Raw genomic sequence first — 220,802 nt, forward strand, 5'->3', positions numbered from 1 at the left:
ATGCCGGCGAGGTTGATGCCGTGCTCCTGGGAGAGCCGCTGGACCTCGCGCAGAAGCACGATGTCCCTGGTCGAGTACAGCCGCCCCCGCCCCGCCGTACGGCCGGGGCTGACGAGCCCGAGCCGGTCGTACTGGCGGAGCGTCTGCGGGTGCAGCCCGGACAGCTGGGCGGCTACGGAGATCACATAGACGGGGGTGTCGTCGGAGATGTCGAAAAAACTGGCATCCATCGGCTCACTCGCTTCTGGCCTGCTTGATCAGCTCTTCGCGAAGGTCCTGGCCCTCGGTGGCGTTCCTGAACTCCTCGAGGGCCGCGCGGGCCTTGTCGTCGAGGTTCTGGGGCACCGTGACCTGGACGGTGACCAGCAGGTCGCCCTTCGTGCCGTCCTTGCGGGAGGCCCCCCGGCCGCGCACCCGGAACGTCCGCCCGTTGGGCGTTCCCTCCGGGATGCGCAGGGTCACCGGCATCCCCCGGAGCGTCGGCACCTTGATCTCGGCGCCGAGCGCGGCCTCGGGGAAGGTGACGGGGACCGTGACGGTCAGGTTCTCCCCGCTGCGCCCGAACACGGGGTGCGGCTTGACGTGGACCAGCACATAGAGGTCGCCGGCCGGGCCGCCGTTCTCACCGGGCGCGCCCTTGCCCTTGATCCTGATGCGCTGGCCGTCGCCGACCCCGGCCGGGATGCGGGCCTGGATCGTACGGGTGCTCTTGCCGCGCCCGCTGCCTTCACAGACGGGGCAGGGGTCGTCGACCACCAGGCCCCGGCCGCGGCAGTCGCGGCACGGCTCGGAAAAGGCGAAGTTGCCGAGGTTGCGGCTGGCCGCCCCGGTTCCCTCGCAGGTCGGGCAGACCCGTGGGGTGGTGCCCGCCTTCGCCCCCGTGCCGCCGCAGGCGGTGCAGGCGGCCGAACTGGTGAGCCGGAGGGACACGGTGGTGCCGTCGACCGCCTCGCCGAAGGCGAGCGTCACCTCCGACTCGACGTCCTGGCCGCGCCGTGGCCGGGCAGTGGTCGTGCGCGTGCCCGCTCCGCCCCGGTTGAACAATCCCCCGAACAGATCCCCTATCCGCTCGCCCGACCCCGAGCCGCCGAACAGGTCGCCGAGGTCGAAGTTGAAGCCGCCGCCGGCCCGGGTCCCGCCCGCGCCCGCGTAGCCGCCGAGCCCCGACCCGAAGAGCGTGCGCGCCTCGTCGTACTCCTTGCGCCGCTTGACGTCCGAGAGCACGTCGTACGCCTCGGAGACCTCCTTGAACTTCTCCTCGGTCTCCTTGTTCCCCGGGTTGGCGTCGGGGTGGTACTGACGGGCGAGCTTGCGGTACGCCTTCTTGATCTCCTCGGCGCTCGCGGTCTTGGGCACACCAAGGACGGCGTAGTAGTCCTTTTCCAAGTAGTCCTTGGTGCTCATCTATTGCTTCCTTCGCACGAAAGGGGAGTGATCCAGTGTTCCCGCGGCTGTCGTCGCGGGTGCCCTCGCGGGTCTCTCCCGATCTTCACCGATCGGGAGAGACCTCCGCGGTTTCAGTTCTCGTCCGGTCCGCCGGACTCGCCGGAGCCGGCCGCCGTCTCCGCCGTCTCCTCGCTCGGCTCGGCGACGGCCACGCGGGCGGCGCGCAGGATCCGCTCGTTGATCCGGTAGCCCGGCTGGAGGATCTCGACGCACGTCGGCTCGGTCACCTCCGCCGAGTAGCTGTGCAGCAGGGCCTCGTGCACGGTCGGGTCGAAGAGGTCGCCCTTCGTGCCGTACGCGGTCAGGCCCAGCTTGCCGACGGCCGCCTCCAGCGACTCGCTCACCTTCGCGAAGCCGCCGGTGAGCTCGCCGTGGTCGCGGGCGCGGCCGATGTCGTCGAGCACGGGCAGCAGCTCGGTGAGCACGCTCGCGACGGCCTGCTCCCTGACGGCGATCCGGTCGCGCTCGACCCGCTTGCGGTAGTTGCTGAACTCCGCTTGGAGCCGCTGCAGATCGGCGGTGCGCTCGGCGAGCAGGTCCGTCGCGGACCCCTCGGCGGGCGCCGCCGCCGTCTGCGTGCCCTGGTCTCCGAGGGCGCCCTCGGGCGCGTCCTCGGCGGACTCGCGGGCCTTGCCGGTCTCCGGGTCGATCTTGCGGTTGTCGCGGATCACCGGCTCCTCCTCGGAGCCGTTCTCACGCGGGCTCACTTGCGGCCGCCCTCCCGCTCGTCGTCGACGATCTCAGCCTCGACCACGTCCTCGTCGGCCTTCGCCTGGGCGCCCTCCGCGTCCGCGCCGGGTGCGGCGCCCTCGGCGCCGGCCTGCGACTGGGCGTAGATGGCCGAGCCCATCTTCTGGCTGACCGTGGCGAGCGTTTCTGCGGCGGTGCGGATGGCGGGGATGTCGGTGCCCTCCAGCGCCTTCTTCAGCTCGGCGAGCGAGTCGTTGACCTCGGTCTTCACGTCGGCCGGGACCTTCTCGTCGTTCTCGCGGAGGAACTTCTCCGTCTGGTAGGCCAGCGCGTCCGCGTTGTTGCGGACCTCGGCCTCCTCGCGGCGCCGCTTGTCGTCCTCGGCGTAGGACTCCGCCTCGCGCATCATGCGCTCGATGTCCTCCTTGCCCAGGGCCGAGCCGCCGGTGATGGTCATCGACTGCTCCTTGCCCGTGCCGAGGTCCTTCGCCGAGACGTTCACGATGCCGTTGGCGTCGATGTCGAAGGTGACCTCGATCTGCGGGATGCCGCGCGGGGCCGGGGCGATGCCGGTCAGCTCGAAGGTGGCCAGCTTCTTGTTGTACGCCGCGATCTCGCGCTCGCCCTGGTAGACCTGGATCTGCACCGACGGCTGGTTGTCCTCGGCCGTGGTGAAGACCTCCGAGCGCTTGGTCGGGATCGTCGTGTTGCGCTCGATGATCTTGGTGAAGATCCCGCCCTTGGTCTCGATGCCCAGGCTGAGCGGGGTGACGTCGAGCAGCAGGACGTCCTTGACCTCGCCCTTGAGGACACCGGCCTGGAGCGCGGCGCCGATGGCGACGACCTCGTCCGGGTTCACGCCCTTGTTGGGCTCCTTGCCGCCGGTCAGCTCCTTCACGAGGTCGGACACGGCCGGCATGCGGGTGGAGCCGCCGACCATGACCACGTGGGCGATGTCGGAGATCTTGATCCCCGCGTCCTTGATGACCTGGTGGAAGGGGCCCTTGCAGCGCTCGAGCAGGTCGGCGGTGATCCGCTGGAACTCCGCCCGGGTCAGCTTCTCCTCCAGGTGCAGCGGGCCCTCGGAGGAGGCGGTGATGTAGGGCAGGTTGATCGTGGTCTCGGTCTGGGCCGACAGCTCGATCTTGGCCTTCTCGGCCGCCTCGCGCAGGCGCTGGAGGGCCATCTTGTCCTTGGACAGGTCCACGCCGTGCGCGTTCTTGAAGCGCGTCACCAGCTCGTCGACGACCCGCTGGTCCCAGTCGTCGCCGCCGAGGTGGTTGTCACCGCTGGTGGCCTTGACCTCGACGAACCCGTGCCCGTCCTCCTGACCGACGTCGAGCAGGGACACGTCGAAGGTGCCGCCGCCGAGGTCGAAGACCAGGATGGTCTGGTCCTTCTCCTTGTCGAGGCCGTAGGCCAGGGCCGCGGAGGTGGGCTCGTTGATGATGCGCAGCACGTTGAGGCCCGCGATCTGGCCGGCCTCCTTGGTGGCCTGCCGCTGGGCGTCGTTGAAGTACGCCGGGACGGTGATCACCGCATCGGTGATCTTCTCGCCCAGGTACGCCTCCGCGTCCTGCTTGAGCTTCTGCAGGACGAACGCGCTGATCTGCTGGGGCGTGAACTTCTTGCCGTCGATCTCGATCGACCAGTTCGTGCCCATGTGGCGCTTGACCGAGCGGATGGTCCTGTCGACGTTGGTCACCGCCTGCCGCTTGGCGACCTCGCCGACGAGGACCTCTCCGTTCTTCGCGAACGCGACCACGGACGGCGTGGTCCGCGAGCCCTGGGCGTTCGCGATGACCGTGGGCTCGCCGCCCTCGAGGATCGAGACGACGGAGTTGGTCGTCCCCAGGTCGATACCTACCGCACGTGCCATGAGTACGTCCTTGTAGTCAAAGTTGAGTCGGTCAGACTCAAATACTAGCCCCGCTGAGGGGTCTGTCAAACAGCTTGAGTCTATGGGGCTCAACCCTGGAGCGCGCGGATTTCATCCCGTCATCGCGAACTTGTGTGAACTGTCCCGTCTGCCTCGTCCGGGGCGGGGCCTGCGGGCGGGGGCGTCGTCTACTTCGCCCCGTCCACGACCTTCCGCCCGTCGAGGGGGGCCTTGAGCTGCACCTTCGTGGTCTTCATGATCGCGATCGCGATGCAGACGGCGTCGGGCGAGCGCCGGTCCTGTCCCTCGTACAGGGTGACGGTGACCTCGCGCGCGGTCTCGGTGACCTCGACGCGGTCGAGCACGTTGCAGGGCTCCACTCCGGACCACCACACGACGTCGAGGGACCTGCCGTCCTCTGTGGGGGTGGCGCTCTCCCACGGCACCTTTCGCGGGTTCAGGGTGGGGCCGGCCGGGGTCACAGGAGACGGCGCGCCGGACGGTGCCGTGCCGGCCGGCGAGGCTGGTGCGGGTGAGCTGTGATCGGCCCCGGCGCCGGAGGGGGAGCCCTCGGGCTGCTCGGGTGATGCCGAGGTGGAGGAGGTCCCTCCGCAGGCGACCGCCAGGAAGAGGAGGGCCACGAGCCAGAGCTTTCTCATGCCCCTTACACGGCTGTAAAGAGCCCCCGGTTCGACCGGCCGGCCGCGCGTTGACGCACCCCCGTCGGAAGGCTAATTTCAACGCATGATGAATTTATCGGATCCCGCGATCGCCGTACGGGATCTGCGGGTGGCCAGGGGCGGGGCGGAGGTCCTGCACGGCCTCACCTTCGAGGTGCCGCGAGGACAGGTCACCGGCCTGCTCGGGCCGAGCGGCTGCGGCAAGACGACGCTCATGCGGGCGATCGTGGGCGTCCAGATCGTGTCCGGCGGGGAGGTGAGGGTGCTCGGCGAGCCGGCCGGGAGTGCGGGCCTGCGCCGCAGGATCGGCTATTCGACACAGAGCCCGGCGGTCTACCGGGACCTGACCGTGCTGGAGAACCTGCGCTACTTCGCCGCCGTGCTCGGCGCGCGGAAGGACGCCCCCGAGCGGGTGCTGGCGGAGGTGGGGCTCGCCGGCGCCGCCCACCAGCTCGGAGCCACGCTCTCCGGCGGCCAGCTGGGCCGCGCCGGGCTCGCCGTGGCCCTGCTCGGCCGTCCGGAACTGCTCGTGCTGGACGAGCCGACGGTCGGGCTCGACCCCGTGCTGCGGCAGGAGCTGTGGACGCTCTTCCACCGCCTGGCCGAGGGCGGCACCACGATCCTGGTCTCCAGCCACGTCATGGACGAGGCCGCGCGGTGCGAGCGGCTGATCGTGCTGCGCCAGGGGGAGATCCTCGCCGACGACACCCCCGGCGCCCTGCGTGCGCACACGGGCACGACCGACCTGGAGGAGGCGTTCCTGCGCCTGATCGAGGAGAGGGCGGCGGCGTGAGTTTCGCGATCACCCTCGCCACCGCGAGGCGGATCACGACCCAGCTCCGCCACGACCGGCGGACGGTCGCGCTGATGGTCCTGGTGCCGACGCTGGTGATGATCCTGCTCTATTACGTGATGGACGACGAGCGGTCGTTCGGCCGCTGGGCGCCGATCCTGCTGTGCGTCTTCCCCTTCCTGGTGATGTTCCTCATCACCTCGATCGCGACCCTGCGCGAGCGCACGTCGGGCACGCTGGAGCGGCTCATGGCGATGCCGCTCGGCCGGCTCGACCTCCTCCTCGGATATGGCCTCGCGTTCGGGCTGGCGGCGTGTGCCCAGGTGGCGCTGGCGCTGGCCGTCTCCCTCACCTGGCTGGGCCTGGACCTGCCGGGCCCGCTGTGGCCGCTGGTGCTCGTCGCCCTGCTCAACGCCCTGCTCGGCACCGCGCTCGGCCTGCTGTGCAGCGCGTTCGCCCGTACGGAGTTCCAGGCCGTGCAGTTCATGCCGATCGTCATGCTCCCCCAGATCCTGCTCGGGGGGATCCTCGTGCCGCGCGGGCAGATGGCGACCGTGCTCGAATGGATCTCGGACGTGCTGCCCATGTCGTACGCGATCGAGGCGATGGCGCACGCGGTCGCGGACGCCGACCCGGGCGGCGAGTTCTGGCGCGACGTCGTCGTGGTGGCGGGGTCGGCCGTGCTGGCCCTTCTGCTCGGCGCCGCCACGCTGCGGCGCCGAACCTCCTGAGTGAACCCTCTGAGTGCCGCCGTACGCCTTGGGCAGGGGCTCAGCGCGTTCGGCGGCGCCAGGCCGAGGGACTGACCCCGTGGGCGCGCTTGAACGCCACGCTGAAGGCGAACGCGTCCTCGTAGCCGACCTCGCGGGCCACGGCGGCGACGGTGGCATCGGTGTCGCCGAGCAGATCGGCTCCCAGGGTCATCCGCCAGCCGGTGAGGTAGGTGAGCGGGGGCTCGCCCACCAGGCTCCTGAAGCGCGCGGCGAAGGCGGCGCGGGACATGCCGACCCCGGCGGCCAGCTCGGCGACCGTCCACCGATGAGCGGGACGGTCGTGCAGCAGGCGCAGCGCCTCGCCGACGGCGGGATCGGCCAGCGCCCGGTGCCAGGAGGGGAGCGGAGCCTCCGGCCCGGCGCACCAGGCCCGCAACGCCAGCACGAGCACGAGGTCGAGCAGCCGGTGGAGGACGGCGTCCTGGCCCGGTTCGTCGCGGGCGACCTCGGTGGCGAGCAGATCCAGGGCCGCCCGGGTGCGCGGCCCGGACGGCACGACCGCCAGCGGCGGCAGCATGCGCAGCAGCCGGACGCCGGCCTCGCCGCGCAGTTCGCAGGCGCCCCTGAGCATGATCGTGGCCCCGGGCAGGCCATCGCCGTAGGTGCGCGGGCCCAGACTCCGCTGTACGCCCGCCGCCCCCATCCCGGCCGCCCCCACCCCGGCCGTCCCCTCGCTTCCGCCGACGACGTGTTTCCTGCCCCCGTGGATCACGGCCTGCGGCGGGGTGGCCGGACTGTCGGCGATCGTGTGCGCGTGTGCGCCGCCGATGAGGGCGATGTCACCGGGGGCCAGACGCGCCGGGGCGACGCCGGCGTCGTGGAGCCGGACCGACGCGTGGCCGCCGAGCGCGGCCACGACGGTGAGAGGAGGGGCACCGGTGAAGGCCAGCGCCCACGGTGGCCGCTGGATCAACTGCCTGACCAGAGCGTTCCTGGCGTGAGCCCGGTGGAGCAGGTCGCTCAGCACGTCCATGGCGTCACGGTAGACGATCACAAATGGATAGACGACGTTCTCCCATGGATCGTCTGCGCTTCTCCCGGTTTCCTGGAGGCATGGAGAAGATTCTCGTTCTCGGCGGCACCGGCAAAACGGGTCGCCGCGTCGTCCGGCACCTGCGGGCCGCCGATATTCCGGTGAGCGCGGCGTCCCGCACCGGCGGGGACGTCGCCTTCGATCTGGGCAGGCCGGAGACCTGGGCTCCCGCGCTCGACGGGGCCGCCGCCGTCTACATCGTCGAGCCCGACCTGCGGCCGGGCCTGGACCGCCGGGCGCGCGTCCCCGCTCTCGTGGCCGAGGCGGTGGCCGCGGGCGCGCGGCGGCTGGTGCTGCTGTCCGCCCACGGCGTGGGCGAGGCCGGTGACGATCACCCTCTGAAGTCCGCGGAGCAGGCCGTGCGCGAGTCGGGCGTCGGCTGGACCCTCCTGCGGCCCGACTGGTTCTCGCAGAACTTCAGCGAGGCCTTCTGGCGGCAGGGGATCCTCGCCGGAACCCTGGCCCTGCCCACCGGCGACGGACGCACCCCGTTCGTCGACGCCGAGGACATCGCCGAGGTCGCGGCGGCGGCGCTGACGGACGAGCGCCACAGCGGCCGGATCTACTATCTGACCGGCCCGCGGGCCGTCGCCTTCGGAGAGGCGGCCGACCTCATCGGCAGGGCCACGGGGCGTACGATCCGGCACGTCGACGTCGATCCCGAGGTCTTCGTGGAGCGCCAGGTCGCGAACGGCGTTCCGTCCGACGTCGCGCGGCTGCTCACCGGCCTCCTCGTGAACATCCGCGACGGGCGGGGCGCCGCGCCCTCCGACGGCGTGGGACACGCCCTCGGCCGGCCGCCCAGGAGGTTCGAGGACTACGTCGCCGAGGCCGCCGCCGCGGGACACTGGAACTGACCCTTTCCGCCGACGCGTGGGGCAGCGCGTTCGGCTCCGTCCGGCAGGGTCGGTAAGCTGCGGGGAGATCCCGGCCAAGCCCAGAAGAGGTGCAGGAATGATCGCGATTCTCGGGACCGGAAAGATGGGCGAGGCCCTGCTCTCCGGGCTGGTACGCGCCGGTCTGCGGCCGGACGAGATCGTGGCGACGGCCCGCAGGCCCGAGCGGGCCGAGGCGCTGCGCGAGCGGTACGGCGTGCGGGTCGCGAGCAACGCCGAGGCCGCCAAGCTGGCCGACACCCTGATCCTCGCGGTCAAGCCGCAGGACATGGGCGCGCTGCTGACCGAGATCTCCCCGCATGTGGCCGCCGACCGGCTGGTGATCTCGGTGGCCGCCGGCATCACGACCGCGTTCGTGGAGGCGAGGCTCGGGGACGGCGTGGCGGTCGTCCGCGTCATGTCCAACACGCCCGTCCTGGTGGACGAGGCCATGAGCGTCATCTCGGCCGGGGCGCACGCCTCCGAGGAGCACCTCAAGCGCACCGAGGAACTGCTCAACCCGGTGGGCAAGGTGCTGCGCATCCCCGAGTCGCAGCAGGACGCCGCCACCGCCCTGTCCGGCAGCGGCCCGGCGTACTTCTTCTACCTGGTCGAGGCCATGGTCGACGCCGGGATCCTGCTGGGCATGCCGCGCGCCGCCGCCCTCGACATGGTCACCCAGTCGATCGTCGGCGCCGCGATCATGCTGCGCGACTCCGGGGAGCACCCGGTGATCCTGCGCGAGGCCGTGACCTCGCCGGGAGGCACCACGATCTCCGCCATCGCCGAGCTGGAGCGCCACAAGGTGCGGGCCGCGTTCCTCGATGCCATCGAGGCGGCCTGCGAGCGCAGCCGCCGTCTCGCCGCCGGCTGACACAAGACGCTCACCCCGGTTCGCGGACAGTGCGCCGGTTGCCGCGCTGATGCCCTGTGCTGGCCGGTATTCCCTGTGCTGACCGGTATTCCCTGTGCCGACCGCATTCCCGGGACGGCGGATGACCATCCCTTTACGATTGGCGGGTGACGTCTCGTCGCGGGGTCGTCCCGCTGCTCGCCGTCCTGCTCGCCGCCGGGTGCACGTCCTCAGAACCACAGAAGGCCCCGGTGGCCGTGGTCACCAGAACCACCGTCAGCGAGGTCGTCGAGGCCCCGGCGACGGTGGGCGCGCGTGCGACGGCCACCCTGACCGCCCCCGCCTCCGGCACGGTCGCCCACCTGTACGTCCAGGACGGCGACACGGTGAAGAAGGGCCAGATCCTCGCCAGGATCAGCTCTCCCCAGGCCAGGCGGCAGCTTTCCGCCGCACGGAAGGCCGACAGGCAGGCCGCCCGTCCGGTCTCCTTCGGCGGCGCGGGCGGCGCTCCGGTGAGCGTGCGGCTGCCGCGCCCGCGGCTGCCGAGCTCGCTCGACGTGCACGTCGCCCGCTCGTTCGCCCAGGCCAGGAAGGCGGCCAGGTCGATCGGCGACCGTGCGACCAGGGCACGGCTGCTGGCCGCCATCGACGCCGCCGACAAGCGTCAGCGGGCCCAGCGGCGGGCGCTCGGCGAGGTGCTCGACGGGCTGACCCGCTCGCTCGACCAGACGCTGTCGCAGGTGAGCGGCCAGGTGAGCGCGGGGATGAGCGGGCTGAGCGCGTCCATGGCGTCCCTGCGGGCCGCGTCGAGGTCGCAGACCAGGGCGGCCGTGCACGCGGCCGAGCAGACCGTGGACGCCCTGGTCGTCAGGGCGCCGTTCGGCGGCGTGGTCACGCTCGGCGGCGCGTCCCCGGCCGCGGGCGCGGCCGGCCTCGGCGCGCTGGTCTCGCAGCTGCCGGCGGGGCTGGCGAGTCAGGCGGGAGCCGCGGCGGCCGCTCCCGCGGGCCGTTCCGGCGGGACGATCGCCACCGGGGTCCCGGTGGCCGCGGGGGATCCGATCGTCACGGTGACCGACGTGTCGGTGCTCACGTTGTCCGCCGACGTGGACGAGACCGACGTGCTGCTGGTGCGCAGGGGCACGCCGGCCGAGGTCGAGTTCGACGCGGTGACCGGCGCGACGTACACCGGCAGCGTGACGGGCGTGGGGGTCACCCCCAAGGAGGGCGCGACCGGCGGGGTCAGCTATCCCGTACGGCTGCGCCTGGGCCGGGGCGCCTACGACGACGGCAGCGCGGCCCCCGCGCCCAAGCCGGGGATGAGCGCCGTGGTGCGGCTGGCCGTACGCCGGTCGGAGAACGCCACCGCCGTGCCCGCGTCGGCGATCGTGACGAGCGGCAGGGAGACGATCGTGTGGGCGGTGCGCGGCGGCAGGGCCGAGCGGCGGGTCGTCCGGCTGGGCGCGCAGGGCGACGCGGTCGTGGAGATCCTCAGCGGGGTGTCCCCCGGTGAGCGGGTGGTCGTCAAGGGCGCCGACGCCGTACGCCCCGGCCAGTCGCTGTCGTGAGCCGCGACGAGCGTGCCGGCGGGCCCGCCACGGCGGCGACGCCGGGGGCGACCGGCGCACCCGTCCCGGCGTTCGAGGCGATCGGCCTCACCCGGTCCTACCGCCTGGACGGCGGGGTGCTGGTCGACGCGCTGCGCGGGGTGAGCCTGCGCATCGGGCAGGGAGAGTTCGCGGCGATCGTGGGCCCGTCCGGCTCGGGCAAGTCCACGCTGATGCACCTGCTCGGCTGCCTCGACCGGCCGACCTCCGGCACGCTGCGGGTGAACGGCGTGGACGTGGCGACGCTCGACGACGCCGGACTGGCCGATCTGCGCAACCGCACGATCGGCTTCGTGTTCCAGTCCTTCCATCTGCTGGCCCGCACGTCCGCGCTCGACAACGTGGCGCTGCCGCTGGTCTACCGGGGCGTGTCCCGCGCCGAGCGCAGGGAGCGGGCCAGGGCGGCGCTGGAGGCGGTCGGGCTCGGCCACCGGCTCACGCACCGGCCGTCCCAGATGTCCGGCGGCGAGCAGCAGCGGGTGGCGATCGCCCGGGCGCTGGTGGGCGATCCCCGGGTGCTGCTGGCCGACGAGCCCACCGGCAACCTCGACACCCGCAACGGCGAGGAGGTGATGGGCCTGCTCGAACGGCTCAACGAGGGCGGCGTCGCCGTCGTCCTCGTCACTCACGACGCCGAGGTCGCCGGCCGGGCCCGCCGCCAGATCCACGTACGCGACGGCCGGATCGAGCGCGACTCATGAGGACCGCCGAGGCGCTGCGGATGGCGGTGGAGGCGCTGCGGGTCAACCGGCTGCGCAGCATGCTGACCATGCTCGGTGTGATCATCGGCGTGCTCTCGGTCGTGATCCTCGTCGCCATCGGCACCGGGGCCAAGAACGCCGTGGAAAAGGAGATCGCGGGGCTCGGCAGCAACATCATCCTCGTGGTCCCCGGCCAGGTGGGGCTGGGCGCGGCCCCCACGCAGAGCCGCCTCGACCTGTCGGACGTCGCGTACGTGCGGCGCGTGGTCGGCGATCCGTCGAAGGTGACGGTCGCGGTGAACTCCGGCGAGCCGGTCCGGGTGGGCCGCGTGGAGGTGTTCGCCACGCTCACCGGGACCGATGAGAACATGCCCCACGTCTTCGACCGGCCGCTGCGCCGGGGCCGCTATCTCACCGAGACCGACGTGGACACGCGGCGGCGCGTGGTGATCCTCGGCTCGGAGGTCGCGGCCAAGCTGTTCGGGGACGTCGATCCGATCGGCCGCCAGGTCACGATCGCGGGGGTGCGGTTCCGGGTGATCGGCGTCTACGAGACCGTCGGATCCACGTTCGGGGTGGCGCGGGACCAGGAGGTGCACCTGCCGGTCACCACCGCCCAGCGGCTGATCGGGCTGCCGAGGATCAACGGCATCGCCGTCGGCGCCTCCGGCCCGGACGAGATCGAACCGCTGCGGCGGCGGGTCGTGGCCGCGCTGGACGCCCGCTATCCGGGCGAGACGTTCTCGGCCGTCACGCAGACCCAGCTCCTCGGCACGATCGGCACGGTCCTCGGCATGCTGACCGGCGTGCTGGCCGCCATCGCGGGGATCTCCCTGCTGGTCGGCGGCGTCGGGGTGTCCAACATCATGCTGGTCAGCGTCAGGGAGCGCACCAAGGAGATCGGCCTGCGCAAGGCACTCGGCGCCCGGGGCCGCGACATCCTCGGCCAGTTCCTCATCGAGGCCGTGCTGCTGACCACGATCGGCGGTGTGATCGGCATCCTGACCGGAGTCGGCGGGGCGCTGCTGATCCAGGCGGTCTCGCCGGTGCCCGCGTCGATCACCTGGTGGTCGATCGTGCTCGCCTTCGGGGTCTCCGCGGCCGTCGGTGTCTTCTTCGGCGTCGCCCCCGCCCGGCGGGCGGCCAGGCTCGACCCGGTCGTCGCGCTGCGTACGGACTGAACGGGGTACGGACTGAACGGGGTATGGACTGATCGGGCGTGTGACGCCCGGATGAACGCCGGTGACGACCCGTGCGGTACCGTCGCGGCATGAGTCAGGCGGTGCGGGTCGTCTGGGACGACGCTCTGGTTTCGTACGACTTCGGCCCCGGCCATCCGCTCGCGCCCGTACGCGTGGAGCTCACCATGGCGCTCGCCCGCGACCTGGGCGTGCTCGACGGCGCCGAGATGACCGGCTGCGTCCCCGCCACCGAGGACGAGATCGCGCTGGTGCACAACCGGGACTACATCGAGGCGGTCAAGAACGTCTCCAAGGACGGCCGCCCTGACCTGCGCTACGGGCTCGGCACCGAGGACAACCCCGCCTTCGTGGGCGTGCACGAGGCGTCCGCCCTGGTCACCGGCGCGTCACTGGCCGCAGCCAGGGCGGTGTGGACGGGCGAGGCCGAGCACGCGATCAACGTCGCGGGCGGGCTGCACCACGCCATGCCCGGCGCCGCCAGCGGCTTCTGCGTCTACAACGACCCGGCGGTCGCCATCGCGTGGCTGCTGTCGCAGGGCGCGACGAGGATCGCGTACGTGGACGTGGACGTGCACCACGGCGACGGCGTGCAGGCGGCGTTCTACGACGATCCGAGGGTGCTCACGATCAGCCTGCACGAGAGCCCGCGCACCCTGTTCCCCGGCACCGGTTTCCCGCAGGAGACGGGCGCGGAGGGCACCGCGGTCAACGTGGCGCTGCCGGCCGGATGCGGCGACACCGGGTGGCTGCGCGCCTTCCACGCGGTGGTCCCGCCGCTGCTGCGCGCCTTCGCGCCGCAGATCCTGGTCACCCAGCAGGGCTGCGACAGCCACGCCCTCGACCCGCTGGCCCATCTCATGCTGAGCCTGGACGGGCAGCGCACGGCGTACGCCGCGCTGCACCGGCTGGCCCACGAGACCGCCGGCGGCCGGTGGATCGCGGTGGGCGGCGGGGGATACGAACTGGTGCAGGTCGTGCCGCGGGCGTGGACGCATCTGATCGCCGAGACGCTGGGGCGCCCCGTCGAGCCGTCGACCGCCACACCGGCGACCTGGCGGACGTACGTGGAGAAGCGCACCGGGGAGATACCACCCCTGACCATGACCGACGGGCGGCACCCGCAATGGCGGGACATCTCGGAAGGGTACGATCCAGCCGACGCCGTCGACCGGGCCGTCATCGCGACCAGGAAGGCGGTGTTCCCCTTCCACGGCCTGGACCCCATGCCGTGAGAAGTACGGAATCACGCCGAGCCGAGGAGCGCTGTACCTGTCGTGACCCCTCCCACCCGAGCCGAGTTGCGCGAACACCTCGTCCGGACCGCCATCGCGGGTGACGTGGCGACCAGCCGCGAGAACAACCTCGACCACTACCGGTCGCTCGCGCTGCGCGACCCGCACTACCTCTTCGGGCTCACCTTCGAGGGCGAGTGGTCCTACCGCGAGGTGCTGGCGCTGATGGCCGATAAGGCGGGGGTGACGGCCGATCCCGGCCATCGCGAGGGCCCCGACACCATCGACCCCGAGCGGACCATCGACGCCGTCGAGGAGATGGGCGAGCGGATCGCCAAGGTGCTGCGGCGCAGCGCGCCCCGGATCGTGCTGGCCACCGGTCACCCCACCGGCCTGCTCACCGTCCACCTCGCGCTGGCGCGGTTCCTCGCGAGGAACGGAGCGACCCTGCTCTTCCCGGCCGAGGGGTGGACGTACGTCGGCGGTCTCGGCCGCCGCAGGCGGATCCGCTACCTCGACGGCGTGGCGATGCTGGAGGACCGGGGCACGTTCGTGCACACCCACGAGGCGGCGCCGATGGAGGCGATGCTCGCCGAGGAGCGGCCCGACTTCGTGATCGCCGACCACGGCTGGGCGGGGGCCGCGGGCGAGGCCGGGGTCGAGACCGTGGGCTTCGCCGACAGCAACGACCCCGCGCTGTTCGTGGGCGAGGCCGAGGGGAAGATCGCCGTCACCGTTCCCCTGGATGACAATGTGCTTCCCCGCTTCTACGCTCCGTTGACGGCGTACCTGCTCGCCCGGGTCGCGCGCAGCCTCTGACTCCCCTTCCGGACCTCCCAAACCGGGCATTTCGCGCCCGTTTTTGCGCCTGTGTGTCGACCGTTTGCCAACTTTTTTGTGTGCCTGGGCGACTCTAATGTGAGAGAAGTTGGTCCGTTCCAAGATTGAGGCGAGGGGCACGGCCCGGCTGCTGCCAGCGACTTTCCCGATTTTGACGGCTCACGGCTCCGTTGACTGATGAAATGAGGGGTTTGCCTACTCGGAGTCCGGACTTACGCTGACGGCAGTACACGTGCGTGAGCAATGGCACCAGTGGGGATAACCCGGAAACACGTGCGGAAGAGGCGTCCGATGGGTGCAGGCGAAAGACCTCTCAGCGAGGTGAAGTTCTTGACGGTGGCCGAGGTGGCGACCGTCATGCGGGTGTCCAAGATGACCGTGTACCGGCTCGTGCACTCCGGGGAGTTACCGGCCATCCGTGTCGGCCGGTCCTTCAGAGTGCCCGAGCAGGCGGTCCACGACTACTTGCGGGACGCGTTCATCGAAGCAGGGTGAACCACGCAGGCGACCACGCTTGACGGCGGCGTGGCCGACTCCCGGCCGACGCGGGGTCCCCCGGGGGAGCGATCTACCACGGATCGCCGGTAGTCTGTTGAGCCGGTGTGCGCTCGCGCGCCGGTCTGACAGTCACACCTTCACCTGGGGGTCCCGTGGGCTCTGTGATCAAGAAGCGCCGCAAGCGCATGGCCAAGAAGAAGCACCGCAAGCTGCTGAAGAAGACCCGCATCCAGCGGCGCAACAAGAAGTAGCCGAGACGGAGCGCGCACCGGTCCTCAGGGACCGGGCGACCGTGAACACGCACACCCCCGGCGAGGCGTCGATGACTCGTACCGTGCTGGTCACCGGTGTCTCCGGTCACATCGGCGCTCGTGTGGCGATCGCGCTCGCGGCCGACCCGGAGATCGACCGGGTCATCGGCGTGGACACGGCGCCGCCGCCATCCCCTGCCGGGGAGGACGGCGCGGTGCTCGGCCGCACCGAGTTCGTCCGGGTCGCGTTGCGCAGTCCCGACCTGATCAAGGTCATCAGGGACGCCGACGTCGACACCGTCGTGCACCTCAGCCTGGTCAGCGGCCCCGGCGGCGGCCGGGCGAGTGGCACCGGCGGCGGTCGGCCGGCCATGAAGGAGCACAACGTCATCGGGACGATGCAGCTGCTCGCGGCGTGTCAGCGCTCCGCCACGGTGCGCCGGGTGGTCGTGCGGTCCACCACGGCCGTGTACGGCTCCTCGCCGCACGCTCCCGCCGTGTTCACGGAGGACACCGAGCCCGTCGAGGTGTCGCACTCCGGGTACGCCAGGGACGCCACCGAGGTCGAGACGTACGTGCGGGGCTTCGCCCGGCGCCGGCCCGACGTGACGACGACGACGCTGCGGTTCGCCACCCTCATGGGGCCGCGCGTCGACTCACCGCTGACGAGTTATTTCTCACAGCCGGTGCTGCCCACCGTGCTCGGCTTCGATCCCCGGCTGCAGTTCGTCCACGAGGACGACGCCGTCGAGGTGCTGTGCCGTACGGCGCGGGCCGACCACCCGGGCGTGTTCAACGTCGCGGGCGACGGCGTCCTGCTGCTGTCGCAGTGCGCGCGGCGTACGGGCCGGCCGGTGATCCCGATGCCGTCCCCCGCCTTCCGCTTCGTCAGCGGGCTCGCCCGGGGCGCGCGGCTGGTGGACTTCTCGCCCGAGCAGCTCGCGCTCATGAGCCACGGCCGGGCGGTGGACACCACCAGGCTCGCGGCCGAGCTCGGCTGGCGGCCGAAGTACAGCACGGCGGCGGCGTTCGACGACTTCCTCAGGTCGCGCGGCGGTCCCGGCGACCTGCCGCGCGCCCTGGTGGACTGGCTGGCCGACTTCGTAACGGGACGTTGATGGACGACTTCCAGGGCCGGCGTACGCACGAAAACGCGGAGGGGAGCACGGCCGACGAGCGGCTCGCCGAGCTGTTCGCGTTCCTGCGGCGCAGGGTCACCGGCGAGTACGAGATCGACGAGTTCGGCTTCGACCCCGAGCTCAACGAGAAGGTGCTGCTGGAGGCGTTGCGCCCGCTCTACCGGCACTGGTTCAGGGCCGAGGCCCTCGGGCTCGGCAATGTGCCGGCCGACAGGGGCGCGCTGATCGTGGCCAACCACTCCGGCACGCTGCCCGTGGACGCGCTCATGCTGCAGGTCGCGGTGCACGACGAGCTGGGCAGGCCGCTGCGCCTGCTCGGGGCGCACCTGGTCTATCAGCTTCCCGTGCTCGGGCACCTGGCCCGCAAGTCCGGGCACACGCTCGCCTGCCCGGAGGACGCCGACCGGCTGCTGCGCAAGGGCGAGGTCGTCGGCGTCTTCCCCGAGGGCTTCAAGGGCATCGGCAAGCCGTTCTCCGAGCGTTACCGGCTCCAGCGGTTCGGCCGGGGCGGGTTCGTCGCGTCGGCGATCAGAGCCGGCGTGCCGATCGTCCCGTGCGCCATCGTGGGGGCGGAGGAGATCTACCCCAAGATCGGCGACATTCCCGCGCTCGCCCGCCTGCTCGGCCTGCCCTACCTGCCGATCACGCCGCTGTTCCCCTGGCTCGGGCCGCTCGGCCTGCTTCCGCTGCCGTCCAAGTGGCTGATCGAGTTCGGCGAGCCGATCCGGACCGACGAGTACGCCCCGGAGGAGGCCGACGACCCCATGCTGGTCTTCGACCTGACCGACCACGTCCGGGAGACCGTGCAACGGCAGCTCGACGCGCTGCGGCTGCGCCGGGGCCCCGCGTTTCCCCCGATCGTGATGTGACAACCGGGGCTCCTGCTGCTTTAGTGACGTAGATCGGGACGACTTCGCTCGCTTTCATCAACGTGCTGCTCGGCGCCGACGGCCCCCGCGTGATCGACTTCGGCATCGCCCGCGCGCTCGACACGACGGCCACGGTCAGCAGTCAGGTCGTCGGCACCCTACTTTCCGAACGGCTCCGGCCGCGAGATGGCCTACAGCGCGACCGCGACGTTGTACCGCAAGGGCGTCTGAGAATTATTGGGGGCTGGGTCTAACAAAGAGACCTACTGGTCGGTATGGTGTGCTCACTCTCACCCCGGAGGAGCACCATGAGCAAGGGGCGGAACGCCGCCCTCGCCGGGCTCGCCCTCGGCCTGGCGATCGGCACCGCGCGACGCATCCAGACCAGACGGGCGAAGACCGCGGCGACTCCGGACGGCGCGTCCGGGCGCCGGACGACGGTCACGACCGACGACGGGGTCCGCCTGGCCGTGGAGATCGACGACCACCCCGATCCCCGCTGCGCCGTCGTCTTCGCGCACGGCTGGCTGATGAACCGGCAGTGCTGGCAGCTCCAGCGCGAGGCCCTGGCGGGCCTGGGCACGCTCGTCTTCTACGACCAGCGCGGGCACGGCGACTCCTCGGCCGGGGCGCTGGAGGCGTGCACGATCGACCGGCTGGGCGACGACCTGGCCGCCGTCATCGAGGCCGCCGTGCCGGAGGGGCTGCCCGTCGTCCTCGTCGGCCACTCGATGGGTGGCATGACGATCATGGCGCTCGCGGACCGGCACCCCGCCCTGGTCGAGTCGCGGGTGGCCGGCGCGGCGCTGCTCAGCACCTCCTCCGGCGGGCTCGACGCCACCACCTTCGGCCTCCCCGGGCCGCTCGGGCGGCTGGCTCCCCGCGTCACGCCCTTGCTGTTCGAGAACATGCTGGCCCGCGCCGCGGTCATCGACGCGCGGCCCCGCGTGAAGGACTGGACGAACCTGCCGGTGACCCGGTACGTGGCCTTCGGCAAGGGGGCGAACCGCCGGCACATCCGGCTGGTGAACGCGATGGCCGCGGCGACGCCGACGGAGGTCATGGTCGGGTTCTTCCGCGACTTCCGCGTGCACGACAAGTTCGCCGCGCTGAAGGCGCTCCAGCGGACGCAGACGCTGGTCATGGTGGGAGAGCGAGACCGGCTCACCCCGCTCGCCCACAGCCGCCGGATCGCCGAGGCGCTGCCCGGCGCCCGGTTCGTCCGGATCCCCGGCGCCGGCCACATGATCGGCTTCGAACGCCCCGAGCTGGTGAACCGGGAGCTGGCCGGTCTGATCGAGCGGGCCACGCCGGGCCGGTCCGCGGCCTGACCGCCGTTCAGGTGCGTGCCGGGCGGAACCCCGGCCGCGCGGCCACGGGGGTGAGGTGCCCGGCCGCCTTGAGCGTGTGCAGGACGGGGGCCGTCTCCAGGGTGCGGATCTGGTCGAGCCTGCCGAGCTTGCGGGTGAGGTAGCGGTGCAGGTCGGCGGGGCCGGCGCAGAGCGCGTGGGCGAGCAGGTTGGTGGCGCCGGTGGTGGCCGCGACGACGGCGAGCTCGTCGTGCGTGGCGAGGGTGGCCGCGACCTGGTCCAGATGCGCAGGCGCGACGGCCATCCACAGCAGGGCCTGGGCGGTGACGCCGTAGCCGGCGACGTCGATCTCCACGTCGAAGAAGACGGCTCCACAGGCGCGAAGCTCGGCCAGGCGGCGCGCCACGGTGGCCGGGGACCAGCCGGTGGCCGCGGCGAGTTCGGCATAGCCGGCGCGGCCGTCGTGGCGCAGGGCGTCGATGAGGGCGCGGTCGCCGTCCGTCAGGCTCACCTGGTCGAGGTGACCGGTCGCGGGGGGTCTTGCGAGTGTCCGTTGCTGCTCGTCGCTGAGGGTCCGCAGCCGTCCACGCCAGGCGGTCGGACCGCCCAGATAGGTGTGGAGCAGCAGGTGCGCCGAGACGGCCGTGATCCCGGACGTGCGGGGAATGTCGTGCAGCAGCAGCGACCGTGACAGGCGGCTGTCGTCCGCCGCGTGGACGATCGCGAAGATCTCGGTGCCTCCGGAGGCCAGCTTGACCCAGGAGGTGTCGGGGCGCCGGGCCAGCGCGTGCCCCAGGGCCTGAGCCGCCGTGGGGGTCGTGGTGAGTCTCACCACCCACTGCGCCTGGCCGGTGCGGTCCTGCTCCGGCAGGCCGACGACGCGCAGCCCGGCCTCGGCGCGCAGCCGCCGGTAACGCCGCGTCACGGTCTGGGTGGACACGCCGAGGACCTCGGCGATCCGGCTGAACGGTGCTCGCCCGTCGACGTGCAGGGCATGGACGAGACCCCGGTCAAGTTCATCCAGCATCGTCGGATTCTCTCGCCGTTTCACCACTGATGGAAGAAATCCGCAAATTTGTCCCTCTGGCTGGAACGTCCCATTCGTACGCCTCAGGCTGCTGCGTGCCCACGACGCCACCCGGAAGGACAAGTCATGCCCGTATTGGAGGACACCGTCGCCACGACGGCATATCGACGGCGGTGGGCGGCCCTGCTCGCGCTGCTGGTCGCCGAAGCGATGAACCTGCTGGACGCCACGATCACGACGGTGGTCGCGCCGGTGATCCACGGCGATTTCGGCGGTGCCGAGTCCGACATCCAGTGGTTCAGCGCCGCCTACACCCTGCCCTTCGCCGTGCTGCTGGTGCCCGGCGGCCGCCTGGGAGATCTCGTCGGCCGGAAGCGGGTGTTCGCGGCCGGGGTCGCCCTCTTCGCGCTGGCGTCGGCGATCTGCGCCTGCGCGACCGGTCCGGGATCGCTCATCACCACACGTGCGGTCCAGGGAGCGGCGGCCGCGCTCATCATTCCGCAGACCATCGGACTGATCCGGACCATGTTCGAGGGGGACGAACTGGCCAAGGCCATGGGGTCCATCGGGCCGGTGATGGGCCTGGCCGCCGTCTGCGGGCCCGTGCTCGGCGCGGTTCTCACCCGCGTCGACCTGTTCGGCCTGTCGTGGCGGGCGGCGTTCCTCGTCAACGTTCCCCTCGCCGCCGTGGTCCTGGCCATCGCGCCGGCCCTGCGGGAGAGCAGGTCTCCGCACCCTCCCCGCATCGACCTGCCCGGCACGGGGCTGGCCGTGCTAGGCACCGGCCTGATCGTGTATCCCCTCATCCAGGGCGACGCCGCCGGCTGGCCCGCCTGGGTATGGATCGCTCTCGCCGCGGGCGTCGTCGTCCTCGCGGTCCTGGGGTGGCACCAGCGTCACCGCGCCCGGCGGGGCCGCAGCCCGCTGATCGAACCGAGCCTGTTCCGCGACCGGGCCTTCCCGGCCGCGCTGGCGACCTCCACGCTGTTCTTCTCGGTGATGAACGGACTGATGGTGGCGATCGTCCTGCAGGTGCAGCTGGGGCTGGGCAGCGACGTCCTGACCGCCGGGCTCACCCTGCTCCCGTGGTCGGCCGCCATGGCCGTGGCCTCCTGGTACGCCGGCGCGCGTCTGGTGCCCCGCCACGGAGCGAAGATCATGTTGGTCGGGCTCGCCGCTCTGTTCGCCGGGCTGGTCTGCGCCGTCGCCGTCTACCGGGCCGCACCCGCCGACGGCTACCCCTGGCCCCTGCTCGCGGCGCTGTCGCTCAGCGGAGCGGGAAACGGCCTGTTCACCGTCCCGTTCTTCACCACGGCCCTGTCACGGGTGCGGGCGCACGAGACCGGTTCCGCCGCCGGCCTGCTCAACGCGGTCCAGCAGTTCGGCGGCACCCTCGGCGTCGCCGTTCTCGGCACCGCGTTCCTCCACAGGTTCACCGCGGACGTCCGGTCGCATGTGGACGCGGGCAGCGCGGCCCTGGGGGCGATCCAGCTCACGTTGTGGATCGCCGTGGCGCTCGTCGCCGTCACGGCCGTCACGGCCGTGTTGATGGGCGTACGCGAGTCCTCCGCGGAGTCCGCCAGCCACTGACCGGGTGGTCAAAGAACGGAGCGACGGCGTCAGAGAGCGAAGCGACGATGTCAGAGAGCGGAGCGGTAGTGGCGGCGTAGGGCGATCCCGGCGGCGACGCCGCCCGCGATGGCCCCCGCGGTCGCGGCGATCGGCAGGCCGATCATCGTCGCCTTCCTGCCCGTGCGGAAGTCGCGGACCTCCCAGCCGTTCTCCCTGGCGTGCTCGCGCAGTTCGCTGTCGGGGTTGATGGCGTGTGGGCGCCCGACGAGGGAGAGCATCGGCAGGTCGTTGGCCGAGTCGCTGTAGGCCGAGCAACGGGCCAGGTCGAGGCCCTCGCGGCGCGCCAGCGCCCGGATGGCCTCGGCCTTCGCCGGGCCGTGCAGCAGGTCGCCGACGAGCCTTCCGGTGTAGGCGCCGTCGGCGGTCTCGGCGACCGTGCCGAGAGCGCCGGTGAGCCCGAGCCGCTGCGCGATGACCCGGGCCAGTTCCACCGGCGTGGCGGTGACCAGCCACACCCGCTGCCCGGCGTCCAGGTGCGCCTGGGCCAGCGCGCGGGTGCCCTGCCACACGCGGTCGGCCATCACGTCGTCGTAGATCTCCTCGCCCAGCCGGACGACCTCGTCCACCTTCAGCCCGGCGACGAAGGCGAGGGCCATCTCCTTGGCCTTGGCGATGTGCTCGGGGTTCTCGTTGCCCCGCACGCGAAACCACGCCTGCCCGAGCGCGAACTTCATGAGGTCACGGCTGGTGAACAGGCCGCGCGCCGCCAGCCCACGGGCGAAGTGGTAGATCGAGGCACCGCGCATCATGGTGTTGTCCACGTCGAAGAACGCCGCCGCCGTAAGGTCGGGGACGACCTCGGGGACGGACACCGCCGCGGCGGCCGCCACCTCGCCGGCGATCTCCGCCTCTTCCCGCCGTCGCAATAGCCGCCTCATGACTCATCAGCTTAACCGCCGGAGAGTGTACGGAACGGGAGCGGGACATGACGTGTCAACGTCCGGAACCGGTGAACGAATCGATATAACTCAGGTATTGGTTGGCCTTGTCGCGATTTTCCCGGTCGAGCTTCGGCAGCAGCGGCTCCACGAGATGGCGCTGCTCACGGGCGAACTCGCGCGCCTCGCCGTCGGCGCGCCCCTGCCGGGCGACGCGGCTCAGCGCGGCCCTGGTGGTCGTCTCCATGTCGTCGAGCGTCTGCCCGATGAGCCGGCGGCGCTCCGGGGTCGACGTGTCCACCAGTGAGGCGGTCTCGGCCGCCCGCTGCCGCGCCGCGACCATCTGCCGCTGCGCCAGCTCCTCCTCGTCGTATGCGAGGCCGAGCACGGTCGACTCCGCCATCCTCTTCAGCGGGTACAGCACCTCGCCGGGCACGGCGTGGTAGGTGCGCACACCCGTGCCGAACATCCCCGCCAGCAGCACGCAGAACACCAGCAGGGGGCGCAGCCGTACGAGCAGGGGCCGGCGGGGCCGCGGGGGTGTGGCGGGGGGCGTCGCGTGCTTTCCCACCGCGTGCCTGCCCGCGGCGCGCTCGGCGGCGTGGGCCCGCATCAGATCGGCCCGCAGCCTCTCGCGGAACTCCGGTCTCGGGCCGCCGCCCAGCAGGGAGCGGAGGCCCGCCACACGTGCGGCGACCCCGCGGGTGCGGGCCGACGGCCGGCCGCGCAGCGGGAAGCGGCGACCGGCGTCCTTGCGGGTGCGGGACGACGACCGGCCGCCCGCACGGCGCGAGGGTCGCCACCAGCCCATCACCGCTCCCGCCATCCCCCGCTTGACGCCAGCGGAGATCTGCTCGCGGAGTCCTGGGAAGCGTTCGTCACCTCCCGGCCGGCCCGCGAGATCCGCCTGAAGATCCGACCTGCCACATGCCCAACGATGGGGTATGGGTAATGGTTACGGGGGTCTCAGCCGAGATCGTCGGGGAGGGCCCGGGCGAGCGCCCTGATCGCCCGGAACTGGAGGGCCTTGATCGCCCCGGACTTCTTGCCCATGATCACCGCCGTCTCCGCGAGCGACATCCCGTGCAGGAAGCGCAGGATCACGCATTCCTGCTGCTCGGCGCCGAGTTGCTTGATCGCCTGCATCACGCGCTCGTTGACCATGTTCGTGACGACCGCGTTCTCGGGGATGTGCGGGCCGTCCAGGGGCGTGTCGAGTATCTCGGCGGTGGTCACCTCGAGGCGGTTGCGGCCCGACTTGTAGTGGTCGGTGACGAGGTTGCGGGCGATCGTGACGAGCCAGGCGCCGAAGTCGCGGCCCTGCCAGGTGAACTCGGCGATGCCCCGCAGCGCCCGCAGGAACGTCTCGCTCGTCAGGTCCTCGGCCAGCGCGTGGCTGCCGACCCGGAAGTAGACGTACCGGTAGACCAGCTCCAGATAGTGGTCGTAGAGCACGCCGAACGCCTCGCTGTCGCCGGTCTTGGCGCGCAGCACGAGGCTTCGCATCTCGTCGTGCTCGTGCGCGCGATCGGAGAGATCGGCGGAACGCGCGGGTTGCGCTGCTCCTGCTGCGACCGGAGGGGAAAGCCCGGCCAACGGCCACGTGTTCGGCATCCGTTATCCCATGGGGGAAGGGGAGTCGGCGTGCTCGAACACTCTAGAAATCAACGGGAGATTACACAATCCGTTCGGGTGGAGGAATCGACTTCAGGAGTGGAGACGCGGGTGGTGACATTCCCGGACAGGGTGACCGGCTACCGGTGGGAAGCCGATGTCCGGCAGCATGGGAGCCACCATGGAAGTCCTCGTCGCTCTCCTCGCGTTCGCCGGCGCACTGCTCGCCGGCATCACCACCGGCGTCCTCGTCGGGCGTCTCCGTGACGAGCCGGCCGGTTGGCTGATCGCGTGGAGCATCGCCACGGGCGCGCTCGCGCTGTCGCTCGGAGCCATCGCCGTCGGCCATCTCACCGGGTTCGGGCCCGTGACGTTCCGGGTCTACCAGATCACCGGCTCGCTGCTGGCGCCGATCTGGCTGGCGATCGGCGTCATCCAGCTCCTCGCGGAGAAGGGCGGCGCCCGTTTCGCCGGCTGGCTCCTCGGCGCCGCGCTGACGGTCGTCGGCACGGTGATCATGGTGCTCGACCCCGTCGTCACCGCGGGCTTCGGCAAGTCGCTGCCCGACGGGCCGACCCATTGGGACCTCTGGCCGGAGTGGCTGCTGCGCGGCGTCCACGGCCTGGTGGTCTTCATGCTCCTGCTCTGCCTCGCCATGGCGGTGATGGCCTGGCGGGACGGCGACGAGTACGACGTCGACAACATGAACGCGACCGTCGTGCTCGCCCCGGCGGGAATGGCGATCTCGGGTGTGCTCGAGTTCGGGCTCCCGGGGCTGGTCGTCGTCCCGGTGCTGGCCGCCTCCGCCGGAGGCGTCTGGTACGCCGTGGCCCGGCCGCTCGCGCCGTACGACGACGAGGGCGAGGACGACGAGGCCCCGGAGGAGGAGTGGCAGGGTCGGCGCGGCGGCCGGGCCGACAGCGCCCTGCGGGCCGAGACACGCGTGCCCTCCGCGCCCTCCGGGCCGCCCGCGCCGCCGCGCGGAGCCCAGGGCGGCCGCTCCGCCGGACCGGGCGCGGTTCCACCCGGGATGCCGGGAGCGGCGGGAGTTCCGGGAGTTGGAGGTCCGGGGGCGCCGCGCCGGTCCGGGCTCGGCGACCTGGTGGCCGAATACCGGGCGGGAGAGCAGGGCGAGGTCGACTACGCCGCCCGCATGCGGCCCTCGGACGGTCCTTCGCCCGCCGACGAGTTCGGCGGGCCCGCGACCGGCCAGCTTCTCGCCGCGGACCAGTACGGCCAGCCCCGCCGGCCCGAGTACGGCATGCCCGCGGCGTCTCCGGCCGAGCCCGACCGGGCGATGCCCGCCACGGGGGCCCTCTATCCCGGGGCGGAGGTCCCCGACCCGGCCGACCTCGCCGCGAGCTTCGGCGTGGGGTTCGGCGGCAGGTCCCGCCCGGCCATGAGCAGCCAGGGCGGCGGGCAGGGGGACCGGCAGGGGCCGCAGCAGGCGGGCCGCCCCGCCGGTCAGGGGGGCTCGGTGAAGCCGGCCCCCGGCATCTACGGCCTGCTGACCGTCTTCACGCTGCTCGACGGTTCTGGCGAGGCGTTCGACAAGCTGGCGGAGGAGACGGTGGAGGCCGTCCAGCGCAACGAGCCCGACACGCTGCTGTTCGTCTGCCACGCGGTCAAGTCGGCCCCGCTCCAGCGCATCGTCTACGAGCTCTACCGGGACGAGGTCGGCTACGGCGAGCACCAGCGGCAGCCGCACATGGAGCGGTTCGCGACCGAGCGGGTGAGGTACGTGCTGGCGGCCAACGTGATCGAGCTCAGCGTCAACGCCGCCAAGGTGGTCCCCCTCCCCACCCGCCAGATCCTCTGAACGCAGGCCCCCTCGATCATGAGGGGGTCTCGCACAGGGCGGCGGTGACCACTGAGTCGAGGTCGGCGTTGTGGACGCCGTCGATGCGGTACAGGTTGGTCATCACCGTTATCTGCCTGCCGTCGAGGGTCGCCCCGCCGCTGGTCCTGAAGCCGAGCATGTCGCCGCTGTGACCCCAGAGCACTCCACCGCAGGGCAGCGGTGTGCTCATCAGCCCCAGGCCGTAGCCGCTGCCGTCGGGGCCTATGGGGCGGGTCGTCATCATCTGTTTCAGCTCGGCGGGACGTAGCAGGCGGCCGCCAAGGAGGGCGCCGTAGAAGCGGTTGAGGTCCGACGCGCTGGAGATCATCCCGCCTGAGGCCCCGGCGACCGTGGGGTTGAGACGGGTGATGTCGAGCAGGCCCTCGCCGGTCTTGAGGTATCCGCTGGGGTGAGGGCCGGGAATGCCGAGCGCGTCTTCGGGGACGGAGGTGGCGTTCAGGTGCAGCGGGCGCAGGATGCGCCTGCGGATCTCCGCGCCGTAGGTGTTGCCGGTCTCCTTCTCGATGATCAGGGCGACGATCAGGTAGTTGGTGTTGGAGTAGCTCCAGTCGGTGCCTGCGGGGAACTCCGAGGGGTGCCGCAGAGCGAGTTCGACCAGGTCCATCGGGTTCCAGTGGTCGTAGCGGTGGGCCACGATGTCGGCGGGGTTCAGCAGCGCCAGATAGTCGGGCAGGCCGCTCGTGTGCTGGAGCAGGTGGCGTACGGTGATGTCGGGCGCCACCAGGCCGGGCAGGTAACGGTCGACCGGCGCGTCCAGCTCGATCTTGCCCTCGGCGACGAGCTGGAGCGCCACAGTGGCGACGAACGTCTTGGTCTTGCTGCCGATCCTGAACCTGCTGTTCGCCGGCACCGGTCGTCCGGTGACCGTGTCCCGCACCCCACTGGTGATCGTCACGTCTCCGTGCCGGTCGTGTATCTCCGCCAGCGCTCCCGGCACGTCGTCGCCGGTGGTCAGTTGCAGGAGGGCCTGGCGTAACCCTGGATGGTTCTCGGCCGCCGCCGCCGGCAGGGGCAGAAGAGAGATCGCGATGGATCCCGCGATCGCCGCGCTCAGTGCTCGTATGGACATAAGCAGGAGGTTCGCAGCGGTTCACGAGCCCGGCATCGTCCCCACTGACCAAGGTCGGGCTCATCCGTCCGGACGAGACGACCCTGAGCCGGATCAGGGTGGCCGCGACGACTCCGGCCCCGGCCTCAGCGCTGCAGGGCCTCGCGGAGGCGGTTCTCGTTGACCCGCCAGTAGTCGTGCTGCACGCCGTCGATCAGGACGACGGGGATCATCTCCCAGTACTCGGCCTGGTCCTCCGGCGAGGCGGTGATGTCGCGTTCCTCCCAGGGGACGCCCAGCTCTGCGGCCACGCGCTCGATCACCGCGCGGGCGTCGTCGCACAGATGGCAGCCGGGCTTGCCGAGCAGCGTGATCCGGTGGTCTCGAGGGGCCATGCTCTCGATTATCGCGATCCCTCCGGCCCGGAATGGAGACCGCCGCCCCCTCCTGGGACCCTTGAGTGCGAGGGAAGCCGCACGATCGACTTTGTGCATAGCTTCACAAAGGCACTAGCCTGGTACTCATCCGTCGCATCCGCTATGCGGCCGGGGGCGCAACCGGCCGTCCGTCCCCCTGGAGCCCCGGCAAGTGATCCGCCGTATCCCGCAGGCCCGCGACCGCGGCATCCCCGACGCCACCGTGGCGAGGTTGCCGCTCTATCTGCGCGCACTCAACGGGATGGCCGAACGGGGCACGGCGACGGTGAGCTCGGAGGATCTCGCGCTCGCCGCCGGGGTGAACTCCGCCAAGCTTCGTAAGGACCTGTCCCACCTCGGGTCGTACGGCACCCGGGGCGTGGGCTACGACGTGCAATACCTCATCTACCAAATATCGCGTGAGCTTGGTCTCACTCAGGACTGGGCCGTGGCCATCGTCGGCGTGGGAAACCTCGGCCGGGCGCTGGCCAACTACGGCGGATTCGCCTCCCGCGGGTTCCGGATCGCGGGCCTGCTGGACGCGGATCCGCACGTCGTGGGCGATCGCATCGCGGGTCTCGTCGTCGAGCACGCCGACGAGCTGGAGTCGGTGATCAAGAAGCGCGGAGTCTCGATCGTGGTGCTCGCCACCCCCGCCACGGCGGCGCAGCAGGTCTGCGACCGTGTCATCGCGGCCGGTGTCACCAGTATTTTGAACTTCGCCCCCGTCGTCTTGGCTGTGCCTGACGGCGTGGATGTCCGTAAAGTCGATTTATCCATCGAACTGCAGATACTTGCGTTCCACGAGCAGCGCAAGGCTAATGGAGGGCCCATCATGGCCGAGGAGTGGCCGGACGGGGTGGTCATGTGAGTGAGCCATCGATCGGAGCGAGCTCATGAGTGTCCTCGTCGTCGGCCTGAGCCACCGGACCACGCCGGTCGCGCTGCTCGAACGTGTCACGGTCAGCGGGGACGCGCTCGTCAAGCTGCTGCACGACGTGCAGTCCGACGAGAACGTGTCCGAGGCGCTGGTCGTCTCGACGTGCAACCGCGTCGAGGTCTACGCCGTGGTCGACCGGTTCCACGGCGGCGTCACCGCGGTGACGAACATGCTCGCCGCGCACTCGGGCCTGCCGCAGGAGATGCTCGCGCGGCACCTGTACGTGCACTACGAGGACCGGGCGGTCCAGCACCTGTTCACCGTCGCCTGCGGGCTCGACTCCATGGTGATCGGCGAGGGGCAGATCCTCGGCCAGATCCGGACCGCGCTGCGCCTGGCGCAGGAGGAGGGCACGGCCGGGACCACGCTCAACGAGCTGGCCCAGCACGCGCTGCGCGTGGGCAAGCGTGCGCACGCCGACACGGGCATCGACCGGGCCGGCGCGTCGCTGGTCGGGGTGGGGCTGACGCTCGCCGAGCGGGTGCTCGGCCCGATCACCGGCAGGCGGGCCCTGGTCGTGGGCGCCGGCTCGATGAGCTCGCTGTCCGCCGCGACCCTGTCCCGCGCGGGCGTGACCGACATCGTCATCGCCAACCGCACCCGCGAGCGGGCGGAACGGCTCGCGGAGACGGTCGGCGGGCGGGCCGCGGACCTGGCCGACGTCCCCGCCGAGCTGGCGGAGGCCGACCTGGTCATCTCCTGCGTCGGCGCCGGAACCCGCACCATCACCCCGGAGACGATCGGGGACCGCGACAGGCCGCTGTTCGTCCTCGACCTCGCGCTGCCCCACGACGTGGACCCCGGCGTACGGGACCTGCCCGGCGTGACGCTGGTCGACCTGAAGTCGATGCAGCAGGACGGCGTGGGCGACGACGTCTCCGACGGCGGCAGGGCCGAGGCGATCTGCGAGGTCAGGCGCATCGTGGCCGAGGAGGTCGCCGCCTACCTCGACGCCGCGCGCGCCGCGCTCGTCACCCCCACGGTCGTGGCCCTGCGCAGCAAGGCCGCCGGGGTGGTCGAGACGGAGATGGGCCGGCTGCTGTCCCGCCTGCCGGACATCGACGGGCGGATGCGCGACGAGATCACCCAGACTGTACGGCGGGTCGTGGACAAGCTGCTCCACGAGCCGACCGTACGGGTCAAGCGACTGGCCGCGTCTCCGGGCGGCGACCAGTACGCGGAGGCGCTGCGCGAGCTGTTCGGCCTCGACCCGAAGACGCCCGAAGTCGTCGCGAGCCTGGAGGTGGAACAGTGACCGTCCCCCTGCGGCTCGGCACCCGCAAGAGCCTGATGGCGACCACGCAGTCGCAGATCGTCGCCGACCGGCTGACCGCCCTGACCGGCCGGGAGGTGGAGCTCGTCGGCGTCACCACGTTCGGCGACGTGTCCCGGGCCCACCTGACCCAGCTCGGCGGCACCGGCGTGTTCGTCAACGACCTGCGCGGCCGGCTGCTCGCCGGCGAGGTCGACTTCGCGGTCCACTCGCTGAAGGACCTGCCGACCAAGCCGGACGAGCGGATCGCGATGGCCGCGATCACCCTGCGGGACGACCCGCGCGACGCGCTCGTCGGCCCGGTCAAGCTGCACGACCTGCCCGCCGGCGCCCGCGTCGGCACCGGCTCACCGCGCCGGGTGGCCCAGCTGCGCCTGCTCCGGCCGGATCTCGACTACGTCCCCATCAGGGGAAACGCGGACACCCGCATCGGCAAGGTGACGTCGGGCGAGCTCGACGCCGTCGTGCTGGCCGCCGCAGGGCTGGTCAGGATCCGCCGTGACGGGGAGATCGCCCAGGTGTTCGAGGTCGACGAGATGCTGCCCGCTCCCGGGCAGGGCGCCCTCGCCGTCGAGTGCCTGGCCGACCGTGACGATCTCATCGAGCTGCTGCGCGCCGTCGACGACCCGCCGACGCGGGCCGCGGTGGACGCCGAGCGCTCGGTGCTCGCCGCCCTCGAGGCCGGTTGCGCGGCCCCGGTAGGTGCTTTCGCCTCCGGTGACGGGCACATTCTCAATCTGACCGCCACCGTCGTCGCCGTCGACGGCGCACGGTCGGTGCGCAAGTCCGCCTCCGGACCCTCTACGACGGCTGTGGAGATGGGCCGCGAACTCGCGGCAGCCATGATCGCCGAGGGGGCCGACACGTTGATGGGGGAGCAGGCCCGTTGAGCCCCGCGAATCACAGCACGCAGACCCGGTCCGGGTTCGTCGCCTTCGTCGGCGCCGGCCCCGGTGACGAGAACCTGCTCACGTTGCGCGGCGCCGACCTGCTGGGCAGGGCGGACGTCGTCGTGCTCGACCGGCAGGCGTACGGCGCGCTGCTGCGCCACTGCCGTGAGGACGCCGAGGTCGTGGACATCTCCGCCGACGCGGCGGAGAACTCGGTGTCGCTGAAGACCATCCAGGCCGCCAAGGCGGGCCGCACGGTCGTGCGGCTGTGCTCGGGCGACCCGTCCTTCTTCTCCTCGGTCACCGACGAGGTGGCCGCCTGCGCCAAGGCGGACGTGGACTTCGAGATCGTGCCCGGCGTGCCGCCGGCCACGGCCGTGCTGACGTACGCCGGCATCCCGCCGGCGGCGTCGGTGCCGGAGTTCCGCATCGTGGACGCCGCGCAGGTGGACGACTGGGCCAAGCACGCCGCGTGCGAGGGCACGCTGGTGATCTACAACGGCGTCGCGGACGCGGTCCCGATCAGCAAGGCGCTGATCGCGGGCGGCAAGCCCGACTCGACGCCGGTGGCGGTGACCAGCGACGGCACGACCACCGAGCAGTACACGGTGGTCTCCACGCTCGGGCGGCTCGGTCCCGACCTCAAGCACGCCGGGATGACCGAGCCCGCGCTGGTCGTGGTGGGCGACGCCGTCGGCATGCGCGACCGCCTGTCCTGGTTCGAGACCAAGTCGCTGTTCGGCTGGCGGGTGCTCGTGCCGCGCACCAAGGAGCAGTCCAAGGGGCTGTCGGAGCAGCTGCGCTCGTACGGCGCGGTGCCCGAGGAGGTGCCGACGATCTCCGTCGAGCCGCCGCGCACGCCGCAGCAGATGGACCGCGCCATCAAGGGCCTGGTGACCGGCCGCTACGAGTGGGTCGCCTTCACCAGCGCCAACGCGGTCAAGGCGGTGCGTGAGAAGTTCGAGGAGTACGGCCTGGACGCCCGGGCGTTCGCCGGGCTCAAGGTCGCCGCCGTGGGCGAGGCCACCTCGCGGGCGCTGGTGGAGTTCGGCGTGAAGCCCGACCTCATGCCGACGGGCGAGCAGTCGTCCGAGGGCCTGCTGGCCGAGTGGCCGCCGTACGACTCGATGCTCGACCCGATCAACCGGGTGCTGCTGCCGCGGGCCGACATCGCGACCGAGACGCTGGTGGCGGGGCTGACCCAGCTCGGCTGGGAGTGCGACGACGTGACGGCCTACCGGACCGTGCGCGCCGCGCCGCCGCCCGCCCCGATCCGCGAGGCGATCAAGGGCGGCGGATTCGACGCCGTGCTGTTCACCTCGTCCTCGACCGTGCGGAACCTCGTCGGCATCGCGGGAAAGCCGCACAACGTCACGGTGATCGCGGTCATCGGTCCGCAGACGGCGAAGACGGCCGAGGAGTTCGGCCTGCGGGTCGACGTGATGGCCGACAAGCCGTCCGCTTCGGCTCTCGCCGCCGCGCTGGCGGACTATGGTGCGAAGATGCGGCACGCCGCCGTCTCGGCGGGCGAAGTGCCCCGTCGTCCGTCCCAGATGCGCAGGGGCGCGCGGCGACGCGTGAAATGAACTGATTCGCCTGCGGCCCGCCGGGGACATCCGGCGGGCCTGCGCGATCCGGAGCGGGAGACCATTGTGAACGCCCAATACCCGGTGGCGCGGCCCCGGCGGCTGCGCCGTACCGCCGCGATGCGCCGGATGGTCGCGGGGACGCGGCTGCACCCGGCCGAGTTCATCCTGCCGATGTTCGTCAAGGAGGGCATCGCCGAGCCGCAGCCGGTGGGCTCCATGCCCGGGGTCGTCCAGCACACCCGCGAGTCGCTGCGCAAGGCGGCCCACGAGGCGGCCGAGGCCGGCGTGGGCGGGATCATGCTGTTCGGGATTCCCGCGCACAAGGACGCCCGGGGCTCGGGCGCCGACGACCCGGACGGCATCGTCCAGGTGGCGCTGCGCGACCTCGCCTCCGACCTGGGCGACGCCCTGGTGCTGATGACCGACACCTGCCTGGACGAGTACACCGACCACGGCCATTGCGGCCTGCTGACGGCCGACGGCGAGGTGGACAACGACGCGACGCTGGAGCGCTACGCGTCGGCGGCGGTCGCGCAGGCGGCGGCCGGCTCCAAGATGATCGCGCCCAGCGGCATGATGGACGGCCAGGTGGGCGCCATCCGGGCGGCCCTCGACGCCGGCGGCTTCGCCGAGATCCCGATCCTGGCGTACGCCGCCAAGTACGCCTCCGGGTTCTACGGGCCGTTCCGCGACGCCGCGGAGTGCGCGCCGCAGTTCGGCGACCGCAGCGCCTACCAGCAGGATCCGGCCGGTCCGATCGGCGAGGCGCTGCGCGAGGTGCGCCTCGATCTGGCCGAAGGCGCGGACGCCGTCATGGTCAAGCCCGCCCTCGCCTACCTCGACATCCTGCGGCAGGTGCGCGACACCGTCGAGGTGCCGGTCGCGGCCTACCAGGTCAGCGGTGAGTACGCGATGGTCGAGGCGGCGGCGGCCAACGGCTGGATCGACCGGGAGCGGGTGATCATGGAGTCGCTGATCGCGATCCGCCGCGCCGGTGCCGACATGATCCTCACTTACTGGGCCACCGAGGTCGCCCGCGGACTATCCTGACACCTCATCAGGGGGGTCCTGCCAAGCCGCAATCGGGCAGAAGGCATTATCAGGTACGTACCGCGAGCATCTTGCGTATCGCAGGAGGGCAGCGGGTGTGACGCTTGTGGGGAGGAGCGCCATGGTGGGGGTACCGCTGGCCCGACGTGCGAAACGGCGTGCGCATCACGCGCCGCGCAAGATGACGTCGGTGCTCGAGTACGCGCAGTTGGGCTGGGCGAGCTGTATGGGCGCCCACCCGCTGAGCGAGGGAGGCAGGGCGTGCTCCTGCGACCGGGTCGGCTGTCCCGACCCCGGCATGCACCCGCTGTCGCCCGCGTGGCAGATGCAGGCCACGACGGACACGGCGCTGCTCACGCGGTGGTGGAAACAGGATCCGGACGCGAACGTGATCCTGCCCACCGGCAGGGTGTTCGACGTGTTCGACGTACCGGCCTCGGCGGGCCGTCCCGCCCTGGCCGCCATGGACGCCGCAGGCTTCGACACGGGCCCGGTCGCCGAGAACGGCGACCGGGTGCTTTTTTTCGTGGCCACGCGTGGGGCGCCCGAGGACGAGGACGAGTGGTGGTCCTGCAGCCTCGACGCGGGACCCGAGACGATCGACAGCACGCCGGGGCTGCGCTGGCACTGCCGGGACAGCTTCGTGCTCGCGCCGCCGTCCACCACGCCCACGGGTGGGGTCGTGAGCTGGATCAGGCCGCCCGACGGGCGTCCGCTGCCCGACCCGCTGCGCGTGCTCGACCTGCTCGCCGACTTCTGCGAGTAGGTCGCGTCTCCCCGTTCCCGGTAGGGGCTCCGCACGGGTGGGCCCGTAATCTGGAGGGCGTGACTCGCACGCAGACCTCCGAGGACCTGTTCGACCGCGCCCGCCGGATCGTTCCCGGCGGCGTCAACTCGCCGGTGCGCGCCTTCGGCGCCGTGGGCGGCACGCCCCGCTTCATGGCCTCCGGCGAGGGGCCGTACATCACCGACGTGGACGGCAACCGCTACGTCGACCTGGTGTGCTCCTGGGGCCCGATGATCCTCGGCCACCGCCACCCCGCCGTCGTGGAGGCCCTGGAGGAGGCCCTTTCGCGCGGCTTCTCGTTCGGCACCGCGACCGAGGGCGAGGTCCTGCTCGCCGAGGAGATCGTCTCCCGGGTCGCCCCCGTCGAGAAGGTCCGCCTGGTCAGCTCCGGCACCGAGGCCACCATGTCCGCCGTACGGCTGGCCCGCGGCTTCACCGGGCGGGCGAAGGTCGTGAAGTTCGCCGGCTGCTACCACGGGCACGTGGACGCGCTGCTGGCCTCGGCCGGGTCCGGGGTCGTCACCTTCGGCCTGCCCGACACCCCCGGCGTCACCGGCGCCTCGGCGGCCGACACGATCGTCCTGCCGTACAACTCGGTCGAGGCGGTCGAGGAGGCGTTCCGCACGTTCGAGGTCGCCTGCGTGATCACCGAGGCGTGCCCGGCGAACATGGGCGTCGTGCCGCCCGCAAACGGCTTCAACCGGCGCCTGCGCGAGCTGTGCACCGAGCACGGCGCGTTGCTGATCATCGACGAGGTGCTGACCGGCTTCCGCGTGTCCGCCTCCGGCTGGTACGGCATCGACCCCGTCGAGGCCGACCTCATGACGTTCGGCAAGGTCATGGGCGGCGGCCTGCCCGCCGCCGCGTTCGGCGGGCGGGCGGAGGTCATGGCCGCCCTCGCCCCCGAGGGGCCCGTCTACCAGGCCGGCACGCTGTCGGGCAACCCGCTCGCCTGCGCGGCCGGCCTGGCCACGTTGGGTGCCTGCGACGACGACGTGTACGACAGGATCGACGCGTCCGCGCTGGTCATCGGCAGGGCCGCCTCCGACGCGCTGGCCGCCGCCGGGGTCCCGCACCGCCTCCAGCGGGCCGGGAACCTCTTCTCGATCTTCTTCACCGACACCCCGGTCACCGACTTCGACTCGGCCCGGACGCAGAACACCGACGCGTACCGCGCGTTCTTCCACAGCATGCTCGACCAGGGCGTCTACCTGCCGCCGTCGGCGTACGAGGCGTGGTTCCTGTCGGCCGCCCACGACGACGAGGCGCTCACCCGGGTGGCCGAGGCCCTGCCCCTGGCCGCGAAGGCCGCCGCCCAGGCCGCCGGAGTCTGAACCCCTACTTCACCAGCTGGTCGAGATCCACCTCGAAAGGGAAGGGCACCTGCACCGCCAGGTGCCCGTGGTGGATCCCGGTCGGCGTGTACACGCCCGTGGCGGGGTCCCGTTCGTACACGTAGACGACGGGACGCCCGTCGCTCTCCTCCACCCGCCAGAAGTGCGGGATGCCCGCCTCGGCGTACCGCAGCGGCTTGAGTTTGCGGTCGCGCTCCACCGACTCAGGGGAGACGATCTCGACCACGAGATGGACCTCTCGCGACTCGTAGAAAGTACGCGCGTTGTCCGCCGCGGCCTCGGCGTCGATGACCATCAGATCCGGGCACGGACGCGTCCGAGGGCCCAGCTTGACGTCCATGCGATGGACTGCCGCCAGACGGCCGGGAGCCTGGTCGTCGAGGCGCTTGGTGAACTCCTGGATCAAGCGCTGGTGGAACCGCTGTTGCGGGGCCATGAAGACGAGCGCTCCGTCGATCAGTTCCACGTGCCGGAAGAAGTCGGGCTCGCCGTTCGGACCCTCACAGGGCAGATGATCGAGGTCGTCCACGCTCCACCCCCAGGGAGGCGGTGCCGGCCAGTACTCGAACGCGCTGCTCACGTCAGGCAGTGTAGTGACGAGACCGTCACTCCGCGTGTAGACCGGGGATGGGTCGGCGGGAGGCGGGGAGGGGGTGCTTTTCGGGGGTGGGAGCCGTACGGGGGCGTGAGTTGGCGAGCAGGAGGCCGGCGAGGATGAGAGCGCCCGCGGCGACCGTGAGAGGGGAGATCAGCTCTCCGGTGAACAGCGCGGCGGAGGCGATGCCGAAGACCGGCACGAGCAGACTGTACGGCGCGACCACCGAGGCGTCGTAGCGCGCCAGCAGCCACCCCCACACCGCGAAGCCGCCGAGGGTGGACAGGAACGCGGTGTAGAGCACGGCCCCCACGCCCTCGGGCGTGAACGACGTCAGCGAGGACGGTCCCTCGGTCACCAGGGAAAGCACGAGGAGGGGCGGCGCCGAGACCGCGCTGACCCAGACCATGAACCGCAGGGAGTCGGGCGGCGCGGCCTTGCGGGTGGCGACGTTGCCGAGCCCCCACCCGGCCGCCGCGCCGACGCACAGCAGGAACGCCCCGAAGGGGATCGCCCCCGACCTCGCGGCGACGCCGGCCGCGATGAGGCCGAGACCGCCGAAGGCCACCGCCATCCCGGCGATCCGCCGAGGGCCGAGCCGTTCGCCCAGCAGCGCGGTCGCGAACAGCGCGGTGAACACGGCCTGCACCTGGATGACCAAGGAGGTCAGCCCGGCGGGCATCCCGGCGCGCATTCCGAGCAGGAGCAGGCCGTACTGGGCGACGCCCAGCGACGCGCCGGTGGCCAGCACCCACCGCCAGGGCACGCGCGGCCCTCCGGCGACCAGTACGGCGGGGAAGGCGGCCAGCAGGAACCGGAGTGCGGCGTACGTCAGCGGCGGGTAGTGCTTCAGGCCCGTCTGCATCACGACGAAGTTGACGCCCCAGACGGCCGCGAGCGCGACGGCGAGGGCCAGGTGGCGGGGGCGCATGAATCAGCGGGAGATCAGTGCGAGGGACGGCGCTCGCGGGTCTGCCTGGCCTGCCTCGCCAGGGTCTCCAGATAGGAGGTCTGCTCGGAACGGGTGGGCTTCGTGAAGAGCTTGTTGAAGATTCGCATGTGCATATCGTCGCATCGCTAAACAGTTGAGCGCAAACAAGTTTTTCTAAGCAGCACGGTTTAGACTGTCTACATGTTGGACCTGAACCGGTTGAAGGCACTGCACGCCGTGTCGGTCTACGGCTCCGTGGGCGCGGCGGCCGAGGCGCTGATGGTCACCCCTTCGGCGATCTCCCAGCAGCTCGCGAAGCTCGAACGGGAGACCGGCGCCGTCCTGATCGAGCGCAACGGGCGCGGCGTCAAGCTGACCGACGCCGCCGGGCTGCTCGCGGAGCACGCCGAGCGCATCCTCGCGCTCGTGGAGACGGCGGAGGCCGACTTCGAGGCGCTGCGCGGGGCGGTGGTCGGCAAGCTGACCATGGCCGCCTTCCCCACCGCGGCCCGGGGCATCGTGCCGCGCGCCCTGACCACGCTCAAGAGGCAGCATCCCGATCTCGACCTGCTCGTCTACGAGAGGGAGCCGGAGCGGCAGATCCGCGAACTGGCACGCGGCGACCTCGACCTCGCCGTCCTGCAGGACTGGCTCAACCGGCCGATGGCGCTGCCCGAGGGCCTGTCGCGCACGGCGCTGCTCGACGACGTGGCCGACGTCGTCGTGCCGGCCGACCACCCCCTGGTGAACGCCGACCGGGTGCGGCTGAGCGACCTCGCCGGCGACAACTGGATCAGCTCGACCCCAGGCACGGTGTGTCACGACTTCCTGGTGTTCCTGCTGCGTTCCGAGGAGCGGGAGCCGCGGATCGTCTGCATGGCCGACGAGTACCCCACCCAGCTCGCGCTGGTCGCCGAGGGCCACGGCTGCGCGCTCATCCCCCGGCTGGGCCGGGGACCGCTGCCCGAGGGCGTCGCCGTCCTGGCCGTCCAGCCGCCGCCGGTGCGGCGCATCTACGCGGTCTGGCGCACCGACGCCGCCCGGCGTCCCGCGATCCGCGCCGCCGCCGACGCGCTGCGCTCTGCTGCCGACGCGCTGCGCACCGCGTGCTCAGAGCTGCCTGGCGGGTAGGCTGTCCAGGTCATGACAGAGATGACCATCGTTCACCTGCTCCGGCACGGTGAGGTTCACAATCCCCGTGGGGTCCTGTACGGCAGGCTGCCGGGCTACCACCTGTCCGAGACCGGCCGCCGGATGGCCGAGGTGGTCGCCAAGGCCGTCGAGGGCAGGGACATCGTCGCGGTGTGGAGCTCGCCCATGGAGCGCGCCCAGGAGACCGCGGCGCCGGCCGCCCTGGCCTTGGGTCTGGAGGTGGCGACCGACGAGCGGCTGATCGAGGCGGGCAACGTCTTCGAGGGCCTGCGGATGACCGGGAGCGACAACGTCTTCCGCGACCCCCGCTCCTACCGCCACTTCAGGAACCCGTTCCGTCCGTCGTGGGGCGAGGCGTACACCGAGGTCGTGGCGCGCATGAAGGCGGTCGTGGACGACGCGCGGGCGGCGGCGCGCGGCCACGAGGCACTGCTCGTCAGCCACCAGCTGCCCATCTGGATCATCCGGCTGGCGGCCGAGGGCAGGCGGCTGTGGCATGACCCACGCCGCCGCCAGTGCGCGCTCGCCAGCCTCACCAGCCTGACCTTCGAGGGCGATCGGCTCATCAGCGTCGGCTACAGCGAGCCCGCGGGGGCGCTGCTCAGGGCCGGTGCGCCGCCGCAGGGTGAGGCCGCGCTGTTCGACAAGGCCGACGAGGCGCTCCCGGAGGCCCTTCGGACGGGCTCGGAGGACGAGGAGACGCCCGGACCACGATCCGTCCCCGGCGTGTGACCCGGCGAACGGGGCACCCGCACCGGTCGGTAGGCTTACAGCTCTACCGGTTGTAGTACAAGGAGATCCTCCTCCCGTGTCCGCCAAGCGCCTGTCCGCCAACCGCGTGACCGCCAACCGCGCCACCGCCAAGCGTCTGACCGCGCTCGCCGCCGCGGCCGTGGCCGCGACGGCCCTCGCCGGCTGCGCGGGTGGCCAAGCGGCCCAGCCCCGCTCCGGCGACACGCGCTTCGTCGCGGGGGACGGCCGTGTCGAGTTCTTCGCCGCCGCGCAGCGCCACAAGGCGCCCGTGATCGAGGGGCAGACCCTCGACGGCGGCACGGCCTCGCTGACCGCGGGCAAGGTCCACGTGCTGAACTTCTGGGCCTCCTGGTGCGCGCCCTGCCGGGCTGAGGCGCCCACGCTCAAGGACATCGCGGCGACCACCAGGTCCAAGGGCGTGGAGTTCCTCGGCGTCAACTTCAAGGACCTCGAGGCGTCCGCGCAGGCGTACGACCGGGCGGTCAAGCCCGGCTACCCGAGCATCTACGACCAGAGCGGCAAGGTGCTGCTGCAGTTCCAGGGCACGGTGCCGCCCGCCGCCATCCCCTCCACGCTGATCATCGACGCCCAGGGCCGCATCGCCGCCCGCGCGCTCGGCGCGGTCAAGTACGACGACCTGCTGTCGGCCGTCACCAAGGTGACCGATGAGTGACCTCGGCAGCACCGTCGCGACCGGGTCGCTGCTGCTGGCCGCGCCGATCGCGGCGGTCGCCGGGCTCGTGTCGTTCGTCTCGCCGTGCGTGCTGCCGCTGGTCCCCGGCTACCTGTCGTACGTCACGGGCATGAGCGGCGACCAGAAGCGGGGCCGGATGGTGCTCGGCAGCGCGCTCTTCGTGCTCGGGTTCGCGGTCGTGTTCGTGCTGGGGGGCGCGCTGTTCGGCGGCCTCGGCGCGGCGCTGCACGGCAACGCCGACGTGATCACCAGGGTTCTCGGCGTGGTGACGATCGTGCTCGGGCTGGCCTTCGTGGGGATCGTCCCCGGCCTCCAGCGTGACGTGCGCATCCATCGGCTTCCCGCGGCAGGGATCGCGACGGCACCGCTGCTCGGGGTCGTCTTCGGCCTCGGCTGGACGCCGTGCATCGGCCCGACGCTGGCGGTGGTGATGACGCTCTCGGTGAACCAGGGCAGCGCGCTGCGCGGCGCCGCCCTCGCCTTCGCGTACGCGCTGGGCCTCGGCCTGCCGTTCGTGCTGGCGGGGCTGGCCTACCGGAAGGCGCTCCACACGTTCAAGGCGGTGCGCCGCCACACCCCGCTGATCACCAAGGTCGGCGGCGCGATGCTCGTGGCCGTCGGCGTGCTGCTCGTGACCGGGCAGTGGTCGGAGATCATCGTCCACCTCCAGGTGTGGGTCGGCGGCTTCAGGCCGGTGATCTGATGAGCGCCCCCGACGACCTCGCCTCCGCCGTACGGGACGAGCCCGCGGCACAGGAGCAGGCCGAGCAGCAGGCACAGGAGCGGACGAAGCCCTTCGGCCTGGGCCCCGTCGGCTGGATGCGCTGGACCTGGCGCACGCTCACCTCGATGCGCACGGCCCTGATCCTGCTGTTCCTGTTCGCGCTCGGCTCGGTCCCCGGGTCCATCTACCCGCAGCGGAGCGTCGATCCGGGCCGGGTCGCGCAGTATTTCAAGAACAACCCGACCCAGGCGAAGTGGCTCGACCGGTTCTGGCTGTTCGACGTCTTCAGCTCGCCCTGGTTCGCCGCGATCTACCTGCTGCTGTTCATCTCGCTGGCCGGATGCGTGTTCCCGCGCGCGCTGACGCACATCAAGGAGATCCGGCGCCGCCCGCCCGCCGCGCCGCGCAACCTCCTGCGCCTGCCGCACAGCGAGGCGTTCGAGGGCGGGCTCACGCTGGAGGAGGCCGCCGCCGCGCTCAGGCGCAGGCGGTTCCGGGTGGTCACCGGCGACGGCTGGGTGTCGGCCGAGAAGGGCTACCTTCGCGAGACGGGCAACCTCCTGTTCCACGTGGCGCTGCTCGTGCTGCTGTTCGCCGTCGGCGCCGGAGGCCTGTTCGGCTACCGCGGCAACGTGCTGGTGGTGGAGGGCGACGGCTTCTCCAACGCCGTGGCCGCATACGACCGCTTCATGCCCGGCAGCCGGGTCACCGCCGAGTCGCTTGAGCCGTTCTCCTTCACCCTGAAGGACTTCCAGGCCAGCTACGTCGCCGCGGGGGAGAAGCAGGGCCAGCCGCTCGACTACCTGGCCAAGCTGACCGTGCAGGACTCGCCGACGGCCACGCCGCGCGAGGTGGACCTCAAGGTCAACGATCCGCTGGACGTGAACGGCACGCTGACCTACCTGATCGGGCACGGCTACGCCCCCACGTTCCGGGTGACCGACGGCAAGGGCCAGGTGGCCTACGACGGCCCGGTGCCGTGCCTGGCCGACGACCAGGCCACGTACACGTCCGAGTGCGTGATCAAGGTGCCGGACGCCCAGCCGACCCAGCTCGGGTTCCTGGCGCGCTTCCTGCCCACGACCGTTCCGAACGGCGACGCCTGGGTGTCGATCTTCCCGGGAGCCGCGAACCCGACCGTGCAGGTCTTCCCGTTCGGCGGCGACCTCGGCTTGAAGTCGGGGCAGCCGCAGTCGGTGTACCAGCTCGACACCACCAACCTGAAGCCGCTCGGCAAGATGTCGGCCCAGCCGACCCCGCTCAACGTGGGCGAGACCAAGGAACTCGCCGACGGAGCCGGGAAGATCCAGTTCACCGGCGTCAAGGAGTGGATCAGCCTCCAGATCACCTACGACCCCGGCCGGGAGCCCGCCCTGCTGGCGGCGGCCGCCGCGGTGATCGGGCTCGTGCTGTCTCTCACGATCCGCCGCCGCCGCGTCTGGGTGCGGGTGAAGGACGGGACGGTCACGGTGGGAGGATTGACCCGCACCGAAGGCGGCGGCGCGGCCTTCGCCGAGGAGTTCACCCAGATCGTCACCGCCCTGCGCGGCGACCCGCTCGCCGGCGACCCGTCCGCGGGTGACCAGGGCGGCGATCGGGGCGGCGAGCCGGACGAGCCCGGGAGCACCGGGCACGTCGCGCCGGACGCGCCCACCGGAAACGCTGCGCCGGGCGCCCGCCCGGACGAGGAGTGAGTGATGCCCGCCGAGGTCAACGAGAGTCTCGCCACGCTGAGCGACCAGCTCATCCTGGCCACCGTCCTGCTGTATCTCGCCGCGATGATCTGCTACGCGCTGGATCTCGCCTTCGGCCGGGCCCGCACGGTCGTGGCCGTACGCCGGCGGCAGCTGGTCGGCGCGGGCGGTCCCGCGCTGCCGGAGGACACGACCGGGGACACGACGGAGGATTCAGCCCTGCCGCCGGCCGCGTGGGCGGTCCGGGCGGGAACGATCGGCGTGGTCCTCACCTGGATCGCGTGGGCCGGCAACCTCGGCGGCATCCTCACCCGTGGCATCGCCGTCGACCGGTGGCCGTGGGCCAACATGTACGAGTTCGTGGTGGCCATCTGCTTCGCCGCCGTCACCGCGTTCCTCGCGCTGCTGATCCGCCAGCCGATCCGCTTCCTCGGCGCGTTCGTGACCGTGACCGCGGCGCTCGGGCTGGGCTTCGCCGTGCTGTTCCTGCACGTCCAGGCGGGCCCGGTGATGCCCGCGCTGCACTCCTACTGGATCGCGATCCACGTCACGGCGGCGATCGTGGCCAGCGGGCTGTTCATCCTGGCGGGCGTCTGCGCGATCCTCTACCTGATCCGCAAGGACGGGCGGCCGTCGGTGCTGCCGAGCAGGGAGGGCCTGGAGCGCGTCGCGCACCGCGCGATCGTCATCTCCTTCCCGATCTGGACCTTCGCCGTCATCGCCGGCGCTCTGTGGGCAGACCGGGCGTGGGGCCGCTACTGGGGCTGGGACCCCAAGGAGGTGTGGGCGTTCGTCACGTGGGTGGTCTACGCCGCCTATCTCCACGCCCGGGCGACGGCCGGATGGCGCGGCAAGGCCGCGATGATCGTTTCGCTGGTCGCCTTCGCCTGCCTGCTGTTCAACCTCGTCGGCGTCAACATCTTCTTCTCGGGACTGCACTCCTACGCCGACGTGCCCAAGTAAAGACGGGCGGCGCCCCGGGGAGAGGGGCGCCTGGGGACGGGCGGCGTCCGGGGGGAGGATCAGTCCTCGTCGCGCAGGCGCCGCTCCAGGCTGCGCAGGAACTCGGGGTCGTCGTCGGGGCCGCGGGGCACGTCGGCGCTCTGGGCCCACCCGCCGCCGCCACCCGCCGCGTACATGGCGTGCCGGGCACGGGGGCGACCCACGAGGAGCCAGGTCAGCGCGCCCACGTCCGCCAAGAAGATCACGATGAGGACCCACATGAACTTGGGGAGATTGCGCACATCCTCCTCGGGGGTCGTGATCACGTCGAACAGGCAGTAAAGCCAGAGGGCAAGCAGCGCCAGGCCGATAATCACGCTAGGCATGCCCACACGGTAAGCCATACCGGTGACTGATCGTGTCGGCCTTCGGGGTGACGGGGGCAGCCCGGCATCGTACGGTGGACCGGTACACGGCATGCCGGGAACGCGGAGCCTGACAGAGGGGTGCGATGGCGGAGCCGGGCGACAGGGGCCGCCACCGGCGGGGGTCGCGGTGGTGGCAGCGAGGGCCCTACTGGTCCTCCCACCGCCGTACGGACCTCCCCGAACGTCCTCCCGATCGTGTTTCCGACCGAGCCGCCGACCGTACGGCGGAGCGGACCCAGGAGCGGCCCACAGAACGGTCCGCGGAACGGCCGCAGGGCCGTCGTGCGCAGTGGGATGCGCAGTGGGGCGCCGACTGGACCGGATGGCCGCCGGAGCAGCCGGTGGATCGGATCCACACCGTGACGGCGCCCGTGGCGGACGACCGGCCGCACTACACCTGGCGGGACTTCGAGCTCGACGACCTCCCGACGCGGGCCGCGCCCCACTCTCCCGACGCGCCCGACCTGCGGGACGGCAGACGGCACTGCGGGCCGCTGGAGCGGATCCTTTACCGCGAGTGGGACGCCGCCGAAGGGCCGCCCTCCGCCGACGCCGTACGGGCCGTGGACAGCCTGGCGAGCCTGCCCGAGCAGCTCAAGACCAAGCTCGCCATCGGGCTCGAAGGCATCTACGTCGGGCGCGGCGGGGTGCCCGACCTGGACGACATGGGCTACCTGCGCGGTGCGCCGCTGCCGTCGGGGCGGGCCACCTGGGACATCTGCGCCGGCGCGTACGGCGACCGCAAGATCGTGGTGGGGGACCGGCCGTCACCCACGCCGGACGTGATGATGCACGAAGTCGGACACGCGCTGGACGACGTGGACGCCGGTCCGGGAGAGTGGGTCTCGGACTCTCCCGAGTTCGCGGCGCTCTACGAGGAGTGCCTGCCGCTGTTCGCGTCGTCGTTCCACCGGCAGCCCGGCGGCCTGGGGTGCAAGGAGTTCTTCGCCGACGCGTTCGCGGCGATCGCGTCCCGGCAGCGTCCGGCCCTGGTCGACATGCTGGGCGGCGACACGCGGGCCGCCCTCAACGTCATGCTCTTCTTCAACCGGCGTTACGGAATCTAGGTGATTCGGATGTACGTGATCCGGCTCGGCGACGGCACGCTGCGCGTGCCCACGTCACTCACCACCGACGACGGGCGCCTCATCGGCAACGCGTACGTGGAGGTCGCACCCGGCGAGCCCGACTACGAACGCTGGCTGGCCGAGTCGATCACCGAGGAGGAGGACGCCGAGCGGCGGCGCCGCTGGCGTGAGGGCGACGACGCGCTGGAGCAGGCGTTCCTGGCCTTCAAGGCGGAGCAGGACTGACGTACCCGGCAAGGGAGCAGGACAGGCCGGGACGCAGACTCGACGTGGGGCTGACTCCGGTGACCCTGCGGCGTCCGGGTAGCGCGCAGGATCACCTGGTGCTGGTACTGCGTCAGACTCGCGGGGAGTCGCCGTTCGGCCGTTCGGCCGTGAGGACGTCCTCACCGCGAAGGAGGGCGTGCACTTCCGATTCACGGAATCGCCTGTGCCCCCCGGGGGTACGGATGCTGCTGATGCGCCCGGCCGCGGCCCAACGGGTCACGGTCTTCGGGTCGACCCTGAAGAGAGCGGCAACCTCTCCAGGAGTCAGCAGTCGCTCGCTGCTACTCTCCACAATCTCTCCCCCTCGCGTCCCGCGTCCTGCAGCGGGCGGACAGGTAACCAGTGTGCCGAGCGAAGCCTGATTTATCCGTGGTTTTCGCAGAAGATCACGGGTTGTTACCGGCTCAGTGCCCGATTGTTATATGATAGAGCCTCTTTGGGGCGCTCATGGGTGTTTCTTTACAAAAGCGCCTTGTTGTGAACACTAGCAGTGCCCGCAGCAGATGCGAAGAGAGACCGGCGCGTCGGGAGAGTGACGTAACCTCGACGCTGTGCATCCGGTTGTCGTTTACACCCTTTCGCGCCTCGGCCTGTTCGCCGTGGCCCTCGGCGTCCTGTATCTCGTCGGCCTGCGGTCGTTCCCGCTGCTCCTGCTCGCGGTCCTGGTCAGCGGTCTGGCCAGCTACGTGCTGCTGACCAAACAGCGCGACGCGGTGAGCGAGCGCATCGCCGCGAAACGGCGTGAGGCGGGGAAGAACTAGGTCGTCGGGAACATGCCGACGCGGGCATGGTACTCATGCCCGAGCTCCGTCGTGTCGCTTCCCACCAAAAGACCTGTCTTTACGGTCAGGAAGGCCTTTACCCCGATTCCCCTTTCCCGCGTCGGGTTCCAGCGCAGAGCCCTGCCCGTGACCGGGTCGATCGCCCCGATCCCGGGCCGGCGGACCGCTCCGGGACCGGCCGTGTCGGCGCCCCGCGGGTTGTCCAGCCAGCGCTGGTGTCCGCCCACGTAAACGGCGGACCCCGTGACCGCGACCGCGTACAGGGAGTCCCCTCCGGTCAGGTTCACCCAGGTCGGACGGACCGCCTCGCCCTTCGCGTACGTCTCGAACCTGGCGGCGGAGTCGCACAGCTTGGACGTGCGCGGCGCCGGCCCGCCGGTCGTGACGACCACGAAATAACGACCGTCGGGGGACAGGTCGAGCCCCCGCACGTACGACGGGAAGTCCGGCTTGCACGCCGGGGCGTACGCCTCGGTTCGCCAGTCGGCCACCCGCCCGGTCGTCAGGTCGATCACGCCGAGCTGCGGGCGGCGCAGGCCGTCGAGCGTGGTGAACGAGCCGTCCACGACTAAGCGGTCGCGGACGGCCGCCATCGCGTAGATCCGGGGATCGCCGCGCCGCCCGTCGCCGGGCGTGACGGTGAACCGGGGGTCCACCGCGCCGGTCTCGGTGTCCACGCGGGCCAGTGCGGTGCGCGGGCTGCGGCCGATCCTGCTGAAGTCGCCGCCGACGTAGAGCGCGCCGCCCAGCCGGACCAGGCTGGTGACCTCCCCGCCGTAGACGGGGGCGGAGAAATCTTCGACGGGAGCGCCGTCGGACACGCGGAGGCGGGCCAGGCCCCGATAGGGAGCGCCGAACGCGCCGCCCACGTAGACCGTGCCGCCGGGGCCGGCGGCCAGCGCGGCCACCGGCCCGTCGAGGTCCGGCGCGAAGTCGCGCAGGACGCGCCCGGTGTAGAGGTCGAAGGCGAAGACGTTCGCCCGCGGCAGGTCCTCCCCGCCCCGGGCCTCGCGGACCGCGCTGAACTCGCCGCCCACGACGACGGTGCGGCCGACCAGCGCGAACGCGGTGACGATGCCGTCCAGCACGTGCGGAGTGGTGTTCACCGGGTTCTCCGAGACCACGCGGGGCTGCGGCGTCCCGGCGGACGCCGGGACGGCGGGGATGACGGCGGCGCATGTGACGAGCGATGCGACTGGGAGCAGTGCGGTGGTGACGCGCATTCCCCAATTTCTAGCAGACGCAGCGTAATCGATGAACTACGTTCCGCTCATCCGGTGGCGGCGATGAGGGGGCATGCCCTTCGCGGCCTAGGCTTGCGTGCATGACGCGCGCATCGCTGGACAAGCAGCCGCACGAGGTCGCCGCGATGTTCGATCGCACGGCCCGGCGCTACGACCTGGTCAACGACGTACTCTCGCTCGGCCAGGACCGCCTGTGGCGGAAGGCCACCGCGGCGGCGATCGACGCGGGGCCCGGCGAGCTGGTCCTCGACCTCGCCGCGGGCACCGGCACCTCGACCGACGCGTTCACCGCGCTCGGGGCGCGGGCGATCGCGTGCGACTTCTCGCTCGGCATGCTCCGCACCGGCGTCGAGCGGCGCGGCGGCTCCGGCCTGTACGGCGGGGGCGTGCGCGGGGTGACGTTCGTCGCGGGCGACGCGCTGCGCCTGCCGTTCCGCGACGACACGTTCGACGCGGTGACGATCTCCTTCGGCCTGCGCAACGTGGCCGACACCGGGCAGGCGCTGCGCGAGTTGCTGCGGGTGACCCGTCCGGGCGGGAAGCTGGTGATCTGCGAGTTCTCCCGGCCGACGCCGAAGTCGTTCGACCTCGTCTACTCGCAGTACCTGATGAAGCTGCTGCCGCCGGTGGCCCGGATGGTCAGCTCGAACCCCGACTCCTACGAGTACCTCGCCGAGTCGATCCGGGCCTGGCCCGACCAGGAGGCGCTGGCGGGGATCATCCAGGAGGCCGGCTGGCGGAAGGTGGCCTGGCGCAACCTCACGCTCGGCATCGTGGCCCTGCACCGGGCGGTCAAAGCGTGATGAGACGTGCTTGGCCATACCCCTCTGACACTGCGCGCCGGATAGGGGTTAGACTGCGGCGCGACAGTTTGTGAAGTTGTTCACAAAGGCACGAAGGTCTAAACCAATTCGAGGCCTTCCTTCCCTGGAACGGATAGGTCCCCCGTGAGCGAGCAAGGCCGCGTGACGCGGAGAGAGGTCGACGCCGACGTCATCGTCGTCGGTGCGGGTCCCGCGGGTGCGACGACGGCCTTCCACCTCGCCCGCGCCGGTCTCGACGTGCTGCTGCTGGAGAAGACGCGCTTCCCACGCGAGAAGGTCTGCGGAGACGGGCTGACCCCGCGTGCGGTGAAGGAACTCGTCGCCATGGGCGTCGACATCGACGCGCCCGGCTGGGTCAGGAACAAGGGCCTGCGCGTCTACGGCGGCGGCGTGCGCCTCGAACTCGACTGGCCCGAGCTGTCGAGCTACCCCGACTTCGGCCTCGTGCGCACTCGCGCCGACTTCGACCAGATCCTCGCCAGGCACGCCGAGCGCGCGGGCGTCCGGCTGCGCGAGGGCGTGAACGTTACAGGCCCGGTGCTCGACGAGCGCAGCGGCCACGTCGTGGGCGTGACGGCCAAGGCGGACGGCGAGGAGGTGTCCTACCGCTCGCGGCTCGTGGTGGCGGCCGACGGCAACTCGACCCGGCTGTCGCTCGCGATGGGCCTGCACAAGCGCGAGGACCGCCCGATGGGCGTGGCGGTGCGCACCTACTACAAGAGCCCCCGGCACGACGACGACTACCTGGAGACGTGGCTCGAGCTGTGGGACGGCGACCGCCTGCTCCCCGGCTACGGCTGGATCTTCCCCGTCGGCGACGGCACCTCCAACGTCGGCCTCGGCCTGCTGAACACCAGCGAGGCGTTCAAGAACATCGACTACCGCGACCTGCTGCGGCGCTGGATGAAGAACACGCCGTCGGAGTGGGGCTTCACCGAAGAGAACATGACGGGCCCGATCAGGGGCGCCGCGCTGCCGATGGGCTTCAACCGGCAGCCGCACTACACCCGCGGGCTGGTTCTCGTGGGCGACGCGGGCGGGTCGATCAACCCGTTCAACGGCGAGGGCATCGCGTACGCCATGGAGACCGGCAGGACCGCGGCCGAAGTGATCGTCCAGGCGCTGTCTCGGCCGACGCCCGCCCAGCGTGAGCGCGTGTTACTCGCCTACCCGCGTATCCTCAAAGACGCCTATGGGGGATACTTCACCCTCGGCCGCCTGTTCGTCGAGGCGATCGGGAGGCCGGGAGTGATGAGCTTCGCCACCCGGCACGGGATGCCCCATCCCACCCTGATGAGATTCGCCTTCAAGCTGCTCGCTAATCTCACAGACCGGCGGGGCGACGTCCCCGACCGCATAATCAACGCCCTGTCGAAGGTGGCTCCGCCATCATGACCGAAGCCAGCATGACGCGAACCCGCATGACCGAAGCCCGCATGACCGAGACGACGCGCACTTCGCCGCCGGCCCCGAAGACGGCCGCCCGGCCGGCCGCGCTCTCCGGCATTCTCGTGATCGCCCAAATTCACCGAGTAAGCGAGGACATGTAGCCATGGAGCTGTATGTGCCGATCGTGGTGCTCGCGGTCCTCGCGGCGGGATTCGCCGTGTTCTCCGTGAGCATCGCGCCCTTCACCGGGCCGAAGCGCTGGAACCGCGCGAAACTGGACGCCTACGAGTGCGGCATCGAGCCCACTCCGCAGCCGGTCGGCGGCGGCCGCTTCCCGCTGAAGTACATGATCACCGCGATGCTGTTCATCGTGTTCGACATTGAGATCATCTTCCTCTATCCGTGGGCGGTGGCCTTCGACAAACTCGGCGTGTTCGGGCTCGTCGAGATGGTGCTGTTCATCGTCACCGTTCTCGTGGCGTACGCCTATGTCTGGCGGCGTCGCGGCCTCGATTGGGATTAGCCATGGGTCTTGAAGAGAAACTCCCGAGCGGGTTCGTCCTCACCACCGTCGAGCAGGTGGCCGGCTGGGCCCGGAAGAACTCCGTCTGGCCTGCGACCTTCGGTCTCGCCTGCTGCGCCATCGAGCTGATGGCCACCGGCGGCCCGAAGCACGACCTGGCCCGCTTCGGCATGGAGCGCGCCTCCGCGTCCCCGCGGCAGGCCGACCTGATGATCGTGGCCGGCCGGCTGTCGCAGAAGATGGCGCCCGTCCTCCGCCAGATCTACGACCAGATGGCCGAGCCCAAGTGGGTCATCGCGATGGGCGTGTGCGCCTCCAGCGGCGGCATGTTCAACAACTACGCCATCGTGCAGGGCGTGGACCACGTGGTGCCGGTCGACATCTACCTGCCCGGCTGCCCGCCGCGCCCGGAGATGCTGATCGACGCCATCGTGAAGCTGCACGACAAGATTCAGAACATGAAGTTCGGCGCGCACCGCGAGAAGCAGATCGAAGAGCTGGAGCTCCAGGCGCTGCGCACGCTGCCGCTGATCGACCAGGGGGCCGGGAAGTGACCACCGAGAACCTGCCCGGGCTGCCCGAGGAGCCCGTCGCCCGCAAGGGCATGTTCGGCGTCAAGGACAGCGGCGACACCTCCGGCTACAACCGCCTGGTCGTCCGCCGCCCGCCGAAGCTGTCCAGCAGCCGGCCGTACGGGTCGTACTTCGACGAGGTGGCCGACGCGCTGGAGCCGGCGTTCGCCGACGCCATCGAGCGCGTGGTCGTCGACCGCGGCGAGATCACCTTCCACGTGCGGCGCGAGCGGCTGGCCGAGGTGATGCGGCACCTGCGCGACGACGCCGCGCTGCGGTTCGAGCTGTCGCTCGGGGTCTCGGGAGTCCACTACCCCGAGGAGACCGGCGCGGAGCTGCACGCCGTCTACCACCTGTGCTCCATCACGCACAACCGGCGCATCCGGGTGGAGGTCTCCGCCCCCGACGCCGACCCGCACATCCCCTCCACGGTTCAGGTCTACCCCACGCACGACTGGCATGAGCGCGAGACGTACGACTTCTTCGGAATCGTCTTCGACGGCCACCCGGCGCTGACCCGGATCGAGATGCCGGACGACTGGGAGGGGCACCCGCAGCGCAAGGACTACCCGCTCGGCGGAATCCCGGTCGAGTACCGCGGCGCCGAGGTCCCCGCGCCGGACCGGAGGAGGTCGTACTCGTGAGCATCCGCGGCGACCTGCACGAGTGGACGAGGGCAGCGAGGAGAGCGTCGTGAGCACCACCGAGACCGAGGGCCGGATCTACGACGTCGCCGGTCAGGACTGGGACGAGCTGGTCAAGACCGTCAGCGAGTCGGCCGACGAGCGCCTGGTCGTCAACATGGGCCCGCAGCACCCGTCGACCCACGGCGTGCTCCGGCTCGTGCTGACCCTCGACGGCGAGACCGTGACCGAGGCCCGCACGGTGATCGGCTACCTGCACACCGGCATCGAGAAGAACATGGAGTTCCGGACGTGGACCCAGGGGGTCACGTTCGTCACCCGCATGGACTACCTCGCGCCGATCTTCAACGAGACCGCCTACTGCATGGGCGTCGAGAAGCTTCTCGGGATCACCGACAGGATCCCGGACCGGGCGCAGGCCATCCGGGTCCTGACGATGGAGCTCACCCGGATCTCCTCGCACCTGGTCGCGATCGCGACGTTCGGCCTGGAGCTGGGCGCGACCACGCCGATGCTGTTCGGCTTCCGCGAGCGCGAGATGGTGCTCGACCTGATGGAGTACATCACCGGCCTGCGGATGAACATGGCGTACGTCCGGCCGGGCGGCGTCAGCGTCGACCTGCCGGCCGGCGCGGTCGACAAGATCGGTGAGTTCCTCAAGGTCATGCCGGGGCGGATCAAGGAGATGCGCAAGCTCCTCGACGCGAACCCGGTCTACACGCGGCGCACCAAGGACGTGGCCTACCTCGACCTGACCGGTTGCATGGCGCTGGGCGTCACCGGGCCCATGCTCCGCGCCGCCGGCCTGCCGTGGGACCTGCGCAAGTCGCAGCCCTACTGCGGCTACGAGACGTACGAGTTCGAGGTGCCGACGCAGAACACCTGCGACGTGTACGGCCGCTACCTCGTCCGCATGGCCGAGATGGAGGAGTCCCTCAAGATCATCGAGCAGGCGCTCGACCGGCTGTCCGGCCCGCTCAAGGGCGGCCCGGTGATGATCGAGGACAAGAAGATCGGCTGGCCGTCGCAGCTCGCGCTCGGCCCCGACGGTCTCGGCAACTCGCCCGACCACATCGCCCACATCATGGGCAGCTCCATGGAGGCCCTGATCCACCACTTCAAGCTGGTGACCGAGGGCTTCCGGGTGCCGGCCGGCCAGGCGTACGCCTCGGTCGAGTCGCCGCGCGGCGAGCTCGGCGCGCACGTGGTCAGCGACGGCGGCACCCGGCCCTACCGGGTCCACTTCCGCGACCCGTCGTTCACGAACCTGCAGGCGGTGCCCGCGACATGCGAGGGCGGCATGGTCGCCGACGTCATCTCCGCGGTCGCCTCGATCGACCCGGTCATGGGAGGTGTGGACCGATGAGTTACGCGCCCGAGGTCCGCGAGCGTCTGGAGACGGACGCCAAGGAGATCATCGGCCGCTACCCCCGGCCGCGTTCGGCGCTGCTGCCGCTGCTGCACCTGGTGCAGTCGGAGGACGGCTACGTCTCCGACGACGGCCAGGAGTTCTGCGCCGAGATGCTGGGCCTGTCCAAGGCCGAGGTCGTCGGCGTGGCGACCTTCTACACCATGTACAAGCGCAAGCCGGCCGGCGAGTACAACGTCGGCGTCTGCATCAACACGCTGTGCGCGGTCATGGGCGGCGACCAGATCTGGGAAGAGCTCAGCGAGCACGTGGGCGTCGGCCACGACGAGACCACCGCGGACGGCAAGATCACGCTTGAGCGGCTGGAGTGCAACGCCGCCTGCGACTTCGCGCCGGTCATGATGGTCAACTGGGAGTTCTTCGACAACCAGACCCCGGAGTCGGCCAAGCAGCTCGTCGACGACCTGCGCGCCGGCTCGGAGGTGTCGCCCACCCGCGGCCCGCGCCGGCTGTGCACGTTCAAGGAGGCGTCCCGGGTCCTCGCCGGGCTGCCCGACGGCCAGGCCGGTGACGGCCCGTCGGCCGCCGGCCCGTCGCTGGAGGGCCTGAAGGTCGCCAAGGCCAACGGCTGGGAGGCCCCCAAGGCCGAGGGGAGCGAGCAGAAGTGACTACCCTTACGCCTGTTCTCACCAGGAACTGGGACCAGGCAGACTCGTTCACCCTGGACGGGTACGGCGAGTACGCGGCCGCGAAGAAGGCGCTGGGCATGGACCCCGACGCCGTCATCCAGGCGGTGAAGGACTCCGGCCTGCGCGGCCGTGGCGGTGCGGGCTTCCCGACCGGCATGAAGTGGGGCTTCATCCCGCAGGGCGACGGCAAGGCCCACTATCTCGTGGTCAACGCCGACGAGTCGGAGCCGGGGACCTGCAAGGACATCCCGCTCATGATGGCCAACCCGCACTCGCTGGTCGAGGGCGTGATCATCGCGTCCTACGCCATCCGGGCCAACCACGCTTTCATCTACATCCGCGGTGAGGTGCTCCACGTCATCCGCCGGGTGCAGGCCGCGGTCCGGGAGGCGTACGAGAAGGGCTACCTCGGGACGGACATCTTCGGCTCGGGTTACGACCTGGAACTCGTCGTGCACAGCGGCGCCGGGGCGTACATCTGCGGGGAGGAGACCGCGCTGCTCGACTCGCTGGAGGGCTACCGCGGCCAGCCCCGGCTCAAGCCGCCGTTCCCGGCGGTCGCCGGTCTGTACGCCTCCCCGACGGTGGTCAACAACGTCGAGTCGATCGCGAGCGTGCCGAGCATCATCGCCAACGGCGCCGACTGGTTCGCCGGGATGGGCACCGAGAAGTCCAAGGGCTTCGGCATCTTCTCCCTGTCGGGCCACGTGACCCGGCCGGGCCAGTACGAGGCCCCGCTGGGCATCACGCTGCGCGAGCTGCTCGACATGGCGGGCGGCATCCGGGAGGGCCACGAGCTGAAGTTCTGGACGCCGGGAGGCTCCTCGACGCCGATCTTCACGGCCGAGCACCTCGACGTGCCGCTCGACTTCGAGTCGGTCGGGGCCAAGGGCTCGATGCTGGGCACCCGCGCCCTGCAGATCTTCGACGAGACGACCTGCGTGGTGCGGGCCGTCCTGCGCTGGACCGAGTTCTACGCGCACGAGTCCTGCGGCAAGTGCACGCCCTGCCGTGAGGGCACCTACTGGCTCAAGCAGGTGCTCAAGCGGCTGGAGAAGGGCCAGGGAGCCGAGGAGGACCTGGCCACGATCACCGACATCGCCGACAACATCCTCGGGCGCGCGTTCTGCGCCCTCGGTGACGGCGCGACGAGCCCGATCCACTCGTCGGTGAAGCTCTTCCGCGACGAATACCTCAAGCACTTCGAGATCGGCGGCTGCCCGTTCGATCCCGCCGCTTCCACGGTGTGGGGGTCCAAGTGACAGTTCAGACGACGCAGCCGGAGCAGCCGGTCGTGGACATGGTCACCCTGACCATCGACGGCTTCCAGATCAGCGTCCCCAAGGGGACGCTGATCATCCGGGCCGCGGAACTGCTGGGGATCCAGATCCCCCGGTTCTGCGACCACCCGCTGCTCTCGCCGGCGGCCAACTGCCGCCAGTGCCTGGTCGACATCCCCGACGCGGGCAACGGCCGCGGCTTCCCCAAGCCGCAGCCGTCCTGCGCGATCGAGGTCGCCGAGGGCATGGTGGTCAAGACGCAGCTCACCTCGCCGGTGGCCGAGAAGGCCCAGCGCGGCGTGATGGAGATGCTGCTGCTGAACCACCCGCTCGACTGCCCGGTCTGCGACAAGGGCGGCGAGTGCCCCCTGCAGAACCAGGCCATGTCGAACGGCCAGGGCGAGAGCCGCTTCGTCGAGCAGAAGCGCACGTTCGAAAAGCCCGTCCCGCTGTCGAGCGAGGTGCTGCTCGACCGCGAGCGCTGCATCCAGTGCGCGCGCTGCATCCGCTTCTCCGAGCAGATCGCGGGTGACCCGCTCATCGACTTCTTCGATCGCGGGGCCAAGGAGCAGGTGGGCGTCGCCGACGGCGAGCCGTTCGAGTCCTACTTCTCGGGCAACACCATCCAGATCTGCCCGGTTGGCGCGCTGACCGGCGCGGCCTACCGGTTCCGCTCCCGCCCGTTCGACCTGGTCTCCACGCCGAGCGCGTGCGAGCACTGCGCGTCGGGCTGCTCGCTGCGCACCGACCACCGCCGCGGCAAGGTCACCCGCCGCCTGGCCGGGGACGACCCGCAGGTCAACGAGGAGTGGAACTGCGACAAGGGCCGCTGGGCCTTCACCTACGCCACCGCGCCCGACCGCCTGCGGTCGCCGCTGGTCCGTGACGAGAGCGGCAAGCTCGTCCCGACCTCCTGGCCGGACGCGCTGGCCGTCGCCGCCGAGGGCCTGCTGCAGGCCAGGGGCAAGGCCGGCGTGCTGGTCGGCGGGCGGCTCACGGTCGAGGACGCCTACGCCTACAGCAAGTTCGCCAGGATCGCCCTCGGCACCAACGACATCGACTTCCGGGCCCGCCCGCACTCCGAGGAGGAGACGCGGTTCCTCGTCCACGCCGTGGCCGGCAAGGGCATCGAGGTCTCCTACGCCGACCTGGAGACGGCCCCGGCCGTGCTCCTGGCCGGGTTCGAGCCCGAGGAGGAGTCACCGATCGTCTTCCTGCGCCTGCGCAAGGCGGCGCGCAAGCGGGGCCTGAAGGTCTACTCGCTCGCGCCGTTCGCCACGCCGGGCCTGGCCAAGATGCAGGGCACGCTGATCCGCACGCTGCCCGGCGCCGAGGCCGAGGCGCTCGGCGACCTCGTCGGCGGCGACCTGCTGCCCGAGGGCGCGATCATCCTCGCCGGCGAGCGGCTCGCCACCGCCCCCGGCGCCCTGTCCGCGCTCGTACGGCTCACGCAGGCCACGGGCGCCAGGCTCGCCTGGGTGCCGCGCCGGGCCGGTGAGCGCGGCGCGCTGGAGGCGGGGGCCCTGCCGGGCCTGCTGCCGATCGGCCGCCCGGCCGACGACGAGACCGCCCGCGCGGAGGTCGCCAGGGTGTGGGGCGTCGCCTCGCTGCCCGAGGCGCCCGGCCGCGACACGGCCGGCATCATCGAGGCCGCGCTGAACGACGAGGTCGACGCGCTGGTCGTGGCGGGTGTGGACCCCTACGACCTGTCCGACCCCGCAAGGGCCCTGGCGGCGCTGGAGAACACGCCGTTCATCGTCAGCCTGGAGATCCGCGCCAGCGCGGTCACCGACCGGGCCGACGTGGTCCTGCCGGTCGCCGCGGTGGCCGAGAAGTCCGGGACGTTCGTCGACTGGGAGGGCAGGGGCCGCTCGTTCGGCGTGGCCACGGCCGTCCCCGGCCTGATGAGCGACCTGCGCGCCATCGCCTCGATCGCCGACCAGATGGACGTCCACCTCGGCCTGCCCGAGCCCGCCGCCGCCCGGCGGGAGATGGCCGCGCTCGGCGCCTGGAAGGGCACCCGCCCGGCCGCGCCCGCGGTCACCGGCCGCGCGGTGAGGGAGCCGCAGGCGGGCGAGGCCGTGCTGGCGACCTGGCACCTGCTGCTCGACGACGGCCGGCTGCAGGACGGCGAGCCCTACCTGGCGGGGACCGCCCGCACGGCGGCGGCGCTGCTGTCGGAGGCCACCGCCGCGGAGATCGGCGCGGTCGACGGCGGCAAGATCACCATCGGCGACGACGTGGTCGTGCCGGTGCGCGTCGCGGACCTGCCCGACCGGGTCGTGTGGGTGCCGTCCAACTCCGCCGGCCTGTCGGTCACGCGCGACCTGCGCGCGGTCGCCGGAGACGTCGTAACGATCGGGAGCGTCTCGTGAACAACCCCGGACCCACGCTGAGCGACTTCGGCCACGATCCCCTGTGGATCAGCATCATCAAGGCCGTCGCGATCTTCGTGTTCCTGATGCTGGGCGTGCTGATGGGCGTGTGGACCGAGCGCAAGCTCATCTCGCGCATGCAGCACCGCTACGGCCCCAACCGGGCGGGCAAGTTCGGCCTGCTGCAGTCGGTGGCCGACGGCCTGAAGATGGGCCTCAAGGAAGACATCATGCCCCGCACCGTGGACAAGGTGATCTACTTCCTGGCCCCGGTCATCATCGCCGTCCCGGCCTTCCTGGCCTTCTCCGTCGTGCCGTTCGGGCCGATGGTGTGGATGTTCGGCCACAAGACGCCGCTGCAGCTCACCGACCTGCCGGTCGCGGTCCTGCTGGTCCTGGCCACCGCCTCGATCGGCGTCTACGGCGTCGTGCTCGCCGGGTGGGGCTCCCGCTCGCCGTACGCCGTGCTGGGCGGCCTGCGCTCGGCCGCCCAGGTCGTGTCGTACGAGATCGCGATGGGCCTGTCGTTCGTCGCGGTGTTCCTCCAGGCGGGCACGCTGTCCACCTCGGAGATCGTGGCGAAGCAGGCCAGCGGCGGCACCTGGGACATCCTCGGGCTGTCCATCCCGGCGCCGTCCTGGTACGTGGTCTCGCTGATCCCGTCCTTCCTGATCTACGCGATCACGATGCTGGGCGAGACGAACCGCGTGCCCTTCGACCTCCCCGAGGGTGAGGGCGAGCTGGTCGGCGGCTTCCACACCGAGTACTCCTCCTCGCTGAAGTTCGCGATGTTCATGCTCGCCGAGTACGTGAACGTCTTCACGGTCTCGGCGATGGCGATCACGCTGTTCTTCGGCGGCTGGCGGGCCCCGTGGCCGATCTCCCTGTGGGACGGCGCGAACTCCGGCTGGTGGCCGATGCTGTGGTTCTTCATCAAGCTGGTCATCGCGTTCGGCTTCTTCGTCTGGGTCCGCGCCTCGCTGCCGCGTGTCCGGTACGACCAGCTGATGGCCTTCGGCTGGAAGGTACTGATCCCGGTCAACCTGGCCTGGATCCTGCTGGCCGCCACGTTCAAGGCGCTGCGCATGCCCGAGGCCGACCGGGCGATCATCCTGACCATCGGCGCGGTCGTCATCATCGGCGCCTTCGCGATCTGGCTGCGGTTCGACACGGTCAACCAGCGTCGCAGGGAGGCCAAGGCGGCCGCGATCGAGGAGGAGTTCGAGCAGCTGCGCGAGGAGCCCGCCGCGGGCGGGTTCCCGGTGCCGCCGCTCGACGCCCCGCACTACCACGGAGTCGTGCCCGCCGCGCGTCTCAATTCCGACGCCGCCAAGGAGGTGACCAGTGGGAGCAACTGATTGGCTGAACCCGATCAAGGGATTCGGCGTCACCTTCCACCACATGTTCAAAAAGCCGGTGACCGTCAACTATCCGGAGGAGAAGCGGCCCACCGCGCCGCGCTTCCACGGGAGGCACCAGCTGAACCGGTGGCCCGACGGGCTGGAGAAGTGCGTCGGCTGCGAGCTGTGCGCCTGGGCCTGCCCGGCGGACGCCATCTACGTCGAGGGCGGCGACAACACCGACGAGGAGCGTTTCTCGCCGGGTGAGCGGTACGGCCGCGTCTACCAGATCAACTACCTGCGCTGCATCCTCTGCGGGTTGTGCATCGAGGCGTGTCCCACCCGGGCGCTCACGATGACCAACGAGTACGAGCTCGCCGACTCCAGCCGCGAGTCGTTGATCTACACCAAGGAGATGCTCCTCGCGCCGCTCGGACCGGGCATGGAGCAGCCGCCCCACCCGATGCGCCTCGGCGAGACCGAAGAGGACTACTACCGGTTGGGTCGAAGCAATGGGTGAGTCCATCACGTTCTGGGTGCTCGCGATCGTCTCGGTGATCGCCGCGCTCGGACTCGTCTTCAGCCGCAGGGCCGTCTACTCGGCCCTCATGCTCGGCGTGGTCATGCTCTCGCTGGCGGTGCTGTACGCGGTCCAGGACGCTCCGTTCCTGGCGGCGGTGCAGATCATCGTCTACACCGGCGCGGTCATGATGCTGTTCCTGTTCGTGCTCATGCTCGTGGGCGTGGACTCGTCCGACTCCCTCGTGGAGACGATCAGGGGACAGCGGTTCTGGGCGATCGTGGGCGGGGTCGGCTTCGCCGTCCTGCTCGGCCTCGGCATCGGCAACGCGGTCGTCGGCTCGCCCAAGGGCCTGGCCGCCGCCACGCAGGCGGGCAACGTGCCCTCCCTGGCCCAGCTGATCTTCACGCGCCACGTGTTCGCCTTCGAGGTCACCTCGGCGCTGCTGATCACCGCGGCGCTCGGCGCGATGGTGCTCGCGCACCGGGAGCGCACCGAGGCCAAGCCGACCCAGAAGGACCTGTCCCGGCAGCGCTTCGTCACCTTCGGCAGGACGGGCAAGAACCCGGCGCCGCTGCCCGGCCCCGGCACCTACGCCCGGCACAACGCCATCGACATGCCGGCGCTGCTGCCCGACGGCTCCGTCTCGCCGCTGTCGGTCAACCGGTACATCGCCCGGTACGAGGAGTCCCAGGGCATCCTGTCTCCTGAGGTCGCCCAGGTGCTGGAGCAGGAGGAGGCCGCGCTGCGCGCGAACGGGCACAGCACGCCCACCGTGGCCGAGGAGGCCAGGGACGGCGGCCCCGACACCGAGCCGATGGATGAGGACGATGTCGTGGCGGTCCCGGTCGTCCGCCCGAGCGGTGAGTCCGTGAGGGAGTCCCTGAGCGAGGAGGACGGCAAGTGACCACGCACTACCTGGTGCTCTCCGCGCTGCTGTTCGCCATCGGCGGCGTCGGTGTGCTCGTACGGCGCAACGCCATCGTGGTGTTCATGTGCGTCGAGCTCATGCTCAACGCCTGCAACCTGGCGTTCGTCACCTTCGCCCGGCAGAACGGCAACCTCGACGGCCAGCTCATCGCGTTCTTCGTGATGATCGTGGCCGCCGCCGAGGTGGTCATCGGCCTGGCCATCATCGTGACGATCTTCCGAACCCGCAGGTCCGCGTCGGTGGACGACGCCAGCCTGCTGAAGTACTAAGAGGTGGCCGTGGAACCCGCTGAGATCATCCAGCACTCCGGCGGAGCGATCGGAGCAGCCTGGCTCATGATCGCTCTGCCCCTGGTGGGAGCGGCGGTCCTCCTGCTTGGCGGCCGGAGGACCGACAAGTTCGGCCACCTGCTGGGCGTGCTCATGGCCGTCGCGTCCTTCGTGGTGGCGGCGCTGTCGTTCGCGCAGCTGCTGGGCTTCGCCCCCGGCGAGCGCCGCCGCGGGATCGAGCTGTACGACTTCATCCCGGGCCTCGCGAAGGTGGGCCTGCTGGTCGACCCGCTGTCGATCTCGTTCTGCCTGCTGATCACGTTCGTGGGCTCGCTGATCCACATCTACTCGATCGGCTACATGGCGCACGACCCGAACAGGCGGCGGTTCTTCGCCTACCTCAACCTGTTCGTCGCGGCGATGCTTCTGCTGGTGCTGGCCGACAACTACGTGGCCCTGTTCGTCGGCTGGGAGGGCGTCGGCCTCGCGTCGTACCTGCTGATCGGGTTCTGGCAGCACAAGCCCTCGGCGGCGACCGCGGCCAAGAAGGCGTTCATCGTCAACCGCGTCGGCGACTTCGGCCTGCTGATCGGCATCTTCACGATCTTCGCGACGTTCCACACGCTGGCCTTCAACGACGTCCTCGCGAACGCCTCGAAGGCGTCCTCGGGCACGCTCACCGCGATCGGCCTGCTGCTGCTGGTCGGCGCCTGCGGTAAGTCGGCGCAGCTCCCGCTGCAGTCCTGGCTCCTCGACGCGATGGAGGGCCCGACCCCGGTCTCGGCCCTCATCCACGCCGCGACCATGGTCACCGCCGGCGTCTACCTGATCGTCCGGTCCGGCCCGATCTTCCAGGGCGCCGAGACCGCGCAGCTCGTGGTGACGATCGTCGGCGTCGCGACGCTGCTCGCCGGTGCGATCATCGGTACCGCCAAGGACGACATCAAGAAGGCGCTGGCCGGTTCGACGATGTCGCAGATCGGCTACATGGTGCTCGCCGCGGGCATCGGCCCGGCGGGCTACGCATTCGCGATCGCCCACCTGATCACGCACGGCTTCTTCAAGGCCGACATGTTCCTCGGCGCGGGCTCGGTCATGCACGCCATGAACGACGAGGTCGACATGCGCAAGTACGGCGCATTGCGCAAGGTCATGCCGCTCACGTTCGTGACGTTCCTCATCGGCTACCTGGCGATCATCGGGTTCCCGCTGCTGTCCGGCTACTTCACCAAGGACGGCATCATCGAGACCGCGATGGAGCACAACGCCGTCCTCGGCTGGCTGGCCGTGCTCGGCGCGGGCATCACCGGCTTCTACATGTCGCGCCTGGTGTTCATGACGTTCTTCGGCACCAAGCGCTGGGAGCCCACGGCCCACCCGCATGAGTCGCCCGCCGTCATGACCTGGCCGCTGATCATCCTGTCGGTCGGCGCGATCGGGCTGGGCGCGTTCCTGGTGCTGGGCAACCGGTTCATGACCTTCCTCTCGCCGGCCGTCGGCGCGCCGGAGGAGATGCCGTCGTTCCACCCGTTCAGCCTCACCGGTCTGGTCACGCTCGCGCTCGTCGCGGTCGGCGCGGCCTTCGCCTGGGTCAAGTACGGCAGGGCCGAGGTGCCCGCCGTCGCCCCGCGCGGCTCGTTCCTCACCGCCTTCGCCCGTCGTGACCTGTACGGCGACGCCCTGAATGAGGCGCTGTTCATGCGCCCCGGCCAGTGGCTGACCCGCCTGGCCGTGTTCTTCGACAACCGCGGCGTCGACGGCCTGGTGAACGGCCTGGCCGCGGGCATCGGCGGCACGTCCGGGCGCCTGCGCAGGGTCCAGACCGGGTTCGTCCGCTCGTACGCGCTGTCGATATTCCTGGGCGCCGCCATCCTGGCCGGTGCCTGGCTCGTCGTAGGGAACCTGTGATGCCCTGGCTTTCAACCCTGATGGGCGTGTCCGTACTCGGCGCGCTGGGCGTGACCCTTGTCCGCAACGACAAGCTCGCCAAGCAGTTCACCCTCGTGGTGTCGCTGATCGTGCTGGCGCTGACCGTCGCCATGGCGGTCCAGTTCAGCCCGAACGGCGACAAGTTCCAGTTCGCCGAGACGTACGACTGGATCCCCGCGTTCGGCGTCCACTACGGCGTCGCCGTGGACGGCATCGCCCTGGTGCTGATCCTGCTGTCGGTGATCCTCGTGCCGATCGTGGTGCTCGCCTCCTGGCACGACGCCGAGGCCGGCAAGCGCTCGGTCCGGACGTACTTCTCGCTGCTGCTGGTGCTCGAGGCCATGATGATCGGCGTCTTCGCGGCGACCGACGTCTTCCTCTTCTACGTCTTCTTCGAAGCCATGCTGATCCCGATGTACTTCATGATCGGGTCGTACGGCGGGGCGCAGCGGTCGTACGCGGCCGTGAAATTCCTGCTGTACTCGCTGTTCGGCGGGCTTCTGATGCTGGTGGCGGTGATCGCGCTCTACACGATCGCCGGCAAGGGCACGTTCATGTTCTCCGACCTGGTCGGGACCATCCAGGACGTGACGACGCAGAAGTGGCTGTTCCTCGGCTTCTTCATCGCCTTCGCGATCAAGGCGCCGCTGTGGCCGTTCCACACCTGGCTGCCGGACGCCGCCGCACAGGCCCCGGCCGGCGCGGCCGTCCTGCTCGTCGGCGTGCTGGACAAGGTCGGCACGTACGGCATGCTGCGCTTCTGCCTTGAGCTCTTCCCGGACGCCGCGAAGTTCTTCACGCCGCTGGTCATCACGCTGTCGGTGATCGGCATCGTGTACGGCGCGATCGTGGCCATCGGGCAGACCGACATGAAGCGGCTCATCGCGTACACCTCGGTGTCGCACTTCGGCTTCATCGCGATGGGCGTGTTCGCGATGACCACCAGCGCGGGCTCGGGCGCCACGCTCTACATGGTCAACCACGGCTTCTCGACCGGCGCGCTGTTCCTGATCGCGGGCTTCCTCATCTACCGCAGGGGCTCGCACTTCATCGCCGACTACGGCGGCGTGCAGAAGGTGGCCCCGATCCTCGCCGGGACGTTCCTGGTGGCCGGTCTGTCCAGCCTCTCACTGCCCGGTCTCAGCACGTTCGTCAGCGAGTTCATGGTGCTGACCGGCACCTACCAGCGCTACGTCGTCCCGGCCGTGATCGCCACGGTCGGCGTCATCCTCGCCGCGATCTACATCCTGTGGATGTACCAGCGGACGATGAACGGCCCGACGGCCGAGTCGGTCAAGTCGCTGCCCGACCTCAACGCCAGGGAGAAGTGGGTGGTGGCGCCGCTCGTCGCGCTGCTGCTGGTGTTCGGCCTCTATCCCAAGCCGCTGCTCGACGTGATCAATCCCGCCGTGAAGGACACGCTGTCGAGCGTCTCCGTCACGGACCCGAAGCCGGCCGTACCCGTTGCTCAGGAGGGCCAGTAGTGAACGGCACCATTCAGGCGCCGAGTATCGAGTACGCCCTGCTGGCGCCGATACTCGTCGTCTTCGGCGCGGCGATCGTCGGCGTGCTGGTGGAGGCATTCGCCCCGCGCTACCTGCGCTCGGCGATCCACCTGCCGCTCACGCTGCTGTCGCTGGCCGGCGCGTTCGCGCTGGCCGTCTGGCAGGCGGTCAAGGGCGTGCCCACCAAGCCCGCCGCGATGGGCGCGGTGGCCGTGGACGGCCCGGCCCTGTTCATCTGGGGCACGATCCTCATCCTCGCCTTCGTGAGCGTGCTGCTCATCAAGGACGAGGAGCACTTCGTCGGCTCCGCGGCGGCCGTGCCCGGCTCGGCCGAGGAGGAGCAGTCGCTCGTCGAGCGGGCCGCGCACACCGAGGTCTACCCGCTGCTGCTGTTCGCGGTCGGCGGCATGCTGCTGTTCCCCGCGGCCAACGACCTGCTCGTGGCGTTCGTCGCCCTCGAGGTCATGTCGCTGCCGCTGTACCTGCTGTGCGGCCTGGCCAGGCGCCGCCGCCTGCTGTCGCAGGAGGCCGCGGTCAAGTACTTCCTGCTCGGCGCGTTCTCCTCGGCCTTCTTCCTGTACGGCACGGCCCTGCTGTACGGCTACGCCGGGTCGGTCGACCTCGCGAAGATCAATCAGGCGCTGGGGTCGGTCGGCGGCCAGGACACGCTGCTCTACATCGGCGCGGCCATGCTCGGCGTCGGCCTGCTGTTCAAGATCGGTGCCGCGCCGTTCCAGGCGTGGAAGCCGGACGTCTACCAGGGCTCGCCCACGCCCATCACCGCGCTGATGGCCTCCGGCACCCTGGTCGCCGCCTTCGGCGCGCTGCTGCGGGTGTTCTGGGTCGGCCTCGGCGGTCTCGACTGGGACTGGCGCCCGGTGCTCTACGGTGTGGCGATTCTCACGATGGTTGTCGGCGCGATCCTCGCGATCACGCAGACCGACATCAAGCGGATGCTCGCCTACTCGTCCATCGCGCACGGCGGCTTCCTGCTCATCGGCGTCATCGCCACCGGCACGACCCGGGCGCAGAACACCTCGGCGCTGTCCGGCCTGCTGTTCTACCTGGTGGCATATGGTTTCACCACGGTCGGCGCGTTCGCCATCGTCACGATGGTGCGCGACGCGGGTGGCGAGGCGTGGCACCTGTCCCGCTGGGCCGGGCTCGGCAAGCGCTCGCCGCTGCTGGCCGGGACGTTCGCGTTCTTCCTGCTGGCCTTCGCCGGCATCCCGCTCACCAGCGGGTTCTTCGGGAAGTACGCGGTCTTCCAGGCGGCCGTCGCCAACGGCGCCACGCCGCTGGTCATCATCGGTGTGGTGGCCTCGGCGATCGCCGCGTTCTTCTACGTCCGTGTGATCGTGCTGATGTTCTTCAGCGACCCGGCCGCCGACGGCCCGTCCGTCGTGCTGCCCTCGCGGGGGACCGCGGCTGTGGTCGGTATCGCGGCATTGGCTACGGTAGTTCTCGGGGTGTACCCCCAGCCCGTGCTGGACCTCGCGCACACGGCTGCACAGTCCCTGTTCGTCCGATAGGAGATCTCCGTATGGCCGCGCCGCCCGTTGTGGACATTCCTCTCGTCGACGAGCGGCTGGCCGACGACCTCGCAGGCGGGCTCGCGGCGGTGGAGAAGCTGCTGCGCTCGTCGGTCGAGAGTGAGGACGCCTTCGTCACCCAGACGTCCAGGCACCTCATCGAGGCGGGCGGCAAGCGGTTCCGGGCGATGCTCGTGCTGCTGGCCGCCCAGTTCGGCAACCCGGACGCCCCGGGCGTCGTGCCCGGGGCCGTCGTCATCGAGCTGACCCACCTGGCCACGCTCTACCACGACGACGTGATGGACGAGGCCCCGGTGCGCCGGGGCTCGCCGTCCGCCAACGCCCGGTGGGACAACACCGTGGCCATCCTCACCGGCGACTACCTGTTCGCTCAGGCGTCGGAGATCCTCGCCGACCTCGGCAGCGAGCTCATCCGGATCCAGGCGCGTACGTTCTCCCGCCTGGTGCGCGGCCAGATCCGCGAGACGATCGGGCCCGCCGAGGGCCGCGACGCGATCGCCCACTACATCAGCGTGCTGGCCGACAAGACCGGCTCCCTCATCGCCACCTCGGGCCGCTTCGGGGCCATGCTCGCCGGTGCTCCCGCCGATGTGGTCGAGCGCGTGACCGACGCCTGCGAGGCGATCGGCGTGGCCTGGCAGCTGGGCGACGACCTCATCGACGTGGCCGCGCCGACGGCCGACTCGGGCAAGACCCCCGGCACCGACCTGCGCGAGGGCGTCCACACGCTCCCCGTGCTGTACGCCCTGGCCTCCGACGACCCCGCCGACGCCCGGCTGCGCACCCTGCTGTCGGGGCCCGTGGCGGAGGAGGACGTCGAGGAGGCGCTGACGCTGCTGCGGGCCAACCGGGCCATGGAGCAGGCCCGTGAGGAGCTCATCCGCTGGATCGACCGGGCCAAGGAGGCCCTCGCCGGCCTGCCCGACATCCCGGCCCGTACGGCCCTCATCGCCCTGTGCGACTACGTCGTCGAGCGCACGGGCTGACCGCCTCGTAGGGGATCATTGGCCGGGTGAAGATCACCCGGCTGGCGGCCCTGTGCCTCCTGGCGGCGACGGCCTGCGGCAGGCCAGGCGCGGGCACATCCGCCACCCCGACTCCGGCGGATTCGACGCCCGCCGACGCCGTCATCGTGGACAAGGACCAGGTCCTCACGTGTGGGGAGGGCGAAGGAGAGGGCTCGGCGCAAGCCCTGTGCGACGCCATCGCCGCGGCGGTTTCGCCCGAGCCGGGTTCGCCTGCGGCGCCCGCGACGGGTTCGCCTGAGCCGGCTTCGCCTGCGCCGCCCGAGGAACGACCGGCCCCCACCCCATCGGTGTCGCGGACGTTCCTCTCCTGGGTGTTGAAGAAGGGGCAGCCGTCTCCGCTGCCCAACCCCGGGAGCGGCCCCGGCGATCCCCGACTGCGGCAGGCCTTGCTCGTCGACTACGAGGGAGTCCATGAGTCGATCACCAGACCGGGCGTGGTCGTCGCCCTGCCCGCCGCCGAGGGCAGAGCGGAGGAGTTCATCTCGCCTCGGCAGGCGGTCGGGGTTTTCGAGAGGGTGTCCGGCTGCGAGCGGTGGACCGTGGGATCGTGGCGCGTCGCACTACGCGACTTCAATCGACCCGGCGTGCAGATCGCCGCGACGCTGCTGAGCGCGACGGCTGACGAGGCGTGGAAACGGTCGGCGGAGTTCTCCGAGACCGTCGTCACCGGGCCCGCGCAGATGGTGAGCAGCCTCGGCGATCCCGACGCATTGGCCTCCTGCCGGAAATTCTCCAGCGCCCTGGGCCCCTCGATGAGCGTGAAGCCATTCCCCGTGCCGCCTCTCGGCAGCCGGTCCTGGGCTTTCCGGGTCTTCGATGAGAAGTCGGTGACGCAGTGGGTCGAGGTGGTGCAGACGCCGCGTTACGTGCTGGAGATTCGCATCCCCAGGCGGTGGCCGAAGCCGCGTACCGACCCCGCCGTACTGCTGCCGCGCATCGCCGCGGCCGCGTACGCCAGGGCCGAGGCGGCCCTGGGGTAGCACGCACGGCTCTAGCGCTGGGCCGCGAGCCACTCGTCGAAGGTGGTCGGCGCGATGCGGGCGCCTTCGCCGGGCAGCAGCACGTCGCCGGCCATCGCCGTGCCGAAGAGTCCTGACCAGGTCGGCACGAGCTTGACCGTCCGGCCGCGTGCCGCAAGGGTGCGCCGGGCCATGTCGACGAGGTCCTGCGGCTCGGGACCGGCCACGTCGGTGTAGCGGCCCCGCGGCTCGCCGGTCGCGATCTCGGCGAGCACGTCTGCGACGTCCGCGGGCGCGATCGGCTGGATCAGCAGCGGTGCGATCGTGGCGACGCCGTCCTGCTCGGTCCACCCCGCCACCGTCTCGGCGAAGTCGTGGAACTGCGCGACCGGGACGATCGTCCACGGCACCGAACCGGCGGACACCAGGCGCTCCTGCTCCCGCTTGCCGGCGTAGTGGGCGTTGCCCTCCACCCGGTGGATGCCGATGATCGAGAGCAGCACGTGGTGGCGGACGCCCGCCCGCTCCTCGGCGGCCAGCAGGTTCCCGGTGGTCGTGCCGAAGTACGCCACCGCCTCGTCCTTGTCGGTCGCGGTCGAGCTGATCGCGTCGACGACGGCCTCGACGCCGTCCAGGGCCTTGTCGAGCCCCTCGCCCGTCATGAGGTCCACGCCGAGGGACCGGCTGACGCGTACGACGTCGTGCCCGTCCCGTTCGAGGGCGGCGACGGTGAGCTTCCCGATGTTCCCGGTGGCGCCGGCGACTGCGATGCGCATGGTTTCTCCTTCGCTAGACGCTTCGGATGCTATCTCGGACAAAAAAGATCCGCAATCTCTCCAATAGACTGGAGCGCATGAAGCTGCCTGCGAGCACCGAGTGGGTGTTGCACTGCGCCGCCACGCTGGCGCAGCTCGAGCCGGGAGCCACCGCGTCTGCGGCACAGCTCGCGGAGTTCTACGACGTTCCGGCGCCTTACCTGGCCAAGCAGTTGCAGGCGCTCGTCAGAGCCGGTGTGCTGGCCGCGATGACGGGCCCGCGAGGCGGATTCCGGCTCGCGCGGGCGGCCTCCGACATCACGATGCTGCAGATCGTCGAGGCGGTCGACGGCGCCTCCTCGCCGTACGAGTGCCGCGAGATCCGCCAGCAGGGACGGGGAGCGCTGCCCCCCGAGGACTGCCGGCGCATCTGCGTCATCGCCGAGAAGATGGCCGAGGCGCACCGTGCGTGGCGGAGCAGCCTCACGGGGGTCACGCTCGCCGACATCCTCGCCGAGCTGCCCGCATGGGCGCCTGCCCGCACCCGGTCACGCCTGTCGACCACACGCTGACGTCAGCGGCCTGCGAGGAGTTCGACGACGGGGGCGAGGGCGTCGGCGAAGAAGCCGTTGACGGTGATGTAGGACAGGCCCAGCTCGTCGCGGCGGCGCAGCAGCGTGTCGGCCATCTCGCGGGGCGAGCCGCGCAGCACGGTGGCGGCGTCCGCCGACGTGGCCCTGAGCCTCTCGGGCATCCACGGGGGCAGCTCGTCGCCGATCTGGAACAGGTTCATGCTCAGCTCGATGTCGTCGAACCTCGCCCCGGCCATCTCCCGCAGCGTGCCGGCGGGCCCGCGCAGGCCCTCCTCCGGAGTGTCGGGCGGCACGGCGAGCGCGACGATGTCCGCCTCCTCCGTGGCCAGCGACAGCATGCGGGGACCGGCCCCCGCCACCAGGATGGGCGGCCCCTGGCGCTGCACGGCGGTCCTGCTTCCGGCGAAGGCCGCCCGCACCTCGCCGATCACCGAACGGACCAGCGCGACGCGCTCGCCCGCCGTGCCGTACGGCATGCCGAGCGCCCGGGCGTCCTCCTCGGCGCCGACACGTCCGGCCCCCACGCCGACCTCCAGCCGTCCGCCGGACAGGAAGTCGAGCCCGGCGAGCTCGTGCGCGAGCTGCGGGGGATTGCGGTAGGGCGCGGCCAGCACGAACGTGCCCACGCGCAGCGTCGTCGTGACGGTGGCCGCGGCGGTCATCGCGAGCAGCGGCGGCAGCGTCCCCAGCGTGTCGGGGACGAGCAGGGTCGAGTAGCCGAGGTCCTCGGCCCGGCGGGCCGTCGCTGCCCACGAGGCGGCGTCGGGGGCCAGGCCGGCGACGGTCCCGAAACGGAATTCCTTGCTCATGCCGCGATCCTCGCCGCTCCGCTCGGTCCTGTCGTCCTCCCGCCGGAGGCGGACGCCCTACTCCGGGGGACGTATCAGACGGTCTCGAGCGCGGCCGCACGCTCCTGCCGGGACGTACGGGCGGAGCGGGCGCTGTCCCAGGTGAAGACGCTCAGCGCGAGCCAGACGACCACGAACCCGGCCCAACGGCTGGCGGGCATCGTCTCGTGAGCGATCAGCACACCGCACAGGAACTGCAGCACCGGCGCGATGTACTGGAGCAGGCCGATGACCGTGAGCGGAACCCGCAGCGCGGCGGCCGTGAAGAGCATCAGCGGCACCGCGGTGATGAGGCCGGCCGCCACCAGCAGCAGCGCGTGGCCGAGACCGTGGTTGCCGAAGGTCCCGGTGCCGTTCGCCTGCAGGACGAGCAGGTAGCCCAGGGCCGGCACCAGCAGCACGAGCGTCTCGACGGTCAGGCTCTCCGCGCTGCCCACCCCCGCCGCCTTCTTGATCAGGCCGTACGTGCCGAAGCTGACGGCGAGCACAAGGGCGATCCAGGGGAGGCGCCCGTAGTCGAGCGTCAGGATGAGGACCGCGAGCGCGCCCAGCCCGACGGCGATCCACTGCCATCGGCGCAGCCGTTCCCGGAAGATCAGCACTCCGAACAGCACGCTGACCAGAGGGTTGATGAAGTAGCCGAGCGCGCTTTCCACCACGTGGCCGGTGTTGACGGCGTAGATGTAGACGCCCCAGTTGACCGAGACCGTGACGGCCGCGAGGGCGAGGAGGATCAGCTGGCGGCGCGTCATCGTGCGGATCCACGACCAGTGGCGGCGTGCGGCGAGGAGCGTGACCACCACGACCAGCGACCAGACCATCCGGTGGGCGAGGATCTCCACGGCGCCGGACGGCTTGAGCAGAGGCCAGTAGAGAGGGAACAGACCCCACATGGTGTAGGCGGCGACGCCATATAGGACACCGCGGCGCGTATCAGGCATGAAGCCCATCTTCGCTGCTTACCTAGATTCAGCACAAATAAGGGTCTCTACGCCTGAGGTTTAGAGGCACTTATGTCAGGAACAAGGCCGCCGCGCGTCTGGTTGGTGATGGCAGAGCGGAAGGAAGGTTCGTGATGGGCTGGCTGTTCGGCACAGACAAGACGACGATGGTGGACCCCGCGGATGCCCTGCCGGGCCGTGCCGAGGTCATGCCGGTGGCCACCCGCCACCAGGTGCTCGGCGGGCCGCTGGCTCCGCCGTATCCCGAAGGTTCGGAGATCGCCGAGTTCGGGCTGGGCTGCTTCTGGGGCGCCGAGCGCAAGTTCTGGCAGACCCCCGGGGTCGTCTCGACCGCCGCGGGCTACGCGGGCGGCTACACGCCGAACCCGACGTACGAGGAGGTCTGCACCGGCCGGACCGGGCACACCGAGGTCGTCCGGGTGGTCTTCGACCCGGCAGAGGTGTCGTACGAGGAGCTCCTCAAGGTGTTCTGGGAGGCCCACGACCCCACACAGGGCATGCGCCAGGGCAACGACGTCGGCACGCAGTACCGGTCGGCCATTTACACCCGTGGCCCCGAGCAGGCCAAGGCGGCCGTGACGTCCCGGGACGCGTACCAGGAGGTGCTCACCAAGGCCGGGTACGGCGAGATCACCACTGAGATCGCCCCCGCCGGCGAGTTCTACTTCGCCGAGGATTATCACCAGCAATACCTTTTTAAGGTGCCCAACGGCTACTGCGGCCTCGGCGGCACCGGTGTCTCGTGTCCGGTCGGCCTCACGACCGGTGAGGCGTGACCTGCGGGAACTGACTGATCCTGGCCCTTCGCCGCCCGGGCTGGTGCGTTGTGGGCCGGGGCCAGGCTCGGCGCGATCGGTGGTCTCGAAGTGCGGGCCTGGGTGGGGCGCAGCAGTCCCACGGCGCGGCGCCTCAGGTGGGCGAGGTTGGAGCGCTATCAGAATGTGTTCTGAATTAGACTGGCGGCGTGAGCATCAGCAATGCCGACGCCGTCACCTTCTCGGACCTGTCGAGGAATCCCCGGGCCGTCGCCGAGCGCGCCGCGCGACTTGGTCGCGTACGTGTGACTCACCGGGATGCCCAGGACTTCTACCTGACTGCGGCTGATCGTGAGGAACGACGCGAACAGACGCTGGCCACTGCTTCCCGTCTGTTCCTCGCTCTCCTGCGGCATGATCCGACCGCCCGCGCGCTGGTCATCGCCATGCCCGAGGTCTTTCCCTGGGTTCGTCACCTCTCCTCTGATGAGGTGCGGTCTTTCACGCTTGAACTGGTTGAGGCGCTCTCTGACGCAGCCGAGCTGGATGTCGACGCCACTACTCAGGAAGTCATCGCAGGCTGGCGGGCCACCGCCCGGATCAAGGCCGACTCCGCGCACTATGCTCAGGCGCGTGAGGCGACGAGCGGAGACTTCGGGCCGGTTGAGGTTTCGGTATGAGTCCCAAGCGCGGAGACCGGGTCACAGTCCCGCCTCCTGACAGCGAATGGGACGTACGGTTCGGTACGAGCGATGCGGTGAAGGGCTGGGAGGAACTATGCCGTCATGCCCTGGCCAACACACGCCGATGCTTGGAGACGCTGCGCGCAGATCCACGCTCACGCACTGACCATGAGCGTCAGCATCGCCTGCGTGGCGACCTTGCGACTCATCGCCACAACGGACAGGACCTCGAGCAATGGGAGTTCGAGGTTACCAGCGGCGGGCGCGTGCGCTACGTGATTGATGACGCCGCTCACACGGTATGGATCGTCTATGCCTCGCCCCGTCATCCCAAGGACACCGATGTCTGAGGCCGACTGACCTGCTGGCGAGTGTGACACAGTCAGTCCCAGCGCCGAGGGCAGGAGCAAATGTCGCAAGGTCCTAGCGCGACTTATTGCCTGAAGCAAACCGCTACCACCAGCGATACCTTTTCAAGGTGCCGAACGGCTACTGCGGCATCGGCGGCACCGGCGTGAGCTGCCCCGTCGGCCTGACGACGAGCGTGAGTTGATCAGTCGCCGGGCAGGATCGTGAGTCGTTGCCCCTTGGGAAGATGACGAGGGGCAACGACGAGGTAGTCCCGCTGATCCAGCGTGGCGACTTCGCGAAGGTCGAAGCGCTCGGCAAGGGCTATCACGCAGGCGTCCACAGCCTGTAGGCGGAGCGAGGCGTAAGCCGCGAGCAACTCGGACACTCGCCGATAGTCGTGGGGCGTCACCTCGATCACGCGAAGTTCGTCGTCTGCGATGGCAGCGCAGAACTCGGCTGCGAGAGCGGGGCTGCCACGACGGACCGGATCAGAGAGCAGGTGGCATATTTCTGTCACTGCGAGCGACGGCACGACAAGCCTGGTCCAGTTCTGCGCGAGGAACCGGACACAGCGGGCGTGATCCTTGTCGGCCCTGTTAAACGCCGCGACGAGGGGTCCCGTGTCGCAGAGGATCACGCGGTGATCGCTCCGTCGGACTCCTCGTGGTGAGGATAGGTGAGGTACCGGTCATGGTGGACGCCGAGGTCTGCCGGCCCTTGTAGCGCGCCGACGAGCGCGGCGAGATGCCGTGGAAGCGCGGGCGCGTCGAGGGGTTCTTCGATGTCGGCCCAGCCTTCGTTGTCCAAGTCCATGCTGCCAAGTGTAGGCGCCGACCTGCCCGCAGCCGGGGAGAAGCCACAGAGCGCGGTGAGGGAGAACTTATCGCCCGAAGAGAACCGCTACCACCAGCAATACCTCTTTAAGGTGCCAAACGGCTACTGCGGGATTGGCGGCACCGGCGTGAGTTGCCCCGTCGGCCTGACCGCCGATGAAGCCTGACTCGTACGAGCCCCGCCCTTATCCAAAGGGCGGGCGTCGAGAGGGCGATCAGTCCATGCCCCGCCGTCCGGGGGTCCAGAACGGTTTCACGACGACGGCTTTGCGAGACCAGCCGCGTTCGCGGACGAGGTGGTCACGCACGGCTTGGCAACTGCGGGCCTCTCCGGCGAGATAAGCGACGCCCGGCGTGTGGGGAAGCTCCAGGGAACGGACCACGTCGGCAAGGTCTGTCGGCCGATATCGCCACGTCAGGCGATCCGTATGTTCCAGTGGGAGGCGGTTCGCGGGGCCCTCGACCGAGATCGCACCATATACGAGCGCGGACGGGGGCAAGGCCCGCAGCATCGCTCCGAAGGCGACGGTTGCGGTCTCGTCGCCGACGAACAGGTGGTATCGCGCATCCTCGCGGAGGACGAGCCGGCCCTCCGGCGCGGTGAGTGCCGCCGGGTCGCCGACGCGTATCCGCCGTGACCACTGCGCTCCGGGCCCGGCGGAAGGTTGGTCGAGAACGCACAGATCGAGGCGGCCGGTGGGGGAGTAGTTCCAGATCGAGTAGGTGCGGAGGAATCCGCGCAGCCATGAGCGCGGCGAGCGGGGGTCGCCGACCTGGAGACGGGTGTGCATGCCGGGCACCCAGGTTAGGTTGCACAGGTCAGGGCCGATGATCCGGACACGGCGCATGCGTTCGGCGATCTGCTCTGTCTCTTGGACGGTTCCGTACAGGAACAGACTCACTGTGCCAACTCCCAGCGCTCGCCCGTGGGCAGGTCCACCACCGTCAGGTCCGATCCAGCCAGGGCGATCGCGTCCGAGGCGGTGCCGGTGGTGCGGAACAGCGCCGAGAGCGGATCGTGTCCGTGGGCGTCGTGCACCGGGACCAGCACCTTTGCGCCGAGTACGGACGCCCCGGCCACGGCCTGGGCGGGGCCCATTACCAGAGGCGGCCCGAACAGCGGCCGAAGGCCGTTCACCGGCAGCAGGGCCAGGTCCACCGGCGGATGCTCGGCGCGGTACCGCTCCAGCAGTGCTACCTCGGCGATCTCTCCGCCGAAGAACAGCTGGGCACCGGCTGCGCTGAACGCGTAGGCGTTGTTGGGCCAGACCAGGGTCCGCCCGGCAGGCACGACCCGCATGGAGAGCTTGGGCGCGATCTCGCGCGTCTCTCCCCAGCGCACCTGCTCTGCGCGCCGGAAGCCCAACGCCCTCGCCCGGCGGGCCATGCCTGCGGTGGGGACGTACAGCGGTGTGGAGTCCTTGTCGGGAAACGCGCGCAGCCCGCGCAGATCCCAGTGGTTGGTGGCCAGATTGGTGACGACGATGGCGGCGAGCGGTGGCAGTTCGGCGACTCGCAGCCCGAGGGGCTCGCCGCGGCGCAGGAACCATCGTTCGGTGAACCATGGGTCGGTGAGCACGGCGTGGCCGTTCAGTTCGAGTAGCACGCATGAGTTGACCACGCGGGTAATCGCGACTGTTTGCTTGAGCATGCGGCCAACGGTGCCGGTTAATGTTCACATGAAGTCAAGTGAGGAGCTGACCATCGGAGAGTTGGCAGACCGGTTCGGCTTGGCCACGCATGTGCTGCGGTACTGGGAGAGCATGGGCCTGATCGGCCCCGCTCGGCGTGCCGGTGGTCAGCGCCGCTACGGACAGGACGCGCTGGTGCGAGTAGCGCTGATCCTGATGGGAAAGGAGGCAGGCCTCGGATTGCGCGAGCTGAGCGCCGTGCTGTCCGCTGCCGATCCGATGGACCACCGGGACCTGTTGCGCCGCCACGTCGTCGAACTAGAACAGCGCATCGCGCAGGCGCGCGCGGCCAAGGACCTGATCGAGCACGCCCTTGCCTGCCCGCACAGGTTCGCGGACTGCCCGCACGCCCGCGAGCAGATCGCGGCGCGTATCCCGCCCGCTCGAACGGAGCCCGCCGCCGACATGTATTGATGCCTGAAGTGAACCGCTACCACCAGCAGTATCTGTTCAAGGTGCCGAACGGCTACTGCGGGATCGGCGGCACGGGCGTGGCGCGTCCGATCGACCTGACGACCTCCAGCGGGGAGTAGCCGGATCGTGAGACCTCCGAGCGGCGTCGCGCTACTCGGAGGGTTCATGTTTCTGGTGCCGGTGGTTTGCTACTTGGAGTAGTAAACTGCTGCCATGAGTATGCCTGAGCAGGCCTTCCCGCCAGGGGAAGGGCCCGCGGCCAAGGTGAGCGTCTCCTTGCGGGCCGGCAACATCCGCGCCATCAAGGAGCGTGTCGGCGCGCGCGGGTTTTCTGCCTACGTGGACGCCGCTGTGGAGCGGCAGATCGAGCGGGACCTGCTGGAGGAGGCCCTGCAGGCGAACGAGAACGAGTTCGGTCCCATCCCACAGCATCTGCGGGACGAGGCTGAGCAGCTGTTCCGTAGCGTGAAGTCCGCTCCGGAGCTGCAGGAGGAGCGTGGATGGCACGCGCACGAAGCAGGCTGAGTGCGGGGACGGTGATCCTTGACTCCGAGGGGCTCTCGAAGTGGTGCGTGGCCGACCAGCGAGTCACGGCGATTGTCCGAGAGGCGCAGAACAACGACTTCCGCGTTGCCATCAGTGCCCTGACGTCTATCGAGGCCTTCGACGGGCGGGTGACAAACGATCGGTCGCGCTGGCACCTGTCCCGGTTACGTGTCGAGCCGGTGACCGAGGAGGTCTCCGTCCACGCGCTGGGCCTGCTCCGTGAGAGCGGTCTTCACGGCCACAAGTACGCGATCGATGCCGTCGTGGCCGCCACGGCTCTTCGCTCCACCCGGCCCGTCATCATCCTCACCTCGGACGAGGACGACATGAGCAAGCTCTGCGGTAAGGCGGTTCGCCTCGTACACGTGTGAGCGCTGATTTATTGCGCCACCGATTCGACTACCACCAGCAGTATCTGTTCAAGGTGCCGAACGGCTACTGCGGCCTCGGCGGCACCGGCGTCAGCTGCCCCGTCGGCCTGACCACCGACCGGCGAAACCTGACCTGTGGTAACCGCCTGATCCTGGCTCTCGGTTGCCCGGCTAACCCGGTGCCGACCGAGGGCCAGAGTCGTTTTCGGCGAGAACCTCCACTACAAGGCCGGACCGCTCATGTTCCCCCGATGCACGCCCGGCGCGTTCGACGCGGACTGAACGTTTCAGCGCCGTGGCCTGGGCTCCTTTCGGCCGCCGATCGGCTCGGCGGATGGGCCAACGGTCCCGTTCACCCAGGCTGAGGCGGCCACCGGCGTGGTGCACGACCGGCCACCGCAACAAAGGTGAGCACACCGCGTCTCGCATGGCGAACGCCGCACCGGGCGACCAATCGCGACCGCCCACTTAGTCGCTTAATTTCGGGACGCGGGGCCAGCGGTGCGCCGCGTGCGTGCCGGTGGCCTCCCGGCCCCGGTCGGCACCCTGACACGGGCGGCAGTCGCCCGTCGTCGTTCGCGAAAGGACTTCCTGATGAGACGAAGTCTCGCCACCGTCGCGGCCACCGGACTGGCCGCGCTGGTCGCCGCCGGTGGAGTCGCAACGGTGACGACGCCGGCTGCGGCCGCCGCCGCATGCAAGGTGACCTACAAAATCGTCAACCAATGGAGCGGCGGCTTCCAAGGCGACGTGGCCATCACCAACCTCGGCGACCCGATCAGCAACTGGAAGCTGGAATTCGACTTCCCCGACTCCGGCCAGAGAATCGCGTCCGGCTGGAACGCCACCTGGACGCAGTCCGGCACGCACGTGACTGCTACCAGCATGTCCTACAACGGCTCCATCGCCACCAACGCCACAGCCAGTGGCATGGCATTCACCGCGAATCTCACCGGCGCCAACCCCGTACCCACCACCTTCTGGCTTAACGGTGTCATGTGCAGCGGCCCCGTGACCCTCACCCCGACTCCTACGCCGACCCCGACACCTACGCCGACCCCGACACCTACGCCCACCCCGACACCTACGCCCACCCCGACACCTACGCCGACCCCGACACCTACGCCCACCCCGACCCCGACACCTACGCCGACCGTCACCACCACGCCCGGCACGCCGCGCCCCGGCGTGGGACCGTGCACGCCAGGCACGACCTACCCCAACCCGCTGCCGGCATCGTCGGTGACCGCCACCAAGATCCGGGACGGGTTCAACTTCCTGGAAGGCCCGGTCTGGGACGCCACCACTCAGACCCTGCTGCTGTCGCTCATGCGCGACGGCACCGGGCCAGAAGGCGTCCAGCCATCGGACGTCCTGCGGTACACCGAGCCGAACACCTTCCAGACTCTCATCCCCAGCGCCGGCAGCAACGGCCTGGCCCTCAGTCGGGACGGCGGCACCCTGCTGGCCGCGACACACGACCAGCGCAGCATCTCCTCCTTCAGCCTGCCCGGCCTGACCCGCGGCGTGGTCGCCTCCTCCTACCAAGGCCGTGCCTTCAACTCACCGAATGACCTCACCGTCGGCGCCGACGGCACCGTCTACTTCACCGATCCCGACTTCCAGCGCGCCAACCGGCCCGACCAGATGTCCGGCCGCACCGGCGTGTTCCGGGTCAAAAACGGCGTCGTCTCGCTGATCGACGACACCATCCGGCAGCCGAACGGCATCGTGCTCTCCCCCGATGGCAAAACGCTTTACGTCGGCGGCAACGGCACGGGCCGAATCTACAAGTGGCCCGTCAACCCCGACGGCAGTGTCGGCTCCCGCGCCGACTTCGCGTCTCTGACCGGTTCGGACGGCGCGACCATCGACTGTGCCGGCAACCTCTACCAGGCCTCTTTCAATGATGGCAAGGTCCACGTGTACGCGCCGTCCGGCCTACAGCTCGGCACCATCGCCGCCGGACTGAACACCACCAACGTCGCCTTCGGCGGCCCCGACGGCCGGACGCTGTACATCACCTCGGGCACACCATCCCACGGCGGGAACACCGGCAACTTCGGCCTCTACCGCGTCCGGCTGAACGTCCCCGGCTGGCCGTACTGACCTTTTCCCCTCCTATATCTCTATTTGTGCTGCATGAAGCTGCCCGAGTGTCACAGAAGCGCCTCAGCGTGGGGTGGCCCGTCTGGTCGCCGACGCTGAACGCGGGACCGATCTGGTGGTGACCCGTCGGCATCAGCCGGTGGCGGCGGTTGTCAGCATCCGTCGCCTGAATGAGCTGGAGGAGGCCGCCGCCGATCTCCGGGCTTGGCGCTCGTGCTCGCACGTTCGGTAACCGACTCCGGAGAGCGTGTCTCGCTCGATGACGTGCTCTCCGCTTTCGGGCACACGCGGGAGTCGCTGGCCGCGCTGCCGGACGACGAGTAGCCCGTGTCTGACGTCGTCTTCACAGCTCCGGCGGTCGATGATCTGCGGCGAATCGGTCCGGACGCCGCGCTCAGGGTACTCAAGGAGATCCTGGTGCTGTCGAAGAATCCGGAGGCCGGACAGGCGGAGCAGGTCGGGCGAGTGCTCGCGCTGGTCCGCGGCAGCGTCCCCGGTCACGCCTCCCGGCAGGCCGTCCTTGCGACCCTGGCTGCGGTCCAAGAGCGGATGAGCGGCGTCACCGGTGTGGATGGAGGAGCTGCGAAGCCTGCGGGACGAGCTACGTAACTGACGGATACGTCGTCGACACTGGAGTGTTTCTCCGGTGGTTCGTCGACCAGGACGGGGATGAGCACGCCCGAGAGATCCAGCAGGCCTACCTAGGAGGGGGGCTGAGGCTGGAGACCGTCGACTTCGCTCGGGTAGAAGTGGCTCCGCAAGAAAGGGCTGCGCGCAGGCTGCCTGGACAGGGCGATGTTTCTGGCCGCCACGCGCGTCATCGTTGGCTGGGCGTTGTCCTCGTCGATGCCTGCGAGGTCGAACGCATCCAGCGAGCTGCCAGGTTGGCGGTCGACCACTCGCTGCGCGTGTCGAGTCCCGCCGGCGCTCGCCGTGATCCCTGCGTCCATCGTGGCGGTCGTCCTGATACCCGCTGGGCTGATGAACGTTCGGATGGGCGTCGATCTCGCGGTGTGGGGCACCAACGTGCCGAGCATGCTGTGGATCGTGTGGGGAGCCGCCCTTGGCGCCGCCGCGTGCGCCTACCGCTTGCGCCGACGCGGAATCTGTCGTTACTGCCAGGTGGGCGAGCACTTCGACCGGCCTGCCCACTCGGTGCACGAGCTGTGGCTCTGCCCGCAGCACCTGTTCCGTCACCCGAACGGCTACTGCGGCCTCGGCGTCAACGCAGGTGACTCTTCGGCCGGGTGCCCGGCTGGGCTGACGACCTCTTCGGAGGAGTAGCCGGAATTTCAGCGAATTCCAGAAGATGCAACATTTCGGGGCTCTGGTGCGTCTCAGCCGGGATGAACGAGAGGATTCCCGCCCGTGGATGACGTGCCGCCGGATTTCGCGGACTTCGCCGCCGATCGCATGGATGCGTTGTTCCGCTACGCCTACATGCTCACCGGTAACCCGCACGACGCCGCCGACCTCGTTCAAGAGGCGCTGGTACGGCTGCGCAGCTCATGGCCGCGGGTGCGACGCAAGCACAACCCGGAGAGCTACGTGAGAACCACGATCACCCGGCTGCACATCTCCGTCTGGAGGCGGCGCAGGCGCGAGCATCTGGCAGGGGAGGTGCCCGAACAGCCGCCGCCGGTGGCGGAGTCACCGCCGGACCTATGGGACGAACTGGCCAAACTGCCCAAGAGGCAGCGTGCCGTCCTGGTCCTGCGCTACTACGAGGACCGATCGGACGCCGAGATCGCCGAGATCCTTGGCATTTCTCCCGGAACCGTACGAAGTCAGGCATCCCGCGCCCTCGGCAAGCTGCGTGACACCGTCGCCCCGACAAGGAGCCCGCGATGAACGACGTCGAAGAGGCGCTGCGCCGTACGTTCGCGCGCGCGGAGGCGCGGATCCCGGCCACGCCGCCGGATCTGCTGCGCCGGGTGACTGGGGGGCAGGCCCGGCGCGTACGCCGCGGCCTGGTGGCGGCGACCGCGATGGCCACCGCTCTGGTGATCTGGGCGGCGTCAGCCGTGACCTGGCGGGCTCCCGAGTCGCCACCCGCCGTCACGGCCACGTCTGCGCCGCGCATCCAGGAACGACGGGTCGTGGCGGAGATCGCGCCGCCGCTCGAACAGGTGCTGCCTTCGGTGATCGCGGAGGTTCCTCGGAAGATCCGCAACGGTAAGGCCTTCACGCCGAAGGTGTTCATCGATTCACGCACCATGCTCGGGTACGTGGCGAAGAAGGGTTACGATCCTGCGCCTGAGTTGTGGGTTTATCACCTGCAATCGCAGACCTTCAAGCGCCTGGCCGTCCTCGACGGTCCCATCGCGCCGGTGGACTCGCCGGCGGTGGGCGAAGGCGTGATCGCCTGGTTCAAGTACGTGGACCGAGACATCCACATCATGTCGATTCCGGTGACCGGCGGTACCCCCCGCACGGTGGTCTCGTTCCCGGCCGAGCTGGACGTGGACAAGGTGAACGGGGACACCATCTACGGTGTGGACCTGGCCGTCGGAGGCGGCATGATCTTCTGGTCGTCGACTAAGTCGGGGGGCGTCAACAAGGTTCCGGTTGCAGGCGGCGAACCGTCGTTCGTTCCGGGCACGGCGGGGCTGCGTCTCTTCTCCTGGCCCTGGGCGGGGCGTCCCGCCGATGGTCCGGCAGCTATGACGAATCTGCTCAACCTGAGCACCGGGGAGCGGCTCGACAATCCAGCGCAGGCGCAGTGCGATGTGACCTGGTGCCTCATCGGCAACAGGGCGACCCGCCGCGACGGGAGCCAGGTTCTGGACCTTCCGGGCGACAGCCCTCGGTCACTCGTGGCCGACCGCTTCGTCACCATGGATCAGGTCGACGACCAGGGACGCAAGGCCGCGGTGATCTTCGATCTCGCCACATCACGGGCTGGCAGGCTGTGGATTCTCAACGACCGCAAGGCATCCCCCACCCTCTACACGGATACGGAGATGCTCTACTTCAAGCGCGGTGAGAAGTGGGCCGTCATTCACGACTCGGGCCGTTAGGCCAAGAAGCTGCGGTCCGGCCCCGGCCGGGGCTGCCGAGCATCGTTTGCATGTGCCGGACGGCTGCTGCGGCACCGGCGTCGAATCATGTGACGCGTTCACGCGAGAGCAGCCCGTCCGGCACGAACTCTGGGCGACCCGCCTCCGGCCCTCGGAGGTTCGACCGGCCCAGAGCTACGGCAGGACGGCCCCTAGGTTTGGCTTGTCGAGCCAACCATGACGAGGAGACGCCGGATGACAGCTGGCTTCTCAGCATCCGTCCTCAGCACGCCCGCTTCATGGGGCAACGATCGGGCCGAACTCAAGCGGCGTGCGGTCGGGAACGCTCCCAGCAGTAACGGGGAATGACTGAGGTACGGCTGGTCAGGTAGTGGGCCACACACCATAGTTCCGCGGGAGCAGTCACCGTAAGCAGTGCACGGGAGGTGCGCAAGCCGCTCATATGACGCGGTCCGGCGTCCCTGGTCGCCATCGCCGAGCGACGGGGCATCTCCTGCCTATTCTGTACAGGTTGCTGTACAGTAGTTGCATGACCGTGGTGCGTGAAGCTGCCGAGTTGAGTGTCACAGAAGCGGCTCAGCGTGGGGTGGCCCGTCTGGTCGCCGACGCTGAACGCGGGACCGATCTGGTGGTGACCCGTCGGCATCAGCCGGTGGCGGCGGTTGTCAGCATCCGTCGCCTGAATGAGCTGGAGGAGGCCGCCGCCGATCTCCGGGACTTGGCGCTCGTGCTCGCACGTTCGGTAACCGACTCCGGAGAGCGTGTCTCGCTCGATGACGTGCTCTCCGCTTTCGGGCACACGCGGGAGTCGCTGGCCGCGCTGCCGGACGACGAGTAGCCTGTGTCTGACGTCGTCTTCACAGCTCCGGCGGTCGATGATCTGCGGCGAATCGGTCCGGACGCCGCGCCCAAGGTGCTCAAGAAGATCCTTCTTTTGCTCGACGATCCCGAGGCGGGCTATCCGCTGGGCGGGGAGCTGACCGGCTTTCGCAAGCTCGTGGTCGGGCGCAACACCTGGCGGGTCGTCTATCGGATCACGGACGACAAGTCGATCGAGATCTGCGAAGTATGGGCTGTGGGCGAGAGGGCCGATGGCGAGGTCTACGCCGAGGCCACAGCCAGGGTTCGTGCCGCCGGCAGGGGGCGTCCCGAGGTGGTGCAGCTAGGCCGGATCATCGAACGCCTGGGCGCGCTGGCCGATCACATCCGCGTTGACCAACCGCCTCCTCGGGAGCCGGTGCCGGATTGGCTCGCGGATCGCCTGATCTACACCGCCGGTATGTCTCGCGAGGATGTCGCCGCCCTCGACTTGCAGCAGGCGGTCGATCGTTGGGCTGACTTCCGGTCCAAGCCACGCTAGTTGCGAATTACTGCGCGAAGAGAACCACTACCACCAGCAGTATCTGTTCAGGAACCGGCTACTGCGGTATTGGCGGCACCGGCGTCTCCTGCCCCGTCGGCCTCACGACCAGCGACGCGTAGACCTGCCGCACTGGCTGATCCTGGCCCTCGGCTGCCCGGCTATCCCGGCGCCGTCCGAGGGCCGAAGCCGTTTGCGGAGCAGGCTCGCCTGCTCAGAGGTCTCGTTCGTCTCTTGGACTGGGAAGGAAGCCCTACCAGGAGTGGTCAACCAGGGGATTCCGGGTCTCTGACGTCTTGTCATCCTGGGCCGCGCTGCCGGATCGCCAGGCGCGTTGTTCGATTCGCTTATTTCGGCCGTACTAAGGTCGTCGTCGGGATCTGACCTTGCTCGCGTCAGGGACGGTCGATCAGCTCGCCGACGTGCAGGGTCGCGGCGAGCAGCTCGGGGTCGCCGGTGCAGTCGTACGACTCGACGGCCGTGTCGGTGAACTTCAGGACGTGCTCGTCGCCGTGCTCAGCTGCCCGCTGGAGCGCGTCCTCGCGGGTCAGCTCGGGATAGCGCCGGACGATCTCCGCGCACGGGGCCGGCCGGGCCGGGGCGTACGTCGCGATGACCGCCACCACGGCCGCCCACGCCGCCGTCAGGCTCGGCAGCCACTGCTCGGCCGGCAGGACCGGGAGCACGTGCCGCACGGCGTTAGGCGCGGTAGCGGCGTGGACCAGCAGGACCGGCGAGCCGTGGCCGAGCCTGAGGTACGCCTTGGCGGCGCTGTCGACGAGCGACTCCAGCCGCGCCGGGACCTCCTCGGCGGACGCAGCGGGTTTCAACGCGCGCAGGCTCGCAGTCCAGCCCGAGCTGCGCTCGAGCCGGTCGAGCCGGTGGGCGATGAAGCCGTTTTGCTCTTTGAGCCGGGTGACGGCCGGCAGGGCCTGTTGCGCTGTGAGGGTGCCCTCCGGCGCGACCACCCCGGCGAGCTCGCGGTAGCGCGCCGCCCAGAACGCCAGCCCGTGGGCCAGTTCGTCGAGGGTCTGGCGTGCTGGGGCGCAAGCGGTGCCGCGCAGTGTACGCACCGCGTGACTGACCCGGATCACGCCGTGGGTCGAGCCCGCCACGATGCCCGGCAGCAGCCGTGGCCACCACCCGGCGAGCACTTCCTGCCACGGGCGCTCGGTCAGCTCGTGCCGGAAGTACGCGGCCCAGTCGGGCAGCCGTCGCGCCTGGCCCAGCGCCGCGCGCCACTCGCCGGGTTGGACGGCCGCGCTCGTGCCGGGCAGCTCCGCCAGGCGGCGTACGTAGCGGTCGAGCCAGCCATCGACGTCGATGTCGAGCCCCCGCCGGACCATCACCTCCACGGCCATCGGACCGTGGTTGGTCAACCCGTGGTTGCCCTCCTCGTCGCCGCCGAACTCCGGCCCGTACGCGTGCAGTCGTTCGTACGCTGCGGGCAGGGCCTCAGTCATCGACTCGCGGGTCATGACGGCCACCTCAGCGGACGACGTCGTAGACGAGCTTGGTGATGCCGTTGGCGTACGTCTCGGACTCGGCCACCTTCAGCATCTGCTTGTCCTTGTCGGTGTCGCTGAACATCCGCTTGCCGGCTCCGAGCAGCACGGGGAAGACCAGCAGGTGGTAGCGGTCGATCAGGCCGGCGTCGGAGAGGCTGTGGGCGAGGGCGGCGCTGCCGTGGATGAAGATCGGGCCGCCGTCGCCCTCCTTGACCTTCACGACGTCCTCGAGGGAGCGCAGGATCGTGATGTCACCCCAGTTGTCGACGAGGGCGTCCTGGCCGAGGGTGGTCGAAACGACGTACTTCGGCAGTTCCTTGAGAGCGGCGAACTCCTCCATGTCCGGCCATACCGGCGAGAACACCTCGTAGCTGGTCCGGCCGAACATCAGCGCGGTGGCCTCCTCGATCTCCCGGCCCTTCAGCTCGTACGCCTCGGGCAGGAACTCGATGTCCTTGAAGGTCCAGCCGGCGCTGCGGTGGGCCTCGGTGCCGCCGCCGGGAGAGTCGATGACGCCGTCCAGCGAGACGAAGGCGGTGTAGATCAGCGTGCGCATCTTCGATGTCCTATCCGTGGTCAACGTGGATGGCCTAAGTCTGTCCTGACGTCATGCACACGGCCACGATTAGGCTCAGGGCTAATCGGAAGGGCGGCCGCGTGATCCACCTGCACTTCACGGCGACGGACTTGACCCGCGTACGCTTCGCCGTCTCACCCCTCATGGAGACCGTCGCCAGCCTGCGTACGCTGGCCGCCCGCAGGCAGGGGCGGCACCTGCACCGTCCCTGGATGGACAGATTCGCCGAGCGAGCGGGCCGGCTGCGCGAGCGCGACCTCGACCTACTGCGGGCGTTGGTGCGTCCGGAGGGCTACATCCCCGACTTCCTGGTGCCGCCGCCGGGTCGCCGGTCCTCGACCTTCGCGGACGCGCTGGCGCAGATCGCCGACGCCGATCCGGAGATCGTGGCGCAGGAGTTGGCGCACCTGGCGGCCCACCCGGTCGCCCAGCAGGGGCCCGGCCGCGAAGGGCGGGTAGCCCTGCTCCAGGCGCTGGTGGACCGGCCGGATGCGGGCATCGGCCCCGTCACGGAGGCGCTCGAGGCGTACCACCGGGTCGCGATCGCCCCAGACTGGCCGCGGATCAATGCGTTACTCAACGACGACATCGCCTACCGGCTCGACGCCCTGGCCGACGGCGGCGTCGGCCGGATGATGAGCAACCTGCACCCGTCGGTTACGTTCGCCGACCAGACGCTAAGGATCGTCAAGTACTACGAGGGCCACGCCGACTGCGGCGGGCGCGGCCTGTTCCTCGTGCCGTGCGCCTTCGCCTGGCCGGACGTCCTGGTGCGGACCGCGCAGCCGGATTCACCCAGCGTCTCCTACTCCCCGCGCGGCCTCGGCCGGCTCTGGGAGGAGCACCCCGAGCAGACGGGCTCGGCGCTTGCCGGCGTCCTCGGGCAGACCCGGGCCGCCCTGCTGGCCCAGCTCGACCTGCCGATGTCGACCAGCCAGGCCGCCACTCAAATGGCGCTCTCCGCGCCGACGCTCAGCGTGCACCTCCAGGCGCTGCGTGCCGCCGGGCTGCTCACCTCGCGCCGGGCGGGCCGGCAGGTGCTCTACTCGCGGACCGAACTCGGTGACCGACTGCTCAGCGAGGCAGGCCGGCAGCCCGACGCCTGAGCCGCATATGCGCGACGGTGTCGCGCAGCGTACGCGGCTCCAGGCGGAGCCCCAGGATCTGCCGATAGGTGCGCCTGTCCCTCGTCAACGTCCCCGCCACCAGGGAGCCTGCGCCCGCCGAGATCTGTGACACAGCCAGTCCCGGCGCCGAGGGTGGGAGCAAGTGTCGCGAGGCCCAGCGCGATTTGTTGCCTGAAGCGAACTGCGCCCACCAGCAATAGCTCTTCAAGGTGCCAGACGGCTAGCCGCCTGGCCGACGGGCCTGGTCCCGACCGCGGATCGAGGCTCCGGGACCTGTCCAGTGCAAGGCAGGTCAGCGGCGGGGAAGCACGCCCAGGAGGGTTGCGCTCAGGGCCAGCTTCAAGGAGTCCTTCAGCTCCAAGTGGAATCGGGCGAGGTCGGGCTCGGCCTGGTAGGCCGCCTGCAGGCTGGGTGGGGGTGAGCTGTACGCCGACAGTGCGCCGGCCATGACCATGGTGTGCAGGCTGAACAGTGTTGCGTTCTCGCCCAGCTCCGGCAGGTAGTTCTGGATCAGGGCGGTCATGGTTGTCAGGCGGTCCAGGGAGGCGCGCTTGTAGCGTGCTACGACCTCGACGGAGACGTTGTGTTCCAGGACGCTGCCCTGTGCGCCGAAGAGGTCGCACAGCACCATTCGACTGGAGAGCGAGCGGCTGAGGATCTCTGCCACCGCTGCCGCTCGCTCGGCCATGGGTAGATTTTCGTCGATGCCGGCGGCCAACTCGCCCGCCAGTTCCGTCAGCCACTCCTGCAGGAAGCGGTCCAGCAGTTCTAGCAGCACCGCCTCGCGAGACTCGAAGTAGCGCAGCACGTTCGGCTTCGCCAGACCTACCCGGCGGCTGAGCTCGTTCAGGGTGACCGCGGCCACGGGCATCTCGTGGAGCATCGCCGACGCCATGTCGAGGATCGCCCGCCGGCGGATCTCTCGCTGCTCTTCGGTTCGTGCCCGCTGGAACGTCACGATCGCCAGCCTAACTTAAGTACCTGCGGTACGTTGACAACGTACCGAAAGTACTTTAACGTCGTCGACACAAGATACCTTCGGTACGTTAGCTAGTTGGGAGCCTGACATGGGCGAGAAGTGGACGACGGCGAACATTCCGGACCAACGAGGGCGGGTGGCCGTGGTGACCGGGGCCAACACCGGACTGGGGTACGAGACCGCCAAGGCGCTCGCCGCGCGCGGGGCGTCCGTGGTGCTCGCCGTGCGCGACGTCGAGAAGGGCGAGCAGGCCGCGGCCCGTATGACCGGCGACGTGACCGTGCAGGCGCTGGACCTGACCTCGCTCGACTCCGTCCGGACCGCGGCGGCGGCGCTGCGGTCCCGAATCGAACGGATTGACCTGCTGATCAACAATGCCGGCGTGATGTACACCCCGAAGCAGACCACCCGGGACGGCTTCGAGATGCAGTTCGGCACCAACCACCTCGGCCACTTCGCGCTCACCGGGCTGCTGCTGGACCTGATGCTGCCGGTGCCCGGCTCGCGCGTGGTGACGGTCAGCAGCACCGGCCACCGCATCCGGGCCGCGATCCACTTCCACGACCTGCAGTGGGAGCGGTCGTACAGCCGGGTCGCCGCCTATGGTCAGTCCAAGCTGGCCAACCTGATGTTCACGTACGAGCTGCAGCGCCGGCTCGCCACGCACGGCACCACCGTCGCCGTGGCCGCGCACCCCGGCGTGTCCAGCACCGAGCTCGCCCGCAACACCCCCGCGGCCCTCCGGCTTCCGCTCACCTGGCTCGCGCCGCTGATCACCCAGACGCCGGCGATGGGCGCGTTGCCGACCCTGCGCGCCGCCACCGACCCCGCCGTGCTCGGCGGCCAGTACTACGGTCCCGGCGGACGCTTCGAGGTCATGGGCCACCCCCGGCTGGTCACCTCCAGCCCGGAGTCGTACGAGGTAGCCGTCCAGCAGCGGCTGTGGGCCGTCTCCGAAGACCTCACCGGGGTGAAGTTCCCCGTCGTTCAGTCCAAGCACAACTCGTTTCCCTCCGGATCGGCCATCACGATGTAGCCCGCGCTGGTAGGGGGCGCCGGCTCGTCGCGGAGCAAGCGGGAGGCGCCGAAATGAGCTGCGGTGCGACCTGGACGGACAGACGGGGGCCCGGTCGCGAGATCGTGGCGGGGCTGGGCTGAGTCAGTCGACCAGGCCGGCGCGGTAGGCGGCGATGGCCACCTGTACGCGGTTCGTGACGGCGAGCTTGTCGAACAGGTGGGAGATGTGGCTCTTGACCGTGGCCTCGCTCATGTTCAGGCGGGCTGCGATCTCGGTGTTGGAGCGGCCGAGCCCGACCTCGGTGAGCACCTCGCGCTCGCGGCCGGTCAGGGCCTCCAACCGGGCGAGCGCGTCACGGCGGCGCCGTATGGGCTGGTCGGTGGTGAGCCGGTGGATCAGCCGCCGAGTGACCTGCGGGGACAGCATCGAGTCACCGCCGTGCGCGAGACGGATCGCCCGGATCAGGTCGTGGGGCGAGGTGTCCTTGAGCAGGAACCCGCAGGCTCCCGCCTCCAAGGCGGTGAAGATGTGCTCGTCGCTGTCGAACGTGGTGAGGATGATCACCGCGGGTGCCCGGGCGAGCCGGCGGATGGCCCCGGTGGCGGTCAGGCCGTCGTACCGGGGCATCCTGACGTCCATCAGGACGACGTCGGGCCCCAGGCGACGGACCGCGTCGACGGCCTGGTTGCCGTCCTCGGCCTCGCCCACGACCTCCACGTCGGGTGCGGAGTCGATGATGAACCGCAGCCCCGCGCGGATCAGCGGCTCGTCGTCAACCAGCAGTGTCCTGATCATGTGATTCCCTTGGGGATGCGTCCGCGGCGTGCCACGGCAGCCGGCCCTCAAGACGCCAGCCTCCCGCATCGTCCGGCCCGCCGCGCACGGTTCCGCCGATCAGCCGGAAACGCTCCGCCAGGCCCACCAGACCGACCCCGGCGCCGGTCTCCAGACTCGGCTGGGGCGATCGTCCGTTGGCGACCACGATCGTGACGCCGTCTTCCCTGCTCCCGGTCGCCGTGACCGTGACCGGGGCCCCGTGGGCGTGCTTGTGCGCATTGGTCAGGCCCTCCTGGACGAGGCGATGCGCGGCCCTGGCCGTTTCCGGTGGCCACGTGCCGATATCGCCGTGCAGGGTAACGGTCCCGCCGGCCGATACCCAGGAGTCCACCAGCCGCCGCAGGTCGGGGAAGCCGTCGTCATCGTCGGGCCCGGCGCGCAGCACGCCAAGGATCTTGCGCAGCTCTTCGAGCGCCTCCTGCGCGCTGACCCTGATCAGCGCCGCCTCCCGCTCGACGCGCTCCGGCCCTGCGCTCGCGTTCACCTCCAGGCCGCCGGCGTGCAGCGAGATGAGCGTTACCTTGTGCGCGAGCACGTCGTGCATCTCCCGGGCGATCCGGCCGCGCTCAGCGGACCTCGCCTGCTCGTCGCGCAGACGCTGCTCGGTCTCGGCGCGTTCGGCGCGCTCGCGTAGCGATCGGGTCAGTTCGCGGCGGGTCGTGGCGTACGCCCCTGCCGCCAGCGTGACCCCGGTGGCCGTCATCGCCGAGATCAGCGCGTCGGTGCCCAACCGGCCGCCGTCCACCCACTGCTGGGCCAGGAACCCCGCCATGCCGATCGCCGCCAGCGCCAGGAAGCGCGTGCCCGCGCCGGAGAAGAGGCTGATCAGCAGCGGTCCCGGATTGCCCGACAGCACGTACGCGCCCGCCCCGGCGACGGCCACCGCGACCGGCCACCGGCCCCGGAACCACACCGCACCCGTGCCTGCCAGCCCGGCGGCGGCGATGACGGGTCGCGGCAGCGGCGCCCACGGCGTCTTGACCGCCAGGACGGTGAGGAGGAGGCAGAGCGCCACGAAGGCCGCGCTGATCGCGTGTGGCCCAAGCGCGGCCACCCGCCGAAGCGCCGCGCGGTACGACAGCATCGCTTCAGCGTAGCCAGGGCGGCGGCGCGCCACCTCATACCGGCGTCGATGCCGTACGCCGGGCGGTCTCCGACTTTCGTCGCATACGCCTGTGGCCGCGATGGCGATGTGGCCGCACCCTCGCCGGCCGCATCGTGGATGGCCTCGACAAGGTCAGGAGCCGTCCCGTGTATCTCTTCCGTTCGATGCTCGTCGCGGTGTGCGCGGCGCTGATGATCCTCGTGCCGCCCTGCGTCGCCTCCCCTGCCGCGGCGGCTACCGATATTCCGGACGAACGTGCTCTGGCGGGCTTCTTCGACGCCGCGATGGCGGACGGGCTGGCGGCCAACCACGTGCCGGGCGCGGTCGTCTCGGTGGTGGGCGGTGGGAAGATGCTCTTCAGCAAGGGGTACGGACTGGCCGACGTCGAGAACCGCAGGCCCTTTGACCCGGACACCTCGATGGTCCGGATCGCCTCGATCACCAAGCTGTTCACCTGGACCGCGGTGATGCAGCAGGTTCAGCAGGGCAAGCTGGACCTGAAGGCGGACGTGAACCGCTACCTCACCGCGTTCCGGATCCCCGCGACCTACCCCCGGCCGATCACCCTGCAGGACCTGATGGACCACACGGCCGGGTTCGAGGACCGCACGATCGGCGTGGGGTCGCGGAGCAAGGACGACGTGCCGCCCTTGGCGGACTATCTCGCCGACAACATGCCCGCGCGGGTGCGCCCGCCCGGCGAGGTGTCGGCGTACTCGAACTATGGGGCGGCGCTGGCCGGATACATCGTGTCGCGGGTGAGCGGGCAGCCGTATGACGAGTACGTGCGCGACCACATCCTCGACCCGCTCGCGATGCGGCACAGCACGGCCGCCGAGCCCGTCCCCGCCCCCTTGGCCGCGGATCTGGCGCGCAGCTACGACTACGAGGGCGGGGCGTATCGGCGCAAGCCGTTCGTTTTCGACAACCTCGCCCCCGACGGGTCGATCAGTGCCACCGCGAACGACATGGCCCACTTCATGATCGCTCACCTGCTCGACGGACGCTTCGGCGGCCGGCGCATCCTCGATGAGCCGACGGCCCGGCTCATGCACCGGCGGACGTTCGCGGCCGATCCGCGCATCGACGGGTATGCCCACGGGTTCAAGGAGCAGACGCTCAACGGGCATCGCGTGATCACGCACGACGGCGGCTGGGAGGGCTTCCAGAGCGCGTTGCTGCTGGTGCCCGACGCCGGCCTCGGCCTGTTCGTCTCCACGAACAGTCTGGACGGGGCCGACGCCATGACCACGATCATTCCTGCGTTCTTCGACCACTTCCTGCCCGGAAAGCGCGCCGTGCCCGACGGCGGTGCTTCCGTCATGCCTGTCGAAGGCTTCTACAAGCTCACCCGGTCCGCCGAGTCCAGCATCGAGAAGGTGGTCGCCCTGACCGGTTCCACCAGGCTGCGGGTGGAGGGCGGGAAGCTCACCTTCAGGGGCTCGACGTGGAGCCCGCTGGGGCCCGGGCTGTACCAGCAGGACGGCGGCACACAGCGGTTGGCGCTGGTGACCGGCGGGAGCGGTGTCGCGTACGTGGCCACGGACGGCCCCGCCTACCAACGCGTCCCCTGGTGGGATACCCCGCCGGTCAATGTCGTCATCGTCCTGTTGTTCGCCGTCACCGCCCTGACCGCCGTGCTCGGCCTGCCGGTGGCCGCTGTGGTCCGCCGGGCCAGGAAGCGTCCCGTTCCGCGGGTCTGGCGCGCCGGGCGTGTCCTGGCCGGGCTCGCCGCCGCGGTCGGACTGGTGTTCGTGGTGCTGTTCACGCTGGTCCTGACCGGCGACACGAGCATCCTGTACGGCGTACCGGCCAACGTCCAGGTCCTCCTGGTGCTGCCGCTGCTGGTCCTCGCACTCACCGTCGCCGCGATCGCCACCACCGTGAGGGCTTGGCGGCGCGCGGGCGTCCTGGCCCGCGGCCACCAGGTGGTCGTGCTGGCGGGACTGCTCGCCCTCCTCTGGTTCTGCCAGCACTGGAACCTGCTCGGCTGGCACCTGTGATCACTTGATCACTCAACCGCCTGGCTCAGCAGGCTCTGGTACGAGCCTGTCCACGTGCCAGCACACGATGGCGTCGACGGTCCCGGCCTCGATGTCGCGGAGGCGTCGTTGCCATGCGGGGCGGGGGCTTCCGGAGTGGGCGCTGACGTCGTTGTCGGAGTAGACGTCCACCACGTCCCACCCTCGGAGTTCGATCAACGCTCGGCAGTCGGCTTCCTGACGGGCGACGCCGCGTCCGGCGCCCGCGTGGTCCTGGCTGATCCGGCAGAAGATCGCAGCTCTGCGCGTGGGTCACATAGATACACGTTCGTAGCACCGGAGTCTCCTGCCCGGCCGGCCTTACCGCCGGTGATGCTTGATCTTGCAGGAACCAGTCGGCCCGGAGCCCAGGCTGCCCGGGCCGACGTAGCCGCTCTCAGCGGATTGCGGTCACCGTCGCGCTGCGCGACTGTCCGGGGCGGTCCCGCTGATTACACTCGATACATGAGCGTGATGCGCGAGGAACTCCACCACCTGGTTGATCGGCTGCCAGAGGAGAAGGTGGCTCCTCTGCTCAGGCTTGTCCGCGATCAGCTCGAAGAGCCGCCTGTGGTGCGCGATCTGCCGTTCATCGGCTTGCTCGAAGCGGAGCCGGATTTCGCGGAACGCTCAGAGGAAATTCTCCGCGCAGAGGACAATCACTCTTTGTGATCGTCATTGACTCGGGTCCGTTGGTTGCGGCCGTGAACGTCCGGGACCGCCACCATCAGGCCTGTGCGCGACTTCTACGGACCCACCCAGGGCCCTTGCTCGTCCCCGCGACCGTTGTTACCGAAGTATGCCAGCTCGTCGAGAAGCGGCAGGGAAGCAAAGCGGAGGCAGCGTTTCTATGCTCCTTCGGAGCAGGTTTGACCTTGGTGGACCTCGAAGATCGTGATCTGCAGCGTATGAGCGTCCTGGTGGAGGCGTACGCGAGTCTCCCCCTCGGGGCGGTTGATGCCTCTGTGATCGCCATTGCTGAGCGAGTCGGCGTCACGGAAGTGGCGACGCTCGACCGCCGCCACTTCACCGTTGTCCGCCCCCAGCACACCGGTGCACTCATGCTGCTGCCGGAGCGGCTCTGAGCACCGTTCCGCCCGGCGGCCCTGAGCGATGATCCGTTGGCCGAACGGCACTGGCGCGAGCAGGTGTCAATGCACGTGACCCTTCGGCCTGGTGCGCGACTGGGCTGACGACGCGATCCGTCGAGGCAACTCCTGCAGGTCGAGAAACTGGTCGCTGCGGGTGAGATGGCGCTCGCCCTGGATGCCCAGCCTGGCCGGCCACGCGCCGACTGCTACGACCAGGTGAGCGCCGTCGAGCACGTCCTGGCCGACCTCGATCGAACGCTGGTCAAGAAAGCGTGCACGCCCGTGGAAGGGTTCCACCCCTGCTTGGACGAAGCCATCCTCTCGCTGCCGGGGAAAGGGGTCGGTGAACGTGGCCTTGAAACGGATCAGCTCAGGCCAGTCGATGCGCAGGTCCCCAGCAACGCCTCGGCCCTCCACGCGACGTTTCCGATCGATGATCTCGGCCGCTCCCACCAGCACCTTCTTGGGGTCACAGCCACGCAGCCCACAGGTACCGCCGAAGGGCCGGGAATCGACGATCGCCACGTTCCGGCCGGCCGCCCGGCATCTCATGGCCACCGCTGAGCCGGCTTCCCCTGTTCCGATCACGACGACGTCAAAGGACTTCTTCATGATCCATCCTTCTGGTTATCCCGTTCGATCGGGTGTTGTTCGCCGACGGCACCAATCGCCCGACACCGCTGCGGGAAAGTGCTCGCGCGCTGACTTTCCGTGACCGTGCTGTGCCCTACCCGGGTCCAGGGGCTCGACACACCCTTCCGACTCGATGCCTCGAGTAGACCGTGTCTGACGTGGTCTTCACGGCTCCGGCGATCGAGATCTGCGAAGTATGGGCATGTCGCGCGCGGGGTCAGCGGTTGAGGTAGGCGAGGACGGCGAGGACCCGCCGGTTGTCATCGTCGGAGGGCTGCAGACCGAGCCTGAGGAAAATGGACGCGGTGTGCTTGGCGACGGCCCGCTCGGTGATGACCATCTGCGCAGCGATCGCCGCGTTCGAGCGGCCTTCCGCCATCAGGGCGAGCACCTCGCGCTCGCGCGGGGTGAGTGCGGTGACGGCGCCGTCGCCGGAGTTGTGTGCCAGCAGGCGGGCGATCACCTCCGGGTCCATCGCGGTACCGCCGTCGGCCACCCGGCGCACCGCGTCGACGAACTGGGCGCCGTCGACCACCCGGTCCTTGAGCAGGTAACCGATGCCGCCGGTGCCGCCCGCCAGCAATTCGCGGGCGTACAACTGCTCGACGTACTGCGACAGCACCAGCACCGGCAGCCCGGGCATCCGGCGCCGGGCTTCCAGCGCAGCCCGCAGTCCCTCGTCGGTGAAGGTCGGGGGCAGCCGGACGTCCACGATGACGACGTCGGGCTTGTCCGCTGTCACGGCGGCAAGTAGATCCGGCCCGTTGTCGACGGCGGCAGCGACCCGCAGTCCGTGCGCCTCGAGCATCCGGGTCAGACCGTCCCTCAGGAGGAAGAGGTCTTCGGCGATGACAACGCGCACGGGATCTCCATGGTCGCCATGGTAGGCCCGCCTGGCGGGCTGCTGACGGCCAGAACGCCGTCGAACGCGGCAAGGCGCCGCTCGACGCCGCGGAGGCCGGTGCCGCGGGCGGGGTCGACACCGCCGCGGCCGTCGTCGGTGACGCCGATCCGCAGCACCCCGCCGCCATGGCTGATGTCGATCCACACCTGATCGGCCCCCGCATGCTTGGACACGTTGGCCAACAGCTCGCTGACCGCGAAATAGGCCGCCGATTCGACCGGTGCCGGAGGACGGCCGGGTAGCTCGCCGGCGAAATGGACCCGCAGCGGCATGTCCAGAGCCAGGCCGTGGACCGCGTCGGACAGGCCGCGGTCGGCCAGCATCGGCGGGTGGATGCCGCGGACCAGGTCACGCAGCTCGGCCAGCGCCTTGACGGAGGAATCCTTGGCCTCGGCCAGGAGTGCCCCGGCAGCCGCGGGGCTGGTGTGGAGCAGCTGCGAGGCTGCGTCCAGGGTCATTCCCATCGCCACCAGCCGGGCCTGCGCGCCGTCGTGCAGGTCCCGCTCGATCCGGCGCATCTCGGCCGCGCCGGTGTCGATGGCGTCGGACCGGGTCCGGGCCAGGTGACGGACCCGCAGCGCCAGCTCGGCTTGACGGGTCGGTCCCAGCATCGAGCGGGCGAACACGCCGTACGCGGGCAGCATTCGCCGGCCGGCCCACAGCCCGAGTGCGGTTATCGCCAGACCCAGCGGAACGGCCAGCCACGCGGTAAGGCTGCCGGGGTGAAGCGGGATGGCCAGCCAGTGGATGAGGCCCTCGGAGTGCGTCTCGGCCGGCAGAGTGGGACCTGGAGCGGAGGGGGCAGCAGGGGCCGCAGGCGCTGGAAGATCCGGCGCCTGCGACCCGGTTGGGCCGAGCGCGACCATGGCCCCCAGCCCATAGAGCACCAGCCCGACCGGCGCGGCGACCAGAACGCAGCCCCCGCATGCGTTCACGGCCGTCCACAGCAGGTCCCGCCAGGTTGCCGGGTCGGCCAGCAGCCGGCCGGTCCGCCGCCGGAGCCGCGTCCAACGGCTGGTCTGCTCGCCGCCCGGATCCGGCCGGTAGGGAACGGCGATGGGCACACCCGACCACTTCCCGGCCAGCCGCCTGGTCAGCCCGGCGACCCAGCGCACGCCCAGCACGCCGCAGGGCACCAGCGTGACCGCCACACCCAGCCACACGACGCCATGGTCACCGCCGGGCAGCGCCCCGCCGTAGGTCAGCACGGCCAGCACCAGGGCCGGAGCCGCCAGCAGGGCGGCGGCCCCGGCCAGCGTCAGCCCGCTGAACGCCAGGCAGAATGCCAGCCCGCGGGCAGCGGCGACCAGGCCCCCGCCCATCCAGGACAAAGGTCCACGCCGAGAAATCTGTGCGCCCGGGGTCATCGCTGTGCCGCTCACTGCTGATCTCCTTGGCCGGGGTCACTCCCGTTAAGTGTGCCGGGCACGTGGCCGGGCCCGCAGTGCTGCTGAACCCTCAATCGGAGGTGTACCTGGATACACCTCCGAGACGCCTCTCAGCCGTATGTCGTCATCAGCCGGCCGCTCCCTAGCGTGGTCGGCATTCCGGTGAACCGGACCGTATGCACATCGAGAGGAACGTCATGAACGTGCGGTTCACCCGTCTCGCCAGGCCGTACGGCCGCCTCGGCGCAAATGCGATGACCGCCATGCTGCGAGGCCGCGGGCCGGACAAGCAATATCGGCGCCGCTGTGCGCTTTCCGATTGCACGCTGACCGCAATGCGAAGGAATGAACCATGACCCACACCACTTCGGTACTGCGCACCCGCGGGTTGCGCAGGGAGTTCGGCAAAGCCACGGGACTGGTGCGCGCCGTCGACGGTGTCGATTTGGATGTCGCACCGGGCGAAATGGTGGCCGTAATGGGCCCCAGCGGCTGTGGGAAATCCACCCTGCTGCATCTGCTCGGCGGGCTTGAACGGCCCACCGGCGGTGAGATACGGCTCGCCGGACACCGTCTCGATCAGATGAGCGAGAAGGCCCTGGCTCGGCTGCGGCGTGAGGCCGTCGGCTTCGTCTTCCAGGCCTTCCACCTCATCGACGAGCTCAGCGCGGTGGAGAACGTGGAGTTGCCGGCACTGCTGGCCGGCCGCTCGCCGCGGGCGGCACGAGCACAGGCCGTCGATCTGCTGGAACGGGTCGGCATGGCCGACCGGGCCGGGTTTCTGCCCTCGGCGTTGTCCGGCGGCCAGCGCCAGCGGGTCGCGGTGGCCCGAGCGCTGAGCAACAAGCCGCTCGTCGTCCTCGCCGACGAACCCACCGGCAATCTCGACAGCGCCGCGACACTGGACGTACTTCAACTGTTCCGCAGCCTCCACAGGGCCGGCCAGGCGCTGGTCATCATCACCCACGACTCACGCATCGCCGCCACCGCGGAGCGACTGATCTCGATGCGCGACGGCGCCTTCGTGGACGAGACCACAACGATGGGCCTCACCAGCGGCGACCCCGGCGCTTTCGCCGGGCTGGAGGGCTGACGCAGTGGGCCGCATCCTGCTCATTCTCCGCCTCACCAGCCGAGACCTGCGGCGACGCCCGGTCGAGGCGGTGTTGATGATCCTCGTGATCGGGGTCGCCACCACCACACTGACCATCGGGCTCGCCCTGTATGGGGTGACCGACAAGCCGTACCAGCAGACCCGGGCGGCGACGGCCGGGCCGGACGTGGTGGCGAGCCTCCCGGCTGGGCCCAGCCAGTCCGCCGTCTCCGCCGTCGTGGACGCGCTGATCCACGCCTCCGGCGTCACCGGCCACAGCGGGCCGTATCCGCTCGCCTTCACCGTGATCGGGGCACGGGGCCGTACGGCAGACGTCATGGCAGAAGGGCGCGACCTGGCCCCGGCCTCGATCGACCAGCCGAAACCGACGCAGGGCAGTTGGGTGCGCGACGGCGGTGTGGTGGTCGAGCGCAGCTTCGCCGACGCGCTCGGCGTTCACGTCGGCGATCAGGTCACCCTGGGTGGCCGCTCATTCCGGGTCGTCGGGACGGCGGTCACCGCCGGCCTTCCGGCTTACCCCGGAGGCCTCTGCAGCATGGGCTGCGCCAGCATTCCGGCGTCATTGCTCCATTCCTCGAGGTTTCCCACTCCCGGCCTGGTCTGGCTTACCAAGCCGGCTGCCAGGAGTCTTGCCACATCAGCGGGGTCCCTGTCCTACCTCCTCAACCTGAGGCTGGCCAATCCGGCCCAGGCCCAAGCGTTCGCCATCGCCCACAACGCCGACTGGTCTCCGACCGAGCCGATCCTGTCACCGTGGCAGAGGATCCTTGACGTGGACAACCTGGTGGTGGAGAACGCGCAGCAGGCCATGCGGATCGGCGGCTGGTTGTTCGGCCTGCTCGCGGTCGCCGGCCTGGCCGTGCTGGTCGGCCGCCGCATGGTGGAGCAGACCAGGCGGGTCGGACTGCTCAAGGCGGTGGGCGGCACGCCAGGGCTCGTCGCCTCCGTGCTCCTCGCCGAGCATCTGGTTCTGGCCCTGGCAGCGGCAGCGGTCGGGCTGGTGGCCGGATGGCTGGCCGCCCCGCCGTTCGCCAGGACCGGTGCCGGCCTGATCGGTACCCCGGGCGCGCCATCGCTGACCGTGTCCGCGATCGTGCTCATCCTCGCCGTAGCACTGGCGGTGGCGCTGGCCGCGACGCTCGTTCCCGCCATCCGAGCCGCCCGCACCAGCACGGTCGGCGCACTGGCCGACGAGGCCCGCCCGCCACGGCGCAGAGCCTGGTTGATCGCCATCTCGGCACGACTGCCCGTCCCCATGCTTCTCGGCTTGCGGCTGGCCGCCCGCCGGCCACGCCGCGGCGTCCTGAGCGCGCTCAGTATCGCCATCACCGTCACCGGGATCGTCACGATCCTGGCTAACGATTCCTATCTGGCCCGTCACTTCTCCCACGATGTGGACGATCCGCGGATCGACCGGATCAACCAGATGATGGCGATGATCACGATCATGTTGGTCGTTCTCGCGACCATCAACATGATCGCCGTCACCTGGGCGACGAAGCTCGACGCCAGGCGTTCATCGGCACTGTCACGCGCTCTCGGCGCGACCCCTGGACAGGTCGGCGCAGGACTGTCAGCGGCGCAGCTGCTCCCCGCGCTGCCGGGTGCCGTCGTCGGCATCCCTGCGGGCATCTACCTGTGCGACATCTTCAGACACGGAGTTCTCACCATCCCACCGCCAGGGTGGCTGCTCCTCGTGTTGCTCGGAACCCCGCTTGTGGTGGCAGGGCTCACCGCCATCCCATCCCGCCTCGGCGCCCACCGCTCCGTGGCCGAGATCCTCCGATCTGAGCTCGCGTGAGCATCAAGCCGGCGAACGTTCCGGCAGCACTAGCAGAGCGCCAGGGCTGTATGGATCAGGTGCAGGTGGGTGAACGCCTGAGGGAAGTTGCCCAGATGGCGCCCCTGGACGGGGTCGTACTCCTCGGAGAGCAGGCCCACGTCGTTGGTGAGGGCCAGCAGCCGCTCGAACAGGACCATGGCTTCGTCCTTGCGGCCGACAAGGTTGAGCGCTTCGGCCAGCCAGAAGCTGCAGGCGAGGAAGGCACCTTCGGCTCCGGGCAGGCCGTCGATGTCGTTGCTTTCGGAGATCGGATAGCGCAGCACGAAGCAGTCGGTCATCAGCTCACGTTCGATCGCGTCGATCGTGCCGGTGACCCGGGGGTCCTCAGGGGGCAGGAAGCCGACGATCGGGATGAGGAGCAGCGCCGCGTCGAGTTCGCGAGAGCCGTACGACTGGGTGAACGTGCCGCGGTCGCGGTCGAAGCCCCTGTCGCAGACCTCGGCGTGGATCTGGTCCCGCATGGCCCGCCAGCGCTTGAGAGGACCGGTGTGGCCGAGCTCTTCGATCGCCCGCACCTGCCGGTCTGCCGCCACCCACGCCATGACCTTGGAATGGACGAAGTGCCGCCGCGGGCCGCGTACCTCCCACAGACCCTCGTCGGGCTGGGCCCAGCTGTGCTCCAGGAAGTCCATCAGCCGGCAGACGATGGTCCAGGCGTAGTCGTGAGGCGGCATCCCCAGCTTCCGGGCCCGGTAGAAGCAGTTGAGCACCTCGCCGTAGACGTCGAGCTGAAGCTGGCCGGCGGCGCCGTTGCCGATTCGCACCGGCCGGGAGCCTTCGTACCCGGGAAGCCAGTCGAGCGTCTGCTCCGGCAGGCGCCTTTCGCCTGCCACGCCATACATGATCTGGAGGTCCTCCGGGCGGCCCGCGATGGCGCGGAGCAGCCAGTCAAGCCAGGCGCCGGCCTCGGTGACGTATCCGGATTCGGTCAGGGCGTCGAGTGTCATCGCGGCGTCGCGCAGCCAGCAATATCTGTAGTCCCAGTTACGCACCCCGCCGAGATGCTCGGGCAGCGACGTGGTGGGAGCCGCCACGATGCCGCCGGTCGGGCTGTAGGTGAGCGCCTTGAGCGTGATGAGAGAGCGGACCACGGCGGCGCGATGGCGGCCCGGGAGCCAGCAGCGGGAGACCCACTCCTCCCAGAACAGGCTGGTCTCGGTGAGTTGCTCGCTGGGATCGATGCCGCGGGGTTCCGGCTGGTGCGAGGGGTGCCACGTGAACACGAACGACCGGCGTTGCCCTGCGGCGATCGTGAAGGTGCCGGTGTGCCGGTCGCCGCTGCCCTCCAGGTGGAGGGGAGTGGAGATCCAGACCGAGTCCGGCCCGCCGATGGCGTGGAGGCGGCCGTCGAAGCGGCGGGCCCAGGGGACGATCCTGCCGTAGTCGAACCGGATGCTGATCTCCGCGGTCATGTCCACCGTCCCGGACACGCCCTCCACGATCCGGACCAAGGAGGGGTTGACGTGCCGGGGAGGCATGAAGTCGATGACCTTGACGGTCCCCGTGGAGGTCTCCCATATGGTCTCGAGGATCAGCGTGTCGTCGACGTACGCGCGCCGCGTGGCCCTCTCATGTCCGGTGGGGGCCAGCCGCCAGAACCCGTTGGACTCGTCACCGAGGAGCTTGGCGAAGCATGCGGGGGAGTCGAACCGGGGAAGGCAGAGCCAGTCGATCGATCCGTCGCGACCGACGAGGGCGGCTGACTGCGTGTCCCCGATGAGGGCGTAGTCCTCGATCCGCATGTGGCCCACGCTACTCGCCTGCCGTCGCCACCTGTGGGGGAGCGGGCCAGGGCCCCGCAGCGGGGTCAGGGTTCCGCGTGCCGGTCGAGGCCGAGCGTGGCGATGAGGTCTTCGTGGAGCTCGAACCAGACGCGATGGCAGGAGTCCACGTCGGTGCGGTCGACCCAGGCGCCGTCCCTGGCTTGGGCGCGCCCCAGGGCTGTGGTGAATCGTGTGTCATATCCGCGGAACCGCGTGAGGACGCGGCCGAGCCGGTCTGCGAGGGGGGTGAGCGCCCGGTCGATGCAGGCGAGCTCATGCAGCACTCCTGCGTCCCAGGCGGGATCGGAGTGGTCGTTGACGGCGAGCCGATCGCCGGCGGTGGGCCGGAGTTGCCAGTCGGTGCAGGCTTGTAGCAGGAGGGCGTTCAGCGGGAGGAACCTGCGGTAGACGTCCCGGACCTCGTCGGCGGCGCCGACGCGTGTGAGCTCGGCCGCCAGCAGGCGCTCGTTCTCGGTCCGGCCCGGCTCGGTCAACGACCAGCCTCCGGTGCCGGCGAAGGCGGTGTGCTCCACCCAGCCACGTGCCTCGGCGTCGCGCAGCACCTCTTTCGTCGTGTCCGCATCGAGTCCGTACCGACGAGCGATCACCGGAGTGTCCGCGAACCCGGTGATGCGAACGGCGTGCAGGACCAGGAGGCTGAGCGAAGCGTCCCGCGTCACGAGCCGGCGTCCTGTCGTGCCGCCAGGCGGGTGTAGTGCTGCTGGCATGCCTGCGGGGAGTTGAACCCCATCACGTGCGCCATCTGTGCCCAGGTCAGACCCGCGCTCCGGGCGATGAACAGCAGGGCGGATTCGAGTCCTTCGACTTCGGCTCGTGCGGCGGGCAGGAGGGCGAGCGCGCTCAGGATGTCCTCCGGGTCCAGCTCGGCGTTGCGCCAGACGGCGAACTGCGCGAGGTCGACCGCCGACAGCGGGGCGGGTGAGGGGCGCCACGGGCGGGCCTCGAGCTCATCTGCGCCCAGGCTCAGAAGACGTTCGCGCGCGTCCCGCTCACGCTGGGCCTGGACGTGGTCGGCGTGCACGCCGTGAGCCATGTCGTGCTTGCGATCCATGCGCCCCAGGATGCACAATCAACAAATTGTTGTCAATCTTCTGTTGAAGGGTGGAGCGGGTGATCGTACCCCTCATGGAGGCTGTCGCCGATACCTGCGGGGGCAAGGCCGGCGCACTCGGCGCGTTGCTCCGTGCGGGTCTGCCGGTTCCTGACGGCTTCGTCGTCCCGTTCGCCGCCTACCTCGCCGCTGTCCGCGACCTGGACCTCGGGCGGTTCGCCGGAGAGCCGGACGACGTCGACGCGGTGCGGCGGACGATCGAGACCCGCCCGGTCCACGCGGCCGTGATCGACGCGCTGGGACGCGCGCTCGACGAGATCGGCGACCCACCCGTGGCGGTGAGATCCTCGGCAGCGAGGGAAGACACCGGTCAGGCGTCGGCGGCCGGTCAGCACGAGAGCTTCCTCGCCGTGCACGGGGTCAGTGCGGTCGCCGAGGCCGTGCGTGCCTGCTGGGCCTCGCTGTTCTCCCCGCGTGCCATCGCCTACCGGGACGCCTCCGGCCGCGACGATCAACCGTCCGATGATCTTCTGATGGCCGTCATCGTCCAACGCCATCTGGACGCCGAGATGTCCGGGGTCATGTTCACACCCGCGGCCCCGGACGACGGGACCCGGATCGAGGCGTCCTGGGGCCTCGGCCCCAGCATCGTCGAGGGCAAGGTCACCCCTGACGCCTACCGCGTCGCCGAGGACGGGTCAGTCGCCCGCACCGTCGCAGACAAGCGGAAGCGCCTTGACCGGCGCGGCACGCGGCTCGTCATCCGCGACGTGCCCACCGCCGCCCGGAACCAGCCGACGGTTGACGACGCGACCGCCGCGCGGCTGGCCAGGCTGGGCAGACAGATCGCTGCCGTGCTCGGCGGACCGCAGGACATCGAGTGGGCGATCGCCGACGGCCGCACCTGGATTCTGCAGGCACGGCCGGTCACCGCCGCACCCCCACCACCGACGTCGCATTCCGGCGCCTCCGACATGCCGGCCGCCACACTCACCGGAACGCCGGGCAGCCACGGGACCGTGACCGGCACCGCGAGGATCGTCCGTGGTCCCGGCGACTTCGCGCGCGTGCGCCCGGGCGACATCCTCGTCTGCCCCTTCACCGACCCTGCGTGGACGCCGCTGCTGCGCATCGCCGCCGGCGTCGTCACCGAAACCGGAGGCGTGCTCTCGCACGCCGCGATCGTCGCTCGAGAGCACGCCATCCCCGCCGTCCTCGGCATTCCGAACGCGACGAGCAGGCTCCGCGACGACACCGTCATCACCGTCGACGGCGCCACCGGCACCGTCACGGCGGCGAACGCGTGACTGATCACTTCCGTCCCGGGCGAAGCGTCCGCCGCCGAACCCACACGTACCGGTCGAAAGGAGAGGGGAAACGGTCCGCAGGGACCGCCCCCTGACGACGCATGACAACTCGACGCCTCTACCTGGCACGCCACGGCGCGGCCGACGCGTTCGGGGAACTCACCGACATCGGGCGCCGGCAGGCGGGCCTGCTGGGCGAACGGCTCGCCGGCGTGCCGGTCGACGCCGTGTGGCACTCTCCGCTCCCACGGGCCGTAGCAAGCGCGCACGAACTCGCCCGTCGTCTACCGAACGTGCCCGTGACCGAGGCCGCCGAACTCGTCGACCACGTGCCCTACGTTCCCGGCCCGGCCGAGACACCCCCGTCCTGGGCCGGCTTCTTCGACGGTTACGACGACACCGAGGCGGCCTCGGGCCACAGGCTCGCCGAGGCCCTGATCGCCCGGTTCGCGAAGGTCCCCGACCCAACCACGCAAGGGACCCGGCCCGACACACACGAGGTCCTGGTCACGCACGCCTACCCGATCGCGTGGCTGGTGCGGCACGCACTGGACGCGCCGCCATCCCGGTGGCTCGGGTTGAACAGCGCCAACACGGCACTGACGGTGATCGAGTACCGCGACGGGCTGCCGCCCACGATCGTGATGTTCAACGACATGAGCCACCTCCCGCCCGACCTGCGCTGGACCGGGTTCCCCGCAGGCATCCGGCCCTGAGGCAGCTCCTACTGCCCGTACGGACTCCGTACCTGGGCTGGGCGATGCCGCTCCGGCCCAGGCCGGCCGTGGTCAGCCGGTCAGCCCGCGACCGGACGACCCGCTCCCGTGCGAATTGCCATGGCGGCGGCCGGCGTGCCGGTCAGGCGCCCGGCGACGCGACCGACTCGCGGGGGCGGATGGGCATCGGCACGCGATGCACCTCGCCCTCTCCGCCGTCGTCTTCGCGGTCACGGCCGATCTCCGTGAACAGCACGTCGACGGCCTTACGGCCGAGCTCGTAGTGGGGGAGGGCCACCGTCGTCAGCCGGGGACGCATCCACGAGGCGATGGGGTGGTCGTCGAAGGACACGACGGAGACGTCGGCGGGCACCTTGAGCCCGAAGTCGTCGAGTGCCTGGTAGGCGCCCAGGGCGAGCCGGTCGTTGAAGCAGATCAACGCTCGCGGACGCTCCTTCTGCAGCAGCGCCCGGGTCGCGGCGAGGCCGTACTCCGGTTGCCAGTCAGGGGTGACGTGGCCGCCCGCCGGTTTGACCCCCGCCTCGGCGAGCACCTCGCGAATGCCGACGAGCCGTTCGACGGCAGCGACACTTCCGCCCGGCGGGACGTTGCGCCGCCCGGGGCCGGCGCCGATCAGGTGGATGCCCTCGCGATGGCCGGCGTCGAGCAGAGCCCTCGCGGCGACGCGTCCGGCCTCGATCTCGTCAGGGATGACCGAGGGCAGCGGTGACGGCTGTTTGGGGAGCGCGTTGAGCAGGACGGCGGGGGCGACCGCCATGCCCTTCGGCACCCTGATGGTTCTCGTGTACATCGCGGCCAGGATGATCCCGTCCACCTGACGGTCGTGCATGGCCTGCAGCAGGAGCCGCTCGAGTTCGGCGTCTCCCTCCGTCTCACCGATGAACAGCATGAAGCCGCGCTCCCGCGCGGCCTCGAGTGCTCCTTTGATCATGTCGCCGGCGAGCCGGGACGTGGCGACCGTGTCCGAAACAAAGCCAATAGTCCGAGTTGTCCCAGTTCGCAGGCCTACGGATACGATGTTCGGCCGGTACTGCAACTCGGCCGCGGCCTTGAGGACGCGCTGCTCGACATCGTGAGAGATGCGCAACTCCCGGCCGCGTCCGGACAACGCGAGCGACGCGGTGGTCGGCGAGACGCCGGCGATCTTGGCGACATCCGCCAGCGTGACCCGTCGTGGGCTCACCGGATGACCTCCTGCGATGTGGGGGTTGACACCCCGCGACTCGTGTGATGAGACTATCGCACTGCTAATCCGATTTAGCAAACCTGAGTCCTGGGGCGTCCGGTGTGTGCCGGCGAGTCCCCGAGCAATCAAGGAGACGCAGATGTCGCGTCGAACTCGCTGGAACGGGGCCGCGCTCGCGGTCGTGATGGGGGGGACGCTGGCGGCAGGCTGCGGGGCGCCCGGCGGCGACGCCCCCCAGCCGGAGGCCACCGGCGCGTCCCTGGCGGCCGCGCCGACCTGCGGCACGGCGCCGGTCACGCTCAACGCCTACATAGAGACCGGCTTCCCCCTGCCGAAAGAGCTCAGCACCGAGTTCTCCAAGCAGCACCCGAACGTGAAGTGGAACATCCGCGAGGACCAGTTCGCGGTGATCACCCAGAACGCGCCGCGCGTCCTCGCCGACGATCCGCCGGACCTGATGCGGCTTCCCCAGGTGTCGGAGCTGGTGAAGAACAACCTGCTGAAGAACCTCGACGGCTACGCCAAGGCGTTCGGCTGGGATTCCTGGCCCGCCTCCCAGCTGGAGCAGATGCGCCTGGCTCCCGGTGGGAAGACCCGCGGCGAGGGCTCGCTGTACGCCATGGGGCTGAACTTCAGCATGACCGGCGTGTTCTACAACACGAAGCTCGCCGACAAGATCGGCATGTCGTCCCCGCCGGCCACCCTGGCCGAACTCGACGACGCGCTCGCGAAGGCCAAGAGCGCGGGCATCACCCCGATCGCCCAGTTCAACGGCGGGGCCACCGGCGGTCTCGCCTTCCCGCTGCAGGACCTCATGGCCGCGTACGGTCCCTCGAAGCCGATCAACGACTGGATCTACCAGAAGCCGGGGGCCACGATCGACACCCCCTCCAACCTCCAGGCGACGCAGCACCTGGAGAAGTGGATCAAGGGCGGCTACTTCTGGAAGGACGTCAACGCCGTCGACTACGCGACGATGATGAGCCGCTTCATCAAGGGCGACGGCCTGTTCATGTTCAACGGCGACTGGGAGTCGGGCAACCTCGACAAGCAGATGCCGGGCGACGTGGGCTTCTTCCTGATGCCGCCGGCGCAGCAGGGCGGCAAGCAGGCCGCCATGTCGGCGCCCCTCACCTACGGGATCAGCTCCAGGGCGAAGAACGCCGACTGCGCGGCGTTCTTCCTCAACTGGGTGGCCACCGACCCGAAGGCGCGTGAGATCGGCGTGAAGGTCGGCGGGTCGCACCCGATGGGCCCGGCGGACGCCCCCATGCCCGAGGTGGCGAAGGGCACGGTCACAGCGAGCACCTTGGAGGCGGGGGCGAAGATCGCCGAGGACAACGGCTCGATGGACTTCATCGCCAACGCCACCGGCGCGATCTACGCCAAGAGCTGGACGCCCCAGTTGCAGAAGCTGGTCGCCGGTCAGCAGAACCCCGCGGAGCTGCTTAAGTCGGTCCAGAGCGACTACACGAGCCAGGTCGGGGGGAGCTGAGCACCGATGACACGGCCGACTCCCGACAGCGCGGTGATCCCCCCGCGACCAGCCCCGGAGCGGCAGCCGTGACGAGGAAGAAGGGGAGCCCCGCCCGCGCGGCGGGGCTCCGCACGCCGAGTTGGGTCGCCTGGCTGTTCGTCGCTCCGGCGCTCATCGTCTACGCGGTCTTCGTACTACGGCCGATCGCCCTCACCGTCCAATACTCGCTGTACCGCTGGGACGGCATCGGCCCGTCCACCTGGGCCGGGCTGGGCAACTACGCCAAGGTGTTCACCGACCCCGACCTGTTCGCCTCGATCCTCAACGCGATCAAGCTGATCGTCTTCTTCAGCGTGATCCCGGTCCTGCTGGGCCTGGCGATCGCCTCGACGATCCGCCGCATCGCCGCGAGCCGGCTCGCGCTGGTGGCGCGGACGGTCCTGTTCCTGCCGCAGGTCATCCCGCTCGTCGCCGCCGGCATCGCCTGGAGCTGGCTGTTGTCGTCGACCGGAGTGGTCAACCAGCTGCTCAGGTACGCCGGGCTCGGCGGCGTGGCACGCGCGTGGCTGGGCGACTTCTCCACGGCCCTGCCGGCGGTCGGCGTGATCGGGGCATGGGTGCTGCTCGGCCTGTGCACGATCCTTCTCCTGTCCGGCATGAGCAAGATCGACCCGGCGCTGTACGAGGCGGCGCGGATGGACGGAGCGGGGCCGCTGCGCGAGTTCGTCTCGATCACCGTGCCCAGCCTGCGCCAGGAGATCGGCGTCTGCGTCACGGTGACCGTGATCGCCGCGCTGGCGAGCTTTGACATCGTCTACGTCTCCACGCAGGGCGGTCCGGGGAACGCGACCATGGTCCCCGGGCTGGAGATCTACTACCTGGCCTTCTCGGAGCGGCAGGTGGGCATGGCGTCCGCACTGGCCGTCGTGCTCATGGTGCTCGTCCTCCTCGTCGCCCTTCCCATCCAGTGGCTCACCAAGGACAGGTCCTCATGATCGTCGGACGTCGGGAGACGTGGACCGCAAGGGTGCTGCTCGTCCTGCTGATGGCGGTCACGCTCATGCCGTTCGTCAGCCTGTTCGTCACCGCGCTGCACCCGTCCGGCAGCTACCCGTCCGGCCTGGAGTGGCCGCGCGATCCGCAGTGGGGCAACTTCGTCAAGGCGTTCCAGGCCGCGCGGATGATCGAGCTGATCAAATCGAGCGTGCTCATCGTGCTCGGCGTGGTCCCCCTATCGTTGCTCCTCGGGACGCTGGCGGGTTTCGCCATCGGTCACCTGCGGATGGCGGGACGGAACCTGGTGTTCCTCGTGTTCGTGCTCGGGCTGACGCTGCCGTTCGAAGGCATCATCACGCCGCTGTACTACCAGGTGCGCGACATGGGGCTGCTGAACACCCGGTGGGCCATCATCCTGCCGCTCATCGGGCTGTTCATGCCGTTCGCGGTCTTCTGGATGCGGGCGCACTTCGTCAACGTGCCCGACGCGCTGTCCGAGAGCGCGCGGATGGACGGCGCGAACGTGTGGCAGCTCTTCTGGCGCATCCACGTCCCGCTGGCCATGCCGGCGCTGTCGTCCCTGGCGATCCTGCTGTTCCTGTGGACCTGGAACCAGTTCCTCCTGGCGATCGTCCTCGTAGACGACCCGTTGAAGCGGACGATGTCCGGGGCCCTGGGCGCCTTCCAGGGGCAGTGGGGAACCGACATGCCACTGCTGTGCGCGGGATCGCTGCTGATCCTGACCCCCACGCTCGTGATCTTCCTCGTCTTCCAGCGCCGCTTCGTCACGGCTCTGCTCCAGGGCTCCCTGAAGGGGTGACGCGCGTGGACGGATTTCCTCCGGTCTACGGGGGGATCGAAGCGGGCGGGACGAAGTGGGTGTGCGCGGTCGCCGACGCCGGAGGAGACGTTCTCGCGACCGAAGTGATCCCCACGAGCACGCCGGAGACGACCATCCGCGCCGCGGTGCGGTTCTTCGAGGACCGTCAGCCGATCGCCGCGCTCGGCATCGGCACCTTCGGCCCGGTGGACGTGCGGCCGGGTTCGCCGACGTACGGCCACATCCTGGCCACGCCGAAGCCGGGCTGGGCGAACGTCGACGTCGTCTCCCCTTTGCGTGCCGCGCTGGGCGTACCCGTCCGCCTGGACACGGACGTCAACGCCGCGGCACTGGGGGAATGGCGGCGGGGAGCGGGCGCGGGGCTCGGCACGTTCGCGTACATGACCGTGGGCACCGGCGTCGGTGTGGGAGCGGTGGTGAACGACGGGCTCGTGCACGGACTCCTGCACGGACTTCTGCACCCTGAGTTCGGCCACATCCGCGTCCCCCACGACCCGGCCAGGGACCCGTTCGCGGGGAGCTGCCCCTTCCACGGCGACTGCCTCGAAGGGCTCGCGTCGGGTGAGGCGATGCGCCGGCGATGGGGACGTCCGGCCGAGCACCTGGACGATCCGTCGGCCTGGGAACTCGAGGCCGAGTACGTCGCCCTCGCCGTCCTGAACCTGACCTACGCCCTGTCGCCCGAGCGGATCGTCGTCGGCGGGGGCGTCGCCAAGCACCCCGCGCTGCTTCCGGCTGTGCGGGCGCGGCTGCTCACCCTCGCCGCCGGTTACCCGGGGGCGCCGGCGCCCGCCGGCCCCGCGGCCATGAAGGAGTACGTCACCGGCCCCTCCCTCGGCGACCACTCGGGGGTGATCGGAGCCGTGGAACTCGCACGCGCGGCAGGGGCCGCGCCGGACTCACCCCGTTTCTGATGACGCATTCCGTGACGCGCGGGGAAACAGCCCGCGCGATTGAGTTGGAGGTTCTTCGCATGGCTGCATGGGGGCGGCGAGACGGCACGCCCGGACCGGAGATCCGGTCCGGCGCGCACGAGGTGCTCGCCGGCGGGCGGCGACGTGACGGGGGGACCGCGTGAACGGCGAGCCCGCGCGCTGGACGCGGGAGCACCTCGCCGCGCCGGCCGGCGACGCGGCGACGACCGCACCGGTGATCGGCCTTCCGGCGCCGCCGCGCGTGCTGCCGCACGACATCTGGGATCTGTGGCCGATCCAGGAGGAGGAGGACGGCTCGACGACTGTGGTGCGGGGCCGCGAGTTGTGGATCGCGCTCTCCGCGCCCGCCCTCGGCCACCCCGAGGAGCGTCATGACCGCGCCCGCCTCCGGCTGCTCGCCAGGGACGCCGACGGCTGGACCGACCTCGGCCACGTCTTCGCCGACGGAGCCTCGCCGGGCAGCCGCGAATGGTCGGGATCGACGGTCCGCAGACCGGACGGCACGCTGTCGGTGTTCTACACGGCCGCGGGCCGGCGAGGGGAGGCCCGCCCGACGTTCGCCCAGACCGTCGTCGAGGCCCGCGGCCGGCTGGTGACCGATGACGGCCGGATCCTGCTGGACCGGGCCGCCGAGCACCGGGAGATCCTCCGTTCGGACGGCGTGACGTACCTGCCGGCCGACGAGGTCGAGGGAGGACCCGGGCGGATCAAGGCCTTCCGCGATCCGGGTTGGTTCCGCGACCCCGCCGACGGGCGCGAGTATCTGCTCGTCGCCGCGTCCGTCGCGGCGTCCGCCGACGCGGACCACGCCTTCATGGGCGCGGTGGCCCTCGCCGCCGCGACACCGGGCGGCTGGTCGCTGCGGCCGCCGCTCCTCGTGGCCGACGGAGTCAACCACGAGATCGAACGGCCGCACGTCGTGGTGCACGGGTCGTCGTACTATCTCTTCTTCTGCACGCATCGTCACTCGTTCCACCCGCCGGGAAGCGCGCCCACCGGGCTCTACGGCTTCGTCGCCCCCCATCTCACCGGGCCGTACACGCCGCTGAACGGCTCGGGACTCGTGCTGGGCAACCCCGCGGAACAGCCCGACCAGGCGTACGCCTGGGTGGTCCTGCCCGACCTGAAGGTCGTTGGCTTCGTCAACTACCGCTCCACCGGAGGGGCGGATCCGTGGCAGGCCGAGCCCGCCGAGGCCAGGGCCGCCTTCGGTGGGACGATCGCGCCCGTTCTCGAACTCATCCTGAACGAGGACGCCACCTCTGTGGTCGTTCCCGTGACCTCGGGAGCAGGGCGTTGAGCACGTCGCGCGGCGCGGCGGCGGGAGTGCTCGCGACGGCCGCCGCCGCCTCGGTGGCGGTCTCCGCGGCGCGTCGTCACCACTCACTGTCCGCCGTCGCGCCGGAGCTGAGGACACCCGCGCTGTGGCTGCCGCGCCCGATCATCGGCAAGCGGAGCCTGGCCCTCGCCCGGCGGCGCTCACGCCGGGCGACGGACCCGGTCGCGGGGGTGGCGATCACGCGGCACGACGTCCCCGGCGGACGGGACGCCTTCGTGTACGAGTCGCCGGGGCCCCGGCGCCCCGGCGGGGCGCTGCTGTGGATCCACGGGGGCGGCACGATCCTCGGCCACCCCGAGAGCGACCACGAACTGTGCAGCCGCATCGCCCGCGACCTGCGGATCGTGGTGGTGAGCCCACGCTACCGGCTCGCTCCGGAGCACCCCTTCCCCGCCGGGTTCGACGACTGCTTCGCCGCGCTGCGCTGGCTGCACGACGTCGCCCCCGCGCTCGGCGTGGACGGTGCGCGCGTCGCGGTGGGCGGAGCGAGCGCCGGCGGCGGGCTGGCCGCCTCGGTCGTGCAGAAGGCGCACGATCACGCGCTTCCGGTGGCGTTCCAGATGCTCCTCTACCCCATGCTGGACGACCGTACGGCACTGGTGCGCGACCATCGGGGACGCGGCAGGATCGGATGGACGCAGCGCTCCAACACCTACGCCTGGACCTGCTATCTCGGTCACGGGCCGAGCGTCGCCGAATCCCGGCCCTACGCCGCGGCGGGCCGCCGGGAGGACCTGCGTGGGCTGCCGCCCGCGTGGATCGGCGTCGGCGACCTCGACCTGTTCTACTCGGAGAACCTGCGCTACGCCGACCGGCTGAAAGCGGCCGGCGTGCCGGTCGGCCTCGTCGTCGAGCCCGGCATGTACCACGGCGCCGACTTCGACCACCACGCGACCGTGCCCTCCATGCGCGCGTTCCGCCAGGGCATGCTCGACGCTCTGGCCGCAGGGCTCACGGTCGGCCCGGCGACCGAGCGGTCATGAGGGAGCAGCGGCATCAGTGCGTTCAGCCGGGCGCTCGGCAGCGCCGCGGCGAGTCGCCCAGAGATAGACCAGCGCGCCGATGAACAGCACGATCGAGGTCCACTGGTTGATCCGCAGCCCCAGGAGCGTCACCGCGTGATCCACTCCGCCCACCGGGTCGATCCGCAGCCCTTCGATCCAGAACCGCCCGAATGTGTAGCCGGCGACATAGAGGGCGAACAGGCGGCCGTGGCGCAGCGTGAACCGCCTGCCGGCCAGGATCAGACCGAAACCGAGCGCCGCGTCCCACAGCGACTCGTACAGGAACGTCGGGTGGTAGAGCACCCCTGGCTCGCCGCCGTGCGCCTGGTCGATCTCCAGGCCCCACGGCAACGTGGTCGGACTGCCGTACAGCTCCTGGTTGAACCAGTTGCCCCAGCGGGCGATCGCCTGCCCGAACGCGATGCCGGGCGCGACCGTGTCGGCCACGGCGGCCAGAGACATCCCCCGGCGGCGGCAGGCCAGCCACACGCCCACGCCTCCCAGGGCGACCGCGCCCCAGATGCTGAGCCCGCCTTCCCAGATGAACAGCGCCCGGTAGGGCTCCTTGACCGCGCGCGGGCCGAAGTAGGTCTGCCAGTCGGTGATGACGTGGTAGAGACGAGCACCGATCAGGCCGAAGATCACCGCGGGGACCGCGATGTCGCTGATCGCGCCCTTCTCGCCGCCCTGGGCGCGCCAGCGGCGCTCGCTGAGCCAGGTGCCGAAGACGATCGCGACGATGAAGCACAATGCGTAGGCCCGGATCGGGATGAATCCGAGATACCAGACCCCTTGGGAAGGGCTGGGCACCGAGGCGAGGGGCATGCCGGTGAGGCTAGTCAACGTGAGGCCGCTTGGCCGCCTTCGTGACCCGATCGCAAAGTGGCAGGGGGCGGAGCCCCCTGCGGCTCTTTCCTCTGATGCTTGGCGAAGCTGGACCGCGCTAAGGGACGGTTTGCCTCGGTTGCGGGTCTTGTCGCCGGAGAGGGGCCGGGGGTGGGGCCCGGTCGGGCGCCACCCCCGGTGATCCTTGCCGATCAGGCGACGGTGCAGGGGCTTCCGTTGAGGGTGAACGCGGTGGGCTTGGCGGCGTTGCCGGTGTGGGTGGCCTGGAAGCCGATGTCAGTGGAGGCTCCAGGGGCCAGCGAGCCGTTGTAGCTGACGTTCTTCGCGGTGACCTGTCCGCTGGTGGGGGAGTAGGTGGCGTTCCATCCGTTGGTGATGGTCTGTCCGCCGGGGAGGGTGAAGGTCAGCGACCAGCCGTTGACGGCCGAGGAGCCGGTGTTGGTGATCGTGAAGTTCTCGGTCAGGCCGTTGTTCCAGGCGTTGACGGTGGCGCTGACGCGGCAGGCGCCCGATCCGGCGCTGGGCGACGCCGACGGGGACGCCGACGGGGACGCCGACGGGGACGAGGAGGGCGACGACGACGGGGAGGGGGAAGGAGAAGGAGACGTCGTCGGACCGGACTGGAACTGTGTGAAGAACTTCCACACCTCTCCCGAGGTCCAGGTCCTGGCGCCGCTGGTCGAGGTGGACCCGTCGTTCGGGGAGGGGGTGTGGTCCCCGTCGAACGCGGCCCAGACGACCGGGTATCCGGCCCGGCACCCCGAGTAGGCGGTGATGATGTGCGTCAGGCTGCCCTGCGCGGGCTCTCGCGGGGTCATGGGGGTGCAGCCGTTGTTCGTGACGAACCTGTCACGCAGCGACCGTCCGTTGGAGATGTTGAGCACCGAGTCGTGGATGCCGTGAATTCCCATGTACGCGACGGGCTGAGTGCCGCCGTTGCACCCGCTGAGCTGCGCGCCGGAGTAGACCGCGACCGCACGGAAGATCGTCGGACGGGCACACGCGACCGCGAAGCTCATCGCGCCGCCGTAGCTCCATCCCATGGCGAAGCGCTGCGTCGTGTCGACACAGAGATTGCCCTCGACCAGCCTCAGCACGTCGTCGGTGAAGGTCAGGTCTTCACCGTTGGTGTTGCCCCAGCCGTTGTTGATGCCCTGGGGCGCGATGAAGATCGTGCTGTTGTTCGAGAGCTGCTTGAGTCCGTAGTAGGCCCAGACGGCTCCGTCCGATCCGCCCGAGTCGACGATCTGGGCGGTGCCGTTCAACCAGTGGTACGCGAAGATCAACCGGTAGGGGTGGCTGTTGTCGTAGTTGTCGGGAATCCTCAGGATCCAGCTGCGACTCTTGCCGCTGGTCGTGATGGTCTGTGAACCGCTTCTCAGCGTCGGGGCCTTGCCGCATCCGGCGGTCGCCGCCGCGACGGCGCTAGCCGAGGACGGCGTGGTCGCACCGAGGCTGTCGCTCAGTGCCATGCGTCCCGTAGTCAGGACGAGAAGCGCGGCGGCCGCGATAGCGGTAAAGATGGATCTCTGTCTCAACTTAACGCAACTCCCTTTGCCGTTCGAAAATCGACATACGTCGATAGGGAAGCAAGTGGTTTTTCCTTTATCCGGTGAGGCGTCCGCAGTCGGCATGTGCATGCCGGCCGAGCGGCCTCCCCGGATGGATTCGAACGCTAAGTGAGCCCACCGTCAGCCGACCCGGAGGAGCGCGGCGGCCGACCATCGTCGGCGTGCGCGTGCTCGCCCTTTTCCCTGCCGTGAAAAGCAAGGTGAGTTCAGAGGTCCGTCAGCGTTGGCATGGCGCCGGCCGCCTTCTCTCCTCGGCGGTTCTGATGGAGAACGTGTCTGATGGAGAACGTGGCGGAGTCTCGAAATGCGGCTTCTGATCTGGCGAATACCAAATGAAGGCGGCCTATGCCGGGCTCTGCCGATCCCAGCAAATTCCGCCTGGCATTGAGCCGACAACATGTTAACGCTAACAGCGACGGGGGCGACCAAGTGCTCCTCTCTGCCGGGCGACTGGAGGTGGTGGTGAGGCGGAGCAAATATGAAGTCATGAGCTATGTCAAGGATCTCGCGTTCTCATCGAGAGTCCCTCGCCTCCGGCCGTCCATTCCTTCGGTTCTGAACAGGGAAGAAGCCGCCGCTGCCATTGGCGCGGCGATGAAAATTACATGGTCGACGACTATGCGCCGTGAAGTCCCGTAGCCGTTCGACCTGAGCTACGGGAGGACCCGGGGCGGCGCGGGGGCGGCCACGCGCCGCGACCGGGTGGAGACGGCCTGGGGAAAGAGCGTGGGCGTCTGCCGGGGCGATAACGGTGTCGTCAGCGGGCGAACTTCTCGATGGCCGCCGGGGTGACAGGGGTGAAGAAGTTGACGAGGTTGCCGTCGGGGTCACGCAACAGGAGCGATCGGTTGCCCCAAGGCATCGTGGTGGGCTCCTTGACGAAGTCTTCGACGAAGCCGGACAGGTTCTGATGCACGCCGTCCACGTCGTCGACGAGGAACTCGATGATCACGCTGCGGTTGCCGGCCGGCCGGGCGGCGCCGGGGGCGAAGAGCGTGACGGTGCGGGTGCTGCCGATCGCGAGGGTGGCGGAGGCCGTCCTGAGCTCGGCGAAGTCCTCGCCGAACCAACTGGCCTCCACTCCCGTGGCTCGCTCGTAGAAGTCCACGAGGCGCGCCATGTCGCCCGTGATGATGCGGATCGATACGAAGTCCATGGTGATCTCCCTGGTTCGTTGGGTCGTTCTCCGATGGCACACTAGGGCGGATACCGGACAGAAACCGCCCAGTATTGTCACTAGGTTGTGTGACGTGGCTCGACCTACTCATCGCGTTCTCACGCTGCTGGAGCTCCTGCAGTCGGGTGGCATTCGGACGATGGCCGAGCTCGCCGACCGGCTCGGCGTCGACGAGCGCACCGTGCGGCGGTACGTGGACCACCTGGTCGACCTCGACGTGCCCGTCGAGTCGGTGCGCGGCCGCTACGGCGGGTATCGGCTCGCCCCCGGATATCGCATGCCTCCGCTCATGCTGAGCGACGACGAAGCGCTCGCCGTGCTGCTCGGCCTGGTCGCCGGCCGCCGGTCAGGATTGACGACGACGACGGACACGGCGAGTGAGACGGCGGCGGCCAAGATCCGGCGGGTCCTGCCCGAGCGGCTCGCCCACAGGCTCGACACCGTGCTCGAATCCCTCGCCTTCACGGCTCCGCCCGGCGAGTTCGCCGCCCCGGACACCGCGGTCCTGCTCTCCGTCGCCGATGCGGTGCGCCATCGCCGGCCGATCTCGATCAGGTACACCGCCGCCGACGGCCGGCGCAGCGAACGCACGCTGCATCCGTACGGGCTCGTCGCCCATTCGGGCCGGTGGTACGTCACGGGTGTGGATCCCGCGATCGGCGAGGATCGAACCTTCCGGCTGGATCGCATCGCGGACGCGAGGACCCTGCCCGGTTCGTTCGAGCCGCCCGCCGGGCTCGATCCGGCGCAGCACGTCCTGTCAGGGTTCGCCAAGGCTCGGTATCGGCACGAAGTGGTCCTGCGGATCCAGGGGACGGTCGAGCAGATCCGCGTCCGGCTTCCCGCCGGCGTCGCGATCGTGGAGGAGTCCCCGTCCGAGGAAGGCGCGGATCCCGAGACCGAGGGCTGGCTCCGCGTCGAGTTGCGAGCGGAGCGGCTCGACTGGTTGCCTCCGGTGCTCGCGTCGCTCGACCGGCCGTTCGTCATCGAGCGACCGGACGAGCTCCGCGGCCTTGTCGCCGCGCTCGCGGACCGGCTCGCGGCCTCCGCCCGCAGGGTCCCGCCCGCGCCGGGCACAGTCGTCGCCTGAAGCGCAGCCCTACCTGCCGGCGGTGCCCTCTCAAGGCGTCGTACGGCTACCGCGGATTCGGCGTGAGTCGCGCGCGGGGGTGACCCGGTGCTGCGCGTCGCGGTAGCCGATTCAGGGGGACCACCGCGACCGTGAGCGCCGCGAACGCGGCGAGCACGATCCCCGTGGTCGAAAGTGCGCTCAACGTGCCGAAGACGGCCACGCCGATCGCGGTTCCCGCCTGGCGCGCCGCGTTCAACGCCCCCTGCCCGGTCGCCGCCAGCTCGAGCGGTACGGCCGCGGACATGTCGGCGATGCACGCGGGGATCGCGAGCGGGCTGCCGGCGCCGATGAGAACCTGCACCGCGACGATCGCCCAGGGCGAGGTGCTTCCCATGGTCAGCAGCAGGCCGCCCAGCAGATCCAGGACCAACCCCGCGAGCATCACGGGGCGGGCGCCGAAGCGGACGACCAGCCGGCCGGTGACCATCGGTATGAAGATCACAGGCACCGTCATCGGGAGGAAGGACAGCCCGGCCCGGAGCGGGGAGACGTCACGCACCATCCACTGGGTGAGGGTGAACAGCAGGCCGTAGAAGACGAGCTGGGAGACCACCGCGACGGCCAGGTCCGTGCGCACCCTGGCGAGCGCCGTCAGGGCGGGCGGGAGGACGGGCGCTCGGGTTCGCCGCTGAACCACGGAGAAGACCCCGAACGCGACCGCCGCGGCCGTCAGCGCGCCGAGAGGCAGTGGCCGAACCCAGCCCGATGTCCCCGCGTCCACCAGTCCGAACGTCAGCGCGGTGAGCCCGGCGACGGAAAGGAGCAGCCCGGCCAGGTCGAGTGGTCGTGGCGTACCCCCGCGATGGTCGCTCAGCCCACCGGAGGCCAGCAGGGTGAGCACCGCCACCGGCAGGTTCACCAGGAACACCAGCCGCCAGCCTCCGGCCGCCACCAGCGCACCGCCCAGAACCGGACCGCCCACGATGCCCAGTCCGCTGATCGACACGAGCGCGCCGATCTTCCTGGACCGGTGGTCGGGGTCCGGATACAGGGCGGCGAGCAGTGCCATCGAGGCCGGCACCAGCCCGGCCGCGGGCGCGCCGAGCAGCGCCCGGCCCGCGATCAGCACGCCCGCACTCGGCGCCGCGGCACAGACCAGTGAGGCGAGGGCGAAGCCGGCAAGCGCCACCCGGTAGACGCGGCGCGGCCCGAAGCGGTCGGCGATCGAGCCGGACGCGAGCAGCAGACCGGCCAGCACGACGGTGTACGCGTCCACGGTCCAGGGCAGCGACGCCGCGGAGGCATGCAGTTCCCGTCGCATGTCGGGCAGGGCCACATTGAGGACCGACGCATCCAGCCCGATCATGAAGCTGCCCGCCGCGATTCCCGCGAACTTGGTCCCCGCGCGCGGCCGCGCCGGTGGGAGAACCGTCATCGCCGATTCTCCGTCGGGGTCGGCCGGTCAGCCTGGACCGTGTCGGCCGGGATGTCGTACGCGTGCACGAAGGCGTCCGTGATCCGGGCGACCAGCTCTCGCCTGGGTTCGGCGTCTCGTGGACCCTGCTGAATGGTGACAACTGGCATGACCCCAGTTCACGACGGAAGCACCCGCTCGAACGAGAAGCACTTCGCGCACGCCACGATCACGATTCGCGATCGTCGCGCACCACCGCCCGGCACGCCTCCACCAGCGGGCGCGCCCGCGTGGTCCCGCCCACGGCGAGCACTGTCGGAAGGGACAGCGGGTAGGGCGAGCGCACGGGAAGGAACGCGACCCGCCCGCCTCGGAGTTGCCCGGCCGCCGCGGCGTAGATCACTGTCCATCCGTCGATCCCCGCGCCCAGGGCGGCCAGCGTGTCCTGCAGCGAGCTGTGCGGAGGCCCGGGAACGGGCTCGAATCCGGCGTCCCTGCATGCCTCGCGCACCAGAGCGACCAGCGGCGGATTGACCTCGCGGCCGACCAGGTACAGGGGTAGCCCGGCCAGCTCGGCCAGGTCGATCCCCGCGGACGGCACGTCCGCGACGGGATCGCCCGCCGCCTCGGCAGGCGGGTGATGGGCGGGAAGGGCGACCAGCAGCGGGTCCTGCCAGACAGGGATCAGCCGCACGCCGTCCGGCGCGGTGACGTCGCCGCGGACGAAGGCGGCGTCCAACCGGCCGTCGGCGACCCGCCGCAGCCGTTCTTCCGGTGAGGCCGACAGCAGCTCCACCCGCGTCCCCGCGACCAGCCGTTCGAGTACCCGCTCGAGCCGCTGCCCCATGCCCCTGCTGGTGCCGACACGCAGCACGGTCTCCCGGCCGTCCGTGAAACGCTCGATCGTGGTCAGCGCCCGGCGTTCGGCGTCCAGCACCTCGCGTGCGGCGGGCAGGAACGCTTCACCCGCCTCCGTCAGCCGCACATGCCGCGGCGACCGGTCGAACAGCTCGACCCTCAGCTCACGCTCGAGCCGTGCGACCTGCTGGCTGACCGCCGACTGGACGATCATCAGCCGCTCGGCCGCACGTCCGAAGTGAAGCTCCTCGGCGACCGCGACGAAGTATTTGAGTTGCCGGAGTTCCATGATGCGCAGCGTAGGTGCGGCTTCGAGGTGCGCCGCCGCTCACCGGGCCGCGGCTGCCCGCAGATAGTCGTCGATCGCGGTGAAGGCGGCTGCCGGCTGTTCGATGTGCGGCAGATGGCCGGCCTCCGGAATCACCTCCAGCCGTCCGTTTCCGAAGGCGTCGGCGTAGGCGGCGCCGTAAGCGGGGGTGACGATCCGGTCGCTTTCCCCCCACAGCAGGAGAGCGGGTACGTCGACGTGTCGCAGCCGGCGGAGCAGTTTGGGGTCGTGCATGTAGGGGTCGCCGGCCAGCGTGCGCATGGTGGCCATGTCGGCTGCCCGGCGCGCGAGTTGGTCGGCGGGAACGCCGGCCGGATCGGCGTAGAAGCGCTGCGAGTCGTGCCAGGCGTACTCGGCGACGCCGCGGGCGTCGAGGGAGAAGAAGTCGCGGATCGGCTGGCCGGGGATGTGCACGCCGACGGCGTCGATCAGCACCAGTCCGGTGATGATCCCCGCGGTGTCGCGTACGGCCATCTCGGCGGCGGTCCAGCCGCCGAGGGAGGAGCCGACGACGAGGACGTCGCGCAGTCCGAGCCGATGCAGGTAGTGCAGGTAGGCCAGGGCGAGGTCGTCTATGCCGGTGAGCCATAAGGGGCGGTGGGTGCCGTCCCAGCCGGGGTGCACCGGCGTGATGGTGTGCGTCGTCCGGCGAAGGTGCTGGGCGAGTCCGGCGACGGTTGCGGGGCCGCCGCCGCCGTGCAGGATCAGGGCCGGTCTGCCGGTTCCGGCCTCCGACACCGTGAGGGACAGGTCGTCGTAGAGCGGGATGGTGTTCATGGGCCCAGCATAACTAAGGATATTTATTTAAAGTAGCTTAGTCTCGTACTAGACTCATGCCGTGCATGGCGATCTGCAAGAACTCGGACGAGCGGTGAAGCAGGCCCAGTATCGGCAGCACCGGGCCCTGGAGAGCGGGCTCTCGGCGATCGGCGCGACGCTGGCCCAGTGGGACGCCCTCCGGGCGATCAGCCGTTCTCCCGGCGCGTCGGCCCGGGAACTGGCCGCGGCGACCTTCCAGACCGAGCAGGCATTCGGAACCCTCGCCGGGCGCCTGGTGGCCCAGGGGTGGATCGAGCGCCGGCCCGGGCGCGGCCGGCGCATCGAGCACCATCTCACCCCTTCCGGGGAGCGAGTCCTGGAAGCCGGGCACAAGGTCGCCGACGAGGTGCTCGCCAGGTGTTACATCCCGTTGTCGGACGGGGACCGCGGGACCCTGCTGGCCCTGCTCCAGCGCCTCATCGCGAAGGACGCGTAGTCTCCGGCTCCTGGTCGGCCCTCGGCGGAGACGCCCCGGACGGCGGCACGCCTCGGGGCATCTCCGGCGAGGATGTCTCCGCGGCCCAGGGTCAGACGCCGGGGCGCACGGCGGCGAGGAAGCTGCTCCTCCAGTAACCGTTGAGCCTGTCGACGCTGACCACCGCGCCGCTGTGGGGAGCGCTGATCACCTTCTTGTGCCCTATGTACATGCCCACGTGGCCGCCGCCACTGGTGAAGATGAGGTCGCCGGGCTTGAGATGCGCCAGGGAGACCCTCTTCTTGACGGCGTCGAGCATCGACCACGTCGTGCGCGGGAGCTTGACGCCGGCCTTGCGCCAGGCGAACTGGACCAGCCCGGAGCAGTCGAACGCCCGTGGGCCCGTGGCGCCCCATATGTACGGATCGCCGAGGTGCTTCTTCGCCACCTTGATGGCGTGATCGGCCTTCTCCTGCTGGCGGGCCGACTTGGTGAGCTTCGTGTTCGCGGAGTCATTCGCCGTGGACGCCGTGGGAGCCTCGCCGTTGTACGGGGTGGTCACCGTGGCGGGGGGCTCGGGTGGGATGACCGCCGGGGCCGAGGGCGGGGCTGTCGCCGACGCGGCGGACGCGGGGAGTGCGCTCAATGCTCCTGTGGAGGCGGTGAGCGCTGCGCTACTGAGAGTGACACAGGCAACGCGGAGCAGAGTGGTGGAGTTGGTGAACAGGGGATCTCTCCCTAGGGTCTTCCGCTTGCGCCTACCGGGTTAGCTGACGGATTCGGGCAGGGAAGTCGCCCTACGGCGCTGGCGCGCCGATTCACCCCAGACCTTCGTCGAAGGTCGATTGGTTCCCCGGCTCCGAGCCTCCTTGCTGCACGGATTCGGCATCACCGGCGCCCAGGGGGGCGGAGAGGACGTGGCGACGGTGACAGTGGATGGTCGTCTCGAACACGGCCGGGCCGGGTTCGTAACGACGGCGTCACATGGACCCCGTCGCAGGGCAAGGAAACTACCAAGTTGCCCCATATTGGCGCAAAGGGCACCAAAAGGATAAGAGTCACGTAAAAAGGATCAAAAGCACAAAACCGCAGGTCGCAGCGGTCATAAGAGGGAAGATGTGGCCCTCGTCACACTCGTCAAGCGTCACCAGGTCACCTGGGCGCGCGCATGTAGACCGCGAACGGCTCGCAGGGATGACCTGCGCCGGCCGGGCGGTGAGGAGGCGCTGGTCGTCTAGTCCGCGGGCAGGCCGTTGCGGCGGGCCAGCGTGCCCAGAACGCTCCGCAGTGCCTCCGTCTCCTCGGGGCTGAGGCCGCCGGTCAGTTCCGTGTCGATTTCGGCCGCCGCCGCGGTGCACGTGGCCAGCAACTCCCGGCCCTCTTCGGTGAGCGCGAGCGTCTGCCTGCGCCGGTCCACGGGGTCGCGTTCCCGCCGTACGGCGCCGAGCTCCTCCAGGCGGTCGGCGAGCGACACCACCAGGCTGGGCGCCACGTTCATGAGCTTGGCGATGTCGAGCTGAGAGGTCGCCGTTCCGGACTCCAGCAGTGCCAGCAGTCCCACGTGCTTGGGCTTGAGTCCGTGGGTGGCCAGGCGTGCCGAGAACCGCTCGGTCATCACGGCCCCCAGTGTGCCGAGCCGGAAGGCCAGCGTGGAGGTCAGCTTGACACCGTTCATGCCTTCAATGCTACCGTATTCATACGATTCAAGCTCTGAATGATTAGGAGTCAGAACGATGTTGATCCCCTCCTCCGTCCACGTGGTGTTCGCCGACCTCCAGGACGGCATCGTCGACGCCAGTGTCACCAACCCGGCCTCTTCCATCCGCCGGGCGGCCAAGGTCCTGAACGGGCTCGTCACAGCCCTCGACATCCCGTTCACCGTCTCGGCCGCGCCTCGCCCGGGCGGCCCCGTGATGATCGAGGAGGTGCCGGACAGCGAGCCGTACGTGCGCACCGGACCGTCCTGCTGGGACGACGCCGCCTGGCGTGAGGCCGTCGTGTCCGCCGGCCGCCCCACCCTGGTGATCTGCGGGGTGACCACCGAGATCGTGGTGCTGCGCACCGCCCTCGACGCGCTCACGCATGGCCTCGACGTGCAGGTCCTGGTAGACGCCTGCGGAGGCATCACCGCCCGCACCGAAGACGCCGCCCTGCGGCAGATCGAGGCCGCGGGCGGCGTGGTGACCTCCGTGGCGGGTTTCGCCGCCGACATGGTGCGCGACTTCACCACGCCCACCGGCCGGCAGGTCATCGCCGCCCTGCACCAGTTGGTGTGACCCGCCGCATCACCGGTTCACGGCGGGCCGACGTCAGGCGGTTACCGCGTACGCCAGAACGTGCCGTTGGCCGAGGGGTCGTCGGGGTCGCCCTGCGGCACGGTGAATCCCGCACCCCACACCGTCGCCGTCCCGGGCCTGCGCGCGATCGAGAACAGGACGGCGTCCGTGCCGGCCTTCCGGGGGACCGGGGTGCTCCGCCACGCCGAACCCGTGACGTGCCACAGAGTGGAGTTCCAGTTGCCCTGCACGACCCACACGCCGCCCGTGCCGTCGGGCTCCACCTCCGTGTACGGCTGCGCGTTGGCGGCGCCGATCGAGGTGGTCCATGAGCTGCCGTTCCAGCGCATGACCAGGGTGCGGTTGTAGGTCACGTCGTCACCCTCGTCGTCGGCGCCTTCCCAGCTGACGCCGCCGACGGCCCACACGTTGCCGGGGCCCACGACGGCGATGTCGTTGAGGACCGCGGCGGCGTCGGGAGCGGGAAGCTCGACCGCGGGCGTGGGCACCAGCGCCCAGGACCTTCCGTTCCACCGCATGATCGCGGGACGGTCGCCCTTGGTCCCCGCCGCCCAGACGTCGCCGGCCTTGTACGCGTCGACGGCGGCGGCGCGGGCCGGCAGCCGGACGCTCTTCCACGAGGACCCGTTCCAGTGCCTGGCCGAGGCCGAGGAGTCGGCGACCGCCCAGACGTCCTTCGCGCCCGTTCCGTCGGCGTCCGTCGTGGAGAAGCCGCTGCCGAGTGAGGCGGTGGTCCACGCGCGGCCGTTCCACCGGGCGGCCTTCCCCGGGCCGAAGACCCATACGTCCCTGTTCGAGGTGGCGGTCACGGCCTTCAGCTCGTACGGCGGGCTGCCGGGGATCACCTTCCACGACCCGCCGTCGAACCACTGGACCAGGCCCCGCTGCCTGCCGTTCACGACCCGGTGACCGGCCGCCCACACCGACCCGTTGCCGAGGACCGTCACGTCGTTGAGGACGTCGTCCCCGGGCAGTGTGTTCACCCTGGTCAGCCGCCACGCCGACGCGCTTTCCCCGGCCTGGCGGCCCTGGTGGGTCACGCCTGAGGCCGCCATGGTCGGCAGGCACGCCAGCCCGAGCGCCGTCATGGCCGAGACGAATACGGTACGCACGATGCCTCCCCCTTCCACTCACCAGTACGACGTCTGATGGAGGGGTGCCGTTCACACGTCGCCGGTGGCGAGGGCCGGACTCACTTCTTCTCCGTCCACGGCTCGTATTCGTCGTCTCCGGGGAGCACCCAGACCTTCGCGTCGGGCCTGACCATCGTTCGCAGCGGCGTCGCCTCGCCGGTCGTCTTCGAGACCCGGTAGACCGCCACCCCCGTCTTGGTCTTCGACCGGACGACCAGGTGTCCCGCCTTGTCGAAGTCGAGGTCGTCGACGTGCTGTCCCCGGGGCAACCGCACGGTCACGGTGCCGCTCGCCTTGCCGGTACGCAGGTTGAGCAGGCGCAGCTTGCGAGACTCGGGCCACGAACCGACAGGCGCCGCCGCCGTCGCGTAGTCGTTCGCCAGGGCGATCGGCGACAGCCGCGTCTTCGACCGCAGCCGGGTGCGCAGCCCTCGGTCGAACACCGTCACCCGATCCTCCAGCGCCCCTTGCATCAGCAGCCGCTCGCTGTCGGGGCTGAATCCCGCGAAGCTCCACTGATCCGTCCCCCCGGGCAGCGGCAACGTCTTGCCTTTCCGCAGATCCACCAGGACCCCCAGCCCCGGCGCCGAGGTCCCGGTGACCACGAAACTGCCGTCGTCCGACACCGACGGCCACTCCTCGCCGGTCGTGTCCACCGTGATGCTCCGGATCGCTCTTTCCTTGCCGTGCAGAGTCCGCTCGGTGAACCGCCCGTCGGACTTGCGGAAGTAGAAGAAGTGCCGGCCGTCCCCGCTGATGAGGAACGCCGCCCGCGCCCCGGCGTTGACCGCGTCGCGAGGCGCCACGGCGAGCGCTTCCGGCACCTTCACCACGTCTCCGTTGGTCAGCACCAGTTCCCAGGTCTGCGTCCGCTGGGCGTACGCGATCGTGACCGGCGTGGCGGCGGCCGCGGGTCGTCCGATCAGTGGAACGGCGGTCAGGAGAAGTGTCGCGAGAACCGTGCGCAATCTCATGCTGGGTGAGATGCCGGAGAACCCCGAAATGTTGCCGGATCCGAAACGCCGGTCCGCCGCCATGGTCGAGCGGCTGACGAAGGTCTTCGGCGAGGCGCCCATGCTGCGCGTGACAGATCGTGCGGATGACGATGTGTACGGCTACGAAGCCGGCGTCCGGTAATCCCTGATCGTGATCGCGGTCGCGGCCTTGCGGATGGGCTCGGTGACCCGCTCGATCATGCGGTTCTTCCCCGGCAGATGCGGCATCAGCCGCAACATCCACATCTGGAACCGGATCTGCGCCGTGGACTTCAGCACCATGCCCTTGAGGTTGTTCGCGGCGAGCTTCTGGTTCTCCTCCACGAAGTGCCGCATCTCGCGCTCGTAGGCGGCGAACCCCGCGGCGTGGTCTCCCGCCGCCTCGGCGAGGCAGCCCGCGAGAACGTAGGCGCCGACCAGGGCCAGGCTGGTGCCCTGGCCGGACGCGGGTGAGGCCGCGTAGGCGGCGTCGCCCACGAGTGCCACCCGGCCCGACGACCAGCGGTCCATGCGCACCTGGCTGATCGAGTCCAGGTAGAAGTCCGGCGCGTCCTCCATGGCGTCGAGGAGGCGCGGAACCTCCCAGCCCTGGCCGGAGAAGAGGTCGGCGAGCAGTTTCTTCTGCTGGGCGGCATCCCGCCGGTCGTACTCCAGAGGCGGCGAGGAGAAGAGGAACATCGCCTTGGCGTCGTCGCCGCGCCCGGTGCTGTACATCCCGGTGCTTCTGCCCGGTGCCGGATACATCATCTCCGTACGGTCCAGGCGGAGATGGTTCGGCACCGTGAAGATCGAGATGTGGTGCCCGAGGTCGTGGACGAACCGGGACTCCTCGCCGAAGGCCAGCGCGCGCACATTGGAGTGCAGGCCGTCGGCGCCCACCACCAGGTCGAACGTACGCGGAGTGCTGTTCGCGAAGGTGACCTGCACACCTTCGGGGGTCTCCCGCAGGGCGGTGATGGAATCGTCGAAGACGTACTCGACGCCGTCTCCGGTCGCCGTGTGCAGGAGCCGGGTGAGGTCACCGCGCATGATCTCGACGTCGTCGCCCTCGCGGCCGCCGAACAACTGTGCGCTCATCGTGCCGATCTGCCGGCCGCGCGCGTCGACGAAGCGCGCGACCCGCATGTCCGTGCTGTGCCGCCGCACCTCGTCCAGCAGGCCCATGCGAGCGGCGACGTCGAGCGCCGCCCCACGAATGTCGATCTTGTAGCCGCCGTCCCGCAGCGAGGGCGCGCGTTCGACGACCGTCACCGCGAAGCCGTGCTCGCGGAGCCAGAAAGCCAGCGTCAGGCCGGCGACGCTTCCGCCGGAGATCAAGATGTTCGCCATGCCGTGAACTGTACAAGCGTCTTAATCATCTGTCTAGCACAAACGTCCAAGACATTTGTGCTGGCATGGGCTAGGCTCTGGCCATGGGAAACCGGGAAGATCTGCTCGCGGGCGCCAAGCGGTGCCTGATGGAGAAGGGATACTCCGGCACCACCGCGCGTGACATCGCGGCGGCCGCCGGCACGAGCCTCGCCGCCATCGGCTATCACTTCAGATCGACGAAGGCCCTGCTCGACGCGGCCCTCATCGAGGCGATGGAGGAATGGGGAAAGGAGATCGAGCAGACTCTCGCCGCCGACGCGTCACTCGACGGCGCACCCGCGCAGCGATTCGAGGCGACCTGGACGCGGATCATCGAGTCCTTCGTCAGGCTGAGACCGCTGTGGGCCATCCAGTTCGAGCTCATCGCCCAGATGGACCGGCTTCCCGAGCTGCGCGAGGCGTTCGCGACCGCCAACCGGCAGGCGAAGCTGGGCCTGGCGGCGATCTTCGAGCACCTGGATCCGGCCGCGGACGAACGCAAGGCGATGGCTGTCGGCGCGTTCTATCAGGCACTGCTCGGCGGGATGGCGGCCCAGTGGCTCGTCGATCCGGAGCAGGCTCCGTCGGCCCGTGACCTCCTCGAAGCCCTGCGCACGATCAGCGCGGGGCTCGGGACGGAGTGACCGGCGGAAATCGTGGCTCTGCCGCTTGAGGCCGGCCGAGCGGCGGGTGGGCGCGCTCCCCGGCCGGCCTTTCTGCGGGCGTGTCAGTCCGTCGCGGTCAGGGGTCCGTCGGCGTGCGGAACCCGCTCGGCGGGGATGACGCCCAGACGGCCCGCCTGGTAGTCCTCCAACGCCTGGACGATCTCGGCACGGGTGTTCATCACGAACGGCCCGTAGTGCACGACCGGCTCGCGGATCGGCCGCCCGCCGAGCAGCAGCACCTCCAGATTGGGCTCGGCCTGGGGCTGGGCGGTGTCCGCCGCGAGGGTCAACGACCCACCCGGGCCGAAGACGGCGAGCTGCCCCTTGCGGACCGGCCGCCGTTCGGCGCCCACGGAGCCCTGGCCGGCCAGGACGTAGGCGAGGGCGTTGAACTCCGGGTTCCACGGCAGGTCGAGCCGGGCGCCGGGGCTGACGGTCGCGTGCACCATCGTGATCGGGGTGAACGTGACGCCCGGGCCGGCGTACCCGTCCAGCTCCCCGGCGATCACTCGGAGCAGCGCGCCGCCGTCGGCGGAGGCGAGCAGCGCCGCCTCCCGTCCCCGGATGTCCTGGTAGCGGGGCAGGTGGAACTTGTGCGCGCGAGGAAGGTTCACCCACAGCTGGATGCCGTGGAAGAGCCCGCCCGAGACCACCAGGTGCTCCGGCGGCTTCTCGATGTGCAGCAGGCCGGCCCCGGCGGTCATCCACTGGGTGTCGCCGTTGGTGATGGTGCCACCGCCACCGTTGGAGTCCTGGTGCTCGAAGACGCCGTCGACGATGTAGGTGACGGTCTCGAAGCCGCGGTGCGGGTGCCACGGCGTGCCTTTCGGCTCGCCGGGGGCGTACTCGACTTCGCCCATCTGGTCCATGTGGATGAACGGGTCCAGCATCGACTGCGGCACTCCGGCGAACGCGCGTCGTACGGGGAAGCCCTCACCCTCGAAGCCGCTGGGCGCGGTCGTCACCGAGCGAACGGGGCGTGATGCCGCGACGGCGGGATCCGGTGCGGCGACGCGTGGCAGCGTCAGGGTGTCGGCGGTGACAGCGGGCATGGCCGCCCTCCTAATTGAAATTTCAACTTCCGTCGCCTTGAACCACCCGAGATCGCCGGACATTCCCGCCTGCGGATCGTCGTGCGTCCGTCGCATATCGTCACGGCCGGTGGGGAAAGACTGGTATGGCTGGAACCATGATCTCTATGAATCGCACCCTTCAAGCCGCCGTACTGTCCCTTGTGGTCCTCCCGATCACCGCCGTCGCGATCGCCCCGCAGGCCGCGGCCGACGCCCGTGGACAGGCCGATGCCGGAGCGCCGGCCCGCCGCATGCTGGCGCAGCTGAAGGTCGCCAAGCCGTTGTCGCTCCGCGGTTACAGCCATCGGCGGTTCCAGCCGCGCTGGGCACACCACAAGGGGGAGTGCGACGCGCGGGAGGTGGTCCTCGTGCGCCAGGGCCGGGGCGTACGGAGGAACGGGGCGTGCCAGGCCGTTAAGGGCGTCTGGCACAGCCCGTACGACGGCAGGATGCTGAAGAGCGTGAAGCAGGTCGACGTCGACCACGTCGTTCCCCTGGCGTACGCCTGGCGTTCCGGCGCCAAGAGATGGAGCCAGGCGAAGCGGCGCGCGTTCGCCAACGACCTCAGCCGTCCCGAGTTGGTCGTGGTGAGCCACTCCGTCAACATGGCCAAAGGAGGCCAGGGACCGCAGAGCTGGCGTCCGCCGCGCCGCGCCTTCTGGTGCCGCTACGCGACCTCATGGATCACCGTGAAGCACCACTACCGGCTCTTGGTGACGCGTGCGGAGAAGGTCGCCCTGCTCAACATGCTCCGCACCTGCGGCAGGTGAACGGACCTGGCGGTGCCGGCGGCTGAGGGCCGTACGAGTTTGTCCCGAGGTCAGCCGCTGCTCGCGGCGCGGGCCTGCTGGATGACCTTGCGGAGGGCCGGGGCCGCCGGGCCCCCGCGTTCGGACAGCAGGGCGATGCGCTGCTTGTGCGCCCGTCGTCTGGCTCGCGGGAGGATCGTCCCGAGCTCTCCCGCGGCGGCCAGGCCGACAAGGGCGGCCTCCCGGTCCTCGACCCGGGAGACCGGACCGGTGAGAGCGGTGGCGACCCGCGCCGTGAGCCGTTTCACCACACGCGTGTCGCGTACGCGGACGTGGCTCCTGTTGAAGACGAGGAACGGCTGGCGCAGCTCGACCCTGACCCAGTGTCCCGTCTCGAGTTCGTCGCGGACCGCCCGGACCGTCGCGCGGCCGTCCTTGCTGATCCAGTGCCGCCATGGCCGGGGCCCTGACTGGGCGATCTGGTGCAGCAGGCCGTCGAGGACCGGGTCGGCGAGCCGGTCCTCCGACACCACGCGCACCTTGCCGCCGTCGTCGGTGATCCGGCCGGTCAGCAGCAGGTCGGTGAGCGCCGCCGCGCGCAGCAGGTAGGGGAAGCGGTAGTTCGTCACCACCCGCTCCTTGCGGGGGTCGTAGGCCAGCAGGTAGAGCTGAGCCGTCAGGGAGCCGGGGACGTCCACGCGACTGCCCTCCTTTCATTCGACGGGTGGATCGGCGGCGGGAGCCTCCGGAGGCGGGGTCTCCTTCTTGGCCGGCCGGCCGCGCCGGGGGATGCGGCCGGCGTCGCCCGGGAGCCGTCCCGCCTCCGACAGCGCCCGGCGCAGCAGGAACTCGATCTGAGCATTGGTGCTGCGCAGTTCGTCGCCGGCCCAGCGGGCCAGTGCGTCGTGCACCGCGGGGTCCAGCCGCAGCAGGATGCTCTTTCTTTCGGTCGCCACAATCTGCTCGGTCGCCTACGGTTCAGCGGTACAGGGAGCCGGTGTTCACCACGGGCTGCACGTCGCGGTCGCCGCACAGGACGACGAGCAGGTTGCTGACCATGGTGGCCTTGCGCTCCTCGTCGAGTTCGATCACGTCGTGCTCGTCCAGGCGGGCCAGTGCGGCCTCGACCATGCCGACGGCGCCCTCCACGATCCGCTGGCGGGCCGCGACGACCGCGCCTGCCTGCTGGCGGCGCAGCATCGCCTGTGCGATCTCGGGAGCGTACGCGAGGCGGGTGATGCGCGACTCGATGACCTTGACTCCCGCCGACGCCACCCGGGCCTGGATCTCGGCCGACAGGCGACCGGTGATCTCGTCCGCGTTCTGACGCAGGGACAGCGTATCGTCGTGCCCGTCGTACGGGTAGCTGCCGGCGATGTGACGCACCGCGGTCTCGGTCTGGAAGGCGACGAACTCCACGAAGTCGTCGACTTCGAAGACGGCCTTCGCCGTGTCCTCGACCTGCCACACCACCACGGCGGCCATCTCGATCGGGTTGCCGTCGGCGTCGTTGACCTTGGTGACGTCGGTCTCGTGGTTGCGGATCCGGGTCGACACCCGGCGCTTCTGCGTGAAGGGCACCACGAACCGGAGGCCGGGCGTGCGGACCGTGCCCACGTAGCGGCCGAGCAGCTGGATCACCCGCGCCTCACCCGGAGCGACCGCGGTGAGCCCGGTCAGGACGACGAGGCCGGCCAGGAGGAGCAGCACTCCGGCGGCGATCAGGGCGGCTCCCGGTCCGTCGCTGCCGTCGGCCGCGAGGCCGGCTCCGACCGGGATCAGCGCGGCGGGGCTCAGCAGGCCGATCAGGGCCAGGACCAGCATCGGCCACCCCGAGGCCGCTCGCGCCGTCCGCTCGTGGGTCTGGGGGGCCGGCATGTCGACGGCGATCTGCAGGTCTGTCATGTCTTCTCCTCGGTGTCTAGCACGACACTAGCAAAGTGATATCACTTTTTGCCAGACCCGACATGGTCGCCGCAGCCGCGATCGAACCCTCAGCCGCCGGTTGCCAGGCCGCCGCGCAGGAGCGCGGTGAGCCGCCGGGCGTGGGCCACGTCGGTTCCGGTGAGTGCCGCGCCGCCGGCGAGGGCCAGCAGGTCGGTCACGGTGAGTCCGGGCCGTACGGCGCCGGCGTCCTGCGCGCGTTTCAGCAGGTCCGACGCGGTGGCTCGGATCGAGGTGTGCCACTGGTCGAACAACGCGCTACGACGGCCGGTGGGACCTTCCGTGGCCGCGAGGGCGAGTGGCCGCTTCGTCGCGACGTGCACGACGAACGCGTCCAGCCAGGAGAAGAGCGCGTCGGCCGGGGACGGGTCGGCCGGCAGGCCGGCGCCCTGGCGGCACAACTCCGCCACCTCGTCCGCGTACACGGCGACGAGCAGGTCGGCCCGGGTGGGGAAGTGCCGATACAGGGTCGCGTTGCCGACACCGGCTCGCCGCGCCACCTCGTCCAGCGCGACCTCGGGTCCCGACTCGGCGACGAGCTCGCGTGCGGCGGCGAGCAGCAGCGCGGCGTTGCGTGACGCGTCCGCCCTGCGCGTACGGCCGCGCGGTGCGGGCTCGGGACCACTCGACGTCATCCGCGCTCCTTTCTGCTTCTTGCTATCCGGGGAGTTCCCCGTTTACGGTAACAGCTCGAACCGGGGAACCCCCCAATTAGAGGAACGGCGGAGGACGATGACCCTGACTGCCGATGACCGCACGGCCATCACGGACCTGATCAACCTGCACGGCCACCTCACGGACGGCGGCGACTTCGACGGCCTGCGCGAGGTGTTCGTGTCCGACGTGGTCTACGACGTCAGCGATCTCGGCGGCGGTGTGATCGTCGGGCTTGCGGCGCTGCGCGACGCCGCGCTCGCCCTGGGCGAGGCGAACCCCGTCGCCCATCACGTCACCAACATCGTCGTCACCGAGGCGGCGGACGGCCGGGCGCGAGCGCTGTCGAAGGGCATCGGGGTCGACGCCGGCGGGACCACGGGCAGTGTGACCTACGAGGACACGCTGGTGCGTGGCGACCACGGCTGGCGGATCAGTCACCGGACGGTCCGCGCCCGCCGGATCCCCCTGACTCCCTGAGGGTGGTCACACGGTGACGACGACCTTGCCGGCGGGGTGTCCGTCGATGAGACGGCGGATCGCGTCGGGCGCTTCGCTCAGGGGATAGGCGCGGTCGATCACGGGAGCGAGGGCGCCCGACTCGACGAGCCGCGTGAGTTCCTCCAGGTGCTCGGCCCGCTCCCTGCTCATCACCGGACGCAGTCGCTGACCGACGAACATCGACAGCAGTGGCGCCCGGAACGTGCGTCCCATGCCCCCGGTGAAGCGGTATGCCGTGTGCCCGCCGCCGACGATCACCAGCGTCCCGCGCGGGGTCAGGGCGCGCCGCAGCAGGGACAGCGGCCGGTTTCCCGCGGTGTCGACGACGACGTCGTAGCGTGCGCCGTCGCGGTCGATCTCCTCGCGGGCGTAGTCGATGACGTCGTCGGCGCCGAGCGACCGGACGAGCCCGGCCTTCGCCGCCGAGCACACGCCGGTGACGCTCGCGCCGTACGCCTTGGCGATCTGCACGGCGAACGACCCCACGCCCCCCGCCGCGCCGACGACCAGCGCCCGCTGTCCCGGCCGTACGCGGGCGACGTCGCGGACGGCCTGCAGCGCCGTCATGCCCGAGACGGGCACCGCCGCGGCCTGCTCGAACGTGAGGCCCGCCGGCTTCGGTGCGAGCCTGCTCTGCCGTGCGCTCGCGTACTCGGCGTACGAGCCGCTCTCGCAGGTGCCGTACACCTCCTGACCCGGCTGGAATCGGGTCACGCGGGCGCCGACGGCCGCCACCACCCCGGCCACGTCACGGCCCCGGACCGCGACCTTGGGCCGGCGCATCCCGAAGCCCGCGAGGCGCATGAGGTAGGGCCGGCCGGTCATGAGGACCCACACGCCGGGGTCCACGGCGGCGGCGCGGACCTCGACGAGCACCTCCTCGTCGCCGATCGCGGGGCGGTCGACGTCGCGGAGGTGGAGTACGTCGGCCGGGCCGTACGCGTCCTGGACGATGGCTTTCACGGCGTTCCTTCCGGGAGGTCGGGGGGGTACTGGAACACGTCGTCGAGCGGAACGCCGAACACCTGGGCGATCCGGAATGCCATCTCCAGAGACGGCGAGTATCGCCCCTGTTCGATGGCGATGAGGGTCTGCCTGGTCACGCCGATGCGCTCGGCGAGTTCGGCCTGGGTCATCTCGTCGTGGGCGAACCGCAGCGCGCGGATGCGGTTCGTCACGCGTGTGGGCTTCACCATTCCGGAAGGCTCCTGCGATAGACAATGATCTTGGTGATTCCACCGAGGACCGCCGACAGCACGAAGCAGAGGTAGACGACGTTCGCGATCCAGAACCGGTCCCATCCGGCCATGGCCATGAGCATCGCCGCGAGCGCGCCGATGACGACGAACGCCTGACCGGTGTGGTCGCCGAGCCGCCCGATCTCCCTGTCGCGGACGTCGACGACCCGTGAGGCCCGAGGGTTGACGATCGACATCCCGATCTCGGCCACGATCGACGCGGCGATGGCCCCGCCGACCGTCCACAGCAGGGTGGCGGTGTACGGCACGTCGGGTAACGGGCCTCCGTCCGCCCGTCTGAGTACGGCCACGACGTACGCGGCGTAGGCGAGCACGGCGACGACCAGCCTGATCCAGGCGCGCTTTTCGATGTGAGTCATGATCGGCTCCTTGTGATGTACAAAATCTTTGACATCACCAAGGTAGCGAATCTTTGACCTCGTGTACAGAATCTTTTACATCGGACGCCCGTCAGGCGTCGGCGGACACCTGCTCGGCGCCGATGACCTTGAGGAACTGCAGGGACTCGTAGGCTGGCGACCCGGGCTCGGCGGTGAAGATGACCACCTGCTGCTCCTGGTCGGGCACGGTCAGCACGTCGAAGTCCAGCTCGATCGGCCCGACGCGCGGGTGCCGCACGGTCTGGCGCAGGTGACGCTCGATGTGGAACCGCTGGGAGTTCCAGAGGCGGGCGAACTCCTCGCTCCCGGCCAGCAGCTCCTCGATCAGGCTGCTCAGCTCACGGCTGTCGGGATAACGGGTGACGGCGACGCGCAGGTAGCCGACCGCCGTGACGACGAACCGCTCCGGGCTGCCCATGCCGTAGTGCCGCCGCTCGGGGTCGGGGTGCAGGAAGTAACGCCGGATGACGTTGCGCTCCTGGCCCGCCAGAGCGGAGAAGTCCTCGAACAGGGCCGCCGCCAGCGGGTTCCAGGCCAGCACGGCGCAGGTGTCGTCCACGACGATCGCGGCGGCGTCGGTCAGCCGGTTGAGCAGGTTGAGCGTGCTCGGCCGCACCTCGCGTACGGGTTCGGCGGACCGGCTCTCCTCCCGCTCCCCGGCCAGGTGGAACAGGTGGGCCCGTTCCTGGTCCGACAGGCGCAGGGCGCGGGCGATCCCGTCGAGCACGCGCCGTGACGGGTGCCGGCCCCGCGCCTGCTCCAGCCGCGTGTAATGGTCCACCGAGATGTACGCGAGCTGGGCGACCTCCTCGCGCCGCAGCCCGGGGGTGCGGCGGCGGCGTCCCTCCGGCAGGCCGACGTCGGCGGGGCTGACCTGCTCACGCTTGCCGCGCAGGAACTTCGCCAGGCCAAGCTTGTCCATGCCTGTGACCGTACGTCGGAAATCGGCTGCAGAGACCGCTCAGCCATGGACTCCTGGTCCCTGGTTGTGCGGGACGGCCCCGGGCGACGGTGGGGTTGGCACCGACCGGCGGCGAACACGGACGCGCCGCGGTCACCCGACCTCACGGAAGGCACACGATCATGCGGATCTTCATCACCGGTGCGAGCGGCTACGTCGGCGGAGTCGTGGCCGAGCACCTCGTCAGGGCCGGCCACGAGGTGGTCGCCCTGGCCCGCTCGGACAAGGCGCGCGAGCGGGTCGAAGGGTTGGGCGCCAAGGCGGTGCCCGGGAGCCTGCGGGACCTCGACGTCCTGCGCGGCGCCGCCGCGGCGGCCGAGGCCGTGGTCCACACCGCCGTGGACTACGCCAATCCGGACATGGGCGAAATCGAGCGCGACACCCTCGCGGCGCTGCTGGACGGCCTGCACGACGGTGGCGCGTTCGTCTACACCAGCACGGGACTGGTCTACCCGGACCGGCAGGGCGCCACGGTGACCGAGGACCACCCCGTCACCCCGGAGACGTCGCCGCAGCCCTACAAGGTCCTCGGCGAGCGGCAGGTCCTGGCGGCCGGCCACGTGGCGGGCACGGTGATCCGGGCGGCGCTGGTCTACGGACGCGGCGGGTCTGGCCTGCTCCAGGGGCTCATCGGCGCCGGCCGGCAGAACGGGATGGTGCCCTACATCGGCGACGGCGCCAACGAGTGGTCGTCGGTGCACGTCGACGACCTCGCGGCGCTGTACGTCGCCGCGATCGAGCACCGCGAGCCCGGGGCCGTCGTCAACGCCGCCTCGGCCGAGCGGACCCCGATCCGGCGGATCGCCGAGGCGGTCGCCGGCCTGACCGGCGCCCAGGCCGTGTCGCTGACGCTGGAGCAGGCGGTCGCCGCGCTGGGGCCGGCCGTCCACGCGCTGACCCGTTCGTCGCCGATGGACGCCTCGCGGGCGCGCCGGCTGTTCGGATGGGCTCCGGAGCGGCCCGGACTGATCGAGGAGCTGACGACCGGCTCCTACGCGCGGTCCTGATCGGGGGCTCGTTCCGTTCTCGGGCGCCGCAGGGCGCGCCGTACGCGCGGGCCGTGCCTGCGCCACCAGGCCCGCGCCCAGAGCACCTGGAACGCGACCGCGGACAGCAGCACCGCCACGGCGTCCAGTTCGGCGAGCGGGCCGGCGGGGGCGACCAGCGCGCCTATCGCCCTGCACAGCAGCGTCAGCGTCGCCGGCGCCGTCACCGCGAACGCCACCCCCAGGCAGGCCGCGGTGCCCGCGACCAGCAGCACCGCGTACGCCCTGAGGGCGCGGCGCTCCCGCTGCGGCAGCCCGGCGAGCGGGTCGGGGGAGGGACGGCGCAGCAGCCGCAGCGCCAGGTGACGGGCGTAGGCGGAGGCGTCGCCGTACATGTTGCGGCACCCGCTCAGGTCCTGCAGCAGGAAGTAGACGTCGGTGCGCATGAACACGAGGAACTGCGTGGCCAGCATGCCGAGCGAGGTCAGCGCGACCAGCGAGAGCGCGGGATTGCGCCCCAGGACGGCGGTCAGGAGGAGCGCGGCCGAACAGGCCGCCGCGTCCGTCGCCATCCCGGCGAGGTAGACCGTCAGGCGGACGCGCCGCGCGGCCAGCCACACGCCGGACACCTCGGTCTGGACGGCCAGGAACTGCAGCCGGGTGCCGAGCCGGATCCTGCCCGGCACCCCGGCGGCCCTGGCGGTCGACAGGTGGGCCATCTCGTGCAGGAAGACCAGCATCCAGCCGACGGCGATCTGCGACGCGAGCACGAGCGTGCCGCGCTCGCTCCACAGCAGGTCGCGCCAGCCCGGCAGCGTCTCCCGCCGCGTGACCGCCGTCACGATCCCGGCGGCGATCAGGCCGGCGACCAGCAGGTGGACCAGCGGGTGCAACGTCCACCGCACGTGCTGCGGGCGCAGCCACGGAAAGGTCGGCGGCGCGGCGGGGGCGGCCGTCCCGCCGGGCTCGTCCAGGAAACCCAGCTCGCCCAGGGCGCGGACGAAGCCGTGGACGTCGAAATCGGCGCCGGTCTCGGCACGCAGCCGCCGTTCCGTCTCCTCGACCGTGGCGCCCGCCGACAGCAGCCTGATGGCCCGCATCCCCTCATACGGCACGGCGACGAACGCGTCCCCGTCCGGGCGGCCGACGATCCACTGGGAGCCGTCCTGCCGGAACGCGAGTTCGCGCAGCCGGACCACGCTCGCCTCTCCCAACGTGGGCCTCCAGACGCGGAGTCAGTGGCGGACGGTCCCGGTGTGGTGCGAGCAGCCGGGCAGGAGGTCGCGCGTCCGCTCGGAGATCACGGGCGGCGGCAGCGGGGCGACCTCCCGCTCGACGTACGCCCGCACGTCCTCTCCCCGGCCGTGGAGTTCCTTGATCGCGGCCAGGCAGGGACCGACGAGGGCGGGATCGGTGATCCGCCGGGCGCCCACGTGTGCGCCGATCTCGTCGTACCGCACCTCGTAGAGCAGCGCGGGGCCGAGCACGACGATCTCGGGCAGCGGCGCGGGGCGCTCCAGCTCCCGCGCGGCGTGCGGGCGGCCCCGCGTCACCCCTGGGGCACCCCCGCGCGCCGCGACCGCCGTTTCTTCAGTTGCCGACGCTGTTGCTGCTGGTCGTGGTCTCGATCTTGTCGAGCAGCCGGATGGTGATCTTCGTCTTCACCGGCACGACGGCCTCGTCGACGGGCTCGGTCTCGTGCTCGTTCGTGTTCATCCGGTTCCTCGTGTTCATCCGATTCCTTTGGAGGGGAGGGGACATGGATGTTCTCGCTAGAACCTGTTCTAGGTTCGTCCGCTGGCCGGAGGCAGTCAAGGTTTTCTTTTGTTCATTCAGCCGGCGTCGATTTCGGTCATTCGTCGCATTGAATTGTGCTCTGATCCGCCGGCCCGGGTCCCGCACACCGGACAGCCGGGGCGAGGCGGATGCCGGACCCACACGTGGTGGTCCCCGGCGATCAGGTTGACCCCCTGGATGGTGCCGACCGGCGGCACGGGCACCCCGGTCAGCAGCCCGAGCAGCGCGTGGGCGACGAGCTGGCCGGACACGCCCGCCGAGGTGGCGATCACGCCGGGCCCGCCGAGGTGCACGGGCGTGCCGGGGCGGCGCCGCGCCTCCTCGCCGCTGCTCAGGCACTCGTAGCAGGCGCCCGCTCCCGGCGCGAAACACCCCACGGTGACCAGCGGCCCGTTGTATCCGCCACCCGCCCAGGGGATGTTCGCGGCGGCGCAGGCGCGGTTGGCCCACACCCGGATGCCGTGCCCGGTGGGCCGGTCCGCGCAGAGGGCGAGCGCGTCGTAGCCCGCGATCAGGTCGTCCAGTTCGCGCCTGCTGCCGATGCGGCGGCGTTCGCCCGTGACGGAGATGTCGGAGTTGACGGTCCGCAGCCGGGCGACTGCCGCCTCCGCCTTCGGGCGCCCGACGTCGTCCTCGCCGTAGAGCACCTGGCGGTTGAGGTTGGACAGCTCGACCAGGTCGGGATCCACGCAGTGGATCGCGCCGACGCCGACGGCGGCGAGCGCCCAGGCCGCGTGGCAGCCCGTGCCGCCCAGGCCGAGCACCACGACCCGCGCGGACTTCAGCCGGAGCTGGGTCTCCCAGCCGTGGCCGCGCGGCACGACGTCGACCGTGCGGAAGAACGCATGATTCCTGCTGTAGCGGTCGAGCTCGCGCTCGCTCAGCCCGGCGGGCGGCACCGCCGCGGCGTCCTCCACGTATCGGGTGGCGGCCAGCTGCTCGACGATCGACGGGGGGTCCGGCAGCTCCGGATGGGCCAGACGCAGCCGCTCGGCGATCTCGTCGAGAGAACGGGTGCCGTCCATCAGTGTGAGGGCCGTCCACGCCCAGCCGTACGGGTCCGCGATTTCGGCGGCGATCCCGTAAATCTCGCCGCCGATGCGAATGGTGCCGTCCTCGTATCGGTGAGGCCGGTGCTCGAATTTCACGCGGGGCAGTCGCACGTGATGACGATTACTGGGCGATAACTGTGCGAGTCAACACTGAATTCCGCAGAAGGGAAAAAGTGGTCGGCCGTAAAACGTTCCCGCCTCCTCTGCCGGCTCTCGCGGGGCGCCGCTCCGCCACGAAGAGGGCATGGAACGTCACCGCTGGGCATACGTTGGTGCTGATGAACGATCAGCCTGCCGTGATCTCACCGCCGATGCCGCGCCGCACGATGCTGGCCGCCGCGCTCGCCGCCGTGGTCGTCCCGCTCTCGGGATGCGGAGGCTCGGCGGGCGAGGCCGCCTCGGTCGCTCCCCGCGAGAGCGTGACCCTGCCCGCGTCCGGACGACCCTCCGCGAGTTCCGAGGGGCTTACGCCGGAGCCGCCCGCACAGGACCTGCCCGCGCCGGACGAGGCGATCCCCAAGGACCCCAAGCGGCTGGCCGACGCCCTCACCCGTACGACGGGGCGACTGCGTGACGCGATCGACGACTGGAGGCGTACGGGCGACCCCGCGAAGGGGGAGGCTCCCGAGCCGGTGGTCCTGCTGTCCCTGTACGAGCAGCGCGTCTACCGCCATCTCGCCCGCAATCCCACGGTCGCGTCCCGCACCTACGGAAAACTGCCGAAGGACATGGCCGCGCGGGCGCGGGACAACGTGACGGCCATCCGCGACCTGCTCTCCCTCGCCCATCCCGTCAGCGGTCCGATCAAGATCAAGGTCGAGTCGCCGGAACCCGCCGACGCCCTGCTGGCCGACTTCCGGCGCGCCGAGCGCCGCTTCGGTGTCGAGTGGGAGGTGCTCGCGGCGGTGATGCTCGTGGAGACCAAGTTCGGGCGGGTGCGCTCGCCGAGCTACGTGGGCGCCAAGGGACCGATGCAGTTCATGCCGGGCACCTGGAAGGCGTACGGCATGGGCGGCGACATCGACGACACCGGTGACGCCCTGCTCGCCGCGGCCAACTACCTCCGCGCGTCGGGCGCGCCCGGCGACTACCGGCGCGCGCTGTACGCCTACAACCACTCCCAGGCGTACGTGGACGCGGTCCTGCTGCACGCGCGCCAGATGAAGCGGGACATCAGGAACTACTACGCCTACTACACCTGGCAGGTCTACGTGATCACGACGAAGGGTGAGCGCCGCCTGACCGGCCCCTGACGACAGGGTGGCAGCCGAATCCGTAACCAATGCCGCTTTCCATGCGACTCATCCTTCGGGGGATCGATCGCGTATGGGAGGTCGGTTGTGCGGCGGCTGACGACGGATGCCGGAACGAAGCCCATCGCGCTGCTCGGTGCAGCCGCGCTCCTCATCGCGGCGGTGCTCGGCCTGCTGGCACTGAACCCGCGCCCGGCGCTCGCCGACGACCTGGTCTGCGGGTTCGGGCCTCCCCGCTCCTCCTGGGTGGAGACGTCCGTGACCGTCGCGGAACGCGGCCACGACACCCCCGTCATGACGAGCACGACGCGGGTCGGGGTGCCCCGCGACTGGCCGGGGGCCGCCGCCCTGCTCGGCGACGGGAGCGCCGCCGGCTGCCTGCTCCCGGACAGCGGCACGGACGGCGGCACGCCGAGCGTCACGATGTCGGCCGACGGCGCGGAAGTGGTGGTCCAGAGCACGCGGGAGACCCGTCTTGACCTGTACGGCGTCCAGGGGGCCGGGGAATCCGCCGGGCTGTGGTCGAGCCGCGAGTCCGGCGGGACCCGGGTGGTCACGCTGCTGCCCGGGCTCGGGGCCATGCCGTCCGGACTGACCGGGGCACGCTGGCGGACCGTGGTCGTCAAGACGCCGGAGTCCCGGGCGCGCACGGTGACGCCCCTGCCGTCGGAGGTGCTCCCCGGCGGCACCTACGTCTGGCGGGACGGCGCCGCCCCGCCGCGGGTCGAGGTCGCTCTGCCGCTGTCCCCGCGCGCGGCGTTCCAGCGCTGGAGCGAACTGCGGGGCCAGCACGTGCTCATGGTCGCGACCTGTCTGGGCTTCACGCTGCCCTACCTGCTGCTGGCCGGGCTGCTCGTGCTGCTCCATCGGCGTTCGGCCGACCGGGACGAGCGCGTCCTCATCCGGATCACCCTCGGCGCCCTGGGAATGATCACGGCGGCGGAGGCGATGCTGGTCGTGGGCGGGCTCACCGGCACGTTGTTCCTGGCCGCCCTGATCGGTGTGCTGGACACGCTGGCGATCCTCGTGGTGGGGGCGCCGCTCTGCGTGGCGGTGTGGGGGCTGTGGCGCACCGGCCTCCGGCGGGGAGTCCCCCTGCTCGCCGGCGCGGTGCTCGCCGTCGCCGGGAGCCTGGCGATCCTGGCCGCACGAGCCCTTCACTCCGCGCCATGGGATCCCCTGTGGGCGGCGTCGGCGGTGGCCACCGCGCTGCTGCTCACCGGGGCGGCGTGGGCGATCGCGGTCCGGGCCGCCCGTGTGCGGGGCAGGACGCCGCGGGCCGTGCGCGTTCTGCTGTGCTGGAGCGTCCCCGGCCTCGCGCTGCTGACCCTCGCCTACGTGGCCCACGCGGCCGTCGTCGGCCTGCGGACCACGGGCAGCCTGCCGGACGAGGCGACGTCGCCCTATTTCCTGCTGCGCGGCCTCGCCTATCTGATGTGGCCGCTGGTGGTGCTCCTGCTTCTGCTGCTGCTCCGCCTGCACGGGCGGCGTACGGACTCCGTCGGGCCGTCCACCGTGTGGCTCCTGGTGTTCCTGTTCGTCGTGGGCACGATCAGGTGGCTCAACACGTACGCGGGGATGCCCTTTCCGCTCGCCGGGCTCGTGGGGCTGGCCGCGCTGCCCCTGCTGCTGCGGCTGACGCGACGGGCCGAGGTCGCCGACCCGGGCGTGTCGCGCCGCCGGCTCGCCATGATCGTGGACGAGTGCCGGGACCTGGAGGCGAGGGAGAAGGGGCTGCGGCGGCGCTGGGCGGCGGGGGAGGTCGACGACGAGGAACACACCAGGGAGATCGGGCCGGTCGTCGACCGCATCCGCCGGCTCCGCGTGGAGATCGGCCTCGATCCCGGCAGGGAGGACGGGCTCAGCCCGCTCGACGTGGCGCTGTCGCGCGGCCCCGGCGCGTCGTGGTGGGCGAACGCGCGGCTCGCCGCCCGGTACGCGTCCTTCGTGGGCGCGCCCGCCGCCGTGTTCCTGATCTGGGCCACGTGGAGCACCGACAGCCGGGGGCACGACGGCTGGCTCGACCGGCTCGGCGATCCCAACGGGTTCTACGGCCTGGCCGGTGACCTGATCGGCGGGTTGCTGATCTGGCCGGTGGCGGGCTTCGTGCTGGGCGCGCTGTGGCGTCGCCTGCCCGGCAGGCGCGGCTATCTCAAGGGCGTCGTGCCGGTCCTCGCGTACGCCGCGGCGACGGGGGCCCACGCCGTGCTGAACAACGTCATCGGCCAGGCCCCCGTGCGCGGCTCGCTCGTGCGGGTGCTGCTGCTGTTCCTGGTGCTCACCGTCGTCGCCGTCCTCATGGACGCGCGGACCCTTCAGACCCGCCCGGGCGGCCTCGCGTCGCGGCTCACCCCCGTGGCCGTCGTCTACCGGCTCGGTACGGCGGGCAGCGGGATCGCGCTCATCGTCGCGCAGGCGGCGGCCGTCCTCGGCCTGTGGAGTCAGCTCAGGAACGGCATCGACATCACCTCACAGGTGGACACCTCGGCCCAGGCGCCGATCAGCGCGGACGCGCAGGTGCTCCTGGGACGCGTGGACAGGTAGGACGCGCCGCGGGCTCAGAGAGCGGGGTAGGCGTTGTTCACCAGCATCACGAACTGCTCGTGGTGCCAGTCGCCCGCCAGCGGCGCGTCGGGGAGGGCGCCGGTCGGCCGGAAACCGTTCGACCAGGGTGTGAGGGAGCCCTTGGGATCGCACCTGTAGTCGATCAGCCGATCGGAGCCCTCGGGCAGGAGCGGTCCCCCGACGCCGTCCGACTCGCCGGGCCGCTTGATCCACTGGTAGGCGTCGACGCCGGGAACGGGCGCGGCCACCGGCCGGGCCCCCAGCCCCGCGCCGTTCTGGTTGCACTCGGCGGACCGCGAAGGACGCCGGTCGACGCGGCTCTGGTCCACGAAGGTGTTGACGTCGAGGGAGGTGCTCGCCGCGGTGGGCCGGGCCGGTCCGCCCCAGCCGTTGCGTGAGGTGTCGACGACCACGCCGAGCGAGCCGGGGAAGCCCTTCGCGATCAGGGCGCTCCGCATCGCGACGGCGTAGTCCCGTTCGTTCAGGTAGGGGTTCCAGTCGATGAACCTGCTCTGCTTGATCGGCTGGCCGGCCACGGTCTGGTCGGGGCCGGTCAGGAAGGGCTCCTCGAGGGGGACGTAGTCCGCGACGTTCGTGGCGACGCCGTCGAGGCTGTTCAGGCCCGCCGTCGTGCCGCGCACGGTCTCGGTGATGAGGGTCGCGAGCGCGGTGAAGTTCGTCTCCCAGCCGGCCCATCCCGCGGTGCCCGCGTCCAGGTAGGTGTAGACGTTGGGCAGGGGCGACAGCTTGTCGAGGGCGTAGCGGATGCCCATCATGTACACGCCCGACCCCGCCGCCTGGTCACACGGATAGGTGTCCAGGGCGCCTCCCACGATGAGGTCGATCAGGGCCCGCGGCTCGATGACGGCCGCGACGCGCAGGTTCCGATACTCGGGCCTGGCCAGGAGGGCGGCGACGGGGTCCACGAACTCCGCCTTGTAGCGGCTGAGGCCGTTCTCCTGCTCGTGCAGCTCGGCGTCGGAGACGCGCGACCGGCAGTCCCGGTCGGGCAGGTCGTGGAGGACGAGCGTGATGTATCCGGCACCCTGCTCGACCGCCGTGTCGAGATGGTCCTTCAGCGTACGGGCGACCCCGGAGCCGCCGCCGACGTCCGCGATCCGGTCCAGCCAGACCGCGGTGGGCGTCTTCTCCAGGCCGCGCATCTTCTGCGCGGTCGCGTCGTCCACCTTCGCGGCGGAGGACTCCACGTCGGCCGCCCAGTCGGGGTCGACGTACCCCTTGGCGCCGATGAACGGGTTGTCCACCGGCACGTCCCCGCCCGGGCTCGGCGTGACGCTCGGGCTGGGGCTCGGTGACGGACCCGCGATGTCGTCGTCCTGCTCGGTGGCGGTCCACAGCACGGCGCTGGGCGCGGTGGCCTGGCTGCTGCGCGTGTCGAAGGTGGCGCTGCCGTTCACCGCGTCGTCGTCCTCGGCGGCGGCCACGGTGAGGGGCTGCGGGACGTTCCAGTCGTCCGGGGTGAAGGTCGGGCTGGTGACGATCGTCAGGTCCTTGTCGCCGGACACGTTGCCGGTGCCGATGTGCACCGTGCCCTCGGGCCTGCGGTTGAGCCACACCTGGACGCTCGCCGTGCCTCCCTCGGGTACGGTGACCGTCTTGGGCTCGATGACGATCCGCAGCGGACCGGGCGACGGGCTCGCGCTGGGACTGGCGGACGGGCTCGTGCTGGGACTTGCGGACGGGCTCGGCGACGTGCCCGGTACGATGACCTGGCAGGGCACGCCGTTGAAGGCGAAGTCCGTGGGCGGCGGGTTGCTGCCGGTCCAGGTGCCGTTGAATCCGAGCTGCAAGGACCCGCCGGACGCCACCGTGCCGTTCCATGCCTCGTTCTGGGCGGTGACGTGGTCGGCGAGCTGGGTCCACCGGGCCGACCAGCCCTGCGTGAGCTTCTGCGAGCCGGGGAACGTGAACGTCAGTTTCCAGCCGGTCAGCGTATCGCCGGTGTTCCTGACGGTGATCCCGGCCGTGAAGCCGCCCGAATTCGTTCCCCACTGGGTGCTCGCGTAGGTCACCTGACAGGTGACGGCGGCGTCGGCGGACGCCGCGCCCAGGACCGGTCCCCCCACGGCCAGTGCTGCGATGGGGACGACCGCCGCGGCGGCCGTCAGGATCCTGCGGACGAACCGATGGTGGCCGAAGGGCATGGGCGATCGTCTCCAGGGTGAGGTGACCTGCTCTGGCGTGCCGGCGCCCGTTCCGGTTCGCGCGTGAGGGCCGACGCTCCCCAGACTCGGCAATCGCCCGGCTCATGTACACGATCCGCGGAAGTGGAAATATGCCTTTCCGTGCCAAATCCGCCGGGATCGTGCGGCACCTCGGGAAACGCCGTACGAGATCTGCCGGTCGGCGCCGAATTCCGTGAAATATTCAGCGCGCGGCAGGGCCCGGTTCGGCTCCGGCGCGGTCAGAGCCGCCGGCCGGGCCGGTCCACGATGCCGGAGGCCAGCAGGGCGGTCGCCCACACCGAGCCCGCCCGGAAGGCGGGCCGGGAATCGCCCTGGATGTACTCGTCGCGCAGCCACACCATGCGGCTGCCGAGGTAGCGGTAGGTGCGGGGATCGAGGATGTGGTAGCTCAGGGCGTCAGGATCGCCACCCCAGTCGAAGCGAATCCCCAGGCCGCGCCGTCCGGCCGCGTCCGCGACGTCCTTCTCGACCACGACACGGGGGATCTTCATCAGCGCCCGGAACATCGCGCCCTCCAGCTTCGGCGGCATGACCACGTGCCGTTCGAGGTAGAGGAAGATCACGCGGAAGGCCCGCGCGTCCGGGGGCTCGGCGTTCTTCTTCACACCCTCCTCGACCGGCAGGTCGATCCAGTGCCGGTCGCCGCTGACGTGGGCCAGCAGGTCGTCCGGGTCCGTGGGGAGGCGGCGCAGCTTCGCGTCGTACTGCTGGGGGGACAGGTCGTCGTCGCCGGGGTCCGGTGGCACGTCGCTGACGTGCATCCGGCCGTCCTCTCCGTAGCCGGCGGCCTGCTTCCCGTCGTAGCGGATCCAGCCTTCCTGCGTCGTGCCGGGGGAGCCGGGAGCGTCGTTGGCCTGCTTGTCCAGCGTCCTGGTGTAGTGCCACTGGTCCGGCCGGGGCACGGCCGGGCGCGGCCGCGACTCGGCGACCTCGGCCGCCTGCCGCAGCACGGTCGCGGAGTCGAGCCGTACGACCGGAGACCGGGCGACGACGCCGGGCCCGTCCCGCCGGGTGGCGATCACGACGGAGGCGGCGCCGCCGAGCGCCCCGGCGAGCAGCAGCCGGCGGCCGAACCGGGGGAGGTGCCAGGTGCGGACGCGGCGCAGCAGTCGTGCCCTGGCGGAGACCAGCCACTCGGCGCCCGGCTCGGGCACCTCCGCGCGCATCTCCCGGAGCAGTCGCAGGTCATCCATGGAGGGGCTCCTCACTTGTCGCGATGGGGTTGCCGCCGCCGAGCGCCGCGCGGGTCTTCGTCCGCGCCCGGTGTAATCGCGAGCGCACGGTCCCGACGGGTATGTCCAGGGCCCTGGAGATCTCCTCGTAGGTGAGGTCGGCCCAGGCGACGAGCAGCAGCACGTCCCGGTCACCCGCCGACAGCCCGGCCAGTGCCTCGGCCAGACCGCGCTGCGTGCCCTGCGCGGACACCCGCTGGTCGACCCGGTCGGCGTACGGCTCGGCGACCTCGTCCACCCCGGTCCTCGCCAGCGCCCGGTAGAACCGGGTCTCCGTACGGCGGTGCCGTCCGATGAGGTTCGCGGCGATGCCGTACAGCCAGGGGCGCGCGTCCGGCTGGGTCAGGTCGTAGCGCTCGCGCTTGCGGAAGGCGGTCAGGAAGGTGTCGGAGACGACGTCGTCGGCGAGGGACGCGCCCAGACGGCGGGCGACGTACCGGTGCAGCGCTGAGGCGTGCCGGTCGAACAGGTCCGCGAAGGCCTCGGGGTCGCGCCGGGACCGCCTGATCAGCTCGGCGTCGTCGACGCGGTCGGGTGGTGCTTCGGGGATCACGTGGGGGCTCCATCCATCCGGCTACCCGCTTTCACCCGATGAGGGGGAACGAGTTCGCGGCCGGTTGGAGCCTTCCCGAGCGGTGGCCCGTTACGAGCCGCCGCCGAAGCAGAGGCAGCCGCCGATCTGGGCCGCCATCTCCAGTTGGTCGTAGAAGAGCCGATGGCTGAGGATCAGCCCGTCCTCGACGGTGGAGAAGCTGCACGAGCGCACGAGGATGGACCGCCCGGTGCCCTCCAGCACGTCCCCGCCGGGGACGAGCAGCGGCCCCTTGTGCGTACCGCTGATCGTGAACTCCGCCGCCACCGTGTCCCCGAACATGGTCACCGATTGCGGTGTGATCATCATGTTGGGGAACGCATCCATCCACTCGCCGTAATAGGAGGCGATCTCCTCCCGGTTCTCGGCGATGCCGTCGGGGGCCACCAGAACGGCCCGCTCGTCGAAGCACTGCGCCAGGGCGTCGAGGTCATGGCGGTTGATGGCCTGTCTCAGTTTGTCCACGGCACGGAGCACTTCGGACATCGGACGTTCCCTTCCCCCGACGAGAGCGGCCGTATGGTGCGCCTGCGCCGTGACCGGCATGGCGACGCCCGGACATCGGCAGCATTTTCACGATAACCCAGCTCACAGGCTGGGCCGTGTGAGTCCGTGGGGACTCAGGACTCGTCGGCGGGGAGGGCGAACATCCGTATGTGGAGGGGCCGCGCGCCCGGCGGCGCGTCCTGCGCCCGGTGGCTGTACTTGAGCAGCAGCGCGACGTAGGCGTCGAAGAACTCGGCGAACTCCTCCTTCGTCATCCGGCCGAGCCCGCGCGAGCCCTTGGCCCAGTCGGGATCGCGCCGGTAGGCCTCGGGGAAGCGCTCCAGGAGCGCCCGATCCTCCTCGAAGCCGACGCGGTGGAACTCCTCCAGCGCCGGGCGGTCCTCGGGGGCGAGCTGTGCGGGGGCCGGCGCGCGCATGTCGCGTGGGGTCTCGGTCCTGCGCCACCAGCGTTCCCGGCCGCCAGAACGCTCGGGGATCTCCTCGATGAAGCCGTATTTCTCGAGCTGGCGCAGGTGGTAGCTGGTCGTGCCGGTCTTCGCGCCGAGCAGCTCGCCGATCGTGGTGGAGGTCGCGGGCCCGTGGATGTTGAGGTGGCGCAGGATGAGCCGCCGCATGGGGTGGGCCAGCGCCTTGAGGCGGGCCGGATCGTCGAGCAGGAACGGCTCCTCGTCCTTCATGAGGATCACCCTAGTCCTCCAGAACGATATCTGCAGAGAAGCCTTTGCCGAGACTTCTCTGCAGACTAGTTTCGGCACTATGCGTCGAATCGCCCTGGCCCTCGGCCTCGTTCTCACCCTGATGGCCGCCCCCGCGGCGGCCGCCTCCGCCGCCCCGCCGTCCCCCGCCGCCGGAGAGGCGGTCGCCGTTCCCGCCGACCTGACCGGAAGGGAGGTGAGCTTCCCCGGCGGCGGCCGCCTCACTCTGCATGGCACCGTGCTGTCGCCGCTGAAGGCGGCACCCGGGCGGCCCGGCATGGTGCTCGTCCACGGGGCGGGCACCGGCACGCCGCGCGCCAAACTCATGGGCGAGGCCGTGGAGTTCGCCCGCAGGGGCATGTCCGTGCTCGTCTACGACAAGAGGTCGGAGGGCTACTCGACCTTCCACCGGTCCTACTCGGCGCTCGCGGACGACGCGCTGGGCGCGGTGGCCGCGCTGCGGTCGCAGCCGGGTGTGGACCCGGCGAAGGTCGGTGTCTGGGGGCTCAGCGAGGGCGGATGGGTCGCGCCCCTCGCGGCCTCCCGCTCGCGGGATGTCGCGTTCGTCGTGGTCGTCGGCGCCAACGCGCTCGCGCCGCTGCGGCAGCAGACCTGGGCCGTCGCCGCGGGCCTGCGCAAGGCGCGGGTCGCGGGATCGCTGGTGGACCGGGCCGAGCCGAACCTCTACCGGGTGATCGCGGACGGCGGCATGTTCCCTGAGCCCTGGTACGACCCCGAGCCGACCCTCTCCGCCGTGCGGCAGCCGGTGCTCGCCATCTGGGGCGTCCACGACCTGCTGACGCCGCCGAAGGAGACTCCGCCGATCTTCGCGCGGGCGCTGGAGAAGGGCGGCAACCGGCACTACACGTTCCGGTTCTTCCCCGGGGCGGACCATGCCGCCCACCTCACGCCCGACGGCGGCGTCACCCGGCTTCCCGCCCTCGCGCCCGGGTACGCCGACCTCGTCGGCACCTGGGTCCGGGAGGTCGTCTCGGGGCGGCCGCCGCTGTCGAGCACCTCGGGCCCCGCGCCCGAGCAGGCGACGCCCACCGTGCCGGTGGACCGTCCGGCGCCGTGGGAGTCGGCCCCGGTGCAGCTGGCCGTGATGCTGCTGCTGATCGCCGCGTTCGCCGCCTACCCGGTGACCGCCCTCGTCCGCCGGCTGCGCGGGCGGTCCCGTAGGGCCCTGCCGGGCGCGCCGCGTGTGCTCAGCGCCGCCGGACCGGTGGCGGTGCTCGGGTCGTTCGCCTTCCTGTTCTACCTGCTCATGACCGGAGGCAAGCTGGCCGCGCCGGGGCCGGTGCTGCTCGGGCGTCCGGTCGTCTGGCTGGCCCTGCAGGCCCTGGCGCTGACCACGGTGGCCGCCTCCGTACGGACCGTCCGGGCGTGGCGGCGGGCCGGGACGAGGGGCGAACGGGTCCGTCTCGGGCTCCTGCTCGCCGGCGGCGCCGTGTTCCTCCCGTGGTCCCTTTACTGGGGCCTGCTGCTCCCGTGAGCGGGGGTCCGGCCGAGACGGGCGAGGATCTGGTCGAAGCGGGAGGCCTCCGGGGCGGCCGGCACGCTCGGCGCGAAGGCGGCGCCCGGCCTCTCGCGGTGGTCGCCGTCCGGCACCGCCAGGGCGATCGGCCAGGCGGCCTCGGCCAGGTCGGGGTCGGGAGCGTAGGCGATCCCCAGTGCGCGGGCGACGTCCCACCCGTGGACCAGATAGTCGATGAAGTGGAAGCCGATGGCGTGCACGGCCGGGAACGGCGCGTCCACCCCCACTTGGGGGAGGACGAACCCGCGGTCGAGCATCCCCTCGGCCGCGAACGCGGCGGTGACGCGCTCGGCCGCCGCGGCGTAGGCCCAGACGGGGTCGGGGGCGGGCCGCTCCCGCCACACGTCGAGGTCGGCCCCGCGGCCCTCCGCCGCGGCGGCGAAGCCGAGGTGCTGGGCGGTCATGTGCGCGAGCAGGTCGGCCAGGGTCCAGCCCGCACAGGGCGTCGGCCGCTCCAGGTCGCCGGGACGCACCTCTGCCACCACTTCGACGCTCGCCCGCACGGCGCGCCGGTCCAGCTCCCGGATGTCCATCTCTCCTCCAGTTTTCGTAGGCGAGTGCAGACGATATGCTTATGCTTATTTTCTGTCAATGTCTAAGCTGTGGGGCATGCCCGACCGCCCCGATCTCGCCGCGATGGCGGCCCCCCTGACCAGGGCGCTGATGGCCGCCGAGACGCCGATCCTGCGGGAGCACGGCCTGTCGATGTGGGCGTACTCCGTGCTTCTGGGCCTGGACGAGCGGCCGGTGCGCACGCAGGCCGCACTGGCGGAGTCGATCGGCGCGGACAAGACGCGCATCATCCGCGTCCTGGACGACCTCCAGCGCAGAGGGCTGATCGAGCGGAGCCCGGACCCGGCCGACCGCCGCGTCCGGCTCCTGTCCATCACGCCGGAGGGTCGGCGCCTGCGGGACGCGGCCCAGGTGGGCATCCGCCGGATGGAGGAGCGGCTTCTGTCGCGGCTGTCCGACGACGACAGGGAGGCGTTCGTGCGGGTGTTGCGGGTCCTGTCGGCCCTGCCCGCGCAGGAGTTCCGGTAAATCCCGTTGATCCGTGAGCGCACCGCTGGCTACGGTGTGCGCCCATGTCTTTTCAGTTGACCCCTCTGGTCGATCCGCAGACCGGCGCCTCGAGTCACCGTCTGGCCTGGCTGGCCTCCCGGCCTGACGGCGTACCCGCAGGATCGGCGTACCTGCGCCTGTTCACCGCCGCAGGCCACGAGCATCTCGCCGAGCTCGACCTGCACGTCCACCCGGCCGAGCGCCGCGCCGGGGTGGGATCGCGCCTGCTCGCCGCGGCCCTGGCGGCGGCGCGTGAGGAGGGCCGGCGGTGCGTCACCGCGGAGGCGGAGGCCGGCGCCCCCGGAGAAGCGTTCCTGGCCGCGCGGGGGTTCCGCCCGGCACTGGGCCTGACGTTCACCCGCCTGGCACTGGCCGGTGTGGACACCGCCGTCCTCGCCGCCGCCCTCGCGGAGCCGCATCCGGGATATCGGCTGGTCTCCTGGGAGGGCGTCGTCCCGGACGAACTGGCCGAGACGTTCGCCGCGTCCCGCCGTGCCATGGACGACATGCCGATGGACGGGCTCGACTACAGGCCGACGCCCTGGGACGTCGCCCGGGTCAGGGGCGCCGCCGAGGCGATCGCCCGGCGCGGCGAGCTCCTGCACACCGTCGCGGCGGTCGACGCGGACCGTGGGACGATCGCGGGCTTCACCGAGCTGGTGGTCCCCGGCGACGGCACGGGCGACGGGCAGCACTACGGCACCGGCGTCCTTCCCGAGCACCGCGGGCGCGGCCTCGGCCGCCGGATGAAGGCCGAGATGATCCGGCTGGTCCGCGAACGCCACCCGGACCTCGGGGGGCTGCTCGCCGACACCGCCGACGGCAACACGTACATGCGGGGCATCAACGACGCACTCGGCTACGTGCCGACGCACCGGACCGTCCGCTACCGGCTCGACCTCTAGGTCGCGTCTGCCAGATCAAGCCCCGCTGCGCGCCTAGGGGGCCGCTCTGATGTGGCCGGGCGTGACCGCGTTGGGTAGCAGACTGGGAAGGAGGCCGATGCGGTTCGGCAGGGCGGCGGCCGCCCGTGCGTGCCGCGGCTGGAGGCTGCCCGCCGGTTGCTGAAGCAGGGAAGTGAGGAAGACGCCCGACCGCCGGATCGGGGGCGCGACAGCAGTCGCGGTCCACCAGGAGGTGTCATGAACGCACCGACCGACGTGCTGGACCTGGTGCGAGACGGCGCGGACCTGATCGTGCCGATCCGCAACGGCGAACCGCACACCGTCATCGATGCTCTTGAGGCCCACGCCGACCGCTTGACCGGTGTTCGGATCCATCAGATGGATCCCGCCCGCGAACGCCCCTATATCAACGGCAAATACCCAGGGCGGCTGACCCATGTCAGCTACTACCTGGGGCCGGGATGCCGGCAGGCGTACTGGAACGGCACGTGTGAGCTCGTCCCGGCGCACTTCAGCGAGGTGCCCCTGCTGCTACGCGAGTACACCCGGCATTCCCTGGTCCTGGCCGCGTCGACCATGCCCGACGAGCACGGCTACTTCAGCCTGGGCACCAATGCCGACTACGCGGCCGCGCTCATCGGCGAGGTGCCGTTCTTCCTGGAGGCCAACCCGCGAATGCCGCGCACTTTCGGACAGAACCAGATCCACGTCAGCCAGGTCGCCGGCTGGTGCGTCGCCGACTACCCCCTGCAGGAGACGATGCCGGCCGTGCCCGACGACCGGGACACGCGTATCGCGGAACTGGTCGCCGAGCGGGTGCCGGACGGGGCATGCCTGCAGATCGGCGTCGGCCGCATCCCCGACGCGCTGCTGGCCGAGCTGGCGGGGCACCGCGATCTGGGCGTGCACACCGAGGCGATGTCCGACGGCGTCATGCACCTGGCGGAACAAGGCGTCATCACCGGCGCGCGCAAGAAGCTCCATCGCAACAGGCATGTCGCCACCTTCTGCATCGGCACCCGGCGATTCTTCGACTGGCTCGACGGCAACGCGTCGGTGGCCATGCTGCCGGTCGACTGGGTCAACGATCCACGAGTGGTGGCCCGCGAACCCGCCATGATGTCGATCAACGCCACCAGTGAGGTCGACCTCATGGGCCAGGCGGCCAGCGAGACCATCGCGGGCCGTTACTGGTCGGGCTCGGGAGGGCAGGCCGACTTCGCCCGCGGCGCCATGTACTCCGACGGCGGGCGGGCGTTCCTCGTCACCCACGCGGCCACCGGCGACGGCACCAGCAGAATCAAGGTCCAGCTCGGCCGCGCCACCCCGGTCACCACGCTGAAGAACACCATCGACCACGTCGTCACCGAATACGGCATCGCTGAGCTGAGGGGTCGGAGCATCTCCCAGCGCGCGGCCGCGCTGATCGCGATAGCGCATCCCGATCACCGCGACCGGCTCACCTACGAGGCCCGCCACGCGGGGTTGTTGCATTGAGCGCTTTTCATCCTGAGTAGCGGCCTTCTTCGATGAGCTGCAGGACAAGGATGGTTGCATGATCGTGGTGGCGCGCTGCGGGCGGCAGCGCGGCCGGGTCAGGATCTTCCAGGTCTACAAGGTGGCCACGGCGCGTTCCCCGCAGGCGCGGGTGGGAGCTTGCGCGCGTTTGACCGAGCGCTGATGGCGCGACAGCGGCAGTCGTAGCCGATGGCCTTCGAACGGCGTGCGCATGCTACAGCCCGCGCCTCGATATCCCTTGCCGGCAAAGGTTCTTACCCCCTGCGGCGGTCAGCGCGTCGATCAGGACGGTCGCGCGTACCGCGGTCAGGTCATGCGTGGCACCGGACTCCGGGGTGATCGCCGTGCCGGGCGGAGGGGTCGTAAGCGACTGAGGTGGAAGCCCGATCATCCCGCCCACGTGGGAGCAGGCCCCAACTCCGTCTGGACAATCCGGCTCACCGGCCGAGCGGATCGCCCGGACGCCCAGGTGGCCTGGGCGACCTGGGCGCCGCTCGCCGGTTACGCGGCCTCTCACCTGAGTCAGCGGGCTTCAAGGTTGCCGTGTGCCTCGATCGAGAGGTCCTGCCAGTCGGCCCAGGTCTTGAGCCGGTCGGCGTAGGCCCGCTCGATCAGTGGGTGGAAGCCCTTGCCGAACAGCACCCGCACCGGCGGGTTGGCGGAGTCCACGAGCTTCAGCAGTGCCTGCGCCGCGGCGGCCGGGTCGCCTGCGGGCATCTTCCCTGCCATCGCCCCGAGGTGCTGACGGAGACCGTCGTAGGCCGGGTCGGGCTTGGCCATGTAGCCGTTGGCGAGCGGGTCGGGGTTGTTGCCGTCCCGGGTGGCGAAGCCGCCGGGCTCGATGATGGTCACCTTGACGCCGAACTCGGCGACCTCGCCGGCGAGCGCCTCGTTCAGGCCCTCCAGGGCCCACTTAGAGGCGTGGTACGCGCCGCCGAGCGGCATCGCGATGACCCCGGCGGCCGAGGAAAGCTGGATGATGTGCCCCGAGCGCTGCTCGCGCAGGTACGGCAGCGCGGCCTGGACCACCCACACCGCGCCGAACAGATTGGTCTCGAGCTGGTCGCGCAGTTCCTGTTCTGTAAGTTCTTCGACCGCGCCGACCTGGGCGTAGCCGGCGTTGTTCACGATGACGTCGAGCCGGCCGAAGTGCTCCTTGGCGCGCTTCACGCTCTCGAAGACGGTGGCCCTGTCGGTCACGTCCATCTCCAGTGGAAGCACCGCGTCTCCATAGGTGTCGGCCAGCGCCCGCAGGCTCGCGGTGTTCCGGGCGGTGGCGGCGACCTTGTCGCCGCGCGCCAGAGCGGCCTCCACGAAGTTGCGGCCCAGGCCGCGGGACGAGCCGGTGACGAACCAAACCTTCTGCATGGTGTGCTCCTTGTTGCCGCTTTCAGCCGTTACAACCCCCTGGACGAGATAGCCCGGCAGAGATGTGAGATCGCCCGAGTGTGATCTGCGACACCATGTCACCTTTATCCTGAGTGGTGATATCAATGGTCGGCGTGACTCGCGTCGAGGACTTCCAGGAACTGAGGCCGCTGCTTTTCGCTATCGCCTACCGCATCCTGGGCAGCGTGAGCGAGGCCGAGGACGCCGTCCAGGAGGCCTGGCTGCGCTACGAAGGTTCCCCGGCCCAGCCCGAGTCACCCAAGGCCTTCCTGTCGGCCACGGTGACGCGGATCTCGATCGACGTGCTGCGCTCGGCCCGCGTCCGGCGCGAGGCTTACGTCGGGCCATGGTTCCCCGAACCGCTGCTGACCGACCCCTACCAGGACCCGGAGCGGTCGGCGGAGCTGTCCGACTCGTTGTTGATGGCGGCGCTGATCCTGCTGGAGCGGCTCAGCCCGCTCGAGCGTGCGGTCTTCGTGCTCCGCGAGGTGTTCGCCTTCAGCTACCGGGAGATCGCCGCCGCGGTGGAGCGGTCGGAGGCGGCCTGCCGCCAGCTCGCGGTGCAGGCACGCCGTCACATGGACGCGGGCCGGCCCCGCTTCGAGGCGGATCGCCGGGCCCGCGAGCAGCTCGCCGGGCGGTTCTTCCATGCGATGAGGGAGGGGGACGTCACAGGGCTGCAGGAACTGCTGGCCGCCGACGTCCAGCTGGTCAACGACGGCGCCGGCAAGATCGGGAGTACGATCCCCCTCTTCGGCGTCGCGAAGATCGCCCGGGTGCTGTCCGTCGCCGTCCCGCCGTTCGCCCAGATCGGCGCGGTGCTGGAGGCGCACGAGGTGAACGGCCAGCCGGGTGCGATCATCCGCGACCGAGACGGTCACATCTTCAACGTCTGGACGCTCGACATCCTGGACGGACGCATCCAGACCATCCGCTCGATCGTCAATCCCGACAAGCTCGCTCACCTAGGCCCCGTCGCCGACGCCCACGCGGTCATCCGCGAGAAGAAGCAGACCCGCCGCGACCAGCAGACGCCATGATGGGCGGCACGCGGGTCGGCCGAGCGGAGTCCCCGTAAGGCGCTCAATGACGACTGGCAGGTCAACTCGGATATCGCAATTTCAGCTGGTCCATTGAGCCCTTCAATCCTGAGCAGGGGTCGGCTTCGACGGCGTGCAGGACGAGGATGGCCTGCACGATCGCGGTGGCCCGGCGAGGACAGCAGCGGAGCTTGGCCAGGACCTTCCACGTCTTCAGGGTCGCGATGGCGCGTTCGCCGAGGGCTTGGATACGGGCGTGGGCACGGTTGACGTCCTTCTGCCCGCGTGACAGCCGGGGCCGGTGCCAGTGGCGCTTGAACGGGGTGCGGACCGTGCCACCTGCGCCTTGGTAGCCCTTGTCGGCGAAGGTCAGCACGCCGTTGGCCGTAGTGCGTCGATCAGGCCCACGATGCGGGCTGCGGTCAGGTCGTGCACCGCCCCGGGAAGAGCAGGAGAGGCCCAGACCAGGCGGCCGGCGGGATCGGCGAGGACCTGGATGTTAATCCCGTGGCGCTTGTGCTTGCCGGAGTAGTACGGCTTCTGGTCGGCGACACGGTCGATCGGGATGAGCGTGCCGTCGAGGATGGTGTAGGCCAGCCGGGGAGGCCCGGGTCGCGGCGGCGTGGACATCGTCGGCCAGGGCGGCGAGCAGGTCGACCGACTCGCGCACGTACCGCCAGGCGGTAGTGGTGCCGATGGAGAAGCCGGCGGCCAGGCGGGTGTAGGTGTCCCCGTTGCGCAGGTGGGCCAGCACCAGTAAGGCCTGTTGCCCTGGGTTCAGGCGCCGCCACCGGCTGCGGCGTTCGGCGCGGTGGGCGCGGATGAGCTCGGCCTGGCGGGCAAGGGTGCGGTTCGACAGGGGAATCGCGGCAGGGTAAGAGAGCAACGAGGCTCCCGGTTGGGGCATCGGATCTTGGTCGACTGCTGTCTTACCGGGAGCCTCACCTCACACCCAACCCCGCTCTCCCACGCCCGTCCTGACCAGCGCCATCAGGATAAAAATGGCTTATTGAACGCCGTCTGCCCGAGAGCGTGGCCGGCAGGCCGCGGCTGCGGGCGTTCTCCATCGGCTAGCGACTCGTGAAACCGCGCCCGAGTGGGGGGCCGAGCCGCAGCTGGAGCGCGGGATAGCGGGGCGCGTCGAACCCGAAGGACTGGTACAGCTCGATCCCGTACGACGTGGCGTTGAGGTCGATCGTCCGGACCTCGGTCTCGGTGCGATACCAGACGAGCAGCGCGTCGAGGCAGGCGCGTGCGAGGCCGAGCCGGCGGCGCCGCCGGTCGGTGCAGATGTTGAAGACGTGGCCCTGCAGGCCGCTCGGGTTCGTCGGCCCCGGGGCGTGGGGGTCGCAGGTGCCCGCCGCGCAGCTCACCAGGCCGAGCTCCGGGTCGTCCACCACGAACGCGGCGAAGTCCCCCGGATCGCGCAGCCGCCGGGCGAACCACGCCTCGGCCGATGCCCGCCAGGGCGCGCTCTCGTCCCCGACCTCCGCCCCCATGTCCTCCAGCATCACGGCGCGCAGGCGGACGAGGGCCGCGGCGTCCGCCGCTCCCGCCCGGCGGACCACCGTCCCCGAGATCGTCATGGTCACCATTGTGGCCGCGCCGGCGGGCAGGCGCGCGACCCCGATCAGGCCGTGGCGGCGGCGTTCTCCGCGGCGCCGTTCTCCGCGGCGGCGACGACGTCCTTCAGCCGGCCCATCGCGTGGTAGGTGCCGAACACGTCCATGTAGTCGCGCGTCTCCACGATCTCGCCGTTCCGTACGCGCAGGGTCAGCAGGCCCGTGGCCCGGAACGGCCGGCCGTCCGGTTCGACCGTGCCGGTGCCCTCCCACTCCCCGGTGACGACCTCGGGATCGGCCGCCTCGTGGACGACGACGTCGTGGATCTCGGCGAGCCGCACGGGGCTCGCGCGCCACGCCGCGCGGTAGAGGGCGCGGACCTCCTCCCGCCCCTCCAGCCGGGCGGGGAACAGCGGCGCCCGGAACGGGAAGGTGTGAAGGGCGTCGGCGGCGTAGAGGTCGGCGAGGTCGTCGGCCGACCTGTCGACCATCGCCCGGTGAAAGCGGGCCAGGACCTCGCGCGGGGTGAGCTGCATCCGTTCGCTCCGATCATTCGAAAGCATTTCGCTCAACAGTCGTTGACTCAACGAATGTAGAGCGAACGGGCCGATGTGGTCAACACCGGTAGAGTCGTCACGTGGAGGGGACGCCGACGAGCCGGGCAGAGCGCCGGCGCCGCACCGAGGAGCGCATCCTGTCCGCCGCGCGGGCGATCTTCGCCGAGCGCGGCTTCCAGCGCACGACGATCCGGGCCGTGGCGGCGGCCGCGGAGGTCGATCCGGCCCTGGTCATGCAGTACTTCGGGTCGAAGCAGGAGCTGTTCGAGCAGGCCGTGCGGATCCCGTCGATCCCGCCGCTGGACGGCGAGCTGGAGCCGGTCGAGGAACTGCTGGGCAGGATCGGCATGAAGATGGGGCCGCTGCCGCAGGCGACGCTGGCGATGATGCGCTCCATGCTCACCCACCCCGACGCGGCCGAGGAGGTGCGCGGCAAGCTCGACGGCCAGGTGGCGCAACTGGCGGACGCGATCGGTTCCGGTGACGCCGAGCTGCGGGCGGCCCTGATGGTCAGCACGATGCTGGGCGTGACGATCGCCCATCAACTGCTCGGCCTCACGGCCCTGCGCGGCGCCTCTCCCGAACGGATCGCCGAGACGCTCCGCCCGTCCCTGCGCGCCCTCGCCGACGGCTGAGCAGGCCCGTACGGCATGACCGCAGGTGAGGCACTCCTGAGAATCATGTGATCGCTGTGATTAGAGGGGCCGGCCGGGGGCAGTGCCGCCTCCATGGTCATCTCGGCTTCCCCCGGCGCTCGGCGAAGTGAGCGGGGGCTCTGTTCGGCCTGCGTGCGTGAGCTGTTCGACCGGGCCGGCCGCAGGTACGCGTATCCGCTCGTCTGCTGCGACGACTGCCGCCCGCCCGCGGCCGAGGCGCCCTCCGCCGTCCTGTGCGAGGACTGCGGACGGGAGAGCCGGGAGCCGGACGTCCGCAGATCCGCGTCCGTCGCGACGGGCTGCGCGGCCTGCGGCCCCGCCCTGCGGTGGGAGGCGGCCACGGGTGCGGACGCGCTGGCGGCGGCCGTCGCGGCGATCGAGGCCGGGGGAGTGGCCGGCCTGCACGACCTGTTCGCCGACCAGGTCGTCTGCGACGCGAGATCCGAGCAGGCGCTGGCCCGCATGGACGGCGCGTCCGGACCGGTGCGGGTGCTGGTCAGGAACGTCTCGATGGCCCGGGAGGTGGCGAACCTGTCCGCTCCCGACATCCGCGCGCTGGTCGAGCGTGCCGAGCCCGCCACGCTGGTGCGGCTGCGCGAGCCGCTGCTGCCCCGGGCCGTACGGCGCGGGACTCCCGACGTCGACCTGTTCCTGCCGCGCACCCCGCTGCAGTATCTGCTCACCGCGCGCCTGGACGGCCCGCTGGCCGTGTGGGACCGGTCGGGCGAGCGGGCGGGCGAGTGGCCGTGTGACGGGACGCTGACCGTGAGCGGGCTGGCGCGCACCGGGCGTCAGAGTTGGACGACGGGGTTGCCGGCTCGCCTGGCGCTGGGCGGGACCTCCTCCCCCTTCCTCAGGAGGGAAACGGCCGCGAGCCCGGCGCCGTCGCCCGTCAACCTCTCGTAGCGCGTCGCGGCGCTCGGCCGGCGCTTGACGCCCGGGGTGTGCTCGTCCAGGGAAGCGACCGCCGCGCCGGTGAAGAGCGATCTACGATCGGCGGATGTGCGATCGTCTCCAGATCGACCGCAATCACCCGAAGATGGCCACGGGAGCCACGCAGGGCGCTCGAATCGGCGTGCAGGCGGCCTGGCTCGGCCATCCGGTGACCGTCGCGGCGCTCGCCGTGCTGATCGTCAACGACCGGGTGCTGAAAATCCTGTGGCCGGGCGTGGTCACCGGCAAGCTCAGCGACCTCGTCGGCATGCTCGTCGCGCCCCCGCTGCTTGCGCTGCTCGCCGCGTACGCGGCCCGGATCACGGGACGTGTCCCGCCGGGCGACCGCACGGCCGCGGCGGCGATCGCGCTGACCGGGACGCTGTTCGCCTGGATGAAGACGACAGGGATCGGCGCGGAGACGGCGACCCGGGTGTGGGCGGTGCTCGTGCCGCCCTCGCGGGTGGTGGCCGACCCCAGCGACCTGCTCGCCCTCCCGGCACTGGCCGTCGCGTGGCTGGTGTGGCGGCGCGCGGCTCGTCCCGCGGCACGGGACCTCCGGCGGGCCCGCGCGCTGGTGGTGCTGCCCGTCGCGGTCTTCGCCGTGACCGCTACCAGCGCGGTGCCCGCCTCGTCGTCGGCTCGGGCGGTCGAGGTGCGTCAGGGGGAGATCGTGGTGGCCGTGGCTCCTGACGGCGCCGTGATCGCCACCGGCGACGCCGGGAGGTCCTGGCACGAGTGGAAGGGCTCGCCGTCTCCGTCTGCGTCTCCGTTTCCGTCTCCGGCGACCCGGGCGTGCGTGCCCGCCGAGCCGCGGCGCTGTTACCGGGTCACGCCGGGCCGGCTCAGGGTCGAGCAGACCACGGACGGGGGAGCGACCTGGACGGTCGCCTGGGAGATCTCCAGAGGCAGGCAGGACTGGCTCGATCGGGCCTACGAGAATCCCGACCCCTTCGGCGAGCACAGCGACCGGGCCGTCTCCGTGGCCGTCGCCGTCCAGGCGGTGCCCGGTGGCCACGTCGTGGCCGTGGCGAACGGGACCGACGGAGTCGTCCTGCGCGACGTGTCGGGACGGTGGCGGCGGCTGGGCTTCCCCGAGTACGACGCGGAGAGGGCACCGCTGTCGGAGTCCGCCGCCGCTCCCCTCGCGTCCCCGGGGGAGCGGATCGGCACCGAGGTGGGGGTCGCCGTTCTCGTGGCGCTCGCGGCCCTGCTGGCGGCCCTCGGCACCACGGCGGGGGCGCGCAGGCGGCCGGTCCGGTTCGGGATCTGCGCCGCCGCCATGTGGACGAGCGTCCTGCTGGTCGTGACCGCGGACGGGCCGGCCGGCCTCGTTTCCCTCGCGCTCTTCGTGCCCATGTTCGCGGCCGGCGCGGCCGGCGTACTCGCCGTCTGGCTGTGGTCGCGGCCGAGGTGGACCGGCCTCCTGCTCGCCGCGCCCGCCGCGTTCGCCGCCGTGTGCCTGCCGTTCCTCGGCTGGAGCGCAGGCGTGCCCGACGACTACGGCATCGCGGTGCTGCTCGCGGTCCTGCTCTGCACGGTGGTCCTGGTCGTCGCCGTACGCGCCGCCGTACGGGCCCGGACGCGGACGCGGAGGGAGCGGGGCCTCCCCGTTCCCCCCGCGAGGTGATTCACGTGATGTGATTCGCGTGAAGCGCGGTGTGTGATCCGATCAGGCGTTGGCGCAGATGGCGTAGACGCTGATGCCGACGGTGTTGTAGTAGTTCTGCCGGCCGAGCGCGATCCATCCGGTGCCGTCCGCGGTGGGGAAGCTGCCCACGAGGACCGCGTCGCTGCCCTGCGCCTCGCCGCCGCCGCCCACGGCGCGCTTGCCCGCCGGGCAGTACACGGTGCGCCGGGTGAAGTTCGGCACGTTCGCGTTGGGCAGCGTCACGACCTGGTAGCCGTCGACGACGGCGTGGGACGTGGTCTGCGGGCCCGCGTCGGCCAGCGCGGTCGCGCCCGCGCCGGTGACCGTGAGGCCGGTGAGGACCAGCGCGCCTGTCGTGATTGCGTGAACAAATCGCACGTAAAAGCTCCGTTGTGTCGAAAATGACCGGATTTCGAACCGAGAATCGGGTGTGAATGGCGCCGGCGCCGTCCCCGTCGGTTCCGTGGCCACACCTACCCTTGATCGTCTGGCGTCACACTTCGCAATGGTGTATTTACTCCTCGTATTGCTCGCGTCGACGTCGGCATGACACAAGGTCACGACCGTCCATGCGGGCCCGGCGCGGCGCGGGGGGCGGCCGTTCGCCCGTGGGTACGTTCCTGCTCGGGAGGATCGCCATGAGAAAGATCGTCGCTGTCGCCGTGCTCGCTGCGATGACCATGCTCGGCACGGTCGCCGCAGTCGCGTCGGTGGCCGCCGGGACCGGCGGCCACCCGAGGACCGGCCCGTGGGCCGGGAGCCCGCCGCAGGCGCCCGCGCCGCCCAAAGGGGGCGTGAAGCGGCAGGAGGTGAGCCAGAAGCAGTACGACATCCTCGTCGGCCAATGCCGCTACCCGAAGACGCCGGAGGAGCGGCACCGCTGCCGCACGCAGGTGCGCGAGCAGTACATGGTGGGCGCGTTCAACCCGAACCTCGACTGCCGCACGTACTCCGGGGTCAGCGTCTGCGGAGTGCTCGAACTCAACGCCGCGCAGCGCTCCTGCGTCGAGGAGTCGGTGGGCGGCGGGCTGACCCGCCGGCGGGCCGAGGTGGAGTGCTTCGCCTTCCGCTGAGACCGCCCTTTTCGGCGAAATCTCCGGTCCAACCTAAATATTTGGCCAAACCGCAACTTTCCGTGATCTACCCTGCGGGGGTGGACGCCAACAGTCAGGGTGCCGCCGAACTCCTGGAAGCGTTGATGCGAACGGCGGCGCGGTTCAGCGAGATGGGACGGTCCGTCTCCCGCGACTTCTTCCCCCACGTCCGCGTCGAGCCCGTCTCGGACCTGGCCGGGCCCGCCGTACGGCTCGGCGCCGCGCTGGCGCTCCCGGGGCACGACCTCGTGTTCGAGACCGCCGTCGCGGTCGGCGAGGAGACGTTCAGCGTGCGGGGCGGCCTCGTGCTGGACGGCGAGGAGGAGATCCTGGTCCTGCCGTCCGTCGAGACCGCCGACGCGGTCGCGTGCGCGGCCATGCTGGACCGCTATGTCGACGAGCTCACGACACCGGCCCGCTGGCACGTGCAGCGGCTTCTGGAGTCCTGCGAAGCGGACTCCTAGAAAGAGCGACGTCCCGCGAGGCGGACTCCTGACGCCTCACAGCGCCTGGAGTCCCTGGATCACCTCGCGGAGGATGCGTTCCTCGGGCAGCTGGGCGACCGTGGCCTGCGGCCGCGCGCTGATCAGCCCCTGGTCGCGCAGGTCGCCCAGCAGGATGCGCACGACGTTCAGCGACAGGCCGAGCTCCGAGGCCAGGTCGGCCACGGAAAGGGGGACCCGGCACAGCTGCAGGATCCGCCAGTGCTCGGGGGCCAGCCCGGAGATCCCGCTGTACGCCGCGGGAGCCGTCCTGATGATGGACATCAGGTCGAAGTCCGGCCCGCTCGGGCGCGTACGGCCACGGGTGAGCGTGTAGGGGCGCAGCAGCGGCCCGTCCTCGTGCTCTGTCACGAGTCCTCCTGAGCGCGTTGCCAGCCCGCCTGGAAGGAGGAGAACAGGTCGCTCCGCTCCTCCTTGAGCTGCGGCGCCAGGTTGGCCTGCCGCACCCGGCGGGGCAGGGAGTCCTGGGCGCCGCCGCCGATAGGCGGCGTGAGGGCCAGGGCTGGGGGCGAAGCCTCCGGCTGGGCGAGGCGCTCGACCGCCGGTTCCCTCGTCTCGTTCTCCACCACGATCTCCTGCGGGAGCAGGAGCACGGCGCTCGTCCCGCCGTACGGCGAGGTGCGCAGGGAGACGCGGATGTTGTGCCGCCGGGCCAGCAGTCCGACGACGAACAGCCCGAGCCTGTCGCTGTCGGCCAGGTCGAACTCCGGCGGGTCGGCGAGCCGCGCGTTGAGGTGCGCCAGCTCCTCCGGGGGGATGCCGAGCCCGCGGTCCTCGACCTCGATGGCGAAGCCCCGGGCGACCATCTCCCCCCTGACCTGCACGCGGGTCTGCGGCGGGGAGAAGACCGTGGCGTTCTCGATCAGCTCGGCGAGCAGGTGGACGACGTCGGTGACGCTGCTGCCCGCGAGCGAGTACCCGTGCGGCATGTTCACGTCCACCCGCAGGTAGTCCTCCACCTCCTCGGTGGCGGCGCGGGCCACGTCGTACAGCCGGACCGGGTTGCGCCAGCCGCGGCCGGGCACGGCGCCGGACAGGATGATCAGGCCCTCCGCGTGGCGGCGCATGCGGGTGGTGAGGTGGTCGACGCCGAACAGCCGTTCCAGCAGGTCGGGGTCGGTGATCTCCTTCTCCAGGCCGTCCAGCATGCCGAGCTGGCGCTGCAGCAGCGACTGGCTGCGCCGGGCCAGGTTCAGGAAGACCTTGTTGACGCCCTTGCGCAGCTCGGCCTGGCCGACGGCCGCCTCGATCGCGGTGTGCTGCACCGAGGTGAAGGCGCGGCCGACGTTCTCGATCTCGACGGTGTCGCTGGCCTGGGCCATCGGCGGCGTCTCGGTCGCCACGTCGACGTCCTCGCCGCGCCGCAGCCGCCGTACGAGGTCGGGCAGCCGCCGCCCGGCCAGGTCGGCCGCGGCCCGGTGCAGGACGCTCAGCTCGCCGGTCACCGTACGGGCGAACCGGAAGGAGATGAACGCGGTCGCGAGCACGGCCGCGAGGCCGAGCCCGCCGACGATGCCGATGTCCCAGAGCACGCTCTGCGCCAGCGGCACGGCGCGGGCGGCGGTGGCGTCGGCGGCCACGTTGGTCGTCTCGGTGAGCTGGCGGGTCAGGGCCTGGGCCGTCGTCGGCCAGGCGATCGCCTCCGGCGGGAGCGGCTGGCCCGGCCGCACCCTGGCGATCACGTCGTCCTCCAGGGAGACGAACGACGTGTAGATCGGGGTGGAGTTCAGCGTGCCGTACTGCTTGAGCAGGCCGGCGTCGAGCTGGCTCGTGCCGAGCTGGTAGAGCAGGCGGCGCTTGCCGACCATCCCGGAGAAGGCGTCCCGCTCGTCCTGCGTCATCCGCCCGGACGCCTGCGCGCCCAGCACGAGCGCGGACTGCTGGCTCACCAGCTCGCGGCTGCGGGTGATCAGGATGAGCGCCTTGGTCTGCTCGATGATGTCGATGTCCGGGGAGATCATCAGCCGGTCGTAGACCTGGTGGGCGGTCTCGACGACCGAGCTGTACTCCTCGATCACGTCGAGGCGGGTGAGCCGCTGGTCGTCGACCTGGCCGCGCAGGACGTCGAGCCGGTCCATCTGCCGGATCAGGTCCTGGACCCGGTCCCACATGGCGGAAGGCGTCTCGTCCCGGGCCTGCTCCGACAGACGGGTCAGCAGGACCGCGGTTGCGTCGGTCTTGCGGCGCTGCCCCTGAAGGTCGGTGCGCAGCGTCGAGGTGCGCCAGGCGAGGTAGCTCACCGACACGAACCGCTCGCTCTGCAGCTCGTTGATGGCCTCACTGACGGGATAGACGATGTTGTCGTAGACCTTCTGGATGCGCAGGAGCTGCTGCCCCTGCTCGATGGTCAGCTTGGCGGCGAACCCCCAGATCACCACCAGGGCGGTCAAAGGCACCAGCAGGATTGCGAATATCTTGAAGCGGATGGATCGTTTCCGACCAGCCATCAGACCCGCCCGTCGGTTACACATGTGTTAACAGTGGCGAAACCCTAGCAATCCGTGAGCCTCTGGTACCAGGGATCGTTCCTAACGACTTGGGCCACAGCCCCATATCAGGACAGTCTCGACGTTACGGAGGAAAGCTCTTGCTGATCGCTGTCTAGTTGTCAGACAATCCTTCCATGAACTCCAGATCGGGCCCGCTCGCGGTGGTCGCGGCGGCCGTCCTGTGGGGGACCGCGGGGACCGTGGGCACCCTCGCCTCCGCCGGCTCCGTCTCGCTGGCCGCGGCCCGCCTCGTGCTCGGCGGGGCCCTGCTGGGCGCGTTGGCGCTGGTCACGCACCGACGCACCCCCAAGGGGAACGTTCCGGCGCGCTGGCCGCTGGTCCTGGGAGCCGCCGCGGTCGCGGCCTACCAGCTGTGCTTCTTCGCCGCGGTGGGCAGGACGGGCGTGGCGATCGGCACGGTGGTGGCCATCGGCAGCGGCCCGGTCTTCACCGGGCTCCTGTCCTGGATCGTCGGACACGAGCGGCCGAGCGGGCGCTGGGCGCTCGCCACGGCCGCCGCCGTCGCCGGATGCGCGGTGCTCGTCACCGGCGGGAGGGGAACGGGTGGCGTGGACGCGGGAGGCGTCGCGCTCGCCCTCCTCGGCGGCCTCCTGTACGCCTTCTACGCGGTCGTCGCGGCCAGGGCCATCGGCAGGGGCATGGAGTCGGGGATCGTCATGGGCGTTCTGTTCGGTGGCGCGGCCGTGCTCATGCTGCCGGTCCTCGCCCTGACCGGACCGGCCTGGCTCGCGCGCCCGGGCGGCCTGCTGACCGCGCTCTACCTCGGCTGCGCCACCACGGGGCTGGCCTATCTCCTGTACGGCCGGGGACTGCGCACGACCCCCGTGGCCACGGCGGCCACGCTCGCGCTGGCCGAGCCGGCCGTCGCGGCCGTGCTGGGCGTCGTGGCGCTGCGCGAGCATCTGTCCCCCGTCTCGTGGGCCGGTCTGGTGCTGCTCGCCCTGGGGCTGGTCGTGGTGGCGCTGCCCGCCAGGGCGCGGGGCCCGGAAGCCGTCGCACCCGGCACGGAACGGGCGGCGGCGGGAAGTCGCCACTAGGCTCGGCCCCGTGACCACCCTGAGGCCCGTCTCCACCGTCGAGGCGCTCGCCGCCGCGCTGCGCGAGCGGGTGCTGTCCGGGGACATCGAGCCGGGGGCCGCGCTGCCCGAGCAGGAGCTGTCCGCCCGGTACGGCGTGGCCCGCCCCACCGTGCGTGAGGCGCTGGCGCTGCTCGTCCACGAGGGACTGCTGCGGCGCGAGCGCAACCGCAGCGCGTACGTCCCGGTGATCACCCCCGCCGACCTGGCCGACCTCATGTACGTGCGCGCGCCGCTGGAGGAACTGATGGCACAGGCCGTCGCGGGGCGCCGGGTGACGGCGGCGGAGGAGGCGCTGGACCGCCTGTCCGGCCTGCCGCCGGGCGCGCCCTGGGCGGCCGTGGTGGCCGAGCACATGGCGCTGCACGAGGCGCTCGTCGCCGCCGCCGGCAGCCCCCGCCTGGAGCGCCTGTACGCCACGCTCGCGGCGGAGACGCGGCTCGGACTGGTCGGGCTGAGGCACGCGTACGAGGATCCCCACGAGCTCGCGGCCGAGCACGCCGCGTTGCTGCGCGTCATCGCCGAGGGACCGGCGGACGCGGCGGTCCAGGCGGTGCGCGAGCACCTGCGATGGCGGCACGCCTGAGCCCGGAGGAGCTCCGGGCGATTCCTCCTGCGCGTTGTCTCGCGGGGGCGGATTTCCTCGCACGGTTTCCCTTGGTCGCGGATTCTCTTGCACCACGCCGCTCCAAGTCGTCACAATCGCGCCCATGCACGGCAACCCAGTGCCGGACACCTATGTGTACGTCACCGAAGAAGGCGTGACACGTCACTACGCCGACGGCAGCGTCGAGGCCCTCGCTTGGGAGGACGTGGTCGAGGTCCGCGTCGGCGGCCTTGGCGACCAGGATCCGCCCGGCCAGCCGGAGGACGTGTTCATCGTCCTGCTGGACCGTGAGGGCGAGGGCTGCGTGGTCCCGCACTCGGCGACCGACGCGAGCTTCCTGGCCCGGTTGCGCTACCTGCCGGACTTCGACCTCGACCGGCTGAGCACCGCGGTCGAGAGCGCGCACTCGGACTACGTCGTCGTGTGGCGCAGCCCGGAGCCGCCGTCCCCGCTACCCGACCTCGAATACGACTAGAGGCCGGAAGCGCCGGGCCGGGCCCCACTCCTGAGCGCCTGCGAATAAGACTCCGAATCTAGTTCGGCCTGCTGGCGGGCGATGCCCGGGCTTTACGGGCTGACGCGGGCGGCGCGCACGACACGGACGGAAATCCTCCGGCAGGCGCTCCGGCCCTCATCCGGCCCACCGGGAGGCGTCGCATGCGGCGGATCCGTATCGGCCCCCTGCCATGGCTCTCGGAGGGGCGCTGCGGAGGCTCGCATGGCCGGGTACGCGTACTCCACCTGCGTCTCCTCTCGCCCCGGCTGCCCCGGTCGGTGGCGCCCCCCGCACGAGGAGGGCATTTCGGCAGGTTACGGAGGTGCATACTTCGGGTGACATTTCCTCAAGCCCATCGAAGACGGCATCATTGGACCGTTCCGTCAAGCCATTTCGATAGTGTCAGGACGGCCGAATGTGGACATGAGCTGTCGTTCCGTCGGCGTAGATCGCTCTTTAATATCAAAGTCGGATAGCGGGCGATGAAGCGTGTGTGCTTCAGGTCAACCTGTGTGGCGGAACAGGCGTCAAGTCTGCAGAGTCCGGCGACTAGGGGCGTGATAGATGGAGACGCGGTTGGGGTCGACCCCGACGCGAACTGTCACCACGCACGTTGAACAGCGGAGATACGCCAGCATGGCGACGGCGGCCTACTTCAGGCTGCTGATGGCCGGCGACCTGGTGTGTTCGATCTCCGCGTTCGGCGTGGTGGAGGGGACACGGCTCGCGCTCGGCGCGTTCATACCCGTGGTGGACCTGATCTTCGGCATCACCTTGACCATCATCTGGCCCGGTGTCATGAGCTTGGTCGGCAGCTACCGCAGGAGTGCTCACGGGGAGGGCACGGAGGAGTTCCGTGCGGTCACCCAAGGCGGCTTCGGACTGGTGGCGACCATCGCGATCGGCGCGTACGTCACGCAGACCACCGTCGCGAGAAGCTACGTCATGGCGATGGTGCCGCTCGCGACGTGCATCACGCTGGTCTTCCGGCACCGCATGCGCAAGCGCCTGCACCGGTCCCGCTCGCGTGGTGAGTACCTCCGGCGCGTCGTGGCGGTCGGGCACGGCGCGGCGGTCCTCGACCTGGTCATGCAGTTGCGGCGGCAGCCGTACCACGGGATGCGGGTCGTCGCCGCGTGCCTGCCGGGCCCACAGGACCGCGGCATGCTGCTCGACGTCGACGACGTGCCCGTGCTCGGGGACTTCACCGACGTGGCGGCGGTCGTCGACGAGGTGTCCGCCGACGCGGTGGCCGTCCTGGCCTGTCCGGAACTGGACGGCGCCGCGCTGCGCCGCCTCGCGTGGGGCATCGAGTCGAGGGGCGCGGAGCTGTTCGTCGCCCCGGCGCTCATGGATGTCGCGGGTCCCCGGGTGAGCGTGCGGCCGGTCGCGGGGATGCCGCTGCTCCACGTGCAGCATCCCGACCTCGACGGCGCCCGCCAGCTCGTGAAGAGCGCGTTCGACAAGGTGGTCGCGGCGGTCGCGCTGGCGATCCTGGCGATGCCGATGCTCGCCATCGCCATCGCGATCCGCCTGACGAGCCCCGGGCCCGCCTTCTTCAGGCAGACCAGGGTCGGCCGGCACGGGCGGGAGTTCGACATGCTCAAGTTCCGGACGATGGTCGTGGACGCCGAGAGGCTGCGCGACGTCCTCATTGACGAGAACGAGTCAGACGGCGTGCTGTTCAAGATTAGGAACGATCCAAGAGTCACCCGTGTGGGGGCCGTCCTGCGCCGTCACTCGCTCGACGAACTCCCCCAGCTCCTCAACGTGCTGCGGGGGGAGATGTCCCTCGTCGGGCCCCGCCCGCCGCTGGCGTGCGAGGTCGAGCAGTACGCGGTGGACGTGCGCCGCCGCCTCGTCGTCAAGCCGGGCATGACGGGCCTGTGGCAGGTCAGCGGCAGGTCCGATCTGTCCTGGGACGAGTCGGTCCGGCTCGACCTGCGCTATGTGGAGAACTGGTCGCTGATGCTGGACCTGCAGGTGCTCTGGAAGACGTGGTCGGCGGTCACCCGCGGCGACGGGGCGTACTGAGGTGAAGGCCCTCGTCCTGGCCGGCGGCTCCGGAACCCGCCTGCGGCCCATCACGTACACACAGGCCAAGCAACTGGTCCCGGTGGCGAACAAGCCGGTGCTCTTCTACGGCCTGGAGTCGATCGCGGCGGCCGGCATCCGTGAGGTCGGCATCGTCGTCGGCGACACGCACGCCGAGATCGAGGCGGCGGTGGGCGACGGTTCCCGGTTCGGCCTGCAGGCCACCTATCTCCGGCAGGAGGCGCCGCTCGGGCTGGCGCACGCCGTGCTGATCGCCCGCGACTACCTCGGCGACGACGACTTCGTCATGTACCTCGGCGACAACTTCGTGGTCGGCGGCATCGAGAGCCTGGTCGAGCGCTTCCGGACACGGCGGCCGAGCGCGCAGATCATGCTGACCCGGGTGTCCGACCCCCGCCAGTTCGGCGTCGCCGAGCTGGACGCCGACGGCCGGGTCGTCGCGCTCGTGGAGAAGCCGAGCGAGCCGAAGAGCGACCTCGCCCTGGTCGGCGTCTACCTGTTCACTCCGGCGGTGCACGAGGCGGTGGCGGACCTCAAACCGTCCTGGCGGGGGGAACTCGAGATCACCGACGCGATCCAGTGGCTCATCGACGCCGGCCACGACGTGGAGCCGTCGATCATCTCGGGCTACTGGAAGGACACCGGGAACGTCACCGACATGCTCGAGGTGAACCGGCTCGTGCTGGAGTCGGCGGAGCCCCGGGTCGACGGCGACGTGGAGGACTGCGAGCTCATCGGGCGGGTCGTGGTGGAAGCCGGGGCGTCGGTGCGCGGCTCCCGCATCGTCGGCCCGGTCGTGGTCGGCTCGGGGACGGTCATCAGCGGCTCCTACATCGGGCCGTTCACCTCGATCGGCGCCGACTGCCGCATCGAGGGGAGCGAGGTCGAGTACTCGATCGTGCTGTCGCGCGCCTCCATCAAGGGGGTGCGCAGGATCGAGGCCTCGCTGATCGGGCACGACGTCGAAGTCACCCCCGCGCCGCACGCGCCCCGCGCCCACCGTCTCGTGCTGGGCGACCACAGCAAGGTGCAGATCATCTCATGAGCGGACACACCGGGGGCGGGGGCGCACCAGGACGCGCGCTCCCCGCCCGCAGGCCGTCAGGTGTGGCAGGGGAGCGCCCCGACGGTGGACGTGACGCGGTAGTCGTCGTCGACGGTGACGAGCGTGTTGCCCGACCAGTCGATCGACGAGCAGTCGGCCTCCACCGGTCCGTACACCCAGGAGCGGTTGACGAGCCGGTTGTTCCGCACGACCACCCTGCCGTGCGCGTTCTTGACCTGGATGCTGTACGTGCCGCCCATGACGAGGTTGTCGGTGAGCGTCACGTCGACCACGCGCGGGTCGGTGATGAAGATCGGCGCGGTGATGTCCCTGGCGTCGCGCTGGTCGACCGTGTTGTGCTGGAAGACCAGCCCCTTGCCGGCCATGTACGTCTGGATGCCGTCGGAGTGGTCGCCGGGGTTGGAGCACAGGTGGACGTAGGAGTCCCGGATGGTGACGTCGTCACCCGAGACCCGGAAACCGTCCCCGTGCCCGCGGACCAGCACGCGCGTGGCGGTGTAGTGCGACTCGCCCACGCCCGGAGTGCTGACGCAGCCGCTCGCCGGGCCCACGGTGGAGTCGCTGATCGTGAACGAGTACTGCCGGGTGCCCCGCTCGTTGATGACCGTGCCGTCGATCTGGCTGTTGCGCACGGTGACCCCGTCGGCGTTGATCACCAGGTCGCCGGTGATGTGCACGCCGTCGACAACCGTCCCCGGTGTGGTGACCTGGTAGTCGTTGCCGCCGAGGTTCGCCGCCTTCCGCAGCTGGCTGACCGAGCGGGGGGCGCCGGTGCACGCGGGGGTCGGGTAGCCGCCGGGGCAGGCGGATCCCGCGGGTGCGGTCGGCGGGGGCGCCGGGCTCTGCGCCGGGCTCTGTGCCGGGCTCTGCGCCGGCATCGAGGGGCTGCGCGACGGGCTCCGGGTGGGCCTGCCGCCGGTCGGCTCTCCGCCGGGTGTGCGAGACGGCTCCCGGGACGGGCTCACGACCGTGGTCGGCTCCTCGGACGGCCGCGCGGACGGCACGACGGAGGGCTCGGCCGACGGTTCCGCGGACGGCTCGACGACCGGGGGAACGGAGAGGCCCGGCGTCGGCTCGAAGGAGGGCGGCGCCGAGGGCTCGATCGTGACCTCTCCGGAGGGGTTCGGCGAGACCCGCGAGACCGACGGCCAGGGCCTCGGCGTGTGCGTGACGACGTCGCGCGACCGGGTCGCCGAGGGCACCGGGCGCACGGACGGAGCGGGCTCCCTGTCCAGCCAGCGATAGATGGGGCCGACGTAGTACGTGTAGTTCTTCGGGTTCCACCGGTGGGGGAAGCGGCTCGGGCCGTAGGTGTAGACCCCCACGCGGCGGGCGGCCGTGCTGAGCGGTCCCGATCGCAGTGCCCCGGCCGACGGCCGGCCCGCGTACGTGCCGTGCTCGCTGTGGTAGGAGACGGTGTAGACCTTCCCGCCCACGACCGGCACCGCACTGCCGAAGCGGGCGTCCTGCCAGCCGGAGCGGCTCTCGTCACGGAAGGTCACCGTGGCGAGGCGTGTCCCCGCCGAGTCCCAGAGGCTGCCCGTGTGGCTGCCCTTCTCACCGGGCGCCTTGTAGAAGCGCACGCCGATCACCCAGCCGTCCTGGGCGGCGGTGAAGCGGGTGCCGAGTTCGATGGGGCTCCGGTCCCTGTGGACGGGCGGGCTGAGCCGGTCGTCCCTGGACCAGAAGCCGACCTCCTTGGCCTGCAGCGTGACCCGCGGCTCGGGGGCGGCGACCGGGCCCGGGTTCGCGGTGTGCCGCGTCACGACGGCCGCCACCGGGATCGCGGCGGCGACGAGCGCGGTCGCGATCAGCAGCGCCGGACGCGGGCGCGGCAGATACCGAGAGGTGCGGGCGGACCTGGGGTTCGCTCCGTGGCGTGGGTGTTTGTTGGGGGCCATATCTCCGACCTCCGCGCCGAGGCGCTCAGTTCGTCATTTTGTCCTTGCCGATCCACTGCCGGGGGCTATTGTGACGCCTGAGACGACGAGTGCGCATCAATTTGGCCAAATTACGTCTTTCACTCACTCGGGCTCGGCCTTCAGGTCGCCCGTTTCCTTACTGAAATACGATGCGGTCCTCCCCTATTGCTTTTTTAGGTGCAAAACCATCCACATCTGGAGATTCCTGACGTGAGGCTATTGATCACTGGTGGCGCCGGTTTCATCGGCTCCCAGTACGTCCGCACCGTGCTCACCGGCGGATATCCCGCCTTCGCCGGAGCGCGGGTCACGGTGCTGGACCGGCTGACCTACGCGGGTAATCTCGCCAACCTCGCTCCCGTCGAGGGCGGCTACGACTTCGTCCACGGGGACGTCTGCGACGCGGCCCTGCTCCGCGAGGTGGTTCCCGGTCACGACGTAGTGATCAATTTCGCGGCCGAATCCCACGTCGACCGTTCGATCGAAGGCGCGGCCGATTTCGTGCGCACCAACGTCCTCGGCGTGCAGACCCTCCTCGATGCCTGCCTCACCTCGGGCGTCGGGAAGGTCGTGCAGGTGTCCACCGACGAGGTCTACGGCTCGATCGACGCGGGCTCCTGGGACGAGAGCGCGCCGCCGGCCCCGCGTTCGCCGTACTCGGCCGCGAAGGCCGGCGGCGACATGCTGGCCAGGGCGTACGCGATCACCCACGGACTCCCGGTGTCGATCACCAGGTGCGGCAACAACTACGGGCCGTACCAATACCCCGAGAAGGTCGTTCCGCTGTTCGTCACCAACCTCATCGAGGGCCGCAGAGTCCCGCTCTACGGCGACGGGGGAAACGTCCGCGACTGGATCCACGTAGCGGATCACTGCCGGGGTATCCAGCGCGTCGCCGAGGTGGGGGAGCCCGGCGAGATCTACCACATCGCCGGGACCGCGGAACTGTCCAACCTGGAGCTCACCGAGCGGCTGCTCGCCGCGTTCGGCGCGGGCTGGGATCGGGTTGAACGAGTGGCCGACCGGAAGGGGCACGACCGGCGCTACTCGCTCGACGACCGGAAGCTGCGTGCCCTCGGCTACGCCCCCGAGATCTCCTTCGAGGAGGGTCTGGCCGGCACCGTGCGCTGGTACGTCGACAACCCCCAGTGGTGGAAGCCGTTACGGGCGCGCGCATGAGGTGGATGGTGACGGGCGCCAAGGGCATGCTCGGCGTGGACCTCATGGAGGCGCTGACCGGTGAGGACGCCACCGGTTTCGGCCGCGACCTCGACATCACGGACGACGGGGCCGTGGGCGACGCCCTGGACGACCTCGCTCCCGGCGTCGTGGTGAACTGCGCCGCCTGGACCGACGTCGACGGCGCCGAGACCCGCCAGGACGAGGCCATGGAGGTCAACGGCCGCGCCGTCGAGGGGCTCGCACTGGCCTGCGCCAAGCGCGGGGTGCGCCTCATCCACATCTCCACCGACTACGTCTTCGACGGCATGGGCCGCGAACCGTACGGCGAGGACGACGACCCGGTGCGCCCGGTCAACGCCTACGGGCGGTCGAAGCTGACCGGGGAGCGGGCCGCGCTTGAGCACGGCCACACGGTCGTCCGTACGGCCTGGCTCTACGGCGCCCGTGGCCGCAACTTCCCGGCCACGATCATCCGCCTGGCGGCCGAGCGGGAGACCGTGTCGGTGGTGACCGACCAGGTGGGCCAGCCGACCTGGTCCGCGGACCTGGCCGCCCGCCTGGTCGAGCTGGGCCGTTCCGGCGCGCCGGGCGGCGTCTACCACGGCACCAACGCGGGGCGGACGACCTGGTACGAGTTCGCCCGTGAGATCTTCACGCTGCTCGGCGCGGATCCCGGCCGGGTCGTCCCGACCACGTCCGCCGCCTTCGCCCGGCCCGCCCCGCGACCGGCCTGGAGCGTGCTGGGGCACGGCCGATGGTCGCGGGCGGACCTGCCGCCGATGCGGCACTGGCGCGAGGCCCTGCACGCGGCGTGGCCCTACCTGAGCGTGTCGTAGAAGGCGAGGCAAGCGTCATGATCCGGCAGCAGTCCCGCCTCGCGTGCCTCCTTGAGAGAGGGAGCGGCGGCGTCCTTGTCCGACAGGATCGGCTCCACGTGCGAGGGCCACTCGATACCCAGATCGGGGTCGAGCGGGTGCACGCCGTGTTCGCGCCCCGGCGCGTACGGCTGGGAGCAGAGGTAGACGACGGTGGCCTGCTCGCTCAAGGTGAGGAAGCCGTGGCCCAGCCCCTCGGCTATGTAGAGACCGCGCCGGTCGGTGTCGTCGAGCAGCACGCTCTCCCAGGACCCGTACGTGGGAGAGCCCACTCTGAGGTCCACGACGACGTCGAGGACGCTTCCGGCGACGCAGGTGAGGTACTTGGCCTGCCCGGGCGGCACGTCGGCGAAATGGATCCCCCGCAGCGCCCCCTTCCGGGAGACGGTGCAGTTGACCTGTGCGAGGTCCAGCCCGTGTCCGGCGACCTCCCGCAGGTCGGCGGCCTTGAAGACCTCGAGGAGCGCGCCGCGCTCGTCGGTGTGGATGCGGGGGGTGTGGCACCAGGCCCCGGCGATGCTGAGCCGATCCATGGTCGAAGCATCGCATACACGGCCGTAACTCGATCGGCTCATGACGACGATTACGTTCATGGCAACCAGCCGTGGGTCCCGCACGTCTTCGGACGGCAACCATGTGATGAGGGAGCATATTGATGACAAAGTGCCGGTTGTGCGGGTCCACGGCGCTCGCGAGCATCGTCGATCTCGGGGCGACGCCCCCTTGTGAGCGGTTCCTCACGCGGGAACAGCTGGACGAGCCGGAAAACACCTATCCCCTGCATCTGCGTCTGTGCACGGACTGCTGGCTGGCCCAGATTCCTCCGCTCATCACGCCCGAGGAAACATTCACCGAATACGCGTACTTCTCGTCCTATTCGACGTCCTGGGTGGAGCACGCCCGCCGGTTCGTGGCCGGCGCCGCCGAGCGGCTGGGGCTGTCCGATGCCTCGTTCGTGGTCGAGGTGGCGAGCAACGACGGTTACCTGCTGCGCCACGTGGCCGAGCGCGGGATCCGGTGCCTCGGGATCGAACCGTCCGCCAACGTCGGCCAGGCGGCGAAGGACGCCGGAGTGCCGACCCTCACGGCCTTCCTCACGCCGGAGACCGGTGCCGCCGTACGGGACGAGCACGGCCCGGCCGATCTCGTCGTCGCCAACAACGTGTACGCCCACATTCCCGACGTCATCGGCTTCACCCAGGGGCTGCGGGCCCTGGTGGCCGACGACGGCTGGGTGTCGATCGAGGTGCAGCACCTGCTCACCCTCATCGAGGGCACGCAGTACGACACCATCTATCACGAGCACTTCCAGTACTACACCGTCGCCTCCGCGATGCGGGCCCTGGCGAGCGGCGGACTGGCCCTCGTGGACGTCGAGTCGCTGCCGACCCACGGCGGGTCGATCCGGCTGTGGGCCCGGCCGGTCGAGGCGGCGGGGGAGCCGGGCCCACGAGTGACCGACCTGCTGGCCAGGGAGAAGTCCGCGGGCCTGCACGAGCTGTCCGGCTACGCCGAGTTCGCCGCCCGGGTCGCCCGAGTGCGGCGCGACCTGCTGGCCTTCCTCATCCGGGCCGCCGAGGAGGGCAGGACCGTCGTCGGCTACGGCGCGCCCGGCAAGGGGAACACGCTGCTCAACCACTGCGGCGTCCGGCCGGACCTGCTGTCCTACACGGTGGACCGCAATCCGTACAAGCACGGCAGGTTCACTCCCGGCACCCGCATCCCCGTCCTGCCGCCGGAGCGCATCGAGCAGGACCGGCCCGACTACGTGCTCGTGCTCCCGTGGAACCTCCGCGCGGAGATCACCGAGCAGCTCGCCCACGTCCGTGACTGGGGAGGCCGCCTGGTCTTCCCCATCCCCCGACTGGAGGTGGTCTCGTGAAGGTCGTCCTTTTCTGCGGCGGATACGGCACCCGCATGCGCACCGGCACCGCCGGTGACGTCCCCAAGCCCATGCAGCTCGTCGGGCCGAGGCCGCTGATCTGGCACGTGATGCGCTACTACGCCCACTTCGGGCACACCGAGTTCATCCTCTGCCTCGGCTACGGGTCCCACCACATCAAGGACTTCTTCCTCAACTACCAGGAGACGACGTCCAACGATTTCGTCCTGCGGGCGGGCCGGGTCGAGCTGTTGTCGACCGACATCTCCGACTGGTCGATCTCGTTCGTCCAGACCGGCATCGACTCGCCCATCGGCGAGCGGCTGCGGCGGGTCAGGGACCACCTCGGCGGCGACGAGATGTTCCTCGCCAACTACGCCGACGTGCTGAGCGACGCCCCGCTGCCCGAGATGATCGACCGGTTCGCCGCCTCCGACGCCGGGGCGCTGATGATGGTCGTCCCGCCGTCGGAGACCTTCCACTGCATCGAACTGGGTGAGTCGGGGACGGTCGGCGGCATCACACCGGTCAGCCAGATGCCGCTGTGGGTCAACGGCGGCTACTTCGTGCTGCGGCAGGAGATCTTCGACCACATCCCTGAGGGCGGCGACCTGGTGGGCGACGGTTGCGCGGAGCTGGCCAAGCGGGGCCGACTGCAGGCATACCCGTACCGCGGCTACTGGCGGCCCACCGACACGGTCAAGGAACGAGTGGCTCTCGACGACGCGTACTCGCGCGGCGAGCGGCCGTGGGCGCTGTGGGAGCGGGCGTCGTGATCGGACTGGTTCCGGCCCTCCCGCAGGGCCGCACGGCGCGGATCGCCGCGCTCGCCGCCCACTGCGACGACCTGCCCATCGGCGCAGGGGGCACCCTGCTGACCGTCTGCCGCGCCCGCCCCGGCATCCGGATCGACGCCCTCGTGCTGTCCGGCGGGGGCACCGTGCGGGAGGACGAGGAGCGGGCCGCCCTCGCCGCCTTCTGCCCCGGCGCCGACCTGCGCGTCACCGTGCTCAAGCTGCCCGACGGCCGGCTCCCCGCGCACTGGGACGAGGCCAAGGAGGCGGTCGAGGACCTGCGCGCGGCGGGCGACCCCGACCTGGTCGTCGGCCCGTGGCGGGGCGACGCCCATCAGGATCACCAGGGGCTGGCGCAGCTCGTCACCACGGCGTTCCGCGACCACCTCACCCTGGGCTACGAGATCGCCAAGTGGGACGGCGACCTCGGGCGGCCCTCGGCCTACCACCCCCTTTCTCCCGAGGTGGCCGAGGCCAAGGCGGACCTGCTGCTGGAGCACTACCCCTCCCAGCGGAACAAGCCCTGGTACGACCGGGAGGCCTTCCTCGGCCTGGCCCGCCTGCGCGGGATCGAGTGCCACACGCGCTACGCCGAGGCGTTCCACGTCACCAAACTCACCCTCGACCTTTCAGGAGAATGACCCAGATGCGCGTGCTGTTGACCGGACACCAGGGCTACCTGGGCACGGTGATGGCCCCGGTGCTCGCCGGGGCGGGCCACGAGGTCGTCGGCCTCGATTCCGGGCTGTTCGCCGACTGCGTCCTCGGCCCGGTCCCCGACGACCCGCCCGGGCACGCGGTCGACCTCAGGGACGCCGGGCCCGAGGTCTTCGCCGGAATCGACGCGGTCGTGCACCTCGCGGCCCTGTCCAACGACCCCCTGGGCTCGCTCGCCCCCGATCTGACCTACGACATCAACCACCACGCGTCCGTGCGGCTGGCCCGGCTCGCCAGGGACGCGGGCGTGCGCCGGTTCCTCTACGCCTCCACCTGCTCGGTCTACGGCGCCTCCGGCGGAGACGACCTCGTCGGCGAGGACGCCCCGCTGCGGCCCGTCACCCCGTACGCGGAGTCGAAGGTGCGGGTGGAGGACGACCTGTCGAAGCTCGCGGACGACGACTTCTCCCCGGTCTACCTGCGCAACGCCACGGCGTTCGGGTTCTCCCCCCGGCTGCGGGCCGACATCGTGCTGAACAATCTGGTCGGCCACGCGCTCCTGACGAATCAGGTGCGGGTGCTCTCCGACGGCACGCCGTGGCGGCCGCTGGTCCACGCGCGCGACATCGCCGAGGCGTTCGCCCAGGCGCTGGTCGCGCCCAGGGAGGCCGTCCACGACCGGGCCTTCAACGTCGGGACCGAGCTCAACAACGTCACGGTCGCGGAGATCGCGTCCCACGTGGCCGAGGCGGTGCCGGGGTCGGACCTGGTCATCACCGGTGAGGCGGGGAACGACCCCCGGTCGTACCGGGTGGACTTCTCCCGTGTGCGCGCGGCGCTCCCGGGCTACCAGGCCAGGTGGACGGTCAAGGAGGGGGCGGTCGAGCTGATCGACGCCTACCGGCGGTTCGGTCTGCGGCAGGGGGACTTCGACCGGCGATTCACCCGGCTCGCCCGCCTGTCGGACCGCCGCGGGGCGGGCACCATCGGCGACGACCTGCGGCCGGTGGCCGAGTGAGCGATGTCGGCCGCCGGATGCACGCACTGGTGGAGCGGCTCTACCCGCTGTGCCGGAGCATCACGGGCGACGGGGTCCGGCGCACGCTGGAGATCGTCGGGGAGTCCCTGCCGCTCGAGGTCCACGAGGTGCCGACCGGCACGGAGGTGCTCGACTGGACGGTGCCGAAGGAGTGGAACATCCGCGACGCGTACGTCAAGGACCCCTCCGGCCGCAAGGTGATCGACTTCACGGAGTCGTCGCTGCACGTCGTCGGCTACAGCACGCCGGTGTCGGCCACTCTCACACTGGACGAGTTGCGCCCGCACCTGCACACGCTGCCCGAGCAGCCGGACCTGATCCCGTACCGCACCAGCTACTACGCCGAGACATGGGGCTTCTGCCTGCGCCACGAGACGCTGGCGGCCCTGCCCCCGGGGCCGTACGAGGTGGTGATCGACTCGACGCTGGCCGACGGTCACCTCACCTACGCCGAGCACGTCGTGCCCGGCGAGTCGGCCGACGAGGTCCTGGTGTCGTGCCACATCTGCCATCCGTCGCTGGCCAACGACAACCTCGCAGGCGTCGCGGTGGCCGTGGAGCTCGCCCTGCGGCTGGCGGAACGGCGGCCTCGCCACACCTACCGGTTCGTCTTCGCCCCCGGCACGATCGGGGCGATCACCTGGCTGGCGCTCAACCGCGACCGGGCCGGCCGGATCGGGGCCGGGCTCGTGCTCGCCTGCGCCGGTGACAGGGGATCGCTCACCTACAAGCGCAGCAGGCGGGGGAACGCCGGGATCGACCGGGTGATGGAGCACGTCCTGCGCGCCTCGGGCCGTCCGCACACCGTCGTCGACTTCTCGCCGTACGGCTACGACGAGCGGCAGTACTGCTCGCCCGGGTTCGACCTCGGGGTCGGCTCGCTCACCCGGACCCCGTACGGCGCCTACCCCGAGTACCACACCTCGGCGGACAACCCCGGCTTCGTCTCTCCCGAGGCGATGACCGAAACGCTGGAGACCCTCTGGGAAGCGGTGGACGTGCTCGAGCGCGACCGCCGCTATCTCAACCTCAGCCCCTACGGCGAGCCGCAACTCGGGCGGCGCGGCCTGTACGGCTCCCTCGGCGGCCGGAGCGACACCAAGCGCGACCAGATGGCGATGTTGTGGGTGCTCAACCTCTCGGACGGCGACCACAGCCTGCTCGACATCGCGGAACGCTCCGGACTGCCCTTTCCCCTCGTGGCGGACGCCGCGCTGGCGCTGCAGAGCGCCGGATTGCTCAAGGAGTAACAGGGATGACCCAATTGGACACCGGCAGCAGGCCCGGCACGCTCAAGCTGCGCGTCGGCGACCTGGTGGAGGTCCGGAGCGAGGAGGAGATCCTCGCCACCCTCGACGAGAACGGCGAGCTGGACAACCTCCCCTTCATGCCGGAGATGCTGCGCTTCTGCGGGCAGCGGATGAGGGTGCACAAGGTGGCGCACAAGCTGTGCGACACGATCAGCCGCAGCGGCATGCGGCGCATGGACAACGCCGTGCATCTGACCGGGGCGCGGTGCGACGGCTCGGCGCACGGCGGCTGTCAGACGGCCTGTTCCCTGTACTGGAAGGAGGCATGGCTCAAGCGGGTGGATCCGGACGACGCGCCCGCGCAGGCGCCCCGGCCGGCCCGCGCCCTGCTGCCGCTCCTGGAGGTGAACAGCCGCAGGCCGCCCGCGGAGGACGGCGAGGAGCGCTACTCGTGCCAGGCCACCGAACTGCTGCGCGCGGCCCCCGTCTGCCTGCCGTTCAGGGACGTCCGGCAGTACGTCGAGGACGTGCGCACGGGCAACGCCGGGCTGCTGCCGGTGGTGCGCGCCTTCCTGATCGCGTTGTTCAACCGCTACCAGGACATCAGCAAGAAGGTCCTTCCCCAGGCGTGGTGGATCAGCGGCGGCCGGCGCTGGGGAGGGCTCAGGGGGATGGCCGGCGAGCGCACCCCGACCGCGGAGCTCGGCCTCCAGCCCGGCGAGCTGGTCAGGATCAAGTCCAAGGCGGAGATCCTCCGCACGCTCAACGACGACCTCCTCAACCGGGGAATGGGGTTCGAGGAGGAGATGGCCCGCTACTGCGGTCGCAGCGCGCGGGTCCGTGCCCGGGTGGACAGGTGCATCGACGAGAAGAGCGGACGGATGCTACGGATGAAGAATCCCTGCATCATCCTCGACGACGTCGTCTGCGCCGGTGTCTACAACTCCAACTGCCCGCGTGAGTTCGTCCCCTTCTGGCGAGAGATCTGGCTGGAGCGCATCGAGGAGCCCCGTCACGTATGACCGCACAAGAGGAACCCGGCAACGACGCCGGTAACGTGGGCACGATCGGCCGCCAGGCCGGTCGTGGCCTTCGCTGGAGCCTGTTCGGCACGTTGCTCACGCGCATGGGCTCGTTCGCCATGGGGCTGGTCCTGGCCCGCCTGCTGGCCCCCGCAGACTTCGGCCTTTACGCGATCGCGCTCGCGGCCACGCAGTTCGTCATGCACGTCAACGACGCCGGTCTCATCGCCGCCACGGTGCAGTGGCGGGGCAAACTCGAGGAGATGGCGCCCACGGCGAGCGTGCTGGCCGTCGTCTTCAGCACCGGGGTCTACGGGATCTTCTGGGTCGGCGCGCCGTACTTCTCCACGCTGGCGGGCAGCGAGCAGGCGACCGGCGTCGTCCGCCTGCTCACGGCCGTCATCCTCGTCGACGGCATCACGGCCGTCCGCGCGGGCGCGCTGATGCGCCACTTCGAGCAGGACAAGCTGACCAAGGCGAACCTGGCCGGAGTGCTGGCGAACGCGGCGATCGCCGTAACGCTCGCCGCCATGGGCGCCGGCGCCTACAGCTTCGCGGCCGGTCAGTTCGGCGCCTCCGTGGTGACGGGCGTGCTGGTGTTCGTGTTCGCCCGGGTGCCCGTCCGCATCGCCGTCGACCGGGCGATCGCCGTACGGCTCCTCCGGTTCGGCCTGCCGCTGGCGGCCAGCCTCGGCCTGGAGTCGGTGCTGATGAACGCCGACTACGTCATCGTCGGCGACCGGCTCGGTATGACGATGCTCGGGTTCTACCTGCTCGCGTTCAACGTGTCCAGCTGGGTGCCCGGCCTGATCGGCACCGCCATCCGCTACGTCTCCATCGCCGGTTTCTCCCGCCTGGCGGAGGGCGACCAGGAGTCGCTCGCCGAGGGCGTGCGGCGCTCGGTGCCGCTCCTGATCGCGTTCGTGCTGCCGGTGGCGGTGGTGATGGCCACACTCGCCCACGCGATCATCATCACCCTGTACGGCGCCCAGTGGAACATGTCGGCCGGCGTGCTGCGGTTCCTGGCGGTCCTCATGGTCGTGCGGATGCTCACCGGGCTCGCCTTCGACATCCTCACCTCGGTCGGCGCCACCCGCGCGACCGTGTGGCTGAACGCCGGCTGGGCCGCGGCCCTGGTCGCCGCGCTGCTGGTCGGGATCGGGCTGGACGGGATCCGCGGCGCCGCGATCGCGCACGCCGTCGTCGGCCTGTTCGTCGCGTTGCCGCTGGCGGTCTGGGCCCTGCAGCGGTCCGGGGTGAACCTGCGGCCCGTCCTGCCCGCGCTGGTGCGCCCCCTGGCCGGGGCCGCCGCGGCGGCAGGCGTCATCCTCCTGGTGAGCCAGGTGACCGGGCACATCCTCCTGCTCGAACTCGTCGCCGCCGGAGGGGCGGGCATGATCGTCTACGTGCTTATCGTCGTGCCCGCGGCCCAGCTCAAGGGGCTCGGCGGCCGTCTTGCGCGGCTCGTCCCCGCCCGTTCGTGAAGACGCGCCGAGTCCGCTCGGCGGCTGGAAGGAATGCCATGTCCTCTCACGACACCCTGGTGTCCGTCGGACTGCCCGTGCGCAACGCGGCGGGGCGGCTGCGCGAGGTGGTGGAATCCGTGCTCGCACAGGACCACGAGAACCTCGAACTGATCATCTCCGACAACGCCTCCACGGACGGGACCGAGGAGGTCTGCCGTGAGCTGGCCCGCTCGGACGGCCGGATCCGCTATCGGCGGCAGGCGGAGAACATCGGGCTCCTCAACAACTTCAAGTCGGTGATACGCCTGGCCGAGGGGCCGTACTTCCGGTGGGTGGGCGACGACGACCGGCTCGACCCCCGGTGCGTCTCGCGCTCGCTCGACCTGTTCGCCGAGGACGAGCGGCTCATCCTGGTGACCACGCAGATCGCCTACAAGGGGCCGGACGGCAGAACCGAGACCGCCGCCTACGAGGGGGCCGCGCTGCGTTCCGGCGACCCGGTCGAGCGGTTCGCCGAGATGCTGCGCATGCTGAACGAGAGCCACCTGATGATCGACCCGCTCTACGGGCTGATGAGACGGGAGGCCGTGCTGCCGATCCCCCGCCGCAACATGCTGCGGGAGGACGAGGTCTTCGCCGCGAAGCTCGCGCTCGCCGGGCCCTGGGGGCACGTGGCGGAGGTGCTCGGGCATCGGAACTGGAAGCACGAGACGATGCCGGTGCTGGCCCGCCGCCTCGGCGTGCCGTCCTGGCAGGCGCACTTCGCGACCACCCTGCAGTGCCGTGAGATGCTCCGCTGGCTGAAGCAGGCGCCGCTCACCCCCGAGCAGCGGGCCCGGGCGCGGGCGGCCGTCTACCGGATGTACGCCCGGAGGCAGCGACGGGTGGCCGTCCGGCGGGGCCGCAAGGCGGCTCGGCTCGTGACCGGACTGGTGGGCGCCGGACGGGGCTGACGCCTACGGCGCGGTCCTGCGAGCGAAGCGGGCGGAGGCGGCCGCCCGCAGCGCCCGCCAGGACCGGTGACGAAGGAAGGGCAGCTCGAACACCGCGGCGAACAGCCGCGCCACCAGCAGGCTCAGCGGCACGGCCAGGACCGTGGTGAGGAGGAACGCGGTGAGGCCGTGCCCGGCCGCCGGGCTCACCACGAGCGTGCTCAGCGCCACGACGATCGGCGCGTGGATCAGATAGAGACTGTAGGAGAAGTGGCCGAGGCCGCGGATCGGGCGGCTGTCGAGCAGCCGGACCAGCGGGGCCGGCCGGCCCGACGCCACGGACACGAGCAGCAGGGTCACCGCCGGGCCCATCGCGATGTCCACCCAGAAGTAGTGCTCGACCGTCCAGATCGGCCCCAAGGCCACGATGACAGCGACCACGGGCAGGGCCGTCGCCAGCGCCCACCACGGCCGGAGGGCGGCGGCCTTCGACGGTCTCCCGGCGGCCTCCGTCCCGGCCCTGGCCGCGATACCCGCGCCGACGATCCCGAGCGCGAACAGCACCGCGAACTGCGGGGTGAACCGCAGGAGCTTGTCCACGAGCGGCACCGAGGGGGCGAGCAGTCCGATGGCCGCGACGGGCACGGTCACCGCGGTGAGCATGACCGTGGTTCCCGCACGCCGCAGCACCAGCAGCATCAGGGGGAAGAGGATGTAGAGGTGGGCTTCCACCGCGATGGACCAGAAGGCGCCGTTGGGGCTGGGGGAGCCGGCCACGTCCTGTAGCAGCAGGCCGTACAGGAGGACCGATTTGGCCGTGGGCGGGCCCTCGCCCGGCTGGGGAGCCAGGGTCCAGGCGACGACGAGGCTGAACGCCAGCGCGGCCCAGTAGGGCGGGAGGATCCGCCAGGCGCGCCTACGCGCGAAACGGCCCGGCCCGCCGAGCCGCCACTGTGACCGGGCAGGGGAGACCGCGAGTGAGAACCCGGACAGCACGATGAAGACCACCACGGCGAAGTGGCCGTAGAGGAGCCAGCCGAGCCACCACGGTCCGCCGTTGCCGGGAAATCCGGGGAACGCCATCAGCCAGCAGTGATGCAGGACGACGAACAGAGCGGCCAGCCCCCGGATACCGTCCAGGCCCTCCAGCCGGCGACGCGCCGTAGGCGCGGTGACATCCGTGCTTACGACCCGTTGTGTGGACGATTTGTCCAAATTCGTTCCGCTCCACTCGGGAAGGCCGGTAACGCTGCGTGAGGGTTGCCAGATGTAACGGTTTGTTGGACCGTTTGAACCGGGTCGCGCCAACCCATGATTGGTAAAGTACATTCTCGGGTGGCCGGACGTACATGGTCACGGAGGGCGGGGAAGCATGGACTTCTGGAAGAGCATCTTCACGCTCGCTCGCCGCCGGTCCGTGGGCCCGCCGATATTCGCGCTCGCAATTCTCGTGGCCGTGGTCGCTTATCTCATGCTGCCCACCACCTATGTTTCCAGCACGGCCATGGTCCTGACCACGCCGACGAGCGGCGGCACCCTTTCGCCCGACCCCAAGGAGGCAGCCGGGCTCACCAACCCGCTCCTGCAGTTCAACGACGGTTTGCGGACCACGGCGGGCATCCTCATCCTGTCGATGAACACTCCGGAGATGATGACCCGCCTCGGTGTCAGGCCCGGCGGCCCCACCGAGATCACGATCAACGACGGCCGCACCAATCCCGACCTGCTCGGCATCAGCACCAACGGCCCGTTCGTCTACGTCGAGGTGGACAGCAGGTCCCCGGCCGCGGCCGACGCGACCGTACGGAAGGCCGGGCAGCTCATTCGCGCGGAACTCGCCGCCAGGCAGCGGGCGCTGAAGGCGCCGCCGTCCACGTACATCGCCATCACCGACGTGATGCCACCCGGGACGCCAGAGGCGAAGCGGACGGTCAAGTGGGGCGCGGCCGCCGGTGGGCTGCTGGCCGTCATGGTCGTCGGATTCGGCCTGGCCTACCTCGTGGACCGGCAGCGTGGCAACCGCCGCGCGTCGTACGTCGTCCACGCCCCCTGGGTGGCTCAGCCGCAGCGTCCGGCCATCACGCCGTCGGCGTACGAGCCGGACGTCCCGCCGCCGGACGTCGACGCCGCGCCGGCCACCACGGCTCCGCCCGCGCCGAGACCATCCCAGAACTGGGACGACGACGCGACCGCCGTCATCGTCGTGGTGTCCGACGAGCCACAGGGCGGCGACCGCTCCGGGGGGCTGCGGCTCGCGCCCGACCCCGACGGCGACGCGATCGGCGACGGGTCCGGTGAGGACATGTCCCGCCCCGCTTCGCGCGCCGGCTGAGTGAGGAGCGGTCGATGGACTTCTGGGGGACCGTCCTCGTCGTCTTCCGGCGCTGGTTCGTGACGCTGCCCGCCTTCGCGCTGGCGGTGGGCGTGACCATCGCGGTCTATCTGTCGATCCCGGTCACCTACACGTCCACGACGGTTCTGGTGCTGACGACGCCGACGACGGGCGGCAGCCTGCCGAGCAATCCCAAGTACCCGAACGGGCTGACGAACCCTCTGCTCAACTTCGACCGGGGGCTCAGCATGACGGCCTCCATTCTCATCGGGGCCCTCGCCACGCCGGAGACCGCGGCGGCGCTCGGGGCGTCGCCCGAGGGCGACCCGAGCTACGAGGTCAACAACGGCAGCACCAACCCGGAGCTGCTGGCCCAGACACCGTTCGTCTTCATCACCGGTGAGAGCGCGTCCCCGGCGGCGGCCCGCGACATCGTCATGCGGGTGGAGGCCCGTGCGAGGAAGATCCTGGCCGAGCGGCAGGAGGCGCTCAAGGCGCCGCGCGCCACGTTCATCAGGATCGACCGGGCCGTGCCGGCGACCATGCCGGAGCCGCAGAAGGGCCGCAAGATGCGGTCGGCCGCCGTGGCCCTGGCCCTGGGCGCCGCCGCCACCCTCGTGGCGGCCTTCGCCGCCGAGAGCATCGCCCAGGCGATGCGCGTGCGGAAGGGCAGAAAGGTGCGCAGGGCCGGCGGAGCCGCCGATGCCGAGCCGTACGGGCCGTCCACCGTCTCAGTGACGGACCGGACGCGACCGCGTCCATCCGAGGGACGTCAGCCGGCGGTGAGCGGCTGAGATGCCCGCAGACCGGCCGGCCCGCGGGGTCGACGACCAGGACGCCCGCCGCACTCTGACCCTGCCGGTGCTCGGCACGGCGCCGATGCGCGGCGCCCCGCTCCGCGGCGATCCGGTCCTCGCCGATCCGCTCCTCCCCGGGGCGCGCCGTCGTGCCGACGGTGCGACGCTTGCGGCCCTGTTCGCGTTGTCGCTGCTCATCATCCCGGCCCGGCTGGTCCTGAGGGGCCTGCCGCTGTCGCTGACGCCCGCGAACATCCTCAGCCTGCTCGCCGGAATGTGCTGGCTGTGCGCGCAGTTCACCACCACCCTGGGAGTGGCCAAGGGCCGCACCCCCGTTCGCACCGCCCTGTTCTGCTACGTCGTCGCGCTCACCGCCACCTACGGCGTGGCCAGTTACGGCTACCTGCCGAGTGACGAGCTGAAGCTGTCCGATCACGCCCTGGTCCTCGTCATGGCGAGCGTCGGCATCGCGCTGGCCGTCTGCGACGGGGTCCGCACTCCGGAGCGCCTCGACTTCCTGCTGAAGACGATGGTGACGGGCGGGGCGGTGATCGCGGTCATCGGCGCGCTGCAGTTCATGGCCGACTTCGACCTCACTCAGTATCTCGCGCTGCCCGGTTTGCGCTTCGCCTCGGAAGGCGGGGCGGTCGACATGCGCGACTCCATGCGGCGGGTGGCCGCCACCACGGGGCATCCGATCGAGTTCGGCGTGCTGTGCTCCATGCTGCTGCCCCTCGCCGTCCACTACGGTTTCCGCGGCGGCCGTGGCGCCCTGCGCTGGTGGTTGTGCGCGGCGCTCATCGGCATGGGCCTGCTGTTCTCCGTGTCGCGGTCGGCGGTCCTGGGTGTCGGAGTCGTCGGAATCATCTTGATCCTCGGGTGGCCCGTGCGGCGCAAGGTCCAGGCCCTGATCGTCACGGCGGTCTTCCTGGTCGTGGCGAAGCTGACGTTCCCCGGCCTGCTCAACACCTTGTACGGGCTGTTCGCCAACGCAGGGACGGACAGCAGCGTCCAGTACCGCACCCATGACTACGATGTCGCGGCTACCGAGGTCGCCAGGCACCTGTGGCTCGGCCGGGGCATCGGCACCTGGTACGCGCCGAAGTACCAGGTCTTCGACAACCAGTACATCCTGACCGCGGTGGAGAGCGGAGCCGTCGGCGTCGCCGTCTTCGTGGCGCTGTTCTTCTGCGGGATCTACTCGGCCGTGCGGGCCCGCCGGCTGAGCGTGGACCCGGCCCCGCGCGACCTCGGCCTGACGCTCGCCGCCTGTCTGGTAGTGCCGCTCGTCGGCTCCGCGACCTTCGACCTGCTGTCGTTCGCCACCGTCACCGGTGTCGCCTTCCTGCTCATCGGGGCGTCGGGTGCGTTGCTGCGCTCGGCCCAGAGGGAGGCGGCGGTGCGGGCATGGGAGGACGACCACGCGGAGCGGGCCCCAGGCCGGTACGGCGCAGCAGACCGAGCATGGTCGCGGCTACCGTGGCTCCCCCTGCCAGGGCGATCGCCCGGCCGGCCCTGAGCGCGGCCGGATCGCCGTCTCCGCCGAGACCCGCGAGGACCGCGACCGCGACCGCGAGCCCTGCCGCGGCCCCGGTCACGTGCAGCCCGATGAGCAGGCGCATCGCGACGCGTCCCAGCGGGCCTAGAGGCTCCGCCTCCCGCGTCGCCCCCACGCGTGCGAGGAACGCGACCGCCGCGCACGCGTAGGCGAGCACGATCAGGTCGCTGCCGATCGTGTCGCTCGGCCGGTGCCAGTTGGCGGTGACGGTGGAGGCGCCGACGGCGGTGGCCCAGGCCGAGGTGGGGAGCACCACGACCCAGCGGAACCGGTGGGGGATCACGAGGACGAGCGCGCACATGACCGACATCGCGACCGCCGTGTGGCCGCTGGGGAAGCTCTGGTCATCCCGCCGCACGCCGGACGGCAGCAGGATCGGCCGCAGCAGGACCAGGTGACGCAGGACCTCGGTCGTGACGACCGATCCGGCGATGACCGCCGTACCGGCGACCGCGAGCAGGGGACGGCGCCGGACCAGTGCGACCGCGCACACCAGCAGCACCGCGCCGGCCAGTGAGTAACGCGAGATCGTGCCGAGAGCGGCGAGGGCGGCCTCCTCCTGCCGGCCGCCGGCCACGCGCTGCGCTCCCTCCAGCACCGCGTCCTCGAACCGCTGTCCCGGCACCGTCCACACGGCCAGCAGGTAGACGACCACCAGCAGGACGAGGCAGCAGCACGCGGTCAGGGCGGCCCGCCGGGACGTCGTCATCCCACGCAGGGGAGGGGACCGACGGTCGAGACGATCCGGTAGTCCTTGTCGATCGTCACCAGCGTGTTGCCCGACCAGTCGATCCTGTCGCAGTCGGCGTCGACCGGCCCGTACACCCACGACTTGTCGACCAGCTTGTTGTCGCGGACGACGGCACGGTCGCGGACCTTCCTGACCTGGATGCTGTAGGTGCCGCCCATGACGAGGTTGTCGGTCACCGTCACGTCCGACATGCGGGGGTCGGTGATGAAGATCGGTGCGGTGATGTCCCTGGCGTCGCGCTGGTCGACCGTGTTGTGCTGGAAGACCAGCCCCTTGCCGCCGACGTACGTCTGGATGCCGTCGGAGTGGTCGCCGGGGTTGGAACAGAGGTGGACGTAGGAGTCCCGGATGGTGACGTTGTTCCCCGAGTCGCGGAAGCCGTCCCCGTGACCCCGCACGAGCACCCGCACGGCCGTGTAGTCGGTGTCCCCGACGCCGGGCATCGACTGGCACCTGTCGGCCGTGCCCACGGTCGAGTCGGTGATGGTGAACGAGTAGGTCTTGCCGGCGTAGCTGTCCAGCACGATGCCGTCGATCTGACTGTTGCTGATCTTCACGTCGCGGGCGACGATCAGCAGGTCGCCGGCGATGTGCACGCGGTCGAGGACGGTACCCGGGACCGTGACGCGGTAGGCGCCCTTCTCCGTGAGGGGCAGGGGCGTCAGCCGTGTTCCGGGCGGAACCCCTGTGCAGGCCGGCGACGGATACCCGGGGCATCGTGCGGCGGGCGACGCGCCGGGCGGTCTGGTGGGGGACACGGACGCCTCGGAGGGGTCCTCCGCCGAGGGAGAGCAGCCGAGCAGCATCAGCACGGCGGTGAGGGCCGCCGCCACAGGTGCCAGGGAGACCCCTCGCCGTCGCATGGACGCTCGCTTTCAGGTGCGTAGCCGGTCCCGCAATTGTGCCCAACTTCCCGCGGCCAGGTCGCGCTCACTGATGAGAGAGACCGGTTGGGGCCACGGGATTCGCAGGTCCGGATCGTCGTAGCGCACCGACAGGTCCTCGGACGGGTCGTGCTCCCTGTCGATCCGGTAGCAGACGTCGGCGTCCGTCAGGGCCTGGAACCCGTGCAGCAGCCCGGGGGGGACGTACAGGGTCACGAACGTCTCGTCGTCGAGCAGGACCGACGTCTGCACGCCGAACGTCGGCGAGTCCGGCCGGGCGTCCACGATCACGTCGTACACGGCTCCGCGGGCGCACCGCACCAGCTTGGCCTCGCCGCGCCCGGACCGGCCGTGCATGCCGCGGATCGTCCCCCTGCGGGAGCGTGACTGGCTGTCCTGAACGAAGGCGGCCGGGTCCAGCCCGGCCTTCGCCGCGACGTGCGCGTCGAACGTGCGGGTGAACAGTCCCCGCTCGTCACGGTGCGGTGTCGGTACGAACAGCAGCGCCCCGTCGATGACCGTTCGCTCTACTCTCAATGCTGTGACCCCTCTCCGATCTGTGAACCGTCCGATCGTGAGCGTCGTCGTGCCCGCGCACAACGAGGAGGGCGTTCTCGCCGGCAACCTCGCCCGTCTGCTGGACGGGACGGCGCCCGGTGAATTCGACGTCGTGGTGGTCGCCAACGCGTGCACCGACGGCACGGCCGAGGCGGCCAGGAGAGCAGGCGTGCGGGTCCTGGAGACGGCGACGCCCGGCAAGGCCAACGCGTTGCGGATCGGCGACGAGGCGTGCCGGACGTTCCCGCGCGTCTATCTGGACGCCGACGTCGTGCTCACGGCCGAATCGGTGCGCGCGCTCGTGGCGGCGGCGGCCCGGCCGGGGGTGCTCGCCTGCGCGCCGGTCCCCCGGTGGGACCTGGACGGCGCGAGCGCGATCTCCCGGCGGGTGCACAAAGTCCATGATCTGCTCATCGCCCCGTCCCGCGCGCTGTCCGGCGTCGGCGTGTACGTGCTGACCGAGCAAGGGCACGCCCGGGTCTTCCCCATGCCGGACGTGATCTCCGACGACGGCCTCGTCCACCGGACGTTCGCGGCCGAGGAGCGGGCCGTGGTGGCCGGCGCCTGGTCCCTGGTCCGCCCCGCCAGGACGGTCCGCGCGCACCTGCGCCGCCGCGTGCGCGTACGGCAGGGCAACCGTGAGCTCGACGCGCTGGGCCTGCCGCTGGCGGAAGGACGGCTGGAGCTCGGAGCGCTGCGGGCCCTGGTAGCGAGGCGCGCGGTCACCCGGCTCGACGCGGCCTGTTATCTCGCCGTCCTCGCCCTCGACCGCGCGCTCACCCGGCTGCGGGCCCTGTCGGGAGGCTCGAGTCGCCGTCATTGGGGCACCGACACCGGCAGTCGCGTTCAGGCGTAGTGCGCTCAGGAGACGGCCGCGTCGTAGGCGGCCAGCAGTGCCGCGCGGGAGTTCTCCCACGACAGCGGTCCGCTGACCCGGGCCTGGCCGATCTCGCCCATGCGCCGCCGCTCCTCGGGGTCGTCGAGCAGGAGGGCGATCAGCTTGGCGAACTCGGACTCGTCGTTCGGGGGCGCGTACACCGCGGCGTCCCCCGCGGACACCCGCGCCTCCCTGAGGTCGAACGACACGATGGGCCTGGACATGGCCATGTACTCCATGATCTTGTTCATGGTGGACACGTCGTTCAGCGGGTTGTACGGGTCGGGGGCGAGGCAGACGTCCGCCGAGGACAGGTAGCGCAGCAGGTCCTCGTCCGGGATGCGACCGGTGAACTCCACCATGTCGGACAGGCCGAGCTCGTGTGACAGGGCCACCATGGCGTCGAAGGTGTCGCCCGCTCCCACGAACACCGCGTGCCAGTCCGAGCGCCCGATCTCGTCGCGGAGCAGGGCCAGGGAGCGGAGGGCGTAGTCGACCCCGTCCTGAGGGCCCATCACGCCCAGGTAGCACAGCAGGTGGGGTTTGCCCCGCTTCAGTGCCTCCTCCGGCGGCACCTGATGGAAGCGTTCCACCACGGGCGCGCTGCGCACGACGAAGACCTCGTCCGGCTTCTTGCCGCCCCGGGTGAGCGCCGCGCGGCGGTAGCTCTCGTTGGTCGCGATCACGACGTCCGCTGCCCGGTAGGTGAGCCGTTCGAGCCGCAGGACGAGCCGGTAGAGGAAGTCCTCTCCCCGGCCGAACCGGGACAGGTAGAGCTCGGGAACCAGGTCGTGCTGGTCGAAGACGAAGCGGGCGCCGCGCCTCTTGAGCATCCGCGCCACGAGGAACAGCAGGTCGGGCGGGTTGCAGGCGTGGACGACCTCGACCGGGCCGACCTTGCGCGCCAAGCGGTAGGTGTGCAGCAGCGCCAGGCCGTACTCCCGGAGGTAACCGACGGGGCCACCGGTCGCGGGCCGCAGGGGGTAGCGGTGGATCCGCACCCCGTCGATCACGGCCTCGGGCTCGGTGTCGCGGTTGGCCCCCGTGGGGCAGATGACGTGCACCTCCCACCCGGCATCCCGCAGCGCCGTGCTCTCCTGCCAGACGCGGCGGTCGAAGGGTACGGACAGGTTCTCGACGAGGATGAGCGCTCTACCAGCCAAGGCCCACGTATTCCGGTTGTGCCCGGCGCTCTTCCGCGTCGGGAAGGCGGACGAGGTCGATGATCGCGCGGTCGCCCGCGCGTCCCAGCGCGGTCAGCACCGCGGGGTCCTTGCAGCCGACGACGCAGACCTCGGCGTGCGCGAGGACGTCGTCGGCCGAGTTGGTCAGCAGCTGGCCCAGGTGAGGCAGCCGGCTCTCGATGTAGTCGCGATTAGCCCCGGTCAGGCGCGACAACGTGACGTTCGCGTCGTAGATGCGCAGGTCGTAGCCCTTGCCGAGGAGGCGTTCCGCGAGTTCGACCAGAGGGCTCTCGCGCAGGTCGTCGGTGCCCGGCTTGAACGACAGGCCGAACAGGCCGACGCGGCGCCTGCCGGTCGCGGTCACCAGGTCGAAGGCCCGTCGCAGGTGCTCCTCGTTCGACGGCAGGATGTGCGACAGCAGGGGGACGGACACGTCGGCCTGCCGCGCCGCGTAGACGAGGCCGCGCAGGTCCTTGGGCAGGCAGGAACCGCCGAAGGCGAAGCCGGGCCGCAGGTAGGCGGGGCTGATGTTGAGCTTGCGGTCGGCCAGGAATGCGTCCATGACCCGATGGCTGTCCAGGCCCAGCGCCCGGCAGATCGCGCCCAGCTCGTTGGCGAAGCTGATCTTGAGCCCGTGGAAGGCGTTGTCCGCGTACTTCGTCATCTCGGCCACCGCGACCGGCACGCGGAAAACCTCCCCGGGCAGCCCCTCGTACAGCCCGGCCACCACGTCGCCGCTCGTGCCGTCGAGCTCGCCGATGACGGTCTTCGGCGGATCGAAGAAGTCGCGTACGCTCGTGCCCTCGCGGAGGAACTCCGGGTTGACCGCCACTCCGAAGTCCACCCCCGCTGTGCGGCCGGAGGCCTTCTCGAGGATCGGGACGAGCAGGCCCTCGCATGTGCCCGGCAGCATCGTGCTGCGGAAGACGACCGTGTGCCATCGATCCCGGCTCGCCAGGGCCTCGCCGATCTCCTCGGCGACCCGCTCCAGGTAGTCGGTCGAGAGGCTGCCGTTCGGCGCGGACGGCGTGCCGACGCAGACCAGGGAGACGTCGCTCGCCTCGACGGCCGCGTGCACGTCGTGGGTGGCCCGCAACCGGCCCGCGGCGACCGCCTGCTCGGTCAGCTCGCCGATCCGCTCCTCGACCACCGGTGCGGTGCCGGCGTTGATGAGGTCGACCTTCACGGGGTTCACGTCGACCCCGACGACCTCGTGCCCCTGGGTCGCCAGGCACGCGGCCGAGACGCAGCCGACGTACCCGAGCCCGAACACGCTGATCTTCACAATGCGCCGTCCTCCGTCGAATCGCGTGGCGGGCGTGGATCGTTCCAGGTCAGAGGCGACGACCGCGTCGGCCGTCAGTCGCGGCCGGGCGACTCCGGGAAAAACGGTGCGTAATGTCGTTATGGTTCGCCGCGGTCACACAGATATGATCGCACATCCCTCTCCCCTCGTTACGGCCTAATACGAAATCTCAGAATCGGTCTGTTTCGGTTACGGACCGGTGATGTGGAATTTCGCGGATGTGTATTCTCGCGGCAGGAACGGCCACGCCCGCGGAATGGACGGTGCTGGATGCGCGAGGGAACCGGGGCGTCCGCGAAGCGGGACGAGGACGAGGGGCGAAACGGGGCCCACCGGCAGATCGGGCAGCAGGGCGGGAGCCGGAATCAGGGCGGCAGCGGAAAGCAGGGCGGCAGCGGAAAGCAGGGGGCGACGCGGGGGAGCCGGCAGGCAGACAGGGACAGCGCGGTGCCCGCCCGTCTGCCGTCGCTCACCGGGCTGCGCTGGATCGCGGCCTTCGCCGTCTTCGGATTCCACGTCCTCCACACGCCACGACTGGCCGGGGACGGCGCCGGCCGGGCCGTGCTGGAGGTGCTGTTCGGGGCGGGCGCCACCGGCGTGCCGTTCTTCTTCGTCCTGTCCGGGCTGGTGCTGACGTGGTCGGCCCGGCCCGGCGACCGCGCGGCGGCGTTCTGGCGGCGGCGGGCGGCCCGTGTCGTGCCCTCGCATGTCCTGGTGTGGATCGGGGTGCTGGCCGTCCTCGTCGTGACGGCGCGTCCCGAGAGACCGGGGCCGGTGCTGGCCGGCCTGGTCCTGATGCAGTCGTGGGTGCCCGACCCGGCCTACTACTTCGCGGTCAACACGCCCGCGTGGTCGCTGTCGTGTGAAATCGCCTTCTACGCCGCATTCCCGCTCCTGCTGCGGGCGCTGCGCCGGGTGCCCGCCCACCGCCTGTGGACGGTCGCGGCGGCGGCGTACGCGCTGATCTGGCTCGTCCCGCTCGCCTCGCTGCCGATGCCGCTCGATTTCGGTTACTGGTTCGTCTGGATCCTCCCGGTCACCCGGGCTCTGGAGTTCCTGCTGGGGATGACGCTGGCCCTGATGATCCGGGCCGGCCGGTGGCACGGCCCCGGGCTGCTCGCGTCCTCGGCCCTGGCGCTCGGGGCGTACCTGACCCAGCCGCTCGTGTGGGACCGCTGGGGGTGGGTCGCGTGGATGTCCGGCCCACTGGCGCTGCTCGTCGCGGCGGCGGCCACGGCCGACCTGCGGGGGCGCCGCTCGCCGCTGCGCGCGGCCTGGCTCGTCGCCCTGGGCGAGGTGTCGTTCGCCTTCTACCTCGTCCACCAGCCGGTCCTCAGGTTCGGGGCGCGAGTCGTCCCGCAGGCGCCGGTCCTGCCGGTGGTCGGCATGCTGCTCGCCGCCACCGCCGCGGCCTGGCTGCTGCACCGGCTGGCCGAGCGCCCGCTGGAGCGGCTGCTCGCCGGCCGCCGCCCGCTGCGCCGTCCCCCTGCACAGGAGAGTTCAACGCAGGCCGGATCATCAACGCAGGAGAGAGCGGACCGACCGGACGATCCGGCGCAGGCCGGGGCCCAGGGGTGACACCTTCGCCGCCTCGACCATCGAGTCGCGGGCTCTGCGCATGGTCCGCTTGGCCGCGCTTCTCGTCACCAGGCCCTGCGCGACCATGACCTCCCCGGTTTTGGCCCGCCGCTTGTACTCGTCCTCGCCCCGGCCGAGGTCGATGCGGCCGATCCCGAGCGCCGGGGCTGCCGAGACCAGCTCGCGCAGCAGCATCCAGCCGGGCGCGAGATGGGCGAAGGACGGGTCGTACACCGGGAACCACCAGTGCAGCACGCCGCCGGACCGCAGGCCGAAGTGCGCGGCGAGCAGATGGGGACCGGCGTGCAGCGTCGACAGCATGCCGGAGAACCCGGGGCTCCGGGTGTGCAGGAGACGGTTGACGAGGTCGATGCGGTCGGGCGCGGCGAAGTAGTCGGGGGCGCCCGTCGCCGCGTACTGCGCCCGTTTGAGCTCGACGACCCGGTCGAGCGCCTTGGGGTCGACGGCGTCCGCCTCGAACCGCACCGGTCCGAGCTCGCGCTCGGCCTTGGCCGCCCGCCGGCGGGCCTGCCCCATGTTGTCCTTGCCGCTGCGGGAGGCTCTGCCGAGATAGGCGTCGAGACCGCCGCTCACGTCGATGTAGGGCGAGGGGCGGCGCGACTCGATCCAGGGGCCGAAGCCCGCTTCACCGTCCTCGTGGCCGTCTTCGTGATCGTCTGTGTGATCGTCCGCGTGGCCGTCGAGCAGATGGTCGAACGCGAAGCCGCGCACTCCTCTGGACAGCAGGAGCAGCGGTGAAAAGGACGTGCCCGGGGCGAGCACCGGTCCCTGGAAGTCGGCGCCGGGCCAGCCGGCCGGACGCAGCAGCGAACGCTCGCGGTGGCAGGGCAGCAGCGCGAGGACCCGGCCGTCCGCGTCGCGGCCGACGGCCACCTCCACGGGCCGGCCGCTCACGTGGACGGCCTCCGCGAAGCCGGGATGGAAGTACGGGCTGTCGAGCAGCGGGTTGCCCTCCCGCAGCCGGTGCCACGCGTCCAACTCCTCCTCGCCCAGCGCGTCGAACGAGGTCAGGCGCATCGTCCTGATCGGCGCGCCGGTCATGAGGCCGGAGGGGGTGTGATCAGGCGCAGCCGCCGGGAGGGCCGCAGCAGCGCGGCCACCGCCGCCCGCGAGGTCGGCCGGCCGGAGAGCGCGCGCACCCCCTCTCCCAGGGCCACGGCCAGGAAGTAGGCGGCCGCCGCGATCCGTCCCCTGCGCCGCCTGAACAGCCGCACCTTGTTCACGACGATGAGCGCGGCGAGCGTCGGGTTGACGGCGGAGTCGCCGCCGATGTGCTCGAACACGGCCGAGGGCTCGTACCACAGCGACCAACCCCGGTCCGCGGCCCGCAGGGCGTACTCCGTCTCCTCGCTGTAGAGGAAGAACGACTCGTCCCAGGGGCCGATCTCCCGCCAGGCCGCTGCCGAGATCAGCATGGCGGCGCCCGTGGCCCAGGCCGCCGTACAGGCCGCCTCGTACCTCACCGGGTCGGTCACCAGCTCCCCGAGCGTGCCGATACGCCCGGCGAGCGTGCCGCCGATCACGGCCTCGACCAGGGCCCGCCGCACGGTGGGCTGCCGGCGCAGCGACGGCTGCAGCGTGCCGTCCGGGTTGACGAGCCGGGGGACGGCGATGCCGCGGCCGGGCGGCCGCAGGGTCTCCGCCAGGACGGCCAGCGAGCCGGGACGCAGCCGGCAGTCGGGGTTCAGGACGAGGACGGCGTCGAGGGCGTCGAGGTCCAGGGCGGCGACCCCGGCGTTGATCGCGGCGGCGTATCCGGCGTTCCTGCCGGTCTGCACGACCGTGATCGGCAGAGCCTCCGCGCGTTCCGCGACGCCTACGGAGTCGTCCCGGGAGGCGTTGTCGGCGACCACGACGTCGGCGAGGACGACCCCCCGCGCTCCCTCCGTGAGGGAGCGCAGGCAGTCGCCGAGCACGTCCGCGCTGTTGTACGTGACGATCACGACGGCTGTTCGCAGCCGGTTCTCATCCGTTCCATTAGACATATGTGGAGACTCTTCCCGATGGGGAGGTTCGTCGGTCAGCCGCGCAGGCGCTTGAACGCGCGGGCGGCGACCCTGCGGGCACGCGTACGGAGAGAGGGGCGGCCGTCGAGGACCGCCCTCGTCCAGGCGTCGTCCAGGTCGCAGGTCAGGCTGGTGCGCGCCTGCAGCCAGGCGTCGGGACGGGCCCGCCCGCCGTCGCTGGTGTACGCGCGGGAGAGCCCCGCGCGGCGCAGCCGGTGCAGCACGTGCCTGTCGTAAGAACCGAAGGGGATCGCGACCCGCGTCACCGGCTGCCCCGTCAGGTCGCTCAGCAGGGCGTTGGCCCGGCCGATCTCCTCGTCGGCCTCCTGCCGGCCGATCCGGCGCCAGTCGCGGTGGGCCCAGCCGTGCGAGCCGACCCGCATACCGGCACGGACGAGCTCGCGCACGCCCTCCGCGTCGAGCCTGCCGGGCTGCCCCAGGAGCCCGGCCAGCACGAAGAACTCCGCCGTGAGGCCGCGCTCCCGCAGGCGCGGCAGGGCGATCTCGACGTCGGAGGCGTTGCCGTCGTCGAAGGTGATCCGGACGTCCGGGCGGCCCATGACGGCGTCGAGCACCTGCTCGAACTGGCCGACGGTGACCCAGGTGCCGTCCTCCCCGGGGTCGAGCGTCCTCGGATAGGGGCCGATGCCGTGCACGGTCAGGTTGACCACACTCCTCGCCGCGGCCATCAGCCCTCGCCTTCGTACGCCGGATGGGGACCTGAGAGGTTACGGGTCACGGTAGCGCTATCGCCGTCCGGGAAGCTTCCGTTACCTGTGCTCGCGATACCAGGCCAGGGTCCGCCGCAGCCCTTCCTCCAGGCCCACGGCCGGCCGCCAGCCGAGCACCTCGGCGGCGAGGCCGATGTCGACGGTCTGGGCGTTGTCCAGGGGGCGGTCGGCGACCTCGCCGAACCTCGGACGCAGTGGGCTTCCCATGACCCGGTACAGCAGCTCCACCGTGTCCCTCACCGATGTCAGGACGCCGGTCCCGATGTCCATGACGTGACCGGCCGCCCGGTCGCTCCGCCCCGCCGCCGCGAACGCCTCGGCCACGTCGTCCACGTACACCCAGTCGGCCATCTTGGCGCCGCTGGTGAGGCTCGGCTCCTCGCCGCGCAGCAGCGACAGAGCCACGTACGGCACGAGCTTGGTGAGATCCCGCTGGCCCGGGCCGTAGACCATCGTGGGCCGCAGGACCGTGGCCGGCAGGTCCCACAACCGCTGGAACAGCTGGGCGTAGCCGGTCGCGGCCCACTTGGCCATCGCGTAGGGGGATGGCGGCGGCGCGTGGTCGTTGGCCGGCCGCGGCTCCTCGCACGAGCCGCAGAGCACCACCCGCGTGCCCGTACGGCCCACCGCCGCGGTCAGCAGGTTGACCGTGCCGAGGAGGTTGTTCTCGAGGGTGGGCAGCACGAGCCCGGTGTCCCTGCCCCCGTTCACCTCGCTGGCCAGGTGGAACACCACGTCGGGACGTACGGCGCCGAGGAGTTCGCCGGTCACCGCGGCGACGCGGAGGTCGGCCCGGTGCCAGACCTCGCCGACGTGCGTCACCGTGGGCGGCTTGCGGCTGACGGCGTGGACCTCGGCACCGAGGGAGACCAGCCGCTTGACCAGGCGGGCACCGATGAAGCCCGCCGCACCCGTCACCAGGGCGCGCGCCCCGGCGTAGGAAAGGCCCTCCCGAGTGGAGGACCGTGACGACGGCCGGGGGTCGATCGCGCGGACCCGGGGCATGGGCGCTCTCCTCGTATGCTCGATCATGGTGCGTCTCGGGCAAGGGGACGGCCGGGGGACGACCGGGGTTGACGAGGCCGAACTTGTTCAAGCCCGGTAATAAGAAAAGGGACCCGTCCGAAGACCGGTCCCTTCCCTGGTGGTCCTGTTCAGCCGATGGTCCAGGTGTCCCCGCCGTGGAGCAGGTCGGCGAGGCTGCCCGTGCCCTTGTCGGTCGTGGCCGCCTGGACCTGCTCGTTGAGGAGCTGGTCGTAGGAGGGCCGGTCGATCGAGCGGAAGACGCCGATCGGCACGTGCTCGAACGCCGGCTCGTCCAGCCGCGACAGCGCGAACGCCAGCGACGGGTCGGGGTTGTGCGCGTCGTGCACGAGGATCTCGCCGTCGGAGACCTCGGCGCGGCGCACGACCTCGACGCCGCCCGTGGGCGACAGCCGTACGGCGCGCTCGTTGTCGCCGGTGCCGAAGACGATCGGCTGCCCGTGTTCGAGCCGGACGGTGATCTCGTCGCGGGTGCCCGGGTCCTTCAGTGTGTCGAAGGCGCCGTCGTTGAAGATGTTGCAGTTCTGGTAGATCTCCACCAGCGAGGCGCCGCGGTGCTCTGCGGCCTGGCGCAGCACGCCCTGCAGATGCTTGCGGTCGCTGTCGATGGTCCGGGCGACGAACCCGGCCTCCGCGCCGAGCGCCAGCGAGATCGGGTTGAACGGCTTGTCCAGCGAGCCCATCGGCGTCGACTTGGTGATCTTGCCGATCTCGCTCGTGGGGGAGTACTGCCCCTTGGTCAGGCCGTAGATCCTGTTGTTGAACAGCAGGATGTTCAGGTTGACGTTGCGGCGCAGCGCGTGGATCAGGTGGTTGCCGCCGATCGACAGCGCGTCGCCGTCACCGGTGATGACCCACACCGACAGGTCCGGCCGGGAGGCGGCGAGACCCGTCGCGATGGCCGGCGCCCGCCCGTGGATCGAGTGGAAGCCGTAGGTGTTGAGGTAGTACGGGAACCGCGAGGAGCAGCCGATGCCGGAGACGAACACGATGTTCTCGCGCTTGAGCCCCAGCTCGGGCAGGAAGCTCTGCACCGCCGCCAGGATCGCGTAGTCACCGCAGCCCGGGCACCAGCGCACCTCCTGGTCGGACTTGAAGTCCTTCAGCGTCTGCTTGGCGTCCGTACGGGGGATCAGGGCCAGGCCCTTGCCATTGAGGGTGTCAGTCACTTTCGATCACGTCCTGAATGACGGCGGCGAGTTCGGCGGCCTTGAACGGGAGCCCGCGCACCCGGTTGTAGCTGATCACGTCGACCAGGAAGCGGGCCCGCAGCAGCATGGCGAGCTGGCCGAGGTTGATCTCGGGCAGCAGCACCTTGTCGTACGAACGCAGCACCTCGCCGGTGTTGGCGGGCAGCGGGTTGAGGTGCCGCAGGTGCGCCTGGGCCACCTTGTGCCCGGCCGCGCGCACGCGGCGGGCCGCCGCCGCGATCGGCCCGTACGTCGAGCCCCAGCCGAGCACGAGCACCCGGGCGTCGCCGTCCGGGTCGTCGACCGTCAGATCGGGCACGTCGATGCCGTCGATCTTGGCCTGGCGCAGCCGCACCATCTTGTCGTGGTTGTCGGGGTCGTAGGAGATGTTGCCGGTGCCGTCGGCCTTCTCGATGCCGCCGATCCGGTGCTCCAGGCCCGCCGTGCCCGGCACGGCCCACGGGCGGGCCAGCGTCTCCGGGTCACGCTTGAACGGCAGGTACGTGCCGTCGTCGCCGTTGGGCTCGGTGGTGAACAGCACCGAGATGTCCGGCAGCTCGTCGATGTCCGGGATGCGCCACGGCTCCGAGCCGTTGGCCAGGTAGCCGTCCGACAGGAGCATGACCGGCGTGCGGTACTTCAGCGCGATCCGCGCCGCCTCGATCGCCATGGTGAAGCAGTCCGACGGCGTGGCCGCCGCCAGCACCGGCACCGGAGACTCGCCGTTGCGGCCGTACATCGCCATCAGCAGGTCGGTCTGCTCGGTCTTGGTCGGCATGCCGGTCGAGGGCCCGGCCCGCTGCACGTCCACGACGATCAGCGGAAGCTCCGTGGTCACCGCGAGGCCCACGGTCTCGGCCTTGAGCGCGACGCCCGGGCCGGAGGTCGTGGTCACGCCGAGCGCCCCGCCGAAGGCGGCGCCCAGCGCGGCGCCCACGCCGGCGATCTCGTCCTCGGCCTGGAACGTCCTGATCCCGAACCGCTTGTGCTTGGACAGCTCGTGCAGGATGTCGGAGGCCGGGGTGATCGGGTAGGACCCGAGGAACAGCGGCAGCTTCGACTGCACCGACGCCGCGATCAGCCCGTACGCCAGGGCCTGGTTGCCGGAGATGTTCCGGTAGGTGCCCGGGCGGAGCGTGGCCGGCTTGATCTCGTAGGAGACCGAGAAGGACTCGGTCGTCTCGCCGTAGTTCCAGCCCGCCTGGAAGGCCGCGATGTTCGCCTTGGCGATCTCCGGCTTCTTCGCGAACTTGGCCTCCAGGAACTGGATCGTCCCCTCGGTCGGCCGGTGGTACAGCCAGGACAGCAGCCCGAGCGCGAACATGTTCTTGGCCCGCTCGGCGTCCTTCTTGGAGATGTCGTAGCCCTCGAGCGACTTGACCGTCAGCGAGGTCAGCGGCACCGCGTGCAGGCGCCACTCGGCCAGCGAGTCGTCCTCGAGCGGGTTGCCGTCGTAGCCCACCTTGGACAGGTTGCGCTTGGTGAACTCGTCGGTGTTCGCGATGATGTCGGCGCCCTTGGGCAGGTCCCCGAGGTTCGCCTTCAACGCGGCGGGATTCATGGCGACGAGCACGTTGGGCGCGTCGCCGGGGGTCAGGATGTCGTGGTCGGCGAAGTGCAACTGGAAGCTCGACACCCCGGGCAGGGTGCCGGCGGGAGCGCGGATCTCCGCCGGGAAGTTGGGGAGCGTCGACAGGTCGTTGCCGAACTGGGCCGTCTCCGCCGTGAACCGATCACCGGTGAGCTGCATTCCGTCGCCGGAGTCACCCGCGAACCGGATGATCACGCGGTCGAGTTGCTGAACCTGCTTGGTCACAGCTCCTCAGTCCTCCTTGACGCGCCCAGGCCTGCCTGCTGGTGGCACGTTGTCATGTCCATGCTAGATCCATCGGGGTCACGCTGGTTTTTCGCAGATGCGCACTTGGGGTGCGCTCTACCGGGACTTTCCGCGCCTGTGGCGCGTTCCCGCTGGTGCCTCGGCCGCCGGGGGCGGCGCACCGTCAGCTTTGAGAACCGTCCGGGCGACACAGGCCCGACGCGAGCCGGCACAGGTCCAGGTGCAAGCGGGCGACGAGCTTGATTCGGGTCACGATCCTCAACTATATGCGGGGGACTCGGATGTGACCGTCAGGTGTTCAGCCCTTGAGATCGTGCCGGGGTTATTCTCGAGACCTGGGAGGCAGTATGAGTGGATACTTCGGCTCATATGCCGTGGTCGTCGTCCTCTTCCTCATCGGCGTGGCGATCTTCGCGGGCGGATTGTTCGTGAACCGCATGTTACGTCCCAGCCGGCCGACGCCCGAGAAGCTCACGACGTACGAGTGCGGGGTCGATCCCGTCGGCGAGGGCTGGGCGCAGTCGCAGATCCGCTACTACGTCTTCACGTACCTCTACGTGGTCTTCGCCGTCGACGCCGTGTTCCTCTTCCCCTGGGCCACCGTCTTCGCCGCCCCCGGCTACGGCATGACGACGCTGGTGGAGATGTTCGTCTTCCTCGCGTTCATCGCGCTCGGCATCCTGTACGCCTGGCGCAAGAGGGTGCTGGGCTGGACGTGACCCGACCGGCTCAGGGGAGGACAATGGACGGCATGGCGGTGACCGCATGCCCGTGAACGATCTCCCGATGCCCACGGTGGGGCCGGTGTCCCGGCTGGCGCCCAAGCCGATGAAGTTCGTGTTGAACTGGGGCCGGCGCTACTCACTGTGGGTCTTCAACTTCGGGCTGGCCTGCTGCGCCATCGAGTTCATCGCGACGTCGATGAGCAGGCACGACTTCATCCGCTTCGGGGTGATCCCGTTCGCCAACGGTCCCCGGCAGGCCGATCTGATGATCGTGTCGGGCACGGTGACCGACAAGATGGCTCCCGCCGTACGGCGGCTGTACGAGCAGATGCCCGACCCCAAATACGTCATCTCGTTCGGCGCCTGCTCCAACTCGGGCGGGCCCTACTGGGACTCGTACTGCGTCACCAAGGGCGTGGACCAGATCATCCCGGTGGACGTGTACGTCCCCGGGTGCCCGCCCCGCCCCGAGGCGCTGCTGCACGGGATCATGAAGCTCCAGGAGAAGATCGCGGGCGAGACGCTGGAGGACCGCTACCTCCCGGAGGCGGACGCATGAGCGAGCGGAGCGAGCGAACCGGTGAGCGCAGTGCCGAGGCCGTGCGCGAGCGGTACGGCTCACGCGTCACCGACTCCTTCGGCCAGGACGTGCTCGACGTGGACCCCGGCGAGTGGACCGACGCGCTGGCGTTCGCGCGCTCGGCCGGATTCGAGTTCTTCGACTGGCTGACCGCCGTGGACGAGCCGCCCGAGGCGTTCGCCGTCGTGGCCCACGTGTTCGACCCGGTCGCGTTCGCGCATCTGCTCGTGCGCACCCGGGTGCCGCACGCGGACCCCCGCCTGCCGACCGCCACCGGCGTCTTCCGCGGGGCGAACTGGCACGAGCGGGAGACGTACGAGATGTTCGGCGTCGTCTTCGACGGCCATCCGGACCTGCGCCCGTTGCTGCTGCCGGACGGCTTCGAGGGCCACCCGCTGCGCAAGGACTTCGTGCTGGCCGCCCGGGTCGCCAAGGCCTGGCCCGGGGCCAAGGAACCGGGGGAGTCCGACCACGGCTCGCCGAGCCGCCGCAGGATGCTGCCCCCGGGCGTGCCACCCGACTGGGCCTCCGGGTGAGAGGGGTTCCATGGCCGAGGTGCTCGACATAGCGGTCCGGCTGGTCGTCGTGGTGGCGGCGTTCCTGCTGCTGCCACTGATCGTCGGGCAGATGGAGCACAAGGCCATGGCCCACATGCAGTCCCGCCTCGGGCCGATGTACGCCGGCGGTTTCCACGGATGGGCGCAGCTCCTCGCGGACGGCGTCAAGTTCGCCCAGAAGGAGGACGTCATCCCGGCCGCGGCCGACCGGCGGATCTTCGCGATCGCCCCGGCCGTGGCGCTCGTGCCGTACCTCGTCGTGATGGTCGTGATCCCGGTCGGCCCCGGACTGGCGGCCGTGGACCTCGACGCCGGGCTGTTCTTCGTGCTGGCGGTGATGGGCGTCGGCGTGCTCGGCGCGATCATGGCGGGGTGGGCGTCGGCCAACAAGTACAGCGTGCTCGGCGGCATCCGGGCCGCCGCCCAGCTCATGTCGTACGAGCTGCCGCTGGTGCTCGCCGCCGCCAGCGTGGCGATGGCCGCGGGCACGCTGTCCCTGCAGGGCATCGCCGAGCAGTGGCGCTGGTGGTGGCTGCCCTGGCAGGCGATCGGGGCCTTCGTGTTCTTCGTCGCCGGCCTGGCCGAGCTGCGCCGGCCGCCGTTCGACATGCCGATCGCGGAATCCGAGCTCATCATGGGCCCGATGACCGAGTACGCCGGGTTCCGCTTCGCCCTGTTCATGCTGGCCGAGTACGCCGGGATCGTGGTGCTGTCCGCCCTCACGACCGTGTTGTTCCTCGGCGGCTGGCAGGGGCCACTCCTGCCCGGCCCGGTGTGGACGCTCCTCAAGGTCTTCGCCCTGGCCTTCGTCGTCATCTGGGTGCGCGTCAGCTATCCCCGGCTGCGCGAGGACCAGCTGCAGAAGTTCGCCTGGACCGTCCTGGTGCCCCTCGCCCTCCTCCAGCTCGCGCTCACCGGAGTCGTCAGGGTCCTCATGGCCTGAGCGCGATCACAACGGGCACTTCCACCCCGGCCACCCCGCCGTCGCCTCGTCCTCCCACGCCTGCAGGGTCTTGCCCTCGTAGACGGTGTCGCGATGGCCGCTCACCCAGACGGTGAAGGCCGCATCCGGGACAACCTGGCCGTTCTTGTACCAGGAGCGTCCTTTGACCTCTTCTCGCGACACCTGCCCATGGTCGATAAGGCACTGTGCGACCGCCACAAGTGCAGGTCCTCGGCGCGAGATATCACTCTCGTGCTTCTGCCTGCCGTCCTGATCGCAGCCCACGAGAACGAGGAGGAGCGCCGTTGCTACTGCAGAGCGCCGCAGGAGTCTGGTCATTGCTGCAACCTCATCGCCAGCTGGGCCTCCTTGATCCAGTCCTCGAGTCTCCTGCCCCCGTACCGGGTTTCGGCATGTCTGCTGAGCCAGCTCGTGAACGAGGGGTCAGGCCGCAGGCGGCCGTCGGCGAACCATGTCGCGTCCTCGGGAGGGTGCAGCACGCCAGCGTCGATCAATCCCTGCACGACCGGCAGCTCCACATGAAGGACCTGCTTTCTGAAGCCGGCGGCGTTGTCCTGCAGGGCTTTCCACTTGTGGTCGGTGTCCATAGCGTTGTCCGCTATCGGCGCCCCGGCTCCGGTGAGGAACTGCGCCATCACACCCGGGCCCCACGTCTTCTCGAAGCTCAGAGCGCCGAAACCACCGGTGAACATCGCGAGGAGCATCTGGTTTCGTTCCGCTTGCTCGTCCTGCCGATTGTGTTCGGCGAAGTTCTGGTCCGCCTGAGTGCGCTCCACGAGGCCATAGAGGCCGGCCATCTCGCTCAGGTAGTCGGCATCTGACGGGTCCTTGACGGTCGCGGCAACGGCCGCCGACACCCTGGTGTCCATCAGTGCCTTGAACGCGACATACTCCTTCGATCCCTGCAAAGCTTGTGGGAAGAACAACTCCAGCTGAGAGCCATCGGCGACGGCTACCCATGGGTTGCCGTCATGATTACCGAGTGTGATCACTCCTGACCCGTAAGGTCTTCCCGCGCTCATCGCGAAGTCGGGCAAGTAGCGGGCCGCCATGTAGGTGAGCGAGGCGCGGATGGTGCCGGGAAGACCTCGTTCGGCATTCGCGGTGGCGAATTCGGCGGTGGCTTGGACGATGTGGACGACGGACCAGGCGGACTCCTTGGCGTCCACCGAGGTCCCGCGCTCGGCCGAGACGGCGGCCTTGAGGAAGGCTCCGGCGGGGGCGGACAGGTCCACCTGGCCGGTGGGCGGAAGCGTGCCGCCCGGGTGTGCGTACGAGCTCAGGAAAGGCCCGGGGTCGTAGCCGGGGGTGTGCCAGGAGTCGCTGACGAGCATGCGGGCGTACGTGAGGCCGGTGGCGGGATCGCCCAGCACGTGCCGGGCGGCCAGGCCGTTCTCGGCGGCCCGCTGGAGGACGGCCCCCACGGCGTCGTATTCCGCCATGAGCCGCTGGTAGCGTGAGGCGTCGGCGTCGGTCTCCAGCCTGCCGCGGGCAGGCGGCCAGATCGTCTTGCCGGCGGCGCGGGCGTCGAGCATGGCGCGGGTGAGGTCGGCGAGCAGGCGGGAGTCCCACGACCTGCCGTCGGGGCCGTACTTCACGAGCATCCCCACCGACCAGGGGTCGGAGTTCCCGGTGAGGGCGGCGCGGGTCTCGGCGGGCAGGAGGGGCCGGCGATCCTCGCCCGTGCCGACCCGCATCTGGCTCGCGGCGGCCAGGGACGCCCCGAGCGCCCGTAGTACGCTCTCGCTCTCCGCGCTGAAGAGGGCGGCTCCGGCCCGTTGGTAGAGCGCACGGGCCGCCCGCAGTGCGAGCGGCCCCGCGCCGGCCCAGAAGGCCGCCTGGTAGTCCTTGTCGGCGAGGTGCCGCTGCAGGCGCTCCGACAGCCCTGACAGGGCGATGCGGGTGTCCTCGGGGTTTTTGCCCGCGACGGCGGCGGCCAGTGCCTCGGCGTCGCGCTTGCCCTGGTAGCCGCTCTGCCCGGTCCCCTCCCAGTCCAGCCGTACCTCTGGAGGGCGGTCGAAGGTGAGGCCGAGGGCGCCGGGCGCGCGGGTCAGCGCGCTCCAGCCCTGCTCCCTCGCCAGCTCGTACGCCCTGGTCGTGCGGGCGTCCATGTCGCGGACGTCGTCGAGCGCGGCGGCGATCAGGCCGGGCAACGACGTTGTTCCGACTTCGCTCCCCCATTTCTGCATTTTTTGCTGTATTAGCGGACTATGCCGGGCCAGCAGATCGTGGAGCTGTTCGAGCCGTTTGGTCAGCTCCTTGAGATTCGCGGGATCGACTCCGACGAATTCGCCCACGGCATTCCTTCCGTTGCGGGGTCTACGAGGCGGCTTTCCGGCGCTCCGCCTCCTCCACACGGGCGATCAGGTGCGGCTGCTCGGCCAGTACGGCGTCGAGCAGCCTGGTGAGCTGGGTCCTGCGGGCGTTCCAACCGGCGGCCCAGCGGTCGGCCGCCGGGCCCTGCCAGGTGTGGTTTCCGAACATCGCGGGGACGGCGGTGAGCGCCTGGAGAACCTCCCGTACGGCGGTGGCGGCCGCGGCCATGTCCGCCCTGCATTCGGCGATCTCGGATGACGTCACTGGCCCTCCCGCTGTCACGGCTGACGCACCCTAAAGCCTAAGGAAACGCCGATGGCCCAGCCAGGGATATGTGCGACGACAATCGGGATTATCGAATGACTATGGGAGGAAAATGCCGTATTCGGCGAGGTCGGCGGTGAGGTGCGGGGGCAGGGAGGCGGCGGCCGAGACGTCCTCGGCCGAGACGAAGCCGCCGACCTGGTCGCGTACGCGCACGATCTGCTCGGCGAGCGCGGACGTCAGGCCGGGCAGGTTCGCGATCATCGAAGCGGGGGCGTGGTTGACGTCGATCAGGCCGCCGTCGTCGTACTGCCGGGGCAGGTCGGGCCGCCCGATCCGCACCTCGCGCGCCATGACCGGATCGCGCTGAGCCAGTTCCCTGGCCTGCTGCCGCAGCGCGCGGCGGTGCTGCGCGAGCGCGATCGCCTGCTCGTTCCCGGTCTCGTACGGCGCGGCGTCGCCGAACACGTGTCTCCTGACCGCGAGGGAGTGCACGGTGCCGAAGAGCCAGGGGGTCAGCATGCAGAGAATCATCAGGAAAGACGCCAGGGGTGGGGCCTGTGTGTCCTCGTATTTCTCGGACAGGTAGATCCACACGGCGGTGGCCGTGGCGTAACCGGCGGAGGCGAGCCCGTACCCCACGCTACGGCGGCGGATGGCCGCGTACATCATGCTGAAGGGAGCGCCGAAGCCGCAGGTGTACAGCGGGGCGAGCGCCCACAGGTAGCTGGGGGCGCTGGAAGGCCGCCGCGCGGGCGGTGGCGTCGGCGGAATCGGTGGCGGCGGAGGTGGCGGCACAGGTGGCTGTGCGGGAGGCGGCGGATAGACGCCGTAGGGCCCCGGCTGCCCCTGCTGCCCGTACGGTCCCCGGTGTCGGTACGGGTCCTGTGGTCCGTGCGGTCCCTGAGAACCCCCACGTCCCTGCGGTTGTCCCTGTGGACCCCATGGTCCCTGCGGTGGTCCCTGCGGTCCGGGCGGGTAACCTCCCGGCCCCCCATAGCCGTTCATGGTCCAGACGATACGTATATGTCGGTGTCTGCGCGTCCCTCTTCTCCTCACATCCTGTGGACAACCCTGGGGATGACGGTGTGGACGGTGTGGAAAACAGCTGGGATGGAGTCACACGTTCACTCGCCGCCGATAGTGCGCGATGATGAGCCTGTGGCGCGCATTCCAGGAGAAGGGCTGGCCAAGGGCCTGGCCGTGACCATGCGGCACATGCTGCGGAAGTCGGAGACGCAGCAGTACCCGGAGGTCCACCCCGACCTGCCCGCGCGCAGCCGGGGCGTGATCGCCCTGGTGGAGGAGAACTGCACCGTCTGCATGCTCTGCGCCCGCGAATGCCCCGACTGGTGCATCTACATCGACTCCCACAAGGAGACCCTGCCGGCGCCCGAGGGAGGACGGCCGCGCGCCCGCAACGTGCTCGACCGCTTCGCGATCGACTTCTCGCTGTGCATGTACTGCGGCATCTGCATCGAGGTGTGTCCCTTCGACGCGCTGTTCTGGTCGCCCGAGTTCGAGTACGCCGAGTACGACATCCGCGATCTTCTGCACGAGAAGGACAGGCTGGGCGAGTGGGCGGCCACCGTGCCGCCGCCACCGGCCCACGAGGTCGGCGCCGAGTCGCCGAAGGAACTGTCGGCCGGTTCCCGCCCGGCACCGGCCCGCCGTACGGCGCCGCCCGCACCGGTGAAGGGTCCGGCCGAGGGCGCGTCCGTGGCACAGGAGACCGCGCAGAAGGCGACACAGGACACCGCGCGGGAAACGGCGCGGGACACCGCGCCTCACGCCGTGCGGGACACCGGGCGGGACACCGGGCGGGACACCGGGCGGGACACCGGGCGGGAGGCGGCGGGGCGACCGGCGGAACCCGCGAAGGGGCCGGAGAGCCGCCCGCGTCGTGAGCCCCCGAGAGCCATGCGGGACATCCGCTCCATCCGGCCGCCGGGCTCGCTGCCCAGGAACGCCGGGTCACCGCCGCAGAAGAAGGACGGGCCCGAGGGGGAGCGATGACCTCCCAGGCGCCGGGGTTGTGGCCGCCCTCGGGGCCTGAGGTCGTCTTCCTGCTGCTCGGCGCCGTCGCCGTCGGCTCGGCCCTGCTGGTCGTCACGACCAGGCAACTCGTCCACGCGGCGCTGTGGCTGGTCGTCTGCTTCGGCGCGCTCGCGGGCGGCTACCTGGTGCTGACCGCCGAGTTCGTCGCCTGGGTGCAGGTGCTGATCTACGTGGGCGCGGTCGTGGTGCTGCTGCTGTTCGGGATCATGCTGACGCGCGCGCCCATCGGGCCCTCGGCCGGCCTCGACTCCGGCAACCGGTGGGCCGCCGCGCTGGTCGCCGTCGCGACCGCCGCCGTGCTCGTCACCGTGGTCGTCACCGGTTTCCGCACGGCGTACGCGCCGCTCCGTCCCGGGCAGGGGGCGGCCGAACCCCTGGGGGCGAGCATCTTCCGCACCTGGGTGCTGCCGTTCGAGGCGCTGTCGGTGCTCCTGCTCGCCGCGCTGATCGGCGCGATCGTCCTGTCCCGTACGGACATCAGGGGGCGGGAATGACCCGGTTATCGACCTTATCGACCAGACCGACGGCCCGGAGGCGGTGAGCGAGGTGCACGTCGTCTACCCGGTGGTGGTCTCCGCCCTGCTGTTCTCCATCGGTGTGTACGGCGTGCTGGCCCGGCGCAACGCGATCCTCGTGCTGATGTCGGTCGAGCTGATGCTCAACGCGGTCAACCTCAACCTGGTGGCCTTCGACGTCTGGCTCAGGGACCGCCTGCACGGCGGCCAGGTGCTGACGCTGTTCGTCATCGTGATCGCCGCGGCCGAGGTGGGCCTGGGACTGGCGATCGTGCTGGCCGTCTTCCGCACGCGCCGGACCGTCGACGTCGACCGGTTGCGGGCGCTCGCCGAAGTCGTACGCACACCCGACTCGGGGCGCCCGGACGGGGAGGGCGCCTCGTGACCGCCGTGGTGGCTCTGATCGTCCTGCTGCCGTTCGCCGGCGCCGCGGCCGGGCTGCTCGCGACCCGCCTGGGCACCCGAGCTCTGCGCACCGGGGATCTGGGCACCCGGGATCTGGGCACCCGGGATCTGGGCACCCGAGATGTGGGCGCCCGCACGGAACGGGCGGTGTACCGGCGGGCGGCGTGGTTCGCGATCGCGCCAGGCGCGGTGTCGGCGGCGCTCACGGTGTGGCTCGCCGCCGCCCTCGCGGGGGGAGCGGGCGTATCAGAAGGGCGGTTCTGGTCGGAGCTGCTCCCCGGGCGGGCCGAGGGCACGCTGACGGTGGTCGAGACGGGGTCGGTGCCGATCTCCCTGACTCTGCGGGCCGACGGATTGTCAGTGCTCGCGGGCATCCTGGTCGTCGTGGTCGCGCTGGCGGTGCAGGTCTACTCGGTCGGGTACATGCGGGACGAACCCCGCTACCCGTCCTACAGCGCGTTCGTCAGCCTGTTCACCAGCGCAATGCTGCTGGTGGTCTACGCGGGGGACCTGATCGTCCTCTATGTCGGCTGGGAGATCATGGGCCTGTGCTCCTACCTGCTCATCGGGCACTGGTGGGAGGACCGGGCCAACTCCCGGGCGGCGGTCAAGGCGTTCCTGGTCACCCGGCTCGGCGACGTCGGCTTCCTGTTCGGGATCTTCATCCTCGGCACGGCGGCGGGCAGTTTCCGGATCGACGCCGTGCTGCGCGCGGACATTCCCCGGGGCACGCTGGTCGCCGCGACGCTTCTGCTGCTCGCCGGGGTCGCGGGTAAGAGCGCGCAGGTGCCGCTGCAGACCTGGCTGCCCGACGCGATGGCCGGCCCCACCCCGATCAGCGCGCTCATCCACGCGGCCACGATGGTGGCGGCCGGGATCTTCGTCGTCGCCCGGCTCTACCCCGCCTTCCTCGCGGCGCCGCCCACGCTCGACGTGCTGGGCGTGGTCGCGGCCGTCGGCATGCTGGGCGCCGCGCTGGCCGCGCTCGCGCAGGACGACCTCAAGCGCGTGCTGGCCTACTCGACGATCAGCCAGCTCGCCTACATGGCCGCGGCACTGGCCGCCGGGTCCGACCGGGCGGCGATGTTCCACCTGGTGTCGCACGGCGCGTTCAAGGCCCTGCTGTTCCTCTGCGCGGGCCTGGTGATCCACCACGTCGGGTCGAACTTGATCAGCCACATGGGCGGGTTGCGCACCGCCCTCCCCGTGACGTTCTGGACGATGACCATCGGTTTCGCCGCGCTCGCCGGGCTGCCGCCCGCGAGCGGCTTCTTCAGCAAGGACGCGGTGATCTCGGCCATCGAGCACGGGACGGGACCGGCCCAGCCGTTCGTGTACGCGTCGGCGCTGCTGACCGTGGGGGTGACCGGGGCGTACGCCGCCCGCGCCTGGCTGCGCACGTTCTTCGGTCCCGCCCGGATCGAGCCGCTCGCGGAGCCGCCGCCGGGTGTCGCCCACGTCTTCGACGGCCGGGAGGCGCCCCCGTCGATGCTGTGGCCGGCCGGCGTGCTGGCCGTGCCCGCCCTGCTGCTCGGCCTCGCCGGATCGGCGGCGGGTGTGGAGGTCGAGTGGGGGCCGGCGGCCGTCAGCCTCGCCGTCGCACTGCTCGGCGCCGGGATCGTGTACGCCCTGTGGCGCGCCGCGCCGGAACAGGACCCCGCCCGGCTGCTCGGCCCGTTCCGGGTGCCGTGCGAGCGGGCCTTCTACGTCGACGCCGCGTACGCGGCGCTGGTCGCCCGGCCCGTCCTGCGCCTGGCCAGGGGAGTGGTCCGCGCGGACGCGCGGGTGGTGGACGGCGCGGTCCGCGGTTCCGGCCGGGCGACGCTCGGCCTTTCCGGCCTGGTGCGGCTCGCGCAGAACGGCAACGCGCAGCTCTACGTCACCGGCCTGCTGGCCGGGCTCGTGCTGATCGCGGTCGCGGCGGTGGTGCTGACATGACGCGGCAGGCTCGCAGCGGTGGCACGCGGCTTCGCGCGGTGGTGACGACGTGAGCTGGCTGCCGATCGCGCTCGTGGGCGTCCCGCTGCTGGGGGCCGTCGTCGCCGCCGTCCCGGCCGTACGGGACAGGGCGGTGGCCTGGGGGATCGCGGTCTCGGCCGTGGTGCTGGTCCTCGCCGTCGCGCTCGCCGCGGCCTTCGACCACGCGCGCCCCGCCGACATGCAACTGCAGACCGACCGGCCGTGGATCCCCGGCCTCGGCCTGCGGTTCCACCTGGGCGTGGACGGCGTCTCGCTGCCGCTCGTCGTGCTGACCGCGCTGCTGACGTTCCTGTGCTTCGTCCACCTCGCCGGGCACCCGCCCGCGGGCGGCAGACCCGGCGCGCTGGTCGTCACGCTGCTCGTGCTCGAAGTCGGCATGATCGGCACGTTCCTCGCCCTCGACCTGCTGCTGTTCTTCGTGTTCTTCGAGGTCGTGCTGGTTCCGATGTATTTCGTGATCGCCCTGTGGGGCGGCGCGGGCAGGCGGGCGGCGGCCGTGAAGTTCATCCTCTACACGCTGCTCGGCTCGGCCGTCCTCCTCATCGGCCTGCTCGTCGTCTGGACCCAGGCCGGCACGCTCGACATGGTCGCGCTGGCCGGGCGCCACGGTTCGGGCATGGCCCGGTCGGCGCAGATCCTCGCGTTCCTCGCCATCGGTCTCGGCCTGGCGGTGAAGACGCCCATGTGGCCGCTGCACACCTGGCTGCCCGACGCGCACACCGAGGCGCCGACCGTCGGCTCGGTCCTGCTCGCGGGCGTGCTGCTCAAGATGGGCTCCTACGGCTTCGCCAGGATCGCGATCCCGGTGCTCCCCGAGGGCGCGGCGGCCCTGGCTCCCTGGCTCGGCGCGTTCGCCGTGGTCGGCATCGCCTACGGATCGCTCGCCTGCCTCGCCCAGCGCGATCTCAAACGGATGATCGCCTACTCCTCCGTCGGCCACATGGGGTTCGTGCTGCTCGGGTTCGCCTCGCTCACGCCGGTGGGCCTGAACGGCGCCCTGTTCGCCAACGTCGCCCACGGGCTGATCACGGGCCTGCTGTTCTTCCTCGCCGGAGCCGTCAAGGAGCGGTACGGCACGGCCGACATGGTCCGGCTGGGCGGCGGCATGCTGCGCCGTCTGCCGTACGTCGGCTCGCTGCTGACCTTCGCCTGCGTCGCCTCGCTGGGCATGCCCGGCCTCGCCGGCTTCTGGGGGGAGATGCTCGCGCTGCTCGGCGCGTTCCGCCCGGCCGCCGGGCTCTCCCGGCCGCTGTTCCTCGTGTTCATGGCCGTCGGCGGGCTCGGCACGGTGCTCACGGCGGCCTACTTCCTGGTCATGCTCTCGCGGGTGACGCATGGCCGGGCGGTCGAGACCATTCCGCCCCCCGGGCCCCTTGAGCCGCCGGAGCCGTATGAGCCGCCGGGGCCGCCACTCGCCACCGCCGAAGGCGTACGCGAGGTGCTGAGCGAGGCGGGGGAGGGCGCGGAACCGGTCGAGCCCGTCGCGACCGGAGCCGCCGTGGCCGCCGTGGCCGCGCTGGACCGGGAGGGTGCGGGGCAGGAGACCGCCCGCACGAGCGCCGCGGTCGACGAGGGACGGGCCAGTGCGACGGGTGCCGGGGCCGCCGGGGTGGGCGCCGCCGACGCCGGAGAGATGGGCCGGGCGCGGCGGCCTTTCCGGGACGTCACGGCCCGCGAGCTCGCGGCGTGGCTCCCGCTGGTGGCGCTGATCGTGCTGTTCGGCCTGTGGCCGAAGGCCCTGCTCGCCGTCACCACGCCCGCCGTGCAGTCGCTCCTCGGATCGGGGGTGGCGCCGTGACGGGCGGGGTGATCCAGTCCATCGACTACGCCGCCGTGGCGGCGCCGCTGGTCCTCGCGCTGGTCGCGGGGCTCGTGCTGCTGCTCGACGCGTTCCTGCCCGCCCGTCCCGGCGGGGCGCGGGTGCTCGGCCTCGTCACGCTCGGCGGCCTGGTCGCCGCCCTGGCCGTGGTGGCCGTCCAGGCCGCCGGCGGCGGGACCCGGCGCACGTTCTGCGTCCCCGCCTCGCTCGGCGGCGAATCTGCCCCGGGCCGGGCCGCTCCGGCGTCGTGCTCGTTCGTCGCGGACCGCTTCTCCCTGGTCATCGCGGCGGTCGTGCTGGCCGCCGGGGTGATCGTCGTGTTGCTGTCGATGACGGAGATCGCCGCAGGACGCGACGCCGAGCCAGGAGAGCGCGGCCGGATTCCGGCGGGGGAGTGGTATTTCCTGCTGCTGGCCACGCTGACGGGGGCGGTCCTGCTGCCCGCCTCCCGTGATCTCATCATGCTGGTCGTGTCGCTGGAACTGGTGTCGCTGCCGGTGTTCGCGCTGACCGCGCTCAAGCGTCATGACGGCCGCGCCTCCGAGGCGGCCCTCAAGCTCTTCCTGGTCTCGGTCGTCTCCACCGCGATCACGCTGTTCGGCGTCTCGCTGCTCTACGGGGTGACCGGCTCGGTCCACCTCGACCGGATCGACGCCGCCCTGCGGGCGACCGGAGACACGGCTGGAGACATGACGGGGGACATGGCCCAGGTCACGGCGGTGGCGATCGTGCTGGTGGCGGCGGGCTTCGCGTTCAAGATCGCCGCGGTGCCGTTCCATTTCTGGGCGGGGGACGTCTACCGAGGCGCACCGGTCCCGGTCGCGGCGCTGCTGTCGGTGGTCTCCAAGGCGTCGGGCTTCGCCGGGCTGATTCTGCTGCTGACGTCCGCGCTGCCGGGGAGGGCGGCGCTGTGGGCGCCCGGAGTGGCGGTCGTCGCCGCACTGACGATGACGGCGGGCAACGTCCTCGCGATGCGGCAGCGCGCGGCCGTCCGGCTGCTGGCCTGGTCGTCGGTCGCGCAGTCGGGCTACATCCTCGCGCCGCTGGCCGTCTACGCCGTCGCACCCCGTGCTGCCGTCGGTGCGTCGGTCGCCTATCTCGTCTTCTACGCCGCGATGAACCTGATCGCCTTCGCGGTGGTCCTGCTGGTGGCGCGGCTGCCGGAAGGCCAGGACCTGGAGGCGTACCGGGGGCTGGCGCTGCGGAGCCCGGCCGCCGGGTTGTCCCTCGCCTTCGCCCTCGTCTGCCTGGCCGGGCTGCCGCCCGGGCTCGCCGGCCTGTTCGCGAAGATCGTCGTCTTCCGGGCCGTGGTGGACGGCGGGCTCGGCTGGCTGGCCCTGGTCATGGCGGCCAACACGGTTGCCGGGCTGTATTACTACATCGCCTGGACCGCCCGGCTGTTCGCGCCACCCGCGGCGGGCGAGAGCCGTACGGTCTCGACGAGGACGGCGGCGGGGGTCGCCGTCGCCATCGCGGTCGCCGTCACCGTGGTCTTCTCCGTCGCCCCGCAGGTGGTGCTGTCCGTCACAGGGTGAGGCGCGTCACGGGGAACGTTCGTCCAGGCCGTATGCGTTGGTAGGGCTGGACGCACCCAACCGTGAGGAGGAGGCGTGCACCACAATCGCCTGCGCACCGCGGTCCTGCTGGGGGCGCTGTCCTCGCTGCTCCTGGTGGCCGGCGCCTGGCTGGGGGGTGGCACGGGTGCCCGGATCGCGGTCGTGGCCGCCCTCGCGGTCAGCGGCGTCGCCTACTTCTGCGCCGACAGGATCGCGCTGTCGGCCATGCGGGCCCGGCCCGTGGCGGAGGTGGAACAGCCGATCCTCTACCGCGTCGTCCGCGAGCTCTGCACCGAGGCCCGCGCGCCGATGCCCCGCCTGTACGTGTCCCCGACGATGCAGCCCAACGCGTTCGCGACCGGGCGCAACCCGCGTGACGGGGTGGTGTGCGTCACGCACGGCCTCCTCGGGCTGCTGGACGAGCGCGAACTCAAGGGCGTGCTCGGTCACGAGCTGTCGCACATCCACAACCGGGACATCCTGATCTCCTCGGTCGCGGGCGCGCTCGCGACGATGATCACGTACTTCGGGTACGCCGGCCTGTTCTTCGGCTCCGACGACGACGAGGGTCCGGGGTTCCTCGGCGCCGTCCTCGTGATGATCCTCGGCCCGGTCGCGGCCACGATGATCCAGATGGCGATCGCGCGCTCGCGGGAGTTCGCGGCCGACGACGCGGGCGTCCGGCTGACCGGCGACCCGCTGGCCCTCGCCTCCGCGCTGCGCAAGATCGAGATGGAGGTCCGCAGGCTGCCGCTCCCGGAGAACGGCAGGCTCGCCTCCGCCGGTCACATGATGATCGTCAATCCGTTCCGGGGCACCCGGATCGGCAGGCTGTTCGCGACCCACCCGCCGGTCGCCGCGCGGATCGCCCGTCTGGAGCGGATGGCCGGCTACCGGCGCTGACGCCGGGCCGGTGAGTTTCTCGCGCACCCGGAGAACACCTGGGCGTCCCAGAGCACGCTGTCGCGGCCGCCGCCGAGAGGACGAGGATCGCGGGTTTTCTCCTCCCGTCTCGCCTGGATGGATGCGGTGCGACGGCGGAAGGTTCTGTCACGAATGGGCCACGCGAAGATCTCTACACATTTGGTGGGGAAAGGGATGGAAGATCCGGCCCCATGTGGTGTTTACTGCTTCTATCCATTTGGGGCGACTTGGTAGACAGGCCAGGTCACAGGGAAGGCGTGGCATGGCAGAAACGGATGAGCGCGGCGTCCACACCCGCCGGGGATTCCTCAGGACGGCGGTCACCGGCATGACGGTGCTGTCGGCTGCGGCGCTGCTGGAGGCCTGCGGCGCGGCGCCGTCGTCACCGGCCGGCTCGAAGGCGTCGAGCGGAAGCGCCGCCGCCGGCACGGACACCGGCAAGGAGATCGAGGTGCTCCGGGTGTCGCTGCCCGGATCGCTGTCGAACCTGTATCCCGGGCAGGAGTCGGGCATCCTCAACTACTACGTCGCCGGGATCTGCATGGAGGGGCTCGTCGGCGTCGACACCACGGGGAAGATCGTCCCCGCCCTGGCGTCGAGCTTCGAGCGCACGTCGCCGACCACCTACGTCTACCGGCTCCGCCCCGACGCCCGGTTCCACGACGGCACCCCGGTGACCGCCGACGACGTGCTGCACTCGATCGAGATGGCGAGGGACGCGAAGGTCTCGCCCTCCACGGCCGCCTACTGGGCCAACCTGAAGAAGGCCGAGAAGACCGGGGACGCCGAGATCACCCTCACCGCTAAGGCCGCCGACGTGGCGTTCGCCTGGCTCCCGTCGAACGCCGACGCCCTGTGGATCGCCCCCAAGGCCGCGTGGCAGAACGCGAAGAGCGGATTCGGCACCCCGCAGTCGCTCCCCATCGGGACCGGGCCGTACAAGGTCACGGGGTTCGTCCCCGACTCCTACGTCGAGTTCTCCCGGGCGGACACCTGGCACGGCACCCGGCCGAAGATCGCGAAGATCCGGTTCGAGTTCGTGCCCGACGAGAACACCCGCCTGCTGGCGTGGAAGGCCGGCAAGGCCGACATGGCGCTCAACGTGCCGCTGGCCCAATCACGCCAGTGGGAGGGCGCCTCCGGCACCCGCGTGGTCTACGCGCCCGACCGCTCCTACGCCGGGCTGACCTTCAACACGAAGGCCGCGCCGTTCGACGACGTGCACGTCCGCAGGGCGGTCGCCCACGCGGTGAACCGCCAGGCGATCGTCGACAAGATCCTGCGCGGCCGGGGCCAGGTCGCCACCGCGCTGTCCACGCCCGAGCAGTTCGGCGGGCTCTGGACGCCGCAGGAGGCGGCGCAGCGGCTCGCCGCCGTCCCCCAGTACGCGTACGACCTGGAGAAGGCGAAGCAGGAGCTGGCGCAGTCGAAGGTGCCGAACGGGTTCAGCGCGAGCCTGTCCTACCCGAACACCGGCCCGCACCTGGGGACGGCCGCGCAGGCGTTCGCCGCCGACCTGAAGAAGATCGGCATCACGCTCGAGGTGAAGGAACTGCCGATCGAGCAGTGGTTGGCGGAGCTGAACGAGTTCCCGCCGCTGAGCTACATGTGGTACTTCAACACCACCGGCGACCCCGGCGAGCTGGCGACCTGGTTCCTCGGCGAGGGCAACCCCGCCAAGTACGCCAACGACACGATCGCCGCCACGATGGCGAAGGCCACCGCCGAGGCCGACCCGGAGAAGAGGGCCGGACTGCTGATCGAGGCCCAGACCGCACAGGCCGCCGACCTCGCGTACCTGCCGCTGTGGTGGGGCCAGGCGGCGACCGCGTTCGGCAGCGCGATCGGCGTCAAGGACTACACCTCCTACACCCTGCTGGCCGACTGGCCGGGCCAGGTCTACGCGGCGAAGTGAACCGCGCCGTCCTCGCCTTCGCGCTGCGCCGGGCCGCCGCCACGCTCGCGCTGCTGCTCGCGCTGTCGCTGCTGGTCTTCGTGCTGCTGTACCTCGCCCCCGGCGACGTCGCCCGCAACCTGCTGGGCACCCGCAACGTCACGCCGGAGGCCCTGGCCCGGATCCGCGAGCTGCACCACTTGGACGAGCCGTTCCTCGCGCAGTACTGGTGGTGGCTGTCCCACGCGGTCACCGGTGACTTCGGCACGTCCATCCGCACCGGAGGGCAGGTCGGGCCGCTGCTGCTCGACCGGACCGGCGTCACGGCGGCCACGGCCGGGCTGGCGTTCCTGCTGTCGGTCCTGGCCGGCGTCCCGGCCGGGATCGCCACCGCCGTACGGCGCGGCCGGCCGCTCGACCGCATGATCGTGGCGGCCTCGGTCGTCGGCGTCAGCGCGCCCGGCTTCGCGGTGGGCCTGATCCTGCTGTACGTCTTCGCCCTGGGGTTGGGCTGGTTCCCCGTCTACGGCACCGGCGAGGGGTTCCTCGACGCCCTCTGGCATCTCGTCCTCCCCGCGGTGGCGCTGGCGTTCGGGCTCGGCGCCTTCGTCGTGAAGCTGACCAGGGCGGCGGTCATCCGGGAGCTGGACCAGGACTACGTGACGTTCGCCCGGGGACGCGGCCTGTCCGAGCGGCGGGTGCTGCGCCTCGTGCTGCGCAACGCGGCCATCCCCATCGTGACCAGCCTCGGCCTGATGGTGGCCTACCTGTTCGGCGGCACCGTGCTGATCGAGGTCACCTTCGCGCTGCCCGGCCTCGGCTCGCTCATGGAGGAGTCGGTGCTGTTCAAGGACATCCCGGTGGTGCAGGCGCTGACGCTCGTCGTCGCGCTGGTCGTGTCGGTGACCGCGCTCGCCGTGGACCTGTCGTACCTCGCGATCGACCCGCGCGTGCGGGCCAGGGCGGTGCGCCGATGAAGCCGGTGAAGCGGACGATGAAGAGGCGGCCGCCGGTCGTGGCGATCCTGTCCGCCGTCGTGCTCGCGGCCGTCGCGGTGTGCGCGGCGGGCCGGGAACTGCTCGCGCCGCACGCCCTCGACCAGGACGTCTACCTGGGCGTGGTCGGCGCGGGCGTCGATGGCCACCTGCTCGGCACCGACCAGCTCGGCCGCGACATCCTGCAACTCTCGCTCGCGGGCGCACGCTCGGCCCTGGCCGGTCCGATCGTGGTCGCCGTGGGGTCGATGGTGATCGGGGTCCTGCTCGGGACCTTCGCGGGCTACCGGGGCGGGATCGTGGACATGCTGGCCGGTCGCTACGCCGACCTGCTGCTGGCGCTGCCGTCTGTGCTGCTGGCCATCGTGGTCGCCGGGCTCGTGGGGCGCGGCTACTGGGTCACGGTCGCCGTGCTGATCGTGCTGTTCTCGCCGTCCGACGTGCGGCTCGTGCGGGGAGCGGTGATGGAGCAGACACCCCGGCCCTACATCGAGTCGGCCAGGATCCTCGGCATCCGGCCGACGCGGATCATGTTCCGGCATATCGCGCCCAACATCGTGCCGATCGTGGTCGCCAACCTCCTGCTCAACGTGGCGTTCGCGCTGGTCGCGCTGTCCTCGCTGTCGTACCTCGGGCTCGGCGTGCCGCCCGGGGCGCCGGACTGGGGACGCCAGCTCGCCGACGGGCGCGCGCTGCTGGGCGACAACCCGCTGGCGGCCGTCGTGCCCGGCGTGCTGATCATCCTCACCGCCACCGCGGTGAACCTGCTCGGCGACTGGCTGTCGGAACTGCTCGACCGCAGGGTGGTGGCCCGATGACAAACGGCCCGGTGACAGAAGGCCCGATGACCGCACTGCTTCACGCCCGCGACGTACGGGTGACCTCGGCGGCGGGCGTCCTCGTCAACGGGATCGACCTGACGGTGGCGCCGGGGGAGACCGTGGCGATCGTCGGCGAGTCCGGTTCGGGCAAGTCGATGACCGCCAGGGCGCTGACCGGCCTGCTGCCCGAGGGCGTGCACGCCACCGGACGGCTGGAGCTGTCCGGGCAGGCGTACGACCTGGCCGCGCGCACGCCCTGGCAGCGCATCCGGGGTTCGCGGATCGCGCTGCTGCTCCAGGACCCGTTCACCTCGCTGTCGCCGGTGCACCGCTGCGGCGAGCAGATCGGCTGGGCGCTGCCGCGCGCCGGCCGCGCCGCCGGGGTCGCCCGCCTGCTGGCCGAGGTGGGACTGCACTCGGAGGTCGCAGGACGGTACCCCTTCCAGCTCTCCGGCGGCATGCGCCAGCGGGTGGCGATCGCGGCCGCGCTGGCCGCCGGTCCGGGCCTGCTGATCGCGGACGAGCCGACCACCGCACTGGACGTGACCACCCAGCACGAGGTCCTCGAACTCGTCGCCGGGCTGCAGCGGGCGCGTCGGATGGGCCTCATCCTGATCACGCACGACCTGCGGCTCGCCCGGGCCAGGGCCGACCGGATCATGGTGATGTACGCCGGGCGGCTCGTCGAGGAGGGCCCGGCGGCCGAGGTGATGGACCGGCCCGCGCACCCCTACACGGCGCGGCTGGCGGCGTGCGACCCGCCCGTCACCCACCGTCTGCCGGCGCTGCCGACGATCCCCGGCTCGGTGCCCCGGCCGTACGCGGTGAGCGACGCCTGCGCCTTCGCGGACCGGTGTGATCTGGCGGTCGAGGCGTGCCGTACGGCCGAACCGGTCCTGGTGGAGGTGGCCCATCGCCCAGGAAACAGCGGGCACCGGGCGGCGTGCGTGCGGCCCTCGGACGTCCGCCCGGTCGCCGCGCCCCTTCTCGCCGTTCCTCCTGCCGCGGTCGTTCCTCAGGAGGCGGGCCCGTCGCCCGCGCTGCTGACCGTACGCGGGCTGACCAAGCGGTTCTCCGGCTCTGCCGCGCCGGCGCTCGACGGGGTCGACCTGGAGGTCGCGGCGGGGGAGGCGGTCGCGGTGGTCGGCGAGTCCGGCTCCGGCAAGACCACGCTCGCGCGGTGCGTGGTCGGCCTCGAACGGGCCGATGGAGGAAGCGTCGAGTTCGGCGGCGGGGCCACCGGCCCGAGGCGGGTGCAGTACGTGTTCCAGGACCCGTACTCCGCGCTGAACCCCGGCCTCACCGTCGGCGCCTCGCTGGCCGAGGCGCTCAAGGCGGCGGGCCGTCCCCGGTCGGAGGTGCCCGGCCTGCTCGACCTGGTCGGCCTGCCCGCGGCGTACGCCCGGCGCAGGCCCCGCGCGCTGTCGGGCGGCGAGCGTCAGCGCGTGGCGATCGCGCGGGCGCTCGCTCCCGGCGCCGAGGTGCTGGTGTGCGACGAGCCCGTCTCGGCGCTCGACGTCTCGGTCCAGGCGCAGGTGCTCAACCTGCTGTCGGACCTGCGCCGCGACCTGGGGCTGACCCTGCTGTTCATCACCCACGACCTGGCCGTCGCGCGGCAGGTCGCCGACCGCGTGTACGTGATGCACCGCGGCCGGGTCGTCGAGACCGGGCCGGTCGGCGGCGTGCTGGGCGCCCCTGCCCACGAGTACACCCAACGGCTGCTGGCGTCCGTGCCGGCGGCGACCCGAGCGGAGTGAAGATCCTGATGACCGAACTACGCGTCGACGTGCTGCCCGTGACGGGGGACGTGGCCTCCGTCGCCGACGGGCTCGACGCCGTGCCCGCCGACCTGATGCGCCGCTGGCGGCTCGCGGGCGGCGTGCAGGTGCGCACGCTCGTCACGGCCCGTACGGAGGACGGGACGCTCGCCGGGGCCGCCTTCGAGGTGCACAGGCCGCTCACCGCGTACCGGAAGATCGTGGACGTGTGGGCGTCCGACGACGCGGTCGCCGACACGCTCGTGCGCACCATCGAGGAGCGCGCCTGGCGGGAGGGCGCGGTGGCGGTCAAGCGGTGGTTCGCGGCGCGGGACGCCGCGTGGGAACGCTCGCTGGGCCGGGGCTACCGGGAGGTGCCGGTGCCCACCTGGGCCGGCCCGGTGGTCGGCGCCCCGGAGACGGGCTACGGTCAGGTGCGCTGGCGTGAACGGCCCCCCGCGCGGGCGCTGCCGTACATGCGCCAGACCACCGACTTCACCTGCGGGCCGGCGGCGCTGCAGATGGCCCTGGGCGGGCTGGGGCTGCGGGGCGAGCCCTCCCGCGAGGAGGAGCTGCGGCTGTGGCGCGAGGCGACCACGGTGGCCGGCTGCGATCCCCTGGGCCTCGCGCTCGCCGCCGCCGGCCGGGGCGTCAGGCCGGAGGTGCTGCTGTCCACCGAGGCCCCGACCCTGCTGGAGCTGTGCCGTACGGACGAGGAGCGCGAGCTGAGGGGCTTCATCCAGGCGGGTTTCCGGGCCGAGCTGTCCCGCAGGGGCATCGGCGTGGATACCGTCGCCTTCGGCCTCGACCGGCTCCGCGCGGTGGTCGAGGGCGGCGGGGTGGCGCTCGTGCTGATCGAGCAGCTCGGCATGCACGACGAGAGCTCCCCGCACTGGATCGCCGTCCACGGGGTGGACGGGGACGTCTTCCACGTCAACGACCCCTGGACGGACGCCCATCTGGGCGAGACCTACCTCGACGCGCTCGACCTGCCGCTGCCCGCCGCGACGCTGGACCGGCTCGCGTGGTATGGCCGGCCGAGCTACCGGAGCATGATCGCCCTCGGGTGACCGGTCAGTCGGAGGGCATCGAGACGAGCGTCAGCAGCCGGGCCGGCTCCGCGCCGGTCCGGTAGCCGTGCTCGGCCTCGGCCGAGAACCGCACGGCGTCCCCCGCCTCGAGCCTGACCTCGTACGTGGCGACCTCCAGGGTCACCGAGCCGGACAGGACGTAGGCGAACTCCTCCGACCCTCGCCCGTGCGGCGCGCTCTCATGGGCGTGCTCCGGCGGCAGCGGCGTCTCGTACAGCTCGAAGCGCC

At 70.8% G+C, this 220,802-nt stretch carries 228 protein-coding genes, 8 pseudogenes and 1 riboswitch (2 of these 237 cut by a window edge); of the genes and pseudogenes, 141 read left to right on the forward strand and 95 right to left on the reverse strand.

What is annotated here, in order from left to right; genetic code table 11:
* The 5 genes from HHX35_RS07405 to HHX35_RS07425 form a co-directional block, all read right to left on the reverse strand.
* Positions 1-230, reverse strand: partial view of a heat shock protein transcriptional repressor HspR gene (locus tag HHX35_RS07405; RefSeq protein WP_139574042.1) — the 5' portion only. The gene continues 118 nt to the left of window position 1, outside the view; 230 of the gene's 348 nt are visible here — the first part of the coding sequence; the start codon lies at positions 228-230; its stop codon lies off the left edge, out of view.
* 4 nt (positions 231-234) lie between these two features.
* Complete coding sequence (gene dnaJ, locus HHX35_RS07410) at positions 235-1,404, reverse strand: molecular chaperone DnaJ (RefSeq protein WP_139574043.1); 1,170 nt, start codon at positions 1,402-1,404, stop codon at positions 235-237.
* A 113-nt stretch (positions 1,405-1,517) separates the two neighbouring features.
* The gene (gene grpE, locus HHX35_RS07415) at positions 1,518-2,153 is read right to left on the reverse strand and encodes a nucleotide exchange factor GrpE (RefSeq protein ID WP_182898109.1); all 636 of its coding nucleotides are present in this window, start codon (positions 2,151-2,153) and stop codon (positions 1,518-1,520) included.
* Entirely contained in the window at positions 2,150-4,015 is a 1,866-nt protein-coding gene (gene dnaK / locus HHX35_RS07420; RefSeq protein WP_139574045.1) for a molecular chaperone DnaK, read from the reverse strand. Before dnaK ends, grpE begins: the two co-directional genes overlap by 4 nt.
* Positions 4,016-4,203: 188 nt before the next feature.
* Positions 4,204-4,674 (reverse strand): hypothetical protein, encoded by a 471-nt coding sequence (locus HHX35_RS07425; RefSeq protein ID WP_182898110.1) that lies wholly within the window; start codon positions 4,672-4,674, stop codon positions 4,204-4,206.
* A gap of 85 nt (positions 4,675-4,759) precedes the next feature.
* On the opposite strand from HHX35_RS07425, the gene HHX35_RS07430 reads away from it, so the two are divergent.
* Both HHX35_RS07430 and HHX35_RS07435 read left to right on the forward strand, forming a co-directional pair.
* Positions 4,760-5,488, forward strand: a complete 729-nt coding sequence (locus HHX35_RS07430) for an ABC transporter ATP-binding protein (protein ID WP_259404831.1) — start codon at positions 4,760-4,762, stop codon at positions 5,486-5,488.
* On the forward strand, positions 5,485-6,219 hold the full coding sequence (locus tag HHX35_RS07435) for an ABC transporter permease (protein WP_182898111.1): 735 nt from the start codon (positions 5,485-5,487) through the stop codon (positions 6,217-6,219). Before HHX35_RS07430 ends, HHX35_RS07435 begins: the two co-directional genes overlap by 4 nt.
* A 40-nt stretch (positions 6,220-6,259) precedes the next feature.
* On the opposite strand, the gene HHX35_RS07440 is transcribed toward HHX35_RS07435, so the two are convergent.
* Entirely contained in the window at positions 6,260-7,234 is a 975-nt protein-coding gene (locus HHX35_RS07440) for an AraC family transcriptional regulator (RefSeq protein ID WP_182898112.1), read from the reverse strand.
* A gap of 80 nt (positions 7,235-7,314) precedes the next feature.
* On the opposite strand from HHX35_RS07440, the gene HHX35_RS07445 reads away from it, so the two are divergent.
* The 12 genes from HHX35_RS07445 to HHX35_RS07500 all read left to right on the forward strand — a co-directional run bounded on the left by HHX35_RS07445 (position 7,315) and on the right by HHX35_RS07500 (position 18,689).
* Positions 7,315-8,151 carry an NAD(P)H-binding protein gene (locus HHX35_RS07445; RefSeq protein ID WP_182898113.1) on the forward strand — a complete coding sequence of 279 codons (837 nt, stop codon included), beginning with the start codon at positions 7,315-7,317 and terminating at the stop codon, positions 8,149-8,151.
* Positions 8,152-8,248: 97 nt separating this feature from the next.
* Positions 8,249-9,043, forward strand: coding sequence for a pyrroline-5-carboxylate reductase (gene proC / locus HHX35_RS07450; RefSeq protein WP_139574049.1), 795 nt, complete (start codon positions 8,249-8,251; stop codon positions 9,041-9,043).
* 146 nt (positions 9,044-9,189) lie between these two features.
* Positions 9,190-10,587: an HlyD family efflux transporter periplasmic adaptor subunit gene (locus HHX35_RS07455; RefSeq protein ID WP_182898114.1), complete on the forward strand. Its 1,398-nt coding sequence runs from the start codon at positions 9,190-9,192 to the stop codon at positions 10,585-10,587.
* 80 nt (positions 10,588-10,667) lie between these two features.
* A complete protein-coding gene (locus HHX35_RS07460) occupies positions 10,668-11,327 on the forward strand; it encodes an ABC transporter ATP-binding protein (RefSeq protein ID WP_396779926.1) in 660 nt (219 codons plus the stop codon).
* Positions 11,324-12,508, forward strand: coding sequence for an ABC transporter permease (locus HHX35_RS07465; protein ID WP_182898116.1), 1,185 nt, complete (start codon positions 11,324-11,326; stop codon positions 12,506-12,508). Before HHX35_RS07460 ends, HHX35_RS07465 begins: the two co-directional genes overlap by 4 nt.
* A gap of 89 nt (positions 12,509-12,597) precedes the next feature.
* Positions 12,598-13,761 (forward strand): acetoin utilization protein AcuC, encoded by a 1,164-nt coding sequence (locus HHX35_RS07470; RefSeq protein ID WP_182898117.1) that lies wholly within the window; start codon positions 12,598-12,600, stop codon positions 13,759-13,761.
* 42 nt (positions 13,762-13,803) lie between these two features.
* Positions 13,804-14,580 (forward strand): phosphatase, encoded by a 777-nt coding sequence (locus tag HHX35_RS07475; protein WP_182898118.1) that lies wholly within the window; start codon positions 13,804-13,806, stop codon positions 14,578-14,580.
* A 312-nt stretch (positions 14,581-14,892) separates the two neighbouring features.
* Positions 14,893-15,096, forward strand: coding sequence for a helix-turn-helix domain-containing protein (locus HHX35_RS07480; protein ID WP_030456159.1), 204 nt, complete (start codon positions 14,893-14,895; stop codon positions 15,094-15,096).
* Between the two features lie 155 nt (positions 15,097-15,251).
* Complete coding sequence (locus tag HHX35_RS07485; protein WP_018654693.1) at positions 15,252-15,350, forward strand: 30S ribosomal protein bS22; 99 nt, start codon at positions 15,252-15,254, stop codon at positions 15,348-15,350.
* 71 nt (positions 15,351-15,421) lie between these two features.
* The gene (locus HHX35_RS07490; RefSeq protein ID WP_182898437.1) at positions 15,422-16,468 is read left to right on the forward strand and encodes an NAD-dependent epimerase/dehydratase family protein; all 1,047 of its coding nucleotides are present in this window, start codon (positions 15,422-15,424) and stop codon (positions 16,466-16,468) included.
* Complete coding sequence (locus tag HHX35_RS07495) at positions 16,468-17,358, forward strand: lysophospholipid acyltransferase family protein (protein WP_182898119.1); 891 nt, start codon at positions 16,468-16,470, stop codon at positions 17,356-17,358. The genes HHX35_RS07490 and HHX35_RS07495 overlap by 1 nt, the downstream gene beginning before the upstream one ends.
* Before the next feature lie 308 nt (positions 17,359-17,666).
* Positions 17,667-18,689 carry an alpha/beta fold hydrolase gene (locus HHX35_RS07500; RefSeq protein ID WP_182898120.1) on the forward strand — a complete coding sequence of 341 codons (1,023 nt, stop codon included), beginning with the start codon at positions 17,667-17,669 and terminating at the stop codon, positions 18,687-18,689.
* 7 nt (positions 18,690-18,696) lie between these two features.
* Here the strand turns inward: HHX35_RS07500 and HHX35_RS07505 are convergent, their stop codons facing one another.
* Entirely contained in the window at positions 18,697-19,695 is a 999-nt protein-coding gene (locus HHX35_RS07505) for an Lrp/AsnC family transcriptional regulator (protein WP_182898121.1), read from the reverse strand.
* Between the two features lie 126 nt (positions 19,696-19,821).
* Here HHX35_RS07505 and HHX35_RS07510 point away from each other — a divergent pair, with 126 nt between their 5' ends.
* A complete protein-coding gene (locus HHX35_RS07510; protein ID WP_182898122.1) occupies positions 19,822-21,285 on the forward strand; it encodes an MFS transporter in 1,464 nt (487 codons plus the stop codon).
* 50 nt (positions 21,286-21,335) lie between these two features.
* On the opposite strand, the gene HHX35_RS07515 is transcribed toward HHX35_RS07510, so the two are convergent.
* From HHX35_RS07515 to HHX35_RS07525, 3 genes are all read right to left on the reverse strand, one after another.
* Positions 21,336-22,205, reverse strand: a complete 870-nt coding sequence (locus HHX35_RS07515) for an HAD family phosphatase (RefSeq protein ID WP_182898123.1) — start codon at positions 22,203-22,205, stop codon at positions 21,336-21,338.
* 55 nt (positions 22,206-22,260) lie between these two features.
* Complete coding sequence (locus HHX35_RS07520; RefSeq protein ID WP_182898124.1) at positions 22,261-23,016, reverse strand: DUF5667 domain-containing protein; 756 nt, start codon at positions 23,014-23,016, stop codon at positions 22,261-22,263.
* Between the two features lie 155 nt (positions 23,017-23,171).
* Complete coding sequence (locus HHX35_RS07525) at positions 23,172-23,711, reverse strand: sigma-70 family RNA polymerase sigma factor (protein WP_259404832.1); 540 nt, start codon at positions 23,709-23,711, stop codon at positions 23,172-23,174.
* Positions 23,712-24,000: 289 nt separating this feature from the next.
* Here HHX35_RS07525 and HHX35_RS07530 point away from each other — a divergent pair, with 289 nt between their 5' ends.
* Positions 24,001-25,638, forward strand: coding sequence for a hypothetical protein (locus tag HHX35_RS07530; protein WP_182898126.1), 1,638 nt, complete (start codon positions 24,001-24,003; stop codon positions 25,636-25,638).
* Positions 25,639-25,654: 16 nt separating this feature from the next.
* Here the strand turns inward: HHX35_RS07530 and HHX35_RS07535 are convergent, their stop codons facing one another.
* The gene (locus HHX35_RS07535) at positions 25,655-26,749 is read right to left on the reverse strand and encodes a serine hydrolase (RefSeq protein ID WP_182898127.1); all 1,095 of its coding nucleotides are present in this window, start codon (positions 26,747-26,749) and stop codon (positions 25,655-25,657) included.
* Positions 26,750-26,874: 125 nt separating this feature from the next.
* Positions 26,875-27,123, reverse strand: a complete 249-nt coding sequence (locus HHX35_RS07540; RefSeq protein WP_182898128.1) for a glutaredoxin family protein — start codon at positions 27,121-27,123, stop codon at positions 26,875-26,877.
* A 193-nt stretch (positions 27,124-27,316) separates the two neighbouring features.
* On the opposite strand from HHX35_RS07540, the gene HHX35_RS07545 reads away from it, so the two are divergent.
* The 7 genes from HHX35_RS07545 (at position 27,317) to hemL (ending at position 35,007) form a co-directional block, all read left to right on the forward strand.
* Positions 27,317-28,015 (forward strand): redox-sensing transcriptional repressor Rex, encoded by a 699-nt coding sequence (locus HHX35_RS07545; RefSeq protein WP_139574065.1) that lies wholly within the window; start codon positions 27,317-27,319, stop codon positions 28,013-28,015.
* Positions 28,016-28,040: 25 nt separating this feature from the next.
* The gene (locus HHX35_RS07550; RefSeq protein ID WP_182898129.1) at positions 28,041-29,339 is read left to right on the forward strand and encodes a glutamyl-tRNA reductase; all 1,299 of its coding nucleotides are present in this window, start codon (positions 28,041-28,043) and stop codon (positions 29,337-29,339) included.
* 35 nt (positions 29,340-29,374) lie between these two features.
* Complete coding sequence (gene hemC / locus HHX35_RS07555; RefSeq protein WP_220505189.1) at positions 29,375-30,247, forward strand: hydroxymethylbilane synthase; 873 nt, start codon at positions 29,375-29,377, stop codon at positions 30,245-30,247.
* A complete protein-coding gene (locus tag HHX35_RS07560) occupies positions 30,244-31,833 on the forward strand; it encodes a uroporphyrinogen-III synthase (protein ID WP_139574068.1) in 1,590 nt (529 codons plus the stop codon). Before hemC ends, HHX35_RS07560 begins: the two co-directional genes overlap by 4 nt.
* Before the next feature lie 66 nt (positions 31,834-31,899).
* Positions 31,900-32,886, forward strand: a complete 987-nt coding sequence (gene hemB, locus HHX35_RS07565; RefSeq protein ID WP_182898131.1) for a porphobilinogen synthase — start codon at positions 31,900-31,902, stop codon at positions 32,884-32,886.
* Positions 32,887-33,007: 121 nt separating this feature from the next.
* Positions 33,008-33,652 carry a bifunctional DNA primase/polymerase gene (locus HHX35_RS07570; RefSeq protein WP_182898132.1) on the forward strand — a complete coding sequence of 215 codons (645 nt, stop codon included), beginning with the start codon at positions 33,008-33,010 and terminating at the stop codon, positions 33,650-33,652.
* Between the two features lie 59 nt (positions 33,653-33,711).
* On the forward strand, positions 33,712-35,007 hold the full coding sequence (hemL, locus tag HHX35_RS07575) for a glutamate-1-semialdehyde 2,1-aminomutase (protein ID WP_182898133.1): 1,296 nt from the start codon (positions 33,712-33,714) through the stop codon (positions 35,005-35,007).
* Between the two features lie 4 nt (positions 35,008-35,011).
* Here hemL and HHX35_RS07580 read toward each other — a convergent pair whose 3' ends face one another.
* On the reverse strand, positions 35,012-35,608 hold the full coding sequence (locus HHX35_RS07580; protein ID WP_310738944.1) for a Uma2 family endonuclease: 597 nt from the start codon (positions 35,606-35,608) through the stop codon (positions 35,012-35,014).
* A gap of 25 nt (positions 35,609-35,633) precedes the next feature.
* A complete protein-coding gene (locus tag HHX35_RS07585) occupies positions 35,634-36,554 on the reverse strand; it encodes an EamA family transporter (protein WP_182898134.1) in 921 nt (306 codons plus the stop codon).
* Between the two features lie 201 nt (positions 36,555-36,755).
* Between HHX35_RS07585 and HHX35_RS07590 the strand changes: the two genes are divergently transcribed.
* From HHX35_RS07590 to ccsB, 6 genes and pseudogenes are all read left to right on the forward strand, one after another.
* A complete protein-coding gene (locus HHX35_RS07590; protein ID WP_182898135.1) occupies positions 36,756-37,685 on the forward strand; it encodes a LysR family transcriptional regulator in 930 nt (309 codons plus the stop codon).
* Between the two features lie 12 nt (positions 37,686-37,697).
* Positions 37,698-38,300: pseudogene (locus tag HHX35_RS07595) on the forward strand (histidine phosphatase family protein); the annotation flags it as partial.
* A 214-nt stretch (positions 38,301-38,514) separates the two neighbouring features.
* A complete protein-coding gene (locus HHX35_RS07600; RefSeq protein WP_310738945.1) occupies positions 38,515-39,132 on the forward strand; it encodes a TlpA disulfide reductase family protein in 618 nt (205 codons plus the stop codon).
* Positions 39,125-39,856, forward strand: a complete 732-nt coding sequence (locus tag HHX35_RS07605) for a cytochrome c biogenesis CcdA family protein (protein WP_139574076.1) — start codon at positions 39,125-39,127, stop codon at positions 39,854-39,856. The genes HHX35_RS07600 and HHX35_RS07605 overlap by 8 nt, the downstream gene beginning before the upstream one ends.
* Positions 39,856-41,571, forward strand: coding sequence for a cytochrome c biogenesis protein ResB (locus HHX35_RS07610; protein ID WP_182898137.1), 1,716 nt, complete (start codon positions 39,856-39,858; stop codon positions 41,569-41,571). Before HHX35_RS07605 ends, HHX35_RS07610 begins: the two co-directional genes overlap by 1 nt.
* A 3-nt stretch (positions 41,572-41,574) precedes the next feature.
* Positions 41,575-42,534 (forward strand): c-type cytochrome biogenesis protein CcsB, encoded by a 960-nt coding sequence (gene ccsB / locus HHX35_RS07615; protein WP_182898138.1) that lies wholly within the window; start codon positions 41,575-41,577, stop codon positions 42,532-42,534.
* Positions 42,535-42,593: 59 nt separating this feature from the next.
* On the opposite strand, the gene HHX35_RS07620 is transcribed toward ccsB, so the two are convergent.
* The gene (locus tag HHX35_RS07620; RefSeq protein ID WP_182898139.1) at positions 42,594-42,899 is read right to left on the reverse strand and encodes a PLD nuclease N-terminal domain-containing protein; all 306 of its coding nucleotides are present in this window, start codon (positions 42,897-42,899) and stop codon (positions 42,594-42,596) included.
* Between the two features lie 125 nt (positions 42,900-43,024).
* Here HHX35_RS07620 and HHX35_RS07625 point away from each other — a divergent pair, with 125 nt between their 5' ends.
* Together HHX35_RS07625 and HHX35_RS07630 are read left to right on the forward strand one after the other, a co-directional pair.
* Entirely contained in the window at positions 43,025-44,008 is a 984-nt protein-coding gene (locus tag HHX35_RS07625) for a hypothetical protein (RefSeq protein WP_220505107.1), read from the forward strand.
* Between the two features lie 9 nt (positions 44,009-44,017).
* Complete coding sequence (locus tag HHX35_RS07630) at positions 44,018-44,254, forward strand: hypothetical protein (RefSeq protein ID WP_182898140.1); 237 nt, start codon at positions 44,018-44,020, stop codon at positions 44,252-44,254.
* 112 nt (positions 44,255-44,366) lie between these two features.
* On the opposite strand, the gene HHX35_RS07635 is transcribed toward HHX35_RS07630, so the two are convergent.
* On the reverse strand, positions 44,367-44,588 hold the full coding sequence (locus HHX35_RS07635) for a BldC family transcriptional regulator (protein WP_079315524.1): 222 nt from the start codon (positions 44,586-44,588) through the stop codon (positions 44,367-44,369).
* Positions 44,589-44,847: 259 nt separating this feature from the next.
* Between HHX35_RS07635 and HHX35_RS07640 the strand changes: the two genes are divergently transcribed.
* Positions 44,848-45,057, forward strand: a complete 210-nt coding sequence (locus HHX35_RS07640) for a DUF4229 domain-containing protein (protein WP_030506850.1) — start codon at positions 44,848-44,850, stop codon at positions 45,055-45,057.
* Here the strand turns inward: HHX35_RS07640 and HHX35_RS07645 are convergent.
* Positions 45,054-46,301, reverse strand: coding sequence for a hypothetical protein (locus HHX35_RS07645; protein WP_182898141.1), 1,248 nt, complete (start codon positions 46,299-46,301; stop codon positions 45,054-45,056). The two genes, HHX35_RS07640 and HHX35_RS07645, sit on opposite strands and share 4 nt — an antisense overlap.
* 101 nt (positions 46,302-46,402) lie before the next feature.
* Here HHX35_RS07645 and HHX35_RS07650 point away from each other — a divergent pair, with 101 nt between their 5' ends.
* From HHX35_RS07650 to HHX35_RS07740, 19 genes are all read left to right on the forward strand, one after another.
* Positions 46,403-47,125, forward strand: a complete 723-nt coding sequence (locus HHX35_RS07650) for a demethylmenaquinone methyltransferase (protein WP_182898142.1) — start codon at positions 46,403-46,405, stop codon at positions 47,123-47,125.
* Between the two features lie 162 nt (positions 47,126-47,287).
* Positions 47,288-48,541 carry a geranylgeranyl reductase family protein gene (locus tag HHX35_RS07655; protein ID WP_310738946.1) on the forward strand — a complete coding sequence of 418 codons (1,254 nt, stop codon included), beginning with the start codon at positions 47,288-47,290 and terminating at the stop codon, positions 48,539-48,541.
* The gene (locus HHX35_RS07660) at positions 48,538-48,696 is read left to right on the forward strand and encodes a hypothetical protein (protein WP_161627966.1); all 159 of its coding nucleotides are present in this window, start codon (positions 48,538-48,540) and stop codon (positions 48,694-48,696) included. Before HHX35_RS07655 ends, HHX35_RS07660 begins: the two co-directional genes overlap by 4 nt.
* 2 nt (positions 48,697-48,698) lie before the next feature.
* Positions 48,699-49,058 carry an NADH-quinone oxidoreductase subunit A gene (locus tag HHX35_RS07665; RefSeq protein WP_079315519.1) on the forward strand — a complete coding sequence of 120 codons (360 nt, stop codon included), beginning with the start codon at positions 48,699-48,701 and terminating at the stop codon, positions 49,056-49,058.
* 2 nt (positions 49,059-49,060) lie between these two features.
* Positions 49,061-49,612, forward strand: coding sequence for an NADH-quinone oxidoreductase subunit B family protein (locus HHX35_RS07670; RefSeq protein WP_079315518.1), 552 nt, complete (start codon positions 49,061-49,063; stop codon positions 49,610-49,612).
* Entirely contained in the window at positions 49,609-50,274 is a 666-nt protein-coding gene (locus HHX35_RS07675) for an NADH-quinone oxidoreductase subunit C (protein ID WP_182898144.1), read from the forward strand. Before HHX35_RS07670 ends, HHX35_RS07675 begins: the two co-directional genes overlap by 4 nt.
* Before the next feature lie 49 nt (positions 50,275-50,323).
* Entirely contained in the window at positions 50,324-51,640 is a 1,317-nt protein-coding gene (locus HHX35_RS07680) for an NADH-quinone oxidoreductase subunit D (RefSeq protein WP_139574085.1), read from the forward strand.
* Positions 51,637-52,311, forward strand: a complete 675-nt coding sequence (gene nuoE, locus HHX35_RS07685) for an NADH-quinone oxidoreductase subunit NuoE (protein WP_182898145.1) — start codon at positions 51,637-51,639, stop codon at positions 52,309-52,311. The genes HHX35_RS07680 and nuoE overlap by 4 nt, the downstream gene beginning before the upstream one ends.
* Positions 52,308-53,594: an NADH-quinone oxidoreductase subunit NuoF gene (gene nuoF / locus HHX35_RS07690; RefSeq protein ID WP_182898146.1), complete on the forward strand. Its 1,287-nt coding sequence runs from the start codon at positions 52,308-52,310 to the stop codon at positions 53,592-53,594. Before nuoE ends, nuoF begins: the two co-directional genes overlap by 4 nt.
* On the forward strand, positions 53,591-55,987 hold the full coding sequence (locus tag HHX35_RS07695) for an NADH-quinone oxidoreductase subunit G (RefSeq protein WP_182898147.1): 2,397 nt from the start codon (positions 53,591-53,593) through the stop codon (positions 55,985-55,987). Before nuoF ends, HHX35_RS07695 begins: the two co-directional genes overlap by 4 nt.
* A complete protein-coding gene (gene nuoH / locus HHX35_RS07700; protein ID WP_139574089.1) occupies positions 55,984-57,345 on the forward strand; it encodes an NADH-quinone oxidoreductase subunit NuoH in 1,362 nt (453 codons plus the stop codon). Before HHX35_RS07695 ends, nuoH (HHX35_RS07700) begins: the two co-directional genes overlap by 4 nt.
* On the forward strand, positions 57,332-57,847 hold the full coding sequence (gene nuoI, locus HHX35_RS07705) for an NADH-quinone oxidoreductase subunit NuoI (RefSeq protein ID WP_139574090.1): 516 nt from the start codon (positions 57,332-57,334) through the stop codon (positions 57,845-57,847). Before nuoH (HHX35_RS07700) ends, nuoI begins: the two co-directional genes overlap by 14 nt.
* Positions 57,840-58,754: an NADH-quinone oxidoreductase subunit J gene (locus tag HHX35_RS07710; protein WP_182898148.1), complete on the forward strand. Its 915-nt coding sequence runs from the start codon at positions 57,840-57,842 to the stop codon at positions 58,752-58,754. Before nuoI ends, HHX35_RS07710 begins: the two co-directional genes overlap by 8 nt.
* Complete coding sequence (gene nuoK / locus HHX35_RS07715) at positions 58,751-59,047, forward strand: NADH-quinone oxidoreductase subunit NuoK (protein ID WP_139574092.1); 297 nt, start codon at positions 58,751-58,753, stop codon at positions 59,045-59,047. Before HHX35_RS07710 ends, nuoK (HHX35_RS07715) begins: the two co-directional genes overlap by 4 nt.
* Before the next feature lie 66 nt (positions 59,048-59,113).
* A complete protein-coding gene (gene nuoL / locus HHX35_RS07720) occupies positions 59,114-60,955 on the forward strand; it encodes an NADH-quinone oxidoreductase subunit L (protein ID WP_139574155.1) in 1,842 nt (613 codons plus the stop codon).
* Positions 60,955-62,460 (forward strand): NADH-quinone oxidoreductase subunit M, encoded by a 1,506-nt coding sequence (locus HHX35_RS07725; protein WP_182898149.1) that lies wholly within the window; start codon positions 60,955-60,957, stop codon positions 62,458-62,460. The genes nuoL and HHX35_RS07725 overlap by 1 nt, the downstream gene beginning before the upstream one ends.
* A complete protein-coding gene (gene nuoN, locus HHX35_RS07730; protein WP_139574094.1) occupies positions 62,460-64,013 on the forward strand; it encodes an NADH-quinone oxidoreductase subunit NuoN in 1,554 nt (517 codons plus the stop codon). The genes HHX35_RS07725 and nuoN overlap by 1 nt, the downstream gene beginning before the upstream one ends.
* Positions 64,014-64,024: 11 nt before the next feature.
* The gene (locus tag HHX35_RS07735; RefSeq protein WP_182898150.1) at positions 64,025-65,020 is read left to right on the forward strand and encodes a polyprenyl synthetase family protein; all 996 of its coding nucleotides are present in this window, start codon (positions 64,025-64,027) and stop codon (positions 65,018-65,020) included.
* Positions 65,021-65,046: 26 nt separating this feature from the next.
* Positions 65,047-66,042 (forward strand): hypothetical protein, encoded by a 996-nt coding sequence (locus HHX35_RS07740; protein WP_182898151.1) that lies wholly within the window; start codon positions 65,047-65,049, stop codon positions 66,040-66,042.
* A gap of 11 nt (positions 66,043-66,053) precedes the next feature.
* Here the strand turns inward: HHX35_RS07740 and HHX35_RS07745 are convergent, their stop codons facing one another.
* Entirely contained in the window at positions 66,054-66,797 is a 744-nt protein-coding gene (locus tag HHX35_RS07745; RefSeq protein ID WP_182898152.1) for an SDR family oxidoreductase, read from the reverse strand.
* Positions 66,798-66,874: 77 nt separating this feature from the next.
* Here HHX35_RS07745 and HHX35_RS07750 point away from each other — a divergent pair, with 77 nt between their 5' ends.
* The gene (locus HHX35_RS07750) at positions 66,875-67,348 is read left to right on the forward strand and encodes an Rrf2 family transcriptional regulator (RefSeq protein WP_139574098.1); all 474 of its coding nucleotides are present in this window, start codon (positions 66,875-66,877) and stop codon (positions 67,346-67,348) included.
* Between the two features lie 2 nt (positions 67,349-67,350).
* On the opposite strand, the gene HHX35_RS07755 is transcribed toward HHX35_RS07750, so the two are convergent.
* Positions 67,351-68,178, reverse strand: a complete 828-nt coding sequence (locus HHX35_RS07755; protein WP_182898153.1) for a TIGR03621 family F420-dependent LLM class oxidoreductase — start codon at positions 68,176-68,178, stop codon at positions 67,351-67,353.
* Between the two features lie 74 nt (positions 68,179-68,252).
* Entirely contained in the window at positions 68,253-69,158 is a 906-nt protein-coding gene (gene rarD, locus HHX35_RS07760) for an EamA family transporter RarD (protein ID WP_182898154.1), read from the reverse strand.
* A 134-nt stretch (positions 69,159-69,292) separates the two neighbouring features.
* On the opposite strand from rarD, the gene msrA reads away from it, so the two are divergent.
* From msrA to HHX35_RS43240, 4 genes and pseudogenes are all read left to right on the forward strand, one after another.
* Entirely contained in the window at positions 69,293-69,955 is a 663-nt protein-coding gene (gene msrA / locus HHX35_RS07765; RefSeq protein WP_182898441.1) for a peptide-methionine (S)-S-oxide reductase MsrA, read from the forward strand.
* A 188-nt stretch (positions 69,956-70,143) separates the two neighbouring features.
* Positions 70,144-70,614 carry a hypothetical protein gene (locus HHX35_RS07770; protein WP_182898155.1) on the forward strand — a complete coding sequence of 157 codons (471 nt, stop codon included), beginning with the start codon at positions 70,144-70,146 and terminating at the stop codon, positions 70,612-70,614.
* 131 nt (positions 70,615-70,745) lie between these two features.
* A complete protein-coding gene (locus tag HHX35_RS43235) occupies positions 70,746-70,967 on the forward strand; it encodes a hypothetical protein (RefSeq protein ID WP_259404833.1) in 222 nt (73 codons plus the stop codon).
* A gap of 95 nt (positions 70,968-71,062) precedes the next feature.
* Positions 71,063-71,170: pseudogene (locus tag HHX35_RS43240) on the forward strand (peptide-methionine (S)-S-oxide reductase); the annotation flags it as partial.
* Here the strand turns inward: HHX35_RS43240 and HHX35_RS07780 are convergent.
* Positions 71,171-71,605: a PIN domain-containing protein gene (locus tag HHX35_RS07780; protein ID WP_182898157.1), complete on the reverse strand. Its 435-nt coding sequence runs from the start codon at positions 71,603-71,605 to the stop codon at positions 71,171-71,173.
* Positions 71,602-71,781: a hypothetical protein gene (locus tag HHX35_RS07785; protein WP_167538702.1), complete on the reverse strand. Its 180-nt coding sequence runs from the start codon at positions 71,779-71,781 to the stop codon at positions 71,602-71,604. Before HHX35_RS07785 ends, HHX35_RS07780 begins: the two co-directional genes overlap by 4 nt.
* An 88-nt stretch (positions 71,782-71,869) precedes the next feature.
* Here HHX35_RS07785 and HHX35_RS43245 point away from each other — a divergent pair.
* A pseudogene (locus HHX35_RS43245) lies at positions 71,870-71,968 on the forward strand (peptide-methionine (S)-S-oxide reductase); the annotation flags it as partial.
* 48 nt (positions 71,969-72,016) lie between these two features.
* Here HHX35_RS43245 and HHX35_RS07795 read toward each other — a convergent pair.
* Both HHX35_RS07795 and HHX35_RS07800 read right to left on the reverse strand, forming a co-directional pair.
* Entirely contained in the window at positions 72,017-72,703 is a 687-nt protein-coding gene (locus HHX35_RS07795; RefSeq protein WP_220505108.1) for a siderophore-interacting protein, read from the reverse strand.
* Complete coding sequence (locus HHX35_RS07800; RefSeq protein WP_182898158.1) at positions 72,700-73,452, reverse strand: MBL fold metallo-hydrolase; 753 nt, start codon at positions 73,450-73,452, stop codon at positions 72,700-72,702. The genes HHX35_RS07795 and HHX35_RS07800 overlap by 4 nt, the downstream gene beginning before the upstream one ends.
* 28 nt (positions 73,453-73,480) lie before the next feature.
* On the opposite strand from HHX35_RS07800, the gene HHX35_RS07805 reads away from it, so the two are divergent.
* From HHX35_RS07805 to HHX35_RS45080, 13 genes and pseudogenes are all read left to right on the forward strand, one after another.
* Positions 73,481-73,906 (forward strand): MerR family transcriptional regulator, encoded by a 426-nt coding sequence (locus tag HHX35_RS07805; protein WP_182898159.1) that lies wholly within the window; start codon positions 73,481-73,483, stop codon positions 73,904-73,906.
* A gap of 213 nt (positions 73,907-74,119) precedes the next feature.
* Positions 74,120-74,431: a hypothetical protein gene (locus HHX35_RS07815; protein ID WP_220505109.1), complete on the forward strand. Its 312-nt coding sequence runs from the start codon at positions 74,120-74,122 to the stop codon at positions 74,429-74,431.
* Between the two features lie 47 nt (positions 74,432-74,478).
* Positions 74,479-74,823, forward strand: coding sequence for a PIN domain-containing protein (locus HHX35_RS07820; protein ID WP_310738948.1), 345 nt, complete (start codon positions 74,479-74,481; stop codon positions 74,821-74,823).
* Between the two features lie 26 nt (positions 74,824-74,849).
* Positions 74,850-74,933, forward strand: a pseudogene (locus tag HHX35_RS43250) (peptide-methionine (S)-S-oxide reductase); the annotation flags it as partial.
* A 484-nt stretch (positions 74,934-75,417) separates the two neighbouring features.
* On the forward strand, positions 75,418-76,932 hold the full coding sequence (locus HHX35_RS42525) for an SMP-30/gluconolactonase/LRE family protein (RefSeq protein ID WP_220505110.1): 1,515 nt from the start codon (positions 75,418-75,420) through the stop codon (positions 76,930-76,932).
* Positions 76,933-77,050: 118 nt separating this feature from the next.
* The gene (locus tag HHX35_RS43255) at positions 77,051-77,164 is read left to right on the forward strand and encodes a hypothetical protein (protein WP_310738983.1); all 114 of its coding nucleotides are present in this window, start codon (positions 77,051-77,053) and stop codon (positions 77,162-77,164) included.
* A 95-nt stretch (positions 77,165-77,259) separates the two neighbouring features.
* Positions 77,260-77,541: a type II toxin-antitoxin system RelE/ParE family toxin gene (locus HHX35_RS07840; RefSeq protein ID WP_182898161.1), complete on the forward strand. Its 282-nt coding sequence runs from the start codon at positions 77,260-77,262 to the stop codon at positions 77,539-77,541.
* Positions 77,542-77,913: 372 nt separating this feature from the next.
* Positions 77,914-78,216, forward strand: a complete 303-nt coding sequence (locus tag HHX35_RS07845) for a hypothetical protein (protein WP_182898162.1) — start codon at positions 77,914-77,916, stop codon at positions 78,214-78,216.
* An 84-nt stretch (positions 78,217-78,300) separates the two neighbouring features.
* On the forward strand, positions 78,301-78,783 hold the full coding sequence (locus tag HHX35_RS07850; protein ID WP_182898163.1) for a SigE family RNA polymerase sigma factor: 483 nt from the start codon (positions 78,301-78,303) through the stop codon (positions 78,781-78,783).
* Positions 78,780-79,952, forward strand: a complete 1,173-nt coding sequence (locus HHX35_RS07855; RefSeq protein WP_182898164.1) for a hypothetical protein — start codon at positions 78,780-78,782, stop codon at positions 79,950-79,952. Before HHX35_RS07850 ends, HHX35_RS07855 begins: the two co-directional genes overlap by 4 nt.
* 529 nt (positions 79,953-80,481) lie before the next feature.
* Entirely contained in the window at positions 80,482-80,790 is a 309-nt protein-coding gene (locus tag HHX35_RS07860) for a type II toxin-antitoxin system prevent-host-death family antitoxin (protein ID WP_182898165.1), read from the forward strand.
* Positions 80,791-80,793: 3 nt separating this feature from the next.
* Complete coding sequence (locus tag HHX35_RS07865) at positions 80,794-81,312, forward strand: type II toxin-antitoxin system RelE/ParE family toxin (RefSeq protein ID WP_182898166.1); 519 nt, start codon at positions 80,794-80,796, stop codon at positions 81,310-81,312.
* A 28-nt stretch (positions 81,313-81,340) separates the two neighbouring features.
* Positions 81,341-81,434, forward strand: a pseudogene (locus tag HHX35_RS45080) (peptide-methionine (S)-S-oxide reductase); the annotation flags it as partial.
* A 273-nt stretch (positions 81,435-81,707) separates the two neighbouring features.
* On the opposite strand, the gene HHX35_RS07870 reads toward HHX35_RS45080, so the two are convergent.
* Both HHX35_RS07870 and HHX35_RS07875 read right to left on the reverse strand, forming a co-directional pair.
* A complete protein-coding gene (locus HHX35_RS07870; protein ID WP_182898167.1) occupies positions 81,708-82,790 on the reverse strand; it encodes a questin oxidase family protein in 1,083 nt (360 codons plus the stop codon).
* A 10-nt stretch (positions 82,791-82,800) separates the two neighbouring features.
* Complete coding sequence (locus HHX35_RS07875; protein ID WP_182898168.1) at positions 82,801-83,376, reverse strand: dihydrofolate reductase family protein; 576 nt, start codon at positions 83,374-83,376, stop codon at positions 82,801-82,803.
* A 101-nt stretch (positions 83,377-83,477) separates the two neighbouring features.
* Between HHX35_RS07875 and HHX35_RS07880 the strand changes: the two genes are divergently transcribed.
* The gene (locus HHX35_RS07880) at positions 83,478-84,503 is read left to right on the forward strand and encodes a DUF5937 family protein (protein ID WP_220505111.1); all 1,026 of its coding nucleotides are present in this window, start codon (positions 83,478-83,480) and stop codon (positions 84,501-84,503) included.
* A 313-nt stretch (positions 84,504-84,816) separates the two neighbouring features.
* Here HHX35_RS07880 and HHX35_RS07885 read toward each other — a convergent pair whose 3' ends face one another.
* Entirely contained in the window at positions 84,817-85,482 is a 666-nt protein-coding gene (locus HHX35_RS07885; protein WP_182898170.1) for a TetR/AcrR family transcriptional regulator, read from the reverse strand.
* A 109-nt stretch (positions 85,483-85,591) separates the two neighbouring features.
* On the opposite strand from HHX35_RS07885, the gene HHX35_RS07890 reads away from it, so the two are divergent.
* Positions 85,592-86,539, forward strand: coding sequence for an SDR family NAD(P)-dependent oxidoreductase (locus tag HHX35_RS07890; RefSeq protein WP_182898171.1), 948 nt, complete (start codon positions 85,592-85,594; stop codon positions 86,537-86,539).
* Between the two features lie 123 nt (positions 86,540-86,662).
* Here the strand turns inward: HHX35_RS07890 and HHX35_RS07895 are convergent, their stop codons facing one another.
* The gene (locus HHX35_RS07895; RefSeq protein WP_139579062.1) at positions 86,663-87,316 is read right to left on the reverse strand and encodes a response regulator transcription factor; all 654 of its coding nucleotides are present in this window, start codon (positions 87,314-87,316) and stop codon (positions 86,663-86,665) included.
* Positions 87,294-88,442: a sensor histidine kinase gene (locus tag HHX35_RS07900; protein ID WP_182898172.1), complete on the reverse strand. Its 1,149-nt coding sequence runs from the start codon at positions 88,440-88,442 to the stop codon at positions 87,294-87,296. The genes HHX35_RS07895 and HHX35_RS07900 overlap by 23 nt, the downstream gene beginning before the upstream one ends.
* Positions 88,443-88,609: 167 nt before the next feature.
* On the opposite strand from HHX35_RS07900, the gene HHX35_RS07905 reads away from it, so the two are divergent.
* Entirely contained in the window at positions 88,610-90,466 is a 1,857-nt protein-coding gene (locus tag HHX35_RS07905; protein ID WP_182898173.1) for a serine hydrolase, read from the forward strand.
* A 12-nt stretch (positions 90,467-90,478) separates the two neighbouring features.
* On the opposite strand, the gene HHX35_RS45085 is transcribed toward HHX35_RS07905, so the two are convergent.
* A complete protein-coding gene (locus HHX35_RS45085; RefSeq protein ID WP_182898445.1) occupies positions 90,479-90,739 on the reverse strand; it encodes a recombinase family protein in 261 nt (86 codons plus the stop codon).
* A 210-nt stretch (positions 90,740-90,949) separates the two neighbouring features.
* Here HHX35_RS45085 and HHX35_RS07915 point away from each other — a divergent pair, with 210 nt between their 5' ends.
* Positions 90,950-91,156 (forward strand): hypothetical protein, encoded by a 207-nt coding sequence (locus tag HHX35_RS07915; RefSeq protein WP_079319669.1) that lies wholly within the window; start codon positions 90,950-90,952, stop codon positions 91,154-91,156.
* The gene (locus tag HHX35_RS07920; protein WP_182898174.1) at positions 91,153-91,569 is read left to right on the forward strand and encodes a PIN domain-containing protein; all 417 of its coding nucleotides are present in this window, start codon (positions 91,153-91,155) and stop codon (positions 91,567-91,569) included. Before HHX35_RS07915 ends, HHX35_RS07920 begins: the two co-directional genes overlap by 4 nt.
* A 66-nt stretch (positions 91,570-91,635) precedes the next feature.
* On the opposite strand, the gene HHX35_RS07925 is transcribed toward HHX35_RS07920, so the two are convergent.
* The 3 genes from HHX35_RS07925 to HHX35_RS07935 all read right to left on the reverse strand — a co-directional run bounded on the left by HHX35_RS07925 (position 91,636) and on the right by HHX35_RS07935 (position 94,434).
* A complete protein-coding gene (locus tag HHX35_RS07925) occupies positions 91,636-92,187 on the reverse strand; it encodes an FAD-dependent oxidoreductase (protein WP_182898175.1) in 552 nt (183 codons plus the stop codon).
* A gap of 238 nt (positions 92,188-92,425) precedes the next feature.
* The gene (locus tag HHX35_RS07930; protein WP_182898176.1) at positions 92,426-93,070 is read right to left on the reverse strand and encodes a response regulator transcription factor; all 645 of its coding nucleotides are present in this window, start codon (positions 93,068-93,070) and stop codon (positions 92,426-92,428) included.
* Positions 93,034-94,434 carry a histidine kinase gene (locus HHX35_RS07935; protein ID WP_220505112.1) on the reverse strand — a complete coding sequence of 467 codons (1,401 nt, stop codon included), beginning with the start codon at positions 94,432-94,434 and terminating at the stop codon, positions 93,034-93,036. Before HHX35_RS07935 ends, HHX35_RS07930 begins: the two co-directional genes overlap by 37 nt.
* A 418-nt stretch (positions 94,435-94,852) precedes the next feature.
* On the opposite strand from HHX35_RS07935, the gene HHX35_RS07940 reads away from it, so the two are divergent.
* Together HHX35_RS07940 and HHX35_RS07945 are read left to right on the forward strand one after the other, a co-directional pair.
* Complete coding sequence (locus HHX35_RS07940; RefSeq protein ID WP_182898177.1) at positions 94,853-95,593, forward strand: ABC transporter ATP-binding protein; 741 nt, start codon at positions 94,853-94,855, stop codon at positions 95,591-95,593.
* A 76-nt stretch (positions 95,594-95,669) separates the two neighbouring features.
* Entirely contained in the window at positions 95,670-97,415 is a 1,746-nt protein-coding gene (locus tag HHX35_RS07945) for an FtsX-like permease family protein (RefSeq protein WP_220505113.1), read from the forward strand.
* A 29-nt stretch (positions 97,416-97,444) separates the two neighbouring features.
* On the opposite strand, the gene HHX35_RS07950 is transcribed toward HHX35_RS07945, so the two are convergent.
* From HHX35_RS07950 to HHX35_RS07960, 3 genes are all read right to left on the reverse strand, one after another.
* Entirely contained in the window at positions 97,445-99,199 is a 1,755-nt protein-coding gene (locus tag HHX35_RS07950; RefSeq protein WP_182898179.1) for a glycoside hydrolase family 15 protein, read from the reverse strand.
* Positions 99,200-99,264: 65 nt separating this feature from the next.
* The gene (locus tag HHX35_RS07955) at positions 99,265-99,900 is read right to left on the reverse strand and encodes a transcriptional regulator (protein WP_182898180.1); all 636 of its coding nucleotides are present in this window, start codon (positions 99,898-99,900) and stop codon (positions 99,265-99,267) included.
* On the reverse strand, positions 99,897-100,292 hold the full coding sequence (locus HHX35_RS07960; RefSeq protein ID WP_182898181.1) for a DNA-binding protein: 396 nt from the start codon (positions 100,290-100,292) through the stop codon (positions 99,897-99,899). Before HHX35_RS07960 ends, HHX35_RS07955 begins: the two co-directional genes overlap by 4 nt.
* A 59-nt stretch (positions 100,293-100,351) precedes the next feature.
* Here HHX35_RS07960 and HHX35_RS07965 point away from each other — a divergent pair, with 59 nt between their 5' ends.
* Together HHX35_RS07965 and HHX35_RS07970 are read left to right on the forward strand one after the other, a co-directional pair.
* On the forward strand, positions 100,352-101,599 hold the full coding sequence (locus HHX35_RS07965) for a PEP/pyruvate-binding domain-containing protein (RefSeq protein WP_182898182.1): 1,248 nt from the start codon (positions 100,352-100,354) through the stop codon (positions 101,597-101,599).
* Positions 101,600-101,700: 101 nt separating this feature from the next.
* Positions 101,701-102,315 carry a histidine phosphatase family protein gene (locus HHX35_RS07970; RefSeq protein ID WP_182898183.1) on the forward strand — a complete coding sequence of 205 codons (615 nt, stop codon included), beginning with the start codon at positions 101,701-101,703 and terminating at the stop codon, positions 102,313-102,315.
* A gap of 142 nt (positions 102,316-102,457) precedes the next feature.
* On the opposite strand, the gene HHX35_RS07975 is transcribed toward HHX35_RS07970, so the two are convergent.
* Positions 102,458-103,519 (reverse strand): LacI family DNA-binding transcriptional regulator, encoded by a 1,062-nt coding sequence (locus HHX35_RS07975; RefSeq protein ID WP_182898184.1) that lies wholly within the window; start codon positions 103,517-103,519, stop codon positions 102,458-102,460.
* Between the two features lie 142 nt (positions 103,520-103,661).
* Between HHX35_RS07975 and HHX35_RS07980 the strand changes: the two genes are divergently transcribed.
* From HHX35_RS07980 to HHX35_RS08005, 6 genes are all read left to right on the forward strand, one after another.
* Positions 103,662-105,017 carry an ABC transporter substrate-binding protein gene (locus tag HHX35_RS07980; protein ID WP_182898185.1) on the forward strand — a complete coding sequence of 452 codons (1,356 nt, stop codon included), beginning with the start codon at positions 103,662-103,664 and terminating at the stop codon, positions 105,015-105,017.
* Positions 105,018-105,085: 68 nt separating this feature from the next.
* Positions 105,086-105,994, forward strand: a complete 909-nt coding sequence (locus HHX35_RS44540) for a carbohydrate ABC transporter permease (protein ID WP_182898186.1) — start codon at positions 105,086-105,088, stop codon at positions 105,992-105,994.
* A complete protein-coding gene (locus HHX35_RS07990; RefSeq protein WP_182898187.1) occupies positions 105,991-106,815 on the forward strand; it encodes a carbohydrate ABC transporter permease in 825 nt (274 codons plus the stop codon). The genes HHX35_RS44540 and HHX35_RS07990 overlap by 4 nt, the downstream gene beginning before the upstream one ends.
* A 5-nt stretch (positions 106,816-106,820) precedes the next feature.
* On the forward strand, positions 106,821-107,750 hold the full coding sequence (locus tag HHX35_RS07995; RefSeq protein ID WP_182898188.1) for an ROK family protein: 930 nt from the start codon (positions 106,821-106,823) through the stop codon (positions 107,748-107,750).
* Positions 107,751-107,910: 160 nt separating this feature from the next.
* Positions 107,911-109,071 (forward strand): glycoside hydrolase family 68 protein, encoded by a 1,161-nt coding sequence (locus HHX35_RS08000; RefSeq protein WP_182898189.1) that lies wholly within the window; start codon positions 107,911-107,913, stop codon positions 109,069-109,071.
* Positions 109,068-110,093, forward strand: a complete 1,026-nt coding sequence (locus HHX35_RS08005; protein ID WP_220505115.1) for an alpha/beta hydrolase — start codon at positions 109,068-109,070, stop codon at positions 110,091-110,093. Before HHX35_RS08000 ends, HHX35_RS08005 begins: the two co-directional genes overlap by 4 nt.
* Here the strand turns inward: HHX35_RS08005 and lgt are convergent.
* The 3 genes from lgt to HHX35_RS08020 all read right to left on the reverse strand — a co-directional run bounded on the left by lgt (position 110,088) and on the right by HHX35_RS08020 (position 113,687).
* The gene (lgt, locus tag HHX35_RS08010; RefSeq protein WP_182898190.1) at positions 110,088-110,939 is read right to left on the reverse strand and encodes a prolipoprotein diacylglyceryl transferase; all 852 of its coding nucleotides are present in this window, start codon (positions 110,937-110,939) and stop codon (positions 110,088-110,090) included. The two genes, HHX35_RS08005 and lgt, sit on opposite strands and share 6 nt — an antisense overlap.
* 212 nt (positions 110,940-111,151) lie before the next feature.
* Positions 111,152-112,432, reverse strand: coding sequence for a cellulose binding domain-containing protein (locus HHX35_RS08015; protein ID WP_182898191.1), 1,281 nt, complete (start codon positions 112,430-112,432; stop codon positions 111,152-111,154).
* Positions 112,433-113,288: 856 nt separating this feature from the next.
* Positions 113,289-113,687, reverse strand: a complete 399-nt coding sequence (locus HHX35_RS08020) for a VOC family protein (RefSeq protein WP_182898192.1) — start codon at positions 113,685-113,687, stop codon at positions 113,289-113,291.
* Positions 113,688-113,781: 94 nt separating this feature from the next.
* Between HHX35_RS08020 and HHX35_RS08025 the strand changes: the two genes are divergently transcribed.
* Positions 113,782-114,798, forward strand: coding sequence for a YafY family protein (locus HHX35_RS08025; protein ID WP_182898193.1), 1,017 nt, complete (start codon positions 113,782-113,784; stop codon positions 114,796-114,798).
* 46 nt (positions 114,799-114,844) lie between these two features.
* Here the strand turns inward: HHX35_RS08025 and HHX35_RS08030 are convergent, their stop codons facing one another.
* The 4 genes from HHX35_RS08030 to HHX35_RS08045 are packed head-to-tail and all read right to left on the reverse strand — an operon-like array spanning position 114,845 to position 118,157.
* A complete protein-coding gene (locus HHX35_RS08030) occupies positions 114,845-116,215 on the reverse strand; it encodes an MFS transporter (RefSeq protein WP_182898194.1) in 1,371 nt (456 codons plus the stop codon).
* Entirely contained in the window at positions 116,212-116,364 is a 153-nt protein-coding gene (locus HHX35_RS45090; RefSeq protein WP_182898195.1) for a tautomerase family protein, read from the reverse strand. Before HHX35_RS45090 ends, HHX35_RS08030 begins: the two co-directional genes overlap by 4 nt.
* A gap of 59 nt (positions 116,365-116,423) precedes the next feature.
* Positions 116,424-117,341, reverse strand: coding sequence for a LysR family transcriptional regulator (locus HHX35_RS08040; RefSeq protein ID WP_182898196.1), 918 nt, complete (start codon positions 117,339-117,341; stop codon positions 116,424-116,426).
* A 39-nt stretch (positions 117,342-117,380) separates the two neighbouring features.
* On the reverse strand, positions 117,381-118,157 hold the full coding sequence (locus HHX35_RS08045) for an alpha/beta fold hydrolase (protein WP_182898197.1): 777 nt from the start codon (positions 118,155-118,157) through the stop codon (positions 117,381-117,383).
* A gap of 61 nt (positions 118,158-118,218) precedes the next feature.
* Here HHX35_RS08045 and HHX35_RS08050 point away from each other — a divergent pair, with 61 nt between their 5' ends.
* Positions 118,219-118,635, forward strand: a complete 417-nt coding sequence (locus HHX35_RS08050; protein ID WP_182898198.1) for a MarR family winged helix-turn-helix transcriptional regulator — start codon at positions 118,219-118,221, stop codon at positions 118,633-118,635.
* Between the two features lie 91 nt (positions 118,636-118,726).
* Here HHX35_RS08050 and HHX35_RS08055 read toward each other — a convergent pair whose 3' ends face one another.
* Positions 118,727-119,260: a C40 family peptidase gene (locus tag HHX35_RS08055; protein WP_220505116.1), complete on the reverse strand. Its 534-nt coding sequence runs from the start codon at positions 119,258-119,260 to the stop codon at positions 118,727-118,729.
* A gap of 94 nt (positions 119,261-119,354) precedes the next feature.
* Positions 119,355-119,512, reverse strand: a riboswitch (cyclic di-AMP (ydaO/yuaA leader).
* Between the two features lie 336 nt (positions 119,513-119,848).
* On the reverse strand, positions 119,849-120,289 hold the full coding sequence (locus tag HHX35_RS08060) for a MarR family winged helix-turn-helix transcriptional regulator (RefSeq protein ID WP_182898199.1): 441 nt from the start codon (positions 120,287-120,289) through the stop codon (positions 119,849-119,851).
* A gap of 58 nt (positions 120,290-120,347) precedes the next feature.
* On the opposite strand from HHX35_RS08060, the gene HHX35_RS08065 reads away from it, so the two are divergent.
* The gene (locus HHX35_RS08065) at positions 120,348-120,890 is read left to right on the forward strand and encodes an isochorismatase family protein (RefSeq protein ID WP_220505117.1); all 543 of its coding nucleotides are present in this window, start codon (positions 120,348-120,350) and stop codon (positions 120,888-120,890) included.
* A 41-nt stretch (positions 120,891-120,931) separates the two neighbouring features.
* On the opposite strand, the gene HHX35_RS08070 is transcribed toward HHX35_RS08065, so the two are convergent.
* Both HHX35_RS08070 and HHX35_RS08075 read right to left on the reverse strand, forming a co-directional pair.
* Positions 120,932-122,023, reverse strand: a complete 1,092-nt coding sequence (locus tag HHX35_RS08070; protein ID WP_182898200.1) for a hypothetical protein — start codon at positions 122,021-122,023, stop codon at positions 120,932-120,934.
* 80 nt (positions 122,024-122,103) lie between these two features.
* A complete protein-coding gene (locus tag HHX35_RS08075; RefSeq protein WP_182898201.1) occupies positions 122,104-123,018 on the reverse strand; it encodes a hypothetical protein in 915 nt (304 codons plus the stop codon).
* A 10-nt stretch (positions 123,019-123,028) separates the two neighbouring features.
* On the opposite strand from HHX35_RS08075, the gene HHX35_RS08080 reads away from it, so the two are divergent.
* A complete protein-coding gene (locus HHX35_RS08080) occupies positions 123,029-123,181 on the forward strand; it encodes a hypothetical protein (RefSeq protein WP_182898202.1) in 153 nt (50 codons plus the stop codon).
* Here HHX35_RS08080 and HHX35_RS08085 read toward each other — a convergent pair.
* Positions 123,160-124,368, reverse strand: a complete 1,209-nt coding sequence (locus HHX35_RS08085) for an FAD-dependent monooxygenase (RefSeq protein ID WP_182898203.1) — start codon at positions 124,366-124,368, stop codon at positions 123,160-123,162. The genes HHX35_RS08080 and HHX35_RS08085 overlap by 22 nt on opposite strands.
* 83 nt (positions 124,369-124,451) lie before the next feature.
* On the opposite strand from HHX35_RS08085, the gene HHX35_RS08090 reads away from it, so the two are divergent.
* Positions 124,452-125,033 (forward strand): TetR/AcrR family transcriptional regulator, encoded by a 582-nt coding sequence (locus HHX35_RS08090; protein ID WP_182898204.1) that lies wholly within the window; start codon positions 124,452-124,454, stop codon positions 125,031-125,033.
* Between the two features lie 83 nt (positions 125,034-125,116).
* On the opposite strand, the gene HHX35_RS08095 is transcribed toward HHX35_RS08090, so the two are convergent.
* Positions 125,117-126,106 (reverse strand): pirin family protein, encoded by a 990-nt coding sequence (locus HHX35_RS08095; RefSeq protein WP_182898205.1) that lies wholly within the window; start codon positions 126,104-126,106, stop codon positions 125,117-125,119.
* A 146-nt stretch (positions 126,107-126,252) separates the two neighbouring features.
* Here HHX35_RS08095 and HHX35_RS08100 point away from each other — a divergent pair, with 146 nt between their 5' ends.
* On the forward strand, positions 126,253-126,897 hold the full coding sequence (locus HHX35_RS08100; RefSeq protein WP_259404835.1) for an HNH endonuclease family protein: 645 nt from the start codon (positions 126,253-126,255) through the stop codon (positions 126,895-126,897).
* Positions 126,898-126,947: 50 nt separating this feature from the next.
* Here the strand turns inward: HHX35_RS08100 and HHX35_RS08105 are convergent, their stop codons facing one another.
* The 4 genes from HHX35_RS08105 to HHX35_RS08120 form a co-directional block, all read right to left on the reverse strand.
* On the reverse strand, positions 126,948-127,574 hold the full coding sequence (locus HHX35_RS08105) for a GPP34 family phosphoprotein (RefSeq protein WP_182898207.1): 627 nt from the start codon (positions 127,572-127,574) through the stop codon (positions 126,948-126,950).
* Positions 127,575-127,589: 15 nt separating this feature from the next.
* Complete coding sequence (locus HHX35_RS08110; RefSeq protein ID WP_139579025.1) at positions 127,590-127,832, reverse strand: hypothetical protein; 243 nt, start codon at positions 127,830-127,832, stop codon at positions 127,590-127,592.
* A gap of 22 nt (positions 127,833-127,854) precedes the next feature.
* Positions 127,855-128,781 (reverse strand): SPFH domain-containing protein, encoded by a 927-nt coding sequence (locus HHX35_RS08115; RefSeq protein ID WP_182898208.1) that lies wholly within the window; start codon positions 128,779-128,781, stop codon positions 127,855-127,857.
* An 89-nt stretch (positions 128,782-128,870) separates the two neighbouring features.
* Entirely contained in the window at positions 128,871-129,455 is a 585-nt protein-coding gene (locus tag HHX35_RS08120; protein WP_182898209.1) for a TetR/AcrR family transcriptional regulator, read from the reverse strand.
* Positions 129,456-129,552: 97 nt separating this feature from the next.
* On the opposite strand from HHX35_RS08120, the gene HHX35_RS08125 reads away from it, so the two are divergent.
* Positions 129,553-129,954: a nuclear transport factor 2 family protein gene (locus tag HHX35_RS08125; protein ID WP_182898210.1), complete on the forward strand. Its 402-nt coding sequence runs from the start codon at positions 129,553-129,555 to the stop codon at positions 129,952-129,954.
* A gap of 6 nt (positions 129,955-129,960) precedes the next feature.
* Here the strand turns inward: HHX35_RS08125 and HHX35_RS44545 are convergent, their stop codons facing one another.
* The 4 genes from HHX35_RS44545 to HHX35_RS08145 all read right to left on the reverse strand — a co-directional run bounded on the left by HHX35_RS44545 (position 129,961) and on the right by HHX35_RS08145 (position 132,536).
* A complete protein-coding gene (locus HHX35_RS44545) occupies positions 129,961-130,938 on the reverse strand; it encodes an NAD(P)-dependent alcohol dehydrogenase (RefSeq protein ID WP_182898211.1) in 978 nt (325 codons plus the stop codon).
* Positions 130,935-131,171 carry a helix-turn-helix transcriptional regulator gene (locus HHX35_RS08135; protein WP_139579020.1) on the reverse strand — a complete coding sequence of 79 codons (237 nt, stop codon included), beginning with the start codon at positions 131,169-131,171 and terminating at the stop codon, positions 130,935-130,937. Before HHX35_RS08135 ends, HHX35_RS44545 begins: the two co-directional genes overlap by 4 nt.
* Positions 131,165-131,593: a hypothetical protein gene (locus HHX35_RS08140; RefSeq protein ID WP_182898212.1), complete on the reverse strand. Its 429-nt coding sequence runs from the start codon at positions 131,591-131,593 to the stop codon at positions 131,165-131,167. Before HHX35_RS08140 ends, HHX35_RS08135 begins: the two co-directional genes overlap by 7 nt.
* A 91-nt stretch (positions 131,594-131,684) precedes the next feature.
* Positions 131,685-132,536, reverse strand: a complete 852-nt coding sequence (locus tag HHX35_RS08145; protein ID WP_182898213.1) for a helix-turn-helix transcriptional regulator — start codon at positions 132,534-132,536, stop codon at positions 131,685-131,687.
* Positions 132,537-132,697: 161 nt separating this feature from the next.
* On the opposite strand from HHX35_RS08145, the gene HHX35_RS08150 reads away from it, so the two are divergent.
* Positions 132,698-133,582: an NAD-dependent epimerase/dehydratase family protein gene (locus tag HHX35_RS08150; RefSeq protein WP_182898214.1), complete on the forward strand. Its 885-nt coding sequence runs from the start codon at positions 132,698-132,700 to the stop codon at positions 133,580-133,582.
* On the opposite strand, the gene HHX35_RS08155 is transcribed toward HHX35_RS08150, so the two are convergent.
* From HHX35_RS08155 to HHX35_RS08170, 4 genes are all read right to left on the reverse strand, one after another.
* Positions 133,567-134,775, reverse strand: coding sequence for a hypothetical protein (locus tag HHX35_RS08155; RefSeq protein WP_182898215.1), 1,209 nt, complete (start codon positions 134,773-134,775; stop codon positions 133,567-133,569). The genes HHX35_RS08150 and HHX35_RS08155 overlap by 16 nt on opposite strands.
* 21 nt (positions 134,776-134,796) lie before the next feature.
* Complete coding sequence (locus HHX35_RS08160; protein WP_182898216.1) at positions 134,797-135,114, reverse strand: DUF6879 family protein; 318 nt, start codon at positions 135,112-135,114, stop codon at positions 134,797-134,799.
* 37 nt (positions 135,115-135,151) lie between these two features.
* Complete coding sequence (locus HHX35_RS08165) at positions 135,152-135,295, reverse strand: hypothetical protein (RefSeq protein ID WP_182898217.1); 144 nt, start codon at positions 135,293-135,295, stop codon at positions 135,152-135,154.
* 98 nt (positions 135,296-135,393) lie between these two features.
* Positions 135,394-136,521, reverse strand: a complete 1,128-nt coding sequence (locus tag HHX35_RS08170; RefSeq protein ID WP_220505118.1) for a ThiF family adenylyltransferase — start codon at positions 136,519-136,521, stop codon at positions 135,394-135,396.
* Positions 136,522-136,688: 167 nt separating this feature from the next.
* On the opposite strand from HHX35_RS08170, the gene HHX35_RS08175 reads away from it, so the two are divergent.
* Both HHX35_RS08175 and HHX35_RS08180 read left to right on the forward strand, forming a co-directional pair.
* The gene (locus HHX35_RS08175; RefSeq protein WP_182898218.1) at positions 136,689-137,663 is read left to right on the forward strand and encodes a lytic murein transglycosylase; all 975 of its coding nucleotides are present in this window, start codon (positions 136,689-136,691) and stop codon (positions 137,661-137,663) included.
* A gap of 87 nt (positions 137,664-137,750) precedes the next feature.
* Positions 137,751-140,207, forward strand: a complete 2,457-nt coding sequence (locus HHX35_RS08180) for a DUF6185 family protein (RefSeq protein WP_182898219.1) — start codon at positions 137,751-137,753, stop codon at positions 140,205-140,207.
* 14 nt (positions 140,208-140,221) lie between these two features.
* On the opposite strand, the gene HHX35_RS08185 is transcribed toward HHX35_RS08180, so the two are convergent.
* The 5 genes from HHX35_RS08185 to HHX35_RS08205 form a co-directional block, all read right to left on the reverse strand.
* A complete protein-coding gene (locus HHX35_RS08185; RefSeq protein ID WP_182898220.1) occupies positions 140,222-142,393 on the reverse strand; it encodes a glycoside hydrolase family 6 protein in 2,172 nt (723 codons plus the stop codon).
* A 260-nt stretch (positions 142,394-142,653) separates the two neighbouring features.
* Positions 142,654-143,628, reverse strand: coding sequence for a CU044_5270 family protein (locus HHX35_RS08190; protein WP_182898221.1), 975 nt, complete (start codon positions 143,626-143,628; stop codon positions 142,654-142,656).
* Entirely contained in the window at positions 143,621-144,220 is a 600-nt protein-coding gene (locus tag HHX35_RS08195) for an RNA polymerase sigma factor (RefSeq protein ID WP_310738953.1), read from the reverse strand. Before HHX35_RS08195 ends, HHX35_RS08190 begins: the two co-directional genes overlap by 8 nt.
* 90 nt (positions 144,221-144,310) lie before the next feature.
* Positions 144,311-144,745: an ester cyclase gene (locus HHX35_RS08200; RefSeq protein ID WP_182898222.1), complete on the reverse strand. Its 435-nt coding sequence runs from the start codon at positions 144,743-144,745 to the stop codon at positions 144,311-144,313.
* A gap of 134 nt (positions 144,746-144,879) precedes the next feature.
* Positions 144,880-145,443 carry a helix-turn-helix transcriptional regulator gene (locus tag HHX35_RS08205; protein WP_182898223.1) on the reverse strand — a complete coding sequence of 188 codons (564 nt, stop codon included), beginning with the start codon at positions 145,441-145,443 and terminating at the stop codon, positions 144,880-144,882.
* A 79-nt stretch (positions 145,444-145,522) separates the two neighbouring features.
* Here HHX35_RS08205 and HHX35_RS08210 point away from each other — a divergent pair, with 79 nt between their 5' ends.
* The gene (locus tag HHX35_RS08210) at positions 145,523-146,956 is read left to right on the forward strand and encodes a S9 family peptidase (RefSeq protein ID WP_220505119.1); all 1,434 of its coding nucleotides are present in this window, start codon (positions 145,523-145,525) and stop codon (positions 146,954-146,956) included.
* On the opposite strand, the gene HHX35_RS08215 is transcribed toward HHX35_RS08210, so the two are convergent.
* Complete coding sequence (locus HHX35_RS08215; RefSeq protein WP_182898224.1) at positions 146,932-147,531, reverse strand: TIGR03086 family metal-binding protein; 600 nt, start codon at positions 147,529-147,531, stop codon at positions 146,932-146,934. The genes HHX35_RS08210 and HHX35_RS08215 overlap by 25 nt on opposite strands.
* Before the next feature lie 58 nt (positions 147,532-147,589).
* On the opposite strand from HHX35_RS08215, the gene HHX35_RS08220 reads away from it, so the two are divergent.
* The 3 genes from HHX35_RS08220 to HHX35_RS08230 all read left to right on the forward strand — a co-directional run bounded on the left by HHX35_RS08220 (position 147,590) and on the right by HHX35_RS08230 (position 150,462).
* Positions 147,590-148,039: a MarR family winged helix-turn-helix transcriptional regulator gene (locus tag HHX35_RS08220; protein WP_259404836.1), complete on the forward strand. Its 450-nt coding sequence runs from the start codon at positions 147,590-147,592 to the stop codon at positions 148,037-148,039.
* 44 nt (positions 148,040-148,083) lie between these two features.
* Complete coding sequence (locus HHX35_RS08225; RefSeq protein WP_182898225.1) at positions 148,084-148,965, forward strand: GNAT family N-acetyltransferase; 882 nt, start codon at positions 148,084-148,086, stop codon at positions 148,963-148,965.
* A gap of 237 nt (positions 148,966-149,202) precedes the next feature.
* Positions 149,203-150,462, forward strand: coding sequence for an acetyl-CoA hydrolase/transferase family protein (locus tag HHX35_RS08230; RefSeq protein ID WP_182898226.1), 1,260 nt, complete (start codon positions 149,203-149,205; stop codon positions 150,460-150,462).
* 7 nt (positions 150,463-150,469) lie between these two features.
* Here the strand turns inward: HHX35_RS08230 and HHX35_RS43270 are convergent.
* Positions 150,470-150,808, reverse strand: a pseudogene (locus tag HHX35_RS43270) (transposase family protein); the annotation flags it as partial.
* Between the two features lie 197 nt (positions 150,809-151,005).
* Positions 151,006-151,851 carry an SDR family NAD(P)-dependent oxidoreductase gene (locus HHX35_RS08235; RefSeq protein WP_182898227.1) on the reverse strand — a complete coding sequence of 282 codons (846 nt, stop codon included), beginning with the start codon at positions 151,849-151,851 and terminating at the stop codon, positions 151,006-151,008.
* 125 nt (positions 151,852-151,976) lie between these two features.
* On the opposite strand from HHX35_RS08235, the gene HHX35_RS08240 reads away from it, so the two are divergent.
* A complete protein-coding gene (locus tag HHX35_RS08240) occupies positions 151,977-152,912 on the forward strand; it encodes an RNA polymerase sigma-70 factor (RefSeq protein ID WP_220505120.1) in 936 nt (311 codons plus the stop codon).
* A gap of 61 nt (positions 152,913-152,973) precedes the next feature.
* Here the strand turns inward: HHX35_RS08240 and HHX35_RS08245 are convergent.
* The 3 genes and pseudogenes from HHX35_RS08245 to HHX35_RS08255 form a co-directional block, all read right to left on the reverse strand.
* Positions 152,974-153,798, reverse strand: a pseudogene (locus HHX35_RS08245) (transposase family protein).
* Positions 153,799-153,982: 184 nt separating this feature from the next.
* Entirely contained in the window at positions 153,983-154,498 is a 516-nt protein-coding gene (locus tag HHX35_RS08250) for a GNAT family N-acetyltransferase (RefSeq protein ID WP_220505121.1), read from the reverse strand.
* A gap of 44 nt (positions 154,499-154,542) precedes the next feature.
* Entirely contained in the window at positions 154,543-155,010 is a 468-nt protein-coding gene (locus HHX35_RS08255; RefSeq protein ID WP_220505122.1) for a nuclear transport factor 2 family protein, read from the reverse strand.
* A 101-nt stretch (positions 155,011-155,111) separates the two neighbouring features.
* Here HHX35_RS08255 and HHX35_RS08260 point away from each other — a divergent pair, with 101 nt between their 5' ends.
* The 3 genes from HHX35_RS08260 to HHX35_RS08270 all read left to right on the forward strand — a co-directional run bounded on the left by HHX35_RS08260 (position 155,112) and on the right by HHX35_RS08270 (position 158,250).
* Positions 155,112-155,666, forward strand: a complete 555-nt coding sequence (locus tag HHX35_RS08260) for a TetR/AcrR family transcriptional regulator (RefSeq protein ID WP_139579002.1) — start codon at positions 155,112-155,114, stop codon at positions 155,664-155,666.
* Positions 155,667-155,759: 93 nt separating this feature from the next.
* The gene (locus HHX35_RS08265; protein ID WP_259404837.1) at positions 155,760-156,593 is read left to right on the forward strand and encodes a Sua5/YciO/YrdC/YwlC family protein; all 834 of its coding nucleotides are present in this window, start codon (positions 155,760-155,762) and stop codon (positions 156,591-156,593) included.
* Between the two features lie 94 nt (positions 156,594-156,687).
* Complete coding sequence (locus tag HHX35_RS08270) at positions 156,688-158,250, forward strand: hypothetical protein (protein WP_182898230.1); 1,563 nt, start codon at positions 156,688-156,690, stop codon at positions 158,248-158,250.
* Positions 158,251-158,292: 42 nt separating this feature from the next.
* Here the strand turns inward: HHX35_RS08270 and HHX35_RS08275 are convergent, their stop codons facing one another.
* On the reverse strand, positions 158,293-158,649 hold the full coding sequence (locus HHX35_RS08275; protein ID WP_182898231.1) for a hypothetical protein: 357 nt from the start codon (positions 158,647-158,649) through the stop codon (positions 158,293-158,295).
* A gap of 260 nt (positions 158,650-158,909) precedes the next feature.
* On the opposite strand from HHX35_RS08275, the gene HHX35_RS42535 reads away from it, so the two are divergent.
* Together HHX35_RS42535 and HHX35_RS08285 are read left to right on the forward strand one after the other, a co-directional pair.
* Entirely contained in the window at positions 158,910-159,344 is a 435-nt protein-coding gene (locus HHX35_RS42535; RefSeq protein WP_220505123.1) for a hypothetical protein, read from the forward strand.
* 80 nt (positions 159,345-159,424) lie between these two features.
* Positions 159,425-159,829: a hypothetical protein gene (locus HHX35_RS08285; RefSeq protein ID WP_182898232.1), complete on the forward strand. Its 405-nt coding sequence runs from the start codon at positions 159,425-159,427 to the stop codon at positions 159,827-159,829.
* Positions 159,830-159,865: 36 nt separating this feature from the next.
* Here HHX35_RS08285 and HHX35_RS08290 read toward each other — a convergent pair whose 3' ends face one another.
* Both HHX35_RS08290 and HHX35_RS08295 read right to left on the reverse strand, forming a co-directional pair.
* Entirely contained in the window at positions 159,866-160,219 is a 354-nt protein-coding gene (locus HHX35_RS08290) for a DUF742 domain-containing protein (protein WP_182898233.1), read from the reverse strand.
* A complete protein-coding gene (locus tag HHX35_RS08295; RefSeq protein ID WP_182898234.1) occupies positions 160,216-162,264 on the reverse strand; it encodes a nitrate- and nitrite sensing domain-containing protein in 2,049 nt (682 codons plus the stop codon). The genes HHX35_RS08290 and HHX35_RS08295 overlap by 4 nt, the downstream gene beginning before the upstream one ends.
* A gap of 227 nt (positions 162,265-162,491) precedes the next feature.
* Between HHX35_RS08295 and HHX35_RS08300 the strand changes: the two genes are divergently transcribed.
* The 5 genes from HHX35_RS08300 (at position 162,492) to HHX35_RS08320 (ending at position 167,657) form a co-directional block, all read left to right on the forward strand.
* Complete coding sequence (locus HHX35_RS08300) at positions 162,492-163,415, forward strand: EamA family transporter (RefSeq protein WP_182898235.1); 924 nt, start codon at positions 162,492-162,494, stop codon at positions 163,413-163,415.
* 10 nt (positions 163,416-163,425) lie between these two features.
* Positions 163,426-164,040 (forward strand): GntR family transcriptional regulator, encoded by a 615-nt coding sequence (locus tag HHX35_RS08305; protein ID WP_139578994.1) that lies wholly within the window; start codon positions 163,426-163,428, stop codon positions 164,038-164,040.
* A 124-nt stretch (positions 164,041-164,164) separates the two neighbouring features.
* Positions 164,165-164,536, forward strand: a complete 372-nt coding sequence (locus HHX35_RS08310) for a hypothetical protein (protein ID WP_182898236.1) — start codon at positions 164,165-164,167, stop codon at positions 164,534-164,536.
* 657 nt (positions 164,537-165,193) lie between these two features.
* Positions 165,194-166,591 carry a sugar transferase gene (locus HHX35_RS08315; RefSeq protein ID WP_182898237.1) on the forward strand — a complete coding sequence of 466 codons (1,398 nt, stop codon included), beginning with the start codon at positions 165,194-165,196 and terminating at the stop codon, positions 166,589-166,591.
* A 1-nt stretch (position 166,592) separates the two neighbouring features.
* The gene (locus HHX35_RS08320) at positions 166,593-167,657 is read left to right on the forward strand and encodes a glucose-1-phosphate thymidylyltransferase (protein WP_182898238.1); all 1,065 of its coding nucleotides are present in this window, start codon (positions 166,593-166,595) and stop codon (positions 167,655-167,657) included.
* A 56-nt stretch (positions 167,658-167,713) separates the two neighbouring features.
* On the opposite strand, the gene HHX35_RS08325 is transcribed toward HHX35_RS08320, so the two are convergent.
* Positions 167,714-169,579 carry a DUF4082 domain-containing protein gene (locus HHX35_RS08325; protein ID WP_182898239.1) on the reverse strand — a complete coding sequence of 622 codons (1,866 nt, stop codon included), beginning with the start codon at positions 169,577-169,579 and terminating at the stop codon, positions 167,714-167,716.
* A gap of 231 nt (positions 169,580-169,810) precedes the next feature.
* Between HHX35_RS08325 and rfbB the strand changes: the two genes are divergently transcribed.
* The gene (rfbB, locus tag HHX35_RS08330; protein WP_182898240.1) at positions 169,811-170,779 is read left to right on the forward strand and encodes a dTDP-glucose 4,6-dehydratase; all 969 of its coding nucleotides are present in this window, start codon (positions 169,811-169,813) and stop codon (positions 170,777-170,779) included.
* On the forward strand, positions 170,776-171,618 hold the full coding sequence (gene rfbD, locus HHX35_RS08335) for a dTDP-4-dehydrorhamnose reductase (protein ID WP_182898241.1): 843 nt from the start codon (positions 170,776-170,778) through the stop codon (positions 171,616-171,618). Before rfbB ends, rfbD begins: the two co-directional genes overlap by 4 nt.
* Here rfbD and rfbC read toward each other — a convergent pair.
* Positions 171,600-172,190, reverse strand: a complete 591-nt coding sequence (gene rfbC / locus HHX35_RS08340) for a dTDP-4-dehydrorhamnose 3,5-epimerase (protein WP_182898242.1) — start codon at positions 172,188-172,190, stop codon at positions 171,600-171,602. The genes rfbD and rfbC overlap by 19 nt on opposite strands.
* Before the next feature lie 122 nt (positions 172,191-172,312).
* Here rfbC and HHX35_RS08345 point away from each other — a divergent pair, with 122 nt between their 5' ends.
* The 8 genes from HHX35_RS08345 to HHX35_RS08380 are packed head-to-tail and all read left to right on the forward strand — an operon-like array spanning position 172,313 to position 180,720.
* Positions 172,313-173,539: a class I SAM-dependent methyltransferase gene (locus HHX35_RS08345; RefSeq protein ID WP_182898243.1), complete on the forward strand. Its 1,227-nt coding sequence runs from the start codon at positions 172,313-172,315 to the stop codon at positions 173,537-173,539.
* Positions 173,536-174,315, forward strand: coding sequence for a sugar phosphate nucleotidyltransferase (locus HHX35_RS08350; protein ID WP_182898244.1), 780 nt, complete (start codon positions 173,536-173,538; stop codon positions 174,313-174,315). Before HHX35_RS08345 ends, HHX35_RS08350 begins: the two co-directional genes overlap by 4 nt.
* Positions 174,312-174,974, forward strand: coding sequence for a PIG-L deacetylase family protein (locus HHX35_RS08355; protein WP_285784823.1), 663 nt, complete (start codon positions 174,312-174,314; stop codon positions 174,972-174,974). The genes HHX35_RS08350 and HHX35_RS08355 overlap by 4 nt, the downstream gene beginning before the upstream one ends.
* A gap of 5 nt (positions 174,975-174,979) precedes the next feature.
* Positions 174,980-176,008, forward strand: a complete 1,029-nt coding sequence (locus HHX35_RS08360) for an NAD(P)-dependent oxidoreductase (RefSeq protein ID WP_182898245.1) — start codon at positions 174,980-174,982, stop codon at positions 176,006-176,008.
* Positions 176,005-177,279, forward strand: coding sequence for a DUF4910 domain-containing protein (locus tag HHX35_RS08365; RefSeq protein ID WP_310738956.1), 1,275 nt, complete (start codon positions 176,005-176,007; stop codon positions 177,277-177,279). Before HHX35_RS08360 ends, HHX35_RS08365 begins: the two co-directional genes overlap by 4 nt.
* 5 nt (positions 177,280-177,284) lie before the next feature.
* Positions 177,285-178,301, forward strand: coding sequence for a hypothetical protein (locus HHX35_RS08370; protein WP_182898246.1), 1,017 nt, complete (start codon positions 177,285-177,287; stop codon positions 178,299-178,301).
* Positions 178,298-179,785 (forward strand): oligosaccharide flippase family protein, encoded by a 1,488-nt coding sequence (locus HHX35_RS08375; RefSeq protein WP_182898247.1) that lies wholly within the window; start codon positions 178,298-178,300, stop codon positions 179,783-179,785. Before HHX35_RS08370 ends, HHX35_RS08375 begins: the two co-directional genes overlap by 4 nt.
* Positions 179,786-179,823: 38 nt before the next feature.
* Entirely contained in the window at positions 179,824-180,720 is an 897-nt protein-coding gene (locus HHX35_RS08380) for a glycosyltransferase family 2 protein (RefSeq protein WP_182898248.1), read from the forward strand.
* Positions 180,721-180,723: 3 nt separating this feature from the next.
* Here HHX35_RS08380 and HHX35_RS08385 read toward each other — a convergent pair whose 3' ends face one another.
* Positions 180,724-181,914 (reverse strand): acyltransferase, encoded by a 1,191-nt coding sequence (locus tag HHX35_RS08385; RefSeq protein WP_259404838.1) that lies wholly within the window; start codon positions 181,912-181,914, stop codon positions 180,724-180,726.
* Between the two features lie 157 nt (positions 181,915-182,071).
* Here HHX35_RS08385 and HHX35_RS08390 point away from each other — a divergent pair, with 157 nt between their 5' ends.
* Genes HHX35_RS08390 through HHX35_RS08400 form a run of 3 tightly spaced genes read left to right on the forward strand, consistent with a single transcriptional unit; the run spans position 182,072 to position 185,347 of the window.
* The gene (locus HHX35_RS08390) at positions 182,072-183,031 is read left to right on the forward strand and encodes a hypothetical protein (protein ID WP_182898250.1); all 960 of its coding nucleotides are present in this window, start codon (positions 182,072-182,074) and stop codon (positions 183,029-183,031) included.
* 14 nt (positions 183,032-183,045) lie between these two features.
* Complete coding sequence (locus HHX35_RS08395; RefSeq protein ID WP_139578978.1) at positions 183,046-183,825, forward strand: hypothetical protein; 780 nt, start codon at positions 183,046-183,048, stop codon at positions 183,823-183,825.
* A 1-nt stretch (position 183,826) separates the two neighbouring features.
* Positions 183,827-185,347: an O-antigen ligase gene (locus HHX35_RS08400; protein WP_259404839.1), complete on the forward strand. Its 1,521-nt coding sequence runs from the start codon at positions 183,827-183,829 to the stop codon at positions 185,345-185,347.
* 169 nt (positions 185,348-185,516) lie between these two features.
* Here the strand turns inward: HHX35_RS08400 and HHX35_RS43275 are convergent.
* The 3 genes and pseudogenes from HHX35_RS43275 to HHX35_RS08410 all read right to left on the reverse strand — a co-directional run.
* Positions 185,517-186,095, reverse strand: a pseudogene (locus HHX35_RS43275) (phosphatase PAP2 family protein); the annotation flags it as partial.
* On the reverse strand, positions 186,092-187,000 hold the full coding sequence (locus HHX35_RS08405) for a right-handed parallel beta-helix repeat-containing protein (RefSeq protein ID WP_182898251.1): 909 nt from the start codon (positions 186,998-187,000) through the stop codon (positions 186,092-186,094). The gene HHX35_RS08405 and the pseudogene HHX35_RS43275, both read right to left, overlap by 4 nt.
* A gap of 12 nt (positions 187,001-187,012) precedes the next feature.
* Complete coding sequence (locus tag HHX35_RS08410; protein ID WP_182898252.1) at positions 187,013-187,558, reverse strand: dTDP-4-dehydrorhamnose 3,5-epimerase family protein; 546 nt, start codon at positions 187,556-187,558, stop codon at positions 187,013-187,015.
* 37 nt (positions 187,559-187,595) lie between these two features.
* Here HHX35_RS08410 and HHX35_RS08415 point away from each other — a divergent pair, with 37 nt between their 5' ends.
* Positions 187,596-188,435: a glycosyltransferase gene (locus HHX35_RS08415; protein ID WP_182898253.1), complete on the forward strand. Its 840-nt coding sequence runs from the start codon at positions 187,596-187,598 to the stop codon at positions 188,433-188,435.
* 5 nt (positions 188,436-188,440) lie between these two features.
* Here HHX35_RS08415 and HHX35_RS08420 read toward each other — a convergent pair whose 3' ends face one another.
* Complete coding sequence (locus HHX35_RS08420) at positions 188,441-189,619, reverse strand: glycosyltransferase family 4 protein (RefSeq protein ID WP_182898254.1); 1,179 nt, start codon at positions 189,617-189,619, stop codon at positions 188,441-188,443.
* The gene (locus tag HHX35_RS08425; protein WP_182898255.1) at positions 189,609-190,925 is read right to left on the reverse strand and encodes a nucleotide sugar dehydrogenase; all 1,317 of its coding nucleotides are present in this window, start codon (positions 190,923-190,925) and stop codon (positions 189,609-189,611) included. The genes HHX35_RS08420 and HHX35_RS08425 overlap by 11 nt, the downstream gene beginning before the upstream one ends.
* 291 nt (positions 190,926-191,216) lie before the next feature.
* On the opposite strand from HHX35_RS08425, the gene HHX35_RS08430 reads away from it, so the two are divergent.
* The gene (locus HHX35_RS08430) at positions 191,217-192,524 is read left to right on the forward strand and encodes an acyltransferase (RefSeq protein ID WP_182898256.1); all 1,308 of its coding nucleotides are present in this window, start codon (positions 191,217-191,219) and stop codon (positions 192,522-192,524) included.
* On the opposite strand, the gene HHX35_RS08435 is transcribed toward HHX35_RS08430, so the two are convergent.
* The 6 genes from HHX35_RS08435 to HHX35_RS08460 all read right to left on the reverse strand — a co-directional run bounded on the left by HHX35_RS08435 (position 192,465) and on the right by HHX35_RS08460 (position 199,332).
* On the reverse strand, positions 192,465-193,586 hold the full coding sequence (locus HHX35_RS08435) for a GNAT family N-acetyltransferase (protein WP_259404841.1): 1,122 nt from the start codon (positions 193,584-193,586) through the stop codon (positions 192,465-192,467). The genes HHX35_RS08430 and HHX35_RS08435 overlap by 60 nt on opposite strands.
* A complete protein-coding gene (locus tag HHX35_RS08440) occupies positions 193,583-194,530 on the reverse strand; it encodes a glycosyltransferase family 2 protein (protein ID WP_182898257.1) in 948 nt (315 codons plus the stop codon). Before HHX35_RS08440 ends, HHX35_RS08435 begins: the two co-directional genes overlap by 4 nt.
* 35 nt (positions 194,531-194,565) lie before the next feature.
* A complete protein-coding gene (locus HHX35_RS08445; RefSeq protein ID WP_182898258.1) occupies positions 194,566-195,240 on the reverse strand; it encodes a polysaccharide deacetylase family protein in 675 nt (224 codons plus the stop codon).
* Between the two features lie 81 nt (positions 195,241-195,321).
* Positions 195,322-196,287 carry an NAD(P)-dependent oxidoreductase gene (locus HHX35_RS08450; RefSeq protein ID WP_182898259.1) on the reverse strand — a complete coding sequence of 322 codons (966 nt, stop codon included), beginning with the start codon at positions 196,285-196,287 and terminating at the stop codon, positions 195,322-195,324.
* 149 nt (positions 196,288-196,436) lie between these two features.
* On the reverse strand, positions 196,437-197,495 hold the full coding sequence (locus tag HHX35_RS08455; protein WP_139578967.1) for a 2-oxoacid:ferredoxin oxidoreductase subunit beta: 1,059 nt from the start codon (positions 197,493-197,495) through the stop codon (positions 196,437-196,439).
* On the reverse strand, positions 197,488-199,332 hold the full coding sequence (locus tag HHX35_RS08460; protein WP_182898260.1) for a 2-oxoacid:acceptor oxidoreductase subunit alpha: 1,845 nt from the start codon (positions 199,330-199,332) through the stop codon (positions 197,488-197,490). The genes HHX35_RS08455 and HHX35_RS08460 overlap by 8 nt, the downstream gene beginning before the upstream one ends.
* Positions 199,333-199,700: 368 nt before the next feature.
* On the opposite strand from HHX35_RS08460, the gene HHX35_RS08465 reads away from it, so the two are divergent.
* The 4 genes from HHX35_RS08465 (at position 199,701) to nuoH (HHX35_RS08480) (ending at position 202,158) form a co-directional block, all read left to right on the forward strand.
* A complete protein-coding gene (locus HHX35_RS08465; protein ID WP_139578965.1) occupies positions 199,701-200,072 on the forward strand; it encodes an NADH-quinone oxidoreductase subunit A in 372 nt (123 codons plus the stop codon).
* A 67-nt stretch (positions 200,073-200,139) separates the two neighbouring features.
* Complete coding sequence (locus HHX35_RS08470; protein WP_197042778.1) at positions 200,140-200,637, forward strand: NADH-quinone oxidoreductase subunit B; 498 nt, start codon at positions 200,140-200,142, stop codon at positions 200,635-200,637.
* Positions 200,634-201,194 carry an NADH-quinone oxidoreductase subunit C gene (locus HHX35_RS08475; protein WP_182898261.1) on the forward strand — a complete coding sequence of 187 codons (561 nt, stop codon included), beginning with the start codon at positions 200,634-200,636 and terminating at the stop codon, positions 201,192-201,194. The genes HHX35_RS08470 and HHX35_RS08475 overlap by 4 nt, the downstream gene beginning before the upstream one ends.
* Positions 201,195-201,204: 10 nt before the next feature.
* Complete coding sequence (nuoH, locus tag HHX35_RS08480) at positions 201,205-202,158, forward strand: NADH-quinone oxidoreductase subunit NuoH (protein ID WP_182898262.1); 954 nt, start codon at positions 201,205-201,207, stop codon at positions 202,156-202,158.
* Between the two features lie 6 nt (positions 202,159-202,164).
* Here nuoH (HHX35_RS08480) and HHX35_RS08485 read toward each other — a convergent pair whose 3' ends face one another.
* The 4 genes from HHX35_RS08485 to HHX35_RS08500 all read right to left on the reverse strand — a co-directional run bounded on the left by HHX35_RS08485 (position 202,165) and on the right by HHX35_RS08500 (position 205,557).
* Positions 202,165-202,341: a hypothetical protein gene (locus tag HHX35_RS08485; protein ID WP_182898263.1), complete on the reverse strand. Its 177-nt coding sequence runs from the start codon at positions 202,339-202,341 to the stop codon at positions 202,165-202,167.
* 152 nt (positions 202,342-202,493) lie between these two features.
* Positions 202,494-204,476 carry a hypothetical protein gene (locus HHX35_RS08490; protein WP_182898264.1) on the reverse strand — a complete coding sequence of 661 codons (1,983 nt, stop codon included), beginning with the start codon at positions 204,474-204,476 and terminating at the stop codon, positions 202,494-202,496.
* 22 nt (positions 204,477-204,498) lie between these two features.
* Positions 204,499-204,759, reverse strand: coding sequence for a hypothetical protein (locus HHX35_RS08495; protein WP_182898265.1), 261 nt, complete (start codon positions 204,757-204,759; stop codon positions 204,499-204,501).
* Between the two features lie 99 nt (positions 204,760-204,858).
* Positions 204,859-205,557, reverse strand: coding sequence for a helix-hairpin-helix domain-containing protein (locus HHX35_RS08500; protein ID WP_310738957.1), 699 nt, complete (start codon positions 205,555-205,557; stop codon positions 204,859-204,861).
* 363 nt (positions 205,558-205,920) lie between these two features.
* Between HHX35_RS08500 and HHX35_RS43280 the strand changes: the two genes are divergently transcribed.
* From HHX35_RS43280 to HHX35_RS08560, 12 genes are all read left to right on the forward strand, one after another.
* Positions 205,921-206,775, forward strand: a complete 855-nt coding sequence (locus HHX35_RS43280) for a 4Fe-4S binding protein (RefSeq protein WP_310738958.1) — start codon at positions 205,921-205,923, stop codon at positions 206,773-206,775.
* Positions 206,772-207,311: an NADH-quinone oxidoreductase subunit J gene (locus HHX35_RS08510; protein WP_139578959.1), complete on the forward strand. Its 540-nt coding sequence runs from the start codon at positions 206,772-206,774 to the stop codon at positions 207,309-207,311. Before HHX35_RS43280 ends, HHX35_RS08510 begins: the two co-directional genes overlap by 4 nt.
* 52 nt (positions 207,312-207,363) lie before the next feature.
* Positions 207,364-207,717 (forward strand): NADH-quinone oxidoreductase subunit NuoK, encoded by a 354-nt coding sequence (nuoK, locus tag HHX35_RS08515; RefSeq protein ID WP_182898462.1) that lies wholly within the window; start codon positions 207,364-207,366, stop codon positions 207,715-207,717.
* A complete protein-coding gene (locus HHX35_RS08520; RefSeq protein WP_182898267.1) occupies positions 207,714-209,675 on the forward strand; it encodes an NADH-quinone oxidoreductase subunit L in 1,962 nt (653 codons plus the stop codon). Before nuoK (HHX35_RS08515) ends, HHX35_RS08520 begins: the two co-directional genes overlap by 4 nt.
* Before the next feature lie 49 nt (positions 209,676-209,724).
* Positions 209,725-211,515 (forward strand): NuoM family protein, encoded by a 1,791-nt coding sequence (locus HHX35_RS08525; RefSeq protein WP_182898268.1) that lies wholly within the window; start codon positions 209,725-209,727, stop codon positions 211,513-211,515.
* Positions 211,512-213,071: an NADH-quinone oxidoreductase subunit N gene (locus HHX35_RS08530; protein ID WP_310738959.1), complete on the forward strand. Its 1,560-nt coding sequence runs from the start codon at positions 211,512-211,514 to the stop codon at positions 213,069-213,071. The genes HHX35_RS08525 and HHX35_RS08530 overlap by 4 nt, the downstream gene beginning before the upstream one ends.
* A 75-nt stretch (positions 213,072-213,146) precedes the next feature.
* A complete protein-coding gene (locus tag HHX35_RS08535) occupies positions 213,147-213,995 on the forward strand; it encodes a M48 family metalloprotease (protein ID WP_182898269.1) in 849 nt (282 codons plus the stop codon).
* Between the two features lie 283 nt (positions 213,996-214,278).
* Positions 214,279-215,931 (forward strand): ABC transporter substrate-binding protein, encoded by a 1,653-nt coding sequence (locus HHX35_RS08540; protein WP_182898270.1) that lies wholly within the window; start codon positions 214,279-214,281, stop codon positions 215,929-215,931.
* Positions 215,928-216,887, forward strand: a complete 960-nt coding sequence (locus HHX35_RS08545; protein ID WP_182898271.1) for an ABC transporter permease — start codon at positions 215,928-215,930, stop codon at positions 216,885-216,887. Before HHX35_RS08540 ends, HHX35_RS08545 begins: the two co-directional genes overlap by 4 nt.
* Complete coding sequence (locus HHX35_RS08550) at positions 216,884-217,723, forward strand: ABC transporter permease (RefSeq protein ID WP_182898272.1); 840 nt, start codon at positions 216,884-216,886, stop codon at positions 217,721-217,723. The genes HHX35_RS08545 and HHX35_RS08550 overlap by 4 nt, the downstream gene beginning before the upstream one ends.
* A 26-nt stretch (positions 217,724-217,749) precedes the next feature.
* Entirely contained in the window at positions 217,750-219,483 is a 1,734-nt protein-coding gene (locus HHX35_RS08555) for an ABC transporter ATP-binding protein (RefSeq protein WP_182898273.1), read from the forward strand.
* Positions 219,484-219,491: 8 nt separating this feature from the next.
* Positions 219,492-220,553, forward strand: a complete 1,062-nt coding sequence (locus HHX35_RS08560; RefSeq protein WP_182898274.1) for a peptidase C39 family protein — start codon at positions 219,492-219,494, stop codon at positions 220,551-220,553.
* Between the two features lie 4 nt (positions 220,554-220,557).
* On the opposite strand, the gene HHX35_RS08565 is transcribed toward HHX35_RS08560, so the two are convergent.
* On the reverse strand, positions 220,558-220,802 hold the 3' end of the coding sequence (locus HHX35_RS08565) for a helix-turn-helix domain-containing protein (protein WP_182898275.1). 295 nt of this gene lie beyond the right edge of the window; the window shows 245 of its 540 coding nt (coding positions 296-540); the start codon falls outside the window, past its right edge; its stop codon occupies positions 220,558-220,560.

Source organism: Microbispora sp. H10830, assembly GCF_014161375.1.
GTDB lineage: Bacteria > Actinomycetota > Actinomycetes > Streptosporangiales > Streptosporangiaceae > Microbispora > Microbispora catharanthi.

Excerpts from the sequence above, each read along its gene's own strand:
- dnaJ (WP_139574043.1), bottom strand. The coding sequence starts at position 1,404 with ATGAGCACCAAGGACTACTTGGAAAAGGACTACTACGCCGTCCTTGGT.
- dnaK (WP_139574045.1), bottom strand. The coding sequence starts at position 4,015 with ATGGCACGTGCGGTAGGTATCGACCTGGGGACGACCAACTCCGTCGTC.
- HHX35_RS07425 (WP_182898110.1), bottom strand. The coding sequence starts at position 4,674 with ATGAGAAAGCTCTGGCTCGTGGCCCTCCTCTTCCTGGCGGTCGCCTGC.
- HHX35_RS07430 (WP_259404831.1), top strand. The coding sequence starts at position 4,760 with ATGATGAATTTATCGGATCCCGCGATCGCCGTACGGGATCTGCGGGTG.
- HHX35_RS07440 (WP_182898112.1), bottom strand. The coding sequence starts at position 7,234 with ATGGACGTGCTGAGCGACCTGCTCCACCGGGCTCACGCCAGGAACGCT.
- HHX35_RS07445 (WP_182898113.1), top strand. The coding sequence starts at position 7,315 with ATGGAGAAGATTCTCGTTCTCGGCGGCACCGGCAAAACGGGTCGCCGC.
- proC (WP_139574049.1), top strand. The coding sequence starts at position 8,249 with ATGATCGCGATTCTCGGGACCGGAAAGATGGGCGAGGCCCTGCTCTCC.
- HHX35_RS07465 (WP_182898116.1), top strand. The coding sequence starts at position 11,324 with ATGAGGACCGCCGAGGCGCTGCGGATGGCGGTGGAGGCGCTGCGGGTC.
- HHX35_RS07470 (WP_182898117.1), top strand. The coding sequence starts at position 12,598 with ATGAGTCAGGCGGTGCGGGTCGTCTGGGACGACGCTCTGGTTTCGTAC.
- HHX35_RS07480 (WP_030456159.1), top strand. The coding sequence starts at position 14,893 with ATGGGTGCAGGCGAAAGACCTCTCAGCGAGGTGAAGTTCTTGACGGTG.
- HHX35_RS07490 (WP_182898437.1), top strand. The coding sequence starts at position 15,422 with ATGACTCGTACCGTGCTGGTCACCGGTGTCTCCGGTCACATCGGCGCT.
- HHX35_RS07495 (WP_182898119.1), top strand. The coding sequence starts at position 16,468 with ATGGACGACTTCCAGGGCCGGCGTACGCACGAAAACGCGGAGGGGAGC.
- HHX35_RS07500 (WP_182898120.1), top strand. The coding sequence starts at position 17,667 with ATGAGCAAGGGGCGGAACGCCGCCCTCGCCGGGCTCGCCCTCGGCCTG.
- HHX35_RS07505 (WP_182898121.1), bottom strand. The coding sequence starts at position 19,695 with ATGCTGGATGAACTTGACCGGGGTCTCGTCCATGCCCTGCACGTCGAC.
- HHX35_RS07510 (WP_182898122.1), top strand. The coding sequence starts at position 19,822 with ATGCCCGTATTGGAGGACACCGTCGCCACGACGGCATATCGACGGCGG.
- HHX35_RS07515 (WP_182898123.1), bottom strand. The coding sequence starts at position 22,205 with ATGAGGCGGCTATTGCGACGGCGGGAAGAGGCGGAGATCGCCGGCGAG.
- HHX35_RS07520 (WP_182898124.1), bottom strand. The coding sequence starts at position 23,016 with ATGGGCTGGTGGCGACCCTCGCGCCGTGCGGGCGGCCGGTCGTCGTCC.
- HHX35_RS07525 (WP_259404832.1), bottom strand. The coding sequence starts at position 23,711 with ATGCGAAGCCTCGTGCTGCGCGCCAAGACCGGCGACAGCGAGGCGTTC.
- HHX35_RS07530 (WP_182898126.1), top strand. The coding sequence starts at position 24,001 with ATGGAAGTCCTCGTCGCTCTCCTCGCGTTCGCCGGCGCACTGCTCGCC.
- HHX35_RS07535 (WP_182898127.1), bottom strand. The coding sequence starts at position 26,749 with ATGTCCATACGAGCACTGAGCGCGGCGATCGCGGGATCCATCGCGATC.
- HHX35_RS07540 (WP_182898128.1), bottom strand. The coding sequence starts at position 27,123 with ATGGCCCCTCGAGACCACCGGATCACGCTGCTCGGCAAGCCCGGCTGC.
- HHX35_RS07550 (WP_182898129.1), top strand. The coding sequence starts at position 28,041 with ATGAGTGTCCTCGTCGTCGGCCTGAGCCACCGGACCACGCCGGTCGCG.
- hemC (WP_220505189.1), top strand. The coding sequence starts at position 29,375 with ATGGCGACCACGCAGTCGCAGATCGTCGCCGACCGGCTGACCGCCCTG.
- HHX35_RS07570 (WP_182898132.1), top strand. The coding sequence starts at position 33,008 with ATGGTGGGGGTACCGCTGGCCCGACGTGCGAAACGGCGTGCGCATCAC.
- HHX35_RS07585 (WP_182898134.1), bottom strand. The coding sequence starts at position 36,554 with ATGCGCCCCCGCCACCTGGCCCTCGCCGTCGCGCTCGCGGCCGTCTGG.
- HHX35_RS07590 (WP_182898135.1), top strand. The coding sequence starts at position 36,756 with ATGTTGGACCTGAACCGGTTGAAGGCACTGCACGCCGTGTCGGTCTAC.
- HHX35_RS07605 (WP_139574076.1), top strand. The coding sequence starts at position 39,125 with ATGAGTGACCTCGGCAGCACCGTCGCGACCGGGTCGCTGCTGCTGGCC.
- HHX35_RS07610 (WP_182898137.1), top strand. The coding sequence starts at position 39,856 with ATGAGCGCCCCCGACGACCTCGCCTCCGCCGTACGGGACGAGCCCGCG.
- ccsB (WP_182898138.1), top strand. The coding sequence starts at position 41,575 with ATGCCCGCCGAGGTCAACGAGAGTCTCGCCACGCTGAGCGACCAGCTC.
- HHX35_RS07620 (WP_182898139.1), bottom strand. The coding sequence starts at position 42,899 with ATGCCTAGCGTGATTATCGGCCTGGCGCTGCTTGCCCTCTGGCTTTAC.
- HHX35_RS07625 (WP_220505107.1), top strand. The coding sequence starts at position 43,025 with ATGGCGGAGCCGGGCGACAGGGGCCGCCACCGGCGGGGGTCGCGGTGG.
- HHX35_RS07630 (WP_182898140.1), top strand. The coding sequence starts at position 44,018 with ATGTACGTGATCCGGCTCGGCGACGGCACGCTGCGCGTGCCCACGTCA.
- HHX35_RS07645 (WP_182898141.1), bottom strand. The coding sequence starts at position 46,301 with ATGCGCGTCACCACCGCACTGCTCCCAGTCGCATCGCTCGTCACATGC.
- HHX35_RS07650 (WP_182898142.1), top strand. The coding sequence starts at position 46,403 with ATGACGCGCGCATCGCTGGACAAGCAGCCGCACGAGGTCGCCGCGATG.
- HHX35_RS07660 (WP_161627966.1), top strand. The coding sequence starts at position 48,538 with ATGACCGAAGCCAGCATGACGCGAACCCGCATGACCGAAGCCCGCATG.
- HHX35_RS07665 (WP_079315519.1), top strand. The coding sequence starts at position 48,699 with ATGGAGCTGTATGTGCCGATCGTGGTGCTCGCGGTCCTCGCGGCGGGA.
- HHX35_RS07670 (WP_079315518.1), top strand. The coding sequence starts at position 49,061 with ATGGGTCTTGAAGAGAAACTCCCGAGCGGGTTCGTCCTCACCACCGTC.
- nuoE (WP_182898145.1), top strand. The coding sequence starts at position 51,637 with ATGAGTTACGCGCCCGAGGTCCGCGAGCGTCTGGAGACGGACGCCAAG.
- HHX35_RS07710 (WP_182898148.1), top strand. The coding sequence starts at position 57,840 with ATGGGTGAGTCCATCACGTTCTGGGTGCTCGCGATCGTCTCGGTGATC.
- nuoL (WP_139574155.1), top strand. The coding sequence starts at position 59,114 with ATGATCGCTCTGCCCCTGGTGGGAGCGGCGGTCCTCCTGCTTGGCGGC.
- HHX35_RS07725 (WP_182898149.1), top strand. The coding sequence starts at position 60,955 with ATGCCCTGGCTTTCAACCCTGATGGGCGTGTCCGTACTCGGCGCGCTG.
- HHX35_RS07735 (WP_182898150.1), top strand. The coding sequence starts at position 64,025 with ATGGCCGCGCCGCCCGTTGTGGACATTCCTCTCGTCGACGAGCGGCTG.
- HHX35_RS07745 (WP_182898152.1), bottom strand. The coding sequence starts at position 66,797 with ATGCGCATCGCAGTCGCCGGCGCCACCGGGAACATCGGGAAGCTCACC.
- HHX35_RS07750 (WP_139574098.1), top strand. The coding sequence starts at position 66,875 with ATGAAGCTGCCTGCGAGCACCGAGTGGGTGTTGCACTGCGCCGCCACG.
- HHX35_RS07755 (WP_182898153.1), bottom strand. The coding sequence starts at position 68,178 with ATGAGCAAGGAATTCCGTTTCGGGACCGTCGCCGGCCTGGCCCCCGAC.
- rarD (WP_182898154.1), bottom strand. The coding sequence starts at position 69,158 with ATGCCTGATACGCGCCGCGGTGTCCTATATGGCGTCGCCGCCTACACC.
- msrA (WP_182898441.1), top strand. The coding sequence starts at position 69,293 with ATGGGCTGGCTGTTCGGCACAGACAAGACGACGATGGTGGACCCCGCG.
- HHX35_RS07785 (WP_167538702.1), bottom strand. The coding sequence starts at position 71,781 with ATGGACTTGGACAACGAAGGCTGGGCCGACATCGAAGAACCCCTCGAC.
- HHX35_RS07800 (WP_182898158.1), bottom strand. The coding sequence starts at position 73,452 with ATGCTCAAGCAAACAGTCGCGATTACCCGCGTGGTCAACTCATGCGTG.
- HHX35_RS07805 (WP_182898159.1), top strand. The coding sequence starts at position 73,481 with ATGAAGTCAAGTGAGGAGCTGACCATCGGAGAGTTGGCAGACCGGTTC.
- HHX35_RS07815 (WP_220505109.1), top strand. The coding sequence starts at position 74,120 with ATGAGTATGCCTGAGCAGGCCTTCCCGCCAGGGGAAGGGCCCGCGGCC.
- HHX35_RS42525 (WP_220505110.1), top strand. The coding sequence starts at position 75,418 with ATGAGACGAAGTCTCGCCACCGTCGCGGCCACCGGACTGGCCGCGCTG.
- HHX35_RS07845 (WP_182898162.1), top strand. The coding sequence starts at position 77,914 with ATGAACGTTCGGATGGGCGTCGATCTCGCGGTGTGGGGCACCAACGTG.
- HHX35_RS07855 (WP_182898164.1), top strand. The coding sequence starts at position 78,780 with ATGAACGACGTCGAAGAGGCGCTGCGCCGTACGTTCGCGCGCGCGGAG.
- HHX35_RS07860 (WP_182898165.1), top strand. The coding sequence starts at position 80,482 with ATGACCGTGGTGCGTGAAGCTGCCGAGTTGAGTGTCACAGAAGCGGCT.
- HHX35_RS07870 (WP_182898167.1), bottom strand. The coding sequence starts at position 82,790 with ATGACCCGCGAGTCGATGACTGAGGCCCTGCCCGCAGCGTACGAACGA.
- HHX35_RS07875 (WP_182898168.1), bottom strand. The coding sequence starts at position 83,376 with ATGCGCACGCTGATCTACACCGCCTTCGTCTCGCTGGACGGCGTCATC.
- HHX35_RS07890 (WP_182898171.1), top strand. The coding sequence starts at position 85,592 with ATGGGCGAGAAGTGGACGACGGCGAACATTCCGGACCAACGAGGGCGG.
- HHX35_RS07895 (WP_139579062.1), bottom strand. The coding sequence starts at position 87,316 with ATGATCAGGACACTGCTGGTTGACGACGAGCCGCTGATCCGCGCGGGG.
- HHX35_RS07900 (WP_182898172.1), bottom strand. The coding sequence starts at position 88,442 with ATGCTGTCGTACCGCGCGGCGCTTCGGCGGGTGGCCGCGCTTGGGCCA.
- HHX35_RS07915 (WP_079319669.1), top strand. The coding sequence starts at position 90,950 with ATGAGCGTGATGCGCGAGGAACTCCACCACCTGGTTGATCGGCTGCCA.
- HHX35_RS07925 (WP_182898175.1), bottom strand. The coding sequence starts at position 92,187 with ATGAAGAAGTCCTTTGACGTCGTCGTGATCGGAACAGGGGAAGCCGGC.
- HHX35_RS07935 (WP_220505112.1), bottom strand. The coding sequence starts at position 94,434 with ATGGGCGGGGGCCTGGTCGCCGCTGCCCGCGGGCTGGCATTCTGCCTG.
- HHX35_RS07940 (WP_182898177.1), top strand. The coding sequence starts at position 94,853 with ATGACCCACACCACTTCGGTACTGCGCACCCGCGGGTTGCGCAGGGAG.
- HHX35_RS07945 (WP_220505113.1), top strand. The coding sequence starts at position 95,670 with ATGATCCTCGTGATCGGGGTCGCCACCACCACACTGACCATCGGGCTC.
- HHX35_RS07950 (WP_182898179.1), bottom strand. The coding sequence starts at position 99,199 with ATGCGGATCGAGGACTACGCCCTCATCGGGGACACGCAGTCAGCCGCC.
- HHX35_RS07960 (WP_182898181.1), bottom strand. The coding sequence starts at position 100,292 with ATGGATCGCAAGCACGACATGGCTCACGGCGTGCACGCCGACCACGTC.
- HHX35_RS07970 (WP_182898183.1), top strand. The coding sequence starts at position 101,701 with ATGACAACTCGACGCCTCTACCTGGCACGCCACGGCGCGGCCGACGCG.
- HHX35_RS07980 (WP_182898185.1), top strand. The coding sequence starts at position 103,662 with ATGTCGCGTCGAACTCGCTGGAACGGGGCCGCGCTCGCGGTCGTGATG.
- HHX35_RS07990 (WP_182898187.1), top strand. The coding sequence starts at position 105,991 with ATGATCGTCGGACGTCGGGAGACGTGGACCGCAAGGGTGCTGCTCGTC.
- lgt (WP_182898190.1), bottom strand. The coding sequence starts at position 110,939 with ATGCCCCTCGCCTCGGTGCCCAGCCCTTCCCAAGGGGTCTGGTATCTC.
- HHX35_RS08015 (WP_182898191.1), bottom strand. The coding sequence starts at position 112,432 with ATGGCACTGAGCGACAGCCTCGGTGCGACCACGCCGTCCTCGGCTAGC.
- HHX35_RS08020 (WP_182898192.1), bottom strand. The coding sequence starts at position 113,687 with ATGGACTTCGTATCGATCCGCATCATCACGGGCGACATGGCGCGCCTC.
- HHX35_RS08030 (WP_182898194.1), bottom strand. The coding sequence starts at position 116,215 with ATGACGGTTCTCCCACCGGCGCGGCCGCGCGCGGGGACCAAGTTCGCG.
- HHX35_RS45090 (WP_182898195.1), bottom strand. The coding sequence starts at position 116,364 with ATGCCAGTTGTCACCATTCAGCAGGGTCCACGAGACGCCGAACCCAGG.
- HHX35_RS08040 (WP_182898196.1), bottom strand. The coding sequence starts at position 117,341 with ATGGAACTCCGGCAACTCAAATACTTCGTCGCGGTCGCCGAGGAGCTT.
- HHX35_RS08045 (WP_182898197.1), bottom strand. The coding sequence starts at position 118,157 with ATGAACACCATCCCGCTCTACGACGACCTGTCCCTCACGGTGTCGGAG.
- HHX35_RS08060 (WP_182898199.1), bottom strand. The coding sequence starts at position 120,289 with ATGAACGGTGTCAAGCTGACCTCCACGCTGGCCTTCCGGCTCGGCACA.
- HHX35_RS08065 (WP_220505117.1), top strand. The coding sequence starts at position 120,348 with ATGTTGATCCCCTCCTCCGTCCACGTGGTGTTCGCCGACCTCCAGGAC.
- HHX35_RS08075 (WP_182898201.1), bottom strand. The coding sequence starts at position 123,018 with ATGAGATTGCGCACGGTTCTCGCGACACTTCTCCTGACCGCCGTTCCA.
- HHX35_RS08080 (WP_182898202.1), top strand. The coding sequence starts at position 123,029 with ATGCCGGAGAACCCCGAAATGTTGCCGGATCCGAAACGCCGGTCCGCC.
- HHX35_RS08085 (WP_182898203.1), bottom strand. The coding sequence starts at position 124,368 with ATGGCGAACATCTTGATCTCCGGCGGAAGCGTCGCCGGCCTGACGCTG.
- HHX35_RS08090 (WP_182898204.1), top strand. The coding sequence starts at position 124,452 with ATGGGAAACCGGGAAGATCTGCTCGCGGGCGCCAAGCGGTGCCTGATG.
- HHX35_RS08095 (WP_182898205.1), bottom strand. The coding sequence starts at position 126,106 with ATGCCCGCTGTCACCGCCGACACCCTGACGCTGCCACGCGTCGCCGCA.
- HHX35_RS08100 (WP_259404835.1), top strand. The coding sequence starts at position 126,253 with ATGAATCGCACCCTTCAAGCCGCCGTACTGTCCCTTGTGGTCCTCCCG.
- HHX35_RS08115 (WP_182898208.1), bottom strand. The coding sequence starts at position 128,781 with ATGACAGACCTGCAGATCGCCGTCGACATGCCGGCCCCCCAGACCCAC.
- HHX35_RS08120 (WP_182898209.1), bottom strand. The coding sequence starts at position 129,455 with ATGACGTCGAGTGGTCCCGAGCCCGCACCGCGCGGCCGTACGCGCAGG.
- HHX35_RS08125 (WP_182898210.1), top strand. The coding sequence starts at position 129,553 with ATGACCCTGACTGCCGATGACCGCACGGCCATCACGGACCTGATCAAC.
- HHX35_RS08135 (WP_139579020.1), bottom strand. The coding sequence starts at position 131,171 with ATGGTGAAGCCCACACGCGTGACGAACCGCATCCGCGCGCTGCGGTTC.
- HHX35_RS08140 (WP_182898212.1), bottom strand. The coding sequence starts at position 131,593 with ATGACTCACATCGAAAAGCGCGCCTGGATCAGGCTGGTCGTCGCCGTG.
- HHX35_RS08145 (WP_182898213.1), bottom strand. The coding sequence starts at position 132,536 with ATGGACAAGCTTGGCCTGGCGAAGTTCCTGCGCGGCAAGCGTGAGCAG.
- HHX35_RS08150 (WP_182898214.1), top strand. The coding sequence starts at position 132,698 with ATGCGGATCTTCATCACCGGTGCGAGCGGCTACGTCGGCGGAGTCGTG.
- HHX35_RS08165 (WP_182898217.1), bottom strand. The coding sequence starts at position 135,295 with ATGAACACGAGGAACCGGATGAACACGAACGAGCACGAGACCGAGCCC.
- HHX35_RS08175 (WP_182898218.1), top strand. The coding sequence starts at position 136,689 with ATGAACGATCAGCCTGCCGTGATCTCACCGCCGATGCCGCGCCGCACG.
- HHX35_RS08185 (WP_182898220.1), bottom strand. The coding sequence starts at position 142,393 with ATGCCCTTCGGCCACCATCGGTTCGTCCGCAGGATCCTGACGGCCGCC.
- HHX35_RS08190 (WP_182898221.1), bottom strand. The coding sequence starts at position 143,628 with ATGGATGACCTGCGACTGCTCCGGGAGATGCGCGCGGAGGTGCCCGAG.
- HHX35_RS08200 (WP_182898222.1), bottom strand. The coding sequence starts at position 144,745 with ATGTCCGAAGTGCTCCGTGCCGTGGACAAACTGAGACAGGCCATCAAC.
- HHX35_RS08205 (WP_182898223.1), bottom strand. The coding sequence starts at position 145,443 with ATGAAGGACGAGGAGCCGTTCCTGCTCGACGATCCGGCCCGCCTCAAG.
- HHX35_RS08210 (WP_220505119.1), top strand. The coding sequence starts at position 145,523 with ATGCGTCGAATCGCCCTGGCCCTCGGCCTCGTTCTCACCCTGATGGCC.
- HHX35_RS08215 (WP_182898224.1), bottom strand. The coding sequence starts at position 147,531 with ATGGACATCCGGGAGCTGGACCGGCGCGCCGTGCGGGCGAGCGTCGAA.
- HHX35_RS08220 (WP_259404836.1), top strand. The coding sequence starts at position 147,590 with ATGTCTAAGCTGTGGGGCATGCCCGACCGCCCCGATCTCGCCGCGATG.
- HHX35_RS08225 (WP_182898225.1), top strand. The coding sequence starts at position 148,084 with ATGTCTTTTCAGTTGACCCCTCTGGTCGATCCGCAGACCGGCGCCTCG.
- HHX35_RS08230 (WP_182898226.1), top strand. The coding sequence starts at position 149,203 with ATGAACGCACCGACCGACGTGCTGGACCTGGTGCGAGACGGCGCGGAC.
- HHX35_RS08235 (WP_182898227.1), bottom strand. The coding sequence starts at position 151,851 with ATGCAGAAGGTTTGGTTCGTCACCGGCTCGTCCCGCGGCCTGGGCCGC.
- HHX35_RS08240 (WP_220505120.1), top strand. The coding sequence starts at position 151,977 with ATGGTCGGCGTGACTCGCGTCGAGGACTTCCAGGAACTGAGGCCGCTG.
- HHX35_RS08250 (WP_220505121.1), bottom strand. The coding sequence starts at position 154,498 with ATGACGATCTCGGGGACGGTGGTCCGCCGGGCGGGAGCGGCGGACGCC.
- HHX35_RS08255 (WP_220505122.1), bottom strand. The coding sequence starts at position 155,010 with ATGCAGCTCACCCCGCGCGAGGTCCTGGCCCGCTTTCACCGGGCGATG.
- HHX35_RS08265 (WP_259404837.1), top strand. The coding sequence starts at position 155,760 with ATGGTCATCTCGGCTTCCCCCGGCGCTCGGCGAAGTGAGCGGGGGCTC.
- HHX35_RS08270 (WP_182898230.1), top strand. The coding sequence starts at position 156,688 with ATGTGCGATCGTCTCCAGATCGACCGCAATCACCCGAAGATGGCCACG.
- HHX35_RS42535 (WP_220505123.1), top strand. The coding sequence starts at position 158,910 with ATGAGAAAGATCGTCGCTGTCGCCGTGCTCGCTGCGATGACCATGCTC.
- HHX35_RS08300 (WP_182898235.1), top strand. The coding sequence starts at position 162,492 with ATGAACTCCAGATCGGGCCCGCTCGCGGTGGTCGCGGCGGCCGTCCTG.
- HHX35_RS08310 (WP_182898236.1), top strand. The coding sequence starts at position 164,165 with ATGCACGGCAACCCAGTGCCGGACACCTATGTGTACGTCACCGAAGAA.
- HHX35_RS08315 (WP_182898237.1), top strand. The coding sequence starts at position 165,194 with ATGGCGACGGCGGCCTACTTCAGGCTGCTGATGGCCGGCGACCTGGTG.
- HHX35_RS08325 (WP_182898239.1), bottom strand. The coding sequence starts at position 169,579 with ATGGCCCCCAACAAACACCCACGCCACGGAGCGAACCCCAGGTCCGCC.
- rfbD (WP_182898241.1), top strand. The coding sequence starts at position 170,776 with ATGAGGTGGATGGTGACGGGCGCCAAGGGCATGCTCGGCGTGGACCTC.
- rfbC (WP_182898242.1), bottom strand. The coding sequence starts at position 172,190 with ATGGATCGGCTCAGCATCGCCGGGGCCTGGTGCCACACCCCCCGCATC.
- HHX35_RS08345 (WP_182898243.1), top strand. The coding sequence starts at position 172,313 with ATGACAAAGTGCCGGTTGTGCGGGTCCACGGCGCTCGCGAGCATCGTC.
- HHX35_RS08360 (WP_182898245.1), top strand. The coding sequence starts at position 174,980 with ATGCGCGTGCTGTTGACCGGACACCAGGGCTACCTGGGCACGGTGATG.
- HHX35_RS08370 (WP_182898246.1), top strand. The coding sequence starts at position 177,285 with ATGACCCAATTGGACACCGGCAGCAGGCCCGGCACGCTCAAGCTGCGC.
- HHX35_RS08375 (WP_182898247.1), top strand. The coding sequence starts at position 178,298 with ATGACCGCACAAGAGGAACCCGGCAACGACGCCGGTAACGTGGGCACG.
- HHX35_RS08380 (WP_182898248.1), top strand. The coding sequence starts at position 179,824 with ATGTCCTCTCACGACACCCTGGTGTCCGTCGGACTGCCCGTGCGCAAC.
- HHX35_RS08390 (WP_182898250.1), top strand. The coding sequence starts at position 182,072 with ATGGACTTCTGGAAGAGCATCTTCACGCTCGCTCGCCGCCGGTCCGTG.
- HHX35_RS08395 (WP_139578978.1), top strand. The coding sequence starts at position 183,046 with ATGGACTTCTGGGGGACCGTCCTCGTCGTCTTCCGGCGCTGGTTCGTG.
- HHX35_RS08400 (WP_259404839.1), top strand. The coding sequence starts at position 183,827 with ATGCCCGCAGACCGGCCGGCCCGCGGGGTCGACGACCAGGACGCCCGC.
- HHX35_RS08405 (WP_182898251.1), bottom strand. The coding sequence starts at position 187,000 with ATGCGACGGCGAGGGGTCTCCCTGGCACCTGTGGCGGCGGCCCTCACC.
- HHX35_RS08430 (WP_182898256.1), top strand. The coding sequence starts at position 191,217 with ATGCGCGAGGGAACCGGGGCGTCCGCGAAGCGGGACGAGGACGAGGGG.
- HHX35_RS08435 (WP_259404841.1), bottom strand. The coding sequence starts at position 193,586 with ATGACCGGCGCGCCGATCAGGACGATGCGCCTGACCTCGTTCGACGCG.
- HHX35_RS08440 (WP_182898257.1), bottom strand. The coding sequence starts at position 194,530 with ATGTCTAATGGAACGGATGAGAACCGGCTGCGAACAGCCGTCGTGATC.
- HHX35_RS08445 (WP_182898258.1), bottom strand. The coding sequence starts at position 195,240 with ATGGCCGCGGCGAGGAGTGTGGTCAACCTGACCGTGCACGGCATCGGC.
- HHX35_RS08450 (WP_182898259.1), bottom strand. The coding sequence starts at position 196,287 with ATGCCCCGGGTCCGCGCGATCGACCCCCGGCCGTCGTCACGGTCCTCC.
- HHX35_RS08465 (WP_139578965.1), top strand. The coding sequence starts at position 199,701 with ATGAGTGGATACTTCGGCTCATATGCCGTGGTCGTCGTCCTCTTCCTC.
- HHX35_RS08470 (WP_197042778.1), top strand. The coding sequence starts at position 200,140 with ATGCCCACGGTGGGGCCGGTGTCCCGGCTGGCGCCCAAGCCGATGAAG.
- HHX35_RS08475 (WP_182898261.1), top strand. The coding sequence starts at position 200,634 with ATGAGCGAGCGGAGCGAGCGAACCGGTGAGCGCAGTGCCGAGGCCGTG.
- nuoH (WP_182898262.1), top strand. The coding sequence starts at position 201,205 with ATGGCCGAGGTGCTCGACATAGCGGTCCGGCTGGTCGTCGTGGTGGCG.
- HHX35_RS08510 (WP_139578959.1), top strand. The coding sequence starts at position 206,772 with ATGACCTCCCAGGCGCCGGGGTTGTGGCCGCCCTCGGGGCCTGAGGTC.
- HHX35_RS08540 (WP_182898270.1), top strand. The coding sequence starts at position 214,279 with ATGGCAGAAACGGATGAGCGCGGCGTCCACACCCGCCGGGGATTCCTC.
- HHX35_RS08550 (WP_182898272.1), top strand. The coding sequence starts at position 216,884 with ATGAAGCCGGTGAAGCGGACGATGAAGAGGCGGCCGCCGGTCGTGGCG.
- HHX35_RS08555 (WP_182898273.1), top strand. The coding sequence starts at position 217,750 with ATGACCGCACTGCTTCACGCCCGCGACGTACGGGTGACCTCGGCGGCG.
- HHX35_RS08560 (WP_182898274.1), top strand. The coding sequence starts at position 219,492 with ATGACCGAACTACGCGTCGACGTGCTGCCCGTGACGGGGGACGTGGCC.